This window comes from Streptomyces sp. ALB3, from assembly GCF_044385685.1.
GTDB lineage: Bacteria > Actinomycetota > Actinomycetes > Streptomycetales > Streptomycetaceae > Streptomyces.
On the sequence record NZ_JBISCE010000008.1, the window covers coordinates 344,044 to 572,778 of the forward strand.

Sequence of the window (228,735 nt, forward strand, 5' to 3'; positions counted from 1 at the left end):
CGAGTTCAGACGCTCCGCCAGTTCCTCGTAGCCTCGGTTGATCACGTACACGTTCCGCAGTACGGACGTGCCCTCGGCCGCCATCATCGCCAGCAGCACCACCACCGCCGGCCGCAGCGCGGGCGGGCACATCATCTCGGCGGCACGCCAGCGGGTCGGGCCCTCGACCAGGACGCGGTGGGGGTCGAGGAGCTGGAGCCTGCCGCCGAGGCGGTTGAGGTCGGTGAGGTAGATGGCGCGGTTGTCGTAGACCCAGTCGTGGATGAGGGTCTGGCCGTGCGCGGAGGCGGCGATCGCCGCGAAGAACGGGACGTTGTCGATGTTCAGCCCGGGGAAGGGCATCGGGTGGATCTTGTCGATGGGCGCTTCCAGCTTCGAGGGGCGGACCGTCAGGTCCACCAGCCGGGTACGGCCGTTGTCGGCGGCGTACTCCGCCGTGCGGTCGCAGTCGACACCCATCTCCTCCAGGACCGCGAGTTCGATCTCCAGGAACTCGATCGGCACCCGGCGGATCGTCAGCTCCGACTCCGTCACCACGGCGGCGGCGAGCAGGCTCATCGCCTCGACCGGGTCCTCGGAGGGGGAGTAGTCGACGTCCACGTCGATCTCCGGGACGCCGTGCACCGTGAGGGTGGTCGTCCCGACACCGTCGACGCGCACGCCGAGCGCCTCCAGGAAGAAGCACAGGTCCTGGACCATGTAGTTGGAGGACGCGTTGCGGATGACCGTCGTACCGTCGTGCCGCGCCGCGGCCAGCAGGGCGTTCTCGGTCACCGTGTCCCCGCGCTCGGTCAAGACGATCGGGCGCTCCGGCCGGACCCCGTGGTCCACCTGGGCGTGGTAGAGCCCGTCGGTCGCCGCGATCTCCAGGCCGAAACGGCGCAGCGCGATCATGTGCGGTTCGATGGTGCGGGTGCCCAGGTCGCAGCCGCCCGCGTAGGGCAGGGTGAAGCGGTCCGTGCGGTGCAGCAGCGGGCCGAGGAACATGATGATGGACCGGGTCCGGCGCGCGGCGTCCGCGTCGATGGCCTCCAGGTCGAGTTGGGCCGGCGGCAGGATCTCGAGGTCCACGCCGTCGTTGATCCAGCGGGTGCGCACGCCGATGGAGTTGAGGACCTCCAGCAGCCGGAAGACCTCCTCGATGCGGGCCACCCGGCGCAGCACTGTGCGGCCCTTGTTGAGCAGGGAGCCGCAGAGCAGCGCGACACACGCGTTCTTGCTCGTCTTGACGTCGATGGACCCGGAGAGCCGGCGTCCGCCGACCACGCGCAGGTGCATGGGCCCGGCGTACCCGAGCGACACGATCTCGCTGTCGAGGGCTTCACCGATGCGCGCGATCATCTCAAGGCTGATGTTCTGGTTGCCGCGCTCGATGCGGTTGACGGCGCTCTGACTCGTGGCGAGCGCCTCGGCAAGCTGGGTCTGTGTCCAGCCGCGATGCTGACGTGCGTCACGGATGAGCTTGCCGATACGTGCGAGGTAGTCGTCTTCCATGTCTGCACGCTATCTCAGATATGAGATGAAGATCGCGCGGGGGTGCGCAGTTCGGGTGATGCCCGGGTGCCCGGGCCGCGGACGGCCGCCTGTCTGAAGCGTCAGGCCCGTCCGACGGTCCGGCACCCGGTGCTCGGCCGAACGGGTGGGCGTCAGCCGCGGCGGCGCGTGGTCTTGCGCCAGCCGAACGGGCCGGGCAGGTCCATGGACGTGGTGCGCCGGCCGGTGCTGCTCGTGGTGCGCCTCGGTCCGTGACGTCCGCCGGTGGTGACGGACCACGAGCGGCGGTTGATGTTCAGCCGGACGCCCGGAAGGATCTGGAAGCTCTTTCGGAATGTGAGCGGCATCTGCGCCTCCTCTGTCAGAGGTACGGGTATCCCGAAGTCGTCCGCCCATGCGTGGGACGCGCGTGAATGCGTACGGTCGGCCGGGGCGGGCCGGGTCGCGTGCCGACGGCGGCGCGCCGGGGCGGCGCAGGACACAGGCGCCCGGGCATGACCGCGCGGCGGCGATGTACTAGAGTTATCTCGACATCGAGATATCTGCCGAGGCGCACCGCAGCCGCCGCTCGGTAAGGGTTACCTAACTAACCCTTACCTTAGCGGATGGTGGGGGCCGCAGGCGGCGCCGGCCGCACATGAGGCGCGGCGCGGTTGAACGCGCACATTGAAGAAGGAGACTGTCGTGTCGGCGAACAGCTTCGACGCCCGCAGCACACTGCAGGTGGGCGACGAGTCGTACGAGATCTTCAGGCTGGACAAGGTCGAGGGCTCCGCGCGCCTCCCTTACAGCCTGAAGGTGCTGCTGGAGAACCTGCTCCGCACGGAGGACGGCGCGAACATCACCGCCGACCACATCCGTGCGCTGGGCGGGTGGGACTCCCAGGCCCAGCCCAGCCAGGAGATCCAGTTCACACCGGCCCGCGTGATCATGCAGGACTTCACGGGTGTCCCGTGCGTCGTGGACCTCGCCACCATGCGTGAGGCCGTCAAGGAGCTCGGCGGCGACCCGGCGAAGATCAACCCGCTGGCCCCGGCCGAGCTGGTCATCGACCACTCCGTCATCGCCGACAAGTTCGGCACCAACGACGCGTTCGCGCAGAACGTCGAGCTCGAGTACGGCCGCAACAAGGAGCGCTACCAGTTCCTGCGCTGGGGCCAGACCGCGTTCGACGAGTTCAAGGTCGTCCCCCCGGGCACCGGCATCGTCCACCAGGTCAACATCGAGCACCTGGCCCGCACGGTCATGGTCCGTGGCGGCCAGGCGTACCCCGACACCCTCGTCGGCACCGACTCCCACACCACCATGGTCAACGGCCTCGGTGTGCTGGGCTGGGGCGTCGGCGGCATCGAGGCCGAGGCAGCGATGCTCGGCCAGCCGGTCTCCATGCTCATCCCGCGCGTCGTCGGCTTCAAGCTGACCGGCGAGCTCCCGGCCGGCACCACCGCCACGGACCTCGTGCTGACCATCACCGAGATGCTCCGCAAGCACGGCGTCGTCGGCAAGTTCGTCGAGTTCTACGGTGAGGGCGTCGCCGCCACCTCTCTCGCGAACCGCGCCACCATCGGCAACATGTCGCCCGAGTTCGGCTCCACCGCCGCGATCTTCCCGATCGACGACGAGACGCTGAAGTACCTGCGTCTGACCGGCCGCGACGGGCAGCAGGTCGCCCTCGTCGAGGCGTACGCCAAGGAGCAGGGCCTCTGGCTGGACCCGGCCGCCGAGCCCGACTTCTCCGAGAAGCTGGAGCTCGACCTCTCCACGGTCGTCCCCTCCATCGCCGGCCCGAAGCGCCCGCAGGACCGCATCGTCCTGGCGAACGCCAAGGCCAAGTTCGCCGAGGACGTACGCAACTACGTCACCGACGACATGGAGGCGAGCAAGGAGTCCTTCCCGGCCTCCGACGCCCCGGCCGTGTCGCCCAACGGCGTGCCGTCGAACCCGGTCACCGTCACCGCCCCCGACGGCACGACCTACGAGCTCGACCACGGTGCCGTCACCGTCGCCGCGATCACCTCCTGCACCAACACCTCGAACCCCTACGTCATGGTCGCCGCCGCGCTCGTGGCGAAGAAGGCCGTGGAGAAGGGCCTGACCCGCAAGCCGTGGGTCAAGACCACCCTCGCCCCGGGCTCGAAGGTCGTCACCGACTACTTCGACAAGGCGGGCCTGACCCCGTACCTCGACAAGGTCGGCTTCAACCTGGTCGGCTACGGCTGCACCACCTGCATCGGCAACTCCGGCCCGCTGCCGGAGGAGGTCTCCAAGGCGGTCAACGACCACGACCTGGCCGTCACCTCGGTGCTCTCCGGCAACCGCAACTTCGAGGGCCGGATCAACCCCGACGTCAAGATGAACTACCTGGCGTCGCCGCCGCTCGTCGTCGCGTACGCCATCGCCGGTTCGATGAAGGTCGACATCACCAAGGACGCCCTCGGCGTCGACCAGGACGGCAACCCCGTCCACCTCGAGGACATCTGGCCGACGGAGGCCGAGGTCAACGATGTCGTCGCCAACTCCATCGGCGAGGACATGTTCAACAAGTCCTACCAGGACGTCTTCGCGGGCGACGCCCAGTGGCAGGCGCTCTCGATCCCCACCGGCGACACCTTCGAGTGGGACTCCGAGTCCACCTACGTGCGCAAGCCCCCGTACTTCGAGGGCATGACGATGGAGACGACCCCGGTCGAGGACATCACCGGCGCCCGCGTGCTGGCCAAGCTGGGCGACTCGGTCACCACCGACCACATCTCCCCGGCCGGTGCGATCAAGGCCGACACCCCGGCCGGCAAGTACCTCACGGAGCACGGCATCGAGCGCCGTGACTTCAACTCCTACGGTTCGCGCCGTGGGAACCACGAGGTCATGATCCGCGGTACGTTCGCCAACATCCGCCTGCGCAACCAGATCGCGCCGGGCACCGAGGGCGGCTTCACCCGCGACTTCACGCAGGCGGACGGCCCCGTGTCGTTCATCTACGACGCCTCGCAGAACTACCAGGCCGCGGGCACCCCGCTGGTCATCCTCGCGGGCAAGGAGTACGGCTCCGGCTCGTCCCGCGACTGGGCGGCCAAGGGCACCGCGCTCCTGGGCGTGAAGGCCGTCATCGCCGAGTCCTACGAGCGCATCCACCGCTCGAACCTCATCGGCATGGGCGTCCTCCCGCTCCAGTTCCCGGAGGGTCAGACGGCCGAGTCCCTCGGCCTGACCGGCGAGGAGACCTTCTCCTTCACCGGTGTGACCGAGCTGAACGACGGCACCACGCCGCGCACCGTCAAGGTCACCACCGACACCGGTGTGGAGTTCGACGGCGTCGTCCGCATCGACACCCCCGGTGAGGCGGACTACTACCGCAACGGCGGCATCCTGCAGTACGTGCTCCGCAGCCTGATCCGCAAGTAAGGGCACCGCGAAGTGAGCGAGGGCCGCACCCCTGGGGTGCGGCCCTTCGCCGTTAGGCTCGGACCCTGATGAAGAACACCCTCACCTCGCGCGCGGCCAAGGCCGGACACGAGTCCGTGCGCCGTCACAACCTGAGCCTGGTCCTGCGGACCGTCCGCGACGAGGGCGAGGTCACCCGGGCCCGGGTCGCGAGCCTCGTGGGCCTCACCAGGGCCGCCGTCTCCTCACTCGTCGAGGAGTTGCTCGCGCTGGACTGCCTCAGCGAGTCCGGGAAGACCTCGGGCGGGGGCGCCGGACGCCCCGGTACCGTGCTGAAGCTCTCCCGCACGGGCCCCGCGGGGCTAGGGGTGGAGATCAACATCGACTACGTCTCCGTGTGCGCCGTCGATCTCACCGGCACGGACCGGGTCCGGGTCACCGAGCACACCGACCACCGGAACGTGCCGCCCGCCGAGGTCCTGGCCCACGCCGCCCGGCTCACCAACCGCGTCATCGCCTCCACCAGGGAACAGGAACTGCGCGTGGTGGGCGTGGAGCTGGCCCTCCCCGGGCTGGTCTCGGGCGGCGTCGTCCGGCAGGCACCCAACCTCGGCTGGAGCAGGGTCGCCGCCGAAGGCATCTTCGGGCAGGCGCTCAGCACACTGCGCCCGGCGGGGAGGGCGCTGGCCGTCGGTTCCGACAACGAGGCGAACCTGGCCGCCCTCGCGGAACTGTGGTTCGGCGGACTCGGCGGCGTCCGCACCTTCCTCTATCTCACGGGTGAGATCGGTGTGGGCGGCGCGCTCGTGGTGAACGGCGAGATGCTCCGGGGCGCCCACGGGTTCGCCGGCGAGATCGGCCACGTGGTCGTCGACCCGCAAGGCCCGCTCTGCCGGTGCGGAGCGCACGGCTGCCTGGAGCAGTACGCCGGCCGGGCCGCTCTGCTGCGGGCGGCGGGCATCGACCCGGACACGGGCGTACGCGGCCTCGCCGAGCTGGAGCAGCGCGCCGCCGCCGGTCAGGAGGGGGCCGTCTCGGCACTGCGGGAGGCGGGGGACAGACTGGGTGTGGTGCTGGCCGGCGCGGTGAACCTCTTCGACCCGGAGGCCGTCGTACTCGGCGGGATCTACCGCAACCTGATGCCTTGGCTGGAGAAGTCCGCGGACGCCCAGCTCACAGCGCGGGTGGTGTCCGGCCGCTGGCACGAGAACGGCAGCCGGCTGCGGGCCTCCTCGGTCTCCGGCGACGCGGCGCGGGGCGCGGCGGCCCGGGTGGTGCACGAGGTGCTGGAGAACCCGGCGGCGTACGCGCTGCGCTGAGGCCGTACGCCGCGCGGGTCGCTCCAAGGCCGTCCCGAGGCCGTTCAGCCGAGGTTGCGGCGGTCCTCCTCCGTCCACTTGGCGGTGTCACGCGGTTCCACGTACGGCTCCTCGGTCGCGGGGTGGCCGCCGTCGATGGCCCGCTGCCGGGCCATCTCCGCGTCGAACTCGAGGCCGAGCAGGATCGCCAGGTTGGTGATCCACAGCCACACCAGGAAGATGATCACACCGGCGAGGGCACCGTAGGTCTTGTTGTACGAGGAGAAGTAGGCCACGTACAGCGCGAAGCCGGCCGAGGCGGCCATCCAGAGCAGCAGGGCGAGGAGGCTGCCGGGGGTCACCCACTTGAAGCCCCGGCCCCGGGCGTTCGGCGCGGCCCAGTACAGGAGCGCGATCATGACGGTGACGAGCAGGATGAGCACGGGCCACTTCGCGATCGACCAGGCCGTCATGGCGGGGTCACCGACCCCGAGGGCGGAACCGGCCCGCTGGGCGAGGGGACCGGTGAACACCACGATCAGGGCGCTGAGGACCGCCAGCACCATCAGGGTCACCGTCAGGCCCAGCCGCAGCGGCAGCACCTTCCACACGGGCCGCCCTTCGGGCATGTCGTACACGGCGTTGGAGCAGCGGATGAACGCCGCGATGTAGCCGGAGGCCGACCACACCGCCAGCAGCAGACCGACGACGGCCATCAGCGATCCCGTACCGCCGTTGCCCTGCAGTTGCTGCACGGCGTCGGAGAGGATGTCCCGGACCGGGCCGGGGGCGAGGTCCTGGAGGTTGTCCATCACCTTCTGGGTGGCGGACTTCCCCGCGACACCGAGCAGTGAGACCAGCACGAGCAGGGCGGGGAAGAGCGAGAGCACGCTGTAGTACGTCAGGGCCGCCGCCCGGTCGCTGAGCTCGTCCTCCACGAACTCCCGCACCGTGCGCCTCAGCACGGCCCACCACGACTTCCCGGACATGTCGGCCGGTCCGGCGGGTGCGTCGCGCTCCACCTGTGGGTCCGGCCCGACGCGGTCCGGTTCCCTGGTGGCGCCGTCCGCGCCGTCTGCGTGGAGGCCGGCGGCGTCATGGCCGTCGCGGGTGGGGTGAGCCTGTGGTTCCGGTGTGCGTGCCATGGGAGTCCGGTAACCGCCACAGCGGAAGGGAAACCGGTTCGGCCGGGACGGATCCGTCCGGGCACGCGCCTACGGGTGCGGGCCGGCCAGGCCCGCACCCGTGAGCGGCGATCAGCCCCGGTGTGCCGCGATCAGCTGCTGGTACCAGCGGTAGCTGTCCTTCGGGGTGCGCTCCAGGGTGTCGTAGTCGACCCGGATGATCCCGAACCGCTTCGCATAGCCCAGCGCCCACTCGAAGTTGTCGAGCAGCGACCACACGTAGTAGCCGCGTACGTCGACGCCCGCGTCCATGGCCGCCCGCAGCGCCGCCAGGTGCGTGCGCAGGTACTCCACCCGGTCCGCGTCGTGGACGGAACCGTCGGCCTCGACCTCGTCGAACTCAGCCGATCCGTTCTCCGTGATGTGCACCGGGGGCAGGGCGTCGCCGTAGGTCTGCTTCAGCGCGGTCAGCAGGTCGGTGAAGGACTCCGGGACGACCGGCCAGCCCATGGCGGTCTTGCGGACATCCGGGTAGTTCCCCTCCGCGTACCGGTTGTCGGTGGCCACACGCAGCGCCGGGTCCGCCTCGCGGTGCGGGGCGGCGGCGACGACGATCGGCCGGTAGTAGTTGATGCCCAGGAAGTCCATCGGCTGGGAGATCAGCTGTAGGTCGCCGTCCCGGCGGTAGTCCTGCCCGGTGATCAGCTCGCCCCAGGTCTCCTCCTCGGTGGCCGGGTAGCGGCCCGCGAGCAGCGGCTCGGTCCACACCAGGTTGTGCTGGGTGTCCGCGCGGACGACCGCGGCGAGGTCGGCGTCCGACTCGGTGGCCGGGACGTTGCGGTCCAGGTTGAGCGTGATGCCCGCCTCGCGGACCCCCGCCGCGCGCAGGGCGTTCATGGCGTGGCCGTGACCGACCAGCAGGTGGTGGGCGGCGGCCAGCGCCCCGCGCCCCTCCCGCGCGCCCGGCGCGTGCCGGCCCACGGAGTAGCCGAGGAACGCGCTGCACCAGGGCTCGTTCAGCGTGATCCAGCGCGGCACCCGGTCGCCCAGGTGCTCGGCGACGATCGCCGTGTACTCGCCGAAGCGCTCCGCGGTCTCCCGTACCCGCCACCCGCCCTCGTCCTCCAGGGCCTGGGGGAGGTCCCAGTGGTAGAGGGTGGCGGCCGGCTCGATGCCCGCCTCCAGGAGGGAGTCGACGAGCCGGGAGTAGAAGTCCAGCCCCTTGGGGTTGACCGCCCCGCTGCCCGTGGGCTGGATCCGGGACCAGGCGAGGGAGAAGCGGTACGACTCCACGCCCAGGTCGCGCAGCAGGGCCACGTCCTCCGGGTAGCGGTGGTAGTGGTCGCAGGCCACGTCACCCGTGTCGCCGCCGTCCGTCCGGCCCGGCGTGTGGCTGTAGGTGTCCCAGATGGACGGGCCACGGCCGTCTTCCTCCACGGCGCCCTCGATCTGGTACGAGGCCGTGGCCGCGCCGAAGACGAAACCTGGCGGGAAGACCGGGAAGTCACTCATGGGAACCCTTACTTGACCGAGCCGCCGGTGATTCCGGCGGCGATGTACTTCTGGGACAGGACGAGGAGGACCGCGGCGGGTACGGCGGAGAGCACGGACGCGGCCATGACCGAACCCCAGTCGCCGACGTGCGCGCCGATGTACTGGTAGATGCCCAGGGTGATCGGCTTGACGTCGTCCGTGGTGTTCAGGGTCAGCGCGAACATGAAGTCGCTCCACGCGTACAGGAAGGAGAACAGCCCGGCGGTGATCAGGGAGTTGCGGCTCATCGGCAGGACGACCTGGACGAACGTACGGACGCGGCCCGCGCCGTCGACCTCGGCGGCCTCGATGACCTCGCGCGGGATCGACACCATGAAGGACCGCATCAGCACGATCGCGAAGGGGATGCCCAGCGAGGCGTCCGCCAGCATCAGGCCGAAGTAGGAGTTGACCAGGCCGAGGTCCACGTACGCGCTGTACAGGGCGTTCGCGATGACGATGCCCGGCACCATCTGCGTGATGAGCGTGCCGAAGACGATCGTCTTGCCGCCGCGCAGCTTGAACTGCGCCAGGCCGTAGGCCGCCGGAGCCGAGATCGCCAGGCAGATGGCCACCGCGCCGAGCGCCACGGCCAGCGACGTCAGCAGGTTGCCACCCTGCTCGGTGATGGCCGAGGTGAAGCCGGAGAAGTCGATGCCCGTCGGCACGGGGCCGACGTCGACCAGGCTCGCGTCCGGCTGCAGCGCGGTGTTGACCATCCAGTACAGCGGGAACAGCATGACCGCGAGAACGACGACGCCGAAGACGGTCGCACCCCAGCGGCGCCTGGGCCGGTGGACGGCTGCGGGAGCCGGGGCGGCGGGGATCTGGGTGGTGGTCGCCATGCCGGTCACTTCCCCTCGTTGCGGTTGACCCGCAGGTAGAACACCGCGAAGACGGCGGAGATCAGGATCAGGATGTTGCCGACCACGGCACCGGCCCCGAAGTCCATCTGGACGAAGGAGTTCTGGTACGTCAGCGTGCCGAGCGTCTGGGTGGAGTCGGCGGGCCCGCCGTCGGTGAGCGCGAGGACCAGGTCGAGGATCTTGACCGTCGACATGAAGCCGAGCACCAGCACCACGGTGATGACGGGCTTGAGCATCGGCAGGGTGACCGAGCGGAACGTACGCCAGGCGGACGCGCCGTCGAGCGCGGCGGCCTCGTTCAGCTCCTTGGGGACCTCCTGGAGGCCGCCGTAGAGGATGACCATGTTGAAGGGGATGCCGATCCAGATGTTCACCAGGATCACCGAGACCAGCGCCATGCTCGTGCTCGTCAGCCACGGCGTGTCACCGGGGAGGCCGACGGTGCCGAGGAAGGAGTTGAGGACACCGGTGTCCTGGTCGAAGATGCGCCGCCACACGATGCCGGAGACGACCATCGGGACCAGCCAGGGCAGCAGGATCAGCGAACGCAGGATCCCGTTCAGCGGGAAGCGGCGGGTGAAGAAGACGGCGAGGGCGAGGCCGATGCAGAACTGGCCCACGAGCGATCCGACGGTGAAGAGGATCGTCTGCCAGAGGGCCTTGCCGAACAGTCCGTCGTTGAAGACGTTGCTCCAGTTGTCCGTGCCGTTGAACGGCGCCTCGCCGGTGAAGAACGTGGACGGCGAGTAGTCCTGGAAGCTCATCACGATGTTGCGGACGAGCGGGTAGCCGAAGAACAGCGCCATGAAGACCACGGCGGGTGCGATGAACCCCCACTGGGCGAGCGCCTTGCGCCGCTTGGCGCTCCGCGGGTCGACGGGCTTCCCGACCGCACCGGCCGCGGGGGCCTTCGCGTCGGCAGGCGGCGCGGCGGCTGAGGTGGTGGTGGATGACATGGGTTCGTTACCTCAGTTCCCGCTCGTGACCTGCTGCTGGGCACGCTTCAGAGCGGCCTCGCTGGACTGGCCGGTGAGCGCGGACTGGAAGGCGCTCTGCAGGGCCAGCGACACGGACGACCACTGCGCGCCGACCTTCGCGGTACGCGAACGGGCCGTGGCGACCTGTCCGGCCAGGGCGGCCAGCTCAGGGGCCTTCGTCCGCCACACGGCGGCGGCCTTCGTGTTCGCCGGGACCATCCAGCTGTTGAGCGCGTAGGTGATCTGCTCCTGTTCGCCCGCCATGCAGCCGATGATCTTCGCGGCCGTCCTCTCACGCTCGCTGTCGCCGGTGTTGGGCACGGTCAGCACTCCGCCGCCCAGCGGACCGACCGAGTCGTCACCCGCCTCGGGTACCGGGATCTCGGCGATGCCCCAGTCGAGCCCCTTCTTGGCGTTCAGGGTCTCGACCTGCCACGGGCCGTTGATCATCATGGCGGCGTTGCCGGCCATGAACTGGTCGTTCACGTCGGCCTGGGTCCAGTTGACCGTGGACTTGGAGAGCGAGCCGTCCTTCAGCAGCGCCTTCCAGTAGTCGAGGGCCCCGGCGACCTCGGGGGTGTCGAGCTTCGACTCGTCACCGCCGTTGGACCACATGAACGGCGTGAACTGGAAGACCCCGTCCTCCGCCCCGCCCGCGCTGAGCGCCAGACCGTACCGCTTGCCCTGGGTCAGCTGCTTGGCGGTGGACCGCATCTCGTCCCAGGTGGTCGGCACCTTCAGACCGGCCTTGTCGAGGGTGTCCTTGTTGTAGAACAGCGCCAGGGTGTTCACCGTGCGCGCGGCCCCGTAGTACTCCCCGTCGAACGAGCCGAAGTCGACGATCCCCTCGGGAATGTCCGTCGTGGTCAGCCCGAGGTCCCTGAGCGGGATCAGCCCGCCCGCCTCGGCGAACGTCGGCATCTCGGAGGCGTCCAGCTGGAGGACGTCCGGCAGCGACTTCGAGGACGCCATGCGCAGCGCCTTGGTCATCAGCTGGGCCGCGGGCACGCTCTGCTGCTCGATGGTGACCCCGAGCTTCTTGCTGCAGCGCTCGAGGGTGTCACCGTCCCAGCGGTGGTAGGACTCGTCGGTCGAGGAGTTCATGACGGTGTAGACGTCCTCGTCCCGCTGCTGGCCGCACCCTGACAGAACGCTGCCGGCGACGATCGCGGAGACGACGGTGAGAGGGACGACGATCCGCCTGCTGCGACGGCTGCGGAGTCCGGTCCGCCCGTCGGGGGAGGGTTCTGTCACGGTGGTGCCCTTGCGGTGAGAGGGGTGCCGGCCCATGGGAACGCTCCCACAGGATGTTCGTCAAGCCCCCGCGCGGATCCGGCGGTGTTCACGGCGGGGAGACCGGGGGGCCCGGCGGTGGTCCGCCGGGCTCCCTGCGGTGGGGGTGTCAGCGGACGCCGATGAGGTGTTCCATGGCGAGCTGGTCGAGGGCTTCGAAGGCCATGGAGCGTTCCGCGGCGGCGGTGGCGTCGAAGTCCTCGTAGGCGGTGCGGTCGGCGAGGAGTGCCTTGAGGCCGTCGGCGGCGGTGGGCTGGGCCAGTTCGTCGAGGCGGGAGGCGGTCAGGGCTTCCTGGACGGCGGGGTCGGCGCGGAAGGCGGCGGCGCGTTCCTTGAGGATGAGGTAGTTGCGCATGCAGTTCTTCGCGGATTCCCAGACGCCGTCGATGCCGTCGGTGCGTACCGGCTTGAAGTCGAAGTGGAGGGATCCGGTGTAGTCGGAGGTCTCCAGGAGGTCGACGAGCCAGAAGGCCTGGCGCAGGTCGCCGGCGCCGAAGCGGAAGTCCTGGTCGTACTTGATGCCGGACTGGCCGTTGAGGTCGATGTGGAAGAGCTTGCCGGCCCACAGGGCCTGGGCGATGCCGTGGGGGAAGTTGAGTCCGGCCATCTGCTCGTGGCCGGTCTCCGGGTTCACGCCGACCATCTCGGGGCGCTCGAGGCGTTCGATGAAGGCCAGGGCGTGGCCGATGGTGGGCAGCAGGATGTCGCCGCGGGGCTCGTTGGGCTTGGGCTCGATGGCGAAGCGCAGGTCGTAGCCCTGTTCGGTGACGTAGTCGCCCAGCAGGTCGAAGGCTTCCTTCATCCGGTCCAGGGCCAGGCGTACGTCCTTGGCGCCGCCGGACTCGGCGCCCTCGCGGCCGCCCCAGGCGACGTAGGTGCTCGCGCCGAGCTCGGCGGCCAGGTCGATGTTGCGGATGACCTTGCGCAGCGCGAAGCGCCGCACGTCACGGTCGTTGGAGGTGAAACCGCCGTCCTTGAACACGGGGTGGGTGAACAGGTTGGTGGTGGCCATCGGGACCTTCATCCCGGTGCGCTCCAGCGCCTGCTTGAACCGGCCGATCAGCCGCTCCCGCTCCGCCTCGGCGGACCCGAAGGGGATCAGGTCGTCGTCGTGGAACGTCACGCCGTGCGCGCCGAGCTCCGCGAGCCGCTCGACCGACTCGACCGGGTCCAGCGCGGGACGCGTCGCGTCACCGAACGGGTCGTTCCCACGCCAGCCCACGGTCCACAGACCGAAGGTGAACCTGTCCGCGGGGGTGGGAGTGAAGCGGTCCGGCATTGCACAGCCTCTTGTCGACGTCGGGCCCGACGGCAGCTCCGCCGGCCGGCCAATTTGTTTGCTTGCAGTACTAATACGCCATCCCGTCCACGGTTTCTAGACCATTTCCGTGACGTAACGGTCACGGGGCGCCAACATGGCAGATCGGGGCCCACATCATGCGATTCGGCTACTCGGGCAATCCGGGAATTCCCGTCGCTTACCAGCCCTGTCGGTCACATTTGTTTTGTGTACGATCAAAACCGAGAGGACCCGCAGCCGCGCTTGCCGCAGGCGCCCTGACGTCCCGCCCAGCACCTCTGACCGGCTAAGGACCACCCCCATGAAGTTCACCGACGGTTTCTGGCAGATGCGCAGTGGTGTGCACGCCTCGTACGCCACGGAAGTCCGCGATGTCCGCCTCGAGGACGACCGTCTCGCCGCCTACGCGTCCGTCAAGCGCGTCGAGCGCCGTGGCGACACGCTGAACGCCCCGCTGATCACGGTGGACGCCCACGCCCCGGCCGAGGGCGTCATCGCGGTGCGTCTCACCCACCACGCCGGCAAGCGCCGCAAGGGCCCCGACTTCGCACTTCCGGGCGCGGCCGACACGTCCGCGGCCACTACCCGCACCCAGGGCCGGGCAGCCGAACTGACCAGCGGTCCGCTCACCCTGCGGCTGCCCACCGAAGGTGCCTTCGGCCTGGAGTTCCTCGACGGGGACGGCCGTGTGCTGACCTCCGCCGGCCGCAAGGGCACCGCGTTCGCCACCGTCGAGGACGGCAGCCACCACATGTTCGCCCAACTCGCCCTGGGAGTGGGCGAGACGGTCCACGGCCTCGGTGAGCGTTTCACGCCGTACGTCAAGAACGGCCAGGTCGTCGACATGTGGCAGGCCGACGGCGGCACCAGCAGCGAGCAGGCGTACAAGAACATCCCGTTCTACCTCTCGTCGCGCGGTTACGGCGTCTTCGTCAACCACCCCGGCAAGGTCTCCTTCGAGATCGGTTCCGAAGCCGTCGGACAGGTCCAGTTCAGCGTCGAGGACCAGACGCTGGAGTACTTCGTCGTCGCGGGCCCCACCCCGAAGGACGTCCTGTCCCGCTACGCCGCCCTCACCGGCCTCCCCGCCCTCCCGCCGGCCTGGTCGTTCGGCCTCTGGCTCACCACCTCGTTCACCACCTCGTACGACGAGGCCACCGTCACCTCCTTCGTCGACGGCATGGCCGAGCGGGGCATCCCGCTGAGCGTCTTCCACTTCGACTGCTTCTGGATGCGCGAGTACCAGTGGTGCGACTTCGAGTGGGACCCCGCGGTCTTCCCCGATCCGGAGGGCATGATCGCCCGGCTCAAGGACAAGGGCCTGAAGATCTGCGTCTGGATCAACCCGTACATCGGGCAGAAGAGCCCTCTGTACGAAGAGGGGGCGCGGAAGGGCTACTTCGTCCGCACGCCCGACGGCGACATCTGGCAGTGGGACAAGTGGCAGGCCGGCATGGCGCTGGTCGACTTCACCGACCCGGAGGCCACCGCCTGGTTCCAGGGCAAGCTGAAGGGCCTCCTCGACCAGGGTGTCGACGGTTTCAAGACCGACTTCGGCGAGCGCATCCCCACGGACGTCGTCTGGCACGACGGTTCCGACCCGGAGCGCATGCACAACTACTACACGCACCTCTACAACAAGGCCGTCTTCGAGCTTCTGGAGGAGGAGCGCGGCCAGGGCGAGGCGGTGCTGTTCGCCCGGTCGGCCGCGGCGGGCGGGCAGCAGTACCCGGTCCACTGGGGCGGCGACTGCTGGTCCTCCTTCGAGGCCATGGCGGAGTCCCTGCGCGGTGGCCTCTCCCTGTCCCTGTCGGGCTTCGGTTTCTGGAGCCACGACATCGGCGGCTTCGAGGGCACGCCCGACCCGGCGGTCTTCAAGCGCTGGCTCGCCTTCGGCCTGCTCTCCTCGCACAGCCGGCTGCACGGCTCGTCGTCCTACCGCGTGCCGTGGGAGTTCGGCGACGAGGCGGTGGACGTGGCCCGGCAGTTCACCCGCCTCAAGCACCGCCTCATGCCGTACCTGTACGGCGTGGCCGTCGAGGCCCACCGCACCGGCGTCCCGACGATGCGCCCCCTGCTGCTGGAGTTCCCGGACGACCCGACGGCACGCGCGGCGGACCGCGAATACCTGCTGGGCCCGGACGTCCTGGTCGCGCCGGTCTTCACCGACGACGGCGAGGTCGAGTACTACGTGCCCGAGGGCACCTGGACCCACCTGCTGACGGGCGACACGGTCACCGGTCCCGCCTGGCGCCGTGAGACCCACGGCTTCGACAGCCTGCCCCTGCTGGTCCGTCAGGGCGCGGTGCTGGCACTGGGAGCGGACGAGTCCCGTCCGGACGGCGAGTGGCTCGACGACCTGGAACTCCGCGTGTTCGCCCCCGCCGGGACGGGGGACTTCACCCGCACCGTGACCGTCCCCGACCGCACGGGGGCGGTGGCCGCGACGTACGAGGTGACCCGAGAGGGCGGCGAGGTCCGCGTCACCACGGACACGGACCGGCCGTACACGGTCACGGTCGTCGGCGGATCCGCCTGACAGCCGTCAGGCTCCGGACCGACGCCCACGGCCCCTCGTCCGGGCGTGTGGTGGCCGCAGGACTCTCCGGGCAGGCGCGGGGCGAGCCGCTCCGCGCCTGCCCGGACGGAATGCGATCGTGGGCCGTCAGGTTGGCACCAGCAGCACACGCGTACGACCACGGCACACAGAGCGGACGTTTCCATGGGTGAGTTGATCCTGATCCGGCACGGCGAGACCGAATGGTCCCGGTCCGGGCAGCACACGAGCTTCACCGACCTGCCCCTGACCGAGCTCGGGGAACGCCAGGCCCGGGCCCTCGTGCCGCTCCTCGCCGAGAGGGAGATCGGGCTCACCCTGGTCAGCCCCTACCTCCGCGCCCGCCGCACCGCCGAACTGGCGGGGCTGACCGCGCCCCGGGAGACGCCGGACCTCCGGGAGTGGGACTACGGGGCGTACGAGGGCGTGACCACGGTCGAGATCCGCCGCACCCGCCCCGACTGGAACCTCTGGACGGACGGTGTCGCCCCCGGCTCCGACGAGCACCCGGGGGAGAGCCCGGACGAGGTGGGTGCCCGCGCCGACCGGGTACTCGCGGAGGTCAGGGCGGCCGCGTCCCGTCTCGGTGACGCGGACATCGCGCTGGTGGCCCATTCGCACTTCCTGCGGGTGCTCACCGCGCGCTACCTGCGGCTGACACCCGCGAGCGGGGAGCTGTTCCAGCTCGCCACCGGTGCCGTCTCACGCCTCGGCACGGAACACGACAAGCCGGTCGTCACGGCGCTGAACATGGCCCTGCCGGAGAGGCTGTTCGCAGCCATCGAGTGACCGGCGTCGGAGCGAGCCGCCGCCGAGTGCCTCGACGAGCCCTGCCCGGGGGCGGCTCGGAAGGAGAGTGGGGCCGTCGGGGGGCCGGCCCTGCCGCCGCCTACGGTCACGCCGGCGGGTGAGCCGTCGGCGATCTCGGCGCAACTGTCACCCTCCCCGTCGCCGACGGGCGATGTGGGCCGGTCAACAGGACCAGCGGCGCACCCGTATGACGGAGGGTCAGAGTCCGGGGTGAATAGTTCCTGGAGGGCCGGCGGAATGTCGTGGAAGCCGTTGAAGCGCGTACGGCCTCGGTAGGATGACGCGTCGAACAGGCAAGCGGCTCGTGTGGCACCTGACAGGGGACTGGACATGGACGCGCAGACCTATGGCGGGGCGGACGAGGTAGACCCCGCGGACCAGTGGGTGGTCAACCCCGAGACCGGGGCGTACGAACTGCGTCCGGACGGCCCCGGAGCGTCTCGCCCCCGCAGCGACGCCGACGCCGTTCCCGCTCCCGCCGCTCCCGCCCGTGTTCCCCGCCAGCGCAGCCGACGCCACCCGCCCGCTCCGGAGAGCACGCGCGGTTCCGGCCGGCGCAAGCCCAGGCAGCGCAAGCGGGCCGGCAGGAGGAAGGTGCTGCTGTGGACCGGCGGAGTCCTCTCCTCGGCCCTCGTCGGGACGTCTGCGTACGCCTACTACTGGTACGACCGCCTCGACGGGAACATCAGCACCGTCGACATCGGGGACGTGGGGAGCGACAGCGTCCTGGCGGACGGGCCGGTCAACATCCTGGTCATCGGCAACGACGTGCGCGTCGGCAGAGGCAACGAGGCCTACGGCAACCGCGACAACGTCACCGGCCACGCCGACACCACCCTCCTCTTCCACATATCCGGCGACCGCTCCAACGCCACCGTGGTGAGCATCCCCCGGGACCTCATGACCATGATCCCGGCCTGCGAGACCAGGAAGTCCGACGGCTCGGCCCAGGTCATCGCCGGCTCGAAGGTGCCCACCAGGTTCAACGAGTCCTTCGGGGTGAACGGCCGCGACCCCGGCTGCACCATGCGCACGGTCGAGGGGATCACGGACCTCGAGGTCGACCACTTCATGATGTTCGACTTCAACGCGGTCAAGACGCTGTCGACCGCGGTCGGCGGCGTCAAGGTGTGTCTCAAGGCGCCCATCAAGGACGAAGACGGTGGCTCCGAGCTCGACCTGCCGGCGGGGGAGAGCAGGATCGCGGGCGAGGACGCGCTGTCGTTCCTCCGCAACCGGCACGGTCTCAAGAACGAGAGCGACCTGGACCGAATCGAGATGCAGCAGAAGTTCGTGGCGTCGATGATGCGGCAGCTGAAGGAGGACACGCTGAGCAGCCCCATGAAGATGCTCGACGTCGCGGAGGCCGCGACCAAGGCGCTCACCGTGGACAAGGGGATAGGCAGTGCGGCCGACCTCGTCACCCTCGCCAAGGAACTCGGCAGGATCGACCTGAAGAACATCACCCTGATGACGCTGCCCGTGGTCGACAACCCGGACGAGCCCAAGCCCGTCACCGTCGTCCCGAATCCGGTCGAGGCACCGAAGCTCTTCAGCATGCTGCAGAACGACGTGTCCTTCACCGCGGTGAAGAAGGAGAAGGAGGCGGCCGCGGACAAGCAGGCCGCCCTGCTCGAAGGCCCCCGCGCGGAGGCGTCGGAGGTGCGCGTCGACCTCTCCAACGGTGGCGCGCCGGGAGGGTCCGCGAGCGCCGTCCTGGGCTGGCTGCAGAACGCGAAGGGCGTGACGAGGTCCAGCAACGTCGGCAACGCCCCGGAGAAGGTGGCCGCGACGACACTCGACTACGCGCCCGGCCAGGCCGCCCAGGCCCGGGCGCTCGCGGACCTCATGGGCCTGCCGGCCTCCGCGCTGAGGCCCGGCACGAAGGACGCCGCCGGGACGGAGCCGATGAGGCTCGTGCTCGGGGCGGACTTCAAGGAGGCCGGCACACCCGTCGCACCGCCGAAGAAGGTGGACGTGAAGCAGTCCCGGGCCGACCAGAGCGTGTGCGGCGCGTAGTCACGGGGGCGCGGGTTCCGCAGCGACGCGGACGGCCGGCACCTCGCCCCCGAGGCACCGGCCGGTTCCGTGAGGCGTGCCCCGGGTCAGGCCGCCTTCTTGCTGAGTGACGTCAGGTGGGCGAAGACGACGACGTTGGCCGAGTAGCCGTTCTTCTTGTCGAAGCGCCCGCCGCACGTGAGCAGCCTGAGCTCCGGACGTCCGGTGGCCCCGTACACCTTGTCGTCGGGGAACTTGTTCTTCGTGTACGTCTTCACCTCGTCGACGGTGAAGACCGCGGTGCGCTTGTCCGCCCGGGCGACCTTCACGGTGTCACCCCGGCGCAGGACGTTGAGGTTGAGGAAGATCGCCGGCCCCGTCGCGGTGTCCCGGTGCCCGACGAGCAGGGCCGTGCCCGACTCACCGGGCGAGGGGCCCTTCCGGTACCAGCCCACCTCCTTCGGCCTGCTCAGCGGCGGGGCGCCGAGCCGGCCCTTCTTGTCCAGGCCGAGGCCGGTGACCGGGGCCTCGATGAAGATCGCGGGGATGGCCACCTTCACCGGACGGGAGTGGACCAGCGGTGCGTGCGAGGCCGGTACCTTCGCCTGGGGCTTGTGCGGTGCCCTGCGGAACGGCGGGGCCCCGCCGCCCGCGGCGTCGCTGCCGCGGGCGGCGGTGACCGACGAGGCGTCCTCGGACGAGTCGGAACTCGCCCACACGACGCCGGTCACCAGCGAGGAGGTCACGCACAGGGTCATCGTGAGCCGGCATGCGCGGCTCGGACCCCGTCGTCGCCGTCGGCCGCGCGTGCTAGGCCTCGTTGCGGGCACGACGGCGCGCGGATCGACGGACCAGGATCAGCCCCGCGATGCCGGCGGCACCGGCGACCAGCGCGGCCGAGGCCCCGACGTTCGAGTCGCTCTCGGAGCTGACGCCCTCCATGTCCGGGACACCGCCGCCACCCGCGGGCACCGCGCCGGACGGCTTCTCGTACGACTTCTCGGCGCCCTTCTCCTCCGAGCCCCTCTCGGTACCCGACTCCGCCGACGAACCGCGCGCGCCGTCGTCCGAGCGGTTGCCACCCGGCCCGCCGTTGCCGGGCCGGGAGCAGTCGACCTCGAAGCTCTTGGACTTCAGGGGCGGGACGACCGGCGGGGCGCCGGGGACCACGGTCGGCCAGGAGAGGAGGTACGTGCCCTCGGGGAGGAGGTACTCCTGGCTGCGGGCCTTGCCCGCGATCAGCGGAAGGGAGGCCGTGAGGGTGTCCCCCGGGGGCACGGTCGGCGGCTGCTCGGCGATCGTCCAGGTGATGAACGGCAGGTCCCCGAAGTTGTTGGCCTCGAGCACGAACTTGCAGACCTCGACCCCCTCGCGCTCCCCACGGGAGTGCCAGCCGACGGAGGTGATGTCGATGTCGCCGCTCTCCCCGAGAGCGTACGCGGAGGGGGCCCCGGCCAGGGTGACGCCGGCGACGGCGACCGCAGCCGCCATCGTGATGCCCGTGCGGACGCTGCGGGAGCGGACGGAAGCGGAAATGCGCATGCTGGGCTCCTTCAAGCCGAGATGATTGTCGTACTGATCACCTGATCGCCTAAGACTTGGCACGGATTGCCCGAAGAGTGGGGCTAGACACCGCAAAAGCCCGCAAATATACCCTGACTAGCCGATAGCAGGCGGCGGCCTCCAGGGGAAAGCCGTCCGGGGGCGCGGGAGCAGGAGGCCCGGAGCAGGCCGGGAGTCAGCCGTGCCGTCGCGACGCCACCGTGCCCGGCACGCTGCATGCCTCACCCCGGCCACCGGCCGAGGCCGAACTCACCGTCCGGGTCCGAGGGGCCGCGCACGCGAGAACGGGCCGCCCGGCGTGCGGGCGGCCCGTCCTCAGGTGTTCACCGGTCGGCTCAGGAGATCAGCTCGATCTCCGCGAGCGTCGCAGCCGTGGTGCTCACCAGACGGTACTTCGCGTAGGCCTTCGGGGCCTGCACCGAGAACACCCGGGTCTGCTTGTCCCAGGCGAACGTCTGGCCGGACCGCTTGTCGACGTCCTTCCAGGAGGCGCCGTCCGCCGATCCCTGCAGCACCCAGCCCGTGGGGGCCTTCGCCGCCGTGGCCGAGGTCAGCGTGTACTGGAGCGCCTTCGTGCCCGCGGCGGCCGGCAGCTCCACCGACTCGACCGGGGCCGACGTCGCGGAGGTGTCGTCGTACAGCGCGCCGTCGCCCTTGAGCGTGTCGCCCTTCGGTGCCGGCACCTTGTCGTCCTGCGTGATGGAGACCGGGGCGGCGTTCCTGCCCGTGCCCCACGCGGAGGGCTCGGCGCCCATGTCGAACTCCAGCACTCCGCCCTTCGCCAGCAGGCCGTGCGGCAGCGAAGTGGAGTCCCACTTCTTGCCGTTGACCTTCAGACCCTGGACGTAGATGTTGGCCGCGCTGTTCTTCGGAGCCTTGACGACGAGGTCACGGCCGTTCTCCAGGTGCACGGTCGTCTTCGTGAAGAGCGGCGAGCCGATCGCGTACTCCCCACTGCCCATGACCAGCGGGTAGAAGCCGAGCGAGGAGAAGAGGAACCAGGCCGACTGCTCGCCGTTGTCCTCGTCGCCGTGATAGCCCTGGCCGATCTCGCTGCCGGTGTACAGGCGGCCGAGGACCTCGCGGACCTTCTCCTGGGTCTTCCAGGGCTGGGACGCGGCGTTGTACATGTACGTGGCGTGGTGGGCGACCTGGTTGCTGTGGCCGTACTGGCCCATCCGCACGTCGCGCGCCTCGGTCATCTCGTGGATGACGCCGCCGTACGAGCCGACGAACTCGGGTCCTGCGGTCTCGGGGGTGGAGAAGTAGGTGTCCAGCTTCTCGGCGAGGCCGTCGCGCCCGCCGTAGAGGTTGGCGAGGCCGCGGCTGTCCTGCGGGGCGGTGAAGGCGTAACCCCAGCCGTTGGTCTCCGTGTAGTCGTGACCCCAGACGCGGGGGTCGTACCGGTCGGAGGGCAGGCGCCAGTCGCCGCCGGCCTTCCTGCCCTGGAAGAAGCCGGCCTTCTCGTCGAAGAGCTTGACGTAGTTCTGCGCACGGTTGAGGAAGTACTCGGACTCCTCCTTGTAGCGCGCCTTCTTCGTCTTCCTGTAGAGGGCCTTGCCCATCTCCGCGATGCCGTAGTCGTTGAGGTAGCCCTCCAGCGACCAGGAGAGCCCTTCGTGCGTCGCGGTGTTCGCGTATCCGGTGAAGACCGAGGTCTCCATGCCCTTGCGGCCGACACCCGGCGACGGGGGCGCCACCGTGGCGTTCTTGACCGCCGCGTCGTACGCGGCCTCGGCGTCGAAGTCGACGCCCTTGACGTAGGCGTCGGCGAAGGCCACGTCGGAACTGGTGCCGGTCATCAGGTCCGCGTAGCCGGGTGAGGACCAGCGGGAGGTCCAGCCGCCGTCCTTGTAGTGCTGGACGAAACCGTCGACCATCTTGCCGGCCTGCTTCGGGGAGAAGAAGGAGTACGCCGGCCAGGTCGTCCGGTAGGTGTCCCAGAAGCCGTTGTTGACGTACACCTCACCCTTGACGATCTTCGCGCCGGTGTGGGTCGGGGTGTCGGTGCCTGTCTGCGGGGAGAACGGGCTCGCGTAGGTGCTCCTGCCGTCGACCTGCTCGAAGCCCGAGTTCGGGTAGAGGTAGAGCCGGTAGAGGCTGGAGTAGAGCGTGGTCAGCTGGTCGGCGTTCGCACCCTCGACCTCGATCTTGCCGAGGATCCTGTCCCAGGCCTTCTGCGCGTTCTTCCTCACCTTGTCGAAGGAGGTCTTCGCCGGCAGTTCCATCGCGAGGTTCTTCTTCGCCTGGTCGACGCTGATCAGCGAGGTGGCCAGCCGCAGGTTGACCGTACGGTCCTTGCCCGCGTCGAAGCGGAAGAAGCCGGTCACGTCGTCACCGCCGCCGCCCTTCAGCCTGCCGCTGTCGGTGACCGGCGCGTCGAAGGAGCCGTATACGAAGAGCCGTGTGGCTCCGGTGGAGCCTCCGCTCTTCACGTCGGAGTAGCCGGTGAAGGAACCGGTCTCCGGGTCGAGGGTCAGCCCGCCCCTGTTGTCGACGTTGTCGAACACCAGGCTCGCTTCGTCACCGGGGTAGGTGAACCGCATCCGCGCCGCGTGGTCGGTGGGCGTCATCTCGGCCTTGAGGCCGTTCTCGAACGTCACCCCGTAGTAGTGCGGGGTCGCCGTCTCGTTCTCGTGGCGGAAGGGCAGCGCGCGAGCCGAGCGGTTGGCGTCCGGAGTGCCGGACACCGCCGACGGCATCATCTGGAAGGTCTGGCGGTCACCCATCCAGGGGCTCGGCTCATGGCTGGCGCTGAACGCCTGGAGCGTGGGGAGGTTGTCCGCGTTGTTGCCCCGCGAGTAGTCGTACAGCCAGCTCGTGGACCCGGCGTTGGTGACCGGCGTCCAGAAGTTGAAGCCGTGCGGGACCGCGGTCGCCGGGATGTTGTTTCCGCGCGAGAACCCGCCGCTGGAGTTGGTGCCGCGCACCGTCGACGCGTAGTCGGAGAGGTGCGCCTTGCGCTTCTCCGGGGCCTTCGGGGCGATCGTGATGTCGTCGACCCAGCCCTGGAACTTCGACGGGCCCTTCGGCGAGTCGTACGCCACCAGGACGCGGTCGACGGTCTTTCCGGCCGCGACCGTGCCGATCCGGGAGGCGACCTTGTTCCACTGGTTCACGTACAGCCGCTTGGCGTCGGCCTGGCCCTGCGGCGTGAGCAGGCCACCGTGGCTGTCGGTGGCCTTGAGCCCGCTCAGGTAGGTGCCGTCGGTGAACGCCAGGTCGACCGCCACGTGCGTCGCCGGGTAGTTCAGGTCCGTCTCGCCCATCTGCGGGTAGACGAGGTAGGAGAGCTGGGTGTCCCTGGTGACCACCGTGTCGACGTCGAAGACCTTGTTGTACGAGTAGGCGTGGCCGTCCGGCTTGTGGGTGCCCGCGTAGCGCAGCGCCTTCCTCCCGGTGAACCCCGCACCCTGCTTGGCGGTGGGGGAGCCCGAAGGCCCCCTGTCGGCCTGGGTACGCATGTCGTCCGGGGCGGGGGTGGAGGTGTCACCGTCGGAGAACTGGACGTCGGCGAGCTGGAGCGCGTCGGACGCTCCGTTGTTCTTCGTGATCTCCAGCCGGAAGTGCCGGTAGGCGGTGCCCGTGGTCACGTCGTACGACTTGGTCTGGAGGCGCTCGGAGAACGTCTGTCCGGTGCGGGTGTCCAGGTCCGTCCATGTCCTGCCGTCGGCGGACCCCTTCAGGGTCCAGTCCCTGGGGTCCCGCTCGTCGTGGTCGTTCGCGGAAGTGAGGGCGTAGGTCACGACCTCGGTGGCTTCGGCGAGGTCGAACTCCACCCAGCCCTTGGGCTCGAAGGTCAGCCACTTCGTGCCGGGCTCCACATCGGTCAGGTTCTCCTTGACCTCGCCGCCCGCGGTGTTCTCCCCGCTGGCCCGCAGATCCGTGACCTGATCGGTGACGTTGCCCGGTATTCCGGCGGAGAACCCACCGTCGACACCCGACGCCCTCTTCTTCCCGTCGGCACCTTCCTCGACGGTGTTGCGCCAGTCCGGCTGCTTCTCATCGGCCTCGAACGAGGAGCTGAACGACGTGTCGCCGGACGGCCTCTTCGCGGTGTCCGACGGCTGGGCCAGGGCCGCGGCGGGGGCCGCCAGGGTCAGGGCGAGAGAGGCCGCGAGGACCGCGGCGGAGTGGCTGTGTCTGTGGCGCGAGCCGTGCTGAGGACCACGTAGGGGGTGCATACGGAGCCGTTCCTCCCGGGGGCATGCTTTGGACAACGTTGTCATTGCGGGATGCGGGTTCCAGTAGGGAGCCAAGTGGCTGGATGTGTCAAGGGTGTTGCGCGGGGGCGACGCCGGCGATTCGACCGTATTGCGGAAAACGGCGTTTCCGCGCGGGCGCGCGCGGTGCCGAGGTGTCCCTGAGGTCTCAACTCGGGAAAGACTGCCGCTCAACCATGCATTCGATCTTGCTCAGTTGGCGGCAAGTGGACTATACCTGTCGGCGTCTGCACAGCCGCTTCACAACGGCGCGCGGGCACGGGGGAGGGCGGAACAGCGGTGGGCGCGCGAGGTGGCCCGCCGTACGTTTCTCCCGGAACTCCCCCACTGCTTATCCGCAATCCGCACGACCCAAGCGCAACTGACCGCGGTGGCGGGACCCTTCGCCTAGGCGAATTCACTACGGGTGACCGGTACACCGCCTGAGTCCTGGAGAAGGCGAGGACTTGAGCATGGGATCCACCTCCGGCCGCACGAATGAGGGCCTTGGCCGTCGCGATGTGATCAAGCGTTCTGCCGCACTCGGCCTGATCGCCGTCCCGACGATGAGCTTCCTGTCCGCCTGTGCGAGCAGTGACAGCGGAAGCGACGAGAAGGTGGAGAAGGGCACCAAGAGCGCGAAGAACCCGCTCGGTGTCAACGAGACCGCCGCCCTCGAGGTCGTCATCTTCAACGGCGGCTTCGGCGAGCAGTACGCCATCGACGCGGAGAAGAAGTACAACGAGGCCTTCCCCAAGGCTCCGAAGGTCAAGCACGCGGCGACGGAGAAGATCCAGTCGACGCTGCAGCCGCGCTTCAACGGTGGCACCCCGCCGGACCTGATCGACAACTCCGGTGCCGAGCAGATGGACATGGGTGTCCTGGTCGGCAAGAAGCAGCTGCTCGACCTCACGCCGCTGATGGACGCCCCGTCGTACGACGACCCCGCCAAGAAGGTCCGCGACACGCTGCGTCCGGGTGTCGTGGAGATGGGCCAGTTCGACGGCGACCCGGTCTGGATCATGTACTACGCGTACACGGTCTACGGCGTCTGGTACTCCCGGACCAACCTGGAGAAGCTCGACGCTGCGTACCCGGAGAACTGGGACGACATGCTCGCGCTGTGCGAGAAGGCGAAGAAGAAGGGCATCGCCGGCTGGACGTACCCCGGCAAGTACCCGTACTACCTGCCGTTCTCGCTCTACCCGTTCATCGGCAAGATCGGTGGCCGCGAGGTCCTCGACAAGATCGACAACCTGGAGCCCAACGCCTGGAAGGACCCGGCGGTCAAGGCCGCCTTCGAGGCGTACTACGAGCTCTTCCGGAAGGGGTACATCCTCAAGGGCACGCCCGGTCTGACCCACATCCAGTCGCAGACCGAGTGGACCAAGGGCAAGGCGCTGTTCATCCCGAACGGCTCGTGGGTGGAGAACGAGGCCGCGCCCACCACTCCGGACGACTTCAAGATGATGGTCGGGGCGCCCTCCAGCCTGGACTCCTCGGACAAGCTGCCCTTCGGCACCCTGTGGGCGTCCGGCGGTGAACCCTTCGTCGTCCCGGCGAAGGCGAAGAACCCCGAGGGCGGCATGGAGCAGCTGCGCATCATGCTCAGCGAGGACTCCTCCAAGAACTTCACCAAGTCGGTCAAGTCCCTCACCGCCTTCAACGGCGGCACCGACGGCCTGACCCTGTCCACCGCGCTGCAGTCCGCCGTCGACGTCCTGGCGAAGGCCGGGGACAACGTGGTGAACCCGCGCCTGCAGGACTGGTACGTCAAGCTCCAGAAGGAGCAGATCGGTATCGCCGGCATCGGCGAGATGATGGCCGGCCGCGCGACCCCGGCGGAGACCATCAAGAAGATCCAGGCCTTCGCCGACGCCGCGGCCAAGGACCAGTCCATCAAGCACTACAAGCACCAGTGAGCCACCGTCACCAGCGGCGGCACCCGCTCGGAAATCGGGGTCGGTAAACGATGCAGCACGGCAAGTACCGGTTCATCGTGGGGTTCCTGGCAGCCCCACTGGCGTTGTACGCCATCTTCGTCATCTGGCCCTTCGCCCAGTCCATCTACTACTCGTTCACGGACTGGACCGGACTGAGCCCGGACTTCCAGATGGTCGGCTTCGACAATTACAGCCGGATGCTCGACGACGACATCTTCTGGAAGTCACTGCAGCACAGTGTGCTGCTGGCGCTGCTGCTGCCGCTGGTGACGCTGGGCCTCGCGCTCTTCTTCGCCTTCATGCTCAATGTCGGCGGCCGGCGGCGCAAGAACGCCGCGGTCGCCGGCGTGCGGGGATCCTCGTTCTACAAGGTCGCCTATTTCTTCCCCCAGGTCCTGTCGATCGTGATCGTCGCCCTCCTCTTCCAGTTCGCGTTCAACCCCTCGTCCGGAATGCTGAACGAGACGTTGAAGGCCGTCGGCCTCAAGAGCCTCCAGCCGGACTGGCTCGGCGATCCCGATCTGGCGCTGTACTGCGTGATGGTGGTGCTGATCTGGTCGACGGTCGGCTTCTTCGTCGTCCTCTTCTCCGCCGGAATGGCCTCGATCCCCAAGGACTTCTACGAGGCCGCCCTGCTCGACGGGGCCAACCGCATCACCACGTTCTTCAAGATCACGCTGCCGCTGCTCTGGGACACCGTGCAGTCCGGCTGGGTCTACATGGGCATCCTGGCGCTCGGTGTGGAGGCCTTCACCGCCGTACAGGTCATGACGGTCGGCCCGGGCGGCCCCGACTACTCCACCACCGTCCTGCCGCTGTACGTCTACCAGACCGCCTTCCGGGACGCCCAGGCCGGCTACGCGACCACGATCGGCGTCGGGCTGCTCATCGTCACCATGCTCTTCGCGGGCATCGTGATGCGACTGGGCCGACGCGAACGGCTGGAGTTCTGATGCCGGTCCTGCCGGTCCTGCCGGTCCTGCCGGGACACGGCCGTCCGAAGTCCCACGGCGCGCGGAACAGCTCGGTCCCGGTGGCCGGCCCGACAGTTGTACGAGGTGAGCACGCATGAAGGTCACTGAGACTCCTCCCGCCGTCCCGGCACCGCGCTCGCCGGTGACGAAGACGAAGGCCCCGGTGGCCGGGCCCGCGGAGAGCGGCGAGGGCAAGGTCCTCAACGTCTTCTCCCACGGTGTGCTGGTCATATGGGCGGTGCTCGTCGTCATGCCGCTGCTCTGGGCGGTGATGTCGTCCTTCAAGACGGACGACTCGATCCTGTCGAAACCCTTGTCGCTGCCGGACAGGCTCCACTTCGAGAACTGGTCACGGGCCTGGAACCAGGCCCACATGAGTGACTACTTCTTGAACACCATCCTGGTGGTGGGCGGTTCACTCGTCGGCACCCTGCTGCTGGGTTCGATGGCGGCGTACGTGCTGGCGCGGTTCGACTTCCCGGGGAACCGCTTCATCTACTTCCTCTTCATCGGCGGGATGAGCTTCCCGATCATCCTGGCGCTGGTCCCGCTGTTCTTCGTCATGAACAACATGGGCCTGCTGAACTCGGTGCACGGGCTGATCCTGGTCTACATCGCCTACTCGCTGCCGTTCACCGTCTTCTTCCTCACGTCGTTCTTCCGCACCCTGCCGACCTCCATCGCGGAAGCGGCCATGCTCGACGGCGCCTCGCACACCCGGACGTTCTTCCAGGTGATGCTGCCCATGGCGAAGCCCGGTCTGATCAGCGTCGGTATCTTCAACTTCCTCGGCCAGTGGAACCAGTACATGCTGCCGACGGTCCTGAACACCGACCCGGACGGCAAGGTGCTGTCCCAGGGCCTGGTCGAACTGGCCACCAGCCAGGGCTACAAGGGGGACTGGTCGGGCCTCTTCGCGGGTCTGGTCATGGCGATGCTGCCGGTACTCGCCGCCTACGTCGTCTTCCAGCGCCAGGTCGTCGCGGGGCTGACGGCGGGGGCGCTCAAATAGGGCGGACACCGTGGGGCCGCCTTCACGTATCAGCCTCTGCGGTCACTCCGGCACCATCCGCCACCAGAAACGAACAGGCCCCGCTCGGCCTGGAACCACCCTCCGGCCACCGGCCGGGGGGTGGTTTCATGCCCTTTCCACCGCTTTCGCGGCTGTCCGGATGTGGAGGCCCGATGCTCATCGGAGGCTCCGCACGCTCAAGGTCTTGACGGGGGGCACCCCAAAACGCTCAGCTTAGGGTTCACATGTTAGAGAAAACGGCAGGAGTGAGTGAGTCGATGGAGACTCCGGGGTCGCAGACATCTCTGCATCGGGCCAACCTTGAGCGGGTCGTACGTGCCGTAAGGATGGCAGGGTCGCTGACCCAGGCCGAGATCGCCAGGAGCACCGGCCTCTCCGCAGCCACCGTCTCCAACATCGTCCGTGAACTCAAGGACGGCGGCACGGTCGAGGTGACCCCCACCTCGGCGGGCGGTCGCCGCGCCAGGAGCGTCTCCCTGAGTGGGGACGCCGGTATCGTCATAGGGGTGGATTTCGGTCATACCCACCTCAGGGTGGCCATCGGCAACCTGGCCCACCAGGTGCTCGCCGAGGAGTCGGAGCCGCTGGACGTGGACGCCTCGTCGGCGCAGGGCTTCGGCCGGGCGGAACAACTGGTCAACCGCCTGATCGAGACCACCGGGATCAGCCCCGGCAAGGTGATCGGCGTGGGCCTCGGAGTGCCGGGCCCCATCGACGTCGAGTCCGGCACGCTGGGCTCCACCTCGATCCTGCCGGGCTGGAAGGGCATCAACCCCAGCCAGGAGCTCGCCGGGCGCCTCGGCGTGCCGGTGTACGTGGACAACGATGCCAACCTCGGCGCGCTCGGGGAGCTCGTCTGGGGCAGCGGCAGGGGTGTCAGGGACCTCGCGTACATCAAGGTCGCCAGCGGCGTGGGTGCGGGTCTGGTGATCGACGGGACGATCTACCGGGGGCCCGGAGGCACCGCCGGCGAGATCGGCCACATCACCCTCGACGAGTCGGGCCCGGTCTGCCGCTGCGGCAACCGCGGCTGCCTGGAGACCTTCACCGCCGCCCGGTACGTCCTGCCGCTGTTGAAGCCCAGCCACGGCCCCGATCTCACCATGGAGCGGATGGTCCAGCTGGCCCGCGAGGGTGATCCGGGCTGCCGCAGGGTCATCGGGGACGTCGGCCGGCACATCGGCAGCGGGGTGGCGAACCTGTGCAACCTGCTCAACCCCAGCCGGGTGGTGCTGGGCGGATCGCTCGCGGAGGCGGGGGAGTTGGTGCTGGGGCCCATCCGGGACTCGGTCTCGCGGTACGCCATCCCCAGCGCCGCACGGCAGCTCTCCGTGCTTCCCGGAGCCCTCGGAGGGCGGGCCGAGGTCCTGGGTGCCCTGGCCCTCGTGCTGAGCGAGATGGGGGATTCGACCCTTTTGGAGAGCACCCTCCCCGCAGCGACTCCTGCCTTCACTTAGATAACGAATGGCACCGTTGTCATCTCGTTAAGGATTTACTCCTTGACGCTGACGTCGTGGCCGAGTTGACTTCCAGCCACCTCGGCCGCAACGTCGCGGCCTCGTCAGGGAGGTTCGAAATGAACACGCGTATGCGTCGTGCCGCCGTTGCCGTTGCCGCCACCACCATGGCCGTCTCTCTCGCCGCTTGCGGGAGCGCCAAGGAGTCCGGCGACAAGACCAGCACCGAGTCGGCCAAGAAGGGCGACGACCTCAAGATCGGTCTGCTCCTTCCCGAGAACGTCACGGCTCGCTACGAGAAGTTCGACAAGCCGATCATCGAGAAGAAGGTCAGCGAGCTGACCGGCGGCAAGGCGGAGGTCGTCTACGCCAACGCCAGGCAGGACGCCACGCTGCAGGCGCAGCAGGTCGACACCATGATCACGGGCAAGGTCGACGCGCTCATCGTCGACGCGGTCGACGCCAAGGCCATCGAGAACAGCGTGAAGAAGGCCAAGGACGCGGGCATCCCCGTCGTCGCCTTCGACCGCCTCGCCGAGGGCCCGATCGACGCCTACACCTCCTTCGACAACGAAGAGGTCGGCCGCGTGCAGGGCAAGGCCCTGCTGGAGGCCCTGGGCGGCGCCGCCAAGCCGACCATCGTCATGATGAACGGCTCGATCACCGACCCGAACGCGGCTCTCTTCAAGAAGGGCGCGAAGTCGGTCCTCGACGGCAAGGTGACGTACGGCAAGGAGTACGACACCAAGGAGTGGAAGCCGGAGAACGCCAACGCCAACATGGAGGGCGCGATCACGGCCCTCGGCAAGGACAAGATCGCCGGCGTCTACTCCGCCAACGACGGCATGGCCGGCGGCATCATCCAGGCCCTCAAGTCGGCCGGGCTCTCCAAGCTCCCGCCGGTCACCGGTCAGGACGCCGAACTCGCCGGCGTGCAGCGCATCGTCTCCGGTGAGCAGTTCATGAGCGTCTACAAGCCCTACCCGCAGGAGGGCGTCGTCGCCGCGGAAATGGCCGTCGCGCTCGCCAAGGGCGAGAAGCTCGACACCATCGCCACCTCCAAGGTCGACAACGCCGGCACGAAGGGCATCGCCACCGTGCTCGTCCCGGTGGTCTCGCTGACCAAGGAGAACATCAAGGAGACCGTCATCAAGGACGGCATCTACACGCTCGACGAGATCTGCACGGCCAAGTACAAGGCCGCCTGCACCGCCGCGGGCCTGAAGTAGGCCCCAGCCGTCCGGCCGGCCTCCACGGCCGCCGGACGGACCCGAAGCCTGTCCGGCGCCCCGCCCACCAACTGTCCCGCTACCGGGCGGGGCGCCGGACGGAACGCTTCGGCTCTCTTCCTCAATTCTTCTGCTCGACCACCGCGCCTCCCCCCAGGCGCGGCATCCCCGCCGGGTCAGGCGGCGAAGGAGATGGTTCACGTGTCCGCTACGCCCGTGTTGGCGTTGCGAGGGGTCTCCAAGCGATTCGGTGCCGTCCAGGCGCTCACCGACGTAGAGCTTGAGGTCCACGCCGGTGAGGTGGTCGCCCTGGTGGGTGACAACGGCGCCGGTAAATCAACGCTGGTCAAGACGATCGCCGGGGTGCACCCCATCGATGACGGTGTCATCGAGTGGCAAGGCCGTCCGGTCCAGATCAACAAGCCGCACGACGCCCAGAACCTCGGGATCGCGACCGTCTACCAGGACCTCGCGCTCTGCGACAACATCGACGTCGTCGGCAACCTCTACCTCGGCCGGGAGCTCCGCAAGTTCGGGATCCTCGACGAGGTCGAGATGGAGCGGCGTTCCCGCGAGCTCCTCAGCACGCTGTCGATCCGCATCCCCAGCGTCCGCATCCCGATCGCGTCGCTCTCGGGCGGTCAGCGCCAGACCGTCGCGATCGCCCGCTCGATGCTGGGCGAGCCCCAGCTCGTCATCCTCGACGAGCCCACCGCCGCACTCGGCGTCGAGCAGACCGCGCAGGTCCTCGACCTCGTCGAGCGGCTGCGCGAGCGAGGCCACGCGGTCATCCTCATCAGCCACAACATGGCCGATGTGAAGGCCGTCGCCGACAAGGTCGCCGTCCTCCGGCTGGGCCGGAACAACGGCGTCTTCGACGTGAAGACCACCTCGCAGGAAGAGATCATCTCCGCAATCACGGGCGCCACGGAGAACGCCGTGACCCGTCGTGCGGCGCGCAACGCGGAGGCCCAGAAGTGACAACCGACAAGACGTCCACCGCAGTGGTCAACCCGGAGGCGGCCAAGGGCGCCGACACCGTGGTCGACCCCCGGCTCCTCGTCCGCGAGCAGGGCCTCGGCGGCTACCTCACCGAGTTCAAGCGCAAGATGCGCGGGGGTGACCTCGGCTCGATCCCCGTGGTCATCGGCCTGATCATCATCTGCGTCGTCTTCCAGAGCCTGAACTCCGAGTTCCTCTCGGCGAAGAACGTCAGCGACATCGCCGTGACCATGGTGGCCACCGGCATGATGGCCGTCGGCATCATCTTCGTGCTGCTGCTCGGCGAGATCGACCTCTCGGTCGGCTCGGTCAGCGGTGTCTCCGGTGCCGTGGTCGCGGTCCTCAGCGTCACCCACGGCATGAACGAGTGGCTCGCCGTCCTCGTCGCGATCCTCAGCGGCGCGGTCATCGGCGCGATCCACGGCTTCTTCTTCGCACGGATAGGCGCCCCCGCGTTCGCCGTCACCCTCGCCGGTCTCCTGTTCTGGCTGGGCTTCATGCTCCAGCTGCTCGGCGACACCGGCACGATCAACCTGGACAGCGACGGGGTCGTCGGCAATCTGACCACGTACTACTTCTCGGACGTGGCCGCCGCCTACGGGCTCGCCGCCGTCGCGGTGATCGGCTACTTCCTCTCCGCCTTCCTGGACACCCGCCGGCGTGAGGCCGCGGGCATCCCGTCGCGTCCGCTCGTCGACATCGTGGTCCGCACCGTCGTCCTCGCGGTCTTCGCCTTCGGCGCGGCGTTCATGTTCAACCAGTACCGCGGCCTCCCGCTGGCCCTGGTCCTCTTCCTCGTCGTCCTGGTCGGCACGGACTTCGTCCTGCGCCGCACCTCCTACGGCCGGAAGATCTTCGCGCTCGGCGGCAGCGTCGAGGCGTCCCGCCGCGCGGGCATCAACGTCACCGCCATCCGCATCTCGGTCTTCGCCATCGCCGGCACCTTCGCGGCGATCGGCGGCCTCTTCTGGGCCTCCAAGATCGCGGCGGCCAACCAGGGCTCCGGCGGCGGCGACCTCCTGATGAACGTCATCGCCGCGGCCGTCATCGGTGGCACCAGCCTCTTCGGCGGCCGGGGCCGCACCTGGAACGCGCTGCTCGGCGTCATGGTGATCGTGTCGATCCAGTACGGCCTGGCGCTCGAGGGCATCGCCACACCGATCAACTACATGATCACCGGCGCTGTTCTTCTCATCACGGTCGTCATCGACTCCATCACCCGCAAGACGCAGAAGACCGCCGGCCGCGCCTGACCGTCGGACCTGCGTACACGTGCCCGGCATCCACCGTGATGCCGGGCACGTGCGCGTCCCCGGGGACCCGGCGCGGCGCGGCGGAATGCGCCGCCCGATGACCGGGGCCGCCGGCGGAACATTAGACTCATCGGATCGACACGCTCGACCAGCTCACACGCAAGGAGGCACGGGTGGACCTGCTGACCCGCATCAGGGGACCGCGCGACCTGGACCGGCTCGGCCCCGAGCAGCTGGACCGGCTCGCCGAGGAGATCCGTACCTTCCTCGTCGACGCGGTGTCCAAGACCGGCGGCCACCTCGGCCCCAACCTGGGTGTGGTCGAGCTGACCATCGCCCTGCACCGGGTCTTCGAGTCCCCGCAGGACAAGGTCCTCTTCGACACCGGCCACCAGAGCTACGTGCACAAGCTGCTCACCGGCCGCCAGGACTTCTCGAAGCTCAAGAGCAAGGGCGGCCTCTCCGGATACCCGTCCCGCGCCGAGTCCGAGCACGACGTCATCGAGAACTCGCACGCCTCGACGGTGCTCGGCTGGGCCGACGGCCTCGCCAAGGCCAACGAGGTCCTGGGCAAGGACGACCACGTCGTCGCCGTCATCGGTGACGGCGCGCTCACGGGCGGTATGGCCTGGGAGGCGCTGAACAACATCGCCGCCGCCAAGGACCGCCCCCTCGTCATCGTCGTCAACGACAACGAGCGCTCGTACGCCCCGACCATCGGCGGCCTCGCGAACCACCTCGCCACCCTCCGCACCACCGACGGGTACGAACGGTTCCTGGCCCGCGGCAAGGACCTCCTGGAGCGCACGCCCGTCGTGGGCAGGCCGCTGTACGAGACGTTGCACGGCGCGAAGAAGGGCCTCAAGGACTTCATCGCCCCGCAGGGCATGTTCGAGGACCTCGGGCTGAAGTACGTCGGGCCGATCGACGGCCACGACATCGAGGCCCTGGAGTCCGCGCTGCAGCGCGCCAAGCGCTTCGGCGGTCCGGTCATCGTGCACTGCCTCACCGAGAAGGGCCGCGGCTACACCCCCGCCCTCCAGGACGAGGCGGACCGCTTCCACGCCGTCGGCAAGATCCACCCGGACACCGGCCTGCCCATCTCCACCTCCGGCCTCGACTGGACCTCGGTCTTCGGCGAGGAGATGGTCAAGCTGGGCCAGGAGCGCGAGGACATCGTCGCCATCACGGCGGCCATGCTCCAGCCCGTCGGCCTCGGCAGGTTCGAGGAGGCCTTCCCGGACCGCATCTACGACGTGGGGATCGCCGAGCAGCACGGCGCGGTCTCCGCGGCGGGACTGGCCACCGGCGGGCTGCACCCCGTTTTCGCGGTGTACGCGACCTTCCTGAACCGCGCCTTCGACCAGGTCCTGATGGACGTCGCCCTGCACAGGTGCGGGGTGACCTTCGTCCTGGACCGGGCGGGCGTCACGGGCACGGACGGCGCCTCCCACAACGGCATGTGGGACATGTCGATCCTTCAGTGCGTGCCCACCCTGCGCATCGCCGCCCCGCGCGACGCCGACCAGGTCCGCGCCCAGCTGCGCGAGGCCGTCGAGGTGGACGACGCGCCCACCGTCGTCCGTTTCTCCAAGGGCGCGGTCGGCCCCTCGGTCAAGGCGGTCGGCACGGCGGGCGGCATGGACATCCTGCGGGCGGCGAGCGCCGACACGCCGGACGTCCTCCTGGTCTCCGTCGGCGCTCTCGCCCCGATGTGCCTGGAGATCGCCGCGCTGCTGGACGCCCAGGGCATCTCCACGACCGTGGTCGACCCGCGCTGGGTGAAGCCGGTGGACGAGGCGCTCGCGCCGCTCGCCGCGGAGCACCGGGTCGTCGTCACCGTCGAGGACAACTGCAGGGCCGGCGGCGTCGGCTCCGCCGTCGCCCAGGCTCTGCGGGACGCCGGGGTCGACGTACCGCTGCGTGACTTCGGCATCCCGCCGGTGTTCCTCGACCACGCCTCGCGTGGCGAGGTGATGGCCGAGATCGGGCTGACCGCACCGGACATCGCGCGCCAGGTCACCGGCCTCGTCGCCAAGCTGGACGGCCGCTACGAGAGCCGCGCGGTGGAGCCCGTACGCGACTGATCCGCCCGCACCCACTGGGCCGGTCGCCCACCCCGCACGGGTGGTGCGACCGGCCCATTCGCGTGAAACCGGGACGTATGGGGCGTGCTGGGGCGGCTGGTTCCGAATCATGGCGTGCACGACGAGTGCGTGGAGGTACGCCGGTGAGCACGCAGCAGGACACACCCCCCAGCGGAAAGAGACTGTTCCGGACCAAGACGGTCGAACAGTCGATCCGCGATACCGAGGAACCGGAGCACGCGCTCAAGAAATCCCTCTCCGCGCTGGACCTGACGGTCTTCGGAGTGGGCGTCATCATCGGCACCGGCATCTTCGTGCTCACGGGCAAGGTGGCCAAGGAGACGGCGGGCCCGGCCACGGCCCTCGCCTTCGTCGCGGCGGGCATCGTCTGCGCGCTGGCCGCGCTCTGCTACGCGGAGTTCGCGTCCACCGTCCCGGTGGCCGGGTCGGCCTACACCTTCGCGTACGCCTCGCTGGGCGAGCTGGTCGCCTGGATCATCGGCTGGGACCTGGTACTGGAATTCGCACTGGGCACCGCGGTGGTGGCGGTCGGCTGGTCCGGCTACGTGCGCTCGCTCATGGACAACGTCGGCTGGACCATGCCGGAGGCGCTCTCCGGCCCCGACGTGGCGAGCGGATTCGGCTTCGACATCCTCGCTTTCGCCCTCGTGCTGGTCCTGACCGTGATCCTGGTCCTCGGCATGAAGCTCTCCGCCCGGGTGACCACGGTCGTCGTCGCCATCAAGCTGGCCGTCGTGGCCATCGTCATCGTCGCGGGCCTCTTCTTCATCAAGGCGTCCAACTACTCGCCCTTCATCCCCGAGGCCGAGAAGCAGGAGACGGGATCGGGCCTGGACGCGCCGCTGGTCCAGCTGATCTTCGGCTACGAACCGACGAACTTCGGCATCATGGGCATCTTCACGGCCGCCTCCATCGTCTTCTTCGCCTTCATCGGCTTCGACGTCGTGGCCACCGCGGCCGAGGAGACCAAGCTCCCGCAGCGTGACATGCCGCGCGGGATCCTCGCCTCACTGGTCATCTGCACGCTGCTCTACGTCGCCGTGTCGATCGTCGTCACCGGTATGCAGAACTACTCCGAGCTCAGCGTGAGCGCCCCGCTCGCCGACGCGTTCAAGGCCGTCGGACACCCCTTCTACGCGGGGGTCATCAGCTTCGGCGCCGCAGTCGGTCTCACCACGGTCTGCATGATCCTGCTGCTCGGCCAGACCCGGGTGTTCTTCGCGATGAGCCGCGACGGACTGCTCCCGCGGTTCTTCTCGGTGACGCACCCGCGGTTCGGCACTCCGTACCGCCCGACGATCCTGCTCGGTGTGGTCATCGCGATCGTGGCCGGCTTCACGAGCATCAACGAGCTGGCGACCCTGGTGAACATCGGCACGCTCTTCGCGTTCGTGGTCGTGGCCCTCGGTGTCATCGTCCTGCGCCGCACCCGGCCCGAGCTCCACCGGGCCTTCCGCACGCCGTGGGTGCCCCTGCTCCCCATCGTCTCGGTGGCGGCCTCGCTCTGGCTGATGCTCAACCTACCGGCGGAGACGTGGCTCCGGTTCGGCATCTGGATGGCACTGGGTGTGGTCATCTACTTCCTGTACGGGCGCCGCAACAGCCGTATGGCGAAGGCCTCCTGATCCCTCAGGTCTCCCGGGGAGGCGGCAGCGGGCGCACCGTCCGGGGGCCCGTGCAACGGGCTCCGTACGCCTCGGCCCGCTGCCGCAGTCCGCGGTCGGCCGTGACCACGACACACGGCCGCGCTCCGTGGGCGGCGGCGGCGAGTTCCGCGATCAGGTCGTCCCCGATGCCGGGCGCCGCCATGACGCGTACACCTGGCACGGAGCCGACGTCGCGCGCGGCGCCCTCGACGACGAGCACGAGCTCGACGGGGCCCGGATGCCCGGGCAGACCGCCGGCGGCGTACGGGACGAGGGAGTCCCGCAGCCGCTCGGCGGCACCTCGCCGGTCCCGCCACCAGCCGTCGGGCACGGACCCGACGACATTGGCGGCATCGACGATCACGAGTGTCCTCTCATCGGTCATCCCGGAAGGATGCCAGGTCAGCCGCCGGCGGCAGGGGACTTCTTCGCCGACTCGGGAATCGTGCCGTCCGCCCGGATCGCCTTCCAGAGGTCGCCCGCCTGGGGCTCGGCGGCCACCACCCGGTTCGGGTCCTGCTTGTCGTAGGCGACCGGCAGCATGATCGTCTCCATGGAGGAGGGGTCGACGCCGTTCATCGAACGGGCGAACTCGCTGAGCGAGGTCAGGGAGGCGAGTCCCTCGTCGGTCGTCAGCGACTTGGTCGCCGATTTGGCGATCTTGTACGTGGTCGCCGGACTGCCCAGCAGGTCCTGCGACTTGATCTCGGTCAGCAGCGCGAGGAGGAACTGCTGCTGCAGCCCGATCCGTCCCAGGTCGCTGCCGTCCCCGACGCCGTGCCGGGTACGGACGTAGGCGAGTGACTCGGTGCCGTTCAGCTTGTGCGTGCCGGCGGTGAGGTCGAGCCCGGAGGCCTTGTCCTTGACCGGCTCCTCGACCTTGACCGTGACGCCGCCTATCGCGTCGACCAGATCCTTGAACCCGGCGAAGTTGATCTCCAGGTAGTGGTCGATCCGGACGCCGGACATCTTCTCCACCGTCTTGACCACACAGGCCGGACCGAGCTGCGCGTACACGGAGTTGAACATGACCCGCTCCGCGCCCGCCGTCCTCGAACCGTCGGACCCGACGCACTCGGGCCGGGTCACGAGGGTGTCGCGCGGGATGGACACGGCGACGGCCTCGGTGCGGCCCTCGGGGATGTGCACCACCAGCGCGGTGTCGGAGCGCGCCCCGCTGACACCGCCGCCCCCGCCCAGCTCCTTGTTCTCCGCCCCGGCACGTGAGTCGGAGCCGAGGACGAGCAGGTTCTGACCGGTGGTCGGGAGCTTCTCGGGGCGGTCCTCACCGAGCGTCCTGTCGATGTCGACGCCCTTGATGTTGCCTTCGAGGTCCTGGTACATCCAGTACGCCGTGCCGCCGCCCGCGAGCAGGAGTACGAGCAGTACACCGAGCGCGATCTTGAGTCCGCGACGGCGCCTGGGGGGCCTGGGCGCGCGTCTGGAGCGGGGTTCGTCGGACATCCGTGATCCGGCGCCGGTGGTCTGATCTGTCATGGGCTCGTCTGGTTCTTCCGTCGGGACGCGCTCGGCGCGTGCGAGAGGAGAGGAAAGGGAGGGCGGACATCGCGGTCCGTGTGTGCCGAAGTCGTCCCTGTGCCGCGTTTCATCGAGGCGCCGTACATACCTCGAAGTCGCATTCTGTGATAGGAAGCACTCTGAAATCGACCCCTGTCGAGTATTATTGTGACACCAGTTGACGCTGTGAAAGCAAAAACGGTCATTCGACAGAAAAACCACGGGACTCCGCCCATCGCCGTTCGGCACCGGAGGAAGTACTCGGTGAAGAACGGGCGGGGAGCAATGGGTTTGCGTTCAGGGCGCAGGCGTGCCGGTCATCCTGTCGGGGGGGCCTCTTCCGCGCCTTCCGGACGGTCCGCCCCCGCGCAGCAGGCCGTCGCCGCCGCTCCCCGCACGACAGGATGGCTCGTGCCGGACGGCGGGGGCCGCCTCACCGCCTACGCCGCCGGCCGGTCCGGCGGCATCGTGCGCTGGACCGAGTCCGCGCGGTCCGGCGGCTGGTCGTCGCCCGAACTCCTGCTCGCCGACGCCGGGACGGCCCCGTACCTCTCCGTCGCGCGCAGCCCCCAGGGCTACGTCGACCTCTTCGGGATGCGGCGCAAGGGCAACGGCCCCCAGGCGCCCGTCGAGATCGTCTTCGCGTCCCAGTACCAGACGGGCCGCCCGATGACCGGATGGCACTCGATCGGCAACCCGCACACGGACGCCGCGGAGGCGGCCGCCGTCGGTGCCCCGGTCGCGGTCGTCGACGGCGACGACGTGGTGCACGTCTTCGTCCGGAGCGCCACCGGCGGGGTGTTCACCCGTCGGCGCGGGCGCGAGGGCACCTGGAACAAATGGACGGCGCTGCCGTGCAAGCGGGTACGGGACGGCATCTCCGCGGCCGTGACCCGCTCCGGCCGGGTCGAACTCTTCATGCCCGCCGACAAGGGCGTGTACGTGTGGCGCCAGGAGAAGGCCGGCGGCTCCCTGGACCGCGCCCCCAACCTGGTCTTCATCGCCCGCCCGGAGACGGCCTCGGCCACCGAGTCCTACGACGACCGGGTCACCCACTTCTGGCGTGAGGAGGCCACGGGCGAGGTCGTCGCCTACCGGGTGCCCGCACCCGGCGACGAGGACGTGGCCCCCGCTCCGCTGGGCGGCCGCTCGGGGCGCGGCCCCCTCGCGCTGACCCGGTGCCTGGTCGACGGGTACGACTGCACCGTGCTCGCCCAGACGGAGGAGACGGGCACCCTCGCGGTGACCGCCTACCCGACCGAGATGGAGTCGGCAGGTGCCTGGTGGGCCGACACCCGCGAACCCTGCGAGGGCGTCCCCGCGCTCGCGCGCGACCGCGCCGGGCGGCTGGTGGTCGCGGTGATCGGCCGGGACGGCGGACTGAGCGTGACCAGGCAGCGGACGGACCAGCAGGGCATGGCTCTGGAGGCCTGGGTCCGGTACTGAGGCCGTGCCCGCGCGCCCACGCGGTACGGGGAGCGGCCCGGGCCGGCCGGCGGATGGGTCATGGTCACGTCTCCCCGTCACTCCGCCTTCTCGGCGACCCGGACCGAGAGTTCGGTGCCGGCGGTGTAGTACGGCTTGACGAGGACGTCCGGGCCGTCGTCGGCCTGCACCACCGCGTTGGGGTAGGCGAAGACACCCTTCACGTCGACCACGTCGGTCAGGAAGCGGCCGAGCCGCGCGACCACCGGGTCGTACCGCCGGCCCACCCACAGGTCCCACAGTTCATGACGCCCCACGAGTTGCTCGGCCAGGTCATGGGCGGGAAGCGCGAAGGTGAAGTCGGCGGAGCCCGACGAGCTCCCGGGCAGCCAGAAACTCTGCTCCTCGGCCCCGCGACGGCGCATCAGGAGCAGGGGCTCCGCGTCACCGAAGTCGCAGCCGTACAGGACACCCCGCAGATGGATGACGCCCTCGCTGACCCAGACCTCGGTGGCCTCGGCGTGACGTTCCCGCGTCCACGTACGCAGTGCCAGGTGGCCGCTCCCGGACGCGTAGGGGAGCTGGACCACGGTGCCGTCGGGGCCGCTCGCCACGGGACCGAACCCCCTCAGGTCGAGCGCCCCGGGCCGTACCTTCGCGGGCTTGCCCTCCCCGGTGTCCAGATGGACGTCCCAGCGGCCCTCCGTGAGGACGCCGGGCTCCGGCGGGACCACCGCCGAGTAGAGGTGCGGCCCCAGGTGACCGGCGGACGCCAGCGGGAGCCTGACGGGTCGTTCGCCGCGTGCGGCCTTGCGCCTGCGCAGGACGAGGTGCAGATCGTCACGGCCCTCGCGCACCCCCGCCAGGTGCAGACCGATCAGCCCGTCGGGCCGCACCGCGCAGCCCACCGAGACCTCGGCGGCGGGGCGGGTCTCCCGGCGGGTGCGCCGGGACATCCGGACGACCTTCTCGAACCGCCCCGCCGCCGCCTCCGGCCCGTACAGGTGGGAGTCCTGGAGCGCCTGACGTCCCATGTCCACCCGGCCGGCCTCGTCCTCGACCAGACGCAGCAGGGCTTCGGCGAACGCCTCCACGTCGTCGGCCGGCGTGAGCAGGCCGTTGAGCTCGTGGCGGACGATCTCGGAGGGGCCGCCGGGGCAGTCGGTGGAGACCACGGGCAGGCCGCAGCGCATGGCCTCCACCAGCGCGATCCCGAACGACTCCCGGTCCGATGTCCCTGCGGCGATGGCGGACGCCGCCCAGTGCGCCTCCAGCCGGGGCTCCTCCATCATCAGGAAGACATGGTTGTACAGGTCGAGATCGGCGATCAGCGCGCGGAGCGAGCCGTACTCGGGGCCGGTGCCGAAGATCCGCAACTGCCAGTCGGGATGGCGGCCGGAGACCTGGGCGAAGGCCTGGATCAGCAGGTCGAAGCGCTTCTCGGGGACGAGCCGCCCGGCAGCCATCACGATCCGCGACCGCCCGTCGGCCGGCCGCACCCCGGCGTCGGGCACGCAGTCGGGGTGGGCGTACACCGCGACACCACCCGGGAGACCCGCCTCCGTGACGGCCAGCGCCTCGGCACCGCTCGGCACGATCACCGCGTCCAGCCGGCCCAGCCCCGCCCAGGCACGGCTCTGCTCCTGGGGGGACAGCACGGTGCTCAGCTGGTGCAGCTGGCCCAGCCGCAGGGCCCTCGGCCGGCCCCAGCGCGACACATAGGCCGCCAGCTCCAGGCTGGTACCCACCACCACCTGGGCCGGGCTCTCGACGAGGTACTCCTCGACCTTGTCGTCCGTCAGGCGGCTGTAGCGCCAGGACATCTCCTGCGTGCGCGGAATGACCACGGACGGGCTGAGCCTGCGGACGTCCTGCTTGTCGGGGCGGCGGCCCTCGCGCAGGTCCAGCAGCGCGTGGCTCCGCACCCCGTGGGCGGGCGCGACGGCCGGACGGTCGAGCCAGCGGAAGACCGAGACGACCCGGACCTCGTGGGTGTCGGCCAGCGCGCCCGCGAGGTTGAGGACGGCCCGCGTCGCGCCGTCGGCCGCGTACGCGTTCTGGACCAGGAAATCGATCTTCACCGCTGTGCCGGCTTCTCATAAGGACTGGGCAGGGGGAAGTACGCCTCGAAGAAGGGGTGGATCAACGCCTCCTGGTCGGCCACGTCGTCCTCGGTGGTGAACGAGTCGTTCACACAGAAGACCGCCGCGTCGCGCCGCTTGAGCAGCCGGTCGAGTTTCTTGGAGAGCTGGACCATCGAGAGGTGCAGATAGGCGTACGGAATGGTGTCGGGCACCCCGCGCCCCGTGAAGTACGAGTAGTACGGATACATGCAGGTGCCGACGTCGATGTCGGTCCTGCTGCGGAAGCGTGCCGCGGCGGTGGCCCGGAACACCTCGGCGAACTCCCGCTCCATCTCCTCCAGCACACTGCGCCGGAGCGGCACGGGCGTGTGCTTCATCGCGTCGATGATCGTACGGCCGAACCTCCCCTCCAGCAGGGCGCGGACGTTCTTGCGGGCCACCTCGTGCGGAAGGTCGTCCGGCCGCACCGGGCCCATCGGGATGCGGACCGTGTCCGGGTAGTACTTCGACGCCCCGTTCGGCAGGAAGAACTCGTGCGGGGTGATCGGTCTGCCCACGAACACGTCGTCGTTGAAGTGGATGAAGTGCTCGGACAGCCCGGGGACCCGGTGCAACTGGGCGCTGATGGCGTGCGAGTTGAAGACCGGCAGGCGGTCCGTCTCCCGGAAGATCTCCCGGTGCGACACCACGGTGATGCCTTCGGCGTCCTCGTCGAGCCAGTGGGGCACCTGGTCGTCGGTCACCAGGAAGATGTGGCGGACCCACGGGGCGTACATGTGCAGCGACCGCATGGAGTAGAGGAGTTCGTCGCGGTTGATGTAGCGTCCGGCGCTCGCGGACTCCTCGTGGAAGACGTCGCCCGAGGCCTCGGCCCTGCGCCGCTGCCAGGCCGGGTCGTCGCTGTCCACCCAGGTGTAGACGACGTCGATGGGGAAGGTGATCTCGTCCGGCCCGGTGCAGACGAACTCCCGGCGGGTCGGCAGACCGGCCTGCTCCGGCTTGCGCCCCCAGCGCCGCTGCTTCGGCGCCGGCTCGGTCCGGAGCGGAGGCGCCAGCCGGGAGAAGCGGTGCGGGGAGACGAGGGTCATCTCGCCCTCCACCGTGAGGAAGCTCGCGCCCCGGTTGATGCGGGGCGGCAGCAGGCGTCCCTCCTCCTCACGCCAGAACTCGATGTCGCAGCCGTACTCGGTGCCGTACACCAGCTCGCCCGACGGGTCCGCCTGGAACCAGATGGCGCGCAGCACGTCCACGCCGTCCATGCCCTGCCAGGAGGCCTCCCGCGCTCCCAGGTGCAGCAGTTCGCTGGTGCGCTGGACGGGCACCCTGCGCTGGATGTAACCGGGGCTCCGGCTGAACAGCGACCGCAGGGTCTGGGCGACCCGGCCCCGGTGGGCGTCGCGGACGCCGACCGCCGAGGAGGTGTCCTCGGTCCCGGGCACGACGAAGTGCTCGACACCGGCCTGCGTCAGCGCGGTGGACACCAGCTGGAGGTGCTGGGCGCGCACCGCCAGAGGGGTGAGGCCCGGCTGGAGGTGAGCCAGCCGGCGGTGCATGCCGACGGGTATCTCGTGCATGCCGACGGGCATGGCCCGACTGGGCCGTTCAGCCGTCGCGTTGATCGGATGGATCACCGAATCACGACCTCGTTGACGGTGGCCGTCAGGCGGTCGAGCTCCTGCGGCGTGAGCATCGGGTGCACGGGTATGGAGAGCGCCTGCGCCGCGGCCAGCTCCGTCTCCGCGAGGTCACCGCTGACGTGACCGAGGGCCTTCTCACCGCTCCGGAAGGGCTTGAGGCGGTGTACCGGGGTCGGGTAGTACACCGCGTTGCCGATGCCGCGCTCCTGCAGTTCCCGGGAGACCGAGTCCCGGTCCTTGCCCGCTGCGGCAGCCACACGGATCGTGTACTGGTGGTAGACGTGGCGGGCGCCCTCGGCGACCGGTGGCGTGACGACGCCGCTCAGGCCCGCGTCGAGCGCGGCGGCGTTGGCGCGGCGCTGCTCCGTCCAGGCGTCGAGACTGCGCAGCTGGACGCGTCCGATGGCCGCCGACACATCCGTCATCCGGACGTTGAAGCCCACGATCTCGTTGGCGTAGCGCTGCTCCATGCCCTGGTTGCGCAGCAGCCGCAGCGTGCGCGCGAGTGCGGCGTCACCCGTGGTGATCATGCCGCCCTCGAGGCTGTGCATGTTCTTGGTCGGGTAGAAGCTGAAGCAGGCCGCCGCGCCGAAGGCACCCACCGGCGTGCCGTCCAGGGCGGCACCGTGGGCCTGGGCGGCGTCCTCGACGACGGCCAGTCCGTGCCGTTCGGCCACCGCGGTGAGCTCCGCCATGGCCGCCGGGTGACCGTACAGGTGCACCGGCATGATCGCCGCGGTGCGCGGAGTGACGGCGGCCTCGACGGCCCTCGGGGAGAGGCAGAAGCTGTCGCGCTCGATGTCAGCGAAGACCGGCGTCGCGCCCACGAGCCGGACCGCGTTGGCGGTGGCGGCGAAGGTGAACGAGGGGACGATCACCTCGTCACCGGGGCCGACACCGAGGGCCGTCAGCGAGAGGTGCAGGGCGCTCGTGCCCGAGTTGACGGCGACACAGTGCCGGCCGTCGACGAACTTCGAGAACTCCTCCTCGAAGCCGGCGACCTCCGGGCCCTGGACGACCATGCCGCTGCGCAGCACACGCACCGCAGCCTCGATCTCGTCCTCTCCGATCACCGGAGCGGCGGCACGTATCACCTGGGGGTCAGTAGTCATGGGTTCCACTTCACAGAGTTCTGTAGGTCGAGGGCCGGCTCGGGCCGGGTGGTGTCCCCCAGGTCACGGGAGAGCCGGGGCACGCCCGGCCCGGACCGTTCGTAGGGACTGGGCACGGGGAAATAGGTCTCGAGGAACGCCTTGAGCATCGCGGTGCGGGCCTCCGCCGTGCCGGGATCGTCCACCGTGTCGTTGATGCAGAACGTGTGGTAGTCCCGCTGGGCGAGCAGCCTGTTCAGGTGCCTGCCGGTGTTGGGGGCCGCCAGGTCGAGATAGGTGTAGCGGATCCGCCCGGGCACCGAACGGCTCGTCTGCTGCCCGTAGTAGTGGTGCAGCGACGAGGTGATCGACAGGTCGGTGGGGCTGCGGAAGTGCGAGTGCTGCGTCTGCCGGTGCTCGGCGGGGTAGCGGTCCTCGATCTCCTGGAGGATGTCGCGGCGCAGCGAGTGCGGCACGTGCTTCATCTTCCGCGTCAGCACACGGTCGAACGTCCCCGCGATGACGACGCGGTTGTTCTTCGCGGCGATCTCCGACGGCGGGTCCTCGGCGGACGGCGGGGTCATCGGGACGAGCGCGTTGGAGGGGAAGTACTTCGAGAGGCCGTTGGCGTGGAAGAACTCCTCCGGCGTCACGCTGCGGCCGAGGAACACGTCGTCGTTGAAGTAGAGGAAGTGCTCCGAGAGTCCCGGGATGTGGTGGAGCTGACTCTCGATGGCGTGCGAGTTGAAGGTCGGCAGCGCCGAGGCGTCCGAGAAGATCTCGCGGTGGGACACCACCTTGAGCCGGGGGTGCTCGGTGTGGAGCCACGCCGGCACCTGCCCGTCCGTGACCAGGTAGACGGTGCGCAGCCACGGCGCGAACTGGTGCAGCGAACGCAGCGAGTAGCGCAGCTCGTCGCGGCTGGTGAAGCGCGCGGCGCTGACCGCCTGCTCGTGGTAGTCGGTGCGGCCGAGCGCGGTGGCCCGGCGGCGGATCCACTCGGGGTCCGCGCCGTCGACCCAGGTGTAGACGGCGTCGACGGGAAAGGTGACCTCGTCGGGGAGGGAGAGGGTGAACTCGGACCGTGTGGCGACCTGCGGCGGCGCGTCGACAAGGCCGCTGACCGGACCGGTGAAGTGGCTGACCGGGACGCGCACCGGGTTCTCCGCGGCGACCACGGCGGTCGCGGTGAGGTTCGGTACGGGGGCGATGAGCAGCCCCTGGTCCTCGTTCCAGTACTCGACGGCGCAGGCGTGGTTGGGCCCGAGCGTCCACCTGCCCTCGGGGTCGGTGAGGAGCCACCAGATCCGCAGAATCGATTCTTCCGAGGTCTGGGCCCACGAGGCGCGCTGGTCCGCGTGCAGCGGCTTGCCGCCGGCGGCGCCGCCTGCCATCAGGGCGCCCGCGGAGAGTCCACTCACGCGCAGGGCTCTTTCGGCGCGCTGGCGCTCGCCCGCCGGCACGGCCACGGCGGTCATGGTCACGGAATTGCCGCGCACGCAGAAGTACGGGACGCCATGGCGGTCGAGCACGTCGGTCACGCGCAGGAGATTGGTGGCGCGGGCGATGGACGGCGTCAGCCCTTCCGTCACCTCGGCGGCGCGCACCCCGCGCGCGTACCAGACCAGCTTCACGCCCGGACGCCGGGCGTCGCGCCGCAGGCGCTTGCTCAGCCGCACGCTCAGGTGCTTGCGCAGGACGCGCGAGGTCGTGCCGAGCCCGGACAGGCCGTTCTGGAGGATCAGGCGGTTGCGGGCCGGCAGGAGGCGCACCAGGAGGTGTCTCAAGGCGTGCGGCAGCACGCGCCGGTAGAGGCGCAGCAGAGTAGAGGCCTCTGGGTTGCTCATCGCTCGTCCACTCCGTGTTCCCCCGCTCGGCCTCACGGCGAGCAACCATCACGCGTCACGGCGACAGTGCGTCGGGCTCGGCAGGCGGAGCGCGGAGGTGGGGATCCGCCGGAAGGTGCAGCCAAGTGAAGCAAACGTGTCGCAGAGGTGAAGAATAACAAGATTCTAAGGTTGAGACTGCAATTAAATGGTTCCGATTCGGCTACGTAACCGGCTTTTCCGTGCATGCGAAAGCGGGCCGTACGGTCTCCCGTACGGCCCGCCGTCCGCTGTCCGGGCGGATCCGGTGAAGCGGTGTCCGGTGCTGCCTCAGGCGGGGACGCTCGCCACGCCCTGCGCCAGGAACGGCTTGCCGTTGACCCGCTGCGACACGCCCTCGCGGTCCAGGTACGGCGTGATGCCGCCCAGGTGGAAGGGCCAGCCCGCGCCGGTGATCAGGCACAGGTCGATGTCCTGCGGCTCGGCGACGACGCCCTCGTCGAGCATCAGGCCGATCTCCTGCGCCACCGCGTCCAGGACGCGGTCACGGACCTGGTCCTCCGTCAGGACGGTGTCGCCCTGCTGGAGGAGGGCCGCGACCTCGGGGTCCAGCTCCGGCTTGCCGGAGTCGTAGACGTAGAAGCCGCGCTTGCCCGCCTTGACCACGGCCGCGAGGTTCTCGGAGACGGTGAAGCGCTCCGGAAAGGCGCGGTTCAGGGTCTCGGAGACGTGCAGGCCGATGGCCGGGCCGACCAGCTCCAGCAGCACCAGCGGGGACATCGGCAGGCCGAGGGGCTCGATGGCCTTCTCCGCCGTCACGACCGGGGTGCCCTCGTCGATGATGTTCTGGATCTCACCCATGAAGCGGGTGAGGATGCGGTTGACGACGAACGCCGGGGCGTCCTTCACCAGGACCGCGGTCTTCTTCAGCTTGCGGGCGACGCCGAAGGCCGTGGCCAGCGAGGCGTCGTCGGTCTGCTCGCCGCGGACGATCTCCAGGAGCGGCAGGACCGCGACCGGGTTGAAGAAGTGGAAGCCGACGACCCGCTCCGGGTTCTTCAGCTTCGACGCCATCTCGGTGACCGAGAGGGAGGAGGTGTTCGTCGCGAGGATCGCGTGCGCCGGGGCGACGGCCTCGACCTCCGCGAACACCTGCTGCTTGACGCCGATCTCCTCGAAGACGGCCTCGATGATGAAGTCGGCGTCGGAGAAGCCCTCCGCCTTGTCCAGCACGCCGGAGACCAGGGCCTTGAGGCGGTTGGCCTTGTCCTGGTTGATGCGGCCCTTGCCCAGCAGCTTGTCGATCTCGGCCTGGACGTAGCCCACACCCTTGTCGACGCGCTCCTGGTCGATGTCCGTGAGGACGACCGGGACCTCCAGGCGGCGCAGGAACAGCAGGGCGAGCTGGCTGGCCATCAGGCCCGCGCCCACCACGCCGACCTTCGTGACCGGACGGGCCAGGGCCTTGTCCGGGGCACCGGCCGGGCGCTTGGCGCGCTTCTGGACCAGGTTGAAGGAGTAGATGCCCGAGCGCAGCTCACCGCCCATGATCAGGTCCGCGAGGGCCTGGTCCTCGGCGTCGAAGCCGGCGCTCAGGTCGCCGTCCTTGGCCGCGGCGATGATCTCCAGCGCGCGGTAGGCGGCCGGGGCCGCGCCGTGCACCTTGGAGTCGGCGACGGCCTTGCCGCGTGCGACGGCCTGGTCCCAGGCGTCACCGCGGTCGACCTCGGGGCGCTCGATCGCGATCTCGCCCTTGAGGACGGCCGCGGTCCAGATCAGCGACTGCTCCAGGAAGTCCGCGCCCTCGAAGAGCGCGTCGGCGATCCCGAGCTCGTAGACCTGCTTGCCCTTGAGCTGGCGGTTCTGGTTCAGCGAGTTCTCGATGATCACCGAGACGGCGCGGTCGGCACCGATCAGGTTGGGGAGCAGCGCGCAGCCGCCCCAGCCGGGGACCAGGCCGAGGAAGACCTCGGGCAGCGAGAAGGCGGGCAGCGCCTTGGAGACGGTGCGGTACGAGCAGTGGAGGCCGATCTCGACACCGCCGCCCATGGCCGCGCCGTTGTAGTACGCGAACGTCGGGACCGCGAGACCGGAGAGGCGGCGGAAGACGTCGTGACCGCCCTTGCCGATGGCCAGCGCGTCCTTGTGCTCCTTGAGGAGCTCGACGCCCTTGAGGTCGGCGCCCACCGCGAAGATGAACGGCTTGCCGGTGACACCCACACCGGTGATCGAACCCTCGGCCGCCTCCTTCCCGACCTGGTCGATGGCGGCGTTCAGGTTCGCCAGCGACTGCGGGCCGATGGTGGTCGGCTTGGTGTGGTCGAAGCCGTTGTCCAGCGTGATGAGGGCGAACCGGCCCGCGCCGCCCGGAAGGTCGAGGTGGCGTACGTGCGCCTGGGTGACGACCTCGCCGGGGAACAGCTCGGCCGCGCCCTTCAGAAGCTCAGTGGTGGTGGTGCTCACTTGCTGCCTCCGGCTGCGTTCTCGAAGTGAGGGTTCTCCCAGACGACCGTCGCGCCCATGCCGAAGCCGACGCACATCGTCGTCAGGCCGTAGCGGACCTCCGGCTGCTCCTCGAACTGGCGGGCCAGCTGAGTCATCAGGCGGACGCCGGAGGAGGCGAGCGGGTGGCCGTAGGCGATCGCGCCGCCGTACTGGTTGACGCGCCGGTCGTCGTCGGCGATGCCGTAGTGCTCCAGGAAGGCGAGCACCTGCACGGCGAATGCCTCGTTGATCTCGAAGAGACCGATGTCGCCGATGGAGAGGCCGGCCTTGGCCAGGGCCTTCTCCGTCGCCGGGATCGGACCGTAGCCCATGACCTCGGGCTCGACACCCGCGAAGGCGTACGACACGAGACGCATCTTGACCGGGAGGCCCAGCTCGCGGGCGGTCTCCTCGGAGGCGAGCAGCGAGGCGGTGGCGCCGTCGTTGAGACCCGCTGCGTTACCGGCCGTCACACGGCCGTGGGCGCGGAACGGGGTCTTCAGGCCGGCCAGCGACTCCATGGTGGTGCCCGGGCGCATCGGCTCGTCGGCGGTGACCAGGCCCCAGCCCGTCTCGCCCGCCTCGGCGTTGGTGCGGCGTACGGACACCGGCACCAGGTCCTGCTGGATCTTGCCGTCGGCGTACGCCTTGGCGGCCTTCTCCTGCGAACGGACCGCGTACTCGTCGGCGCGCTGCTTGGTGATCGAGGGATACCTGTCGTGCAGGTTCTCCGCGGTCATGCCCATGAAGAGGGCGGACTCGTCGACCAGCTTCTCCGACACGAGACGCGGGTTCGGGTCCACGCTCTCGCCCATCGGGTGGCGGCCCATGTGCTCGACACCACCGGCGATGACGACGTCGTACGCGCCGAAGGCGATGGAGCCGGCCGTCGAGGTGACGGCGGTGAGGGCCCCCGCGCACATGCGGTCGATGGAGTAACCGGGGACCGACTGGGGCAGACCGGCCAGGATCCCGGCGGTACGCCCGAGGGTGAGGCCCTGGTCGCCGATCTGCGTGGTCGCCGCGATGGCGACCTCGTCGATCTTCGCGGGGTCCAGGTCCGGGTTGCGGCGCAGCAGCTCCCGGATGGCCTTCACGACGAGATCGTCGGCGCGGGTCTCGTGGTAGATGCCCTTCGGGCCCGCTTTGCCGAACGGGGTGCGGACGCCGTCGACGAAGACGACGTCCCGGATGGTACGAGGCACGGTGGCTCTCCTCCAGGGTGCGGGATGGCACTGCTGCGGGCGCACACATCGGCACGCCACGACCCTCATGCTACTTGCGGGTAACCAGGCTGCCCACCCCCCACCACCGGAGCGGTGAACGTCACATGTCCAGGGGCGGTCACCGGCGGCCCGGGAAGGCCGGTCAACTGGCGTGAATTCGATCCTCCTGGATGAGGCGGCCCGGGCCGCGGACCCGACACGCGTGCGCCCCCACCCGGATCCGGGAAGGGGCGCACGCGTGCTGCCGGGTCGTGTCAGCCGCTCGTGTCCAGGGCGCGCAGCAGCAGGGGGCCCACCTGCTCGATCTGCCAGCGGCGCGCGCCGTATCCGGCGAGGGCGGCCTCGACCGAGTCCGGGGTCAGGAGCTTGGGCGGCTCCCAGCAGATCCGGCGCACGGTGTCCGGGGTGATCAGATTCTCCTGCGGCATGTGCAGCCGCTCGGCAAGCTCGGACACGGCGGTGCGGGCCGCCGACAGCCGGGTCGCGGCGGCCGGGTCCTTGTCCGCCCACGAGCGGGGCGGAGGCGGCCCCGCCGGCTGCTGGCCCGGCTGCGGCAGCTCCGATTCGGGCAGCGCCTTGGCCCGGTCGACGGCGGCCTGCCACTGCTCCAGCTGACGACGCCCCATGCGGTGCCCGAAGCCGGGCAGCGCGGTGAGCGCGGCCACGTTCACCGGGAGCGCCAGGGCCGCTTCGATGATCGCGGCGTCACCGAGTACCTTGCCGGGTGAGACGTCACGCCGCTGCGCCACCTGGTCGCGCGCGGTCCACAGCTCCCGTACGACGGCGATCTGACGGCGCCGGCGCACCTTGTGCATGCCGGAGGTCCGGCGCCACGGGTCCTTGCGCGGGGGAGCGGGCGGTGCCGCGGCGATCGCCGCGAACTCCTCCAGGGCCCATTCCAGCTTGCCCTGCCGTTCCAGTTCCTCCTCCAGGGCGTCGCGCAGGTCCACCAGCAGCTCGACGTCGAGCGCGGCGTAGCGCAGCCAGGGGTCGGGCAGGGGCCGGGTGGACCAGTCGACCGCGGAGTGGCCCTTCTCCAGGGCGTAGCCGAGGACGTTCTCCACTATCGCCCCCAGGCCGACGCGCGGGAATCCCGCCAGCCGGCCGGCGAGCTCCGTGTCGAAGAGCGAGGTCGGCGTCATGCCTATGTCGCGCAGGCAGGGCAGGTCCTGGGTCGCGGCGTGCAGGATCCACTCCGCCCCGGTGAGGGCCTGGCCGAGCGCGGAGAGGTCGGGGCAGCCCACCGGGTCGATCAGCGCGCTGCCGGCACCCTCGCGGCGCAGCTGCACGAGATAGGCGCGCTGTCCGTAGCGGTAGCCCGAAGCGCGTTCGGCGTCGACGGCGACGGGTCCGGTTCCGGCGGCGAAGTCCGCGACCACCCGGGCCAGCGCGTCGTCGGTCGCCACCACCGGCGGAATGCCCTCGCGAGGTTCGAGCAAGGGGATCGGCGCCGGGGCGACGTCGTCCGGGGGAGCGCCCCCGGTGGTTCGCAGTGAGGTGTCTGCTGCGGTCTCTTGGGCGTCGGTCACATGCCAAGGGTATCTGTGTATGTGCGGCACCCGTCGACGGAACGTCCCGTCGACGGGCGGCCATGCACGTGAACCGGCCGGTCGCGCGTCCGCGCGGGTGCCGGCGGTCAGGCTCGTCCTCCGGGCCGGGCCGGATCGGGGAGCGGGGTGCGGTGGTGCGGCTCCGCCCACGCCGTCCGGGCCGTGGAGGGAGTGACGCGGGGCGGGGGAGGGAGTGAGGGCGGGTCACGGGCGGCCGGGGAGGGCGCGCCGAGAGGGAGCGGTGCCGGCGCGGGTGTGCCCCGCGTGATCCGGACGAGAGGCCTCAGGGGTCAGTGGATGATGCCCGTGCGCAGGGCCACGGCGACCATTCCGGCGCGGTCTCCGGTGCCGAGCTTGCGGGCGATGCGGGCGAGGTGGCTCTTGACGGTGAGGGCGGAGAGGCCCATCGAGACGCCGATGGCCTTGTTGGACTGGCCTTCGGCGACCAGGCGGAGCACCTCCACCTCACGGCCGGAGAGTTCGCGGTAGCCGCCCGGGTGGCTCGGGGAACCGGGAGGCCTGCGGTGCATACGGGCGGCGTTGGCGCCGATCGGCGCGACGCCGGGGCGGGTGGGGTGGCCGATGTTGGTACGGGTGCCGGTGACGACGTAGCCCTTCACGCCGCCCGCGAGGGCGTTGCGCACCGCGCCGATGTCATCGGCGGCGGAGAGGGCGAGGCCGTTCGGCCAGCCGGCGGCCCGGGTCTCGGACAACAGGGTCAGCCCGGAACCGTCGGGCAGGTGGACGTCGGCAACGCAGATGTCGCGCGGGTTGCCGACGCGGGGGCGGGCCTCCGCGATGGACGACGCCTCGATGACGTCACGAACTCCGAGGGCCCACAGATGGCGGGTGACGGTGGAACGGACGCGCGGGTCGGCCACGACGACCATGGCCGTCGGCTTGTTCGGGCGGTAGGCGACCAGGCTTGCGGGCTGCTCGAGGAGAACGGACACCAGGCCTCCTGGGGAGTGGCGGGACGGGCCGGCTCGGGGATGAAGCCGGGGCGATCCGTACTGGAAGGGTCATTGACCTCTTCGGCAGCAGGTGCGTCCTCCTTTAGAGGAAGATCGCGGATTAGTAAGTAACAATTCGGGCAAATAGGACGCGCGATCGATTGTACGAAAAGAGAGCCGGTCCCTGTGCGACCGGCTCTCCCCGAAGATGACGCAGCGTTATGAGACCTGGGGGCCGCGCCGCTGGGGCAGTGTCACCACCGCGGCGTCCGCCGTGCCGGACGGTGGGAGCCCGGCGAGCTGGCAGAGCAGATCGCCCCAGGCGACCAGGTGCGCCGCCGTGTCGGGTACCCCGCCGCGCGCCTCGCGCGGAGTCCACGACGCCCGGATCTCGATCTGCGTCGCCGGGCGGCGCTCGGACAGCGCGCCGAAGTAGTGCGAGCCGGCGCGCGTCACCGTCCCGCCGGCTTCGCCGTAGGACAGGCCACGGGCGTCCAGTGCCCCCGTGAGCCAGGACCAGCACACCTCGGGCAGCAGCGGGTCGGCCGCCATCTCCGGCTCCAGTTCGGCCCGTACGAGCGTCACGAGGCGGAACGTGCCCTGCCAGGCCTCGTGCCCGGACGGATCGTGCAGAAGGACCAGGCGGCCGTCGGCGAGGTCGTCCTCGCCCTCCACCACGGCGGCCTCCACGGCGTACGCGTGCGGGGCGAGCCGCTTCGGCGGCCGGGTCGGCTCGACCTCCAGTTCGGGGCGCAGGCGGGCGGAACGCAGCGCGTCGACCGCAGACCGGAACGCGAGCGGGACGGTGTCGCCGTCCGCGTCCCCCTCGCTGTCAGCGCCATCGGAATGATCGGAGAATTGTCCCTGAGCCGGAGCCATGCGGGGAAGAGTAGGCGGAACCGGAGCGCCGTGCAGGGAGGGACACCCATGCGCCGTCCGGCTCGTCGCCACTCCGTGCGAAGATTCTGTGCGTGAGTGCCAACGACCTTCCCCCAGAGCTCAGCGCCGTCCGATCAGGGGAGGGCCCGTCCGCGGGCCTGCGGACGACCCCCGCCACCCATGACTCGGCGTTCCTCAGAGCCTGCCGCCGGGAGCCGGTGCCGCACACCCCGGTCTGGTTCATGCGGCAGGCGGGGCGCTCGCTGCCCGAGTACCTGAAGGTCCGCGAGGGCATCGCGATGCTCGACTCCTGCATGATGCCCGAGCTGGTCACCGAGATCACGCTGCAGCCCGTACGCCGGCACAAGGTCGACGCCGCGATCTACTTCAGCGACATCGTCGTGCCGCTCAAGGCCATCGGCATCGACCTCGACATCAAGCCCGGCATCGGCCCGGTGATCGCCGAGCCGATCCGCACCCGCGCCGACCTGGCCCGGCTGCGCGACCTCACGCCCGAGGACGTCCCGTACGTCACCGCGGCCATCGGGATGCTCACCGCCGAGCTCGGCGCCACGCCGCTCATCGGATTCGCCGGCGCGCCGTTCACCCTCGCGAGCTACCTCGTCGAGGGCGGCCCGTCCCGCAACCACGAGCGCACCAAGGCCATGATGTACGGCGACCCCGAGCTCTGGGCCGACCTGCTCGACCGTCTCGCCGAGATCACCGGCGCCTTCCTGAAGGTCCAGATCGAGGCCGGCGCGTCCGCGGTCCAGCTCTTCGACTCCTGGGTGGGCGCCCTGGCCCCGGCGGACTACCGCCGCTCCGTGATGCCCGCCTCCGCGAAGGTCTTCGACGCCGTCGCGCCGTACGGCGTCCCGCGCATCCACTTCGGCGTCGGCACCGGCGAACTGCTCGGCCTGATGGGCGAAGCCGGCGCGGACGTCGTCGGTGTGGACTGGCGCGTCCCGATGGACGAGGGCGCCCGCCGGGTCGGCCCGGGCAAGGCGCTCCAGGGCAACCTCGACCCGGCGGTGCTGTTCGCGCCGACCGAGGCGGTGGAGGAGAAGACCCGTGAGGTGCTCGACGCCGCCGCCGGTCTCGAGGGGCACATCTTCAACCTCGGGCACGGCGTCATGCCGGCCACCGACCCGGACGCGCTCACGCGCCTGGTCGAGTACGTCCACCGGCGGACGGCGCGCTGACCGCCACTCCTGTCAACTGCCCGCCGCCCGTACCGCCGACACGGCCTTGCGGGCGGCCACCAGGACCGGGTCCCAGACCGGGGAGAACGGCGGGGCGTAGCCGAGGTCGAGTGCCGTCATGGCCTCCACCGTCATCCCGGCGGTGAGCGCCACCGCCGCGACGTCCACGCGCTTCGCCGCCCCCTCACGGCCGACGATCTGGACCCCCAGGAGCCGGCCGGTCCGGTACTCGGCGAGCATCTTCACCGTCATCGGCTTCGCACCCGGGTAGTAGCCGGCGCGGCCGGTGGACTCGATCGTCGCGGTGACGTAGCGCAGGCCGACCGCCCGCGCGTCCTTCTCGCGCAGTCCGGTCCTGGCGATCTCCAGGTCGCAGACCTTGCTCACCGCCGTGCCGACGACACCGGGGAAGGTGCCGTAGCCGCCGCCGACGTTGGCCCCGATGACCTGGCCGTGCTTGTTGGCGTGGGTGCCGAGCGCGATGTGCCGGGTGCGGCCGGCCACGAGGTCCAGCACCTCGACGCAGTCCCCGCCCGCCCAGACGTCCTCCTGCCCGACGACCCGCATCGACAGGTCCGTCAGCAGGCCGCCGTGCGGCCCGAGCGGCAGACCGGCCTCGCGGGCCAGGCCGGTCTCCGGCTCGACCCCGATGCCGAGCACGACGACGTCCGCCGGGTAGGTCTCCGCGTCCGTGGCCACCGCCGTGACCCGGCCGTCCTCGCCGGTCTCGATCCGGGTCACCGAGGCGCCGTTGACCGTGGTGATGCCCAGCCCGTCCATCGCGTCGTGGACCAGTCGCCCCATGTCCGGGTCGAGCGTCGCCATGGGCTGCTCGCCACGGTTGAGCACCGTCACCTCGAAGCCGCGCCTGAGCATCGCCTCGGCCATCTCGACCCCGATGTAGCCCGCGCCGACCACGACGGCCCGGCGTCCCGGGGCCCGGTCCAGCGATTCGAGGAGGGCCTGGCCGTCGCCCAGGGTCTGCACGCCGTGCACGCCCGGAGCGTCGATCCCGGGCAGACCGGGGCGGACCGGCCGGGCACCCGTGGCGATCACCAGCTTGTCGTAGCCGGTCCAGTACGTCTCGCCGCTGTCCCGGTCCAGCGCCCGCACCCGGTGCCCCGCGACGTCGATCTCCGTCACCTCGGTGCGGGTGCGCAGACCGATGGAGCGGGCCCGGTGTTCCCCGGGCGTACGGGCGATGAGGTCGTCGGGCCCTCCCACGTCGCCGCTCACCCAGTACGGGATGCCGCACGCGGAGTACGACGTGAAGTCGCCCCGTTCGAAGGCGGTGATGCTCAGCTCGCCGGGTCCCTTCAGCCTGCGGGCCTGCGACGCGGCGGACATGCCCGCCGCGTCGCCCCCGACGACCACCAGTCGCTCCGCCGCCATGCCAGGTCCCTTCGCCGCCGTGTGCAGGATCAGGGGCCCACGCTAACGGGGACTACGCGGCCGGTGGTGCCGGTGGTGCCTCCGGGGGACCCTGGGGCGTGGCGCGCCGCCGTGGCGGACGGGCGCGCAGCAGGCGCCACAGCACGGCCACCACGGCAGCGGCGGCCAGGAACGGTGCCGTGGCGCCGATCGCCACCGCGATCCACCGCAGCATCGTCACGAACGCCTCCCAGCCGCCTGCCAGCGCGTCCAGGAAACCGGTGTCCTCGTCCTCAGCGTCCTTGCCGTCCTCGTACGGTTCGCTGAGTTCGAGGGTGACCGTCGCCAGCGAGGTGCGGTCCCGCAGTGACGCCCGCTGGGCGAGAAGCGACTCCAGATCGGCCTGGCGGCTGCTGAGTTCGCCCTCCAGGGTCACCACGTCGCTGAGCTTGCCGGCCCTGTCCATCAGGTCGCGGACCCGCGCGACGCTCGCGCGCTGGGTGGCGATCCGGCTCTCGACGTCCACGACCTGCCCGGTGACGTCCTTGGCGTCCGACGTGCGGGACAGGAGCTTCCCCGATCCGGCGAGCCCGCGCAGGACCTCGTCGTACCGTGCCTGGGGCACGCGCAGGACGAGACGGGACACGTCGTGCGTGTCGTCGACGCGTTCCGTGGCCTCCTCGGCCACGAGTCCGCCGGCGCCCTCGACGGCGGCCCGGGCCGCGGCGACCGCCTTCGGCACGCTCCTCACCTCGAGGGAGAGGGTGGCCGTGCGGATGACGTGGACCGCGACCGCGGAGCCCGGCTCCGGCGCGGACGAGGCGCCCTCCGCCGGCTTCGCGGCGGACTTCCCGCCGGCTCCGGCGCCGGCAGCGGCGGGCGCCGCCTTGTCGTCGGACGCGGAGCGGAGCCCCTGCTTCTCGTCACCGGACGCGCCGCACGCCCCGGTGGCCAGGAGGACCGCGAGCAGTGCGGCCGCGACCGCCGGCGTGCGCGTGCGGCGCGGTCCGGGGCGACCGGATGGATGGCCGTGTGTGTGTCGTTCGTCCGGCATGACGCGTCCCCCAGGGCAGTTGTCGTCTGTGCCGGTTCGACGTACGCCTACCGTGCGCGGTTGCCCTCGGACGGTTTCGAAGTGGTCACGTCCGGGACTCGGAAAGGGTTTGAGAGAGTGGACCCATGCAGCGTCCTGTTCAGCGCGACACCACACGTCCGGGCCATGTCGTCGTCATCGGCGGTGGCATCGCCGGACTCGCCGCCGCCCACCGGCTGTTGGGATCCGGACTCCGGGTCACCCTCCTGGAGGCGACCGAGCGGCTCGGCGGCAAGCTGATGACCGGCGAGATCGCGGGCACCAGGGTCGACCTCGGCGCCGAGTCGATGCTCGCGCGCCGGCCCGAAGGGGTCGGGCTGGCCACGGCGGCAGGGCTCGGCGACCGGCTCCAGCCGCCCGCCACCGCCACCGCGTCCGTCTGGACCCGGGACGCCCTGCGCCCCATGCCCAAGGGGCATGTGATGGGCGTCCCGGGTGACCCGGCGGCGCTCAGCGGTGTGCTCTCACCCGAGGGCCTGGCCAGGATCGCCGAGGAGCGCGACCTGACCCCGAGCGCCGTCGGCGAGGACGTCGCGGTGGGTTCGTACGTCGCCGACCGGCTCGGCCGCGAGGTGGTCGACCGGCTCGTGGAGCCGCTGCTCGGCGGGGTGTACGCGGGCGACGCCTACCGGATCTCGATGCGTGCGGCCGTACCCCAGCTCTTCGAGGCGGTGAAGGAGGGCGGACCGCTCCTCGACGGCGTACTCCGCGTCCAGCAGCGGGCAGCGGCCCGGCAGCGGCCCGGCCCCGTCTTCCAGGGCATCGAGGGGGGCATCGGCACACTGCCGGGCGCGGTGGCCGACGCCGTGCGGGCCGGCGGCGCCGAGGTCCTCACGGAGACCCCGGTGCTCGGACTCACCCGCACCGGCCAGGGCTGGGACGTGCGCACCGACACCCGGGTGATCGCGGCCGACGCCATCGTCCTGGCCACCCCCGCCTGGTCCGCGTCCACCCTGCTCGCCGCGGAGTGCCCGGCCGCCTCGGTCGAGCTCGCCGCCGTCGAGTACGCCTCGATGGCGCTGGTCACCATGGCTTTCCGGCGCGCCGAAATCGAGGGGAACGACGCGATCGCGGGCCGCTCGGGCTTCCTCGTGCCACCCGTCGACGGGCGCACGATCAAGGCCGCCACCTTCTCCAGCAACAAGTGGCGGTGGGTCGCCGACGCGGCCCCCGACCTCTTCGTGCTGCGTACCTCCGTCGGCCGCTACGGCGAGGAGGAACACCTCCACCGCGAGGACTCCGAGCTCGTCGCCGCGTCCCTGGGCGACCTCGCCACCGCGACCGGGCTGACGGCCCGCCCCGTGGACACCGGGGTCACCCGGTGGATCGGCGGGCTGCCCCAGTACCCGGTCGGCCATCTCGCCAGGGTCGCCCGTATCCGTGAGGAGGTCGCCCGGCTGCCCGGTCTGCGGGTGTGCGGAGCGGTCTACGACGGGGTCGGGATCCCGGCCTGCGTGGCGAGCGCGCACCGCGCCGCCGACGAGATCGTGCAGGACCTGGGAGGGCCGGCCCCGGGGGAGATCGACAACACGCCGACCCGGGTTCGGGGCACGGGTGGCGAGGCGGGACAATAGCCGTATGAGTGCGCCAGAGAAGCTTCCGAACGCAGGCAAGAAGGCCAAGGACCTCAACGAGGTCATCCGCTATACCCTGTGGTCCGTCTTCAGGCTGAAGGACGTCCTTCCCGTCGACCGCGCCGGCTACGCGGACGAGGTCCAGGACCTGTTCGACCAGCTCGGGGCCAAGGACGTCACGGTCCGCGGCACCTACGACGTCTCCGGTCTCCGTGCCGACGCCGACCTGATGATCTGGTGGCACGCGGAGACCTCCGACGAGCTCCAGGAGGCGTACAACCTCTTCCGGCGCACGAAGCTGGGCCGCGCGCTCGAGCCGGTCTGGTCGAACATGGCGCTGCACCGCCCCGCCGAGTTCAACAAGTCGCACGTGCCGGCCTTCCTCGCCGACGAGACCCCGCGCGACTACATCAGCGTGTACCCCTTCGTGCGCAGCTACGACTGGTACCTGCTGCCCGACGAGGACCGCCGCCGTATGCTCGCGGACCACGGCAAGATGGCCCGTGGCTACCCCGACGTGCGTGCCAACACGGTCGCCTCCTTCTCGCTGGGGGACTACGAGTGGGTGCTCGCCTTCGAGGCCGACGAGCTGTACCGCATCGTCGACCTCATGCGTCACCTCCGGGCCTCCGAGGCGCGGTTGCACGTCCGCGAGGAGGTCCCGTTCTACACGGGGCGCAGGAAGACCGTCGCAGACTTGGTGGCCGGACTCGCATAGCCAGCGTTTCCGGTCATCCTGACCCGGAAGATCAGTTGGCGGGCAACGGCGTGTGAGACGCCGCCCGTCGTTCCAGCGACACCGGGTCCGGTGCCGGGGGCACATCGGCCGACGGCCGGCGAACCGCCGCGGCCCGCGGGGGAGTCAGCCATTCCTCCCCGCGGGTCCGCCGCTCCTCGCCGGTCCGGCCGATGTGTCCCGGGCCGAACAACTGGACAGGACACCACGAGGGCCGCCCCACGGGGCGGCCCTCGTGGTGTGTGGCCGGGGGCCGGCGGGTCAGACTCCGGTCCCCGCTCCGCTCAGCATGGCCGCGCGCAGGCCGGGGTCCTCCAGGGCGCCCACGCCCCGTACCGCCACCGCCGCCAGGAGATCGCGGTCCGCTCCGCGCTCGGGTGCCGGCAGCGAGTCCAGCCAGTGCTGTCCGGATGGGGAGGCCCACGGGCTGTACGGGTGGTTCTCCACCCGGGCGATGGCCAGGCAGCCCAGTGTCAGTACGAGCGGCAGCCCGAACCAGGCGGCGACCGGACCCGCGTGGCCCGTCCCCTGACCGGGCGTCAGTATGGCGGCGGCCGCCAGCACCACCACCAGCGCCGCTGCCGCCCGCACGCCCCGCACCGCCGACTCCAGGCCCGTCCGGGTCCCGGCCGGCACGGCGAGCCCGGCCGCGACGAGCCGGTCGGCGAGAGAGCGTACGGCGTCGGCCGCGGTGGCGCGTATGGGGGCTATCCGGGACTGGCCTTCCGGGCCGATCGCGCGGATCACGGTGCGTTCGACCTCGTCCCGCCCCTCCGGGTCGACGACCGTCGCCCATCCCGTGTGGGCGAGCAGCAGCCGGCGCCGCAGGTGCATGGAGACCAGGGCCAGATCGGCCACCCGCTGCGGCCCCCCGGCCAGGAACGCCGTCTCGTACAGGTTGAGTTCATGGGGAACGGACGTCTGTGAGGCATCGTGCGGCCGCTGGGCCGCCCCCGCGGTGACGAGGCACAGCCGTATGCAGGAGACGGCGGCCGCACTCCATGCCACGAGAAGAAGCAGGACCCAGAGCATGGCGGAGTTCTATGCGATACCGACAGGGAAACACCATGCGGTGTTCACCATACGGACAGATTTTGCTCACAGACGGTCATCGATGGCTGATTCCTTTCGGGCGCCGACGCGTGCTCAACCAGAGCTGCCGCCGCAGCTGGACCCGCCGCCGCTGGAGCCGCCGCAACTGGACCCGCCGCTGGAGCCACTGCTGCAACTGGAACCACCACCGCTGCCGCAACTCGACCCCGAACCGCAGGACGACCCCGTGCCGGAGTCCCCGCCCCCACCACCGGAACTGCCGCAACTCCCGCCCCCGGGACCCGCCCCGGCACACCAGACCACCGGGACGAGCGCGGCGGCCGTGGAGGACGAGCCCGTGTACGGGGTGGCCGGCGACCGTCGCCGGACCGGCCGTTGGTGTGCCGCCGCCACCAACTGCGCCCGGAGAGCGGGGTCGGGAAGGGCGCGCAGCCCGTGGAGCGCCACCAGGTGCGCCGGGACGGCCGCGTGGGCGTACGCGGACCGGAAACCGTCCAGGCACCGGCGTCCCGCGTGTGTGATCCTCCTCCCGGCCGACGCGGCGGCGAGCATGCCGACCAGTCCGCCGGCCGCGAGCGCGGGCAGGACCTTGACGACGAACGGGTACGGAAGGTCCGCGTGGCCCGTGTGCAGGCCGTACTGGACGAAGGTCAGGACGAGGCTGAGGGGCAGGGCGACGACGCACACCACCGCGTGGATGATCGCCCATCGCCGCCGTGGCGCGCTCTCGCCGGGCGCGACCAGCAGCCCGCGTGCCGCGAGCCCGTCGCCGATCTCCTGCACCGCCGGATGCCGCATCACGGCCTCCCGGAGGGCGTGCAGCGATCCGCTCGGCGCGGCGTGCAACTCGTTGAGCACGGCGCGCTCCACCGCGTCGCGGGCCACGGCCCCGGGGAGCGCGGCGACGATACCGGGACCGCCGACCGCCAGACGCCCGTCCGCGTGCAGGGCGGTGAGCGCGGTGTCGACGACCCTGGCCGGCCCTGCGGACAGGAAGGCCGCCTCGGAGAGGTCGTGCACCTGGACGGCACCGGCGCCGTGACGCCGCCGAGCGTTGAGGACCGCGGTGACCAGGAGCACCGAGGAGACCGCCACGGCGAGAGTGAGCAGGAGGGCGAGAGCGTTCACCGGGGTCGCCTCCCCAGGAGCGCGCTACGGGCGGCATGCACCAGACGGGCCCCGCGCCGTGGTGGGCGAGGGGCGGCACGCTCCTGCCACCAGCGGGTCAGCCGCCGCCTGGCCGCCTCGTCGGAGGGGCGGTCCGCGACGAGCAGGTGCTCGGCGAAGTCGAGTGCGTCACGGCGGTAACCGGCGGACATCGGCCGGCTCCTGGCATACGCGAGGAAGGCGCCGCGGTAACCGTCGCCGAGGATGCCCGGCAGTTCGGGCGCGACCTTGGCGACGACATCGGCACGCTTGGCGGCCAGCGCGCGGCTCTGCACCCCCAGCCGCCGGTGGTCGAACCCGTCCGGCGCGGGCGTACCCGCCACGAGCGCGGACAGCAGCGCGGCCTGGGCCACGGCGGTCCGGTCGCGGCCTCCGGCGGCGCGCTCCGCCGGCTCAGGGGGCCGGGCGGCCCGTCGGCGGTCCGGCCCGGGAGCGGTGGCGGCGGACGCCAGCGTGTCGCGGATCGCGGCCAGTTCGCCGGCCAGCTCCCCGGCCGGGGGGAAGTCGTCGTCGCGCTCCAGCAGGACCCCCGGCGGGTCGACACGGGAGCGGAGCTCGCCCAGCACGTCCAGGACGGGGCCTGTCACGGGGTGGGCGTGCGTGTCGTGCCAGACGCCGTCCCTCTCGACGCCGCCGGCCACGTGGACGTACGCGATGGCCTCCACCGGCAGTTCATCGAGCGCGGTCGCGGGGTCCTCACCCCGGTTGACGTGGTTGGTGTGCAGATTGGCGACGTCGATCAGCAGCCGTACGCCGGTGCGCTCGACCAGTTCCGCGAGGAACTGCCCCTCGGTCAGCTCCTCGTCGGGCCAGGAGATCAGCGCGGCGATGTTCTCCAGGGCCAGCGGGACGGGCAGCGAGTCCTGCGCGATCCGCACGTTCTCGCACAGCACGTCCAGCGCGTCCCAGGTCCGCGGCACCGGCAGCAGATGGCCCGCCTCCAGCGCCGGCGACGCGGTGAGCGGCCCACCGGCGCGCACGAACGCGATGTGCTCCGTCACCAGAGGCGCGCCGAGCAGTCCGGCCCGCGCGGCCAGGCCGGCGAGGCGGCCCGGGTCGGGACGGCCGGCCCCGCCCAGTCCGAGCGACACCCCGTGCGGGACGACCGTCACCCCGCGCGCCCGGAGGCGCACGAGGGACTCGGGCAGATGGTCCGCGCAGAGGTTCTCCGCGACGGCTTCGACCCAGTCGATCCCCGGCAGCGCCTCGACGGCGTCCGCGATCTCCGGCCGCCATCCGATGCCGATTCCCAGCTCCATGGTGTCCCCTCCCCGTTCTGTGCGGGGGTGATGGCCCCGGCGGGCGCCGGTGAACCCGAAAAGGGGGACGTTCAGAGCTTGATTTGAGGTTCCCTGCACTTCCTGGGTGCCCGGTCGCCCGGTCGTGACGCCCCTCCCGTACCGAGGGCGGCGCGGACCGGCCGGAGGGCGGCCGGCCCCGCCCACCGGGCGGCCGGGGAGCGCCTCAGGGCTGGGGCAGCGGAGCCATGGTCGGTGGCACCGGGCGGGAGGTGAACGACTGGTCACCGCTGGGGGTCACCGGCACCGGGAGCTGCGGGACGCCGCCGCCCGACGACACGGGCGGTCCCGACGGACTGGCCGTGGAAGCGCCGGCCGCCTCGCGCGCCAGGCCGTCGAAGTCGACGAAACCGGTGCGCTCCAGCATCGTGATGTGGTCGAGCACCGTCTGGTTGGCGTCGGACGCGAGCTGCCGGATCAGCGCGTTGCGGGTGGTGTGCCTGACCTGTGCGATCAGCGCGAACACCTTGCCGTGCGCGGCGCGCAGGAGATTGGCGAACTTCTGCTCGTACTCCTGGCCGCCCGCGGCGGTGAGCTCCCTGAGCCAGCCCTGCTGCTGCTCCGTGGGCTGGTTCGGGAGTTCCACGCCGAGCTTGGCGGCCACGTCGCGGGCCCGCCGGTCCAGGTCGGTGTGGCCGACGACCAGGTGGTCGCCCGCGAGCTTCACCCCTTCGCTCGGTGCGCGCTCGATGGCCTGCTGCCCCGCGGGCAGCTCCCACAGCCCGGCGAGGCGCACCTTGACCAGGAAGTCCCGGTCGGTCGCCGAGAGAGGCCCCCACTGGGTGGCGACGCTGGACGCGTTCAGGTTGGCCTCGCCGGTGCCGGAGCGGTCGGCGTACGACCACACGGGAAAGGCGAGCGCGCCGAGTGTGGCGACCAGCGCGGCGATGATGAGGGCCGTTCCGTTGATGCGTCGCAGCAAGATGTCTCCCGGGCAGGTACGTGACAGCGTCGAATCAACCGCCAACCGATGCGTCGATCAACCTACTTGGCGGTAATGCCGGTGCGGCAGTACGGGGAGATACGTATATCGGCGCAGGAGTGTTCACCCGGACGCCAGGACGTCCGGGTGATGCGCCCGGCCGCGGCGGTCAGCGGCGCAGAGCCGGATGGTCGGCGACGACCGTGCAGGATCCCGGAGCGACCTCGGTGAAGCCGGCGTCCTGCACCACGGGCAGCCCGCTCGCGGTCAGCTCACGCCAGCGGGCGGTGTCCGCGGTGGCGACGGACAGGGGGAATCCCGCCTCGTGCCACGCCTTGCGCTCCGGGTCCGACAGCGCCCACCAGGCGAGCTGCGCGCCGTGCCCGGCCTGCGCCATCGCCTTGCCCGCCGACATACCGACGTCCGGGTTCATCCACAGCACGGGAGCGTCCGGGCCGGGTGCCGCCGGGGCCTCGGGGTCGTCCAGGTCCGTGCCCGACACCTGGAGTCTGGCCAGCTCCCTGGGCCAGCCGTCCAGGGGCACCGGGGGGAAGACACGGACCTCCGCGTGCTCGCCCCTGACCGTGATCCCGGGCAGCCCGCACGCCTTGCGCCACTCCGCACCGCGCGCCCGCCGGACCACCTTGCGGATCCGGGCGTCCTGCCAGCCGCGCACGGCCCGCGCCCACTCGCCCTCGGCCCTGCCCTCGTCCTCGCCCTGGGCGCGGGGGTCGGAGAGGATCGTGAGCACCGCGCGGGCGGCGGTCACCAGGGCGTCGTTGCGTGCCGGGGGGTCCGCCTTCTCCAGGCGCACCACCAGGGGCAGGACGAACTGCGGGGCTTCGTCACGGGCCTCCGGCTCCGGCCGGAACGGGCTGCCGGCGGAGACCTCGGGTGCCGCGGGAAGGGACTCAGGAATGCTGTCGCTGCTCACCCACCCCAGTCTGCCAGGCCCTCCGACAACCCGTTCTTGGCGGAACGAAGGGCTCCGGGTGAGGATGCACCGCATGAAGAGCGACCTCTTTTCCAGTGAGCACACGGCGCGGCAGGCCACGGTCCCCGGCATGACCCTCCAGAACGCCAAATCCATCAAGTACGCGGTCAACGGTGAGATGCACGCGCGCCAGGGATCGATGATCGCCTTCCGGGGCAGTCTCCAGTTCGAGCGCAAGGGCCAGGGCATCGGCGGCATGCTCAAGCGGGCGGTGACGGGCGAGGGGCTGGCCCTGATGGCGGTCACCGGCCAGGGGGAGGCGTGGTTCGCCCACGAGGCTGCCAACTGCTTCATCGTCGAGATGGAGCAGGGCGACGTCCTCACGGTCAACGGCCGCAACGTCCTCTGTTTCGACGCGAGCCTGTCCTACGAGATCAAGACCGTGAAGGGCGCCGGGATGACCGGCGGAGGCCTCTTCAACAGCGTCTTCAGCGGAGCCGGGAAGCTCGGCCTCATCTGCGAGGGCCAGCCCATAGTCATCCCCGTCACCGCGCAGCAGCCGGTGTACGTCGACACGGACGCGGTCGTCGGCTGGAGCGCCCAGCTCTCCACCTCGCTGCACCGCTCGCAGAGCTTCGGCTCCATGGTGCGGGGCGGGTCCGGCGAGGCGGTCCAGCTGATGCTCCAGGGTGAGGGCTTCGTGATCGTCCGCCCCAGCGAACTCAAGCCGGAGAAGTCGTCGTCCAGTTGATCCTCGACGGGGTGGGCCGCCGGTACGGCCTGCGCGGGCCCTGGGTGCTGCGCGGGCTGGACCTGCGCCTGCCCGCGCACACCCTGGTACGGGTCGAGGGTCCGAACGGGGCGGGCAAGTCGACCTTGCTGCGGCTGCTCGCCGGCATCGACGCGCCGACCGAGGGCCGCGTCACCGGCCGCCCGCGCACGGCGTACGTCCCGGAGCGCTTCCCCGCGGTCCTGCCGTTCACCGCTGCCGGCTACCTCGTGCACATGGGCCGCGTACACGGGCTGTCGAGCGGGGAGGCCACCGCACGGACCGGGGAGTGGCTGGCGCGTCTCGGGGCCGCCGGGCACGCCCGCACACCCCTGGCGGAACTCTCCAAGGGCACCAGCCAGAAGGTCGCCGTCGCCCAGGCGCTCCTCGCCGAGCCGGACCTCCTCGTCCTGGACGAGGCCTGGACGGGTCTGGACACCGCGGCCCGCGGCGAACTGGACCGGGCCGTCACCGAGCGGGTCGCCAGCGGAGCCACCGTCGTGTTCGTCGACCACGACCCGGGGCGGCTCGCCGGGACGGCCGACGCCGTCTACCGGCTGGACGGCCGCGCCCTCACCCCGGCGGCAGCCCCGTCGGGCGGCCCCGGTCCACGCGTCCTCATCGAGGCCACGGGCGAGGCGTCCGCCGCCCTCCCGCCCGGATTGCCGGGCTCGCCCGTGGCGGAACGTGACGCCGGGCACCCGGGCAGGATCCGCCTCACGACCAGCCCGGAGCATTCGGATCACCTGCTCCACACCCTCGTCACGGCCCGGCCTCCCTGGCACATCACCGGGCTCTCGCAGGTCCCGGCGCCGGCACCGGCTGACCTGGCCGCCGCCGGCGGGGCGGCGGGGGGCCTGGCGCCCGGACCGGGCCCCGGCGCCCCGCCGGAGCCCGGCACGCCCCGTGCCGCCCGTCCGGCGTTCCGTGGCACCGCCGCCCTGGTGCGCTGTCAGGCCGCGCTGCTCGCCCGCTCGCAGCGCTGGCTCGCACCACTCCTCCTGTACGCGGCCGTGCTCGGCGTCGGCGTGCAAGCGGGACAGCCCCTGCTGGACTCACTCGGCTACGCCGCTGCCGCCCTGCTCCCCGCAGCGGCATGGCTCGTACGGCTGTGCGTCACCCAGGAGCCCCCTGCCGCACGGACCGTGACCGCCTCGGCCGTCGGACCGGCGCGAGCGCACGGGGCCTCGCTGCTCACCGGCCTGGGATGCGCGCTCGCCCTGGGCGGCGTGGGTTCGGGCGTCGTGCTGCTGATCAGCGATCCCGTCAGCACCGGCCGCACCGTGGCCGTACCGCTCCTGCCCGCGGCTCTGGCCGGACTGCTCGCGGCAGTGTGCTGCGCCCTGCTGGGAGCGGCGGTCGGGGCGCTCTGCGCGCGGCCGCTCCTGCACCGCCACGGCTGGTCGCTGGCGGCGACCGTGCTCGGCGCGCTGCTCGCCCTCGTGACCGACGGCTCACCGGCGAAGGCCGCTGTGTCCGGCCTGGTCTCCGGCTCGCCGGCCGGCACCGTGCGGCTGCCGTTCGTGCCGCTGGCGGGGGCGGTCGCCGTCGCCGTCGTGGTGGGTGTCCTCACGTCCCGGATCGCCGCTCTGCGCGAGTGAGTACGCTCGGACTCATGGACGACGTGTACTGCGAGACGACGGCTCCCGGTCCCGCGACCGAGGACGCGGGGCCGCCGTACGCCGAGTGCGTGCTGTGCCGGAAGCCGACCGAACACCCGGAGTCGACGAAGGGCAGCACGCTCTGCCCGGTGTGTGCCTGGCAGGAGGCGGGACGCACCGCCTGTTCCGGCTGACGCGCGGGCGCGGCCGGCCCGGGGATCCCGACACCGCCGGGTCCACGACGCCGGAGCGCGCGGACACGCCTAGCCGCGCATCAGCTCGGAGACCTTCACGAAACGGTAGCCGCGCTCCCGCAGCTCCGGGACGATCCGGCGGACAGCGTCGTCGGTGACGGGAGCCGCGCTGCGGGTGCAGTGCATGACCACCAGCGACCCCGGCCGGACCCCCGCCAGCACCTGCTCCGCCACCGCTTCCGCGTCCGTGGCGAAGGCGTCACCGCTGACCACGTCCCACTGGACGGCGGTCACTCCGGCCGGGGCCAGGGCCTTCAGCGCCACGTCGTCGTAACAGCCGCCGGGAAAGCGGAAGTACGGCACGACATGGCGCGCGCCCGTCCCGCGGATCGCGGTGAAGGCCCGCTCCACGTCGGCCCGCATATCGCCCTCCGCGACGGTCGGCAGTCCGTAGCAGGGGGAGGAGAAGGCGTAGTGGCTGAACGAGTGGTTGGCGATCTCGAACAACGGATCGGTGCCGATCGAGCGCGCCTGGTCCGGGTACTCCTGCGCCCACCTGCCGGTCATGAAGACCGTCGACGGCACTTCCAGACGGCGCAGGGAGGCGATCAGACCGGGGTTGTCGAAGCGTTCGCCGCCGGCGGCGCGCGGCCCCTGGTCCGCCGTCATGTCCGCGTCGAAGGTGAGCGCCACGACCTTGTCGTCCCCGCGGGCCCCGCTCGCGGCACCCGAACCGGAAGCGGTCCGCCGCTCGAAGACCGGTGTGAGTCCACGGGGGCCGGGGGCCGGAACGGAGGGCCTGCTCTCCGGTGCCGGCGAGGATGGCGCGGGCACCGGAGAGGCCGTCGGGAGCGCGGCGGTCCTGGCGCGGTCGGCCTCCGGACCTCCGCAGCCGGCGAGCACGGCGCTCACCGCAGCCAGCACGATCATCGTGCGAACGGATTTGATCACTGGTGGACGTTAGCCGAGGATCGATCAGATGACGCTACGGCGCTCCGGGCCACCGATGGCCGTGCCGCCGGATCACCCGCCCGCGCCCGCCCCGGTCAACGCCAGGGGCCGGTCACCGCGAACGTCGTCCCCGGCGTGTAGCAGTTCACGAACATCGTCCCGCCGTCCGGTGAGAACGTGACACCCGCGAACTCGCCCCACTCCGGCTCCTGCGCCGTCCCGATGTTCTGCCGCCCCCGGGCCATCGGGTAGACGTCGCCGCGCCGTGTCACCCCGAGCACGTGCTGTGCGCCGCCCCCGTCCTCGCAGACCATCAGACCGCCCCCTGCGGCGAGGCAGATGTTGTCCGGCGACTCGCCGGGCAGCCGCACGTCGGTGTCCGGGCCGAAGACGATCACCAGGGTGAGCCGCCGGCGCTTCGGCTCGTACCGCCACACCTGGCCGAAGTGGTCGGCGGCCGACCCCTCCGAGCTGTGCGCGAAGCTGGAGACGAAGTACACCGAAGAGCCGCCCCAGTAGCAGCCTTCGAGCTTCTGGGCGTGCGTGATGCCCTTCGGTCCGAAGTCCTGCAACCGGATCGGTGTCCCGGCGGCCTGCGGATCCGGTACGGGGACCCACTCGATCCGGTCGAAGCTCGCCCCCGTCTCCTGGATCGCGGAGAGGTCGGCCACGCCGGGTACCCGCATGGCCTCGAGTGCGCCGCCGGCCCGCAGGGAGCCCGTTCCGCCGAGCGGCTTCTCGGGGAGGAAGCGGTAGAAGAGCCCGAACGGCTTCTCGAAGGCGTCCTCCGTCTCGTACACGATGCCGCTCCGCGGGTCGACCGCTACGGCCTCGTGCTGGAAGCGCCCCATCGCGGTCAGGGGGACGGCCCCCGTGCGGCGCGGATCGGCGCCGTCCACCTCGAAGATGAAGCCGTGGTCCTTGGTGTAGCCGTTGGTGCCTGCTTTGTCCTCGGTCTCCTCGCAGGTCAGCCAGGTGTTCCACGGGGTGGGACCCCCCGCGCAGTTGACGGCCGTACCCGCGATGGCGACGCGCTCGCCGCGTACCTCGCCGCGGCCGTCGAGTTCGAGGGCCGTGCAGCCGCCCTTGGCCGTGGGGTCGTAGGTGAGCCCCTCGACCGTGGGAACCCCGATCCTTCCGGTGGTGCGGTTCTCGTGGTTGCGCACGAGGTGGACCCGTCCACCCCGGCCGGTGAAGGCGGCCATGCCGTCGTGGTTGCTGGGGACCGGGCCCTCGCCGGAGCGGAGCGGGTCGCCCTCCCGGGACAGCACCCGGTAGCGGAAACCTTTCGGCAGATCGAGCAGGCCGTCGGGGTCGGGCAGGAGGGGGCCGTAGCCGCTGTGGCCCCGGGCCTCGGCGGTACCGGAGAAGAGTTCGGTGAAGGCCCCCGTGAAGGCGACCGAGGCGGCGGTCGCGGCGCTGCCGGCCAGGACCTGTCGTCGTGTTGCGAGTCGTCGAGGTGCGGATGACATGAGGCAACTCCCTGTTGGCGGACAGGTGAAGTAACCCGCATGTGTGTACCACGCGTCATGGCGCACGGGAACCACGCGAACCACGGGAACCACGGGAACCCCTTGTGTCCCCGGGGCGAAATGAGGCCCCGGGGACGGGTGGGATCAGGCCAGCGACGCGGAGAGCGTGATGGTGGTGCCCGTGAGCGCCTGGCTGACCGGGCAGTTCGCCTTGGCGTCCTCGGCCGCCTTCTGGAAGCCCGCCTCGTCCAGACCCGGAACCTCGCCCTCCACCGTGAGGTGGATGCCGGTGATGCCGGTGCCGGGCTGGAACGTGACCTCGGCCTGGGTGTTCAGCCGGGTCGAGGGCGTGCCCGCGTTGGCCAGCCCGTGCGAAAGGGCCATCGAGAAGCAGCTGGAGTGTGCGGCGGCGATGAGTTCCTCAGGGCTGGTCCTGCCGTTCGCCTTCTCCGCGCGGGACGGCCAGGAGACCGGGTACTCCCCGATCCCCGAGGAGTCGAGGGTGACAACGCCGTTGCCCTCGAGCAGGTTGCCTTCCCAGACCGTGTGCGCCTGACGCGTGGTAGCCATGCTGGATCCCTTCAAACGGTGTGCGCGGTCAACGGACGTACGCGGCACCCGGAGGCACCCGCACGCCCTTCAACCCCCGAACCTACTGCGCCACCAGTCCCTTTGCGTCACGCGCCAGTGCCGTCAGCCGTGAGATGGCCCGGAAGTACTTCTTCCGGTACCCGCCGTTCAGCATCTCGTCACTGAAGAGCCGGTCGAAAGGGAGACCGGAGGCGAGCACGGGGACCTCGCGGTCGTACAGCCGGTCCGCGAGCACCACCAGGCGCAGCGCCGTCGACTGGTCGGGCACCGGCTGCACGTCGGTGAGGCAGACCGCCGTGATCCCGTCCGTCAGCGCGCCGTACCGGCTCGGGTGGACCCGGGCCAGATGGCCGAGCAGGGACGGGAAGTCGTCGAGCGAGGCACCCGGGGTCGCGTAGGCGGCCTTGGTGACCTGGCCCTCGGAGTACGGCGGCGGCGCCTCGGGCAGACCGCGGTGGCGGTAGTCCTCGCCGTCGATCCGCAGCGGCCGGAAGTGCGCGGAGAGCCCTTGGATCTCGCGGAGGAAGTCGGCCGCCGCGAAACGCCCCTCCCCGAGCTTGCCGGGCAGTGTGTTGGACGTGGCGGCCAGCGCGACCCCCGCCTCGACGAGCCTGCTGAGCAGGGACGACACCAGGACGGTGTCGCCCGGGTCGTCGAGCTCGAATTCGTCGATGCAGAGCAGCCGGTGTCCGCTCAGTGTCTGCACGGTCTGCTGGAAGCCGAGCGCGCCGACCAGGTTCGTCAGCTCCACGAAGGTGCCGAAGGCCTTGAGCGACGGCGCGGCGGGGGTGGCGTGCCAGAGCGAGGCCAGCAGGTGCGTCTTGCCGACGCCGTACCCGCCGTCCAGATAGACGCCGCGCGGCCCGGCGGGCGCCGCCTGCTTCCTGCCGAACCACTTGCGCTTGCCCGAGCCCGTGGCGTGCGCCCCGCCGAGCCCCGCCGCGAACGAGCTGAGCACCTCGACCGCCTCGGACTGGCTGGGCTGGTCCGGGTCGGGCACGTACGTATCGAAGCGCACCGAGTCGAAGCGCGGCGGCGGCACCATCTCCGCGACCAGGCGGTCGGCGGGGACGCGCGGCTCGAGGGCGCACAGGGACTGCGGGGCCGTTTCGGCTATGGGGCTCTGCCCCGGCACGGCTGTGGAGGACGACACAACCACCCACCTTAAGCGCCGTGCCAGACTGCTGGGCATGCGACGCCTGCTCCCTGTGACGGACCTGACAACACCGGCCCCGGCCGTTGCCGCCGCCGACCGCGAGTGGACGCTCGACGAGCTCGCCGACGCCTACGCGTATCCCGAGGGCGCGCGCCCCTGGCTGCGCGCCAACATGGTCTCCACCCTGGACGGCGCGGCCCAGCACGACGGCCGCTCGCAGGGCATCTCCTGCCCCACCGACATGCGGGTCTTCGGCACCCTGCGGGGCCTGGCCGACGCGGTCGTCGTCGGTGCCGAGACGGTGCGACTGGAGGGCTACCGGCCCGCGCGGGCCCGTGAGGCCTTCGCAGCGCGGCGCGAGGCGGCCGGGCAGGGGCCGGCCCCCGCCGTCGCGGTCGTCAGCGCGAGCCTGGACCTGGACTTCTCGCTCCCGCTCTTCGCCTCGCCGCTCGTCCCGACCCTCGTGGTCACCGGTGCCGCGGCCCCCCCGGACCGGGTGAGCGCGGCCCGGGAGGCGGGCGCCGACGTGCTGTTCGCCGGGGAGGGCGCCGCCGTCGACCCGGCGCGCGCGCTCGCCGAACTGGACCGGAGGGGCTTCAGCCGGCTCCTCACCGAGGGCGGACCGCGCCTGCTGGGCCAGTTCGTGGCGGCGGGGGTGCTGGACGAGCTCTGCCTGACCCTCTCCCCGCTGCTCACCGCCGGGGACGCGCAGCGCATCGCGGGCGGCCCCGCCGTACCCGTGCCGGATCGTTTCTCCCTCATCTCGCTCCTGGAGGAGGCAGGATTCCTCTTCACCCGGTACGGGAAGATCTGACATAAAGCGGAATTAACCGTTCCGGTTGGCCCCGGGTGGGCACACTTAGTCCTGCTACCCCGTGCGACTGCGGGGAAGGATGGTTTCAGCAACAGCGGCCGTCCCTGTGGCCGACGAGACGAAGCGGAAGGGCGCCTGTCGTGTTCACAAGCGTTTTGATGATCGAGAAGCCGCTCACCCCCGAGGACGTGGAATTCGTCACCACCCTCCACGGCGAGGAGCGGATCTCGTTCGTCGTGCTGATGCAGCCCCGTACCGACCAGGCGGACGTGCTGCTGCGCGCGATCGACGACGTGGCGATCGGCGAGCTCCGGGAGGCCGTCCGCGAGGGGGAGCGGCCCGAGGGCAAGGAGGCCAGGGAGCCCGCCGAGATGGCTCTGGAGTTCTCGCTCCGTGAGCTGCGCGAGGCGGGCTCGGAGGCCGTCGGCCAGGTGGTCGAGGACCACCCCCTGGACAAGCTGAGGACCGTGGTGGACGACTCCGGGGCCGACGAGGTCATCGTGCTGACGGCGCCGCACTACGTGGAGGAGTTCTTCCACCGCGACTGGGCCTCCCGGGCCCGTCACAAGGTCGGCGTACCGGTGCTCAAGCTCTTCGCGCACAGCGAATAGGCTTGGGGCGGACCAGACCCACTCACAGCTCGGGAGAGACACGTATGGCACCCGGTATTCCTGCCGCCCTGGAACGGCCGCACTTCATCGGCATCGGCGGCGCCGGAATGTCGGGCATCGCGAAGATCCTCGCCCAGCGCGGCGCGAAGGTGGCGGGCAGCGACGCCAGGGAGTCGGCCACCGCCGAGGCCCTCCGTGCGCTGGGCGCGACCGTCCACATCGGGCACGCCGCCGGGCACCTGGCCGACGACGCGACCTCGGTGGTCGTCTCCAGCGCGATCCGCGCCGACAACCCCGAGCTGGTCCGGGCCGCCGAGCTGGACATCCCCGTCGTGCACCGCTCCGACGCGCTCGCCTCCCTCATGGAGGGCCTGCGCGCCATCGCGGTCGCCGGCACGCACGGCAAGACGACCACCACGTCGATGCTCGCCGTCGCCCTGTCGGAGCTGGCCCTCGACCCCTCGTACGCCATCGGCGGCGACCTGGAGGGTCCCGGCACCAACGCCACGCACGGCCAGGGCGACATCTTCGTCGCCGAGGCCGACGAGAGCGACCGCAGCTTTCAGAAGTACGACCCCCAGGTCGCGATCGTCCTCAACGTCGAGCTGGACCACCACGCGAACTACGCGTCGATGGACGAGATCTACGAGTCCTTCGAGACCTTCGTCGGCAAGGTCGTCCCGGGCGGCACCCTGGTCGTCGCCGCCGACCAGCCCGGCGCGGTGGAGCTGACCCGCAGGGTCCGTGAGCTCTCCTCCCTCACGGTCGTCACCTACGGCGAGTCCGAGGGCGCGGACGTACGCGTCCACAAGGTCACCCCGCGCGGTCTGACCAGCGAGGTGACGGTCGTCCTCAACGGCAGGTACCTCACCTTCACCGTCTCCGTGCCCGGCCGGCACTACGCCCACAACGCGGTCGCGGCGCTGGCCGCGGGTGTCGCCCTCGGCATCCCCGCCCACAACCTCGCCTCCGCCCTCGGCAAGTACACCGGGGTCAAGCGCCGCCTCCAGCTCAAGGGCGAGGCGGCCGGTGTCCAGGTCATCGACTCGTACGCGCACCACCCCACGGAGATGACCGCGGACCTGGAGGCCATGCGGGGCGCGGCGACCGGCTCCCGCCTCCTCGTGGTCTTCCAGCCCCATCTCTTCTCCCGCACCCAGGAACTCGGCACCGAGATGGGCCAGGCCCTCGCCCTCGCCGACGCCTCACTGGTCCTGGACGTCTACCCCGCCAGGGAGGACCCGCTGCCGGGTGTCACGAGCGCCCTGATCATCGATGCCGCCAAGGCCGCGGGCGCCGACGTCACGGCCGTCCACGACAAGGCGGAGATCCCCGCCGCCGTCGCGGGAATGGCGAAGCCCGGCGATCTGGTTCTCACCATGGGAGCGGGCGATGTCACCGACCTCGGCCCGCTGATCCTGGACCACCTGTCGAGCTGAGGGAGCCACCGTGCCGTACGACGTCGAGAAGCCGGACGAGCAGTGGCGGGCAGAGCTGACGCCCGCCGAGTACGCGGTGCTGCGCAAGGCCGGCACCGAGCCCGCCTTCGTGGGCGAGTACACCGACACCAGGACGGCGGGCGTCTACTCCTGCCGTGCCTGCGGCGCGGAGTTGTTCCGCTCCGACACGAAGTTCGAGTCGCACTGCGGCTGGCCGTCCTTCTACGACCCGAAGGACACCGACGCGGTCGAGCTGCTCCAGGACAACAGCCTCGGCATGGCCCGCACCGAGGTGCGCTGCGCCCGTTGCGGCTCGCACCTGGGGCACGTCTTCGAGGGCGAGGGCTACCCCACGCCCACGGACCAGCGGTACTGCATCAACTCGATCTCGCTGACGCTGGCGCCGGACGAGAGCTGAACACCGGGTCCGCGCGCCCCCGGGGATCCGGAAGCAGGCGTGAGCCCCGGCTCCCGCACGGACGCCCGTCAGCAGGTGTGCTCCTGACGGGCGTGGCGACCGGACAGCGCGGCCCCCGCCGGTGTCCCCTGCCCTCCGGGCAGGGGACACCGGCGCGTTCACGCCTTCACGAGGTCCACCGGCTGCCGCTGCACCGGGATCTCGCGCTGCAGCCGCTCGCCCTCGATGTCCAGGTCGGGCAGGGCCCGGTCCACAGGGCGGGGCAGCCACCAGGCGGCGCGTCCCAGAAGGTGCATGACGGCCGGCACGAGGGCCATGCGGACGACGAAGGCGTCGATGAGTACGCCGATCGCCAGGGCGAAGCCGATGGACTTGATGATCGGGTCGGACATGAAGACGAATCCGCCGAAGACGGCAGTCATGATCACCGCTGCCGCCGTGACCACGCGTGCGTTGTGCCCGACACCGCTGATGACGGCCTCGCGGGCGTCGGAGCCGTGGACGAAGTCCTCCCGCATCCGCGACACGAGGAAGACCTCGTAGTCCATGGCGAGCCCGAAGAGGATGCCGATCAGGAGGATGGGCAGGAAACTGACCAGCGGTCCGGGTGTGTCGAGGCCGACCAGGTGCGCCAGACGGCCTTCCTGGAAGATCGCGACGGTGATCCCGAAGGTGGCGCCGATGGTCAGCAGGAAGCCCAGGGCCGCCTTGAGCGGTACCAGGACGGACCGGAAGACGAGCATCAGCAGCAGGAAGGAGAGGCCGACCACCAGCAGGAGGTACACCGGCAGGGCGCCCGCGAGCTTCTCGGAGACGTCGATGCCGACCGCGGTGGCGCCGGTCAGTGCGATGGACGCACCGCTGACGTGCTCCACCCTGTCCCGGATCCCGTTGACCGTGTCCTCCGTCGCGGCGGCGGTGGGACCGGTCTCGGGTATCACGGCCAGCAGGGCGGTCGTGCCCTTCTCGTTCATCTGCGGGGCGGCGACGGCCAGTACGCCGTCCGTCTCCTTGATGAGCGCGGCGGTCTTCCCGGCCGCCGCGCTCGTCGCCTGCGCGGTGTCGCCGGACACGACGGCGACCAGCCGGCCGTTGAAGCCCTCACCGAACCCTTCGGTCGTCAGGTCGTAGGCCTCCCGGTTCGGTGACCCGACCGCCTCGGTGCCCGCGTCGGGCAGCGCGAGACGCATGTCCTGCACGGGCAGGGCGAGGGCTCCGAGGCCGACCACCCCGATCACGAGGACGGGGATGCGCAGCCGTGCCACGATCCGGCCCCACCGGAAGCCGAAACCTGCCTCGGTGTCCACGGGAGCGGAGACGGGTGTCCGGTCCCGGCCCCGCTGCTTCCTGGGCAGGACACGGGTGCCCGCGAAGCCGAGGACGGCGGGCAGCAGCGTGAGGGAGACCAGCACGGCGAGAGCGACCGTGGCCGCGGCGGCCAGGCCCATGACCGTCAGGAAGGGCACACCGGCGACGGCGAGACCGGCCAGCGCGATGACGACGGTGGCGCCGGCGAAGACGACGGCCGAACCGGCGGTCCCCGCCGCCCTGCCGGCTGCCTCCTCGCCCTCCATGCCCTCCAGGAGGTAGTGGCGGTAACGGGAGGTGATGAACAGGGCGTAGTCGATGCCGACGGCCAGGCCCAGCATGAGCGCCAGGATGGGTGCTGTGCTGGTCAGTTCGATGGTGCTGCTCAGGGCGAACAGCCCGGCCATCCCTGCCCCCACGCCGACCAGGGCGTTCAGCAGGGTCATGCCCGCCGCGACCAGCGAACCGAAGGTGAGGACGAGTACGAGGGCGGCGACCGCGACACCGATGATCTCGGTGGAACCGACCTCCGGGACGCCCCGCATGATCTCGCCGCCGTGCTCGACGCGCAGATCCGGGACGGACGCACCCGCCTCCCTGAACGCCTCGCGCTGCGCGTCTGTGATGCCGTCGACGCCCGAGTCGAACTGCACCTGGATCAGGGCGTGGCGGCCGTCCGGCGACACCGCCTTCGAGACGAAGGGGTCGACGGCGGCGAGGACGCCGGGAACCCCGGCGGCCTCCTTGATCACGGGGGCCACCGCCGGGGGCGTGAGCTTCCCGCCCTCGGGCGCGGCGACGACGATGGTGCCCGTCGCACCGCTCGCCTGCGGGAACTCCCGGGCGAGCGAGTCCAGGGCCTTCTGCGACTCGGTGCCCGGTATGGAGAACTTGCTGGTGGTGGGCCCGCTGAAGGCCGCCGCGCCCCCTCCGAGCAGGGCGAGCAGCAGGAGCCAGAGGGCGACGACGCGCCCTCGTCGACGGAAGGACAGCCGGCCGAGCCGGTACAGGAGGATTGCCATGCGGAAGAGGCGTCTTTCTCTTTGATCTGGACGACTTCTGTCAGCCGGTCCGATGTCCGAGGGTCCTCAGTGCCCCCTGGACCAGTTCGGCGCGCATCGTGCCGGGTTCGGCATCCACGTCGGCGGCCACCGTGACGGCCACGCCCCCGATCACCATCTGCGCCCGGACGCGGGCGCGCGGCTCGTCCGAACGCCCTGACAGGGCCGCCGCGAGCTGGTCGACCGCACGGGGGATGACGGCGAGCACCGGATGACCGAGCATGTCGGGCAGTTCAGCGAAGATGATCTTCACTTCCCGGCGGAAGCGCATCGCGAGGCCGACGTAGCCCGTGACGGCCGCTTCGACGGCCTGGTCGCCCCGCAGCGACGCGAGCTCCTCGCCCATGGCGTAGAGGCTCTCCGCGGGGGGTGTCAGCAGTTCGGTGAGGATCGCGTCCTTGCCGGCGAAGTGGTAGAGCAGGGACGCCTTGGAGCACTGCGCTCCGGCCGCGATGTCCTGGAGCGAGGTCCCCTTGAAGCCGTGCTCGGCGAAGAGCCGCAGCGCTGAATCGAGGATCTGACGGCGCATCGCGGAGGGCGGACGTGGCATGGAGCCACCGTAGCTGACCGATCGGTCAGCTCTGACCGATCGGTCAGAGCCGGGGGGTGACGCGCGCCACTCACGGACCGTCGCACCGTCGTGTGGGCGGGGATCCGGCCGGTGCGCGCGCCGTCGTCAAGGGTGAGGGCCCTCCGTTCCGGCTGGAGGGCGCTGTCCGAGCGCGGGCGGGGCACCGGCCCCGGCCGTCGGTCAGAGGGCGACACCCTCCCGGACCACCCGTACCGGCCGCTTCAGCACCGTCGGCGACCTCCCGCTCGACGAGGCGGGAGCCCTGGGCGTAGCGCCTGTCGACGATGCGCTGGAGGACGGCCTCACGTGCCCGCGCGCTGAGCGGGGCCGGTGCGGCGGTTCCCGGGGCCGACGCGTGTGAGCCACTCTCGCGGAGCGCCGGCCCGCTCCCGCTTCCGTCCGCCACCGTTACCGCCTTCGCCCGTCCTCCGCCCGGTGTGCCGCGGGCGCGCCCGGCGAAGGATGGAGCAGTCAGTCCTCGTCCGACCCGGAATCCGCCGTCGCCTCGGCCCGCAGCAGCGGGTGCGCCACCCCGGGGAACACCCTGGCCCGCACGACCTCCTCGGCCGCACCGCCCTGGACCACGGTCTCGGCGACGCCCCAGGGACGCCCGGCCAGGTGGACGGTCAGGGTGTACGAGGACGCACAGCCCATGCACTCGTAGCGGTCGGCCCAGACCTCCACGTCCGTGACACTGCCCGGGTAGCGCTTCACGTGCCGGTGCCGGGCGTGACAGTGGCCGCACGTCTCGCCCGGCTCACACGTGCCGCCGCACGGACACGGCACGTCCAGCGACTCCGCGGGCCGCCAGCGCTGGACGAGCAGGGCCTCGCGGGTCGCGCCCATGTCCTTCATCGCCTTCAGATTCCGTGCGGCGACGTTGTAGGACTCGCCGGTCGCGGCCATCCGGTCCCGGATGACGTCCTTGCGTCCGCGGTTCGTCGTCATGTGTTCCTCCTGGGTGTACGCAGCCCGCCAGGAGGCCCACGAAATCGTCCTCCCTACGGTACCTGCCGCTCCGCACACCCGGAGCGCCCCCGGGACCCCGCCGCCGGTTCGGACGGCCGTACGGCGGGGCAGGACGACGAGGACAGCCGCGAGCGACGCACCACCTGGGTAAGGGAGCACACGATGGCAACGCCTCTGTCCGCCGACAGACTGCTCAGGGCCCTGCGTGAGGAGGGTCTGCACGTCGTCGAGCACCGGAGCTGGCGCACGCACAACCGCAACCACAAGGGCGCGTGGGGACCCGTGCACGGCGTGATGATCCACCACACCGTGACCTCGGGCACCCAGAGGTCCGTGGACCTCTGCTACGACGGCTACTCCGGTCTGCCCGGCCCCCTGTGCCACGGAGTGATCGCCAAGGACGGCTCGGTCCACATGGTCGGCCACGGCCGGGCCAACCACGCCGGTTCCGGCGACGACGACGTACTGCGCGCGGTGATCAACGAAACGGCCCTGCCCGCCGACAACGAGGCCAACACCGACGGCAACCGGTCCTTCTACGGCTTCGAGTGCGTCAACCTGGGCGACGGCAGGGACCCCTGGCCCGCCGCCCAGCTGGAGGCCATCGAGAAGGCGGCCGCCGCGGTCTGCCGGGCCCATGGCTGGAACCGCCGGTCGGTGATCGGCCACCTGGAGTGGCAGCCGGGAAAGATCGACCCCCGCGGGTTCACGATGGACTCCATGCGGGCCAGGGTCGGGACACGTCTCGCCGGAAGGCCGGACGGCCCGCCCGCCCCCACGCCCCCGGCGAAGTACGAGCCGTTCCCGGGAGCGGCGTACTTCCGCCTCGGGCGGCGCAGCGCCGTCATCACCGCCATGGGCAGGAGACTGGTGTCCGAGGGCTGCGGACGGTACGAGGTCGGCCCGGGCCCCGAGTGGTCGGAGGCGGACCGCAAGTCGTACGCCGCGTGGCAGCGCAAGCTGGGCTACTCGGGGAGCGGCGCCGACGGTATCCCGGGCAAGGCCAGCTGGGACAGACTCAGGGTCCCCAACGTCTGATCCCACCGCGCGGCGGCCGGTGCGGCGGCCCTCCTGTCGGGGGCCGTCGCACCGGGCTGGCCGTGCGTCCGGACCCGTCCCGTGGTCACCCCCGGCGCACCCGTCCCACGATCCTTCTGCCGAGTCGCCCGATCGACCGGGACGGCCGGTTCCACGCACGGAACGCGTCCAGGGTCCGACTGCTTCCCTCGTGTTCCACGGCCCGCTCCACGGCGGCCAGCGCCTCGGGGGACAGGGCGCGGACCACGGGGCGCAGCACCTCCTCCAGCAGGGCGGTGCGGGTCCGGGTCCAGTCGTCGCCCGCGTGCGGGTGCGCGTTCCACACCGTGAAGCAGTCCGCCACGTACACGGGATCCGCCCGCAGCAGTGACACGACGGCATCGCGGCGGGCGGCCCCGCCGTACGCGGCGATCAGCCCCTCGTCCCCGCTGTGGACGAACGCGTACAGCTCCTCGCCGGGCCGGCCGGGAGCGAGTAGCCGCTCGGCCAGGGCGCCGAGAGCGTGCTCCAGGGCCGGGGACGCGGCGGGCCCGGCCCGGCCACGCAGTGCCCGGGCGCGGTCCGTCCAGCCGGGTTCCCCCGTCCCGGCGCGCATGTCGCGCGCGAAGTCCAGCAGCAGGAGGCAGGCGCGTGTCCGGCCGTCGAGTTCCTGCGGGAAGCCGCGCAGCAGATCGTGGGCGAGCTCGGGGGCGTCCTCGTCGTCGAAGGGCGCGGCGAGCGCGGCGTCGGCCAGCCGCGACCAGGTGCCGGCCGCCCGGTGCGCGTCGGACGTGGTCTCGCCCAGCAGCGACCTCGCCTCACCCGCCGTCGGCGTGTCCTCGCCCCACACCAGGCCGACAGCGGTCCGCAGCACCAGTGGCTCGGCGAACGGGGACATGCCCGCCGCGCGCAGCACCGTGTGCAGGACCTCCATCCGGTCCGCGCCCCGCGCCTTGGCGCCGGGTGCCTCCGCGCACATCCGCAGGTGCGGAAGAGCCTGCGTCCCGGTGAACGGCAGAGCCACCCGCGTCAGCAGCCGTTCCGTACCGGCGGGGTGGTCCGGGGCTATCCGGTCCAGCTCGCCCAGGAGCGCCGTACGCACGTCGAACTGTTCGTCGAGCAGATCAGGCAACGCGCGGCACGTGCCCGCCCCGGGGTCGTCGAGCAGTGCGCGGGCGAGCCGGCCCACCACGCCGGGAAGCAGCTCCTCGCGGTCGACGCCGAGCAGCCGGGCGATGCGCAGCAACTGCACCGTCCGCGCGACACCCCTGGAGACCCCGGCGGCGAGCTCGGCCAGGAGCTCGTCCCCGAGCTCCTCCACCAGCGCGGTGAGCGCCCGTTCCCCGGCGGGTCCGTCGAACGCCGAACGCGCGGGCGGCTCCAGGGCGACGTCGCCGCCGCGTACCGCCTCCGTCACCAGCAGCGCCGCCAGCGGTGCGGTGACGGAGGCGGGGCAGCGGCCGTCGAGAGCCGTCAGCAGCCGGAGCGCGGCGGCGCACTCCGCGCTGGTGCGGTCGTCGGAGGGCGCGGTCAGCGCGTCGGCCAGCTGACCGGTGCCCTTCTCGTCCAGCGCGTAGGGCCGCTCGGCCGCCCAGTCGGCCGCCGCGGCCCGCTCGGCGGAACCGAGCGCGATGCCGGCGCCGAGCGCGGTGACGGCGAGGGGCCCGGCGGCGAAGGGCTCGCCGGGCAGGTCCGCCGCCTCCCGGAAGAGCTGGGGTGACCGGCTGCGCCAGATCCGGGCGGCCGTCCCCGCCCACGCGTCGTCCACGGCGCCGGACGGGCGCGGACCCGTCGCGGCGTGCACGCGGAAGCGGGGATCGCGGGCGTCGGGCGCGTCCTCGGGAAGGACACCGACGACCTGGTGCGGGGTACGCCCGGGATGCCTGGTGTAGGTGGTGAAGGTCAGCCGCTCGGCGTGCTCCGGGGGCAGCACGGCGCACGCCAGCGCGACCCAGCGCGCCACGTCCGCGCTCTGCCGCTCCACGAGCACGACCGGCGGCGCGGACGGGTCCTCACACACCCGGCGGAGGTCGCTGAGCACGGCGGCGAGCCACGGACTGCGGGACACCGCGAAGTCACCGAGACTCTCCCGGCTGAACGCCCGGGAGGGGCCGGGCGCGGCCGGCATCGAGGTCAGGGGATCGGGCGGCATGCGGTCCGGTGTCGCGGAGAGCCAACCCGCCGCCCCCCACGCGGCGACGGGCAGGATCCGGCCGGGTATCGGCACACCGGGCGGAAGGTGGACCGCGTGGGCGTGGAATCCGCCCGCGCCCGTGGCCACCGTACGGCTGAGGAGATGACTGCCGTCGGAGAGCGCGACGTGTCCGAACGCCACGGGCAGCGCGCGGAGCCGGTCGTCGGAGAGCCGCTCAGGAGTGCCCGCCGGTGCCTCGTACGCCAGGAGCGGTGCGGCCTCGGCGCGCACCGGTCCGGGTATCGAGGAGGTGGCGGCGGTGAACCGGCCGCCGGTCTCCCCGTCGCCGGCCGCGGCGGAGGTGTAGTGCAACTGCGGGAGGCTCATCTGTAGGCCCTCATCGTCCCTGCCACGTGCGTCCCCGTCACGCGCACCGGCCGCCGCTCGCCGCCCTGTCGGTGCGGCCCGGCCCGGCGGAGCGACGACCCCGGCGGGGAGCTTTCCGCAGTCGTGCGGGCGACGCTATCAAGCCCTGACTGCCCGTCGGTCCGCACGGCGGGCGAGGAGGCTCTACGTTGACCCCATGACCGAAGTGACGCTTTCCGCGGGAGTGGTGGAGTACGAGGACACGGGCGGCGACGGGCCCGTGGTGGTCCTCCTGCACGGCGTGGCGATGAACGGTTCCCTGTGGCGCGACGTCGTGACCGGGCTGCGCTCCGACTACCGGTGCGTCGTGCCCACACTGCCGCTGGGATCCCACCGCAGGCCGATGCGTCCCGACGCCGATCTGACGGTTCTCGGAGTCGCCCACCTGGTCGCGGAGTTCCTGGACGAGCTGGACCTCCGGGACGTCACCCTGGTGATGAGCGACTGGGGCGGGGCCCAGGCCCTCGTCGCGGAGGGCCGTGACCAGCGGATCGGCAGGCTGGTGATCACGTCCTGCGAGGCGTTCGACAACTATCCGCCGGGCCTTCCCGGCCGAAATCTGGCCGTCGCGGCGAGAATGCCCGGTGGGCTGCGGCTCGCCTTCACCCTGCTGAAGCTGAAGCCCCTGCGCAGACTTCCCCTGACCTGGGGGTGGATGAGCAAGCGGCCGGTCCCGCACGACGTCATGGACGAGTGGTTCCGGCCGTTGTGGACCTCCGCCGCGATCCGGCGGGACCTGAGGGCGTACGTGCTCGGGGTACCGCCCGGGGACGAGCTCCTGGCGTGGGCCGAAGCGCTGCGCACGTTCGACCGGCCCGCGCTCGTCGTCTGGGCGGCCGAGGACAGGGTCATGCCGCCCGCCCACGGCCGTCGCCTGGCGGAGATGCTGCCCCAGGGCCGGCTGGTCGAGATCACCGACAGCTACACCCTCATCCCCGAGGACCAGCCGCAGCGGCTGTGCGAGGCCGTCAGGGCGTTCGTGCCGCTCTCCTGAACGCGGACCGGCCGGGCGCGGGGCGCGCTTCCACACGCTCCCGCACCCGGCCGGGCGCCCCCTGACGAGGGCTCAGCTCTCCACGGCCTCGCGACGGCCGCGCATCCCGAACCCTGCCAGCAGGGCGCCGGCGGCACACAGGACCGCGGTGACGACCACGGCGGAGTGCACCCCGTTCATGAACGCGTTCCCGCTGCCCTCGATCACCGCCTCCCTCAGCTGCGCGGGCATGCCGGCCGACACGGGCGAGATCCCCATGGCCACCGCGTCCTCGGCGCCCCCGAAGCCGGCCGCCGCGTCCGCGGGGACCCCGGCGGAGGCCAGTTCACCGGTGAGGGTGGAGCCCACCTTGCCGCTGATCAGGGAGACCAGCACGGACGTGCCGAGCGCTCCGCCGATCTGCAGCGAGGTGGCCTGGAGGCCGCCCGCGACACCGCCGTCCTTCCTGGGGGCGTTGCCGACGATGGCGTCGGAGGACGCGGACATCACCATGCCGACGCCCAGTCCGATGGCGAGGAAGGGAGGCCACATCGCGGCGTACGGGGAACCGGCGTCCCAGGTGAGCATCCACAAGGAGGCCACCGCCTGGAGCACCATGCCGACGGGCATCGTCAGCCGGGGGCCGAAACGCTGGGTCAGGGCGGCGCCCAGCGGCGACGCGGCCACGGTGGCCAGGCTGAGCGGCAGGGTGCGGACACCGGCCTCGACGGGCGTGAAGCCGCGCACGTTCTGCAGGTACAGCATGACGAAGAAGATGACACCGAGCATCACGAAGAAGTTGATCGCGGTGACGATCGTGCCGATGGTCAGTGACCGGTTGCGGAAGAGGCGCATCGGCAGCAACGGGTGCTCCTGACGCGTCTCGTACCAGCAGAAGAGGGCCAGCACCGCGAGGCCCGCGCCGATCGCTCCCAGCGTTCCGGCGGAGGTCCACCCCCATGTCTCCCCCTTGACCACGCCGAAGATCAGGGCGACCAGGCCGATGGAGAGCAGCAGCACGCCGGGTACGTCGAAGCGGTGGTTCCCCGTCGAGTCCTTGCTGTGCGGAAGGACGAACAGGCTGAAGACCAGCGCGAAGACGCCGATGGGGGCGTTGATGTAGAAGACCGACTCCCAGTTGACGTGCTCGATGAGCAGACCGCCGACGATCGGGCCGAGGGCGGTGGAGCAGGACGCCACCATGGCCCACAGCCCCACGGCCATACCGAACTTGCGGGGCGGGAACACCGCACGCAGGAGACCGAGTGTGTTGGGGATCAGCAGGGCGCCGAAGAGGCCCTGCACGGCACGGAAGGCGATGACGCCCTCGATCGAACCGGAGAGGGCGATCGCGACCGACGCCAGGGTGAAGCCTACGGTGCCGACCATGTAGACGGTGTGCCGCCCGAGACGGTCACCGAGCTTGCCGCCGAGGATCAGCAGGGCGGCCATGGCGATCAGATACGCGTTGGTGACCCACTGCAGGTCGGCGGTGGACGCGTCGAGGTCCCGGCCGATCTCCGGATTGGCGATCGCGACGACCGAGCCGTCGAGGTTGACCATGAACAGGCCGATCGCGACGGCGATCAGCGTCAGCCAGGGATTGCTACGCCTGCTCCGGGCCGCGTCGGGCGGACGGCTCGCGGGCAGGGAGGAGGTGTCCACGGTGGTGGAGGACATGCGGAAGCCTTGTCTGTGGAACGTCGGAATGACGAGAGGACGTGCCCCGGCCGCGACGGCCGTGCCGCAGCCGGCCGGCACGCGCCGGTTCCCCGTCGCGCTCGCGGGGTCAGCCGTGCGGAAGTGTCCGGCGACAGCGGGTGGTGAACGCGGAGGTCAGCCGGCGGGGGAGTGGAGGCGCCGGTTCAGGGACCTCAGCGCGCCCAGGGCCGCACCGAGAGCGTCGAGCTCTCCCTCGGTGAGCGTGTGCAGCGCGCCCGTCAGATGGGCTTCCTTGATCGTCCGCGCTTCGGCGAGCCGTTCCCGGGCCGTGGCCGTCGGGTACAGATGGGCGACGCGCTTGTCGGCGGCGTCCTGCCTGCGCTCCAGCAGGCCGAGCTCGGTGAGCTGGGAGACGAGGGCGCTTACGTTGTTCGGCTTCATGAGCAGCGCATCGGCCGCCTCGCGGACGGTGACCCCCTCCCGCTCCTCGACGAGGAAGAGCAGCGCCAACTGTCCGTCAGGGAGCCGGGGATGCGGGAACGAGTGGGCCACCTGCCGCTCCAGACCCCGGTGCAGCGCGGGCAGGGACGCCACGAGCGCGGACGCTACGTGGGCGATGTCCTGGACGGGCGCGGTGGGATCGGGCACGTCCCCAGCATAAGTACGAGGTAATAGCTATGTCAACATACTCAAATGTCCCGTGATCACCGGGCGTTTCGTGAGTGGTATATGTGCGGGTGGAGAGACCCGAGGCGCCGCGAAGGCGGTCGAGAGAAGGACCGATGGACAAGCCGACGCACCTGATCGAGTTCGAGACGATGCTGCTCGGCCGGCACCTCCAGCCGAGCGCGCCCAGGTCCCGGCGGGGCGGCGGGCACCTCGACCGCAGCGCGTACACCCTGCTGAGCCGGATCCGCATGGAAGGGCCGATGTCGATCGGGCAGCTCAGCGAGGCCTTCGGCCTCGACGCCTCCACCCTGAACAGGCAGACCGCAGCCATGCTCCGGGCCGGTCTGGTCGAACGCATCCCGGATCCCGACGGGGGCATCGCCCGCAAGTTCCGCATCACCGGTGCGGGTGAACACAGCCTCGACGCGGAGCGCGCGGAGAACATCAGCGGCCTGGAGCGGGTCATGGCCGACTGGTCACCCGACGAGGTCCGCGACTTCGCCGCGTACCTCAAGCGCCTCAACAGCGACATCGAGGCCCTCGACGGACGGCCCTGGCCCCGCCCCTGAGCCGGGCGCGCGGATCCCCGGGGCGTGCACCGGCGGGACCGCGAGAGGGACGGGGCGGCCGTGCGGGACGGCGGACCCGCCCCGGGTCACGGCGCGTACCGGAGCGGGCGGCGGACCTGTGCCGTGTCCGGCGGGGCCTGAAGCGGATCTACGGCTGCGCTTAAGAAATCCTCGATGGACCTGGAGGCCCGGGTACGGCACATTTCTCGGTGGCGGCAGAGAGCGCGGTGACAGGCGTCACGCCCTGTCCCGTCCGCCGTATCCCCCCGCCGTCCCGGGCCGCAGGCCGTCTCCGGCATGCCCCCTGCCCGGGTCATCCGCACGTACCAGCTACAGGGAGCCGCAGCCGTGAAGGCACTCGTGAAGCACAAGGCCGAGCCGGGACTGTGGCTGATGGACGTACCGGAGCCGGAGACCGGCCCCGGGGACGTCCTGATCAAGGTGCTGCGCACCGGGATCTGCGGCACCGACCTGCACATCCGCGCCTACGACGGCTGGGCCCGGCAGGCGGTGCGCACCCCGCTCGTCCTGGGCCACGAGTTCGTCGGGGAGGTCGCCGCGATCGGTGCGGACGTCGTCGACATCAAGACCGGCGACCTGGTCAGCGGCGAAGGGCACCTGGTCTGCGGGAAGTGCCGCAACTGTCTCGCCGGGCGGCGGCACCTGTGCCGCTCCACGCTGGGACTCGGGGTCGGCCGGGACGGGGCGTTCGCCGAGTACCTGGCGCTGCCCGCGTCGAACGTCTGGGTCCACCGGGAGAAGGTCGACCTCGACATCGCCGCGATCTTCGACCCGTTCGGCAACGCCGTGCACACCGCGCTGTCCTTCCCGCTGGTCGGCGAGGACGTGCTGATCACCGGCGCGGGCCCGATCGGGATCATGGCCGCCGCGGTGGCCCGCCACGCGGGAGCGCGCAACGTGGTCATCACCGACGTGAGCGAGGCCCGGCTCGAACTGGCCAGGAAGGTCGGGGTGGACCTCGCCCTGAACGTCGGCGGCGCGACCGTCGCCGACGGTCAGCGCGCTCTCGGACTGCGTGAGGGCTTCGACATCGGCCTGGAGATGTCCGGACGCCCCGAGGCCATGCAGGACATGATCGCGAACATGACGCACGGCGGCCGTATCGCCATGCTCGGACTGCCGTCCGCCGAATTCCCCGTCGACTGGTCCCGGATCGTCACCTCCATGCTCACGATCAAGGGCATCTACGGCCGCGAGATGTACGAGACCTGGTACGCGATGTCCGTACTCCTCGAGGGCGGGCTCGACCTCTCGCCGGTGATCACCGGCCGGTACGGCTACCGCGACTTCGAGGCGGCGTTCGACGACGCCGCAAGCGGTCTCGGCGGCAAGGTCCTGCTCGACTGGGCCGCCTGAAGCTCCTCGTACGCACCCGTATCCAGCTGGGAGACACCCTTCATGTTCGACTCCGTACGCGACGACCTGCGCACCACCCTGGACGAGATCCGCGACGCCGGACTCGAGAAGCCCGAGCGGGTCATCGCCACCCCGCAGTCCGCCACCGTCGCCGTCACCTCGACGGCGGGTGAGGTGCTCAACTTCTGCGCCAACAACTACCTGGGCCTCGCCGACCACCCCGAGGTCGTCGCCGCCGCCCACGAGGCGCTGGACCGCTGGGGCTACGGGCTCGCCTCCGTCCGCTTCATCTGCGGCACCCAGGAGGTGCACAAAGAGCTGGAACAGCGGCTCTCCACCTTCCTCGGGCAGGAGGACACGATCCTCTACTCCTCCTGCTTCGACGCCAACGGCGGAGTCTTCGAGACCCTCCTGGGCCCCGAGGACGCGGTGATCTCCGACGCCCTCAACCACGCCTCCATCATCGACGGCATCCGCCTCTCCAAGGCGAAGCGCCACCGCTACGCGAACCGCGACATGGCCGACCTCGAGCAGCAGCTCAAGGAGGCCTCCGGGGCGCGGCGCAAGCTCGTCGTCACCGACGGCGTCTTCTCCATGGACGGCTACGTCGCCCCGCTGGCCGAGATCTGCGACCTCGCCGACCGCTACGGCGCCATGGTCATGGTCGACGACTCCCACGCCGTCGGCTTCGTCGGCCCCGGCGGGCGCGGCACACCCGAGCTGCACGGGGTCATGGACCGCGTCGACATCATCACCGGCACCCTCGGCAAGGCACTGGGCGGCGCCTCCGGCGGTTACGTCGCCGCCCGGGCCGAGATCGTCGCGCTGCTGCGCCAGCGCTCGCGCCCGTACCTCTTCTCGAACTCGCTCGCCCCCGTCATCGCCGCCGCCTCCCTCAAGGTCATCGACCTGCTGGAGTCGGCGGGCGACCTGCGCGAGAGGCTCGCGGCCAACACCGCGCGCTTCCGCTCCCGGATGACCGAGGAGGGCTTCGACATCCTGCCCGGCGACCACGCCATCGCCCCCGTGATGATCGGGGACGCGGCGGAGGCGGCCCGGATGGCGGAGCTGCTCCTTGAGCGCGGTGTGTACGTGATCGGGTTCTCCTACCCCGTCGTCCCGCAGGGGGCCGCCCGCATCCGCGTCCAGCTCTCCGCCGCGCACTCCACCGAGGACGTCGACCGCGCCGTGGACGCGTTCGTCGGCGCGCGGGCCGCGCTGTAGGCACGGGCGCGCCCGGCGGGCTGGGACAATGAGCGCATGATCGATGCACGGCGGCTGCGCATCCTCCGTGCCGTGGCCGACCACCGCACGGTGACCGCCGCGGCCGCCGCGCTGTACCTGACGCCCTCGGCGGTCTCCCAGCAGCTCGCCGCCCTGGAGCAGGAGACCGGCCACCGGCTGGTCGAGCGCGGGGCGCGGGGGGCCCGGCTGACCGCCGCGGGGGAGATCCTGCTGACTCACGCCAACGCGGTCCTCGCCCAGCTGGAGCGGGCGGAGGCAGAGCTCGCCGACTACAGCGCGGGGGTCGCGGGGACGGTCACCGTCGCCGCGTTCGCCACCGGGATCGGGCTGGTCCTCGCCCCCGCGATCGCCGAGCTCGCCCGCACCGCGCCCGGGATCCGGGTCCGGGTGCAGGACGCCGAGGGCGACGCGAGCGTGCCGATGGTGCTGGACCGCCAGGTCGATGTGGCGGTCGCCGTCGAGTACCGGGGTGCGCCCGGCGACGACGACCGCAGGCTGACCCGGGTGCCGCTGTACTCCGAGCCCTTCGACGCGGTGCTGCCGGTCGGCCACCGTCTCGCGGACCAGGAGCACGTGGCCGTCGCCGATCTCGCCAAGGACACGTGGATCGGCCCGTACCCCGGCAACCCCTGCCACGACGTGGTGTTCCTGGCCTGCGAGTACGCCGGGTTCGAGCCGTTGCTGGAACACTCGTCGGACGACTTCCACGCCGTGGTCGCCCTGGCCGGGGCCGGTGCCGGGGTGGCCCTGGTGCCCCGGTCGGCGCTGCGCGGCGCCGAGGTCGGCCGGGTCGTCGTGCGACCGGTGGAGGGCGCCGCCCCGACCCGGCGCGTCTTCGCCGCGGTGCGGCAGGGAGCCGAGGGGCACCCACTGATCGAACCGGTCCTGCAAGCGCTGCGGGCGGCGGCCCGGCCGGCGTAGGGCGGGTTCGCGGCAGCACCCGGACCCGGCCTCCCGCGCCGCCGGCAGGGCCGCGCACCCGGAGGCCGACGGCGGTGACGCCCGTCCGGAAGGCCCTCACGCCGGCTGCAACAGGTCCCACCGGTTGCCGTAGAGGTCCTCGAACACCGCCACGGAGCCGTACACCTCGTGCCGCGGCTCCTCCAGGAAGCGGACCCCGGCGGACCGCATCCTCTCGTGGTCGCCCGCGAAGTCCTCCGTGTGGAGGAAGAGGCCCACCCGGCCGCCCGTCTGCGCCCCGACGCTCGCCCGCTGGGCCTCGTCCGCGGCACGTGCCAGCAGCAGCCCCGTGCCGGTGGTGCCCCTGGGCCGTACGACGACCCAGCGGGTGCCGTCTCCCCGGTCCGTGTCCTCCACCAGCTCGAATCCGAGCGCGCCGGTGTAGAAGTCGAGCGCCTCGTCGTAGTCGCGGACGACCAGCGTGACCAGAGCGATGTGCGGCATGGGGATCCTCGTCCTCGGCGTACGGGCACGGCCTGCGTTATACGTAACACTAACGCGTTCGCGGCTCTCCGGGGACAATTCCCGGCATGGACACGAGCGACCTCGCCGCGCTGACCGACCGCGCCCGCACTCTCGCTGCCGGCGGCGGCCGCCGCATCCTCGGCATCGCGGGGGCGCCCGGCGCCGGGAAGTCCACGCTGGCCGCCCGGATCGTCGAAGGGCTGGGAGGCCGCGCGGTCCTCGTCCCGATGGACGGCTTCCACCTGGCCGGCGCGGAGCTGGAGCGCCTCGGGCGGGCGCGACGCAAGGGTGCCCCCGACACCTTCGACGCCGCCGGCTACGCGGCCCTGCTCCGGCGGCTGCGCGCCCCCGAAGGCCCCGACCCCGTGTACGCCCCCGCTTTCGACCGGTCACTGGAGGAGCCGGTCGCCGGATCGGTGTGCGTCCCCGCGGACACCCCGCTCGTCGTGACCGAGGGCAACTACCTGCTCCTGGACGAGGGGCCCTGGGCGCCGGTACGCGGCCTGCTGGACGAGGTGTGGTTCCTGGACACCGATCCCGGGCTCAGGGTGAGCAGGCTCGTGGACCGCCATGTGCGCTTCGGCAAGCCCCGCACCCAGGCCGAGCGCTGGGTCGCCGGCTCCGACGAACGCAACGCCCGGCTGGTCGAGCCGCACCGCGACCGCGCCGACCTCGTCGTACGGTTCGGCTGAGCCGCGCGCCGGCCTCGTCGGGGCGGGCGCGGCGCGTCCCGAATTCCGCTCGCTTCCACCCGTGCGGACGGGCAGGATGCCGAGAGCCGTGCCGCGCCCCGCCCCGCCAGGAGGTCCCCATGCCCAGCACCGACCAGCCCGTGCCCTTCACCGCCGAGGACTACCGGGCGAGGATGACCCGCGCGGCCGAGTCGGCCGACGCGGCCGGCCTGGCCGGTGTCCTCGTCGCGCCGGGCCCCGACATGGTCCACCTCACCGGCTACCGGCCGACCGCGGACACCGAACGCCTCACCCTGCTCGTCCTCAGGGCGGGCCACGACCCCGTCCTCGTGGTCCCCGCGCTCGAGGCCGCCGACGCCGAACGCGCGACGGGCGCCCCTGCCCTCACCCTGCGGGACTGGACCGACGCGGCGAACCCGTACACCCTGACCGCCGGGCTGCTCCACGCCAAGGGGCGGTTCGGGATCAGCGACAACGCCTGGGCACTTCACCTGCTGGCACTGCGCGAACTGCTCCCCGACACCTCCTACGCCTCGCTCACCGAGGCGCTGCCGATGCTGCGCGCCGTCAAGGACGCCGCCGAGCTGGAGCGGCTCGCCGCTGCCGGGGCCGCCGCCGACGCGACGTACGAGGAGATCCTGAAGGTCCGCTTCTCCGGCCGCCGGGAGAGCGACGTGGCCGCCGATCTGGCCGCACTCCTCACGGAGCACGGTCACTCCCAGGTCGACTTCACGGTGGTCGGCTCCGGCCCGAACGGCGCCAACCCGCACCATGAGGCGGGCGCCCGCACGATCGGGCAGGGCGACATGGTGGTCCTGGACTTCGGCGGGCTGATGCACGGCTACGGGTCCGACACCTCCCGCACGGTCCACGTCGGCGAACCCACCGCCGAGGAGCAGCGGGTCCACGACGTCGTACGGGAGGCGCAGGAGGCCGGCTGCCGCGCGGTCCGGCCCGGGGCCGCCTGCCAGGACGTCGACCGGGCGGCCCGCGCCGTCATCACCGAGTCCGGCTACGGCGAACGCTTCATCCACCGCACCGGCCACGGCATCGGCGTCACCACCCACGAACCGCCCTACATGATCGAGGGCGAGGAGCAGCCGCTCGTGCCCGGGATGTGCTTCTCCGTGGAGCCGGGCATCTACCTCCCCGGCCGCTTCGGCGTCCGCATCGAGGACATCGTGACGGTCACGGAGAGCGGGGGCAGGCGTCTGAACACCACGGCCCGCGAACTGGCGGTCGTCGGGTAGCGGTCCGGATGCGGGAACACCCCGGCCCACCGCGAGCTCTCCGCCCCCGCGGTGGAGGCGTCCGGGCGGTCGTAGGATCCGTACGCTCCCCGCACCGGCGGGGACGGTACGAGGGGGACGCCGGATGGTCGGCATACTGACGATGACTCACCCGAGGCGACGGGAGGGCACCGCTCCCGAGCCGGTCGCCCGCAGGATCAACCTCTTCGTCCGGCCGGGACCGTCCTGGACGGTCTGCCACGTGGAGCGTGAGCTGCCCCCGGGCGGCCTGCGCGCCTACCTCGCGGCCCGGGGCAGCGGCGCGCGCTCCTTCGTCCTGTGGGCGGACGAGTACCGCGGGGCGAGGGCCGCCACCGTGGTGACCGCCTCCTGCGCGAAGGGTGTGTCCGTCTACCAGGTGCTCGGCGCGCACGGCGAGCTCCTCTGCACCGTCGTACGCGAGAAGACGTTCAGGAGGGGGCTGCGTGCCCGTTGGACGGTGAGCCGGCCCGGCGCGCCCGACGCGGTGGGATACAAGGGCCGGATCTTCTGGTGGTGCGTGTGGTGGCTGTTCTCGCCCCTGCTGCCGTTCCTCTTCCTGGCCGCCGTGTTCGGCGGCGGGGGTGATCTCCCCCGAGGACCGGGCCGCATCATCTGGCGCGAGGGCGGCCGGGTGCCCCTGGAGTTCAAGGCGCACGGAAACGAGGTGCGGGTCCAGGACGCGTTCCTGGACCCGCGGGCAGGGGCCGCTCTGCTGGCCCTGGTCCGCTCCCACGACGGCATGCTGCAGGCGTGGGACAGGGGAGAGGTCTGACGGCCGCGCACAGCGCGGTCTCAGTCGTCGGCCAGCACCACGCACGACTCCGGTGGCAGGTGCAGCACTCCGTCGCCGCCCGGGGCCTCGACCGGCTCCCAGGAGGCCAGCACTCTCCCGCCGGACGTCCGGTGACGGCCGGCACCCAGCGGAACGGCGGCGGGCCTGCCGGCGAGATTGACCACGACCCGCAGATCACCGCGCCGGAAGGCGAACCAGCGGGCCTCCTCGTCGTAGGCCGTCCGCACCGACGCCAGGTCGGGATCGGAGAGGTCCGGGTGGGTGCGGCGCAGGGCGATCAGCTCGCGGTGCCAGGCGAGCATCCGGTCGTGCGGCTCCCGGTCCGGCTCGCTCCAGTCGAGGCAGGAGCGGGCCCGGGTGGCGGGATCCTGCGGATCGGGGACGTCCTCCTCGGCCCAGCCGTGCGCCGCGAACTCCCGGCGCCTGCCGTCACGCACGGCGCGGGCGAGATCCGGGTCGGTGTGGTCGGTGAAGAACTGCCACGGGGTGCGGGCTCCCCACTCCTCACCCATGAAGAGCATCGGTGTGAACGGCCCGGTGAGCACGAGCGCCGCCGCACACGCCTGGAGCCCCGGCGAGAGCCCCGCGGCCAGCCGGTCACCGAGGGCACGGTTGCCGATCTGGTCGTGGGTCTGGGCGTAGCCGACGAAGCGGTGGGCGGCCGTCCGGGTGACGTCCACCGGCCGGCCGTGCGTGCGTCCCCGGAAGCTGGAGTAGGTACCGTCGTGGAAGAACGCCCTGGTCACGGTCTTGGCGAGGGAGGCCAGCGGGGCTGAGGCGAAGTCGGCGTAGTAGCCCTGGGACTCGCCGGTGAGCGCGGTGTGCAGGGCATGGTGGAAGTCGTCGTTCCACTGGGCGTGCAGCCCGATGCCGCCGTCCGGGCGCGGGGCGGTCGTCCGTGGATCGCAGAGGTCGGACTCCGCGATCAGGCCGAGCGGCCGGCCGAGCTCCGCGGCGAGGGCGTCCACGGCCGCGGAGAGCTCCTCCAGGAAGGTGAGCGCCCGGCCGTCGGCCAGCGCGTGGACGGCGTCCAGCCGCAGGCCGTCCAGGCGGTAGTCACGCAGCCAGGCGAGCGCGCTGCCCAGCAGATAGGCGCGGACCTCGTCCGAGCCGGGGGCGTCCAGGTTGACGGCCGAGCCCCAGGGGGTGTGGTGGGTGTCCGTGAAGTACGGGCCGAACGCCGGAAGGTGGTTCCCCGAGGGGCCCAGGTGGTTGTGGACCACGTCCAGGACAACCGCGAGGCCAAGACCGTGCGCCGTGTCGACGAGGCGCTTCAGCCCCTCCGGGCCGCCGTAGGGCTCGTGCACCGCCCACAGCGACACCCCCTCGTACCCCCACCCGTGCGTGCCGGGGAAAGGACAGACGGGCATCAGCTCCACATGGGTGATGCCCAGGTCCACGAGGTGGCCCAGCCGCTCGGCGGCGGCGTCGAAGGTGCCCGCCTCCGTGAACGTGCCGACGTGGAGCTCGTACAGCACGGCACCGGCCAGTCCACGCCCGGCCCAGGCGTTGCGCCAGGCGTACGCCCCGTGGTCGACGACCGCGCTCCCGCCGTCGGGCCCGTCCGGCTGGCGGCGGGAACGCGGGTCGGGCAGCACGGGGCCGTCGTCGAGCGAGAAGCCGTAACGGTCGCCGTCCGCCGCCTCGGCCTCCGCCGTCCACCAGCCCGCGCGCAGCGGGTCGCGCTCCATCGGCCGGCGCCCGCCCGCCGTGCACAGCGCGGCCGACCCGGCCTCAGGGGCCCACACCTCGAACTGCATCCATCACTCCTCGTCCATGAACCTGATGCCTCGCCGGAGGCTCCATGATCGGCGGAATTCGCACGCACGGCCCCGGGACACTGGAGCGAGCCCGCAACTGGCGATTAGGGTCTGGTCCTGATCATTGCCCTACCGGGTTCTGCCCATTCGTCAGGAGCCCGGGCAGTACCACAAGGTCCCTCCCACGGCTGCTGGAGGCCGAGATGACCGTGCCGTCCTTCCCACCCGGTTTCCTGTGGGGCGCCTCCGCCTCCGCCTTCCAGACGGAGGGGGCCTTCGACACCGACGGCAAGGGGCCCTCCGGCTGGGACGCGTTCGCCGCCCGGCCCGGCCGGATCAAGGACGGCACCGACACCACCCTGGGCACCGGCTTCCACGAGCACTACCGCGAGGACGTCGCCCTGCTCGCCGGACTCGGCGCGGACGCCTTCCGCTTCTCCGTCAGCTGGCCCCGGGTCGTCCCCGGCGGCAGCGGTTCGCTCAACCCCGCCGGACTGGACTTCTACGACCGGCTCGTCGACGAGCTCTGCTCCCACGGCATCACCCCGGCGCCGACCCTCTACCACTGGGACACCCCGCTCCCGCTGGACGAGGCGGGCGGCTGGCTCAACCGGGACACCGCCTACCGCTTCGCCGAGTACGCGGGCATCGTCGCCGAACGTCTCGCCGACCGGGTCCCCATGTGGATCACCATCAACGAGCCGGCCGAGGTGACGATGCTCGGCTACGCGCTCGGCGAGCACGCCCCCGGCCGTACGCTCCTCTTCGACGCGCTGCCCGCAGCCCACCACCAGCTGCTCGCCCACGGCCTGGCCGTGCGGGCGCTGCGCGCCGCCGGTGCCGGCAACATCGGCATCGCGCTCTCGCACACCCCCGTCTGGACGGCGGGTGACTCCGAGGAGGACCGCGCGGGAGCGGAGATCTACGACACCCTGACCAACTGGCTCTTCGCCGACCCGGTCCTCACCGGCCGCTATCCCGACGATGGCCTCGCCGCGCTGATGCCGGGACCGGTCGGGGACGACCTCAAGGTCATCTCCGCGCCCCTCGACTGGTACGGCGTCAACTACTACAACCCGACCCTCGTCGGCGCTCCCAGGCCCGAGGCGCTCGACTCCTTCTCCGGCTACGCGATGCCCGCCGGACTCCCGTTCGGGATCAGGGAGATCGAGGGGTACGACACCACCGACTTCGGCTGGCCCGTCGTCCCCGAGGGGCTCACCGAGACGCTCGGCCGGCTCAGGGACCGCTTCGGCGACCGGCTGCCGCCCGTCTACATCACCGAGAACGGCTGCGCGGTCGACGAGCCCGTCGCCGACGGCCGCCGCATCGCCTTCCTGGAAGGGCACCTGGAGGCACTGCGGGCGGCCATCGACGCGGGCGTCGACGTGCGCGGCTACTTCACCTGGTCACTGACCGACAACATCGAGTGGACCGAGGGAGCCAGCAAGCGGTTCGGTCTCGTCCACATCGACTACGAGACCCTGCGCCGGACCCCGAAGGAGTCCTACGCGTGGTACCGCGACGTGATCCGGGCACAGCGCGGGGGCGGCTCGCACCGGCCGGCCCTCACACCAGGTGAACGCGCTCCTGGATGATCCGGTGGCCCGCCCGGGCGAACGCGGCGGCCATCGGCACGTTGCCCCGGTCCGTCGCCCCCGCGACGGACGTGGCGCCCTCGCCGGCGAGGAAGTGGGTGCTCTCCACGAGCAGGTCGTAGCCGTAGCCGTGCCCCCGTGCCTCCGGGACGACCCCGATGAAGCCGATGCACGGGCCTCCCGGGTTCCGGGCGGGCACGTGGATGCCCGCCAGCCGTCCGTCCGGTGTGTGGGCGAGCTGCCACCAGGAGCGGGGCGACGGGCACCAGTTGAAGAAGTCCAGCTCCTCCCGTGCGGCCTGGTCAAGACCGCCGGGCCCCTCGATGACCCGCCGGGCGTGGGCGTCCAGTGTCTCGGAGTGGACCCGGCGCAGCACGTCGAGGATCACCGCGTCGTCCGGCTCCTCGCGGAAGACCAGCCGGCCGGGCCGCTCCGGCAGGCCGTCCGAGGGCGTCCACTCGTAGCGGTAGCGCTCGACCAGCGGCTTCATCCCGGCCGCTTCCGCCGCCGCGATCCGCGCCGAAGCGGCCGCCCGCACCGCGGGCACGTCCCGCCAGCCAGGCGGCACGATCAGCTCGTACTCGACGGACCACGGGGCCCGGCGCAGCAGTTCGGCGCCCGCGTCCTCCTCGCCCTCGGCGAAGTCGAAGTGGTTGAGGAGCACGGGCTCGGTGTCCTCGGGCCCGCCCCACCAGGCAGCCCTGGCGACGACCACGCCGTCGCGCAGAGCGACGAAGGTCCACTCGGGGCGGTACTCACCGCCCTCGTACACGGTGGCGTAGCGGTGGCCGAACGCGGCTCGGCCGACGAGAGAGGGGCCGTGCAGGGTGTCGAAGAGATGAACGTCGCTCCTGGTGAGCGAACGGATGACCGGGACGGTCATGGTGATGTCCTCCGGGACTCGGTGACGCGTGAGCGAGCGCCCCCGGCCGGACCGGGTCCGACACCGTCCTGCGGACAGGGCGGGAGCGCGTGGGCGTGGTGCCGCGAGTGGGTCCGATGTCACGCACGTGCCTCGCCTCCTTCCTCTGCCGGGTGGTGTCCGGATGCCGACGGTAACGCCATCGGCGCGCAACCGTCCACCGGAAAAGGGCAGTTCGCCCTCCCCTGTCGAGGCCACGCCCGCAGCTGACGTCCCGGCCGGCGCCGGACTGCGCCCCGCCACGCCGGCCGACGCGCCAGGACGACGGCCCGCCGTACGGGCGGGTGGCGCTCGACTCTGCCGCGCAGGTCAGGCAGGCCGGAATCGGGCACCGTCTGGACACCTCGGGCCTGTCGGACCGACAATCGTTGCTGTGACGTCCTCCTTCGAGTCCTACACGTACCCCGCGCGGCTGTCGGACGCCCAGCGCGACCGTGTTCTCGGTGTGCTCAGAGACGGCGCCGCGCAGGGAAAGCTCTCCCACGACACCTTCCTGCGACGTATGGAACTGGCGCTGACGGCCCGGCGCCCCGAAGAGCTGGCGGCGCTCACCTCCGATCTGGACTCCGGCGGGCGCTGGTCGCGCGGTCTGTTCCGCGCGGTGGGAGGGGTCTCCGCCTTCCCGGCCCGGGTGCGCAGGGCGTGGCAGTCCGAGCGGCTGCCCGGACTTCTGCTGCCGATGCCAGGTCCGCACCCGCTGCGCATAGGCCGCGACCCGGGCAACGGACTCCGGCTCAGCCACGAGACGGTGTCCCGGATGCACGCCGAGCTGACCGCGCACGGCAGCCGGTGGATCCTGCGGGACCTGGGTTCGACGAACGGCACGTGTGTGAACGGCCAGCGGGTCGTCGGATCGGTCGTCGTGCGCGACGGTGACCAGGTGAGTTTCGGCCGGATGACCTTCCGGCTCACGGCGTCGCCGCCGGCCCTCCCGGCCTGATCCGCTGTCCCTCACTCCTCTGCGGCTTCCTTCCCACGTGGGACCCGGCGCCGAGCCGTGCGGCCGTCCCGGGGGACGCCGGTTCAGCACCGACGTCACCCGGCCCGGCAGGACCGTCACGTCACCCGGTCAGGGTGAACGCCTGGGCGGCGGAGCCGTCGCACGGCTGCTGGGAGAGCCTGGCACCGTCGGCGGTGGACGACCCCGCCACCGTCAGGCACTTGCCGCTGTGACGGGCGGTGAAGCGGTACTGTCCGCCGCCGGCGGGCTCCGGCTTCCACTGCTGGTTGCTTCCGCCTCCGTACGCCCACAGGTGGACCCTGGTGCCGTTGCCGGTGGCGCCCGGACCGCCGTCGACGTCCCACACCTTGGCGTTGTGCCGGTTGACGACCTGGTAGTTGCCGTCGCCGGTGGGGCGGAACTGCCAGCTCTGGTTGGCGCCGGTGCCGCATGCCCACTGCTGGAGCGCGGTGCCGTCGGCGGTGCCCCAGTCGGCGGCGTCGAGGCAGGCACCGCTGTTGCTGTTCCTGACCTGGTACCAGGTGGCCGGGTCGACCGGGCCGGCCGGCGGTTCACCCGTGCCGCCGGTGCCGTCCCAGACGAAGGTGGCGACCGCGCCGGCGGGCAGGGTGTAGGCGAGGGACCTGCCGTTGTCGGTCAGTGAGAGCCGCTGGGCAGCGGCCGCCGTGTTGACCACGTAGGCGGCGCGGCTGCCGTCGGGGTTCTGGAAGGCGACGTTCTGCACGCCGCCGGCGCCCTGGCTGGTGGAGCCGATGCGGGTGGCACCGGGCTTCACGAACTTGCCGACGTGGCCGAGTACGTAGTACTCGGCATTGCGGCTGACGGTGCCGTTCGTGATGTCGACGACGCCGTTGCAGCGGGTGCCGCAGCCACCCTGGTGGGGCCCGCCGTTCCGGTCGAGGGCGAGGTTCCAGTTGATGACGGTCTCACCGCCGTGGCGCATGTTCTGCACGACGAGGTTCTCCGCGTGCCACCGCAGGGTGTCGGCGAAGGTCCTGGCCGGATCGGCGCTCTCGGTGCCCGAGCACTCGGTGAAGAAGACGCGCTTGCCCGCGTCGACGACCTGTTGCTGCGCCGAGGGAACTCCGCCGTAGCAGTGGAAGGCCGCACCGATCACGCGGTTGACGCCCTGGGTCCCGGCGAATACCTCGACGGGGTAGTTGGGGTGGTCCCAGTTGTGGTCGTAGGCCAGCAGGTTGGTGGGAAGGCCGGCGGCGGTGAGGGTGCGGTCGAGGACCCTGATGAAGTCCGCCTGCTGGCCCGACGTCATGGTCATCGAGGGGTAACCGGCAGCGAACTCAGGTTCGTTCTGGACGGTCAGGTCGGTCAGGGTGATGCCCTCCTGGCCGTACGCACGGATGGACCTGACCAGGTAGTCGGCGTAGTCCTGGTGGTTCTCCGTCTTCAGACTGCCGCCGACGAGTGAGTTGTTGGTCTTCATCCAGGCCGGCGCGGACCAGGGGGAGCCCATGAAGCGGATGGCCGGGTTGACGGCGGTGGCCTGCTTCAGGACCGGGATGATCTCGCTCTTGTCGCGGGCGACGGAGAAGGCGCCGCGGGTGTCCTCGTAGCTGTGGAAGCCGCCGGCGGCGTTGAAGTCGGAGTCGCCGAGCGGCTGGCGCAGATAGGTGAGGCCGATGCCGTCGCCGGCGGAGAACAGCGACCTCATCAGCTCGTCGCGCCTGTCCTGGGGAAGGCTCTGGACGAGATGCGCGGAGGCTCCGGTCACCGAGGCGCCGGCACCGGTGAATCTCTGGCCCTTGCTGTTCCCGTCGATGCGTATGTCGACGGGCTGGGGCGTCGCGGTGAAGGGGATGCTGCCGTCGGCGGCCAGCTTCCTGCTGCCGTCCGGCGTGGTGATCCACACCTGGGCGGTGGGGTCGGCTGCCTGGGCGGTGCCCGCGCCGGGCAGGCCGAGGCCGGCGACGGCGAGGGCCAGGGCGGCGCCCACGGCTCCTGCCGACCGGCGGCGGGCGGGACTGAGTGGTGGCATGGTGCGGCTCCTTCGGTTCGTACCTGCGCGGGTGCCCGCCGGCCCCCGTCCCGCCGTGATGTCCGGCGGGGCGCGGAGACGGACGGGCTGCCTGAAGGGGTGGTGCGCACGGGGCCGTCGGCCCCGGGGTCTCACCTTCTGGCCGGCGGTCTCGACGCCGACCACAAGTACCGCTGCGACTAAGCGAATTCGGGAGAACGTCGATATGAAAACACACTCACTGAATGGTTAGTAAGTGATGTGGGTCACTTATTCGTCACCGCGTGGTGAGAACCGCGATGGCGAGGGCCGACGGGATTAGGCTGCGTGGGTGAGCAACCCTCCGGCGGGCACACCCGCCCACAAGGCCCGCCCCCGCACCCCGCGCAGCCCGGAGGCCAAGCAGCGACAGCAGCGCATCCTGCACATCGCGACGGACACCTTCGGCACCCGCGGCTACAACAACGCCTCGCTCGCCGAGATCGCCGAGCAGGCCGGTCTGACCCAGGCGGGCGTCCTTCACTACTTCCGCTCCAAGTCCCTCCTGCTGACCAGCGTCCTGGAACTGCGCGACCAGACGGACATCGAACAACTGGGAGCCGAACGGCCCCGGGGTCTGGAGTTCCTGCGCCACCTGGTGGACACCGCGCTGCGGAACGCCGAGCGGGAAGGCATCGTCCGGCTGTACGCCGTGCTGTCGGCCGAGTCCGTCACCGAGAACCACCCCGCGCAGAGCTACTTCCGCGACCGGTACAGCGGACTGCGCGCGTTCGTCGCCGACGCCCTGCGCGAGGCCTGCGACCTGCCCGCCGACCGTGCGGACCGGGCCGAGACCGCGGCCAACGCCATCATCGCGGTGATGGACGGCCTGCAGGTGCAGTGGCTCCTGTCACCCGACGCGGTGGACATGGCGGCCTCGACCGACCTCGTGGTCAGCTCGCTGCTGAACACCCTCGCGCCCCACGCCTCCGGCCCCGCGGCGGAGCGCTGAGCCACCGCGCGACATGCGGCAGGCCGCCCTCGCCCCCCGGAACCGGCTCAGGCGCGGGGACAGGCCGGTCCGGCCCGCTCACGCGCGACCGGGCGCCACTCCCACCCTCACGAGAAGCGCCACGGGCCGGTCCTCGAAGAGTTGTGCCACACGGACCACGGCCCCGGTGAACTCCCGGCCGGACGACAGGAGATCCGTCCACGGGCCCTCGTCGGGCAGCGCCAGCTCCGTATCCCGCCAGCCACCTTGCTCGTCGAGCCGCAACGACAGCCGGGTCACCGCCGTGACGACCTCCCCGGACCTGCAGAACGCCAGGCAGTGCGCGGCCGCGGGGCCCCGGGCCGCGAGCGGCGCGTAGGTACCGGACTCGCCGAACAGCTCCGGGCGCTCCCGGCGCAGGCGCAGCGCGGCCCCGGTCAGCGCGGCCTTCTCGTCGGCGCCCGTGGCGGGCCTGCCGAACGGCCGCCGGTTGTCCGGGTCGACCAGCGCGATGTACTCCCTCTCCGTGCCCTGGTACAGGTCGGGCACTCCGGGCATCGTCAGATGCACCAGTGCGGCGCCCAGTACATTGGCCCGCGCGAACGGCGCGAGCGTGTCCGAGAACCTGGTCATCAGCGTCCGCGTCTCGCCCGTGTCACTGGCCGGGCCGGCCGCCACGAAGTCGGTCACCGCCCGCTCGTACGCCGGATCGGGCTCGGTCCAGCTGGTGAACAGCCCGGCCTCGCGCACGGACTTCAGCAGTGCGGGCTCCAGCCTCCCCGCCGTCTCATGAGCGGGCAGGCCCGCGCAGCCGTACGCCGACTGCCAGGCCTGCCAGGCGAGCTGGGGGTCCGGGGCCGGCACGGACGCCGTGCGTGAGAGCTGGGCGACCAGCGAGGACCACCGCTCGGGGCACTCGGAGAGGACCGCGATCCGGGCCCGCACGTCCCCGCTGCGCTTGGTGTCGTGGGTGGTCAGCACCGTGCCGGTCGCCGGCCAGTCGCGTGCGACACGGGCACAGAAGGCATGGAACTCCTCCGGGCTCACCGCCGGCCGGCCGGGATCGCCGCCCACCTCGGTCGCCGAGATCAACGGGACGTAGCGGTAGAACGCCGTGTCCTCGACCGACTTGGCGTGCAGGGCGGACGCCGTCTGCGCGAACCGGGCGCAGAACGCCGCGTGCTCCGGTCCGCCGCCGAGACGGCCCAGGGCCAGATCCCGCACCACGTCGACGGCCTCCGCCTCCTGCGGGACGGCGAACACCGCCTTCGCGTCCCGTACCGCCTCGGCGGGGAGCGTCGACTCGGCGACCTCGGACAGCGGGCCGCCGGCCGTCACGTACGGCCGGTACACGGGCACCCGCACCAGCAGCTCGCGCACCGCGGTGTGAAGGGCCCACGGCGCGTGGTCGTGCAGTGCGGGATCCCCGGCACACGCCTCGACGGCGAGACGGGTCAGCCACTCCGTCTCGGCCGCCAGCTCGTGGGTGACCACCCGGTACGCCGCACGGCGGACGGTCGCGGTCCAGTAGCCCCCGCGGTCCCCGGGGGGACCGGCGAAGTCGCGGTAGCGGCCGAGCAGGTCCGCCGCGCCCGCCGGGTCGGTGAACAGCCCGTCGATCCGGTGCAGCGCGTCGTACCCGGTCGTCCCGGCGACCGCCCAGCCGGCCGGCAGCGTCTCGGAACCGGTCAGGATCTTCTCCACCACCGTCCACCGCCCACCCGTGGCGTCACCGAGCCGCCCCAGGTACGCGGCGGGGTCCGCCAGCCCGTCCGGGTGATCGATGCGCAGCCCGTCGACGACGCCGTCACGGACCAGTTCGAGGATCTTGGCATGGGTGGCGTCGAAGACCTCGGGGTGTTCCACCCGGACCCCGATCAGATCGGAGATGGTGAAGAACCTCCGGTAGTTCAGCTCCGTCCTGGCCAGCCGCCACCAGGCGAGCCGGTAGTGCTGGGCGGCCAGCAGCTCAGGCAGCGGAAGGTCCGCCGTGCCCTCGCGCAGGGGGAACTCCAGGCCGTTGTAGCGGAGCACGGGGGTGCCGTCGTCCCTGGTACCCGGCTCGAGACTGTCCCTCTCCTCGCCGGCACGCCCGGCGAGGACGGGCAGCAGCACCTTGCCACCGCCCGCCGCCCAGTCGATGTCGAACCAGCGGGCGTACGGGGAGGCAGGGCCCTCGCGCAGCACCTCCCACAGCGGCACGTTGTGCCGGGGCACGGCCGCCATGTGGTTCGGCACGATGTCCAGGACGATGCCGAGACCGTGGGCGCGCGCCGTGCCGGCCAGCTCCCGCAGGCCCTCCTCGCCCCCGAACTCGGCCCGCACCGTGGCGTGGTCGACCACGTCGTAGCCGTGTCCGGAACCGGGCACGGCCTCCAGGACGGGGGACAGGTGCAGATGGGAGACGCCGAGCTCGGCGAGATACGGCACGGCATCCGCGGCGGCGGCGAACGGGAAGTCGGATTGGAGCTGCAGCCGGTACGTGGCGGTGGGCGTCATGGCTCGTACGTACCCAGCCGGTCGCCTCTCTCCCACCTTCTGTGCCACGGGGCACCGACCGGGCGGCGCCCGCCCGGTGCCCCGTCACCCCATCGGCCTACGCCGGACGCTTGAGCACGGTCAGACTGCGCCCTACGAGCGTCACCCGCTCGCCCGCCGACACCTTGGGCCCCGCCCCGGGCGGCACCCCGTCCGGGATCGCCGTGTCCACGACGACCTGCCACTGTCTGCCGTGGTTCATCGGGACGGTGAACTCCAGGCTCTCGGCCGCCGCGTTGAACATGAGCAGGAACGAGTCGTCGGCGATGCGCTCGCCACGCGGCCCCGGCTCGGAGATCGCGTGACCGTTCAGGAAGACGGTCATGGCCTTGGCGTGCGCGGCCTGCCAGTCCCGCTGGGTCATCTCCTCGCCCCTGGGGGTGAACCACGCGATGTCGGAGAGTTCGTCGTGCGTGCCCTCCACGGGCCGGCCGTGGAAGAAGCGTCTGCGCCGGAAGACCGGGTGGTCGCGCCGCAGCCAGACCATCGACCGGGTGAACTCCAGCAGACTCGTGTCGGTGCCGCCGCCGTCCTCGTCGCCGTCCTCGGCGCGGGAGGCCGCGGCCGGATCGGGCCAGTGGACCCAGGAGAGCTCGTTGTCCTGGCAGTAACCGTTGTTGTTGCCCCGCTGCGTCCGCGCGAACTCGTCACCGTGGCTCAGCATGGGCACGCCCTGGGAGAGCATGAGGGTGGCGATGAAGTTGCGCATCTGACGGCTGCGCAGCTCCAGGACCTCCTTGTCGTCGGTCTCCCCCTCCGCCCCGCAGTTCCACGAGCGGTTGTGGCTTTCGCCGTCCCGGTTGCCCTCACCGTTGGCGTCGTTGCGCTTCTCGTTGTACGAGACCAGGTCGTGCAGGGTGAAGCCGTCGTGGCAGGTGGTGAAGTTGATCGAGGCCAGCGGGCGCCGGCCGTCGTCCTGGTAGAGGTCGGAGGAGCCCGTGAGGCGCCCGGCGAACTCCGCCAGGGTCCGGGGCTCACCCCGCCACAGATCCCGCACCGTGTCCCGGTACTTGCCGTTCCACTCGGTCCACAGGGGCGGGAAGTTCCCCACCTGGTAGCCGCCCTCTCCCACGTCCCAGGGTTCGGCGATCAGCTTGACCTGGCTGACCACCGGGTCCTGCTGGACCAGGTCGAAGAAGGAGGACAGCCGGTCCACCTCGTGGAACTGGCGCGCGAGGGTCGCGGCCAGGTCGAAGCGGAAACCGTCCACGTGCATCTCGGTCACCCAGTACCGCAGCGAGTCCATGATCAGCTGTAGGACGTGCGGCGACCTCATCAGCAGGGAGTTCCCGGTGCCGGTGGTGTCCATGTAGTACTTCTGGTCGTCGGCCAGCCGGTAGTACGAGGCGTTGTCCAGGCCCCGGAAGGAGAGGGTGGGACCGAGGTGGTTGCCCTCGGCCGTGTGGTTGTAGACGACGTCGAGGATCACCTCGATGCCGGCCTGGTGCAGCGCCTTCACCGCCTGTTTGAACTCCAGCACCTGTTCGCCGCGGTCGCCCCAGGAGGCGTACGCGTTGTGCGGGGCGAAGAACCCGATGGTGTTGTAGCCCCAGTAGTTGGCCAGCCCGGCGTCGGCCAGGCGGTGGTCCTGGACGAACTGGTGCACCGGCATCAGCTCGATCGCGGTGACGCCCAGCTCCGTCAGGTGGGCGATGATCTCCGGGTGCGCGAGCCCCGCGTAGGTGCCGCGCAGCTCCTCGGGCAGGCCCGGGTGGAGCATCGTCAGGCCCTTGACGTGGGCCTCGTAGATCACCGTGCGGTGGTAGTCCGTACGGGGGCGCCGGTCGTCGCCCCAGTCGAAGTACGGATTGACCACGACCGAGCTCATCGTGTGCGGTGCCGAGTCGAGGTCGTTGCGCTCGTCCGGCTTGCCGAACGGGTAGCCGTACACCGCCTCGCCCCACTGGATCTGCCCCGAGATCGCACGGGCGTACGGATCGAGGAGCAGTTTCGCCGAATTGCAGCGCTGCCCGCGCTGCGGCTCGTAGGGCCCGTGCACCCGGAAGCCGTAGCGCTGCCCCGGCATCACCCCGGGCAGATAGGCGTGACGGACGAAGGCGTCGGTCTCGCGGAGTTCCACCGCCGTTTCTGAACCGTCGTCGTGCAGCAGGCACAACTCGATTCGGTCGGCGGCCTCCGAGAAGACCGCGAAGTTGGTTCCGGCGCCGTCGTAGGTGGCGCCGAGGGGATACGCGTGTCCCGGCCAGACCTGCATAGATAGGACTCTTCCACTTCTGATCCGGGGGTTGGGGGTTTTCGCCCCGATACTCCCCGAAAGACGGTCCGGTACCTAGTACGTCGACCGGTGCGGCAGGGTTCCGTCGGGTGATCCCTCCGGACCGGTCAACCTGGGACACCTCGCTGTCGCCCGGACGGGGGGCCCGGGCCGCCGGGCGGCTCCTCCGTCCGGTATGCGGCATGCGAGGGGGTGCGCAATCACTATGAACCATCTCACTCCACCCGATCTCATCGCAAGGAACGGGCCGGACGTGTAGGGGAGTTGAGTGAGGAGCCTGTGCATCCGGCTGCACCGGCTCCCGTCCCCGGAGTACCCTTCCTTGATCGTTGGTGGGGGAGTGGAAGGCGGTACGCGGGTGAGCTCGGGAGGGTTCGAGCTGCCCCCAGGTGACGCAGGTCACGAGGGGGAGCCGACCGATGCCCCGCCGGGGGCCGTCTCCCTCGCGCAGCCCATGGAGATCGGTGCCGAGCTGGACTGGGGGCCGGAGGCCTGGAACGAGGTCCGCACCCGGGCTCAGCGGGCCGGGCGTGCGTACATCTGGCTGAATCTGGTCGAACAGCGGCTGCGCGCCGTGGTCTCCGCCGTGATCCGGCCGATCTACGAGCCGGTGCACGGTGAGGACTGGGTGGTGGCCGCCGCCGGTCCGGCCGGCCAGGAGTGGGTGCAGCGCGCCGTCGCGGTCCGGGAGGTCTCGCGCCGCAAGGGCTATCTGCTCGACCCGGCGGACGACAACGTCCTGAGCTTCCTCACGCTGCCGCAGCTCCGCGAGCTGATGGTCCAGCACTGGCCCTGCTTCGAGCCGTACTTCGACGACCGCCGCGATGTGGAGCTCGCCCTGGACGAGCTGGAGGTGGCGCGCAACGTCGTCTCCCGCAACCGTGCGCTGAACGAGGCGGTCCTGGCGCAGGCGGAACGGGCCTCCGCGCGGCTCCTGGAGATCCTCGGCAGCGGCGCGGCGGTCCCGTCCGCAGACCGGCTGCCCGTGGACGCCGTGGAGGAGCTGGTCGGCGACCGCTACGCCGACGTCGTCTCCGTCCACCCCGACCGGGTGCGTCTGCAGCGGCAGCTGCCCGCCGAGGACCTCTTCGGCGGGGCGCGCCGGCTGGACGCCATCGGCATAGGACTCAACCTCCTCACCCAGAACTTCTCGGGGCGCCGGCTGGTCCGCCTGGCCGAGTCGGGCTGCCGGGTCCGGCTGCTGTTCATCAATCCGGCGAGCAGCGCGGTGAAGCGCCGGGAGCGCGAACTGGGACTCAAGAAGGGCGAGCTGAGCCGTTCCGTGGAGATGAACATCCTCCACATGCGCCGGGTCCGCTCCAAGCTCCGGGACCCGGGCGCCTTCCAGATCCACGTCTTCGACGAGACGCCGCGCTTCACGGCCTACCTGGTGGACGGCGACGGGCCCGACGCGGTCGGGGTCGTCCAGCCGTACCTGCGGCGCGCGCGCGGCATGGAGGCACCCGTTCTGGTGCTGCGCGGCGGGGGGCGTGCGGTGGTCAGGGCGGGGCAGGACAGCGAGCACGGCCTCTTCGAGACGTACCGCGAGGAGTTCGAGTCGGTCTGGACGGACTCCAGGCCCGTCTCCTGACGCCCCTTCCGGCGTTGTCAGTGGTGCGTGCGAAGGTGGTCAGCACTTGGGGGAACGCACCACAGAAGGAGTTACGGGATGAGCTGCCACCAGGAGCGCCCGGCCGGCTTCGGCCTGGAGGAGACCGGCACGGACCCGCGGAGGGCCCGGTCCGCCGGCTCCGCGGCCGACGGGGCGGGGGCGGTCCGATGAGCTGGATCGACGGGCCGCTGATGTCGTTCGACCTGGAGACCACGGGCACGGACGTCGAGACCGACCGTATCGTGACGGCGGCGGTCGTCCGGCTGGAGCCGGACGGGTCCGTGTCGCGGGAGCGGACCTGGCTGCTCGATCCCGGCGTGGTCATACCCGAACAGGCCTCGGCCATCCACGGCATCTCGACGGAACGCGCCCGCGCGCACGGAATGCCGGCCGCCTCCGCGGTCGAGGAGATCGCACGGGCCGTCGCCGACGGGCTGCGCTCCGGCACGCCGCTCGTGGTGATGAACGCGCGCTACGACCTCTCGCTGCTCGACCGGGAGTGCCGGCGGTACGCGGTGGAGTCGGTCAGCGAGCGGCTGGGCGACGCGCCCTCGCCCGTCATCGACCCCCTGGTCATCGACAAGCACGTCGACAAGTACCGGAAGGGGAAGCGGGCCCTGCACGCGCTCTGCGCCCACTACGGGGTGTCGCTCGACGACGCGCACGACGCGAGGGCGGACGCCGTCGCGGCCGCCCGGGTGGTGCGGCGCATGGGGGAGAGGCACCAGCCGGTCGCGGTGATGCCGTTGGAGGACCTGCACAGTCTCCAGATGCGCGCGGCGGCGGAGCAGTCGCTCTCGCTACAGGCCTACCTGCGGCGCACCGCGGACCCGGCGGCGGTCGTCGAACCGGCCTGGCCGCTCATCCCCCGGAGGCGGGAGCCGGCGGGCGGGTGAACACCGTCCCGCGCCGGACGGTCAGTTCGGAGCCGGTGACGCCGTCTCGTCGGCCTCGATGTCGAAGTTGATCTGTTCTCCGTCGACCGACGTGACCTTGACCGACACGCCCAGGGTGCTGCCGTCTCCCGCTGTGAGCTTGCAACGGGTGGTGGTGCCGACCTTCCCGGCGAGATCCTCGGGGCAGGTGATGTCCGGCTCGGGCTGACCCGTCGTGCGGGCGAGCTTCTCGGAGACGGTGGTGGCCAGCTTGTCCGCCGACAGCTTCGGATCGGACTTCCCGACGTCGACCGACGCCGAGCAGCCGACGAGCACCGCACCGGCGGCCACGGCCGTGAGGCTCCACTTCGCTGCTGTCCAGCGGGCTATGGTCATGGGGGCTCCATTCCGAATGATCAAGGCAGTCGCCGGAAGCATACGTGGCACGGTGGTCCACGGATGCCGGAGGCCGGGTGGCCCGCCGCCGCGGACAGGGGAGAGCGCACCGGCCTGCCGGATCCGCACGGCGGGGCGGGGAGGCCGCGGGGCAGGGGCGATCCGAGGCCTCACAGCTTACCGAAGATCACACCACGCCAGGTCCAGCCCGCGTCGAGGGCGGCGTCGCGCAGCGGGCCGGTCAGCTGCGCGCTGTCGAAGCTGTACGTCTCCGTCGCTTCGAGGCGGCCGCTCTCCCCGCGTTGCAGCGACCAGCGGCGGGAGACCGTCCTGCCCGAGCCCCGCGAGTACTCCGCCGACGTCTGGAGCCTCGGAGGGTTCCCGACGCGGGTGACCTCCCACTGTTCCTCGAGGGCACGCACCTCGGGGACCTCCTCGGCCAGGCGCATCCGGATACGGATGGCGTGCGTCAGCTGGGACCCGATGAAGAAGGTCTGCCAGGCGGGCTCGGCGATCCGCCACTCGGCCACCAGATCGGCGTCCTGGGCCGAGCCGTCGCGGATGACATAGGGGACATCCGGCCCGTTCAGGCTGAGCAGGGCTGTCCGCAACTCCTCGGCTGAGCGTGGCGCGACCCCGTCCTCGGGGTGCCTGGTTCCGGTCAGCTTGTCGAAGAATCCCATGGGGTCAACCTAAGAGGGGTCGGATCGCCGGTGCAAGAAAGGGCCGTGCCGGGGGGCCGGGCTACGGAGCCGTGCCGGTGTCCGGGCGGACCGTCCGCACGAATTCGCGGAAGTCCTCCACGACCGCGGGGTGCTGGGACGCGGACGCCGTCAGGATCAGACGGATCACCGCCCGCCTGCTCGGGTCGTCGACGTCGAGCAAGGACAGGTAGACCTGTGACTGCACGAGGTCGCGGGGCGCGCCCCCGGCGATCGCCGAGACCGCCAGCGTCTGGGTGAGGCCGGGCGATTCGGGCGAACCGACCTCGCGGCGCTCGCCGACCTCGACCGACACGGCGGACCGGCGCAGGTTCTCCACCGACTCGTCGGCGATCTCGGGGAGCGTCGCCGCGTCCGGGCGGAACTCGCCGTCGACCGTGATGTTCGCGGTGAACCCGGCCTCGGGACGCGGGTGCAGCGCGACGAACGCCGCCCCCGGCGCACCCACGCCGTCCGGCGGTGTGGCGCGCCATCCGTCGGGCAGTTCGAACGCGATCGGTACGGGCAGGGTGGTGGTCATCCCGGTCTCTCCTCGTGGCAACGGTGTGCTTGCGGCGGCGGTTCCGCGGTGGCATGCGTCAGAACAGGCTGCCGATCCCGTCGCCTACCCAGTTCGCCGCGTCGCCCACGGCCCCGGCCGCGTCGCCCACGGTATCGACGACCTTTCCGGGGTCGACGGTGAACTCGAGGCCCACGGCGCCACCGAGGGCGGGGGAGATGCCCACCTTGGGCCCGAAGTGCCACACGCCGTTGGCGTCCTTGCTCGCGTTCAGGCTGGCTTCGGCGCCGGGGCCGGCCCAGCCCTCGGCCGTGACACCCACACCGATCCCCCCGACGTCCGCGCCCGCGCCCACGCTGCCCTTCGCGCCGGCGAAAGCCTCGGCGCCCAGGTTCACACCGTCCAGACCGGCTCCCGCGTTGACCCCGGCCTCCGCGCCCGCCATCGCCTCCGCGCGCCCGTACACCCCGACCGGGCCGGCGTCGGCCTTTCCGCCGGCCGAGGCCTCTCCGCCGGCGAAGGCGCCGGCCTCGGCCTGGACCCCCTCATGGGTGACGCCGGCGGCTGCCGACGCCTTGGCGCCCGCATAGGCCTCGGCTTCTCCGGCCAGCTTGAGCGGACCGTTGGTGAGCGTGCCTTCCGCCTTGGCGCGGCCGAGGTCGGCGTGCGCCTCGGCCTCGGCCAGCTTGCCCTTGCCGATGTTGGGACCGCTGGCCTCCGCCCCGACTCCGGGTCCCGACGCCTCGGAGTCGGTCTCGGAGACCCAACCGTCCTTCTTGCCGGGCTTGGGGTCCGGCTTGCCGGCTTTCGCCAGGTCGCCCTCGGCCCCCGTGTTGAACCCGCCGATGCCGCTGCCGTCCGTGGAGACATCGCTCGTCGCCCGGGACAGCGCCCGCTTCACGCTCTGGTCGGTGGTGTCGACGGCCTTGACCGCCTTGGCTATCTGGTCGGTCCAGCCCTGCGCCTTCTCGCGGGCGTCCGCCAGCAGGGTGGCGTGGTCGGGGTCGTGCTGGAAGGCGTAACGTTCCTGCGGGGAGAGCTTGTCGTAACCGACGTAGGTCGCCCTGCCGGAGTCGTCGACCTTGTAGTCCTTCTTCTCGGCGTCCTCGACGAGGTCCTTGACCGCCTTCTGCAGGCGGGTCAGTTCGGTCTGGGCGTCCGTGAGGAGGCTGGCGACGGCGAGAGCCTGGTTCTTCGCCGCTCCGTACTCGAAGGCGGTCGCGGCGGCGGTGTTCTGCTGAGCGCCGTAGGCGAGCCCCTGCCAGTTCCCGTTGCCCAGCACGCTCTGCACGTGCTTCTCGTAGTTGACCTTGAGGTCGCCGAAGCGCTCACCCATCTTCTTCCAGGCTCCCGCGACATCCGCGAAGGAGGACAGGTCGGCCGTCACCACGTCCTGGTAGTTCAGTGTCATGGCGCGCCCGTCACAATCCGTCGAGGCCGCTGGGCAGGCGTATGGAGTCAGCCTGGGCGCCGGTGGCGAGGTCCTGGTTCTGGAAGATGTTCTGCGTGCCCTTGAGCCCGTCGAGCTCCCGCTGCAGACGCCCCATCAGCCGGTTCGCCTGTCCCTGCCAGGCGACCAGCGCGTCGGAGACGCCCTGGTCCGAGGCCCAGCCGGAGAGGCCCTTCAGCCCGGTGTCCTGCTTCAGCAGCGGACTCGCCGGTGCCGAGGGGGCGAGGAAGGGCGTGCGCACCGACCCGCCGCCGGCCGCCATGCGGGCGGCGGCCTGGGTGTCGGGAATCTGGTGCTCTTCCATGTACTTCGACGCGCGCTTCTTGTCGCTCGGTGAACTCGCGAGCTTCTGCTCGCCGCCGTCTCCGGCTCCCATGGGCAACCCCCGTTGCAATCGCACCTGTTCGGCCTCGCGGCCAGAACGCATAGTACGGAAGATCACCGCGTGCCGTTCGGGCGGCCCCCTCGGCGCACGGCGTCGCGCCCTCGACCGGCCGGCGGCACTCGCCCGCCGCACCGGCTCGAAGGCCCCCGGGGGACGGGTGGCGCCCGGTACTCGGCGGGGCCCGCGGGCCGGGCGCCCGGTGGGCCCGGTGTCCGAGCGGCGGACGCCGTTCAGAACGGGTACCAGCGCACCTCGGGATCGTCCTGGCGCAAGGACGCCACCCTGCGCCGGAACTCCGCCAGCGCCTTGGGGTTCGCGGGGGCGTGCTGGGCGACCCAGGCGCAGCTCGCCGTCTCGCGGGCCCCGCGCAGCACCGCACAGCCTTCCCAGGTGCGTACGTCCCATCCGTAGGCCTCGGTGAAGGCGGAGTAGGCGTCGGCGGGCAGCCCGTACCGGTCGCGGGAGAGGGCGAGTACCACCAGGTCGTGCTCGCGCAGATCGGCGGAGAACGTCTCCAGATCCACCAGCACCGGCCCGTCGGGGCCGACGTGGACGTTGCGGGGAAGGGCGTCGCCGTGGATGGGCCCCGGCGGCAGGTGCGGCGTGAGGGCGGCCGCGGCCTTCGCGAAGCCGTCGCGCCGGCCGCGCAGGTAGTCGGCGTCGGCGGGGTCGATCGCGTCGCCCGCGAGCCGCAGCCAGCGCTCCACGCCGCCGAGCAGCTCACGGCGCGGCAGCGTGAAGTCCGGGGCGGGCAGGGCGTGCACCCGGGTGAGCAGGGGTGCCAGGTCGCGCGGCTCGGTCGGGCGCACCGCCCCGGGCAGCCGGTGCCACAGCGTCACCGGGTGGCCCCCCACCATGCGGGCCCGGGGTTCGGCCGCCCGTACGGCGGGCACGCCCGATGCGGCCAGCCATCCGGCGACGGCCACCTCGCGCTCGGCCCGCTCACGCAGTTCCGGGTGGTGCGTGGCGTCGCGGCCCACCTTGGCCACCACGTCGCCGACGGTGAACACCGCGTTCTCGCCCAGCGCGAGGAGTTCCGCCGTGCCGCCGGTCAGTCCGGCGGCGGTCAGTACCTCGCGTGCGCGCATCTCGTCCATGGGCCCGATTTTCTCATCTCCGCAGGCCACCTTGACGTACGGGCGGCCCGTCAGCACGATGACGGGGGCCGCCCGGGCGGCTATACGGGGATGAAACCGATCCAAGGATGCAAAGGGGTCGATTCGTGACGATGGTGACCGCACCGACGCGGTCCGGGCGCAAGGACCCCCGGGCCGGGCGGGGTGAGGGGCGCCGGCGGGACGGCGCCGCCTGGTTCCTGGTGCTGCCCGCACTGATCCCCGTCCTGATCCTGAGCGTGGGCCCCCTGCTGTACGGCATCGCGCTGGCCTTCACCGACGCGCAGTCGGGGCGCACCCGTTCCACCCAGTGGATCGGTGTACTGAACTTCCAGGACCTCCTGCACGACACCCTGTTCTGGGACTCGTTCCGGATCGGCCTGCTCTGGGCCGTCGGGGTCACCGTCCCCCAGTTCGTGCTCGCCCTCGGCCTGGCCCTGCTCCTCGACGCGAACCTGAGGATGCGCTGGCTGGCCAGGGCGCTCGCGATCATTCCCTGGGCGATGCCCGAGGTCGTCGTCGGCATCATGTGGCGCCTCGTCTACAACCCCGACGCGGGCATCCTCAACGAGACCGTCCGCGATCTGGGGCTCGGTGACGGACGGGACTGGCTGACCGGACTCGCCACCGCGCTGCCCGCTGTGATCGTCGTCGGCGTCTGGGCCGGCATGCCGCAGACCACCGTGGCGCTACTGGCCGGGCTGCAGAACACCCCGCACGAACTCCACGAAGCGGCCGCCCTCGACGGAGCCGGGGCCTGGCGCCGCTTCCGTACCGTCACCTGGCCCGCGATCAGGCCCGTGGCCCTCGCGATCAGCGCGCTCAACTTCATCTGGAACTTCAACTCCTTCGCCCTGGTCTACGTCCTGACCAGCGGCGGACCGGGCGGCCGCACCCGGCTTCCCATGCTCTTCGCCTACGAAGAGGCGTTCCGCTACGGACAGTTCGGCTATGCCGCCGCGATGGGATGTGTGATGGTCGCCGTCATCTCGGTGCTTCTCGCCGTCTACCTGGCCGGCCGGCTCAGGGGAGGCGAGGACGCATGAGCCTGCGTACGGGCAGGACCGCGCGCGCCGGGCAGTACGCCGCCCTGCTGTGCTACCTGGTCTTTCTGGCGTTCCCCTTCCTCTGGCTGGTCTCCACCGCCTTCAAGCCGGCCCGTGAGCTCGGCTCCCTGCACCCCACGTGGATCCCCGAGGACCCGACGCTCGACAACTTCCGGCAGGCCTTCGACGAACAGCCGCTGCTCCGCGCCGCGGCCAACTCGCTCACCGCCGCACTCTGCGCCGCTCTGATCGCGGTCGTCATCGCCACGCCGATGGCCTACGTGATGGCCCGTCACCGGGGCCGGCTCTCCACCGCCGCCACCGGATGGGTCGTGGTCAGTCAGGCGTTCCCCTTCGTCCTCGTGATCATCCCGCTGTTCCTGGTCCTCAAGTACCTGCACCTGATCAACTCCCTGTGGGGGCTGATCCTGGTGTACGTCGTGTGGTCCCTGCCCTTCGCACTCTGGATGCTGGCCGGCTACGTCCGGGCGGTGCCGCCCGAGCTGGAGGAGGCCGCCGCCGTCGACGGGGCGGGGAAGGCGCGGATCCTCGTGTCCGTCACCGCGCCGCTGCTGGCCCCCGGGATCGTCGCCACCGCCCTCTTCGCGTTCATCACCGCGTGGAACGAGTTCTTCTTCGCGCTCGTCCTGCTCAAGACTCCGGAGAAGCAGACCTTGCCGGTCGTACTCACCCACTTCCTGGGCGCGGAGGGCGTGGCCGACCTCGGGCCGCTCGCCGCCGCCGCCTTCCTCGCCACCCTGCCCTCGCTCGTGCTCTTCGCGGTCATCCAGAAGCGCATCACGGGCGGTCTCACGGCCGGGGCGGTGAAGCACTGATGCGCCGCCGGCTGCCCACGCTCACCGCCGCGGTGACGACCGCACTCGCCCTCCTGCTGACCGGCTGCTCGGGGGAGGGCGACCGCCGTGCCGACGGCGTGATCCGGCTCAGTTTCCAGTCGCTGGCCTGGCAGAAGGAGTCCGTCGACGCCAACAAGCAGCTCGTACGCGAGTGGAACGCCGCCCATCCCGACGTGCAGGTGGACTACGTCCAGGGCAGCTGGGACAACGTCCACGACCAGCTGCTCACCTCCTTCGAGGGCGGGGAGGCGCCCGACATCATCCACGACGCCTCCGACGACCTGGCGGACTTCGCGTACGGCGGCTACCTCGCCGATCTGCGCACCCTGCTGCCGGACCGGCTGACCCGGGACATCCCTCAGCGGTCCTGGGACACCACCACCTTCGGCGGCGGTGTCCACGGAGTCCCGTTCCTCCAGGAGCCCAAGGTCCTCATCGCGAACACGAAGCTCCTCGCATCCTCGGGCGTGCGTATCCCGACTCCTGAAAGGCCCTGGAGCTGGGCGGAGTTCCGGAAGGTCACCGAGAGGCTGACGAACGAGGACAAGGGGACGTACGGGGTCGCCTGGCCGCTCAAGGAGCCGGTCTCCGTCACCCTCAACCTGGGGCTCTCCGCCGGTGGGAAGCTCTTCCACCGTGACGCGGACGGCAAGGTGACCATCCGTTTCGACGACGGTGACCGCGTCATGCCCGCAACGGTCAGGAATCAGGTCGGTCCCGACCGCAGTGCCGCCCGTTCGGCGCTCGGTATGGGGGGATCGGACACGCTCCCCGGCTTCTTCGGCGGTAAGTACGCCATGGTCCCGCTCGGGTTCTCCTACCGCCAGCAGGTCGTCGAGCAGGCGCCCGAGGGCTTCGAGTGGACGGTGCTGCCGACACCGGCGGGGAGCGGCGGGCTCGCGCAGGGGGTCAGTCCGCAGACCCTCTCGGTCGCCGAGGACAGCCCGCACAAGAGGGAGGCCGTGCGGTTCATCGACTTCCTGCTGCGCCCTCCGAACATGGTGCGGCTGGCCAGGGGCGACTGGATGCTGCCGACCGGAACCGAGGCACTGGCGGATCCGGCGCTGCACACCCGGGAGAACGGCTGGGCGACGGGCACCGCTCTCGCCCGGGCGTTGCGCCCGGCCCCCGCCCAGTCCGTGCGCGGCTACCCCGAGTGGAAGGACAAGGTCGCCACGCCCGCCCTCCAGGAGTACTACAGCGGGGCCATCGACACGGCCGAACTGAGGAAACGCCTGGTCGACGACGGGAACCGGGTTCTGGCCCGTTATCAGCGCTGATCCGGCCGTGGAGCGGACCGGCGAAAGAAAAAGACGAGACGTCTCGTCTCGTTTAGGGTCGGCGCATGACACCGACCCCGCGCGCCCACATCGCCATGTTCTCCATCGCCGCCCACGGACACGTGAACCCCAGCCTCGAAGTGATCCGGGAGCTCGTGGGCCGTGGGTACCGCGTCAGTTACGCCATCCCCGCCTCCTTCGCCGAGAAGGTCGCCGCCACCGGGGCCGAGCCGGTCGTCCACACCTCCACGCTGCCCACCGACCCGGAGGACTGGGGCAGCGAACCCATCGACTGGATCGAGCCGTTCCTCGATGACGCCGTCCAGGCGCTCCCCCAGCTCGCCGAAGCCTTCCGGGGTGATGAGCCGGACCTCGTCCTGCACGACATCACCGCCTACCCGGCCCGTGTGCTCGCCCACCGGTGGGGCGTACCGGCCGTCCAGCTCTGGCCCAACCTGGTCCCCTGGGAGGGATACGCCGAAGAGGTCGCAGGACCCGCGAACGCCGAGCTCAGGCAGACGGAGCGGGGCCGGTCCTACTTCGGGCGCTTCGAGGCGTGGCTCGCCCGGAACGGCCTCGGCGGCCTCTCGGTGGACGACTTCGTGGCCCGGCCGCGCCGCGGCCTGGTGCTGATCCCCGAGGTGCTCCAGCCGAACGCCGGCCGCGTCGATCACACCCGGTTCACCTTCGTCGGTGCCTGCCAGGGGCAACGCGCCGATCAGGGGGAGTGGGAGCGGCCGGCCGGCGCGGCCAGGGTCCTGCTGGTCTCGCTCGGTTCGTCGTACACCGACGAGCCCGCCTTCTACCGCGAGTGCGTCAAGGCCTTCGGCGATCTGCCCGGCTGGCACACCGTCCTGCAGATCGGGGCACACGTCGATCCCTCCGACCTCGGGGACGTGCCCGGCAATGTCGAGGTGCACTCCTGGGTCCCGCAGTTGTCCGTGCTGCGGCAGGCGGACGCGTTCATCACCCATGCCGGTGCGGGCGGCAGTCAGGAAGGCCTCGCCACCGGCACCCCGATGGTCGCCGTCCCCCAGGCCGTGGACCAGTTCGGCAACGCGGACATGCTCCAGGCCCTCGGCGTCGCCAGGCACCTGCCGAAGGAGGAGGCCGACGCCGCCTCCCTGCGGGCCGCCGTCCTCGCCCTCGTCGACGACCCGGAGGTGGCGGCGAGGCTGGCGGAGGTACGGGAGCGGATGGCGGGGGAGGGCGGCACGAAGAGGGCGGCCGACCTCATCGAGGCCGAACTGCCCGTCTGACGCGTCTGCGTGGAGCCGGCGCCCGCACTTGTCTCCGGGAACCCCGGCGCCGGCCGCTCGCCCGACTTGCAGGGGACTGCGCGGGTTTCCTGTGACGGAATCTTGCCGAGTGCGTGACGGCTACATGAAGGTCTTGATCTGGGCGCGTCAATCGAGCAGGGTTTCGAGGCAACCCCCGGAGATCTTCCGGCCGAGGGTCAATCCCCCCACAAAGAATGACGAGGAGACCCCTCTTCATGGCAATTCACAAGCGCGCACGCTCGGTGAAGCTCACCGCCGCGATAACCGCAGTGGCAGCGGCCGCCGGCGTCACTCTGCTCACCAGCCCGTCCGCCGGGGCCGCCCCGGCACCCGCGATGGGCACCGTCCACGGCGCCGACGCGGCGACAGCCGTCTCCGGCAGCTACATCGTGATGCTGGACCAGAAGGCGGACAAGGCCGATCTGGCCGAGGAGTACGGCGGCACACTCCGGCGCACCTACAAGTCGGCCATCAACGGGTTCTCCGCGAGCGGCCTCTCGGAGACCGAGGCCAAGCGGCTCGCCGCCGACCCGGCCGTCTCCAAGGTCGTCCAGAACAAGAAGTTCCACATCGACGCCACCCAGGACGACCCGCCGTCGTGGGGACTGGACCGGGTCGACCAGGCCACGACCGCCGGTGACGGCGCGTACACCTACCCGGACGCCGCGGGCGGGGACGTGACGGCGTACGTCATCGACACCGGTGTCCGTGTCACGCACGCCGACTTCGAGGGCCGGGCCACCTCGGGCTTCGACGCCGTGGACAACGACGACGACGCCGACGACGGCAACGGGCACGGCACCCACGTGGCCGGCACCATCGCGGGCGCCTCCCACGGGGTGGCCAAGAAGGCGAAGATCGTGGCCGTCCGGGTGCTGGACGACGCGGGCTCCGGCACGACCGAGCAGGTCGTCGCGGGTATCGACTGGGTCACCGCGAACCACGAGGGCCCGTCCGTCGCCAACATGAGCCTCGGTGGATCCGCCGACCCGGCTCTCGACGCAGCGGTGCAGAAGGCCATCGCCTCGGGTGTCACCTTCGCCGTCGCCGCGGGCAACGAGTCGAGCGACGCGGGTGAGGGCTCCCCCTCCCGCGTCCCCGAGGCCATCACCGTCGCCTCGTCCACGGTGGACGACGAGCAGTCGTCGTTCTCCAACTTCGGTGCGGTCGTGGACCTCTACGCCCCCGGCTCGGACATCACGTCGGCCTGGAACGACAGCGACGACGCCACGAACACCATCTCCGGTACGTCCATGGCGACCCCGCACGTCGTGGGAGCCGCGGCCGTGTACCTCGGCGGGCACCCGGAGGCCTCCCCCGCCGAGGTCGCCACGGCGCTCACCGGCGGAGCCACACCGGACGCCATCTCCAACGCGACCGAGGGCACGGCGAACAAGCTCCTGAAGATCGTGGAGTAGGCCGGACGCACCGGACCGGACAGGCGGTGGCCGCCGCGCCCTCCCCCACGGGGCGCGGCGGCCACTGCCGTGCTCAGGCCCTAGGCTGGGGCCATGAGCACGATGTACGCGGCGCTGCTGCGGGGGATCAACGTCAGCGGGCACCGGCGGGTGCCCATGGCGGAACTCCGTACGGTGCTCGGAGAACTGGGGCACCAGGACGTCGCCACGTATCTGCAGAGCGGCAACGCCGTGTTCCGCAGCGAGTCGGACGACGAGAGCGCCCTGGCCGCCGGGCTGGAGAAGGCGATCGAGAAGCGGTTCGGCTTTCCGGTCGACTGCCTCGTCCGCCGGGGTGCCTACCTCGCGGCCGTGGCCGACGCCTGTCCGTTCCCGGCCGCCGAGCTCCAGGCGAAGCAGCTGCACGTGACGTACTTCGACAAGACCCTGGACGCCGGGCACTTCGCGGCGCTCGACGCCGGAGCCTTCCTTCCCGAGGAGTTCCGGCTCGGGGACCGCGCCCTCTACCTGTACGCACCCGACGGGCTCGGGCGTTCGAAGCTCGCCGTGGCGCTCGGGCGGCCGGCCCTCACCCGTGGCCTCGTCGCCACCAGCCGTAACTGGAACACCGTGGCCAAGCTTGTGGAGATGACGCGTGACTGAGCCCTCGCCCGCTGTGGCGGCTGCCATCGAGGGCGAGCTGCGCCTTCTCGATCCCGTGGTACGGGCCTCCGCCGATGTGCTGGTCACCCTGCTGCACCCCGACTTCCGGGAGATCGGCACCAGCGGCCGGCTCTGGGAGCGGGACACGATCATCGCGATGCTCACGGACCCGGACGCGCCGCGCCCCGGGCCGCTCACCGCGTCACGGATGCGGGGCGACCAGCTCGCGGCGGACCTGGTGCATCTGACCTTCGACACGGAGTCCAAGGGCTTGCGCTCACACCGCAGTTCGCTGTGGCGGCTCACCGACGCCGGCTGGCTGCTCTACTTCCACCAGGCGACGCCGTTCGTGGACGATCCGTTCGCCGAGGTCTGAGCCGGCCGGCCCTGGACGGCATCCGCAGCACACAGCGGAGCGGCGCCGCAAGAGTGCCGCCCCGGTCTGATCCGTGCCCGGAGTCCGGCCGGTTCTCGCCGGAGGGGCTGATTCCGGCCATCGCGGGCCCCCGGGCAAAACGCCGGTAAGCCGCCCGAACGGACAGCGCCCTCACGGGCCCGGTCCGGGCTGTCGCCCTCCGCGTGTGCGCGTCTCCCGGGCGGGGACGGCGTGTGTGAACGCGATGCGCGTAGACGGCAGGCGACGTCCGCTCGCCCTTCCGGGCTTTGCAGCAATTCGCTGCGCGGCTCCGTTCGGTGAGCGGACGCCGTTGTTCGGAAGTCATCCGCACGCATATCGGAGTTCACGGACCGTTGTCCGTCGTGGTCCGGAAGACGGCCTTGTCACCCCTTCAAGTGGAGTCAAAGATTCGAGGCGTGCGGTTGGCAGGTCCACGACTAGAACCCAACGGTCGCGGAGAGCCGCACACCCTCGGCCCGCCCACCCAGCGGACCGGACACCCCCCAAAGACGGAGGATCCTGTGACCTTCAAGCGCTTCGCCCCCCTCGGCTCCCTCTCCAGACGTGCTCGCCTCATCGCCGCGACCTCAGGTCTGGTCACCGCCGTGGCGCTTGCGGCACCCACCGCGGTCGCTCAGGCGGCCCCGGACGCCACCGTGACGAAGGCCGAACTCGCGAAGGCCAGCTCGGCCGTACACGGTGCCGACATCGGCGGTACCGCCTGGTACACCGATGCGAGCACCGGCAAGGTCGTCGTGACGGTCGACAGCACGGTCAGCGCCGCCGAGATCGCCACGATCAAGAAGTCGGTCACCGACTCGGGCGCGAAGGCCGACATCAACCGCACCCCGGGCACGTTCAACAAGCTCATAGCGGGCGGACAGGCCATCTACGCCGGCGGCGGGCGCTGCTCCCTCGGCTTCAACGTCCGCAGCGGCAGCACCTACTACGCGCTGACCGCCGGCCACTGCACCGAGATCGGCAGCACCTGGTACACCAACTCGGGCCAGAGCAGCACCCTCGGCACCAGGACCGGCTCCAGCTTCCCCGTCAACGACTACGGGATCATCCGCCACGCGAGCTCCGCCGCCGCGGACGGCCGGGTCTACCTCTACAACGGCAGCTACCAGGACATCACCTCCGCGGCGAACCCGCGCGTGGGCCAGGCCGTCAAGCGCAGCGGGTCCACCACCGGCGTCCACAGCGGCATGGTCACCGGCCTCAACGCGACGGTGAACTACGGCGGCGGCGACGTCGTCTACGGCATGATCCAGACCAACGTCTGCGCCGAGCCCGGCGACAGCGGCGGTTCGCTCTTCGCGGGCACCACGGCCCTCGGCCTCACCTCCGGCGGCAGCGGCAACTGCAGCTCGGGCGGTACCACGTTCTTCCAGCCCGTCACCGAGGCGCTGAGCGCCTACGGCGTCAGCGTCTTCTAGGACCTGAGCCTCGCACCTGCCGACGGGCCGCGCTCCCCGAGCGCGGCCCGTTGCCGTATCCGCTCTCCCCCGGACCGGGCACTGTGCCAGGCTCACGTGCATGCGCTACATCATCGTGGGAACGGGCGCCGTCGGCGGCACCGTGGGCGGACGGCTCGCGGAGGCGGGCCACGAGGTCGTGCTCGTCGCGCGGGGAGCGCAGTACGCCGCTCTGCGCGAGGGCGGGCTGCGCCTCACCACGCCCGAGGGCACACGCACCCACCGCCCGCCGGTCGTCGACGGCCCGGCCGCACTGGACCTCCGCCCGGACGACGTCCTCGTCCTCGCCGTCAAGACGCAGGACAGCGTCGCCGCGCTCGACGGATGGAGCGCCCGGCCCGTGGCGGGCGGCGGCACGGCGGGGGAGCGGCTCCCCCTGATCTGCGCCCAGAACGGCGTGGAGGGCGAACGCCTTGCCCTGCGACGCTTCCACCGCGTCTACGGGTGCTGCGTCTACCTCCCGGCGAGCTTCGTGGAACCGGGCAGGGTCACCGCCTCCGGAGCCCCGCTCACCGGCATCCTGCACCTCGGCCGCTATCCGGCGGGCACCGACGACACCGTGCGCGCCGTAGCCGGGGACTGGGAGAAGGCGAGGCTGGAGGCGCCCGTCGTCCCCGACGTGATGCGCTGGAAGTACGCGAAGCTGCTCTCCAACCTCGCCAACGCGATCGAGGCGGTCACCGGAGTGCTCGACACCCCGGAGGCATTCGACCTGTTCGGCCGGGCACGGGCGGAAGGGCGGAGAGTGCTCGAGGCGGCGGGCGTCGACCCCGTCGGGACCGAGGAGCAGGACGCCGCACGCGGCGGCAGGATCCGCTTCGACCCGTTCGACGGGTCCGAGCGCGTGGGGGGATCGTCCTGGCAGAGTCTCAGCCGTGGCACCGGCACCATCGAGGCCGACCACCTCAACGGTGAGATCGTCCTGCTCGGCCGGCTGCACGGCGTCCCGACTCCCGTCAACGACGTGCTGCGCCGCACCGCGAACGCCTTCGCCCGGGAGCGCCGCGCTGCGGGCTCGATGACGGTGGCCGAGCTCGGCGCGCTGGTGGACGCGGAATCCGGGAGCGCACCGGGGGGCAGCCCCGGCCCCGGTCAGGCGCTGATCGCCCCGGACACCGGGAGGCGCGCTTCGTCGTAGCGGGTCAGCAGCAGCCGGGCGAGCGCGGGCGACGGCCCCAGTACGCCGGAGAGCACGTCCGCCCCGGCCTCCTCGGCGCCCGCGGCGATACGGTCGGGGAGCCGGCCCGGGGCGATGACGTACGGGGCCACCGCCACCCGCCGTACTCCGTCGGCCCGCAGCTCGCGGACGACGTCCGCGGTGCGCGGAAGGGATGCGGAGGCGAACGCAGGCCGCACGGCGCACCAACCGGTGTGCCGCAGCTCCCGCGCGATTTCAGCGATCACTGCGCTCGCCTCCGGGTCTGTGGAGCCCGCCGACGCCAGGACCAGCCCGGTCGAGCCCTTGTCGCCGGGGGACACCCCGGCCTCGTACAGCCGCTGCTCCAGGGCCGCGTTCAGCAGCGGGGACGGGCCCAGGACGTCGGCCTGGCCGATCCGCAGCCGGGGGAGCCGTGAGCGGGCCTCGCGCAGCACCGAGGGGATGTCGGACTTGGCGTGGAAGGCGCGGGTCAGCAGCAGGGGAAGAGCGACGACCTCACCCGCCCCCTCCGCGGCCAGGCGCTCCAGCACCCGGGGCACCGACGGGGCGTTGAACTCCAGGAAGCCCGTCTCCACCCGGAGCCCGGGCCGCAGCGACCGGACCCGCGCGGTGAGCGCGTGCACGGTCGCGGCGTGCCGCGGGTCGCGGCTGCCGTGGGCGATGACGAGGAGTACCGGAGCGGTCATGGTGGCTCAGCTCTTCACGAGGAGACCGCGGCTGCGCAGCACCCGCCGCTCCAGCGGACTGAAGATCAGCAGGTCGATCGCGATGCCGACGAACAGGATGAGGAGGATCGCCAGGAAGATCCCCGGCATGTCGAAGTTGTTCCGGCCGTTCTCCAGCAACTGGCCGAGGCCCAGACCCAGATCGGGCGAGGACGCGATGATCTCGGCGGCCATCAGCGAGCGCCAGGAGAACGCCCAGCCCTGCTTGAGCCCCGCCAGATAGCCGGGCAGCGCGGCGGGCAGGACGATGTGGATCGTCCCGCGCAGACCGGTGGCGCCGATCGTGCGGCCCGCGCGCAGGAACAGCGGCGGCACCTGGTCGACACCGGAGACCAGACCGTTGGCCACGGACGGGACCGCGCCGAGCAGGATCACCGCGTACATCGTCCTGTCGTCGAGGCCGAGCCAGATGATGGCCGGCGCCACCCACGCCACGGACGGCAGGGACTGCAGTCCGGAGAGGATCGGGCCGATCGCCGCCCGCACCACCTTCACCCGGGCGACGAGCAGACCCAGCGGGGTGCCGATCGCGACGGCCATCACGAACCCGAGCAGACCGCGCGACACACTGGTCCAGATGACCTCCAGCAGCGTGCCCTGCAGCCACATGTCGGTCAGGCTGTCCCAGACCGCCGCGGGCGGCGGGAGCTTGTAGTCGTCGGTGACCTCCGCCCAGACCAGCAGCTGCCAGACGAGGACCACCAGGACGACCGCGACGACCGGCGGCAGAACCTTGTTGAGCAGGATCTCGCGGGCCGGCGTCCGGCGTACCTGAACGGCGTCGAGCGCGTCCAGGCCCGCCTCCAGGCCCGCCAGGTCGTCGGCCTTCGTCTCAGTGCTGGCCATGTCGGCGGATCTCCCCACGCAGTTGTTCGGTGATCTCGACGGACAGCTCCGCCACGGCGGTGTCCTCGATACGGCGAGGCTGCTCGATGTCGACCGTCCACTCCCGGGCGATCCGGCCGGGACGCGACGACAGCAGGATGACGCGCTGGGCGAGCCGCACCGCCTCACGCACGTTGTGGGTGACGAAGAGGACGGAGGCGTTCGTCTCCCGCCAGATCCGGGTCAGCTCGTCGTGCAGCACATCGCGGGTGATGGCGTCGAGCGCGGCGAACGGCTCGTCCATCAGCAGCAGCTGGCTGTCCTGGGCGAGCGCCCGGGCCATCGCGACGCGCTGGCGCATCCCGCCCGAGAGCTCGTGCACCCGCTTCCCGTACGCCCCGCCGAGGCGCACGAGTTCGAGCAGCCGTTCCGCCTCCGGGCGGCGGTCCGCCTTAGGAACCCCGCGCAGCCGCAGGGCGAGTTCGATGTTCTTGCCCGCGGTCAGCCACGGGAACAGGGCGTGCTCCTGGAACATCAGGGCCGGCCGCCCGCCGGGGGTCTCGATGGACCCCGCGGTCGGGCGGTCGAGTCCGGCCACCAGATTGAGCAGGGTCGACTTACCGCACCCGGACGCTCCCAGAAGGGTGACGAACTCGCCCGGAGCGACATCGAGCGTGATGTCGTCCAGGACGAGCTGCTGCCCCGTGGGCCCGGCGAAGGACTTGGACACGTGTCGGATGCGAGCGGCGTGCTCGACCGCCGTGCGGTCCTCGGCCTTGGTGAGGGTGGTGGTCGCCATGGTCGTCACCTCCTGGGAGTCGTCAGTGATCCGGATGCGGTCGGGCTTACTTGACGCCGAGACCGGCGTCGGCGACCTCGGGCTGCCCCGCGGCCTTGAGGATCTTGTTCAGCGGCTTCAGGTCGTAGATGCCGTCGAGATCGGGCTTCTCCAGCAGGCCGGCCTTGACCGCGTGGTCCGCCTGCGCCTCGAGCGTGGCCGCCAGCGGGTCGTCGGTGATCTGGATGGACTCCCAGGCCGGGTCGAGGACCTCGGCGGGCAGGGCCTTGCCGCTCAGCGCCTTGAGCGCCGCGTTGGCCGACGCCTTCGCCTCGTCCGGGTTGGCGTTGATCCACTTGTTGGTGCTCACCGTGCCGCGCAGCACCGCGTCGACGACGTCGGGGTGCTCGGAGAGGAACTTCTGCGACACGATGATGTTCGTGATGACGAACTTGTCGTCCGGCCACAGGGTCGACTCGTCGAGCAGGACCTTGCCGCCCTCGGCGACCAGCTTCGAGGCGGTCGGCTCCGGAACCCAGGCGCCGTCCAGGGACCCCGCCTTGAAGGCGTCCGGAGTCACCTTGTTGTCCGAACGGACCACGGAGACGTCGCCCTTGCCGCTCTGGGCGTCGACCTTCCAGCCCTTCTCGGAGATCCAGTTGAGGAACGCCACGTCCTGCGTGTTGCCGAGCTGCGGGGTGGCGATCCTCTTGCCCCTGAGGTCGTCCAGGGTCTTGATCTTCTTCGGGTTCACGACGAGCTTCACGCCGCCGGAGGCCGAGCCGCCGACGATGCGCAGGCTCTGGCCCTTGGACTTGCTGTAGCCGTTGATCGAGGGCGAGGGGCCGATGAAGCCGATGTCGATCGAACCCGCGTTGAGGGCCTCGATCTCGGAGGGCCCGGCGTTGAACGTCGAGGGCTTCACCGTGGTGCCGCCCAGTTCCTTGGCGATGAGGCCTTCCTGGATACCGACCAGGGCGGTGGCGTGCGTGAGGTTCGGGAAGTAACCGATCTTCACCGTGTCGGCCGAGAGCTTCTTCCCTCCGGCGGGGACGGCCGACTTCGCGGAGTCGTCGTCCTTCGCCTCGGAACCGTAGCCGCAGGCGGTGACCGCCACGGCGAGCAGCGAGGTCGCGGCGGCGGCGAGGCCGCGGCGGAGAGTGGTACGGGTGGCAGGCACGGGAGGCTTTCCTCTCGTCGGCCCGGTGCTCACGTCCCCCTGGGATCAGGTGGCGCGGCCGGGCGGTCGGCGGGTCTTCGTCTGAACTGGCGGTGCGTGCGGGCGCGCAGGCAGTGCGCGTACGTCATCACGCACATCGCCCGACCCCGCCCTGGCCGCTGCCGAGGGCGCCGCTGCCGACCCGGCCGCCCTCCTTCGCGAAGGTCGAGAAGAAATCGGTGGTCATCAGAAGTCCCACTCCGCGTCCTCGGCGGAGGTGTCCGCCTCCGCGTCCTCCGCGCCGTCGACGGCGGCGAACGACGCGCCCGCCATGCCGGCCGTGAGGGTCGTGCCGTCGGCCGGGTCGATCAGCAGGAACGAGCCGGTGCGACGCGAGTCGGCGTAGGCGTCGAGCGCGAGCGGCTCGGCGGTGCGTACGACGACGCGGCCGATGTCGTTGGCCACCAGCCGGCCCGGGGCCGGGTGCTGGGAGAGGTCGTCCAGCGTGAGCCGCGACGGGATCTCCTTGACGATCGCCTTGACCGTGCGGGTGGTGTGCTTGAGCAGCACCCGCTGGCCCACCGTGAGCGGCTCGTCGGCCACGTGGCAGACGGTCGCCTCGACGTCCTGCGTGGTGGCGGGCGCGTCGTCCGCGGGGGCGATCAGGTCGCCGCGCGAGACGTCGACGTCGTCGGCCAGCCGGATCGTCACCGACTGCGGGGCCCAGGCGATGTCCACGCTCTCTCCCAGCGCGTCGATCCCCTTGATCGTCGTGGTGCGTCCGGACGGCAGGACGGAGACGGTCTCGCCCACCCGGAAGACCCCGGCGGCGATCTGACCGGCGTACCCGCGGTAGTCGGGGTGCTCGGCACTCTGCGGGCGGATCACGTACTGCACCGGGAAGCGTGCGTGGCAGGCGGTGAGGTCGTGGCTGACCGGCACGGTCTCCAGGTGCTCGAGGACCGTCGGGCCGCCGTACCAGTCCATGTGGGCGGACGGCTCCACGACGTTGTCGCCGGCCAGCGCGGAGATCGGGATCGCGGTGATCTCCGGGACGCCGAGCGAGGCGGCGTACGCGGTGAACTCCTCGGCTATGGCGGCGAAGACGGGCTCCGCGTAGTCCACCAGGTCCATCTTGTTGACGGCGAGGACCACGTGGGGGACACGCAGGAGAGCGGCGACCGCGGCGTGGCGGCGGGTCTGCTCCACCACGCCGTTGCGGGCGTCGACGAGGACGACGGCGAGCTCCGCCGTGGAGGCGCCGGTGACCATGTTGCGGGTGTACTGCACATGGCCCGGGGTGTCCGCGAGGATGAACCGGCGCCGGGGCGTGGCGAAGTAGCGGTAGGCCACGTCGATGGTGATGCCCTGCTCGCGCTCGGCCCGCAGCCCGTCGGTCAGCAGGGCCAGGTCCGGTGCTTCCTGGCCACGGTTGGTGGAGGCCAGCGCGACGGCCTCCAACTGGTCGGTGAGGACCGACTTGGAGTCGTGCAGCAGACGTCCGACGAGGGTCGACTTGCCGTCGTCGACCGACCCGGCCGTGGCGAACCGCAGCAGGGTGGTGGCCGACAACTGCTCGGTGGTGATGCTCATTTAGAAGTACCCCTCGCGCTTACGGTCTTCCATCGCGGCCTCGGACATCTTGTCGTCGGCCCGGGTCGCGCCCCGCTCGGTGAGCCGGGAGGCGGCGATCTCGGTGATCACGGCGTCCAGGGTGGTGGCGTCGGAGTCGACCGCGCCGGTGCAGGACATGTCACCGACGGTGCGGTAGCGCACCTGGCGGGTCTCGACCTTCTCGTGGTCCTTGGGGCCGCCCCAGTCACCGGCGGTCAGCCACATGCCGGAACGGCTGAAGACCTCGCGCTCGTGGGCGAAGTAGATCCCGGGGAGTTCGATGCCCTCGCGGGCGATGTACTGCCAGACGTCGAGCTCGGTCCAGTTGGAGATGGGGAAGACGCGGACGTGCTCGCCGGGGGCGTGGCGGCCGTTGTAGAGCTGCCACAGTTCGGGGCGCTGGCGGCGGGGGTCCCACTGGGAGAACTCGTCGCGCAGGGAGAACACCCTCTCCTTGGCCCGGGCCTTCTCCTCGTCGCGCCGTCCGCCACCGAACACGGCGTCGAAGCGGTGCTGCTGGATGGCCTCCGTCAGCGGGACCGTCTGCAGGGGGTTGCGGGTGCCGTCGGGACGCTCACGGAGCTTGCCCGCGTCGATGTACTCCTGGACGGACGCGACGTGCAGGCGCAGCCCGTACTTCTCGACGGTGCGGTCGCGGTACTCGAGGACCTCCGGGAAGTTGTGCCCGGTGTCCACGTGCAGCAGTGTGAAGGGGACGGGCGCCGGGGCGAAGGCCTTCAGCGCGAGGTGCAGCATCAGGATCGAGTCCTTGCCGCCGGAGAAGAGGATCACCGGCCGCTCGAACTCCCCCGCCACCTCACGGAAGATGTGCACCGCCTCCGACTCCAGGGAGTCGAGGTGGCTCAGCGCGTACGGGTTGACGGTGCCTCCCGGCACAGTGGCGACGGTGCTCACGCCAGGCCCCTCTCGGTGAGCAGCGCGCGAAGCGCCGCTGCGGACTCCTGCACGGTCTGCTGGTGCGACTCGATCCGCAGATCCGGCGACTCAGGAGCCTCGTAGGGGTCGTCGACCCCGGTGAGCCCGCTGATCTCGCCCGCCGCCTGCTTGGCGTACAGCCCCTTCACGTCGCGCTCGGAGCACACCTCGACCGGGGTCGCGACGTGCACCTCCAGATACGCGGTGCCCTCCTGCTGGTGACGCTTGCGCACCGCGTCACGGCTGTCGGCGTACGGCGCGATGACCGGGACGAGGACCTTGACGCCGTTGGCGGCCAGCAGTTCGGCGACGAAACCGATCCGCTGGACGTTGGTGTGCCGGTCCTCGCGGGAGAAGCCGAGGCCCGCGGAGAGGAACTCCCGGATCTCGTCCCCGTCGAGCACCTCGACCCGGTGCCCGTCGGCGCGCAGCCGGCCCGCCAGCTCGTAGGCGATGGTGGTCTTGCCCGCGCTCGGCAGACCGGTGAGCCAGACGGTGGCTCCCGTCTCCGTCACGCTCATCGATATCTCCTGATCAGTCGTCATCAGCCGTGCAGTCCGCATTCGGTCTTGCCGCGCCCGGCCCACCGGCCTGCTCGCGCGTCCTCGCCCTCAAGCACCCTGCGGGTGCAGGGTGCGCAGCCGACCGACGCGTAACCGTCCATCAGCAGCGGGTTGGTCAGTACGCCGTGCTCGGCGACGTAGGCGTCCACGTCCTCCTGCGTCCAGCGGGCGATGGGCGAGACCTTGACCTTGCGGCGCTTCTCGTCCCAGCCCACGACCGGGGTGTTCGCCCGGGTGGGGGACTCGTCGCGGCGCAGCCCGGTCGCCCAGGCGGCGTACGCCGTCAGCCCCTCCTCCAGCGGCTTGACCTTGCGCAGCGCGCAGCACAGGTCGGGGTCACGGTCGTGCAGCTTGGGCCCGTACTCGGCGTCCTGCTCGGCCACCGACTGACGCGGGGTCAGGGTGATGAGGTTGACGTCCATCACGGCGTCCACCGCGTCCCGCGTGCCGATGGTCTCCTCGAAGTGGTAGCCCGTGTCCAGGAAGACGACGTCCACACCGGGGAAGACCCGGGCGGCCAGATGGGCGACGACCGCGTCCTCCATGGACGAGGTGACGCAGAAGCGCTTGCCGAAGGTGTCGGCCGCCCACGTCAGGATGTCGCTCGCGGAGGCGTCCTCCAGGTCGCGCCCGGCCCGTACGGCCAGTTCCCTCAGGGCCTCGTCGGTGAGCTGACCGGCTTGCAGAGTGTCCGTCATGTCCCGTCCCCTTCGACATCGTCACGCTGGAGCCCCCGGGACAGCAGGCCCAGGAACTTCAGCTGGAACGCGCGGTTGCAGGAAGCACATTCCCAGGCGCCGTGACCGGCCTCGTGCGGGCGCAGGTCCTCGTCGCCGCAGTACGGGCAGTGGAACGGCGCGGCTCGCTCACTCACGACAGCGACTCCGCACTGGCCCGGGCCGCCCAGGTCGCGAAGCGCTCGCCGTCCTCGCGCTCCTCCTGGTACCTGCCGAGCACGCGCTCGACGTAGTCCGGGAGTTCGGCCGACGTGACCTTCAGGCCGCGGACCTTGCGGCCGAATCCCGCCTCCAGGCCGAGCGCGCCGCCGAGGTGCACCTGGTAGCCCTCCACCTGGTTGCCGTCACCGTCCAGCATGAGCTGGCCCTTGAGGCCGATGTCCGCGGTCTGGATGCGGGCGCAGGCGTTGGGGCAGCCGTTGATGTTGATGGAGAGCGGCTCCTCGAAGTCCGGCATGCGGCGCTCCAGTTCGTCGATGAGCGCGGCGCCGCGCGCCTTCGTCTCGACGATCGCCAGCTTGCAGAACTCGATGCCCGTGCACGCCATCGTGCCGCGCCGGAAGGGGGACGCCTCGACCTGGAGGTCCAGGGCCGCCAGGCCGGCGGACAGCGACTCGACCCGGTCCTGCTCCACGTCGAGGATGAGCATCTTCTGCTCGACGGTGGTGCGTACCCGGCCCGAGCCGTGCGCCTCGGCCAGATCGGCGATCTTGGCCAGGGTGGAGCCGTCCACCCGGCCGACGCGCGGGGCGAAGCCCACGTAGAAGCGGCCGTCCCGCTGCGGGTGCACACCGATGTGGTCGCGCCAGCGGGAGGAGGGCTGCGCGGGCGGCGGTCCGTCCAGCATCGGGCGCTTGAGGTACTCGTCCTCGAGCACCTGGCGGAACTTCTCCGGGCCCCAGTCGGCCATCAGGAACTTCAGACGGGCACGCGTACGAAGCCGGCGGTAGCCGTAGTCGCGGAAGATCCCCACGACACCGGCCCAGACGTCCGGGACCTCGTCCAGCGGCACCCAGGCGCCCAGGCGTTCGGCGAACCGCGGGTTGGTGGACAGCCCGCCGCCGACCCACAGGTCGAAGCCGGGTCCGTGCTCGGGGTGGTCGACGCCCACGAACGCGATGTCGTTGATCTCGTGCACCACGTCCTGGACCGGCGAGCCGGAGATCGCGGTCTTGAACTTGCGGGGCAGGTTGGAGAACTCCTTGCTGCCGATGTACCGCTCGTGGATCTCGTCGACCGCTGGTGTGCCGTCGATGATCTCGTCGGCGGCGATGCCCGCCACCGGCGAACCGATGATCACGCGGGGGCAGTCACCACAGGCCTCGGTGGTCGAGAGCCCGACGGCCTCGAGCTTCTCCCAGATCGCGGGGACGTCCTCGATGCGGATCCAGTGCAGCTGGACGTTCTGCCGGTCGGTGACGTCGGCGGTGCCCCGCGCGTACTCCTGCGAGATCTCGCCGATGACGCGCAGCTGGGCGGTGGTCAGTTTCCCGCCGTCGATGCGCACGCGCAGCATGAAGTAGCGGTCGTCCAGCTCCTCCGGCTCCAGCACGGCGGTCTTGCCGCCGTCGATGCCTGCCCGGCGCTGTGTGTACAGACCCCACCAGCGCATACGTCCACGCAGGTCGTTCGGGTCGATCGAGTCGAAACCACGCTTCGAGTAGATCGTCTCAATGCGCGTCCGCACGTTGAGACTGTCGTCGTCCTTCTTGAACTGCTCGTTCCCGTTCAGCGGGGTGAAGTGACCCATGGCCCACTGACCTTCACCACGGTGACGTCCGGCCTTGCGGCGGGGCGTGGCGGTAGCAGGCTTCTCGGGGCTGGCGGCCATGGCAATACGTCCTTCGGGACTGCAGGAGGGCGGCTCTGAACTGCACACTCGCGTGAGGCGCGGCGGTGCGCAGGGGGTGGAGCGGACTTCAGGAGATCGCGGTGCTGGAGACTCTCAGCGGACCGGACAGATGGCGCTGGACATGCGGCCGAGGTCGACGTGCCGCCGACTCACCAAGGCAATTCCAGTTCCAGACATGACGGAAGCGTGTCACGCGGACTTCGGGCCAGTCCACCGCGATCCACCATGTGGACGCGATGGTCCCGAAGAGTGAGACGCTGTGGCGTCCATCACTCCCAGCCTGCCGACAAAGCGGCACAAGGGCACGTGATCAGGCGTACGCACCGGGCCAGGGGCCGGGGCTGTCGGCCAGGGGCTCCCGCTCGGTCCGCGTGTCGTACAGCCGGAAACCACGCCGCAGGTAGTTGTCCATCGCGTGCGGCCCGTCGTCCGAGCACGTGTGCACCCAGACCCGCCTCGTGGGAGTCCGCCCGGGGTGGCGCTCCGCGAGGTCCCAGGCGCGCGCCACGCCGTACGACAACAGGTGACCGCCGATCCCGCGGCCCCGGAAGGCCGGGATCAGACCGAAGTAGGCGACCTCGACCGTCCCCTCCTCCTGGGGGGCGAGCTCGATGAACCCCGCCGGCGTCCCCTTCTCGTACGCCACCCAGGTCTCGGTGCCGGGCCGCTCAAGGATCTCCTGCCACTGCGCGTACGTGAGGCTCAGCCGGTCGGTCCACCGGACGTCGCCGCCCACCGCCGTGTACAGGAACCGGCTGAACTCCGGCAGCGGCGTCTCCGACCGTACGACCGTCACCGCTCCGGCGGGGGCCGCGGCGGGGCTCAGGTCGGCGGGCGAGGTCTGCTCCAGGTACCAGACGGTCACGTCGGAGAGAGGGGCGGAGGCATGCGTGGCGTTGCTCATGGCGGCCACGAAATCACGGCGCCGCCCCCTCACCCGACACCGGGTGGGACCGTCCCCGCCGGCATCCGCGCCCTGAGCACCACCGGGGCCGTCGAGCGGGGCAGCAGGTCGGCGGGCACGTCCGGGTGGACCACTTCGACCTCGACCCCCTCGCGGAAGCGGTACGGCCGGTGCGCCAGCACCTCCGCCAGATGGCGGCGCATCCGGGATATCTCGGCCCGCACCGTCACCGTCCTGGTCGCGTCACCGAAGACGTCCTCCGCCAGCTCCGCCGCCGTGCGCCCCTCCCGCCGCAGCGCCAGCGCGTACAGCAGTTCCGCGTGGCGGGGCGACAAACGGCGCGTCCAGCTCCCCAGCGGCCCCGCGACATGCACGGCGAGCCCCTGTTCCCGGCTCATGTCGAGCACCACACGTCGCGGCGAACGCTCGTGCGCGCCCTCCGCGACCTGCACCAGCCAGCCGCCGGGCAGCGGCTCCACCCGGCACAGCCCGAGGGAGGCCAGCCACACCGTGCCCGGCTCCAGCGACTTCGGCAGCGGCAGCCGGTCCACCGGCGGCATCCCGCTGACGGCGGCCAGCCAGCCGTGGTTGTCCACCACCATCGCGCGGCCGCCCAGCCGGCACAGGAGAGGCGCCGCCACCGAGCGCAGCCGCTCGATCGCCACCAGGTGCCTGCTGCGCAGCTCGCTCTCCGCCAGCGCCGCCACCGAGCCCACCAGTGCCAGCGTCGCCGGGTGGAACGTGGAGGCGGGCCCGCTGACGTCGACGATGCCCATCAGCCGGCCGTCCCTGGGGTCGCGCACCGGGGCCGCCGCACACGTCCAGTCGTGCAGAGCCCTGATGAAGTGCTCCGCGGAGTGGACCTGGATGGGGGTGCGTGCCGCGAGCGCCGTACCGATCGCGTTCGTCCCCGTCGCCGACTCGGCCCAGGCGGCACCCTCCTCCAGGCAGATGTCCTTGGCCCGGCGCATCACGGCGGCATGACCCTGACGCCACAGGACCCGGCCCTCGGTGTCGGTGACGACCATGATCTGCTGCGTCGCGTCCGCTATCGTGGCCAGCCCCTCCCGCAGGAGGGGCATGACCTCGCCGAGCGCCGTACTCCTGCGCCGGTGCTCGATCTCGTCCGTCTCCAGCAGCCTGCTCTCCGGTGACTGCTCGGGGTCGATGCCGCTGCGCAGCACACGGTCCCAGGACGCGTCGATCTCCGCACGCGGGACCACGGCCGCGCGCTCGCCCGCCAGCCGGGCCTCCCGCGCGCGGTGGACCAGACGCTCGGTCACCGCTGTCTCCGGCCGCGCCGGCGCGGCAGGGCGTGATTCCATGACGGTCCCCCCAACCATGCGTGGGCCGTCCCGAGAAGGCGAACCCGGCCCCGGGTACCCATCCTGCCGTGCGAGGGCCTCGCCGGCCCGCACTCCACGCAATGGTTGCAACCCCTTGCAACTCTGGTGACCGGCGGCAAGCCGTACAAGAGTAGGGGGAACACCGTGCGGGAGTCCCCGACGTCGCGCGGTGGTGCAGAAGCGTGGAGGGTGGTGCCGTGTCGGCGCAGCACCACCCTCCGGCGTTCGCCGGCGCCCGCCCCGGACGCGGACGTCCTAGCCTTCCTGCGCCCTGGCCCGTTCCACGACCGTGGCCAGATCCAGACTGTGCGGCAGCGTGCCGAAGACCGACCCCCAGTCCCCGCCCAGCCGTGAGGCGCAGAACGCGTCCGCCACCTCCGGCGGGGCCCAGCGCAGCAGCAGCGAGCCCTGCAGCACCAGGGCCATCCGCTCCACCAGCCGCCTGGCCCGCGCCTCGACGGCGTCCAGATCCGCCAGCTCCGTCAGCAGGTCCTTGATGGCCGCGTCGAGCCGGTGGTCCGCACCGCGCGCTCTGCCGACCTCCTGGAGGAAGGCGTCGAGCGCCTGGGGCTCACGCCGCAGGGCCCGCAGGACATCGAGAGCCTGCACGTTGCCCGAGCCCTCCCAGATCGAGTTGAGCGGGGCCTCGCGCAGCAGCCGGGGCATCCCCGACTCCTCGACGTAGCCGTTGCCGCCGAGGCACTCCAGGGCCTCCCCCACCACGGCGGTGCACCGCTTCGTCACCCAGTACTTGGCAGTCGGCACCGCGATCCGGAGAAAGGCCCGCTCCCCCTCGGTGTCCGCGTCGTACGCCGCTGCCAGCCGCATCGCGAGCGTCGTCGCCGCCTCCGACTCCAGGGCCAGGTCGGCCAGTACGTTGCGCATCAGCGGCTTTCCGATCAGCAGACCGCCGAACGCGCTGCGGTGGGCGCTGTGGTGGATCGCCTGCGCCACCGCCTGGCGCATCAGCGCCGCGGAGCCGACCACACAGTCGAGCCGGGTCGCCGCCACCATCTCGATGATGGTGCGTACCCCCCGCCCCTCCTCGCCGACCCGGCGGGCCCACGTCCCGTCGAACTCGACCTCGCCCGACGCGTTGGACCTGTTGCCCAGCTTGTCCTTGAGGCGCTGGATCGCGAACACGTTGCGGTCGCCGTCCGGCAGGACCCGCGGGACGAGGAAGCAGCTCAGCCCGCCCGGTGCCTGGGCCAGCACCAGGAAGCCGTCGGACATGGGGGCCGAACAGAACCACTTGTGACCGGTGAGCAGATACTCCCCCTCACCGGCCAGCGGCTCGGCCCGCGTGGTGTTGGACCGCACGTCGGTGCCGCCCTGCTTCTCCGTCATACCCATCCCGAAGAGCGCACCCGCCTTCTGCGACGCCGGACGCAGCCCCTCCTCGTACACGTGCGAGGTCAGCAGCGGCTCCCACTCCGCGGCCAGTGCCGGATCGGTCCGCAGGGCCGGGACCGCCGCGTGCGTCATCGACACGGGGCATCCGTGGCCCGCCTCGGCCTGCGTCCAGACCAGGAAACCGGCCGCACGCCGGACATGGCCGCCCTGCCTGCCCCAGGCGTCCGTCAGTCCGGCCGTGACCGCGTGCCCCAGCAGCCGGTGCCAGGACGGGTGGAAGTCCACCTCGTCGATACGGTGGCCGTAGCGGTCGTGCGTACGCAGTCTCGGCGGGTTCTCGTTGGCCTGCGCGCCCCATTCCTGGGCCTGGAAGGAGCCGGCGGAGCGGCCCAGCCCGCTCAGTTCCCCCCGCGCCTCGTCGAGGATCCCGGGCGCGAGATGCCGTTCGACGGCCTCCCGCAGGACCCGGTCGGCCGTGAAGACGTCGTAGCCGACCAGCGGCGGGACCTGGTTGGTCACTGTGTGGGTGCTAGGTGCCATGCCGATACGGTAAGGAGGTGCAGGCAGCAAAAGAAACACCCGAGCGGCCACCAGGTCGGCTCCACCGGGCTCGAGTCCTCTACCGCAACGTATCGAAGCGCCAGATGGCGTGGCAGTTGCTCAAGGACACGGTCAATTCGTGCATCGAGTACCGCATCCTCGGCCTCGCGGCCGAGGCGGCGTTCTTCACCCTGCTGTCCCTGCCGCCGCTGCTGCTCGGTCTGATCGGTCTGCTCGGCTACGTCGACGACTGGACGGCCACCACCACGGTCGCCTCCATCGAACGCAACATCCTGGGCGCGGTGCAGACGGTCCTGTCCGAGCGGGGCGTCAACCAGATCGCCAAACCCCTCATAGCCGACGTCACCACCGGCGCGCGCCCCGACGTCATCTCCCTCGGTTTCGCCATCGCCCTCTGGTCCGGCTCACGCGCGGTCAACGTCTTCATCGACACCATCACCGTGATGTACGGGCTCGACGGCCACCGCGGCATCGTCAAGACCCGGCTCCTCGCCTTCCTGCTGTACGTGGTCGCACTGCTGCTCGGCGCGGTGGTGCTGCCCCTGCTGGTGGTCGGTCCCGACCGGGTGGTGGAGTTCGTCCCCTGGGGGACCGAGGTGCTCGCGGTCATGTACTGGCCGCTGGTCATACTGCTGTCCATCGCCTTCCTGACGACGCTCTACCACGTGTCCGTCCCCGTCCGGTCGCCGTGGATAGAGGACGTCCCAGGGGCGCTCGTGGCGCTCGGTATGTGGGTGCTCGGCAGCTTCCTGCTGCGGATCTACCTCACGAGCACGGTCGAAGGACCGACCATCTACGGCTCGTTGGCCGCACCGATCGCCGTGCTGCTCTGGATAGGGATCTCCGCCTTCGCCGTCCTCGTGGGCGCGGCCGTGAACGCGGCGATCGACCACGTCTGGCCCTCGCTCGCCACCGCGGCGGCCCGCGCCGCCAGCGACCGGATCAAGGCCGCCCAGGCAGCGGAGCTCGTCGCACGGGCGGCGAACTGGGACGCGTACGCGGACGACGACGAGGAGGACGTGTCCATGCCCTCCGAATTCCCGGAGCGCTGGTCCCGCTTCCTGCCCCCGGACGACGTGGTGTCCCGGCTTCACGGGACCCGGGACCCGAAGGAGGGCCGCAACCCCCGGCCCGGCACGGGCCGGGGGCCGGCGGACAGCGGTGGCTCGGGGCCGGCGTCCTCCGGGTGACGAGGCCCGCGTCCCCGGCGTCCCGCTGTCCTCTGCCGCCCGGCGGCAGGGACTCCTGCCGGACCTCCTGGCCCGGAGTCACGGGCGACGGCTACACGGAGAGAGCGGCGCGGCTGGACGGCGCCGCCGTCTGGACCTGGACCGGCCCGCGCGACCCGGACCGGCCCGTGCTGCCCGACGGCTGCATGGACCTCCTCTGGACGGGCGGCCGGCTGATGGTCGCGGGCCCCGACACCCGTGCGTTCACCCCGTCCGGCACCGTCGCAGTCCACTGCGCGGGTGTTCGGTTCGCCCCCGGGACGGCCCCCGCGCTGCTCGGTGTACCGGCGAACGAGCTGCGTGACCGGAGAGTCGCACTCGACGCGCTCTGGCCGGGCCCGGAGGTCCGCAGGCTCACCGAGCGCGTACAGGAGGCCGCAGACCCCGTGGCCGCCCTCGAGGAGGTGGCTCTGGGCCGGGCCGCCCGGGCCGGACCCCCGGACCCCCTCGCGGCGGCCGTCACCGCACAGCTGCGGCAAGGCCGTTCCGTCACCGCCACCGCGCACGCCGTCGGGCTCGGAGCACGTCAGCTGCACCGTCGCTCGCTGGCCGCGTTCGGCTACGGGCCCAAGACGCTGGCCAGAGTGCTCCGGCTCCAGCGTGCCCTGGCCCTGGTGCGCGCGGGCACGCCGTACGCCGAGGCCGCGTACGCGGTGGGGTGCACCGACCAGGCGCACCTGGCCCGGGAGATGCGGGACCTGGCCGGTACGACGCTCGGCGGCTATCTGGCCGCCACCGGCTACGACGGGCCGGCGGCGAACAGGGAGACCGCGCAGCCGTCGGGGTCGAGGACGACGGCGTAGCGCTGTCCCCAGACGGCGTCCCAGGGCTTCAGGTGTCCCCGGTGGCCGGCTCCGGTCAGGTCGGCGTACACCGAGTCGACCTCCGCCGGGCTGTCACAGAGGAAGGCGAGCCCGAGCCGCTCGCCGCCCTGGGACCCCTGCCAGTCGGGTTCGAACGAGCGGACGACGTCCTCGGTGTCCCACAGCAGGCGCTGCCCGCCGGGAAGCGTCACCTCGACGTGGGGTGAGGATTCGGCGCCGGCGGGGATGTCGAGCCCGAGCCTGCGGTAGAAGGCGAGCGAGGCGGCCATGTCGGCGGTGGTGACGGAGATCGCGTCGAGTCGTGGAGTCATGGGGCGACCGTATGCCGGGGGCCGTGGCCGGGTCTTGTACGAAACGGTCACGGCCCGGCGCGGTCACCGCTCCACGCAGGACGCCGGCGAGGTGCCCGGTTCCGTCAGCGGCATACCCAGCTGGGCGCGCTCCGTGAGCCAGCGGGTCGGCCGGTGCCGGGGGTCGCCGGTCGTGGCGTGCAGGGACCGCTGCAGGTCCAGCATCCGCGCGCCGCCGATCCGGTCACCCCAGGCCAGCGGTCCCGCCGGGTACCCGAGTCCGGTCGTCACGGCGAGGTCGATGTCCGCCGGGGTGGCCAGCGAGCGCTCCGCGATCGAAGCGGCGACGGAGACCACCGAGGCGAGCAGCCGTTGCGCCACCGACCCCGCGGTGTCCCGTACGACCGACACCGCCCAGGGCTCCTCGCCGTCCGCCGCCCTGGCCAGGACCGCGCGGGCGTCCCGCGCGGCGGCCGGACCCGCCGCGGGAGTCACCGCGAGCACCCGGCGCCGGCCCGCCGGGGGCAGCGGGTCGACGCCGAAGGTGCGCGAGGCGGGCAGCCCCCGCGACGCCACCGCCCCGGCCACGGTGGTGCCCCAGACGGGCACGAGGACCAGGGCCTCGCCGGTGGGCGAGGGGCCGCTCTCGACCGTGGCTCCGGCGGAGGCCAGCGCCGTCCGCAGCGCCGTCGCGTCCTGTGCGTACACGCCGCCCGCGACGAACACCGGCCGGTCCGCGTCACCCGTCACCGGCGGCTCCGGCGCCGGGGCCGACGCCTCGGGGCCGTAGGAGAACCAGCCCTGACCGGTCTTGCGCCCGTGCAGGCCCGCGGTCACCCGGTTCGGGGTGAGATACGAGGGCCGCAGCCGGTCCTCGTAGCGGAACCCCTGCCAGATCGAGTCGATCACGGCGGCCGTGACGTCGAGCCCCGTGAGGTCCATCAGTTCGAACGGGCCCATGCGCAGCCCCAGGACGTCCCGGGCGATCCGGTCGATCCCGGCCGGGTCCGCGACGGACTCCTCCAGCAGAGCCAGCGCTTCCGTCACCAGCCCCCGGCCGGCGTGGTTGACGAGGAAGCCGGGGGTGTCGGCGACGGTGACCGCCCGGTGCCCGCAGCTCTCCACCAGTGCCGTGAGCTTCGGCGGGATCCCGGGACGGGTGGCGGCGCCCGGTACGACCTCCACGATCTTCATGAGCGGCACGGGGTTGAAGAAGTGCAGCCCCGCCAGCCGCCCCGGGTCACGCAGCGACGCGGCGATGCGCGTCACCGACAGGGAAGAGGTGTTGGTCGCGAAGATGGCCGAGTCGGGCAGGACCTCCTCCAGCTTCCCGAAGACCTCGGCCTTGGTGTCCAGGTCCTCCCGTACCGCCTCGACGACCAGCTCGACCTCCGGGCCGGGCGCCCACGGGTCGTCCAGCGGGACCAGCCGCCGCAGGGCGGCGGCGGAGTCCCCGGCGGTCATCCGGCCCTTCTGGACGGCGCGTTCCAGCATGGACCGGACGAACTCCACGGCCGCTGTCACCGCCTCGGTCCTGACGTCGCACAGCTCGACGGTGTGCCCGGCGGCCGAGGCCCACTGGGCGATGCCGCGGCCCATGGCTCCGGCGCCGACGATCCTGATACGCATGGCGGTTACGTCCTCTCGGCGGTGCGGTCGGTGGCGGCGAAAGCAAGGTGACGGCGGGGAAGGCGGTTCAGGGGTCTCAACGGAGGTAGACGCGGCCGGGGTCGACGTCCTCGCGCAGGAGACGCAGCTCCGCCTCGGTCGGCGGGGGCACGGTCCCGACGGAGCCGGCCGTCCGGAGGTCCCAGCCGGTGGCCTCACGCACCTGGTCCACCGTCACGCCCGGGTGGACGGCGACGAGCCTGAGCTCCTCCCCGACACCGGCGCGTGCCAGGATGCCCAGTTCGGTGATGACCCTGGTGACTCCGGCGCCCAGCGGGCGGATGCCTTCGGCGAGCGCGCGGTCCGGCCCCGGCGTGGTGCAGAAGTCCAGTGTGCGCGTGAACGAGCGCGGGTCGTGACGGCGCATCACCACGAACACCTCGTGGGAGTTGGCCATCACCTCGACGGCGCCGCCGGAACCGGGGAGCCGCACCGTGGGGCGCTCCCAGTCACCGATGACGGACGTGTTCAGGTTGCCCCACCGGTCGATCTGCGCGGCGCCGAGGAAGCCCACGTCGATGTGGCCGCCCTGGAGCACGCACCCGAACAGTGCCGGCATGGAGAGCACGGCCTCCGCCCCGGAGATGAGCACGGCGTCGGCGATGGTCTCCGGCAGGTGCGAGGGGTGCGCCCCGCAGACCCCGGACTCGTACACGACCTCGATCCGCGGGGCGACCGTCAGACGGGCGAGCTCGGTGGCGAGCGTCGGCAGTCCGATGCCGGCGAACACCGCGCGGCGGGACGCCAGCTCGCGGGAGGCGACGACGGAGAGCAGCTCGGACGACGTGACGGTCTCCGGTGCGGTGGTCATGGTCCGTTCCTTCCCCTGGGGCGCGCTCACAGCCGCCGCCCGTAGTTCACCGGATGGCTGAGCGCTTCGCCCACGGCGAGTCGCGCCCAGTGGTCCGCACCCAGCTTGTCGACGTACTCGGTGTGGTCGGCCGTCCCGTACACCCACTCCGCCAGCCACTCCCGCAGCCGCTCCGGGTCCTTGCTGATGTGCGACCACGCCCGGTAGAAGGCGTTGTCGCGGTCGTAGTACCCCTGCGCGAAGGACGGGTGCGCACCGCGCGGGCAGACGACCACGGCGTCCACGGCGTGGGAGGGGACGAGCGTGCGGTTGGGGTCCGAGCGGACCACCTCGTCCCCGACGAGCTCCTCGACGACGACGATCGCCTTGTCCGCCGCGTACACCGCCTCGGCCTGGATCCCGGTCAGTCCCCAGATCTGGGTGTTGCCCCGGCGGTCGGCGCGCTGGGCGTGGATGACCGTCACGTCCGGGTTGACGGGCGGCACGACATAGATCTGCTCCTGCTCCCCGTCCGGCCCGGGGTAGGGCGACGTCACCTTGCGCAGATCGCTGTTCACACCCGGGAGATCACTGCCGCCGTAGCTGCGCAGCGGGTAGAACGGCAACCGCTGGGAACCGGCGAGGTAGCGGCAGACCATCCCGTAGTGGCTGTACTCCTCGAACGCCAGCGGGGCCGGGTCGGCGCGCTCGATCCTGCGACGGAGCTCCCCGAGCGAACCGGCGGAGGAGTTGCCCACGAAGGAGGAGACCAGCCGCGAGACGCAGCCCGCGGCGATCATCTGGTCCACCACGATGTCCGCCGTCATCCGTACGACGGTGAGGTCCTTGCGGCCCTGGCGGATGATCTCGTGGCCCGCGGCGGTGGGGACGAGATGGGTGAACCCTTCGAGGCTGACGGTGGCGCCGTCCTCCACGAAGGCGGCCACCGCGTCCCTCATCGACATGACTTTGCTGGGGCCGTCGGCCGTATCCGTCCGCTCCACGGTGCTCCTCGGCGAGTGCGTGCTGGTCGCCCTTACCGTGCCAGCGGTCATTGATTGCTGTCCAATACCAAATTAAGGTCGGATCAAGACTGCTCGTTAATGAATGGAAGCTCGGATGGAACTGCGTCATCTCACCGCCTTCACCGCCGTCGCCGAGGAACTGCACTTCGGCCGCGCCGCCAAGCGGCTGCAGATGGCGCAGCCCCCGCTCAGCCAGCAGATCCGGCAGCTGGAGAAGGAGCTCGGCGTCCAGCTCTTCGAGCGCAACACCCGCTCGGTGCGGCTCACCAGCGCGGGGGAGTCCTTCCTGGAACCCGTGCGATCCGTACTCGACGGCCTCGACACGGCGGTACGGGCGGCGAAGGCCGCGGGGCGCGGCGAGTACGGCCGGGTCGCCATCGGCTTCGCCGGGGCCTCCAGCCACGAGACGCTGCCCCTGCTGACCAGGGCCGTGCGGGCCGCCCACCCCGGGATCGAGCTGACCATGAAGGGCCAGACGTATGCCAACGTCGCCCTGTCCCGAGTCGCGGACGGTTCCCTCGACCTGGGTTTCGTCCGGCTCCCGGTCACGCAGCCCGGAGTGGCCTACCGGGTCATCGACGAGGAGGAGCTGCTGTGCGCGCTGCCCTCCGACCACCGGCTCGCCCGTCTGGAGAGCATCCCCATCGGGGTCCTCGCCGACGAACCCTTCGTGTCCTTCCCCGCGAACGCCGGCTCCACGGTGCGGGACGCCATGGTCCAGGCCTGTGAGGCGACGGGCTTCAACCCGCGTGTGGTGCAGGAGGCCCCTGACTCGTACACGATCCTGGCCCTCGTCGCGGCGGGCGTCGGTGTCACCCTCACGGTCTCCTCCGTCCGTCACATCCAGCAGAACGGGCTCGTCTACCGGTCCCTCGCCGGCCCGCCCATCCGGCGTCAGGCGGCGCTGGCCTGGCGCACCGACAACCCCTCGGCGGCGCTCCGCGCCGTGCTCGCGGTCGCCGAGGAGGCGCTGCCGACCCCCTAGCCGGCCGATTGAGACGCCCAGCGTCTTGAACAAGAGGAAATTCGATATTGGACCGACTCAGTGGTCCAGTGCGAAGGTCGCCCCACACACCCGAATCCGCCGAAAGGTGCCCCGCCGTGCCCGACCAGACCGATGTCGTCATCTGCGAGCCGCTGCGCACCCCCATCGGGCGTTTCGGCGGCGCGTTCGCCCAGCAGACCCCGGCCGCGCTCGCGGCGTGCGTCATCGCCGAGGTCGTCGCCCGGACAGGCATCGACCCCGGCCGGGTGGACGAGGTGATCCTGGGACACGCCTACCCCTCGTCCGAAGCCCCCGCCATCGGCCGGGTCGCCGCCCTGGACGCCGGCCTCCCCGACACCGTCACCGGCACCCAGACCGACCGGCGCTGCGGATCCGGCCTCCAGGCCGTCCTCGACGCGGCCATGCAGATCCGGGCCGGCTTCAGCGACGTCGTCATCGCGGGCGGCGTCGACGTCATGAGCGCCGCCCCCTACTACACCCACGACGGACGCTGGGGCATCAAAGGCCCCGGCCTCCAGCTCCACGACTCACTCGCCCGGGGCAGGATCACCGCGGGGGGCGTCCACCACCCCGTACCGGGCGGCATGATCGAGACCGCGGAGAACCTGCGCCGCGCCTACTCCCTCAGCCGCGCCGACCAGGACGCCCTCGCCCTGCGCTCGCAGGCCCGCGCCGCACGCGCCGTGCGGGAGGGGCGCTACGAGGCGGAGACCGTCCCCGTGACCGTACGCACGCGGAAGGGCGAGACGGTCGTCACCGCCGACGAGCACCCCCGTCCCGACACCACCGCCGAGCAGCTCGCCGCGCTGCGCCCGATCATGGCCAAGTCCGACCCGGAGGCCACCGTCACCGCGGGCAACGCGAGCGGACAGAACGACGCGGCCGCGGCCTGCCTGGTCACCAGTGCGGCCACCGCCGAACGGCTCGGGCTCACCCCGCTCGTCCGCCTGGTCTCGTTCGCCCGCGCGGGCGTCCCCGCCGCGACGATGGGCATCGGACCCGTCCCGGCCACCCACGCGGCCCTCGGCCGCGCCGGGCTCACCCTCGCCGACCTCGACCTGATCGAGATCAACGAGGCCTTCGCCGCTCAGGTCCTGGCCTGCACCCGGGAGCTGGGACTCGGCGAGAAGGACCACGAGCAGCGGATCAACGTCAACGGGTCCGGCGTCTCGCTCGGCCATCCGGTCGGTGCCACCGGCGCCCGCATCCTCGCCACGCTCAGCCGGGAGATGCACCGCAGCCAGGCGCGCTACGGGCTGGAGACCATGTGCATCGGCGGAGGCCAGGGCCTCGCCGCGGTCTTCGAACGCGTCGCTTCCTGACACCCGTTCCCCACCGTCCCCTCCCTCCTTCCGTCCCCTTCCGTCCCCCTCTCCACCGCGCGGCCCAGGGCGTCCCCGGCGACGCCGGGTCAGCCGTGCCCCCATCCGCTTGATCAACGATGTTCACGGGAGCCACCTATGAGTGCGACCACCGCAACCGCACGCGAGCGAACGAAAGCCGCCAACCGCGCAGGGTTCGGAGCCTTCATCGGCTCCACCATCGAGTGGTTCGACTTCTACATCTACGGGACCGCGGCGGCGCTCGTCTTCGACAAGGTGTTCTTCCCGGAGCTCGAAGGCCCCATAGGCACCCTGGTCGCCTTCGCCACCTTCTGGGTCGGCTTCCTCGCCCGGCCCCTCGGCGGAATCATCTTCGGCCACTACGGCGACCGGCTCGGCCGCAAGAAGACCCTCGTCATCACCCTGCTGATGATGGGCGTCTCGACCACCGCGATCGGCCTGCTGCCCGGCTACGCCTCCATCGGCATCGCCGCCCCGATCCTGCTGGTCTGCATCCGCATGATCCAGGGCATCGGCCTCGGCGGTGAATGGGGCGGCTCCGTCCTGATCGCCTCCGAGCACGCGCCCAAGGGCAAGTCGGTGCTGTACGCGGCGTTCGCCCAGCAGGGATCACCCGTCGGCAACACGCTCTCCACGGTGAGCTTCCTGGCCATCAGCCAGCTGCCCGACGACGCCTTCGTCTCCTGGGGCTGGCGCGTGCCCTTCCTCGCCTCCGCCGCGCTCGTCATGGTCGGCCTGCTGGTCCGGCTGAAGGTCGCCGAGTCCCCGGCCATGGCCAAGCTCATCGAGAAGAAGGAAGTCGTCAAGCTCCCGCTGACCGAGGTCCTGCGCAGCCACCCCATGCTGATCGTCCTCGGCATCGGCGCCTGCACCATCGGCCTGTCCGCGACGTACTTCAAGTCGACGTTCGCCCTGTCCTGGGCGACCACGTCCCTCGACTTCGACCGCAGCTCGTTCCTGACGATCATCCTCGTCGCCAACGTCACCCAGATCATCGTCCAGCCCTTCGGCGCCCTCATCGCCACCCGGATGAAGAGCTGGTCCCGCGCGGTGATCGTGATGCTGGTCCCCGAACTGGTCCTGATGCCGGTGATGTTCGTCCTCATCAGCACCGAGAACTACGGCCTCGCGATGCTCGGTGTCGCCGTCGCCACGATCCCTCACTGCCTGTACTACGCGGCCCTCGCCGGCATGCTCGCCAGCCGCTTCCCCGCCCATCTGCGTTACACGGGCATCTCGCTCTGCTACCAGCTGTGCGGCACCCTGCTCGGCGGGACGACCCCGATCGTCGGCCAGTTCCTGCTCAACCGGACCGGCTCCATCACCGCGGTCATCGCGTACGCCGTCTTCCAGGTGGCGCTGACCCTGGGCTGCATGCTGCTCCTGCTCAAGCGCCCCAACCACGACGAGCAGGCCGCGGAGCCGGTAACGGCCCCCCGCACCGCGCCCGTCACCGTCTGACCGCGATCCGTACGAAGCGAACGGAGTACCTCCCATGCCCCTGACCGTGCACGGCATACCGGAGATCCTCGCCCTCGGCGGGCGCGACCTCGGGCACTCCGCCTGGAAGGAGGTCACCCAGGAGCTCATCGACACGTACGCGTACGTCTCCGGTGACCACCAGTGGATCCACACCGACGTCGAGCGCGCCGCCGAGGGCCCGTACGGGCGCACCATCGCCCACGGCTACATGGTGCTGAGCTGGGGCATCCCGATGTTCGGCGAACTGCTCACGGTGAGCGGGGTCGGACGCGCGCTCAACTACGGGGTGAACCGGGTCCGCTACCCGGCGCCCGTGCCCGTCGGCAGCCGCGTCCGCCTGCACGCCACCGTCACCGCGGTGAGCGAGGTGGCGCGGGGCGGCGTGCAGATGACGCGCGGCTTCACCTTCGAACTGGAGGGCTCCGAGAAACCGGCTTGTGTCGCCGAGTCGCTGACGCACTTCTATCCGTAGGCCCTGAGCACTCACCGGCATCCGCACGCCCTCGACGAGTGGCTGGGGGTACCCACCGGTGCGGGACCGAACCGCGGAGTCCTGCGCCGCGAGGTGAAGTGACTGCCGGGCCGCCGCACACGGACAGGGCCGGCCGGCAGCTACGGCTGCCGGCCGGCCCTGTCCGTGCGGCCGTTCCCAGGCCGGTGGTCAGACGCGCGAACCGCGGGTGCGGCGCATGAGCACCGCGCCTCCGAGCAGCAGCGCGGCGCTCGCGCCGGCCGCCATGCCGATCTCGCCGGCGCCGGTCTCCGCCAGCTGCGTGTCAGGGGTGTTCGGGCCGGGGTTGCCGGCCGGCGGCTCCTGGGCCGGGGGCTCGGAGGCCGGCGGCTCGGAGGCCGGCGGCTCGACCGGCGGCTTCGAGGTGGGCGGCTCGACGGTCGGCGGCTCCTCGGTGGGCGGCTCCACCACCGGGGGCTCGACCGGCGGGACCTCGTGCTCGTAACCACTGTCGTTGACGCAGTCGTTGCCGAAGGCCGGGTTGAGCGCACCGACGACGTCGATGCTGTTGCCGCAGGCGTTCACCGGGACGTGCACCGGCGCCTGGACCAGGTTGCCGGACAGGACGCCGGGCGAGCCGACGGCCTTGCCGTCGGCGCTCGCGCCGGAGGCCCCGTCACCGCCCCCGTGGCCGTACGCGTCGTCGTGGCCCTCGTCCGAGCTGACGTTGGCGCAGCTGTTGCCGAAGGCCGGGTTCAGCAGGGCGATGACATCGACGGTGTTTCCGCAGAGGTTGACCGGGACATGCACCGGGACCTGGACGGCGTTGCCCGAGCCGACACCGGGCGAGTTCGCCGCGACACCGTCGGCCGAGGCGTCGGCGTGCGCGTAGCCGCCCGCGGCGGTCAGGATGCCCGACGCCGCCGCCATGACGATCATGCTTTTATTCAGAACCTGTCGCATTACATGCCCTTCTCCGGTGAAATTCGCGTGGTCGGTGACCCTGATGGCGGTTATTCCATCGACGCGGACGACTGCATAACGACGCAGTGGTTACGGGGGAAACTTGGAGACCGGTGGAAATTGTGTAACCACCCGAAAGGGTCACGCACGCTTGTTCGGCCGACGGTGAAGTTCTGGCATTCGGGTGAACGGCGGAGGAAGAGGGGAACCAAACGCCCGGCGCCGAGTTGATCAGAGCGCTCCGCTGCGGGGCACTCGGTACGAGAAGGGTTCATCGTGATCAAGAAGGTTCTGGCTACGGGCGCCGTCGCCGCCTCCATCCTCGGTCTCTCGGCGACCAGCGCCATGGCGATCGGCGACGACACGGGCACGACGTCGATCAACGGCAACGGTGCCGAGTCGGAGTTCGGTAACAGCGAGACCGAGGGTGACCAGAGCCCGCAGCTCAGCCTCGTGCAGGGGTCGCTGAACAAGCCCTGCATCGCCCTGCCGGTGAAGGCCAATGTGGGCTCGCTGATCGGGCTCGTTCCCATCGCGGTCCAGGACGTCAACGTCCTGTCCAACCCGCAGAACCAGCAGTGCGCGGACAACTCCACCCAGGCCAAGGGTGACGAGCCGCTGTCCCACATCCTGTCGGACATTCCGGTTCTCTCCGGTAACGGCGCCGGCAACAGCTGACCGGGGACGCAACGACCGGTCCGGGCCGCCGACACTCCTCCATCGCGCGGCCCGGACCCGCAGCATTCGGGCGGTTTTCGGAGAAACGACTGCCATAGCGTTTCGATGTCGCCCTTCAATCGTTACGGATTACAGCTCCGGAGTCACGAGCGCATGCCACGAAGTGCTCGTACGGCACGAAAGACGTGTCCGTCCAGGACTCCGCTGCAGAAAGGGACGAAAGTGAAGTACACCAAGGTTGCCGCCGTCGCCGCCGGAACCCTCATGGCGCTGGGCGCCGCTGCCCCTGCCATGGCCGACGCCGGCGCCGGGGCTGTCGCAGCCGGTTCCCCGGGTGTCCTGTCCGGCAACGTCGTACAGGTCCCGATCCACATCCCGGTGAACGTCTGCGGCAACACCATCAACGTCATCGGGCTGCTCAACCCGGCGTTCGGCAACGTCTGCGTCAACGACTGATTTCCTGCCGATCGAGCCGTCGGCTCGTCATGAAAAGGCCCTGGAGCGTCATCGGCGCTCCAGGGCCTTCTCGCTGCGTACGGGAAATTCCGGTAGCCGCAGTTTCCACGGGCACCGCTTGATCGTTGTCCCTCTCACAGGCGGCGGATGCCGCCGGAGAAGGGAATCGAGAAAAGTGAAGTACGCGAAGACCGTCGCTCTCGTCGCAGGTTCCGTGGCAGCTCTCGGGTCGGCCGCCCCCGCCTTCGCCGCCACCACGCCCACGGCTCCCCGGATCAGTCTCACCGGCGGTGTGAACGAGCTGACCTCCACGGTGCCGACGATCCCCGACCAGGTGGTGAACCCCGTGGTGGACACGGTCGGCCGCACCGCCGAGAGGGCCCAGGAGGGCGACCCCGTGAGCAAGTCGGGGGAGGCGGTCACCACCGTCGCCAGGACGGCGGGACCGCTCATGGGCGGCCTGCCGCTGGGCGGCTGATCCACGGCTGGGGACTCCCGCCTCGCGTCGCACGCCGTTTCGCGGGCCAACAGTCGTCCGTACTGGTCGCCCATTCTCGGCCGGGGAAATCGTTCGAGTGAAATGGCGCAACCGGAACCGCCCGGGAGGAGTTGTTCAGAATGCTCCGGACAGGCGGGCAACAAGAGAAATCCAGAAGGGCACGTTCATGATGAAGAAGATTCTGGCGTCTGCGGCAGTCGCCGCCTCGGTCGCCGGCGTTTCCGCCGCTGCCGCCCCCTCGGCCATGGCGATCGGCAACGACACCGGCACGACGTCGGTCAACGGCAACGGCGCCGACCAGTACTACGGCAACAGCAGTACGCACGGTGACATGAGCCCGCAGATCGGTCTGATCCAGGGCTCGTTCAACAAGCCCTGCATCGCCCTGCCGGCGAAGGCCAACATCGGGTCGCTCCTCGGGCTCGTCCCGATCTCGGTCCAGGACATCAACGTCCTGTCCTCCCCGCAGAACCAGCAGTGCACCGAGAACAGCACGCAGGCCAAGGGCGACGAGGCGCTGTCGCACATCCTGAACGACATCCCGCTGCTCTCGGGCAACGGCGCGGGCAACAACTGACACCGCGCGACTGCGGCCCCCCCTGCGCCCGACCCGGCCAGGGTGCACCGTTGCCCGCCTCGTCATAGCTCGTGAAAACGTGTGGGGCCGGCCCGTCCGCGCCGCGACCGACCGCTGGTCGGCCGCCCGGACGGGCCGGCCCCACACGTCTGTGCGCGGTCCGCCCGGGGCCCGGCCCGTCCGTCGGGTAGCCCGATAGTGCGGGAATTGGGCCGGTTGCCGCAGTCGCGGCCGACGCCTGACGCGCGACCGGGTAGGTGCGCCTCATGGACCCGTACGACAGTCGTCATGCGCCCGGCCGCGACCGGTTGCCGGAGAGCTCCACCCCCATCTACGACCGGCTGCTGGCCGAATGGGGTGACGCGGCACGGCGCGAGGCCGGGGCGAGCCCGGCGGACAGGTCGTCAGGCCCTCCGGCGACCCGCGGGTCCGCGGAAGGCCGGGAGGGTGCTTTCGTTCCTGCCGCCCGCGCGGAGGGAGGCGGCAGGTAGGCGCCGCGTCGACCGGAAAGCGCCTCCAACCCGTTCGAGTGGTGTAGCGGAACCAAACCCTCCGTTTCTGGTTAACAGTACGTTCCACAACGGGACGCTCCGAAAGGTGAAGCGTGATGAAGAAGATGATGGCCGGCGCCGCTGTGGCTGTGTCCCTGATCGGTCTGTCGGCCGCCGCGGCCCCCTCGGCCATGGCGATCGGCAACGACGTCGGCACCACGACGGTCAACGGCAACGGCGCCGAGTCCGAGTTCGGCAACAGCGAGACCGAGGGTGACCAGAGCCCGCAGCTCAGCCTCGTGCAGGGGTCGCTGAACAAGCCCTGCATCGCCCTGCCGGTGAAGGCCAATGTGGGCTCGCTGATCGGGCTCGTTCCCATCGCGGTCCAGGACGTCAACGTCCTGTCCAACCCGCAGAACCAGCAGTGCGCGGACAACTCCACCCAGGCCAAGGGTGACGAGCCGCTGTCCCACATCCTCAACGACATCCCGGTGCTCTCGGGCAACGGCGTCGGCAACAACTGACACCACTGAATGCGGGCGGCCGGGGCCTTGGTGCTGCGGACCGCCCGCATTCTGCTGTGCACCGCGCACACGGCGATGCCCACCACTCCACGGGGGGTGGTGGGCATCGCCGTGTGCGCGGGCAGGCCGGTCAGCCCAGGCTGCGCACCGGCATGAGGCAGTGGGCGGAGGTCCTGACGATCTCGGGATCACCCACGAAGGACCGCAGGAGTTCCTCGCCGACCGGCTGCCCGGGGACGGCCACGGGCCACGGACGCGTGGCGAACATCCCGTGCACCCTGCCCTCCGACCGCGCCACGTCCAGCCACTCACGCGGCACGGTGTACTGCGCCTTGAAGTGGGGCAGCGTGAGCACGGCCTGGCCGGCCTGGACGAGCAGTTTCACCGGAAGGTTCGGCAGGTCCGAGGCGTCCAGCGTCTCGCCGCCCACCCGGAGTCCGCTGCGCTCCAGGGCCGTGCGCATGGCCGCCTCGCCGGCCTCCGGCCCGTCGGGCCCGTCGCCGAGCGAATAGGTGAGCAGGAAGGCCGTCCCACGCCCTGTCCGGAGATCCGACCCGCTCCAGCCGATCAGGATCTGGGTGCCCAACTGGGCAGGGGAGAAAGGGGCGGTGGCGGCTTTGGGTGAGGTCATGTCCGGCACCCTAACGGCACGAGACCGGTCCTTGTGCACGCGTATCACCTGATCGGGGAATATCTCTGCCAACCCCGTCCAATCCGCCGTGCGCGGACCGGTTCCCCGGAAAAGCCGTTGACGCCCCGGGTGACCCCGGGGCTATGGTGTGCGCAGATCGAGGAACCAGGAGGTGAGGACATTGATGACTGTCGTCGCGGTGGGCGCTGCCCACGACCCGAAGAGCATCGTTCCCACCCCTGTGGCCACCGGCTGACTTCGACCTTTTCCCTCCGCGCCTGAGCGCGTGATGCCGGGGCCGCCCTTGTGAAGGGTTTCCCTTGTCTTTCTCCCTCTCCCGGATCCCCACCCCGTCGCACCCGCTCGTCCCCTACGGCTGGGACGACGCATGGGCCGACACCTTCGCCCCGTACGCCCGGCAGGGGCTCCTGCCGGGGCGTGTGGTGCGGGTGGACCGCGGGCAGTGCGACGTGGTCACTCCGGACGGCACCGTGCGGGCGGACACCGCCTTCGTGGTCCCCCGGGACCCCATGCGGATCGTCTGCACCGGTGACTGGGTGGCCGTCGACCCCGACGGCGACCCGCAGTTCGTCCGCACGCTCCTGCCCCGCCGCACGGCCTTCGTACGCTCGACGTCGTCACAGCGTTCCGAAGGGCAGGTGCTCGCCACCAACATCGACCACATCGTCATCTGTGTGCCGCTCACCGCCGAGCTGGATCTCGGCCGGCTCGAACGGTTCCTGGCGCTGGCCATGTCCAGTGCCGCCGGCGCCGCCCTGCTCGGCGACGGCAGCCCGCCGTCGGGTGACGGGCCGCACGAGGCGCACCCGCTCGTGCTGCTCACCAAGGCCGATCTCGTCCCCGACGCCACCACGCTGTCCCACCTGGTCGAGGACATCGAGCGCATCGCCCCCGGAGTGCAGGTGCTGCCCGTCAGCTCCACCACGGGGGAGGGCGTCGACGTGTTCGGCGCGATCGTCGGCGGCGGCACCAGCGTGCTGCTCGGGACGTCCGGCGCCGGCAAGTCGACTCTGGCCAACACACTGCTCGGCGAGGACGTGATGCACGTCCAGGGGGCTCGGGAGGTGGACGGAAAGGGGCGGCACACCACCACGACCCGCAATCTCCTCCTGCTGCCGGGAGGCGGCGTCCTGATCGACACCCCCGGGCTGCGGGGGGTGGGTCTCTGGGACGCGGGGGCCGGCGTCGGTCAGGTCTTCTCGGAGATCGAGGAACTGGCGGAGCAGTGCCGCTTCCACGACTGCGCCCACGAGTCCGAGCCCGGCTGCGCCGTGCTCGGGGCGATCGACGACGGGGCGCTGCCCGTACGGCGCCTGGAGAGCTACCGCAAGCTGCTCCGGGAGAACCAGCGCATCGCGGCCAAGACGGACGCCCGGCTGCGTTCCGAGACCCTGCGCGAATGGAAGCGCAGGGGCGCGGAGGGCCGGGCGGCCATGGCGATGAAGCAGGGCAGGATCCGCTAGCGCGCACGGCCGGGGGGGCGCGGGCCCGCACCCCCCCGGCCGTCAGCCCCAGATGAGGACTCCGAGCCACGAGCCCACCACCAGCAGGCAGGAGAAGAGCTCGATCAGCACCGAGTACCCCGTCGCCCGCATCACGGACCTGAGCGACGTCCACCCCGCCGCCCGGCTGCCGAGGCGCAGGCGCTCGACGCCGTAGACCGCACCGACGTAGCCCAGGATCCCGCCCACCACGGGGACGACGAAGAACCCGGCGATCGCCGCGAGGCCGCCCGCCATGAGCGTCCTGCGCGGTGCCCCGGACGCGTGGGGACGCCGCGAGGGCAGCAGCGCCTGCAGCGCCTGGTTCAGCAGCAGGAGGCACGTCGCACCGATCAGCACGCCCCAGGCGACCGGGGTCGTGTCCGTCAGCGCCCACCACATCACCGCTGCCCAGACGATCGCCTGGCCCGGCACACCCGGCACCAGCACCCCGACCAGGCCGAGCAGCATCACCGCCCCGACGGCAACGAGCTGCCACACACTCATTCGACCAGCGTGCAGGAGTCCGCCGTGTCCCGCCCGTCAGCGAGGCTCCCTGGGCGGTCGAAGTCGCGGGCACGGCGGCGGGCGCGAACGGAGGACCGGTGCGGTCAACGCGGGGCGCGGGCGACCCAGCCGCGTTCGTACGCGTGCCAGCCCAGCTGGAGCCGGGTGGTGACCCCGGTGAGTTCCATGAGCCCCTTCACCCGGCGCTGCACCGTCCGCAGGCCCAGGTCCAGCTGCTTCGCCACGCTCGCGTCCGTCAGGCCGGCCAGGAGCAGCGAGAGGATCTCCAGATCGGTCGGATCCGCACCCGGACCGTTCTGCTCGCTGATCCCGCCCCCGCCCAGGCGCAGCGGCATGGCGTCCCGCCAGACCGCCTCGAAAAGGCCCATCAGGGATTCCAGCAGTCCGCTGGCATGGATCACCAGTGCGGCCGGCTCGGCCGCACGGCCGGTCAGCGGCACCATGGCCAGTGCGGAGTCGGCGACCACCAGTTTCGTCGGCACCCGGTCGACGACCCGGCACTGTTCGTCGCGGCTCAGCGCCGCCGACAGCTCCACGATCCCGGACGGCAGCGCGAGCACGTCGCGTTCGACGACCACGCGGTAGGACACACCCCGCATCGCCGCCCGCTCCTCGGACTCGTTCTCCATACCCGTGACCGCGATCGGCTTACCCGTCACCAGGGCGCACACCTCGGTCGTGGCGCCCAGTTGCAGTTGGTGGAACCGGTGGGCCACCGCGCTGGCGCCCGTCACCACCTCCACCAGGTCATGGACCGCTGGTTCCGCCGCCTCGGCCCGGTACTCCTCGGCGAGCACGGCGGACGCCAGCTCCGCCTGTTCGAGCTCGTGGCGCTGCTGGGTCAGCAGCGCGCCCAGGGCGACCCCCGGTGGCGCGGCGACCCAGCGGTCGGCCCGCGACGACGACTGGGCGACGAGCCCCTGCTGCTCCAGCCGTCGCAGCGCACGCTCGGTGTCCGCCTCCGGGAGGGACAGCCGGCGCGCCAGATCGGACAGCTGCGCGGCACCCGCCGCCACCAGTGCGCGGTAGGCCGCTTCCTGCCTCTCGTCGAGACCTATCGCTGACAGCATCCTCGGCCCTCCCCGGATCGGTGCTCACGCGTTCCCGCGCTCGTCGGGCGGGGCGTGCTGTGGCGGGAAACGGCCCCGGCGTAACCCCGCCTGGCCCATCATGCCCCGGGACACCCGTCCCTCTGACAATCTGGCGCCACCGCAGCGACGACCGCCCCGGTGGCGGTGGGCTGACACACGGACCGGCCCGCCGGGCGACCTTCCCGTGGGGGGTGGGGACGTCCGGCGGGTCATCTCGCGGACGCGGATTCCGGGCCACTTTTCCGGATGACCCGGTTTCGCGCGCCCCTGGCGGTCGACACTATGGGCATGAGCCAGCAGGGGGAGAAGCCCGCCGCCCACGAGGACGACTGGTGGCGCAGGCTGTACGACGGCACCGTGCGGGACGACGGGCCCGGCAGCGCGGCCGACAGTCTCGACGACCGCTTCGACTCCGCCACGGACGTCGTGGGCGGCACCGAGGCGGACCGGGTGGACGGCCAGGCAGCGGTGGTGCCGCTGCCGGAACCGCGCCCGCCCGGAGCACCGACGGGCCCGCCCCCGCTCACCGTGCCGGAGCCGCCCCCGCCCCCGCGCACCGTGCCGGCCGGGCGCGCCCCCTGGGAGACCCCGGCCGGGCCCAGCCGTCCGCGGACCTTCGCCGTGCGCCCTCCGCCTCCGCCCCCCGGGCCGCCCGCCGTGCCGGCTCCGCCGCAACTCGGGGAGGCCCCCGAACCGCCGGTGCGCCCCGAGGTGGGACACGTCGGGGACCGGCCCCCCACCTACGACGCGGAGCCCGCCGCACTGCCCGGGTCAGGCCCCGACGACCTCGAAGGCCTGGTACCCGACACGGTCCTGGACGGCGCCCGGTACGGGGCGTACACCCTCCGGGCCGCCTCCGTGCGCGGGGACTCGGCGCGCTTCCGCGGCGAGCCGCGCCGCGAGGCCCTGCTCACCGCGCGCTTCGGTGACGGGGACAGTGCCCTGGTCCTGGTCGCGGTCGCAGGCGGCTCCCGGGAGGCCGGTCAGTCCCGCCACGCCGCGGCCGACGCCTGTCGCTGGATCGGCGGAGCCGTCGCCCGCAGCCACGCCCGGCTCTCCGAGGACATAAGGGCCGGACGCAGGGGAGACCTCAAGTCGGGGCTGCACCGCCTCACCGACCGCACCTACGGCAGGCTGCGCGCCCGCGGCGCCGAACTCGGCCTCGCACCGTCCGCGTACACCGCCGGCCTGCGCTGTCTGCTGCTGTCCGCCGACCCGGCGTGCCGCACCCGGCTCTTCTTCGGCATCGGGCCGGGCGGCCTCTTCCGCCTTCGCGACGGGGCGTGGCAGGACCTCGACCCCGTGCTGCCGGCGACCGGCGGCGCGGCGAGCGAGGAGAGCCCCGGCGGGGACCGGCTGACGATGGACCTGCAGATCACCACGCCCCTGTCCCCGTACGCCGGGAGCCCTCCGCCACCGCCCGCCGAGCCCTTCCGCTTCCGCGCCTCCGTCGCCCGGCCCGGGGACACGCTGCTGCTGTGCGGGAACGGCCTGGCCGGACCGATGCGCGGTGAGCCGGCCCTCGCCCGGGAACTCGCCCGGCGCTGGGCCGGTGGCCCGCCCGGGCTGCCCGCCTATCTGGCCGACACCCAGCTCAGGACCAAGGGGTACGCCGACGACCGTACGAGCGCCGCGGTCTGGGAGGCGTAACGGCGCACGCCATGGGTTGATGGAGGCACGGACAACCGGAGGCAGAGAGGCTGCGCACCCATGGCCAAGCAGAACGTGTCGGAACAGTTCGTCGACATCCTTGTGAGGGCGGGGGTCAAACGGCTGTACGGTGTCGTCGGCGACAGCCTCAACCCCGTGGTCGACGCCGTCCGGCGCAACTCCGCCATCGAGTGGATCCAGGTCAGGCACGAGGAGACCGCGGCCTTCGCCGCCGGTGCCGAGGCCCAGATCACCGGCACCCTCGCCGCCTGCGCCGGTTCGTGCGGACCGGGCAACCTCCACCTCATCAACGGTCTGTACGACGCCCACCGCTCCATGGCCCCGGTGCTCGCCCTCGCCTCGCACATCCCGTCGGGCGAGATCGGCCTCGGATACTTCCAGGCGACCCATCCGGAGCTGCTCTTCCAGGAGTGCAGCCACTACAACGAGATGATCTCCAATCCGCAGCAGATGCCGCGGCTCCTCCAGACGGCGGTCCAGCACGCCATCGGCCGCGGCGGCGTCAGCGTCGTCTCGATGCCCGGCGACATCGCCTCGCAGCCGGCCCCGGAGAAGACGGTCGAGCACGCCCTGGTCACCTCACGGCCCTCGGTGAGGCCCGGGGACGAGGAGATCGAGAAGCTCCGCGCGATGATCGACGAGGCCGCAAGGGTGACGCTGTTCTGCGGAAGCGGAACGGCCGGCGCGCACGCCGAGGTCATGGAGTTCGCCGAGCGGGTCAAGGCCCCGGTCGGCCACGCACTGCGCGGTAAGGAATGGATCCAGTACGACAATCCGTACGACGTGGGCATGAGCGGACTGCTGGGTTACGGCGCCGCGTACGAAGCGACCCATGAGTGCGACCTGCTGATCCTGCTGGGCACGGACTTCCCCTACAACGCCTTCCTGCCCACCGATGTGAAGATCGTCCAGGTCGATGTGCGCCCCGAGCACCTGGGCCGGCGGTCCAAGCTCGATCTGGCGGTCTGGGGCGACGTGCGCGAGACGCTGCGCTCGCTGACCCCGCGCGTGAAGGTCAAGACGGACCGCAGGTTCCTGGACCGCATGCTGAAGAAGCACGCCGACGCGCTGGAGGGCGTCGTCAAGGCGTACACCCGCAAGGTCGAGAAGCACGTCCCGATCCACCCGGAGTACGTCGCCTCGGTCCTCGACGAGATCGCCGACGAGGACGCCGTGTTCACCGTCGACACCGGGATGTGCAACGTCTGGGCCGCTCGCTACCTCACGCCCAACGGCAGACGCAGGGTCATCGGTTCGTTCAGCCACGGGTCGATGGCGAACGCCTTGCCGCAGGCGATCGGGGCCCAGTTCACCGACCGGAGCCGGCAGGTCGTGTCGATGTCCGGCGACGGCGGGTTCACCATGCTGATGGGCGACTTCCTCACGCTCGTCCAGTACAACCTGCCGGTGAAGGTCGTCCTGTTCAACAACTCCTCCCTCGGCATGGTCGAGCTGGAGATGCTGGTGGCGGGACTGCCGTCGTTCGGTACCGCCAACAAGAATCCCGACTTCTCGGCGATCGCCCGGGCCGCGGGCGCCTACGGGGTGCGGGTGGAGAAGCCCAAGCAGCTGGAAGGCGCGCTCAAGGACGCCTTCAAGCACAAGGGGCCCGCGCTCGTCGACGTGGTCACCGACCCGAACGCCCTCTCCATCCCACCGAAGATCAGCGCCGACATGGTCACCGGTTTCGCGCTGTCCGCCAGCAAGATCGTCCTCGACGGCGGTGTGGGCAGGATGCTGCAGATGGCCCGCTCCAACCTCCGCAACGTCCCGCGTCCCTGAGCGAGGGAGGTGACGGGCTCACGTGAGCCGTAGCGTCCCGGGCCCGGTCCGTTCCGTGATGATTTCCACCAGCTGGTCGAAGAGCGTCGGGCCCCGGCCCGACCGCGCCTCGGCCAGCTCCCGCTCGACGCGCGCCCGGTTGGTGGGGTGCACGCGCGGGAGCAGGCGGTCCAGGCGGCGCGCGGTCTCCTCGTGGCCCAGCGCGCGGGCCGAACGGGCGTGGTCGCGCCACTCGATGACGAACGGCTCGTCCTCCGGGGTGCCGAATCCGCCGCCCAGGCAGTCGGCGAAGGCGTCGAGGCTGCGGCCGAAGTAGCCGCCAGGGCCGTTCACCGCCTCGCCGACCGCGTCCCAGAAGCTGTCCAGGCCGGTGATGCCGGAGCCCTCGATCACATAGGTCACGGTCATGCGTGGAGCGTACAAGCGGGTTCTCCTCCGCCTGCTCCCCAGGGTCCGCGCCGCAGGTGGGGGACTACGGCGCGGACCGGTCGGGGGAGGAGAGGGATCAGCAGTCGTGGTCGACCAGGTCGAAGGACTCGTAGTGGTCCGCGGTGTAGTAGTCCTCCTCGACCTCTTCACCCGTCACGATCCGCCGGGCGCCGCGATCCGGGGAGCCGGGGGTGACGACCGTGTACTCGTGGTAGTAGCCGGTGCTCCGGCTGGGCAGCAGGGCTTCCCGGTTCTGGAAGACGGTGCCGTCCTGCTCGTACGGGAACGGGCCGCCCGCGTCGATGAGTTCGAGCGTGTCGTGGGCCTGGGAGGGCAGCGCGGAGTAGCAGACGCTGCCGACCGCGGCGGCCGTGGGCGGCGTCGTGGCCGATGCGGTGACCGGCCCGCCGACGAAGAGGACGGACAGGAGGGCGGCGATGCCGCCGAGCGTGGTGATCCGTGGGGGGATTCGCATGTCCACCATGATGACGCGCGTAGATCCCCCTCCGTCAACGCCAACACGAGTGAATTTTCGGGGAGTTAATCGTGAGTACGGCGCATCGACGCGCCGGTCGTGCGCCCGGGGCGGAGCGACCGCTCGTTCATATGTTGACGCCTGGGGACGCGTGACCGCGCCCCGTCGGGGCATGCATCCCGTGAAGGCGTTCGAGACATGACGTAACGAAACGGAAATCCGAGGAGGCCGATTCAGCGTGCGCGCGGGGGACATGACGAAACGACAAGGGAGTCCGCCGGTGCGTCTACACCGCCGACTCGGGCACGCCGACCTGTCCGGCGTGGGGGAGATACGCGCGGCGCTGCGGGACTTCCTGCGCCCTCGCCGACGGCCCGAGGAGACCGAGGTCGCGGAGCTCCTGCTGAGCGAGCTGGTGACGAACGCCCTCATCCACACGAGGAACGGGGCCGTGGTCACGGTGACCTCCGCCCCCGCCCGTCTGCGGGTGGAGGTGCGGGACTTCGTGTCCGGGCAGGAGCCCGCGCCGTACGTACCGAACGCCGACGACGGTACGCACGGCAGGGGACTGCTGCTGGTCCAGAGCCTGGCGGACTCCTGGGGAGTGACGATGCAGGCGCTGGGCAAGGTGGTCTGGTTCGAGCTGCACGCCGCGAAGGCCTGACGCTCAGCCGAACTGCTGCTCCAGGGCCTTCAGTTTCTGCTCCAGCGAATCGAGCCGGGGCAGGGCCTGGGTGTCGTCCTCGGCGGTGAGGTCGACGGTTGCGGGATCACCGCTCCGGGTCTGTGCCGACGTACTCCTGGAGTCCGAGTGGTTCACGGCTTGCAGCGAGGGCCGGGGGCGCAGCGGCAGTTGTCCCGGCTCTGTTATGGCAGGCTCCGCGACGGCCGGTGGACCGCCACCCGGCGCCGGAGCGATGGCCTGGACGTCCACCACCTGGCGGCCGGCCCGGCCACCGCGCCCCCAGGCCCGGTTCTGCCGGTTCAGGGCCTTGATGTGGGCCCGGTCCAGCTTCGCCTGGTCCCTTCTACGGTGCCGGTCCTGTTCCTTCTCCCGGCGGTCCTCGCGTACCTCGTCCACCGCCTCGTCCAGGGTGCGTACGCCCTCGAGGAGCATCAGCGACCAGGCGCCGAAGGTCTCCCTTGGCGCGCGGAGCCACCGCACGATCCGGATCTGCGGCAACGGGCGGGGCACCAGGCCCTGCTCGCGCAGCGCCGCGCGGCGGGTCTGCTTCAGCGCCCGGTCGAACAGGACGGCCGCCGAGAGGGACATCCCCGCGAAGAAGTGCGGGGCGCCCGCGTGGTCCATCCCGCGCGGCGCGTGGACCCAGTTGAACCAGGCCGCCGCCCCGGCGAACGTCCACACCAACAGGCGGGACCCCAGCGCGGCGTCCCCATGGCTGGCCTCGCGCACCGCGAGCACCGAACAGAACATCGCCGCCCCGTCGAGGCCGAAGGGCACGAGGTACTCCCAGCCACCGGAGAGGCTGAGGTTTTGCCGGCCGAAGCCGACGAGCCCGTGGAAGGAGAGAGCGGCGGCGACCGCGGCACAGCAGAACAGCAGGAGGTACGAGGCGGTGGCGTAGAGCGCCTCCTTGCGCCTGCGGCGCTCCTCGCTGCGTTCCCAGCTGTCGTCGGCCGCGGCTTTCTCAGCGGCGCGCCTGCCGCGCGCGACCACCGTCACCGCCGCCATGACCCCCACGAGCAGCACGGCGCCCGGAAGCAGCCAGTCAAGCGATATGTCGGTCAGTCTCATGCGCGGTCCCTTGCGTCACGTAGGGCGTTTCGGGCGCCATCGTGACGGAAATACCGCCGCGCTCAGGGGGTTTCGGGACAAGTGAACGCCATCGGGGTGGCCGTGCTCATCGTTGGGCGGAATCTTTTCGAAAATCCGCACCAATAGCCTGAGTTGCGTGCGAATCAAGGTCGCTCGTCCGGGTGGTGTGAGCCGACGTGCGGGTCAGGGGGCGGCCGCCAGCCTCCGTACGCGGTCCGCGTCGCAGGTGCGCGGGCACGTGACGCACGTGTCCTCGGGCCGCAGGGTGTAGAAGAGGCAGCAGCTCGCGCGGTCGCGGGTGGGGAGCGGCTCGCCGTCGGGTCCGGTCAGCTCGCGGAAGCCTGCCGTGCCCACGTACGGCTTGGTGGTCCCCGGCAGCAGGAGCTCCAGCTCCCTCATCGCGCGGCCCTCCTCGCCGAGCAGGTGGGCGACGTACCAGAGGCCCTCGACGATCTCGTCGGTCGCCATGCCCCACAGGGCGCGCTTCCCGCGTCGCATGCGGGGCCTGAACCCCTCCAGCACCGGGCCGATGTGCTGCGCGACGGAGTCCAGGACCTCGGCCCGCAGCGCCGGCTCGTCGCGGACGACCCGGGCGCCGGGCAGGGTGGCCGCCGGGTCGTCGGGGAGGCAGGCGAACTCGCTGACGCGGAGGGTCAGACGGCCCAGACCCCGGTGGAAGGCGACGTCCGCGACGGGGATCCTCGGCACCCGGCGGTGTGTGAACCACGGCAGGGTCACCAGGAGGCAGGCCGGCCAGGCGTAGCGGTGGAACCCGAAACTCGCCACGACGTCGGGCCGGGCCCGGGTGCCGTGGTCCCGCAGCACCTGCGCCTCGTCCCAGGCCAGGAATGCGTCCAGTGCGGCACCGCCCTGCGCGAGCTCCGCGGCGCCGACCCATCCGCTGCCCGAAGGTGCCGGGACGTCGTCGGGCAGCACCTCGGCGCGCAGCCCGGGAAAGACGTCGGCCAGACGTGCGTACGCCGCCGTCAGCGGGGACGGGGCGGTGGCGGCGAGCAGAGCGGGCACGGTCATTCAGGGACCACCGAATCACGATCTTCTTGCAGGTAAGCCTTACCTTACCCGAAGTGATCGGTGTTTGAACTGAAGCGCGCTCCGCCTATCGTGCACAGGGGGCCCGGCGCACGCGAGCCGGCCCCGCCAGTCGGAGGAGGAGCCGGTGGAGCAGGGCCGAGCGCGCGAGGACGTATGGCCGTACGTGTCCGCGGGCACCCCGCCGGACGTCCGTGTGCCCGAGCAGGCGCGGGGCGAGCACACCCACAGCGAGCCGCCCGCTCCCCGCGTGGTCCGGCGGCACTCCGTGCGCGGCCAGATCCTGGACGCCCTGCGCGCCGCCCTCGTCGGTGGCGAGCTGGCCCCCGGTGAGGTCTACAGCGCCCCGGCGCTGGGGGCCCGTTTCGGGGTCTCCGCGACCCCGGTGCGCGAGGCGATGCAGCAGCTGGCTGTGGAGGGCGCGGTCGAGGTCGTGCCCAACCGTGGTTTCCGGGTCAGTGAGAGGGGTCCCCAGGAGCTCGCGGAGCTCGCCGAGGTGCGGGCCCTGATCGAGGTCCCCGTGATGCTGCGGCTCGCCCGCACCGTCCCGGCGGCCGGCTGGTGCGCGTTGCGCCCGCTGGCCGACGCGACCGTCGCGTCGGCAGCCGTCGGCGACCGGGCGGCGTACGCGGAGAGCGACCGCGCCTTCCACCGCGCCGTGCTCGCGCTGTCCGGCAACCAGCAGCTCGTGTCGGTGGCCGACGACCTCCACCGCCGGTCCCAGTGGCCCCTGGTCAACGGTCCGGCAGGCCGCCGGGCCGACCTCCTCGCGGATGCCTCGGAGCACACCGCCCTGCTGGACGCGCTCATCGCCCGTGACCTCACCGTGGTGCAGTCCCTCGTACGCGAACACTTCACCGGCGCCGACGTCTGACCGCGGGCGGCCCCGGCCGCCCGGTGGAGGCGCCGGGAGCCGCCGGACGAGCCGGGGCCTCCCGGCGGGTCAGTTGGCGTCGACCGTCCCGGGGACGGGCGGCTCCAGCCGGGGAGCGAGCCAGGTCGGTACGCCGCCCAGCAGCCGGAACAGCCGGCCCGCCTCGGCGCGCAGCCGGGCGGCCGCCTCGGGTTCCGGCTCGGCGTCCGCGAGGGAGATGAGCGCCGGAGCCGTCCCCACGAGATAGCCCAGCTCCTCCCGTATCCGCAGCGACTCCGCGAAGCCGTGCCGCGCCTCAGCGAGCTCCCCCTCGCGCAGCGCGAGTGACGCGATGTGCCGCCAGGTGAAGGAGAGCAGCAGCTCGTCCCCCTGGGCCGTGGCACCGGCGTGCGCCCTGCGGTAGGCGGCGCGGGCGGACTGGGGGGAGTCGGCGATGTTCTGGGCGATCAGGCCCCGGCGGAAGTCGAGCAGCGGGCGGCCGGTGGCCGAGGGGGAGAGCAGGGCAGCGGCCCTGCTGAGCGCCACGCTGGCTTCGTCGGCCCGGTCACGTGCCCCCAGCAGCGTCGAGGCGTAGGCCAGGTAGCCGCGCTCGCACGCGGCCGCCCCGCGTTCGGAGTCGTCCTGGGCGAGCGCCTCCGCGGTGCGCAGCGCGTCCTCGGCGTCGGTCCAGCCGGTACCCGTGTAGAGGCACCGCTCGGTCAGCAGGGAGGTCCGCTGGAGCGCGGCGGCGGGATCGGTGGCCGCCCAGGGTTCCAGCAGCGCCGCCGCGTCCGTCCAGCAGGCTCGTGAACGCAGCCGCCATACCGCGGTCTGGAGCGGAGGATCGTCATCTGCTGTCGTTCCGGAACCAGACATGGCGGTATGCGCCACCACATTGCCCTCCCCGAGCGCGCCGTCGAGCTGTGGAGGCCGGCCGGCAACCGCCGGTAGGCCAGGGTCTGCGCGCATCTCAGCACGGATTGGCACGCCGGGCCAAGGGGTGGGATCGATGTCAGGTGAAAGATTTCACAATCACCCGGGGCCCGGGAGGACCGCGCAGGGCCCCGGAAGTCAGCTCATGCGCAGGGCGAGGAAGAAGTCGAGCTTGTCCTCGAGGCGTGAGAGGTCACGTCCCGTCAACTGCTCGATACGTCCGACGCGGTAGCGCAGCGTGTTGACGTGGAGGTGCAGCCGGGCCGCGCAGCGCGTCCAGGACCCGTCGCAGTCCAGGAAGGCCTCCAGCGTCTCGATCAGCTCCGCGCGGTGGCGCCGGTCGTAGTCGCGCAGCGGATCCAGGAGCCGTGCGGTGAAGGCGCGGCGGACGTCGTCCGGGACGAAGGGCAGCAGCAGGACGTGCGAGGCGAGCTCGTGATGTCCCGCCGCGCAGACCGGGCCCGGCCGGGCGGCGGCGACCCGGCGGGCGTGCCGGGCCTCCTCAAGCGCGCCGCGCAGCCCCTCCGCGGAGTGGACCGCGGCGCTGACACCCAGTGTCAGGCGGCCGTCCTCCGCGAGGCCGGCGGAGAGCGGCGGACGGACGGCCCGGAGCAGGACGTCGGCGTGCAGCGCGGTGTCCCGCTCCTCCTGGGCGCCGGGCTCCTCCGAGGTACCGGCCGCGTCGGAGCCGCCGACGGGGGTGTGCGAGGCCAGAGGCACGAGGGCGATCGCCTCCTCACCCGTGTGCGCCACGGCGATCCGGTCCGCCGAGTCGGTCCCCGTCACCGCCGGGTCGACCAGGATCTCCTCCAGCAGCGCCTGCGCGGCTCGGCCGCCCGACAGCTCCGCACCCCCGGCCGCCCACTCGACCCGGGCCACCACGACCTGCCAGTGCGGTGCCGTGCCGAGCCCCGGCAGCAGCACCGGCGTGGCCACCCGCAGCCTGGCCGCGATCTCGGCGGGGGCGGCACCCGTCTGGACGAGTTCGAGGACCTCCTGGGCGAGTCTGCGGCGGACCGCGCGGGCCGCGTCACGGCGGTCCCGCTCGACCGCGATCAGCTGGGTGACACCCTGGAGCAGGTCGAGCCGGGCCGCCGGCCAGTCACCCGCGTCGGCCGCCACGGCGAGCAGCCAGTCCGACAGCACGGACTCCCGCACGTCCCGGGACGTGGCGGGGACGGCACCCCGCCCGGTGTTGCGGATCGGGAACAGCGCGTAGGCCGCGCCGTCGACCTCCGCCCGGTGCGGTCCCGGGCGGCCCGTGCGGGTCGCCGCGAGATGCCGGCCCGCCAGTTCCGCGCCGGTGTGCGGGGGCAGGGGCTCACCCGCCCCGGCGATCTGCCGGCCCGTGGGGGACAGCACCCAGGCACGCAGGTCCAGGTCGGAGGTGAGGAGGTCGAGGACCACCTCGGGACCGCCGCCGGCGGGGCCGGAGGTCATCAGCCTGCGGTGGCGGTCCACGACCGCGGCGAGGTCACCGGCCCGCTCGCCGGAGACCTGGCGCACCACGTGCTCCGTGATCGTCGCGAACGCCACGGTCTCGTCGACGGCGAAGAGCGGGAGCCGGTGGCGCAGGCAGGCCTCGACCAGGTCGTCCGGGACGGCCCCGAGTTCGGCCTCGCCCGCCGCCAGGCCGGCGACCCCGGCGTTCGCCAGGATCCGGACGAACGGCTCCGCGTCCGACGGGTCCCGGCGCCAGGCCAGGCCCGTGAGGACCAGCTCCCCGCCGGAGAGATAGCGGCTGGGATCGCGCAGGTCGGTCGTCATGACGCCGCGGACCGAACGGTCCAGCTCGTCCTCGCCGCCGAGCAGCCGCAGGCCCAGCGCCTCGGTGTCCAGCAGTGCGCGCAGCCGCATCGTCGATCGCCGCCGATCTCGTCGTTGGTGGTGGTCAGCGGCGGTCACCTGTGAATTGCGGTGAGGTCACCGGTACCCGCCATTCGTTCGAATCTACAAGACACGGACGGGGACCAGCCAATTCCTTCATGGTTTCGGTGACTGCACCGAGTGGAGCAAGGCTTGTGTACTGGGCCACACACCGCGTCAAACAACACGGGAACGACCAGTGGAGGGCCGGCCGCACCCCGCCCCAGCCGAACGACCCGATCGAGAAGAAGAGAGCCACTCATGGACTTCCTTCGCCCCGCCAGCTGGGAGGAGGCGCTCGCCGCGAAGGCCGAGCACCCGTCGGCTGTGCCCATCGCGGGTGGCACCGACGTCATGGTCGAGATCAACTTCGACCACCGGCGGCCCGGGCACCTCATGGACCTGAACCGCATCGGTGAGCTGTCCGACTGGCAGGTGGGCGCGGACACCGTGCGCCTCGGTGCCTCCGTCCCGTACAGCGCCGTCATGGAGCACCTGCGGGCCGAGCTGCCCGGCCTCGCCCTCGCCTCCCACACCGTCGCCTCGCCGCAGATCCGCAACCGCGGCGGCGTCGGCGGCAACCTGGGCACCGCCTCACCCGCCGGGGACGCCCACCCGGCGCTGCTCGCGGCGGGGGCGGAGGTGGAGGCCGCGTCCGTCCGGGGGACGCGGATGATCCCGATCGACGACTTCTACACCGGCGTCAAGCGCAACGCGCTCGCCCCGGACGAGCTGATCCGGGCCGTGCACATCAAGAAGGCCGACGGCCCCCAGCAGTACTCGAAGGTGGGCACCCGCAACGCCATGGTCATCGCCGTCTGCGCCTTCGGCCTCGCCCTCCACCCCGGGACACGCACCGTGCGCACCGGAATCGGATCCGCGGCCCCCACCCCCGTACGGGCGAAGGAGGCCGAGGACTTCCTCAACGCGGCGCTGGAGGACGGCGGCTTCTGGGAGAGCGGGAAGATCATCACTCCCTCCGTGGCCAAGCAGTTCGCCCAGCTCGCCGCAGGGGCCTGCAACCCCATCGACGACGTACGGGGCACCGCCGCCTACCGCCGGCACGCCGTCGGCATCATGGCCCGCCGCACGCTGGGCTGGACCTGGGAGCAGTACCGCGGAGCGGGCCGCACCCTCGAAGGAGCTGCTTGACCATGCGAGTCAATTTCACCGTCAACGGCCGGAAGCAGGAAGCCGACGACGTCTGGGAGGGCGAGTCCCTCCTGTACGTCCTGCGTGAGCGCATGGGCCTCCCCGGTTCCAAGAACGCCTGCGAGCAGGGAGAGTGCGGGTCTTGTACGGTCCGCCTCGACGGTGTCCCCGTCTGTTCCTGTCTCGTCGCCGCCGGCCAGGCGGAAGGCCGCGAGGTCGTCACCGTCGAAGGCCTCGCGGACTACGCCAGGCACCGCGACGACGCACACCCCGGCACCGGCTGCGCGGCGGGCACGTGCGGCACGTCGCTCGACGCCGCGCAGCGCTGGCAGGCCAGGCCCACCGACGGGCAGAGCGCCGAGGCCGCGGAACTCTCCCCGGTCCAGCAGGCGTTCATCGACGCGGGCGCCGTGCAGTGCGGCTTCTGCACCCCCGGCCTGCTGGTCGCCGCCGACGAACTGCTCGAGACCCAGCCCTCCCCGTCCGACCAGGACATCCGGGAGGCGCTCTCCGGCAACCTCTGCCGCTGCACCGGTTACGAGAAGATCCTCGACGCGGTCCGCCTCGCGGCCGCCCGTCAGGAAGAGGCGGTCCGACAGCCATGACCATGCACCCACGAGCCGCGTCCGTACCGGCCGGCACCCCCACCAGGATCACCCAGGGCTCCGAGACCCCGGGCGGCATCGGCGAGTCCACCCTGCGCCCCGACGGCACGCTCAAGGTCACCGGTGAGTTCGCGTACTCCTCGGACATGTGGCACGAGGACATGCTGTGGGGCCACACGCTCCGCTCCACCGTCGCGCACGCCGAGATCCGCTCCGTCGACATCGGTGAGGCCCTCGCCACGCCCGGCGTGTACGCCGTCCTGACCTACGACGACCTGCCCGCCGAGATGAAGAACTACGGGCTGGAGATCCAGGACACCCCCGTACTCGCCCACGGCAGGGTCCGCCACCACGGCGAGCCCGTGGCGCTCGTCGCCGCGGACCACCCCGAGACCGCCCGGCGCGCCGCCGCGAAGATCAGGATCGACTACGCCGAACTGCCCGTGATCACGGACGAGGCGTCCGCGACGGCCCCTGACGCGGTCCTCATCCACGAAGGCCGCACCGACCACCACATCGGGCACGTCCCGCACCCCAACATCGTCCACCGCCAGCCCATCGTCCGCGGCGACGCCGACGCGGCCGCCGAGCGGGCCGACGTGATCGTCAGCGGGGACTACGTCTTCGGGATGCAGGACCAGGCCTTCCTCGGCCCCGAGTCGGGGCTCGCCGTGCCGTCCGAGGACGGCGGCGTCGAGCTGTACGTCGCCACGCAGTGGCTGCACTCCGACCTCCGCCAGATCGCCCCCGTCCTCGGCCTCCCCGAGGACAAGGTCCGCATGACGCTGTCCGGCGTCGGCGGCGCCTTCGGCGGACGCGAGGACCTGTCGATGCAGATCCACGCCTGCCTGCTGGCGCTGCGCACCGGCAAGCCCGTCAAGATGGTCTACAACCGCTTCGAGTCCTTCTTCGGACACGTCCACCGCCACCCCGCGAAGCTGCACTACGAGCACGGGGCCACCAAGGACGGCAAGCTCACCCACATGAAGTGCCGCATCGTGCTGGACGGCGGCGCCTACGCGTCCGCCTCCCCGGCCGTGGTCGGCAACGCCTCCTCCCTCGCCGTCGGCCCTTACGCCGTCGAGGACGTCGACATCGAGGCGATCGCCCTCTACTCCAACAACCCGCCCTGCGGCGCCATGCGCGGCTTCGGCGCGGTCCAGGCGTGCTTCGCCTACGAGGCGCAGATGGACAAGCTGGCCGCGGCCCTGGACATGGACCCGGTCGAGCTGCGGCAGCTGAACGCGATGGAGCAGGGCACCCTGCTGCCCACCGGGCAGCCCGTCGACTCGCCGGCCCCCGTGGCCGAACTGCTGCGCCGCGTCAAGGCCAGGCCCATGCCGCCCGAGCAGCAGTGGCTCTCGGCCGACGCCGGGGGCAGCTCCGTCGACGTACGCGCCCTGCCCGGCGGACTGTCGAACACGACGCACGGCGAAGGCGTGGTGCGGGGCGTCGGCTACGCCGTCGGGCTGAAGAACGTCGGCTTCTCCGAGGGCTTCGACGACTACTCCACCGCCCGGGTGCGGATGGAGGTCATCAACGGCGAGCCGGTCGCCACCGTGCACACCGCGATGGCCGAGGTCGGGCAGGGCGGTGTCACCGTCCACGCCCAGATCGCCCGTACGGAGCTGGGCGTCAGCCAGGTGACCATCCACCCGGCTGACACCCAGGTCGGTTCCGCCGGCTCCACCTCCGCCTCCCGGCAGACCTACGTCACCGGCGGGGCCGTGAAGAACTCCTGCGAGGCGGTCCGCGAACAGGTCCTGGAGATGGGCCGCCGCAAGTTCGGCGCCTACCACCCCGCCTGGGCCACCGCCGAACTCCTCCTGGAGGGCGGCAAGGTCGTCACCGACGGCGGCGAGGTGCTCGCCCCGCTGGCCGATGTCCTGGAGGACGAGGCGGTCGACGTCGAGCTGGAGTGGCGCCACAGGCCCACCGAAGCGTTCGACCTGCGGACCGGACAGGGCAACGGGCACGTCCAGTACTCCTTCGCCGCGCACCGCGCGGTCGTGGAGGTCGACACCGAACTCGGCCTGGTCAAGGTCATCGAGCTCGCGTGCGCCCAGGACGTGGGCAAGGCCCTCAACCCCCTGTCGGTCGTGGGCCAGATCCAGGGCGGCACCACCCAGGGGCTGGGTGTCGCCGTCATGGAGGAGATCATCGTCGATCCGAAGACCGCGAAGGTGCGCAACCCGTCCTTCACGGACTATCTGATCCCCACCATCCTCGACACCCCGACCATCCCGGTCGACGTGCTCGAACTCGCCGACGACCACGCCCCGTACGGGCTGCGCGGCATCGGCGAGGCCCCGACCCTGTCGTCCACCCCGGCCGTCCTCGCGGCGATCCGGGACGCGACGGGCCTGGAGCTCAACAGGACGCCGGTGCGCCCCGAGCACATCACCGGGACCTGACGGCTCATCACGTACATCCGGGCGGTGCGTGCCTGCCGTGAACGTCACACTTCCCCGCGCACGCACCGTCCGGAGCCGACGCACCACCGACCCATCCGATCCAGCGCGTCACCGCTCCATCTGCACGAAGAGTTCGTCTCGGGCCGTCCCCCGGGTCGTGCGCCTCGCAGTCATCCCAAATCCCGCAATCACGAGAGCTCCACGCGGGTGCCCCTGTGAACCTTGGGAGTCAGGCAACATGACCCAGCAGTCCGTGGAACCCAGGACGAGCGCGGAGGACGCGGGCCCCGGCTCGCGTGTCCCCGCCGGACGGTCCTGGCTCGACCGCTACTTCCACATAACCGAGCGGGGATCGACCGTCGCGCGCGAAGTGCGCGGCGGCGTCACGACCTTCATGGCGATGGCGTACATCCTCCTGCTCAACCCGCTCATCCTCGGCGGCAAGGACGTCGAGGGCCAGTTGCTCGGCCAGCCGGGCCTGATCACCGCCACCGCGTTCGCGGCGGCCGCCACCACGCTGCTGATGGGCTTCGTCGGCAAGGTCCCCCTCGCGCTCGCGGCCGGACTGAGCGTCTCCGGTGTACTCGCCTCGCAGGTCGCGCCGGCCATGACGTGGCCGCAGGCCATGGGCATGTGCGTGGTCTACGGGCTCGTGATCTGCCTGCTGGTCGTCACCGGCCTCCGCGAGATGATCATGAACGCGATCCCGCTCGCGCTGAAGCACGGGATCACCATCGGCATCGGCCTCTTCATCGCCCTCATCGGCCTCGTCAAGGCGGGTTTCGTCCACCCCGGGGCGGCGACGCCCCTGTCGCTCGGCCCGGCGGGTGAGCTCACGGGCTGGCCCGTCCTCATCTTCGCCGTCACCCTGCTCCTGATCTTCATGCTGCAGGCGCGCGACGTCCCCGGCGCGATCCTGATCGGCATCGTCGTCGGCACGGTGGCGGCGGTCGTGGTCAACACCGTCGGCGACATCGACCCCAAGGCCTGGAGCAGCGGCCCGCCCGAGCTGAGCGGCAGCGCCGTCTCCCCGCCGGACTTCTCGCTCTTCGGCAGCGTCGAGTTCGGCGGCTGGGGTGACGTCGGCGTCATGACGGTCGGCATGATCGTGTTCACGCTCGTCCTCGCCGGCTTCTTCGACGCGATGGCCACCATCATCGGCGTCGGCACGGAGGCGAAGCTCGCGGACGACAAGGGCCGGATGCCGGGGCTGTCGAAGGCCCTGTTCATCGACGGCGCGGGCGGTGCGATCGGCGGTGTCGCCGGCGGTTCCGGGCAGACCGTGTTCGTCGAGTCGGCGACCGGTGTGGGCGAGGGCGCCCGCACAGGGCTGGCCTCCGTCGTCACCGGGCTGTTCTTCGCCGCCTGCCTGTTCTTCACCCCGCTCACGGCGATCGTGCCCGCCGAGGTGGCGTCCGCCGCCCTCGTCGTGATCGGCGCCATGATGATGCAGAACGCCCGGCACGTGGACTGGGGCGACCGCTCCGTCGCCGTACCGGTCTTCCTCACCGTCGTCCTGATGCCGTTCACGTACACCATCACCACCGGTGTCGCCGCGGGCGTCATCTCGTACTCCGTCATCAAGCTCGCGCAGGGCAGGGCCCGTGAGGTCGGCGTCTTCATGTGGGTCCTGACGCTGGTCTTCGTCGTGTACTTCGCCCTCCACCCCATCGAGGGCTGGCTGGGCGTCAGCTGACGCCCTCCGCGCCCACCACACCTCAGTCAGAAGGAGAGACGCCATGCTGGACATCGCCGAAGAGCTCCACCGGTGGGTCGGGCAGGGACGCGCGTTCGCGGTGGCCACCGTCGTCGCGGTCGGCGGCAGCGCACCACGGCAGCCGGGTGCCGCCCTCGCCGTGGACAGCGACGGCACGGCCGTCGGGTCGGTCTCCGGCGGATGTGTGGAGGGTGCGGTGTACGAGCTGTGCCGACAGGCGATCGAGGACGGCACCACCGTGCGCGAGCGCTTCGGCTACAGCGACGACGACGCCTTCGCGGTAGGTCTGACCTGCGGTGGTGTCATCGACATCCTGGTGACCCCGGTGCGCGCGGACGACCCCGCGCGCCCGGTGTTCGCCGCCGCGTTCGCCGCAGCGGCACAAGGCGGCGCGGCGGCGGTCGCCCGCGTCACCGATGGGCCGGAGAGCATGCTCGGCCGCCCCCTGCTCGTCCACCCCGACGGTACGCACGAGGGCGGCCTCGGCGGACACCCCGATCTGGACCGTCACGCCGCCGCCGAAGCCCGCGCGATGCTCGACACCGGCCGCACCGGGGAGCTCGTCATCGGCGCCGGGGGCTCCCGTTGCGGCAGCCCCCTCACCCTGCTCGTCGAGTCGAGCGTCCCGCCGCCCCGGATGATCGTCTTCGGGGCCATCGACTTCGCCGCGGCCCTGGTCCGCGCGGGCCGCTTCCTGGGGTACCACGTCACGGTCTGCGACGCGCGCCCCGTCTTCGCCACGGCCGCCCGCTTCCCGGACGCCGACGAGATCGTCGTCGACTGGCCGCACCGCTATCTCGCCACCACCGATGTGGACGCGCGCACGGTGCTCTGCGTCCTCACCCACGACGCCAAGTTCGACGTGCCCCTCCTGGAGCTCGCTCTGCGGCTGCCGGTCGCCTACGTCGGCGCGATGGGCTCGCGCCGCACCCATCTGGAGCGCAACGAACGGCTCCGCGAGGCCGGTGTCACCGAGCACCGACTGGCCCTCCTGCACTCGCCGATCGGACTCGACCTCGGGGCCCGAACGCCGGAGGAGACCGCCCTTTCGATCGCCGCCGAGATCGTCGCGGAGCGGCGCGGTGGCAGCGGTCTGCCGCTCAGGGGCGCCCACACCCCGATCCACCACGAGGGCGGCACGTCACTCGCCTCGGCGGCCTGATCCGCACCACCGTCGGCCGGTCCCGGTGGGCGGGTTGCCGCCACGGCGGTTTCACGCCAGGGCTGAAGCGGTCCACGGCCCCGCGTTTACCGGTAGATCAGCTGCATGACATTTTCCCTCTCCTCCGTTTCCGGCCGGGCGAGACCCGCTCGCGCGGGACGCAGGGCTCTGCTCATAGCGACCTCGGTCGCCCTCGTGAGCGGCGCCATGCTCCCCGCGGCGGGGTCCGCCGCCGCCGCTCCGAAGCCGCCTGCCGCCGAGGACCGCCACGGACCCGGGGCCCGCGACTACGACATCACCCTCCTCACCGGTGACGTCGTCCACTACACGGACGGCGCGGGCGGCCAGGACACCGTCACCGTCGACCGCCCGGACGGCGCCACGGGCGGCGTGCACGTGCAGCAGGCCGGGGAGGACATCTACGTCATCCCCGACGAGGCGACCGCCCTCGTCGCGGCGGACAAGCTGGACCGCCGGCTGTTCAACATCTCGACGCTGGTCGAGATGGGCTACGACGACAGGCGTTCGGACGGCATACCGCTGATCGCCACCTACTCCGCGAGCACGGCGCGCGCGCTGCCCGCCGCCCCGCGCGGGAGCGAGGCGGTCCGCCGGCTCGAATCGGTGAACGGCGCGGCGCTCAAGGCCGACAAGGACCACGCCCGCGCCTTCTGGAGCGACGTCTCCCGTACGGCGAAGAGCCGTTCGCTGGACGACGGCATCAAGAAGCTGTGGCTCGACGGCAAGGCCGAGGCGGTTCTCAGGGATTCCGTGCCGCAGGTCAACGCCCCGCAGGCATGGGCCGGCGGCTTCGACGGCAAGGGCACCACGGTCGCCGTCCTGGACACCGGCATCGACGCCACGCACCCCGACGTCAAGGACCGCATCACGCGGACCAGGAGCTTCGTCCCCGGCGAGGAGGTCCTCGACAAGCACGGCCACGGCACGCACGTCGCCTCCACGATCGCCGGCTCCGGCGCGGCGTCGGACGGCGCCAACAAGGGTGTCGCGCCCGCCGCCGACCTGATCGTCGGCAAGGTGCTCGGCGATGAGGGGTCCGGCGCCGACTCCGGCATCATCGAGGCCATGGAGTGGGCGAAGGCCGAAGGTGCCGACGTCGTCTCCATGAGCCTCGGCTCCAGCGTCCCGGACGACGGTACCGACCCGATGGCCCAGGCCGTCGACGCCCTCTCCGCCGACGGCGGCCCGCTGTTCGTGATCGCCGCGGGCAACGCCTACGGCGCGGGCACCATCGGCTCGCCCGGCTCCGCCGCGAGCGCGCTCACCATCGCCGCCGTCGACAAGCAGGACGGCCGGGCCGACTTCTCCTCCATGGGTCCGCTCGTGCGGTCCCACGGCCTGAAGCCCGACCTGTCCGCACCCGGTGTCGACATCAACGCCGCGGCCTCGCAGGCGATCCCCGGCATCGAGGGCATGTACCAGGGGATGTCCGGCACGTCGATGGCGACCCCGCACGTCGCGGGCGCGGCCGCCATCCTGAAGCAGCGCCACCCCGAGTGGTCCGGCCGGCGCATCAAGGACGCGCTGATGAGCTCGTCGAAGCTGCTGCCCGGTCACACGCCCTACGAGCAGGGCACCGGGCGCCTCGACGTGAAGGCCGCCGTCGACACGGTGATCGAGGCCACCGGCTCCGTCGAGGTCGCGTCGTACGACTGGCCGCACAGCGCCGAGGACGCGGTCGCGAAGCGCACCCTCACCTACCGCAACACGGGTGACAGCGACGTCACGCTGAATCTGGCGGCCGACACGGACGCGGCCGCCTACACCCTGTCGACGTCGGAGCTGACCGTCCCGGCCGGCTCCACCGCCGAGGCGGTCCTCTCGATCGACCCGTCGAAGGTCGCGAACGACACCCGCTTCTCCGGCCAGGTCGTCGCCACGGACACGTCCGGCGCGACGGTGGCCCACACCGGTTTCGCCGTGCACAAGGAGCAGGAGCTCTACGACCTCACGCTCCGCCTCCGCGACCGCTCGGGCGCGCCCATGGACGGCACCGTGGTCCTCGCCGCGCTCGGCGATCCGCAGCTCGGCATGGTCCAGGTCTCCGGCGAGACCACACTGCGGCTGCCCCCGGGCAACTACACCGCCTGGACCTCGGCGGACATCGACGGGGACCGTCCCGACTCGAAGGCCGTCGCCTTCCTCGCGGCACCCGAGACGATCCTCGACAAGGCCACCACGGTCACCCTGGACGCCTCGAAGGCCCGCAAGGTCAGTGTGCGCACCCCGCAGGAGTCCGAGAAGCGGCAGCTGCGCTACGACATGGCCCGCACCTCCCCCGACGGTGTCGTCCAGCGTGACGCCTTCCAGATCCCCCTGACCTACGACCAGTTGTGGGCGAGTCCCACGAAGAAGGTCACCGAGGGCAGCTTCAGTTTCCTGACCCGCTGGCGCCAGAGCGAGGAACTGCTCGACCTGACGGCCGACGGCCACGACATCCCGGTCACGGTCCAGAACGGCTCCGCCGTCGCCGAGGACAGCGAGCAGAAGCTCACCGGCGTCTTCGCCGGCAACGGCGCCGCGGCCGACTACAAGGGCCGCAGCGTCAAGGGCAAGGCCGTCGTCATCACCCGCAGTGATGCCGTCCCGCCCGCCGAGCGGCTGGCCAACGCCCTCGCCGCGGGAGCCAGGGCGCTCCTCGTCGTCAACGACGGCCGCGGAGTCGCGATGGAGAGCTACATGCCGTACGGCGAGGAGACCACCATCCCGGTCGCCTCGGTGCAGCGGGTCGCGGGCGAGACGCTGATCAAGGCGGCGCAGCGCGGCAAGAAGCTGTCCGTCGACCAGAAGAAGTTCGCTTCGTACGTCTACGACCTGGTGGACCGTCACGACGGTGCCGTCCCTGACCGCTCGCTGGCCTTCGCGCCCTCGCTCCGGGAGCTGGCGAAGGTCGAGAACACCTTTTACGGCCATGAAGCCACGCTCGGCGCCGGCTACCGCTACGACATCCCGGACTACGGCCCGGGACTCGGCTTCGAGGAGTACGAGAAGTTCCCCGGCACCCGCACGGAGTGGGTCAACCCGCTGCCCGGTGACTCCTTCTGGTACGAGAACCACTCGGTCCTGAACGCCGACGCCTCCGACCGGGCGCACGAGATGCGCAGCGCCGAACTCGACTACGCGGCGGGCCGGACCTACCGTGCCGACTGGTTCGCCCCCGTGACCGGCCCGCGTCTCGGTACCGGCTACTGGGGTCCGTTCCGGACCGCGTACAACGACGTGCAGTTCAACATCACTCCGTGGACGGACTCGGGCGAGGGGCACTCGGGCTCGATGCCCGCGGACGAGTACGACACCACGTCCTACGCCTTCTACCAGGGGGACACCCTGATCAAGAAGGGCGCGGGCCGGGCCGGCAACGCCTGGGACCTGTCGCCCGAGAAGGTGCCGTACCGCCTGGTCATCGACTCGGCACGGGACGAGGCCGTGTGGAAGACCTCGACGCGGACGCACACCGAGTGGGACTTCGTCTCGGGCGCCCTGCCCGAGGGCACGCCGCAGGCGGACATCCCGCTGCTGCAGCTGGCCTACGACGTGGACACCGACCTGGCGGGTGACGTCAAGGCCGGCAGGCAGGTCGAGGTCGGCATCGAGTCCGGCACCCAGGCGTGGCTGGAGGGCGCGGTGAAGGCGACGAAGGCCTCGCTCGGCGTCAGCTACGACGAGGGCAGGACCTGGAGCGCCGTGCAGCTGCGCAAGGGGGCGTCGGGCGAGTGGACGGCGAAACTGAGGACGCCCGCCAAGGGCACGTCCTCGGTCTCGCTCAAGGCGCGCACCGAGGGCCCCGGCGGGCTGGCCGTCGAGCAGGAGATCATCAACGCCTTCGGCCTGAAGTGACCTGCTGAACCTTCCGGTCGAGGTGGTCCCGCATCCCGCGTGGGATGCGGGACCACCGCGTCGTGCGGCAGGTGCCGCTCACCGCGGGGAACGCGCCGGGGGCGCCGGCCGGTACCGGCCAGGTCCGCCCGGGCACCGACGGCGGCAGCAGGGCGGTCTCATCGCCGGCGGGCCGCCTTCTCCCGTGCCTTGCGCCGCGCGACGGTGTACGCCGACCAGTCCCCCCGGTGGCGGTCGCACCGGGAGGCGTCCTTCATCGCCAGGCGCCGGCAGCGAGTGCCCTTCTGGGTGAGTGCTCCGCATGCCGACTGCGTACGAGCCATGTCCGACCGCCCTCCGGGTCCTGTCGGCCGGGTGCCGACAGGGCTCAGGTTCGTCCGTCGACGTGGTGCGGGGGAAGGCGCACCCGTGCCCTCCGGATGCGCTCCGGAGCGCACGGGCGGGCGGGGCGGCGCCAGGGCGTCGCGCGAGTACCGGTACCCAGCGGGCGGGCGCGGGGCGCCGGAGCGTCGCCGGGATCAGCGTCCGGACTGGAGCGCGCCCCAGGTGGCGGGGCCGACGCCGCCGTCGACCGACAGGCTCCGGGTGCTCTGGTAGTCGCGGACGGCCTTGTCCGTGAGGGTGCCGAAGGCGCCGTCGGCGGTCACCGTTCTGCCCAGCGCCGCGGTCAGCGCCCGCTGCAGCCGCTTGACCGCCTCGCCGGAGGAGCCCGTGGCGAGCGCGGGGGTCGTGCCGGCGGACAGCAGCGCGGTCCAGGTCTTCGGCCCGACCATGCCGTCGGCGTCGAGACCGCGCGCGGTCTGGAACGCCCGGACCGCGCTCTCGGTGGTGGCGCCGAAGATGCCGTCCGCGGCGCCCGCCTCGTAGCCCTGCTGGTCGAGCAGCGTCTGCGCCGCCCTCACCTGGGGGCCGGTCGAGCCCTTCTTCAGGGTCGTGTACGAACCGAAGCTCAGCCCGTCGGCCCCGCTGGCGGAGCCGCCGACGAGCTGCATGTAGTAGGACCAGTTCCAGTTGGCACCCGGGTCGGTGTGATCGTTGCCGGGGGCCTCGCTGTGCCCGATGATGTGCGACCGGTCCTTCGGGATGCCGTAGCGGTCGCACAGGTACTTCGTGAGTGCCGCCGACGAGCGGTACATCGTGTCGGTGAACCAGGTCGGATCGTCGACGAAGCCCTCGTGCTCGATGCCGAGCGACGAGGCGTTCGCGCTCTTGGCGTGGTACGCGGTGTCCTTGTCGCGCACCATCTGGGTGATCTGGCCGTCCGACGAGCGGACCACGTAGTGCGAGCTGACCTTGGAGGTCGCGTTCTGGAACCAGCTGATGGTCCCGGCGTACGAGCCCTGCGTGACGTGGACGACCACCTTGTCGACCGTCGCCGTACGGTTCACGGCGAAGTTCGCGGAGTTGGCGGGCACCCAGAGGGCCGACGGGTAGTCGGGGCTCGGGGCGGCCACGTCGGCCTTCGCCAGGGGGCCCTTCTCCGGGGAGACCGGGCGGGAGGTGACCGTGACCCGCTCGCCCCCGGCGACGGTGGCCCGCAGCCCCTGAGCGAGGAGGGTGTAGACGGTGTCCGCGTAGAGGGCGGCGACAGCGCCCTCGGCCTCGCTGTAGCGGGCGACGGCCGGGTACCAGGCGTCGATGTCCGCCCGTTCGGTGCCGTCCATCCCCAGCGCGTCGGCATGGCTCCGCAGCACCGCGGCCCCGCCCAGGATGTTGGCCTCGGTGTCCTCGCGCAGCTCGGCCGTCGACTCGCCCGTCAGCGCCGCGGCCTTCTCCAGGGAGTGGTTGGACGGGTTGCTCACGAGGTGCATCACGCCGTAGCCGTTGTCCTGGCTGGGGCGCCCCGCGTGTCCGTTCAGGTGTGTCTCGCCGTACCCGACGGCGGCGAGCAGGTCACGCGGTACGCCGAACTCTCCGGCGGCCCGCTCGAAGCCCTGGTTCATGGAATCCGCGGCGGGGGCGGGGGCGGGGGCGGGGGCGGCGGTGGCCGGGGTGGCGGTGGTGACGAGGGCGGTCACGGTGAGGGAGGCCAGCACGGCTGCGTGGCCTCGGGTGTGGCCTGCGGGGCGTCGGGGCATACCTGCTCCAGGTCTGTGGGGGAGAGGAAGGCCGCCGGACCGGGTCGGGGTGGGCCGAGGGCCGCTGAGCCCGCACAGGCTATCCATCTGCTCAGGGCATGACAATGACCCCCTCGTGTGTCCAAATCTCTTTCACTCCAATGGAGTTGAGGACGTCACGGGCCCCACCGGCGGCCGCCGCCCCCGGACCGGGGGGCGACGGCGGGCGGAGGTCGCTACCAGCGGTTCCGGTGGATGACATCGGCCACCGGCCGACGGCGGACCGGCCCGAAGTTGCCCTGCGGCCAGCCCACCGGAACGGCGGCGAAGGTGTGCGTGTCCGAGGGGATCCCGAGGGCCTTCTTCCACTCCTGTTCCAGCATCAGGTGCCAGATGGTGAGGTTGGCGGCGAGCCCCAGCGCCCGCGCCGCGAGCAGGAGGTTCTGGACACCGGGATAGACGCAGGAACCCTCCGCGAGTGCCTGGAAGCGGGTTCGGGTGTTCGTCATGTGGTCGAGGCCCGCCGGACCGAGCGACTCCGCGTAGACACCCAGCCCCTCCTCGTCGAACCGCGGCTCCGGGAACCGGTAACAGGGAATGATCAGAGCCGGTGTGTCCGCGAAGTGGTCGCGCTGGTACTCGATCGCCGCCACCATCCGCCCGTACGCCGCGCCGTCCATGCCCTTCGGCGCGTGCTTGCCGGTCGTCGCCAGGTAGGCGTCCACGCACCGCTTCCAGAGCGGGGCCAGCTCGGCCATCACCGCGCGGTCGGTGACGACCACGTACTCGTAGCACTGCATGTTGCCGCCGCTCGGCCCCCAGACGGCGGCCTGGACGAGCCGGTCGAGCGTCTCGTCGGGGACGGCGTCCGGCTTGAGGCGGCGCATGGCGCGCATCGTGGACATGGTCGGGAAGAGCGCGGGCCCGTCGGGGGCGGGGGCATCCGTGTACACCGTTTCGAAGGTCATGATCGCGGAGTGTACGGCTCAAGCCCTCGCGGGGGCAGCCCTGTTGGCCCTTCGCTTCTGCTCGTTCCGGTGCAGGTCAGCGCCGTACGAGCCGGACCACCGGGATGTCGCGGCCCGTCTTCGCCCGGTATTCGGCGTACCGGGGGAACACCTCGACGAGACGCGGCCACACCCGCTCCTTCTCGCCGGGGGAGAGCGTCTCGGCCAGGGCCGGGAAGCGCTCCGTGCCGACGCGGACGTCCACCGCCGGCTCGGCCAGCAGGTTCAGGTACCACAGGGGGTGGCTGTCCGAGCCGCCGTTCGACCCGACGATCAGATAGTCGTCACCGTCCCGCCCGTACATCAGCACCGTCCGGCGCACGGCACCGCTGCGCCGGCCGACGTAGTCCAGCAGCAGGCAGGGGACGCCGAGCTGGGTGGTGCCCTTCGTGCCGCCCGACGACTCGTACAACTCCGCCTGCGCGGCCACCCACTTGGCCGGGCTGGTCCGTACCGCCCCGTCGTGCTCTTCCGTCGCCACGGCCGCCTCGTCCTCCGGTAGGTCCTCATGTCCGTACGTCCGTGCCCATCGTGTCACCCGCCGCCACGGCGCGCCGGAATCGCACACCTGCCCGTCCCCCCTCCTCACGGGGGAACGGGGTCGGGAACGGCCGGCCCGAAGGCGTATAAAGGGTCCCTCCCGAGCAGCCGGCGTCCCCGATGGCCATCTCACCCACCACGCGGCCGGCGTCACCGCGTACCGAAAGCGGAGGAGCGTCCCCATGAGCACCTCGGAAGAGATCAGCGCCTTGCTCGTCACCAGGTTCGGAACGGATCCGGAGGCCATCCGGCCGGAGGTGCCGCTCCGGCAGCTCAGGCTGGACTCGCTCGCCCTGGAGGAACTCCGGCTCCTCATCGAGGACCGGATGGACATCGACCTGGAGGACGTCGTCCTGTCGTCCCGCGACACCGTCGGCCACCTGGTCGCGGCCGTGTGCGGCAAGGCGGGCGCGTGACGGGCCGGGGACCGTCCGCACGCGGGTCCGCCCGGCCGGGCACCGAGCCCTTCAGCGCCGCGGTCACCGGTGTCGGCCTGGTCACCGCCGCAGGCGTGGGAGTCGACGACGCGTGGCAGGGCGTGTGCGGCACGGCGGCCGGTCCCTCGGTACCGCACCTGCCGGAGCTCGCCGGTCTGCCGTGCGACTTCATGTACACCATCGAGGACCTGGACACGAAGGCCCTCCTCGGCGTGGCGGCGCAGCGGCTGATGGACCGCTTCTCGCAGCTCGCCGTGATCGCCGCCCGTGAGGCGGTCGCGGACGCCGGACTCGACCCTGCCGTCTGGGACAGCGGGCGGGTCGCCGTCGTCATCGGCTCCGCCCACGGCGGCCTGCCGTTCTACGACGAACAGCACACCACCCTCACCGAGCGCGGCGCCCGGCGCGTCTCGCCGAAGCTCGCCCCGCTGAGCGTCGTCAACGGCGCGGCCAGCAGCGTCGCCATGGACCTCGGCGTCCACGGCCCCAGCCAGGCCGTGTCCACCGCATGCTCGTCGGGCACCGTGGCCATCGGCACGGCCCACCAGATGCTGCGCACCGGGGCCTGCGACATCGTCGTCGCCGGCGGTGCCGAATCGGTACGCTCCCGCCTCCTGATCGCCAGCGCCTGCCAGATGCGGGCCGTCTCCACCCGCCGCGACGATCCCCAGGCGGCCTGCCGTCCCTTCGACACGCACCGCGACGGCTTCGTCGTCGGCGAGGGCGCCGGGCTCCTCGTCATGGAGCGCCCCGAGCACGCCAGGGCCCGTGGCGCGGCCGTCCGCGCCCGTGTCGCCGGCTACGGGGCGTCGAGCGACGCCCACTCCGCCGTCGCCCCCGACCCCGACGGCCTCGGCATCGAGCGGGCGCTGCGCACCGCCCTGGCCGACGCGGGCATCGGGCCCGCCGATGTCGGCCATGTCAACGCCCACGGGACGTCGACCGTCTCCAACGACCTCATCGAGGCGGCCATGCTGCGCCGGGTCCTCGGTGAGCACCCCCTCGTCACGTCGACGAAAGCCATGACCGGGCACACGCTGGGCGCGGCGGGCGGCATCGAGGCGGCCCTGACCGTCCTCGCGCTCCAGCACCAGCTCGTCCCGCCGACCGTCAATCTCGACGCTCCCGACCCCGCGGTCCCGGTCGAGGTGGTGAGCAAGGAGGCCCGGCACGCCGCGTTCGACTGTGCCGTCAAGACCTCGCTCGGCTTCGGCGGACACAACGCAGCACTCGTGCTCACCAGGGCCTGACGGGAAACGAGGAGCATCGTGCCCGAGGAGATCATCCGGAGCCTGACCGTCGGCGGACTGCGTTACGGCTACCGGCTCCTGCCCCGCGACCCGGACGCCGGCGGGGGAACCGTCACCGAGCCGGTCCTCGTGATCGGCGGCGCCCTGCAGGGCATGTTCGGCTGGCCGCAGATGGACGACCACCTGGGACCGGTGGCGGACGTGGTGACCGCCGACCTTCCCGGCATGGGCACGGCGGACCCCCTGCCGCCCGGCCCCAGCGCCCCGGTCCTGCGCGCGGCGGTCACCGGGATCATCGACGACCTGGGCGCCTCCCGGATCAACCTCTTCGGATTCTCCTACGGCGCGGCCATCGCCTTCGGCTGCGCGCAGCACGACCCGGGGCGGATCGCCCGGCTCGTCCTCGGCGGCGTCCCCACCCATATCGGTGCGGACCGGCGCACCCACTGGCGCCGGGCGACGCGGGCGCTGGCCGAGGGGGACACGGAGGGCTTCGCGACGCTGGCCGCCGACGGGCTGATGTGCCTGGACCCGGAACGGCCCGTGCACCGCAGGGAGCTCGCCCGGCGCTACGTGCGGCGCTCGTTCCTCCACGCGGTCGCCCACTCGGCGCACGCCGCCGACTCGCTGCGGCGCGCACTGGGGGACCGGCCGGACTTCACCGGCGGGCTGTCGGGCGTACCGTCCCTTGTCTTCGCCGGGGAACACGACACGGTGACGTCGCCGGAGCTCCAGCGCGAGTTCGCCGGAACGATCGAGGGGAGCCGCTTCCTCACCCTCCCGGAGTCCGACCACTGGGTCGTGCTGGAGCGGTCCGACGAGGTGGCGGCCCTCGTGACCCGGTTCTTCACGGACCGGCCGCTCGGTCCTTCGGACGCCCGGCTCCCGCACCAGGCGCGGGCCGGGGAAGCCGTCCCCGTGGAGCAGGCGCCCGTACCGTCCCCGTATCCGGGCCGGCCCGCACCACGGTGAGCGGTGGCGGCCCTCGCGGGCCGCCACCCGGGGGGTCAGTGCCGGTGGCCCCCGCCCTTCACGTCGATCCGCACGATCTGCGGGTCGTGGTCGCTCGCCTGGTCGGCGAACTCCGCGTTGATGTGCACCACGTCGTAGTCGAAGCGGCGGACCGCGGGACTGGTCAGGATGTGGTCCAGCGTCTGCGAGTTGCCGTCGAAGACGTAGCTGTACTGCTCACCCGCGGGCAGTGTCGTGATGAGGGGCCTGAGCACCTTGCCGCTGGTGAGTGCCTTCATCGTGGGCGAGAAGGCGAAGTCGTTCAGGTCCCCGAGTGTGACGACCCGGGCGGACCTGTCCGCCTTCAGCAGCGAGGTGACGAAGGTGTTGACCTCCGTCGCCTGCCGCACGCGCTGTGTCTCCGAACTGCGTGCCGGCTCCTGGTAGCGGCCGTGCAGGGACTGGTCGCCCCCCTTGGACGCGAAGTGGTTGGCGATGACGAAGACCGGCTCGCCGCGGAAGCGGAACTCGCCCACGAGAGGCTTGCGGCTGCTGTCCCAGGCCGTGCTCGCCGGATTGATCCGGCCGGGCGAGACGGACAGGGCGGCGCCCTTCTTCGTCTTCACCGCCTGCACGGCGGTGGTCGCGTCACCGCCCGGGCGGTCCACGAAGTCGACCCGGTCCGGGTCGAAGAGGAAGACGTTACGGATGTTGCCACCGGGCTCGCCGCCGTCGCGGCCGTCCTGGGGTGCCACGTAGCGCCAGGCGTACCTGGGGCCGCCCGCCGCGACGATCGCGTCCGTGAAGCGCCGCAGCGTGGCCTCGGAGCCCACGGTGCCGTCGTTCACCGCACCGTTGTCGTCCTGGATCTCCTCCAGGGACACGATGTCCGGGGAGGCGAGGCTGACCGCCACACCTTCGGCGAGCGTGTCGAACTTGGCCTGCTCGTCGGCCGCGTCGAGGTTCTCGACGTTGTACGTGGCGACAGCGAGCTCCTTGCGCTTCTGCTTCCGCGTCACCTCGCGCCTCAGGCCGTTGTCCTTCAGCGTGCCCAGCTCGGTGGCCTGCACGTTGTAGCCGCCGTACGACGCGTAGTCGACGACGCCGGTGGTGGAGCCGGCCAGTACGTCGCCCACGTCCGCGGCCGGTACGGGCCGTGAGGCGTCCAGCGACATCACCTTGAGGCGGCCGGTGTTCTGGTCCTCGTAGGAGGCGTAGAGCGTGCCGCCGCGCCGGGTCGGGTTCTCCCGGGGCTTCACCGTCACCCAGACCTCGTCGTACGCGGTCGTCGCGCCCGTCACCCGGGTGTCCGCCATCGTGACGCGGGCGCCCTCGAGCGCTTCGTACAGGTCCAGGGCGTATGTCGCGGGGGCGAGGGTGAGGGCCTCGACCGAGCCGCCCCCGGCCGTCGGCACGTAGGCGTCCGGCACCGAGGAGGCGTCCAGGACGACCGCGTCCGGCAGGGCGTTGCCCGAGGAGAGGACCGTGGTCAGGGGAGCGGTGATCTGGGTGAGCGACTGTGCGCCGGTGGCCGGGTAGTACTCGGCGACCTTGCCGCTGACCAGCACCGAGTCACCGACGGCGACGGCCGGGGCCGTGGACCCGGTGTAGACGAACACGCCCTCGCTCGTACGGGCGTCGTCGTCCGGCGCCGTGTCCTGGATCCAGAAACCGCGTGAACCCGTGGTCCGCACGCCGGTGACCACCCCGGGGACCCCGGTGACCGCCTGCCCCGCGAGCGGGGAGAGACGGGTCGTGCCCTGGATGTCGTGCACCCGCACCGTGCCGGGTTCCGTCGGCCCGCCGGGCTCGCCCGGCCCGGAGCCGCCCGGGGTCTCACCCGCCGCGTTGACGGGCGTCGGCGAACCGGCTTTCAGGTCGGCGGAGTTGTCGTCGGTGTCCGCCAGTGACGCGCCGCGCGCCACGGAGGCGGTGGCGGAGGCGCCGCTCACGGGGCCGCCGCCCTCGCGCACGACGGCGGAGCCGTAGCCCACGAGGTCGACGACGCGGGTGTCGGCGGCGCAGTCCGCCGCGGTCCTGCAGGTCAACGGGGCGGTGCCGGAGACGAGCGCCACGGTGCCGCTGGCCGCCGACATGGCGGTGGTACCGGTGGTGTCCGGGGCCGGCAGCGCCACCGTGCCCCCGGTGCCCGCGGCCTGCGCGACGAGGTGGCGGGCACCCGGCGCGACGGTGCCGGACAGTCCGGTGACCTGCCACAGGGAGCCGGCGGAGGGGGTGCCCGGCAGGTACTGGACGCTGAAGCCCGACAGGGCGAAGGGGCTCCGGCCGGCGTTGGCCAGCTCGACGAAGTCACGGGTGAGCGTCGCGCCGGAGTTGCCCCCGCCGCCGTACACCTCGGAGATCACGGCCGACGACGACGGTGCCGCGAAGGCGGCGGGCAACGCTGTCACGGAAAGGGTCACGGCGACGGCGCCGGCCAGCAGGGCGGAGCCGGGTCTGGCTATGTGCACGGGAACTGCCCCCAAATGTGTGGTGAGGGGCCAAAAGCTATGCGCGTAGAACGGTCGTGGCAAGAGACCGGAGGTTAATTCACGGCGTCATTCCCCCGTCGGGGCCGGGTACTTCGGCGCCGGGTGAGGCGCCTCACAGCCCCGCGCGCCGCGCGCCCGCACGCCATGGGGGCCGGGAGGCGGTCCGGAAAGGTGACGGCCCCGGGGCGCCCGTGGAGCACTCCGCCCGGCCGGTGGTGCGGGAGTCCACCATGCGGTCAGGTGTTTGACCGCCTCGCGCCCTTGCGGATACGTTGCGTGACATGCAGCGATCCGCACACCTGACGACGCGAGGTCATGTCGACCTGAAGCGCGTGTGCTCCGCGGCGTGTCACCGGGACTGAGCACTCCCGGTCCGCGCGCCCCCGGAGGAGCTTCCTCCTCCCCGGCCCCGCGCAGGACGCTCCGCCACGGATCGGCGTGACACCGGCCGGCACGACGCCGCCGGGTCCGTCAGGAGGCCCCGTCCCCGGGGTACTCACCGCCCTGCCCGCTGCCGTCGAGGACCTGGAAGTCCCGTGACACGTCTGCCTGCTCCCTCTCGCCGTGCCCGGCCGCCGCGCCGCTCCGAGATCCCTTCCTCCGGGCACGTACGCCGTCCTTCCGGCACGGGATCCGTACTGGGCGCGATCCTCGACCACGGCCCGGTGGCACGCTCCACGGTCGCCCGGCTCACGGGTCTCTCGCCCGCGGCGGTGACCGGGCACGTGGGGCAGCTGCTGTCCCGGGGCCTGGTCCGACGGAGTGCCGAGGCGACGGGACCGCGCGGGCTCGGACGCCCCCATGTGCCCCTGGAGATCGACACCTCCCGCTTCCTGGTGGCCGGGGCCCACATCGCGGTCGCTCACTCGACGGTCGCCCTGATGGACCTGCGTGGCCGGGTCGTGGCCGAGGACCGCAGGCCGCACACCGGCACGCACCCGAGCGGGGTCCTCGACGGCCTGGCCGCCAGGCTCCCTTCGCTGACGGCCGCTCACGCGGCCGGCCGGCAGGTGCTGGCCCTGGGCGTCGCCACCGGCCACCGGGTCGACCCCGCGGCGGGAGTCGTCGTGGATCATCCGCACCTCGGCTGGCGGGCCGTGCCCGTACGCGAGATCCTCGCCGCCGCCACCGGCATGCCGGTCCATGTGGACAGTCACGCGAGGGCGTTGGCGCGGGCGGAACAGATGTTCGGCGAGGTGTCGACCCGGCGCAGCGCCGTGCTGCTCTTCGTCGGCGCGGTCGTCGACGCGGCGTTCGCCACCTCCGGCGCCCTGCACCGGGGGCCGCGCTCCGGCGCGGGCAGCGTGGCCCACCTGCCCCTCGGATCCGGTGGATCGGGCGACGCCGAACCCTGTGGGTGCGGGCGCACCGGCTGCCTCCAGTCCGAGGTGTCGGAACGGGCCATGGTCCGCCGTGCCGCCGAACAGGACCTGTACGTGCGGACGTTCGGGGAACTGCTGGATCACGCCATGGCCGGGGATCCGCGAGCGGTGGCCCTGTTCCGCCGCCGCGCACGGCTGGTGGGCCGGGCCGCGGCGCTGCTCCTGGACATGTTCGACCCGGAGTGCCTGGTGGTGGTCGAGCCCGGAGCGGGCCGGCTGCCGGAGTGCCTCGCCGACCTGCGCGACGAGGTGGGCAGGCGCTCATGGGTCTGCGACGACCCGGAACAGGCCGTCGTGCCCAGCAGCTTCACCGGCAGGGTGCTCGCCACTGCGGGCGGCGCGGTGGCGCTGGACGCCCTGTACGCCGATCCGCTCGGTCCGTGGCCCGCGCTGCCCGCGGTGTCCTGACCTCCGCCGATTCCCGCTTTAATTCAGAACGTTGCATTGTTGACCGGCCGCAGCCCCGACGGGAAGATGGATTCATGACCAGCCGACAGCGGAATTCGGAGAACGTGCCCACACCGGCACGATCCTGCCGCCCGGCCGCGCCGACGAGCGAATTCGCCCGGCGCTCCTGTTGTCGCCCCTGTCCGGGTAACCGATAACCCCCAGCTGAATCACCGGGCGGCCGCATATCTGCGTGACCACTTCCGCCCGTCTCCGTGCACCCTCGCGCGCTCCCTGTGCCGTCGCGCGATTCCGCACGCCCCTTTTCCGCCTTTCGACCGGGGAGAGACATTGACCGTCACCGTGTCCTCGCACGCCTCCGTCCGACCGTCCTCAGCACCCGCCGGCGGCGGGACCTCTCCCGGTATCGCCCCGGAGCGCTTCAAGCAGGCCTTCCGCAGGTACCCGGCGGGAGTCGTCGTCGTCACCGTGGACGCCGGCCACGGGCCGGCGGGGTTCACCGCCACGTCGCTGAGCTCGCTGTCGCTCGCCCCGCCGCTGGTCTCCTTCGGCGTCGGGACGTCGGCCTCCTCCTGGCCGCATGTCGAGCGGGCCTCCACCGCCGTCGTGAACTTCCTCGGCGTCGGACAGGAACGGCTGGCCACGACGTTCGCCACCAGCGGCATCGACCGCTTCGCCGCCCCGACGCGCTGGCACAGGCTGCCCGGCGGGGAGCCCGTGCTCGACGGGGTGACCGGCTGGCTGCGGCTCACCGTGCAGAACATCGTCCCGGCCGGGGACCACCGCATCGTCGTCGCCCGGGTCGAGGAGTCCTGGCTGGACGAGGGGCGCAGTCCGCTGCTCTTCCACGACGGTTCCTACCATTCCATCCGCCCCGCGCCCGACCAGTGATCAGGAATTCACGATGACACGCCACGACAACAGGCGGGCCCTGGCCCGGAGGTCATTTCTCGCTCTCGCGGGAGGCGCCGTGATCGGCGTCGCCGCATGCTCGCCCCAGGTGAAATCGGTCGCGGACGCCGAACCTGCCGGAGCGCTTCCGTCCGGAAGTCCGGCGCCCGGGACGAAGCTGAAGATCGCCGCCCGGTCGGCACAACTCCAGCTCGGACCGGCGGGGCTGGCCGAAGAACTGCCGTTCACCGTCGCCGAATGGCCCAACCTTTCCGCGGGGCCCGACATCATCCAGGGTTTCCGGGCGAAATCCATCGACCTCGCTCTCAATGCCGGAATTCCGCCGATCCAGGCACACGCCATCGGCGTACAGGCGAAGATCGTGGCCGTCCAGGTCCGCCGGCACCCGCTCTACACCTTCGCCACGGCCCCCGGCTCGGCCCTCTCGAAGGCCGAGGACTTCCGGGGGAAGAGGATCGCCTTCTCCCAGGGCCAGGCCCAGGGCGTCGTCGTCCTGCGCGCGCTCAAGGAGGCGGGGCTGAAGAACTCCGACGTCGAACTGGTGCCCCTGCCCAGCACCCAGTTCCTGACCGCCCTGCAGTCCGAGCAGGTCGACGTGGCACCCCTGGGGGAGCCGACCCTGACGAAGTATCTCGACCAGTACGGCAAGGACGGCGCCCGTGGGGTGAAGACGGAGGTCGTCGACCTGCTGACGGTGCTCTGGGCCCCGAACGAGGTCCTCAACGACCCCGAGAAGGCCAAGGCCGTACGCAGCTTCGTACCGCTGTGGGCGCGCGGTCAGGTGTGGGCCTGGGAGAACCAGGACGAGTGGATCGACACGTACTACGTGAAGGACCAGGGCGTCTCGCGGGAGGACGGCCGGCGCATCGTCGACTCCCAGCACAAGCCGAGGTTCCCGGTCAGCTGGGACGAGGCCCTCGACTGGGAGCAGGAGACCGCCGACCTGCTGGCCGAGGGGGGCTTCGTCCCGGAGCAGAAGGCCTCCGAACTGTTCGACCGCCGCTTCGAAGGGCTGGCGGCCGAGGCCGTGGCCGCCGAGTACCGGGAGGGGTCATGACCGACCTGTTGGCGAAAGCGCGGACGACCGGGACCAGGACCCCGGAAGCGGCGCCGGCCGGACCGCGGACCGGCGAAGGACCGGCGCACGTCTCCAGGGGCACCCGCCGGCGTCTCGGACCCGGCCGGGCACTGCCCTTCGGGCGGCTGACCGGCCCGGCCCTGCTCGTCCTCGCGTGGTGGGCCGCCTCCGCCTCCGGATACCTCGATCCGCGGATCCTGTCCTCGCCCGGGACGGTGCTCGCCACCGCGGGCGACCTCGTCAGCACCGGCCGCCTCCAGGACAACGTCCTGATCTCGCTCCAGCGCGCCGGACTCGGTCTGTTCTTCGGCGTCTCGGCCGGAGTCGTCCTGGCCGTGGCCGCGGGGCTGAGCCGCAGCGGTGAGTACCTGCTCGACGGTCCGCTCCAGATCAAGCGGGCCATCCCCTCCCTGGCCATGCTCCCGCTGCTGATCCTCTGGCTCGGCATAGGAGAGCAGATGAAGGTCACCGTGATCGCCCTCGGCGTCGCGGTGAACATGTACATCAACACCTACGCCTCACTGACCGGCATCGACAGCAGATACGTCGAGCTCGCCGAAGGACTCGACCTGCGCCGGGCGACGTTCATCCGCAAGGTCGTCGTGCCCGGTTCGCTGCCCGGCTTCTTCGTCGGCCTGCGGCTCGGTGTCACCTCCTCCTGGCTCGGCCTCATCGTGGTCGAGCAGATCAACGCCACCAGCGGGATCGGCTACATGATGTTCCAGGCCCAGCAGTACGCCCAGTCCGACGTGATCATCGTGGGGCTGGTGGCCTACGGGATCTTCGGCTTCGCCTCGGACGCGGCGGTACGCGCAGTCGAAAGGAAGGTCCTGTCATGGCGACGCACACTGGCGGGCTGACGGACACCGGGCCCGCGATCCGCACCTCCGGGCTGGTGCGGCGGTTCGGGGACCGGGACGTGCTCAGGAACCTCGATCTGACGGTCGAGCGGGGGGAGTTCACCGCGCTCCTCGGACGCAGCGGCTCCGGCAAGTCCACCCTGCTGCGGGCGGTCGCCCGCCTCGACCACACCGTCGAGGGGGCCGGTGAACTCTCCGTGCCGGACCGGGTCTCGCTCTCCTTCCAGGACTCCCGGCTGCTGCCCTGGCTGAGGGTGCTCGACAACGTCGTCCTCGGACTGCGCGGCCCCGGGACCCGCGAGCGAGGCCTGACCGCACTCGCCGAGGTCGGCCTGGAGGGCCGCGACCGTTCCTGGCCCCACGAGCTGTCCGGCGGTGAACAGCAGCGCGCGGCCCTGGCCCGTGCGCTGGTACGCGACCCGGAACTCCTCCTGGCTGACGAGCCCTTCGGAGCGCTGGACGCGCTGACCCGGATCAAGATGCACGGCCTGCTGCGCGAACTGTACGAACGCCACCGCCCCGCCGTGCTGCTGGTCACCCATGACGTCGACGAGGCCGTGGAGCTCGCCGACCGGGTCCTCGTGCTGGAGGGCGGGCTCATCTCCGTCGACCTCAGGATCGACCTGCCGTCCCCGCGCTCCCGCCGCGAACCGCGTTTCCAGGAGTACCGCGACGTCCTGCTCACCGCCCTGGGCGTCAACCGGCCCCAGCTCACGCACTGAATACCGAGCGTCCTCCCGAGGAGAAGTCCCCCATGCCACGCAAGCAGCTCCACCTGAACGCGTTCCTGATGTCCACCGGCCACCACGAGGCGTCCTGGCGGCTCCCCGGGAGTCACGCCGAGGCCGGCTCCGGACTGGAGCACTACAAGAACCTCGCCCGCATCGCCGAACGCGGTCTGCTGGACTCCCTGTTCCTCGCCGACGGCCCCGTCCTCATGGGCGACCCCGGCCGGCGGCCCGCCTCCAAGCTCGAACCCACCGTGCTGCTCACCGCCCTCGCCGGGGTCACCGAGCACATCGGCCTCATCGCCACCGCGTCCACCAGCTACAACGAGCCGTACAACCTCGCCCGCCGGTTCGCCTCGCTGGACCACATCTCCGGCGGCCGGGCCGGCTGGAACATCGTCACCACCGCCGGCGCCGACGCGGCCCGCAACTTCGGTCTCGACGACACCCCCCTGCACCGCGACCGCTACCGGCGCGCGGCCGAGTTCGTCGAGGTGTCCACGAAGCTCTGGGACAGCTGGGCGGACGACGCGGTCGTGGTCGACAAGGAGTCCGGGATCCACGCGCGGGCCGACCGGGTCAGCGGAATCGGCCACACCGGTGAGTTCTTCCGGGTCGACGGCCCCCTCAACGTGCAACGGTCACCGCAGGGATACCCGCTCCTCGTGCAGGCCGGTTCCAGCGAGAGCGGCAAGGACTTCGCGGCCCGCTACGCCGAAGCGGTGTTCACCGCGCAGCAGACCCTCGAGGAGGGCATCACCTTCTACAAGGACGTCAAGCAGCGCGCCGAGACGCTGGGCCGTGATCCCGACGGCATCAAGATCCTTCCCGGCATCGTCCCGGTCATCGGCGACACCGAGGCCGAGGCACTGGAACTGGACGCCGAACTCGACCGGCTCATCGTGCCGGAGTACGCCAAGCGGCAGCTGGCGAGGACGCTGAAGCTCGACCCCGCCGAGCTGCACCTCGACCGGGAGCTGCCGGACGGCCTTCCCGACGAGGACGAGATCGAAGGGGCCAAGAGCCGCTACACCCTGATCGTGGAACTCGCCCGGCGCGAGAAGCTGACGGTGCGCCGGCTCATCGGCAGACTCGGCGGCGGACGCGGGCACCGCACCTTCGCCGGCACGGCCCTCCAAGTCGCCGACACCATCGAGCACTGGTACGAGAGCGGTGCGGCCGACGGCTTCAACATCATGCCCGCCGTACTGCCCTCCGGGCTGGAGGTCTTCGTGGACCGGGTCGTCCCGATCCTCCAGGACCGGGGCCTGTTCCGCACCGGGTACACCGGGGCCACCCTGCGCGAGCACTACGGCCTGCCGAGGCCGGCCAACCGGCTGTTCGACACCGCCGGTACCGCTCAGGGGCACACCGGCATCGGCCTCGCCACGGCGGCGGCCGGGTGACCGGCCGCCCCGGCACGGGGCGGCGGGCGCAGACGGGACGGTCCAGGGAGCAGCCGCCCGCACCACCCGGCGTGGGACCTGCTGCCCCGCCACCACGCGACCGCGGTCCTCGCCCACCGGCCGACGACCGCGGCCCGGTGCGGAACGGACGTCCTGGACCGGAGCGCCGAGATCGTCCCGCCCGGCACCAACCTCTCGGCGCGCGACGCCGGTCCCACCCCGCCGTCGCTCACCGGATCCGCGCTTCGCCGCCGTTCCACCTGAACGCTGCCGTTCAGCGGTTCTCCGCCTGCCGCGCCGGATAGACGGCCAGTGAGAACGAGTGCCCGGCCGGATCGTTGTACAGGCGGACGTCACGCGGACCGCTGTTGCTGTTCCCCGTGTCGACAGGCCGGGCGCCGAGGCCGATCGCCTCGCGCTCGGCCTCGTCCATGTCTCCCGGGTCGACCAGGATGCGCAGATGCGCCTGCAGTGAGTCGTCCGGGCGCGGCCAGCTCGGTGGCGCGTAGCCGTGGTCGCGGCGGACGGCCAGGTGCACGCCGGTGTTGCCGACGATCTCGACGAAGTCGGGATCGCTCCCGATGCGTGTCTCCGCGTCGAGGAGGTTCGCATAGAAGTCCGCGAGCTCAAGCGGCTCGGCACAGTCCAGGACAAGAACGCTCGTTTTCCCGACAGTCATGACCTCCCGGTACCCCCGATGAGGCCGGGCACGCCGGACGGCCCCGTGAGCGGCGGGCGGGAGCCGTCCGGCGTGCCCGGGAGGAGGACCGGGCGGACGCGAACTAGGGTGCGGAGCATGGCAGAGAGCACGGATCACCGGGCCACGGGCATGCCCGGCGCCGGCCCCTCCGACCCCCGTCGATGGCGCGCACTGGCCGTCTGCCTGGTGGCGGGCTTCATGACCCTGCTGGACGTCTCCATCGTCAACGTGGCCCTGCCGTCCATCAAGGAGGGCCTCGACACCCCGGAGTCCGACCTCCAGTGGGTGCTGTCCGGCTACGCGCTCGCCTTCGGTCTCGTCCTCATCCCCGGTGGACGTCTGGGCGACGCGCGGGGACGGCGGGCGGTGTTCATGGCGGGGCTGGCCCTCTTCACCCTGGCGTCCGCCGCCTGCGGCGCCGCCCAGTCCAGCCTCTGGCTCGTCGTCGCCCGGCTCCTCCAGGGCGCGGCGGGCGGACTGCTCTCGCCCCAGATCTCCGCACTGATCCAGCAGATGTTCTCCGGGCGTGAGCGGGGCCGCGCCTTCGGCATGTTCGGCACCGTGGTGGGCATCTCCACCGCCGTCGGCCCGCTCCTGGGCGGCCTCCTGATCCAGGGCGCCGGGGCGCAGGAGGGCTGGCGCTGGGTGTTCTACGTCAACCTGCCGATCGGGATCGTCTGCCTCCTGCTGGCGAGGCGGCTGCTCCCCGACACTCCTACGGCGACCCGGGTCCGCCCACGCGACCTGGACCCGGTCGGCGTCCTGCTGCTCGGGGCGGGGGTCCTCGCCCTGCTGCTGCCGTTCGTCCAGGCCCAGCAGTGGCCGGGCAACGGGAAGTGGCTGCTCGTGCCGGTGGCCGCCGTCCTGCTCACCGCGTTCGTCGCGTGGGAGTCCCGCTGCGCGCGACGGAACGTCCAGCCGGTGCTGGACCTGGCGCTCTTCCGGCTTCGGTCCTTCTGGCTGGGCTGTCTGATGATCCTGTTGTACTTCGCGGGTTTCACCTCGATCTTCTTCATCAGCACGCTCTACCTGCAGTCCGGGCTGCACTACAGCGCCCTCGAGGCCGGCCTCGCGATCACCCCGTTCGCCCTGGGTGCGGGCGCGTCGGCGAGCATCGGCGGCAGGCTGGTCGGCCGCTTCGGGCGCCCCCTCATCGTCGTGGGACTCGCCATGGTGGCCGCCGGCCTCGGGCTCACCGCGCTGGCCGCGCACCTGGTGCCGGGCAGGGGCGTGGGGCTCGCCATGGCGGCGCCCCTGCTGCTGGCAGGCCTGGGCAGCGGACTCGTCATCGCCCCCAACCAGACCCTCACCCTCTCCGAGGTGCCGGTCGAGAACGGGGGCAGTGCCGGCGGCACCCTCCAGACCAGCCAGCGTGTCGGCTCGTCCATCGGGATCGCCGCCGTGGGGGCGGTCTTCTTCGCCCAGCTCGGACCCGGGGACTGGGCGGCGGCCTACGACCACGGGCTCCTGGTCTCCATCGCGTTCGTCCTCGCCGGCCTGATCGTGGCACTGGCCGATGTCGCGGCGGGCAGGCGGGGAAGAAGACGTACCCGGAAGACGGATGCCACCGGACCCACCGAGGCGAGGAGAACACCATGAGCGACCCGGCGGACCAGGAGCAGGACGGGAACACCTCGTACGGGCACAAGCCCTTCAAGCGTTCCCGCAGCCACTTCGCCGACCGCATCACCGCCGACGGCCGTGACGGCTGGCCCGTCGAGGCCGGGCGCTACCGCCTGGTCGTCAGCCGGGCCTGCCCCTGGGCGAGCAGGGCCCTGGTCTCACGTCGGCTGCTCGGGCTGGAGAGCGCCCTCTCACTGGCCGTGGCCGACCCGGTCCAGGACGACCGCAGCTGGCGCTTCACCCTCGACGAGGGCGGAAAGGACCCGGTGCTCGGCATCGGCTACCTGAGCGAGGCCTACGACGCACGGGAGCGCGACTACCCGGGCGGGGTCAGCGTGCCCGCGATCGTCGACGTCCCGACCCGGGCCCTGGTCACCAACGACTACCAGCAGATCACGCTCGACCTGGCCACCGAATGGACCGGCCTGCACCGGCCCGGCGCACCCGACCTCTACCCGGAGCGGCTCCGCGACGAGATCGACACGGTGATGGACGGCATCTACCGGGACGTCAACAACGGCGTCTACCGGGCGGGCTTCGCCGCCGGACAGGGCGAGTACGAGGCGGCGTACATCGACGTGTTCCGCCGCCTGGACCTCGTCTCCGAACGCCTCGCCGGGCAGCGCTACCTGGTCGGCGACACGATCACCGAGGCCGACATCCGGCTGTTCACCACCCTGGTCCGCTTCGACCCCGTGTACCACGGGCACTTCAAGTGCAACCGCTCCAAGCTCGCCGAGGACCCCGTGCTGTGGGCGTACGCCCGTGACCTGTACCAGACCCCCGGCTTCGGTGACACCGTGGACTTCGACCACATCAAACGCCACTACTACGGGGTGCACACCGGCATCAACCCGACCGGCATCGTGCCGCTCGGCCCCGACCTGTCGGGCTGGACGGCCCCGCACCACCGGGAGCAGCTGGGCGGCCGCCCGTTCGGCGAGGGGACGCCGCCAGGGCCCGTGCCGCCCGGCGAGGAGGTTCCCGCACGGGGACGCCCCTGAGACCGGTTTCACTCCACGCGCGGGGGCGCCGGGTTCGCGGTGGCCAGCGGGGAGCGGGCGAGTACGACACAGCCGGCGGCGATCAGAGCCACGCCGGCCAGCTGGGGAAGCAGCCACCACCCGGACCGCAGCTCCTCACCGAACAGCGTCACCCCGTAGGTGACGCTGATCAGCGCGTCCCCGAGCGTCAGCATCGGCTGCACCGCCACCAGCGAGCCGGCCTGGAGCGCGTTCTGCAGGAGGAACAGCGCGCCCACCCCGGCCACCACGGTGGCGTACAGCTGCCACGCCGTCAGCAGGCCGGCCACGCCGCCGGCGTCCAGCCGCGACATGGCGTCCTTCATCAGCGCGGCGGTCAGCGCGTACCCGCACGCCGCCGCCAGTCCAAGCAGCGCGGCCCGCGCGTCGCCCGAGGTGCCGAGGGCCACCGCGATCAGCACGGCCTCGAAGATCCCGGTCGCCGCCAGGGCCGGGATCCAGGCCGCCCCCTGGACGTCGTCACTGCCGCCGACCGGCGCGGCGGCAGCCATCCCCAGAGCCAGACCCAGCGTCACCGCGGCCACCCCCAGCCAGACCTGACGCGACACCCCGACCCGCATCACGAACCCGGCGACGACCAGAGTCGCCGGCAGCTCGATCACGAAGATCGGCTGGACCACGGCGATCGGGCCCGTCGCCAGCGCGATCGCCTGGCACACGGCGGCGACGATCACGAGGGCGATCCCGGCGAGCCACACCCTCTGCCGCATCAGGTGCCCGAACAGCGACAGGCGCATCGCCTCACTGTCGGGCACCTTGAGGGCGGCACGGCGCTGCAGCACCGAGGCGGTGCCGTTGCTGAAAGCGGTCAGGACGGCGAACAGGACGCTGATCACCGCACCATCATGCGGGCCGGCGCCCTCCCGTCCGCGCTGCCGCCGACCGTGCGAGTGTCGCCTTCGCCGGACCGGTGGCACGGGACCCGCGTACCCTGCCGACCATGGCCGACAGGAACGCTCCCGTGCTCTCCACCCGCGCACTCAACAGGGCGACCATGGAGCGCCAGTTGCTGCTCCGCCGTACCTCCGTGCCGGTGAGGGACGCCATCAGCCGCCTGGTCGGCCTGCAGGCACAGAACACCAGGCCACCGTACTTCCAGCTCTTCTCACGCCTGGAGGACTTCGACCCGGCCGCGCTCTCCGCCCTGATGGAGTCCCGCGAGGTCGTCAGGATCGTCTCCCTGCGCTCCACCATCCACACCCACACCGCCGAGGACGCCCTCACACTGCGCCCCCTGGTCCAGCCGGCGCGCGACCGGGAGCTGAACATGTTCCGGAGCGGGCTCGTGGGGGTGGACCTCGACCGGCTGGCCTCGCGCGCCAGGGAGCTCGTCGAGGAACGGCCCCGCACCATGAAGGAGCTGCGGGAGGAACTCCTCCCGCACTGGCCGGACGCCGACCCCCGCGCGCTGGCGGTCGCCGCCCGCTGCCGCCTGCCGCTGGTCCAGGTCACCCCGCGCGGTCTGTGGGGGCGCAGCGGGCAGGTCTCCCTGACGACCGCCGAGCACTGGCTGGACACCCCGCCGCGGCCGGCGGCCTCACCCGACGCGACGGTACTGCGCTACCTCGGCGCCTTCGGACCCGCCTCGGTCAAGGACATGCAGACGTGGGCGGGGCTCACCCGGATGCGCGAGGTCTTCGAGCGCCTGCGGCACACGCTCCTCACCTTCCGCGACGACAGCGGTGTCGAGCTCTTCGACCTGCCCGAGGCCCCCCGCCCCGACCCCGACATCCCCGCCCCGCCGCGCTTCCTCCCCGAGTTCGACAACATCCTGCTCGGCCACGCCGACCGGCGCCGGGTGATCCCGCCCGCGTACAAGGGACGCAACGGCGTGGGCAACCAGTCCTACGGGACGGTCCTCGCCGACGGCTTCCTGGCCGCGCTGTGGCGCCTCGACGAGACCAGGGACATGGCGACCGTCACGGTGCAGGCCCTCGGCGAGCTCGGCCCCGCCACACGCGAGGAGATCACGCGGGAGGCCGTGGAGATGCTGACGGTGATGTCCCCGGCGCCCGCGCACGACGTCCGGTTCGCCACCTTCGTCGACTTCGGGGACTGATCCGGGGACCGGGCGCCCCGCCCGGCCGGGCTCACGGAAGCAGACCCGCGCGGCGCGCGGCCACCACCGCCTCCAGCCGGGTGTGCGCCCCCAGCTTCCGCATCGCGGACCGCAGATAGCTCTTCACCGTCTCCGGGCGCAGCCCCAGGCGTCCGGCCGCCGCGGCGTTCGTGGCACCCGACGCCACACAGGCGATCACATCCACCTCGCGCGGCGCGAGCCGCACCCGCCCGGACACCCGGTGCCGGTCCCCGCCCGCGGCGGACGCCAGCCGCCCGCACACGGCGAGCAGCTCCCCGCGCAGCGCCGGGTCCACGATCCTGGGTGCCAGCGCACGCAGCTCGCGATGCGCCTCGCGGACGTCCTCCCAGGTGCCGGGGCCCGCGTCGGGCTCGGTCAGCTGTTCCCGGGTGGCCGCCAGGAGCCGCCGCACCTCGTCGCGGACGGCCAGCGCCTGCTCCACGTCCCGCGCCGCGGAAGCCGCCGCGTCGAACGTGCGGTCGCCCAGGGTGAGCGGCTCGCGCAACGCCCCGTACACCACGCCGCGCACCTCCCGGCGTACCACGACGGGCACCGCGAGGACCGAGCGCAGGCCCTCCGCGGCGACAGCCATGTCGTACTCGTGGCTGATGTGGCGTGCCGAGGGGTAGTCCGTGACCGCGCACGGCCGGGACAGGGCGATCGCCTTGCCGCCCAGTCCACTCCCCGCCGAGATGACGAGCCCGCGCAGCGCGGGGGTCTGTGCCCCGCTCAGCTCGGCGATCCGGGCGTGGCGGGCGTCGGACAGCAGCCCCCCGAAGACCACCGGCAACCCGCTCGTCCGGCGCAGCCTCAGCAGGGCCGCCCGCAGTTCGGTCGCCTCGCCCGGTTCCCGCACGCCGATGACTCTCCGCCCTGCCATTCCACCCCCGTCCGGGGGTGGTGAGATCCGGGTCACTGTTCACATGATGTTAGAGGACGGGTCCGCGACGAGGAGGGCACATGCCGGCAACGAGTGCGACGGAGACGTTCCGGGCTGCCCGGGACTTCCTGATCGAGCACCGTGAGGACTACACCACGGCGTACGAGGGCTTCAGCTGGCCCCGGCCCGACTACTTCAACTGGGCGCTCGACTGGTTCGACGTGATCGCCGAGAACAACGACCGCACCGCCCTGCACATCGTGGAGGAGGACGGCGGGCGCACCGAGGTGTCCTTCGCCCGGATGGCGGCCCGCTCCAACCGGGCGGCGAACTGGCTCCGGGGGCAGGGCGTGGCCGAGGGGGACCGCATCCTCGTCATGCTCGGCAACCAGGCCGAGCTGTGGGAGACGGCGCTGGCCGCGATGAAGCTGCGAGCCGTCGTCATCCCGGCCACCCCCCTGCTGGGGCCGGCCGACCTGCGGGACCGGGTCGAGCGCGGCAGGGTCCGCCACGTCCTGGCGCGGTCGGCGGACACCGCGAAGTTCGACGAGGTACCCGGCGACTACACCCGGATCGCCGTCGGCGCCGACGTGGAGGGCTGGCTCTCCTACGGCGGTGCCGACGAGGCGCCCGAGACCTTCACCCCGGACCGCAGGACGGACGCCCATGAACCCCTGATGCTCTACTTCACCTCGGGTACCACAGCGAGTCCCAAACTGGTCGAGCACACCCATGTCTCGTACCCGGTGGGCCACTTGGCGACGATGTACTGGATCGGGCTGAAGCCCGGCGACGTCCATCTGAACATCTCCTCACCCGGCTGGGCGAAGCACGCCTGGTCGAACCTCTTCGCACCGTGGAGCGCCGAGGCCACCGTCTTCATCTTCAACTACACCCGGTTCGACGCGACCCGGCTGATGGCGGAGATGGACCGCTCGGCGGTCACCAGCTTCTGCGCCCCGCCTACGGTCTGGCGGATGCTCATCCAGGCCGACCTCGCACAGCTGAAGACGCCGCCACGCGAGGTCGTCGCGGCGGGCGAACCGCTCAACCCCGAGGTCATCGAGAGCGTCAGGCGCGCCTGGGGGGTCACGATCCGCGACGGCTTCGGCCAGACGGAGACCGCCGTGCAGGTGGCCAACACACCGGGACAGCCGCTGAAGGCGGGGTCGATGGGGCGGCCCAGCCCCGGATTCAGGGTCGAGCTGCTGGACCCCGTCACCGGTGCGCCGGGTGCGGAGGAGGGAGAGATCGCACTCGACCTGTCCGGAGCGCCCGTCGGCCTCATGACGGGATACCACGGGGACCCCGAGCGCACGGCCGAGGCCATGGCGGGCGGTTACTACCGCACGGGTGACATCGGAGCGCGGGACGAGGACGGCTACATCACGTACGTGGGCCGGGCCGACGACGTGTTCAAGGCGTCCGACTACAAGATCTCGCCCTTCGAGCTGGAGAGCGCCCTGCTGGAGCACGAGGCCGTCGCCGAGGCCGCGGTCGTGCCGGCCCCGGACCCGGTACGGCTCTCCGTCCCGAAGGCGTACGTGGTGCTCGCCGAGGGATGGGAGCCCGGTCCCGGCACGGCCAGGGCGCTCTTCGAGCACTCCCGCGCGGTGCTCGCCCCGTACAAGCGCGTCAGGCGGCTGGAGTTCGCCGACCTGCCCAAGACCGTCTCGGGCAAGATCCGCAGGATCGAGCTGCGCGAGCGCACGGCGCAGGGCACGGGCACCGAGTTCGACGAGGGGGACTTCCGGTGAGCGAGCTCTCCTACGCGCACGGCACGGGCACCACGGCACTGCTCGGCGACACCGTCGGACGCAATCTGGACCGGGCGATCGAGGCGTTCGGGGAGCGGGAGGCCCTGGTCGACGTGGCGTCCGGCCGCCGATGGACGTACACCGAATTCGGCGCCGCCGTCGAGACGCTGGCCCGCGGGCTGATGGCTTCCGGGGTGGCCAAGGGCGACAGGGTCGGCATCTGGGCGGTCAACTGCCCGGAATGGGTACTCGTCCAGTACGCCACGGCCCGTGTCGGCGCCGTCATGGTCACCATCAATCCGGCCTACCGGGCGCACGAGCTGGAGTACGTCCTCGTGCAGGCCGGGGTCTCGGTCCTGGTCGCCTCGCTCACCCACCGCACCAGCGACTACCGCGCACTCGTCGGACAGGTCCGCGCCGCCTGCCCCGCGCTGCGGTCCGTCCACTACATCGGCGATCCGTCCTGGGACGAGCTGAACGCCGCGGCGGCGGCCGTGACACCGGACCGGCTGGCTGCCCGGGAAGCGGAACTCTCGTGCGACGACCCCATCAACATCCAATACACCTCCGGGACCACGGGGTTTCCCAAGGGGGCCACGCTCACCCACCACAGCATCCTCAACAACGGCTATTTCGTCGGGGAGATGGTGGCCTACACCGAGCAGGACCGGGTATGCCTGCCCGTGCCCTTCTACCACTGTTTCGGCATGGTCATGGGGAACCTCGGCATCACCTCGCACGGCGCCTGCATCGTGATTCCCGCGCCGGCCTTCGAACCGGCGGCCGTGCTGGCCGCCGTCCAGCAGGAGCGCTGCACCTCGCTCTACGGCGTCCCCACGATGTTCATCGCGGAACTCGACCTCCCCGGTTTCGACTCGTACGACCTCTCGTCACTGCGCACCGGGATCATGGCCGGATCGCCCTGTCCGGTCGAGGTGATGAAGAGGGTCGTCGCGGAGATGCACATGGACGAGGTGTCCATCTGCTACGGCATGACGGAGACCTCGCCGGTCTCCACCCAGACCCGCCGGGACGACGACCTGGAGCGCCGCACGGGCACGGTCGGCCGGGTGATGCCGCACATCGAGGTGAAGATCGTCGACCCGGTGACGGGCGTGATCCGGCCGCGGGGTGAGGCCGGCGAACTGTGCACGCGCGGATACAGCGTGATGCTCGGTTACTGGGACCAGCCGGAGCGGACCGCCGAAGTCGTCGACGCGGGCCGCTGGATGCACACGGGGGACCTCGCGGTGATGCGGGCGGACGGATACGTCCGGATCGTCGGCCGGATCAAGGACATGATCATCCGTGGCGGGGAGAACGTCTACCCGCGTGAGATCGAGGAGTTCCTCCACGGTCACCCGAAGATCGCGGACGTCCAGGTGGTCGGGGTGCCCGACGACAGGTACGGCGAGGAGATCCTGGCCTGCGTCATTCCCCGCGACCCGGCCGATCCGCCGACGCTCGACGAGGTCGTGGCGCACTGCCGTGAGCAACTGGCGCACTACAAGATTCCGCGTGCGCTGCGCATTCTGGAGGCGTTCCCGATGACGGTCAGCGGTAAGGTGCGGAAGGTCGAACTGCGAGAGGGCTACGGGGCGTAGCCCGCGCCGGCGGCCGCCGGATCAGGCGGCCTCGATGACGCCGGAGCCTATGCCCTGGGTCGCCGCGGCCCATTCGACGAGCAGCACTTCGTACTCCGCGGCTTCCACCGAAGTCCAGTCCTGGCCGGCGCGCGAGTCGACGAGTGCGCGGATCGCCTCGTTGGCCTCGACAGCCGACGGGTGGGCGGGCTGGGTCAGGAAAACGGGGGAGGAGTGAGTGGGATGCCGAGGAGTTAAGACCATGCCTTCACTCTACGTCCTCATACTGACAACAGCTCGAACATATGCGCCTGGCAGGGCACAGGTGACCGAAATCATGTGCCCGGGGCCGGGTGTTCAGGGGCCCGCGCTGATCAGTTCGTCGGCGGGGCCGTTCACCGGTTGCGGTGTTCCCGTGAGGTCCAGGACGAACAGCGGGACGACGAGGCCGTCCGCGCGTGAGCGGGCCTCGTCGGTGTAGCCGGCCAGGGAGAACAGCACGCCTCTCGCCGAGGCGTTGAGGGCGTTCAGCCAAAGGCACTCGACATCCCGCACGGCGGTCGGCCGCGTGGTCGCGTCGACCTGGGCGACGACGCCGGCGGCTCGCAGATCGATCCGGGCACCGGGCCGCGCCTCGGGCTGGATGACGTCGCGGAAGCCGAGCCATCTCATGTACAGCGCCGCCGTGCTCACCGCGTCGCGGGCCGTGCGTATCACCAGGGGCCGGAACGACGGACGCGGACGCGCCGCGGTGCGCGGCAGCGGTATGTGGGACGGCCCGGGCGCGGCCGGGGCGGGAGGCGGTGCCGTGGCGCCCCGCGTGGCGACCGGGCGCACCGGGATCCGCAGCACCGCGCCGCAGGGGCAGCAGAGTTCGGGGTGCGGCCACTGGTCGCGGCGCCCGCAGGAATGGCACCGCACGCTCACCCAGTCGTCGTTCCAGGTGCGGTGCGTGATGAGCACGGCCGGTGCGCCGCGCATCAGCGGCGGCGCGGTCGGGGAGCCGCACGGGCAGGGGTAGACCGGCGTGACGTACGCGTGATCCCTGCGGCAGGCCGGGCAGCGCACCGGTACGGACTCCACGTGCTGCCCCCTTCTCCCGCCCCCACGGCGGCGACTGCGTTCCGTGTCCCCATCGTCCACGAGGAGCGACGCCCCGGGGAGGAATTCGCACACTTCGGCCCGTCGGTCTCCGCCGTTTCCCCCGCGCTCCCTTGACGGCTGTCCCGGGCCGCCCTAAGTTGATTCCGTATAGCAGAACTAAGTTTCCATAATGCGGAATTGGCGCTCTCAGGTGGCGCGACAGAGCCCGACTCCACCAGGTCCGAGCAGGAGCACTCATGCCTCGTATGACCGCTGCCCGAGCGGCAGTTGAGATCCTCAAGCGCGAAGGCGTCAGCAACGCGTTCGGCGTGCCGGGCGCGGCGATCAACCCGTTCTACGCGGCCCTCAAGGCCTCCGGAGGGGTGCACCACACCCTCGCCCGCCATGTCGAGGGCGCCTCCCACATGGCGGAGGGGTACACCCGTGCCGCGGCCGGGAACATCGGTGTCTGCATCGGTACGTCCGGTCCCGCCGGCACGGACATGATCACCGGCCTCTACTCGGCCATCGCCGACTCGATCCCGATCCTCTGCATCACGGGCCAGGCGCCCACGGCGGTCCTCCACAAGGAGGACTTCCAGGCCGTCGACATCGCGTCGATCGCCGCGCCGGTCACCAAGGCCGCGACCACCGTCCTGGAGGCGGCCCAGGTCCCGGGCGTCTTCCAGCAGGCCTTCCACCTCATGCGCACCGGCCGGCCCGGACCGGTCCTCATCGATCTGCCGATCGACGTCCAGCTCACCGAGATCGAGTTCGACCCCGAGCTCTACGAGCCGCTGCCCGTCCACAAGCCCGCCGCGAGCCGCAGGCAGATCGAGCGGGCCGTGGAGATGCTCAACGCCTCCGAGCGGCCGCTGCTCGTCGCGGGCGGCGGCATCATCAACGCCGACGCCTCCGCCCTCCTCGTGGAGTTCGCCGAGCTCACCGGGGTCCCGGTCGTCCCGACCCTGATGGGCTGGGGCATCCTCCCCGACGACCACGAGCTGAACGCGGGCATGGTCGGCCTGCAGACCTCGCACCGCTACGGCAACGCGAACTTCCTGGAGTCCGACTTCGTCCTCGGCATCGGCAACCGCTGGGCCAACCGCCACACCGGCAAGCTGGACGTCTACACCGAGGGCCGTACCTTCGTCCACGTCGACATCGAGCCCACCCAGCTGGGTAAGATCTTCGCCCCGGACCTCGGGATCGCGTCCGACGCGAAGGCCGCCCTCGAGCTCTTCGTCGAGGTGGCGCGCGAGCTCAAGGCGGCGGGCGGGCTGCGGGACCGTACGGTCTGGGCCGCGTCCACACAGGAACGCCGGGCCACGCTGCAGCGCCGCACCCACTTCGACAACGTGCCGCTGAAGCCGCAGCGGGTGTACGAGGAGATGAACCGGGCGTTCGGCCCCGAGACCCGGTACGTCAGCACCATCGGCCTCTCCCAGATCGCCGGCGCGCAGATGCTGCACGTCTACCGGCCGCGCCACTGGATCAACTGCGGCCAGGCCGGGCCGCTGGGCTGGACGATCCCCGCCGCGCTCGGTGTCGCGACGGCCGACCCGGACGGGTCCGTCGTCGCCCTCTCCGGCGACTACGACTTCCAGTTCATGCTGGAGGAGCTCGCCGTCGGCGCGCAGCACCGCATCCCGTACGTCCACGTGCTGGTGAACAACTCCTACCTGGGGCTCATCCGCCAGGCCCAGCGCAACTTCGACATCGACTTCCAGGTCAACCTGGAGTTCGAGAACCTCAACTCCCCGGAACTGGGCGTCTACGGCGTGGACCACGTCAAGGTCGTCGAGGGGCTGGGCTGCAAGGCGATCCGGGTCACGGAGCCGGACCAGCTCCTGCCGGCCTTCGAGGAGGCGAAGAAGCTCGCGGCCGAGCACCGGGTCCCCGTCGTCGTCGAGGCGATCCTGGAGCGGGTCACGAACATCTCGATGAGCGGGACCGACATCGCGTCGGTCAACGAGTTCGAGGACGTGGCGTCCGAGCCCGGCCACGCACCCACCGCGATCCGCGCGCTGACGGTGTCCTGACCCCGGTCGACGGCGGCCTCCACGACCTGTGCGGTCGTGGAGGCCGCCGTCGTGTCCGGGCGCGACGCCACGGCCGGGTGGCGCCCGGGTCCGGTCGCCACGGTCACGGAAGCGGCCCGTGGGACGCCGGCCGGCCACGCGGTGAGAGCCGCCCGCGCCCCGGTGCGTCTCATGTGGCGTCCGCACGCCCGTGGGTGCGGTTCCGCACCGCTGGTCGCGGCCGGATCGCACCCTACCCGCACCTGCTGCCTGCCCCGGATCCTTGTCCCATGGGGGACACCGAGAGCGCCGTACCCTGCCCGGACCCGCCCGACGACCACTCCGGCCGCCTCACCGGCGACTTCCTCGCGCTGCTCGAAGGGGCCACCGCCCCCCGGCCGCCCGCCCCGCCCGACTGTCCGTTCTGCGACCTTCCACAGGACCGGTACGCCACGGAGTACGCGGGACACTGGATCCTCCTCGAACCCCGCGTCCTCGTCCCGGCGCACACCGTTCCGCCGCGACGGCGGTGGATCATCACCTCGGCCGGGACCGCCCTGAACCTGTGGGACGCGGAGCCGCTCCCCGGCGCCGAGTGCCGCGTCCCGCACCGGGTCGTCTGCCCCTGGCTCGAACCCGAGGACCACTGGCCGTGGGGCACGGCTCGCCGGCAGCGCAACAGGCAGCGCTCGCAGCGTCTGTTCGACCTGCCGGAGGAGGGTCTGCCGGACACGGGGTGAGCGGGGCGCGGCGTCCCGGGCCGGCCCGGTGTCCCGGCTGGCGGTTCCGCTCCGGCGCGACGGCGCGTGTCCGCCGGGGCCACGTGCTCGTCGGACGTCCCGACGGGGGCAGGGGAACAGGGGGCGGTGAGGGGAACTCCGACGGCATGGCACGGAAAGGCAGGGGTGCGGTGCACGCCCCACGCGTGCACCGCACCCCTGCGATCTGTTCACAGCGACCGCGACGGCGGGCTGCGGGCCTGCGGCGGGCCGGTTCCTTCAGGTCTGGAGCCGGGCCGCCGGGCCCTTCGCCACCGCACTGGCGTCGTCCGCCGCCGCGGTCCCGTCCTGCCGGTGCCGCGCTGCACCCCTCATCCGGGTGCGCGGCACGGGCAGGGCCCTGGGAGGGAGGCTCAGTCCTCGCGCAGTGCGCGGACGGCCTCCTCCACGCGCTTGCCGTAGTCGGCGTCGGCGGCGTGGAAGTGGGCGAGGTTCTTCTCGATCACGTCGTCGCGGGTGACCTGCGAGAGGCCTCCGGCGATGTTGGCGACCAGGCGGTCCTTCTCGTCCGCCGACATCAGCCGGTAGAGCTCGCCCGCCTGGAAGAAGTCGTCGTCCTTCGTGTGGGCGGGCGCCTCGTGCGTGCCCGTCCAGCCGTGCACGGGCAGCGGCGCCGCCAGTGCCGAGCCGGTCTGGGCGGGGCCCGCGTACGAGTTCGGCTCGTAGTTCTTGTCCTGGCGCGATCCGTACCGCGTCGCGTGCAGCCCGTCCCGGCCGTAGTTGTCGACGGTCGCCGTCCTGGGGGCGTTGACGGGGAGCTGGGTGTGGTTGATGCCCAGCCGGTAGCGCTGGGCGTCGGCGTACGCGAACAGCCGGCCCTGCAGCATCTTGTCCGGGGACGGGCCGATGCCGGGCACGAAGTTGTTCGGCGAGAACGCCGCCTGCTCCACCTCGGCGAAGACGTTGTCCGGGTTGCGGTCCAGCACCAGGCGGCCTACCCGCCGCAGCGGGTAGTCGGCGTGCGGCCAGACCTTCGTGACGTCGAACGGGTTGAAGCGGTAGTCCGCCGCCTCCGCCGCCGGCATGAGCTGCACGTACAGCGTCCAGGACGGGTTGACTCCCCGCTCGATGGCCTGGAGCAGGTCGGTCTGGTGCGAGTTGGCGTCCTTGCCGACCTGTTCGGCGGCCTGCTCCGCGGAGAGCGAGCGCACACCCTGGTTCGTCTTGAAGTGGTACTTGACGAAGAAGGCCTCGCCCTCCGCGTTCGTCCACTGGTACGTGTGCGAGCCGAAGCCGTTCATGTGGCGGTACGAGGCGGGGATGCCCCGGTCGCCCATGAGCCAGGTGATCTGATGGGTCGCCTCGGGGGAGTTCGCCCAGAAGTCCCAGACGTTGTCCGGCTCCTGACGGCCCGTGAACGGGTCGCGCTTCTGCGAGTGGATGAAGTCGGGGAACTTGATCGGGTCCTTGATGAAGAACACCGGGGTGTTGTTGCCGACGAGGTCGTAGTTGCCCTCATTCGTGTAGAACTTGAGGGCGAAGCCGCGGGGGTCGCGGACGGCGTCCGCGCCGCCCAGCGAGTCGGCGACCGTGGAGAAGCGGATGAACGTCTCGGTGCGGCGGCCCACTTCGGAGAGGAAGTCGGCGCGGGTGTAGCCGGTGACGTCGTCGGTCACCTCGAAGTAGCCGTACGCGCCGGAGCCGCGGGCGTGGACGACGCGCTCCGGGATGCGCTCACGGTTGAAGCGGGCGAGCTTCTCGAGCAGGTGCTGGTCCTGGATGAGGATCGGCCCGCCGGCACCGGCCGTGGCGGAGTTCTGGTTGTCGGCGACCGGGGCGCCTGACTCGGTCGTGAGCACACGCTGGGACATGGAGGCCTTCCGTACGGGGCTGCTGACGGCTTCAGGAGAGTAGATTCGCCGGGATCGACGCGTCAACAGTTTGTTGAAATTGGAGGAGGAGATTCCGGGCCGCGGCGACGCCTGGGCGCGACAGGACAGGTGTCAGCGCCACCGCGACCCGGAGTTCGGGGGGCCCAGGGGAGGGCCGGGGGTGTCAGACCTGGGAGCCGGAGAGCCGCTCGACGGAGCGCAGCAGGGCCGAGTGGTCGAGGCCGCCGTCCCCCTGCGCGCGCAGGGAGGCCACGAGCTGGGCCACGACCCCGCCGACGGGCAGCGCCGCGCCGACGTTCCGGGCGGCGTCCGTGACGATGCCCATGTCCTTGTGGTGCAGGTCGATCCGGAAGCCCGGAGCGAAGTCCCGCTTAAGGAAGTTGTCCTTCTTGCGGGTCAGGACCGTCGAGCCGGCGAGTCCGCCGTTGAGCACGTCGAGCGCGGCGGCGAGGTCGACCCCGGACTTCTCGAGGAAGACGACGGCTTCGGCGCAGGCCTGGATGTTGACCGCGACGATCAGCTGGTTGGCCGCCTTCACCGTCTGGCCGGAGCCGTGGGGCCCGCACAGCACGATCGTCTTGCCCAGCGCGTCGAGCAGCGGCTTCGCGGCGTCGAAGTCGGGCTGCTCGCCGCCCACCATGATGGACAGGACGGCCTCGATCGCGCCGGCCTCACCGCCGGAGACGGGGGCGTCCAGCACGCGGATGCCCTTGTCCTTCGCGCGCGATGCCAGGTCCACGGAGGTCTGCGGCGTGATCGAGGACATGTCGATCAGCAGGGCGCCCTGCCTGGCGTTCTCCAGGATGCCGTCGGGGCCGTAGGCGATGGCCTCGACCTGCGGGGACGCCGGGACCATGGTGATGACGACGTCCGCGTCGCGCACCGCGTCGGCGATCGAGGCGGCGCCGTGGCCGCCCGCCGCGACGAGCCGGTCGATCTTGTCCTGCTCCAGGGTGTAGCCGGTCACCTGGTACCCGGCCTTGACCAGGTTCTCGGACATGGGCGAGCCCATGATGCCGAGACCGATCCAGGCGACCTTGGGGAGGTTGCTGCTCATGAGGGTGCCTTCCGGTAAGCGTGTGTACGTGGGGCGGGGCCCTCAGCGGGCCGGCCGGTGCTCGGCGGGGAGCCAGGCGAACGCCTCGGCGCTCGGCCGGTCGCCCGGCTTGTACTCCAGGCCGACCCAGCCGTCGTAACCGGCCTCGGCCAGCTCGTCGAGGAGGCGCTCCAGCGGGAGCGAGCCGGTGCCGGGCGCGCCGCGCCCCGGGTTGTCGGCGATCTGGACGTGGCCGGTCCTCGAGGCGTACGCCTTGATCACCTGGCTGAGGTCCTCGCCGTTCATCGACAGGTGGTAGAGGTCGAGCAGGAACGTTGCGTTGCCCAGGCCCGTCGCCTCGTTGACCCGGTCGGCCACCTCGACGCCCGCCGGTGCGCTGACCAGGGGGTAGAGCGGTGACTCCGCGCCGTTGAGGGTCTCGATGAGGAGGGTGGCACCGATCCGGTGGGCCGCGCGTGCGGCCAGGACCAGGTTCTCCAGGGCGAGTTCGTCCTGCGCGGCCGGTTCCACGCCCTCGACGCGGTTGCCGTAGAGCGCGTTGAGCGCCTTGCAGCCGACCGAGGCCGCGAAGTCCGCCGCCACGTCGATGTTGGCACGGAAGCGGTCCGACTCCTCGCCGGGCAGCGAGAGCGCCCCGCGGTCGGGGCCGGGCAGCCGGCCGGCGTAGAAGTTCAGCCCCACCAGCTGGGTGCCCGCGTCGTCGAGCGCCTTCTTCAGGGCGTCGAGCTCGGCCTGCGCCGGGGTGGGGGTCTCGATCCAGGGCCACCAGAGCTCGACCGCGGTGAAGCCCGCGGCGGCGGCCGCCGCGGGGCGCTCCAGGAGCGGGAGTTCGGTGAAGAGGATCGAAAGGTTCACATCGAAGCGCTGGTCCGAGAAACCCATCATGCGCTCCTTCCGTATTGCGGAAGTTTGTTTCTACTTAACGGAAGATTGCCTGGCGGGTGGTGGGGCTGTCAAGAGGCGACCCGAATTCCGGACACACGGGAGCGGGGTGGAGGATCTGGCATCCTCCACCCCGCTCCGTCTCACGACCGCCTGGTCAGGAGGCCGGTACCGTGTCCTCGAACGCGGTGCCCGCCGCCCGGTATCCACTCACCAGAGCCGACACCTGGGCCGGTGAGAGCACCTGGTCCTTGACGTGCAGGACGTAGTCCACCTGCTGGTCGTACGAGCGCGGCGTCGTGCTGCTCTGGCCCGCCAGGTCGATCAGCCACTGGTTGAAGTTGATCGACATGGGGCGCTCCGGGAGGTACGCCGCTCCGTGCGTGCCGAAGTGCTGCCCGTCGACGTAGTACGTGATGGCGCTGTCGTCGACCGTCACCACCAGGTCGTGCCATCCGGCGTAGCTCTGCCGGACCTCGCTGTGCTGGTTGACGGCCTCCCACGGGTCGGGCCGGTAGGTCTCCCACGAGGTGGTGTAGAGGATGTTGGCCGGCTCGCCCCAGCCGCCGTTGGGCAGGTACTCGAAGTCGTACTCGGCGTAGTCGTCCGCCATCGGCGCCTTCAGGTCGTTGATGGTGAAGAAGGTCTGGACGAGGTGGTCCCCGTCAGGCCCCGACCTCGGCGCGTCGCTGAACTTCACCCGGGCCGCGTAGGTGCCGTTACGGAACTTCATGGCCCGGGTGAGGATCTCCGTCTGAACCGTCGAGGCACCCGTGCCCGCCGTCGACGTCTCCAGGTTCATCACCGAATTGCCGCTCTGCGTCTGGAAGGTGACGTTCTGCGGAGCCCAGACGGCACCCGGTACCCCGGGCCCGCCCGAGTTCGAGCGGACGCTCCAGCCGTTCGCCGCGATCCTCGGGTCCGTGTGACCGCTGTAGTCGAAGTCGTCGAACAGCCTGGGACCGCCGGCCGGGGGGTCGGTGGGCGGATCGGTCGGGCCGTCGCCCCCGGGGGCCTCGCCCCACGCGGTGACACCGCCCAGTTGGGCGGTGATCCGGGGCCAGTCGCCGTAGGTGCTCCGCTCGGCGCCGAAGGAGTAGTCGTCGCTCTGCCGCAGCGACTGCCAGTCCGCACGGTGGAAGCGCAGCTGCATGTCCCCGGTGTCCGCGCCGGGAGCCAGGGAGCCCGCCCCGGCGCTGAAGGAGATCTCCAGGTAGCGGTCGGCGGTGGCGGTCGGATTCGGCAGGGTCCTGAAGGTCCCGGTGATGTTCGCGCAGCCCTTCACCGCCCACGAGCAGGCGAAACGGTAGGCAGCCGAGGCCGAATCGGCCTTGAAGTAGTACCGGACCTTGACGTTCGTGAGCGGCACGCTGGTGCTGCCGGTGTTGCGCACCTTCAGCCACGGCTCGCTCTGGTCCGCCGAGGCCCCGGCGGCGCTCGTGCGGTACTGGACGGTGAGCCCGCCGGCCGCCGCGGCGGTCGAGGGCAGGGCGGCGAGGGCCGTGCAGCCCAGGGCCAGGGTGACGGCGGCGGCCGCCGCCGCGCGGATACGGCTCCTGCGGAATGTCCTCATGGCGATGTTCCTCTCCGGAACGGTGGGGGATGAGCTACCGAGGGGGTGGCGCTGTACCTGCGGACGCGGTCGCCAGGGACCGCGTGGTGAGAGGCCGGTATCGGACGCCGAGGGCGTCCAGCCGGGCGGTGTGGACCCGCAGCCGCCCGACGAATCCGGCCCAGTCGCTGCGCTCCCCGGACCACGCGCGGTCCGCGAGGGCGCACAGCCGTGGGTAGGTGAGGTACTCGATCCGGTCCGGCGTCGTCACGTACTCGGTCCACAGCTGCGCCTGTGTGCCCAGGACCCGGGAGGCCGCCTCCGGCTCCCAGTCCCGCGGCACCGGCTCGTTCGCGTGGACCGCGTGCAGGGCGACGGGTTCGCCCCGCTGGGCGGGGGGTTCGCCGGGATCCGTGGACTGCGCGTAGTCCAGGTACGTGGATCGGTGGTGCGCGGTCACCACCCGGTGTCCGCGCCGGGCGGCGGCAAGGGCGTGCGCCGGATCGCGCCAGGTCATCACCGTGAACTCGGGGGGCAGTTCGGCGCCCGTCTCGGCCCAGCCGGTGGGGCGGCGTCCGTGCTCCACGAGGTACGAGCCGATGCGTGCCATGAACCATCCGTGCAGCTCCCGGGGGCCGGCCAGCCCCTCGGCTGCCGCACGGTCCCGGGCCGCCGGACTGTTCTCCCACTCGGTCGTCGGGCACTCCTCCCCGCCGATGTGGACGTACGGCGAGGGGAAGACCTCCATGACCTCATCGAGCACGGTCCGGCAGAAGTCGAGGACCGCTTCGTGGACGCCCAGCACGGTGTCGCACACACCCCACCTGGTCCAGACGTCCAGTTGCCGCTCCGGGTGGTTGCCGAGGGCCGGGTAGGCGGCGAGAGCCGCGCGCACATGGCCGGGCATCTCGATCTCCGGCACGACGGTCACCCCGAGCTCCCGCGCGTGGCGGACCAGGTCACGCAGCTCCGCCTTGGTGTACGACCCCGCGTGCGGCACCCCGTCGGCCAGCGACTGGGCCCGGTGCCCGCCCACCGACGTCAGCCGGGGGAAGGCGTCGACCGGCATGCGCCAGCCCTGGTCGTCGGTGAGGTGCAGGTGGAGGACGTTGAGCTTGTGCAGCGCCATCAGGTCCACGTACCTGCGCAGGTAGGAGACGGGCTGGAAGTGCCGGGCGACGTCCAGCATCGCGCCGCGCCAGGGATGGCGTGGTAGGTCGCTGATCTCGACGCACGGCAGTTCCCAGGGCACGCCCCGCACACCGCCCGACAGCGCTTCGGGCGGCAGCAGCTGCCGGATCGTCTGGACCCCCCGGAGCAGGCCCTCGGGCCGGGCCGCCCGCAGCAGCAGTGCCTCCGGCCCGACGGTCAGGCCGTACCCCTCGTCGCCGAGCCCGCCGAGGTGCGGGTCCAGTGCCAGGACGACGCGGCCCTCGGACGAGGACCGCAGGGGCAGCCCGGTGGTGGGGCCGAGGAGGGCGCGCAGCAGGTCGGCCGCCGGTTCCGCCCCCGGCAGGGCACGTACGGCGGTGTCCTGGCCGAGGAGGAAGCGGCCCGGGCGCGGCGAGACCTTGTGGGGGCGGGGGACGAGGGAGAGCTCGGGGCGTGATGCGGGCACGGGGGCCTCCAGGTGCGGGTCTCGGGGTTCGGCGTGGACTGCCGTGCGCGGACCGGGGAACCGGGTGGGGCGGCAGTCCGCGGACCGGCTCAGCCCTTCACGGCACCGGCCGCGAAGCCGGAGGTCACATGGCGCTGGAGGAGCAGGAAGATCACCAGCGCCGGCAGGGCGAAGAGGGTCGAGGCGGCCATGGTGGCGCCCCAGTCGGTGCCGAAGGTGTTCTGGAAGGAGGAGAGCCAGACCGGGAGGGTGCGGTTGTCCTGCTGCTTGATGATCAGGAAGTTGGCGTAGGCGAACTCGTTCCAGGCGGTGATGAAGCCGAAGAGCGAGGTCGCCATCAGGCCGGGCGCGAGCAGTGGCAGGGCGACCTTCACGAAGGCGCCGGTCCGGGTGCAGCCGTCGACCTGGGCGGCCTCCTCCAGTTCGGGCGGGATCGTCGCGAGGAAGCCCCTCAGCACCACGATCGTGAAGGGAAGCGTGATCATGAAGTAGACGAGGGTCAGGGTCGGCAGCCGGTCGAGCATGTCCGTGTCCCGCGAGATGATGTAGACGGGGATGATCAGCGATTCCCAGGGCGCCATCTGGGCGATGAAGACCATGAGCATGAACTGTCGCCGCCCCTTCCAGCGCAGCCGGGCGACGGCGAACGAGGCTCCGAGTGCCACGACGAGGGAGAGCAGCACGGCTCCCAGCGTGACCAGGACGCTGTTGCGCCAGAACAGTTCGAACCCGTCCGCCTGCACGGCCCGGCGGAAGTGCTCCAGCGTCCAGGTGTACGGCACGAGCCGGGGCTCGGCGGACCGGATGTCCCGGGACGGCTTGAAGGCGGTGGAGACCATCCAGTACACCGGGAAGAGGCACACCACGACGGTCACGACGGCGGCGGCGTTCAGCGGGATCCGCCGTACGCGGGGGTGCGGCGAGGTCATCGCGGGTCGTCCTCCTGACGGAACATCTGGCGGAAGTACAGGACCAGCACCCCGGACATCAGCACCACCGTGACCATCGAGGCGGCGGAGCCCAGGTCGTAGCGCTGGCCGGAGAGCGCCGTCTGGACCGCGTACACGGGCAGGATGGTGGTGGCGTCACCGGGGCCGCCCCGGGTCATCACCCAGATCTGGACGAACGCCTTGAAGGTCCAGATCACCTCCAGCGAGAGGACCAGCATGAAGATCGGCCGCAGCATCGGGAAGGTGAGGGACCGGAAGATCCGGGGACCCGTGGCACCGTCCAGGCGGGCCGACTCGTACAGCTCGGCGGGGACCGTGGTCAGGGCGGAGTAGAGGGTGACCGCCGCGAAGGGCACGGACTGCCAGACGATCAGCAGGACCAGGATCGTGAAGGCCGCCGTACCGTTCGCGAACCACGGGTACCGGTCGAACGACTCGAAGCCGAGAGCCGTCAGGGACTGGTTGACGATGCCGAACTCGGAGTGGAACAGCCACTGGAAGACCGTCGTGGCCGCGACCACCGGCATGGCCCAGGCGAGGACCAGCGAGCAGAGCACGACCGTACGGCCGGCCCGGCGCAGCCGCTCCGTCATCAGGGCGACCAGCGTCGAGATGACCATGATCAGCACGACGTTGACGGCCATGAAGACGAAGGTGCGGCCGGTCACCTCCCAGAAGCGCGGGTCGGACAGCAGCGTCCGGTAGTTGCGCAGGCCCACGAACTCGGCGTCCCCGCTGATCAGCTGGCGGAGGCGGAAGTCCTGGAGGGAGATCGCCACGGCCCGCACCAGCGGGTACACCAGCAGATAGAGGGTTCCGCAGATCGCGGGCGCGATCAGGACGTACGGCCAGAGGTCGCGCGGCGGCCGGCCGGGCCGCCCCGGTGGTGCCTCCGGGGGACGGTGGACGCGTGGCGTGGGCCGTTCACGGACAGCCGGCACGGCGCGCCTCCTCTCGGTGGTGGGAAACGGACGGGGCCGGGTCAGGAACCGGCGTTCATGGCCCGGGTGATGTCCGCGGACGCCTCGGCCGCCTCCTCGGCGGCGTCACCGCCGGTCAGGACTGCCGTCATGTAGTCCTTGACCGGGTTCTCCGCCTCCACCGCGGCCCAGCCAGGGGTGTTCGGTGTCGCGCGCCCGTTCGCCGCGCCGACGGCCATCGCCGAGGCGCCGGGATCGCCGGCCACGGCGGAGGCGAGCGTGGTCCGGTTGGGCACGTAGCTCATCGCCACCGCGAGCTTCTTCTGCCAGGCGTCGCCCGTCAGCTCCTTGATGAACGTCACCGCCGCGTCCGGATGGCCGGCCGCGGCGGGCACGACCAGGTCGGAGCCGCCGGTGAACACCGCCCCCGGGGTCCCGGCCGTCTTCCCGGGGATCGGGAAGAAGCCCAGCTTCCCCTCGAGTCCGGGATTCTTCTCGACGACCACGTTGGCGCCCCCGGGGGTGGAGATCACCTGCGCCACCTGGCCCTGGGCCATCACCTCGGCCTGCGGCGGATCGTCCTCGTCGGAGTCCTTGGGGCCCTTGCCCAGTGCCTGCAGCCGTGCGTAGAAAGCCATGCCGCGCAAGGCCTCGGGCGTGTCGAGCGCACCCTTCCACCGGCCGCCCGACTCGGTGGCGAAGTCGCCGCCCTCGTCCCAGATGAAGCCGCCCAGCGCGTACCAGAGCTGGCCCGGCAGGTAGATCCCCTGGGTGCCGCCCCTGTTCAGCTTCGTGGTGGCGTCGATCCACTGCTCGCGCGTGGTGATCGCCGCGGCGTCGACCCCGGCCTTCTCGAAGAGGTCCTTGCGGTAGATCACGACCCGGTTGGCAGCGTAGTAGGGGATGCCGTACTGCCTGCCCTCGTACGAGCCGGGCTCGGCCAGCCCCTTCAGCCAGTCGTCGCCGTTCAGCTCGTCCTTCCTGTCGCTGAGGTCCAGCAGGCCGCCGCTCTCGGCGAACTGCGCCACCTGCGTGTTGCCTGCCTCAATCACGTCGGGGGCGTCGTTGCTCGCCAGGGCGGCAGTGATCTTCTGGCCTATGCCGTCCCACTCCTGGATCTGGATCCTGACGTCGATGTCCGGGTGCGCCGCCTCGAACCCCTCGGTGAACTCCTTCTGGAACGCCGCCGACACGCTGTCGCGCATCAGCCACACGTCGACCGTCGTCACACCCCCGGCCTCGTCGCCGTCCCCACCGGAACTGCAGGCACTGAGGGCGACGGCCGTCACGAGCGCGGACACACCGGCAAGCAAGCGGTACTTCACGGTTCACCTCAACGGGAGCAGAGACCTGACCACCTGACCAGTGAAGCCCACTGGACAGCTCACCTCTTGGTGGTGGATGAAGGTGGCATAGACCAATGGGGCCGTCAACCCCTCCTGTATGAAAGGGTTTTGGGAAGTTCGGCGGTGACCGGCACTCTGATCTCACCGCGAGGGTGGCTAGACTCTCCCTGACCAGTGGACACCAGTCGCTCAACTGGTAAAGGGAAGCGGGACGCGCGAAGGGGAACGTATGGAAGCCGACGTACCGGGGACGGTGCTCAAACGCGAACGGGCACGCGACGCGGTCCTCGAACTCATCGAGAGCCGCAGCCCCGGGGACGTCATCCCGTCCGAGCGCTCTCTCTGCGCCCTGCTGGGCGTGTCACGGCCCACCCTGCGCGCCGCCGTCGACGAGCTCGTCGCCGCGGGGCTGCTCGTCCGGGAACACGGCCGGGGGATGTTCGTCGCGCCGGCGAAGATCACCCAGGAGCTGGTCTCCGCGGACCTGGCGCTGAGCGTGCCGCAGGCGGCCGGGGCCTGGTCGAGCAGGCTGCTGGAGTTCACCACCCTCCAGGCCGGCGCCCGCGTCGGGCGCAAGCTGCGGATGTCGCCCGCCGAGGACATCGTGTACGTCGCACGGCTCCGCCTGGTCGACGGCGCCCCGATGGCGATCGAGCACCTGCACATCAGGGCGGCGCTCGTGCCCGGGCTGTCGGCCCAGGAACTGGAGGACGGCGATCTCTACGAGCACCTGCGCCACACGCACGGGGTGCATGTGCGCGAGGCCGTCCAGGCCATCGAGCCCACCGTGGTCACGCGGGCGGAGGCCCAGCTCCTGGAGGTCCCCGAGCTCTCTCCCGCCCTGCTGTTCGAGCGCCTGACCTCGGACACCGCCGGGCTGCCCGTGGAGTACGTCCACTCGCTCTACCGGGGTGACCGCTACCGCATCGTCTCCCGGCTCGCCCTGGGGCCGGCTGCGGCCACCGCCGGACTGGTCAGGGACGGCCACCACCCGGGGATCCCGCCCGGGGACTTCGCGCACGGCGACCCGATCGCGTCGTCCACCCGAGGGGACATCCAGGCCGGGCCGTGACCCGCGGGCCCGCCGCCGTGCGGCCCCCGTGGCGCGGGCCTGCCGCGCGCGCCGGTCCGGGGTGCGAGGGGGCGCCGGGCCCGGGGTCCGTGCTCTAGGGTCGGGGCGAGCCGTGCGAGCCGACCGACACGGCGGGACATGAGGGAGGCACCGTGCGCTTGAGGGTGGAATTCACCACCGAGCCCTTCGATCTCGACGAGGCACCCGCCCACGCGGTGGTGGCCCGTGAGGTCATCCAGAGCGCCGACCTGGACGCGGTGGACGTGGGTCCCTTCGGGAACACGGCCGAAGGGGGCGCCGACCAGGTCCTGACCGCGGTGGACTCCCTGCTGCGCAAGGCCCTGGCCTCGGGTGCCACCCGGGTCTCCCTCCAGGTCAACGTGATCGGGGAGGACACCCCGTGACCGAACCGGCCGACCACCCGCTGGTCACCGCGGTGAAGCCGCTCGTCGACGCCATGGGCGCCGAACTGCTCGACCCCGGGAAGGCCACCGCCGAGGACGTGGTGCTCGCCTGGGAAGGGGCCGACGTCATAGCGGTGCGGCTCCCGCAGCTGTCCGAGTCGCTCGACCACATCCTGGCCGCGATGGAGCGACGGCACGGGATGCCACTCGCCGAGCTGGACCGGAAGACCAAGCAGGGCGTCGTACGCACTCTCGAGGCACGCGGTGCCTTCTCGGTGCGGCACGGAGTGGAGACCGTCGCCGGCGCGCTCGGCGTCAGCCGCTTCACCGTCTACAACTACCTGAACCGGGACAACACCGCCAAGAGCGAGTAGTCGAGCGCATTGCGGTCCGATGCCGTCGTCCGGGAACTCGGGCGGCGGCATTATCTGTTCGCGATATTTCAACAAACTGTTGACGTGGTGTTGTGAAGGGCGTTAGCTATCCGCAGCCCGAAAACGCACAGCGAAAAAAAGCCACGGAGGCTCCCGTGACTACGAGCTCCACACCGGGCATCGTCCGGTTCAACACCCTGGCGGCCGAAGAGGCCGCGACCGTGCTGCACGAGGTGTGTGCCAGTGCGGCGTGGGGAAGCCTCATCCTCGCCCACCGGCCCTACGCCGGTCCTGAAGCCCTGCTCTCCGCCAGCGACGCCGCCATGGCCGAGCTCTCCGCGGAGGACCTGGCCGAGGCGATGGCCGGTCACCCGCCGATCGGCCGCCCCAAGCCGGGGGACCCGGCCTCCGCCCGTGAGCAGCGGGGGATGGCCGGGGCGTCCGAGGAGCTCAGGGCGGAGATGCTCGAACTCAACCTGGCCTACCAGGAACGGTTCGGACACGTCTTCCTGATCTGCGCCACCGGAGCCACCGGTGAGCAGATGCGCGACGCGGTGAAGGCCCGGACCGGTAACTCGCCCGAGCAGGAGCGCGAGATCGTCCGCGCCGAACTGGGCAAGATCAACCGCATCCGGCTGACCCGCCTCGTGGAGGACTCCTGAGGACCAGCCCCTCGTACAGCACTCTTAGGAACAAGGAGCGTGACGGTCTTGAGCACCGACACCACCGCATCGGTGTCCACCCACATCCTGGACACCAGCACCGGCCGTCCCGCCGAATCCGTCACCGTCTCCCTGGCCGCCCGTAGCGGCGGCGACGCGCAGTACGTGACGCTCGGCGGATCCGCGACCGACGCGGACGGGCGCTGCAAAGACCTGCCGGCCCTGCCGGAAGGAACCACCCATGTACGGCTCGTCTTCGACACCGAGTCGTACTTCACCGCGAAGAAGCAAGCCGAGGCGCAGCAGGACGCCCCCCGCGTAAGGGACAGCGGCGCGTTCTTCCCGGAGGTGGCGATCGCATTCGCCGTCACCCCGGGCGAGCACTACCACGTACCGCTGCTGCTCAACCCGTTCGGCTACTCCGTTTACCGAGGGAGCTAGCAGACAATGCCCACGATTCTCGGCCAGAACCAGTACGGCAAAGCAGAGAACCGCGTCGTCAAGATCACGCGGGACGGCGACACCCACCACATCAAGGACCTCAACGTCTCGGTCGCCCTCTCCGGCGACATGGACGACGTCCACTACTCCGGCTCCAACGCCAACGTCCTGCCGACCGACACCACCAAGAACACCGTGTTCGCGTTCGCCAAGGAGCACGGCATCGAGTCGGCCGAGCAGTTCGGCATCCACCTCGCCCGGCACTTCGTGAGCTCGCAGGAGCCGATCAAGGTGGCCCGGATCAGGGTCGAGGAGTACGCCTGGGAGCGCATCGCGACCTCCGACGGCAACTCCAGGTTCATCGGCGCCGACGAGGTCAAGCACTCCTTCGTCCGCAAGGGCCAGGAGACGCGCACCACCCAGATCACCTTCGACGGTGAGAGGTGGGAGGTCATCTCCGGCCTGAAGGACCTCAGCGTCATGAACTCCACCAACTCGGAATTCTGGGGCTACGTCAAGGACAAGTACACGACGCTGAAGGAGGCGTACGACCGCATTCTGGCGACCGACGTCTCCGCCAAGTGGCGGTACAACTGGACCAGCGACGACGAGCGCATGCCGAACTGGGAGAAGTCCTACGAGCAGACGCGCAAGCACATGCTCCAGGCCTTCGCGGAGACGTACTCGCTCTCGCTCCAGCAGACGCTGTACCAGATGGGTTCGCGCATCATCAACAGCCGCAGCGAGATCGACGAGATCCGCTTCTCGCTGCCGAACAACCACCACTTCCTCGTCGACCTGGAGCCCTTCGGGCTCAAGAACGACAACGAGGTGTACTTCGCAGCCGACCGCCCGTACGGCCTCATCGAGGCGACGGTGCTCCGGGACGGCGTCGAGCCGAAGATCCCGGTCGACATGACCAACCTCTGACGCGGTGCTGAACCGGCCCCCGCCCTCTGCGGGGCGGGAGCCGGTCATCCCGGAGGGAAATACCATGGCACAGCCTGCAACGGGGCCGGCGAAAGGCCCATGTACCGCACCACCGACCGCTGCCGTCACGGCAGTTCACCCGGTGGACGAGAAGCTCCCGCCCTCGCGGCTCGTCCCCGCCGCGCTCCAGCACATCGCCGCCATGTACGCGGGCGTCGTGACCCCTCCGCTCATCATCGGCCAGGCCGTCGGACTCGACGCGGCCGGAATGACCCGTCTGATCGCCGCCAGTCTCCTGATAGCGGGACTCGCCACCCTCCTCCAGACCCTGGGCGCCGGACGCTTCGCCGGCAACCGTCTGCCGTTCGTCAACGCGGCGTCCTCCGCCGGTATCGCGCCGATGCTCGCCATCGCCGAGACCAGCGCGCCCGGCCGCCAACTCCCCGCGATCTACGGGGCGGTCCTCGTCGCTGGTGTCTTCTGCCTGGCCGTCGGACCGTTCTTCGGGCGGCTGCTGCGCTTCTTCCCGCCACTCGTCACCGGGGTCGTGATCACCCTCATCGGCGTCACGCTGATGCCGGTACCGGTCGGCTGGGCCCAGGGAGGCGACGCCACCGCCGACGACTTCGGTGCCATGAAGTACCTGGCACTGGCCGCCTTCACCCTCGTCGTCATCCTGCTGATCCAGCGTTTCGGACGCGGCTTCGTCAAGCAGGTGGCCCTGCTCGCGGGCATGTTCATCGGCACGCTGGCCGCGATCCCCTTCGGACTCGCCGACTTCTCCGCGCTCGGCTCCGCCCCCGTCGCCGCCCTTCCCACCCCCTTCGCCTTCGGACCGCCCGAGTTCCAGCCCGCCGCGATCCTCTCCCTGTGCATCGTGATGCTGGTGCTGATGACCGAGTCCTCCGCCGGGATGCTGGCACTCGGTGAGATCTGCGACCGGCGCACCGACGGCCCCACCATCACCCGTGGTCTGCGCACCGACGGCATCGCCACCCTCCTCGGCCCGGTCTTCGGAGGCTTCCCGACCAGCGCCTTCGCGCAGAACGTCGGCGTCGTCTCGCTGACGAGGGTGCGCAGCCGGTACGTGGTCGCCGCGGCGGGGGGCGCCCTGCTGGTGCTGGGCGCCTTCCCCGTCCTCGGGGCGGTCGTCTCGCTGGTCCCGATGCCCGTGCTCGGTGGCGCGGGCATCGTGCTCTTCGGCTCGATCGCGGTCAGCGGGATCCGGACCCTGTCCGAGGCGGGGCTCGACGACAGCTCCAACATCATCCTCGTGGCGGTGGCACTCGGCGCGGGCATCATCCCCCTCGCGGCACCCGCCTTCTACGCCGGATTCCCGTCCTGGGCGCAGACCGTGCTCGGCTCCGGGATCAGTGCGGGAGCGCTCGTGGCGGTCCTGCTCAATCTGTTCTTCCACCATCTCGGCACCCACAGCCGTAACGCTGTGGCACTCAAATCCTCCTAGGGTCCTGCCGTGCCCACATCGCCAGACACAGAAGAGGGAAGCACCATGGCAGCTCCGGCGGATCCAAGGACGACCCAGCGCACCGTCATCGAGAACTGTTCGATCGCCACCGTCGACGCGCACGACACCGAGTACGCCTCGGGACACGTCGTCGTGGCGGGCAACCGGATCGAGTCCGTCGGCGCGGGCAAGGCACCCGAAGGCCTCACCGGCGTCGTACGGCGCGTCGACGGCACCGGCCACCTCGTCACTCCCGGCCTCGTCAACACCCACCACCACTTCTACCAGTGGATCACCCGGGGCCTGGCGACCGACCACAACCTCTTCGACTGGCTGGTCGCGCTGTACCCGACGTGGGCGCGCATCGACGAGCCGATGGCCCGCGCGGCGGCCCAGGGTTCGCTCGCGATGATGGCCCGCGGCGGGGTGACCACCGCGATGGACCACCACTACGTGTACCCCCGTGGCTCCGGCGACCTGTCCGGCGCGATCATCGGCGCGGCCCGTGACATGGGCGTGCGCTTCACCCTCGCCCGGGGCTCCATGGACCGGAGCGAGAAGGACGGCGGGCTGCCGCCGGACTTCGCCGTGGAGACGCTCGACGGAGCGCTCGCCGCCACCGAGGCGACCATCGACGAGCACCACGACACCGCGTTCGACGCCATGACCCGGATCGCGGTCGCTCCGTGCTCGCCCTTCTCCGTCTCCACCGAACTGATGCGCCAGGGAGCCGAACTCGCCCGCCGGCGCGGCGTGCGCCTGCACACCCACGGTTCGGAGACCGTCGAGGAGGAGCAGTTCTGCAAGGAACTGTTCGGGATGGGGCCGACGGACTACTTCGAATCGACCGGCTGGCTCGGTGACGACGTGTGGATGGCGCACTGCGTCCACATGAACGACTCCGACATAGCGGCGTTCGCCCGCACCGGCACCGGCGTCGCGCACTGCCCGTCCTCCAACGCCCGGCTCGCCGCGGGTATCGCCCGCGTCCCCGACATGCTCGCCGCCGGTGTCCCGGTCGGGCTCGGTGTCGACGGCACGGCGTCCAACGAGTCCGGTGAGCTCCACACCGAACTGCGCAACGCACTCCTCATCAACCGCCTCGGCGCCCACCGCGAGAAGGCACTCGACGCGCGCCAGGCGCTGCGCCTGGGTACCTACGGCGGAGCCCAGGTCCTCGGCCGCGCCGGCGAGATCGGCTCCCTGGAACCGGGGAAGCTCGCCGACCTCGTGCTGTGGAAGCTGGACACCCTCGCCCACGCGTCCATAGCCGACCCGGTGACCGCCCTGGTCTTCGGCGCCGCGGCCCCCGTCACCCTCTCCCTCGTCAACGGCGAGACCGTCGTCGAGAACGGCCGCCTCACCACCGCGGACGAGGAGGCCATCGCCCGCGCGACCCGCGACGAGGCCAGGCGCCTGGCACAGATCGCCGCCGGAGCCTGACGCTCCGAACCCCCTGACAGGCCGGCCGAGGGGGACGGCCCTCGGCCGGCCGCCGTGGACCCACCCGGTTCACGGCAGCCTGTGGGGGTGCGCGTACCCCCCGGTACGCGCACTCCCACAGGTGAGCCCGAAGCTGCCCGCACCAGCTGCACGACCTGCATCAACGCACCACTCAGCACCACCTCCCTGACACCCACGTCGCCTGACGTGCACCCGACCGGAGGAAGCCGTGGCAGCTACGCCCAGGTTTCGCAAGAACGCAGTCGAAGCAAGCGCAGTCCAAGCAAGCGCAGTCGAAGGAAGCGCAGTCGAAGGAAGCGCGCAGGAGCGCGTGGCAGGCGGGCCCGGCCGGACGCATCCGGTCGACGAGAGGCTTCCGCCCCTGAGGATGTTCACCAGCGGTCTGCAGCACGTGGCCGCCATGTACGCCGGTGTGGTGGCCCCGCCCATGATCCTGGGGCCCGCCGTGGGCCTCAGCACCAAGGAGACCGCCTTCCTGATGGGGGCGAGCCTCTTCACCGCGGGCATAGCCACCCTGCTCCAGACCCTCGGCTTCTGGCGGATAGGCGCCCGGCTGCCGTTCGTCAACGGAGTGTCGTTCGCCGGGGTGACCCCGATGATCGCGATAGGCAAGGACCGCGGCCACGAGGGCATAGCCGTCATCTTCGGCGCGATCATCGTCGCCGGCCTGCTGGGCTTCGTCCTCGCCCCGTACTTCTGCAAACTCGTGCGGTTCTTCCCGCCCGTCGTGACCGGCACCGTCATCACGCTGATCGGTGTCTCCCTGCTGCCGGTCGCCTTCAACTGGTCGCAGGGCGGCAACGCGACGGCCGACGACTACGGCTCGATGACGAACATCACGATGGCCGCGGTCACCCTTGTGATCGTGCTGGCCCTGCGCAAACTGCTGCGGGGCTTCCTCCAGCAGATCGCCATCCTGCTCGGCCTCGTCATCGGCACACTGATCGCGATCCCCGCCGGCATCACCGACTTCGGGGCACTGGGCGACGCCGACGTCGTCGGCTTCCCGACCCCGTTCCACTTCGGCGCACCGCAGTTCGAGATCGCCGCCATCATCTCCATGTGCATCGTGATGCTGGTCTGCATGACCGAGTCCACCGCCGACATGCTGGCCCTCGGCAAGATCGTCGGCCGGCCGGCGGACGAGCGGACCATCGAGGGCGGACTGCGCGCCGACACGCTGGGCAGTGCCATCAGCCCGCTCTTCAACGGCTTCATGTGCAGCGCCTTCGCCCAGAACATCGGGCTGGTCGCCATGACGAAGGTCCGCAGCCGGTTCGTCGTGGCGGCCGGCGGAGTCATCCTGGTGCTGCTCGGGCTGATCCCCGTGGCCGCGTCGGTCATCGCCCTCGTACCGCTGCCGGTCCTCGGCGGCGCGGGGATCGTGCTCTTCGGATCGGTGGCCGCGAGCGGCGTCCAGACGCTGGCGACCGCCGCCCTCGAGAAGGGGGAGAACGCGCTGATCGTCGCCGCGGCCGTGGGAGTCGGCCTGATCCCGATCGCCGCTCCGGGCTTCTACCACGCCTTCCCCGAAGACCTGCTCGTCGTGCTGGACTCGGGGATCTCCACCGGCTGCGTGGTGGCGATCGTGCTGAACCTGGCGTTCAACCACTGGGGCCGGACTCCGGAGACGGACCCGGAGGCGGAAGCCGTGGAAAGCGAACAGCCGAAGGACCCGATGGCCCTGCCCGTCGCCCACTGAACCGCCGGTGCGCGTGCGGCCACCCCTCCCAGGGTTCCGCACGCGCACCGTCCGGGCCGGGTCAGCCGATGTGGAAGCTGTCGCCGTAGACCTGCCAGTGCAAGGGCGGGTCCAGATCCAGATTGCCCTCGCGGAGGAACACCCGCTGGGCCGTGTCCACCCGGCTGGTGTCCGAGTGGGCCTCCTCCTGCTTCATCGCCCACACCCGCGCGTCCAGGAACGCGTCGAGGTAGGCCACCTCGTCACCGCCCTGCGAAGGCGGGCTCGTCTGGGCGAGGGCCAGCTGCCGGATCGCGCCGAAACCCGTGGCGTCGTCGCCGCCGCCGTGCATCACGAGGGCGTCGTAGTACGCGAACTGCCCCAGGGTGCCGAGACCGTCGGTCTTGCCCTGGCGTACGGCCGGGTCGAAGTAGACGCGGTCACGCTCGTCGTTCTGCGCCTGCTGGAACGCAGGGTCCGACGCGGCCTCGGCCCAGTGGCCCGTGAAGCCGGGATCGAGCCCCTCGTGCGAATCGGTCCCGTCCACCTGGCGCAGGGCCGGCAGGTACGCCGCCAGGACGTTGCCCGGGCGGCGCCCGGTGTACAGCTCCACCAGATCGAGCATGTCGCCGGTGCCGGAGCAGAATCCGATGATCCCGGCGGTGTAGCCGCGGCCGTCGCCGATGTCCTCGATGTAGCCGTACTGGGCCTTCCAGTCGAGCGTGCTGTTCTCCGCGCTCGACACCAGCCGCATGGCGATGTCCTTCTTCGCGGGATCGTCGAGCCCGGTCGCCGCTGCCTCCAGGTGTGCGGCCGGCGGCGTGGGGGCGCCGGCGTGGGCGGTGGCGGGGATCGCCGTGAGGGACAGTCCGAGGGCCAGCAGGGCGAGTCCGACGGTGCGGGCGAACCGGGTGGTGCGACGCGAGGTGCCTTCGTGGGGGGGGGATGCACCGGACCTCCAGGAGGAGTTCGTCGTTTCCGATATTCTGTTAGGAAACTTTCCTACCAGAGGTCGGGGCGTCCGGTAACCCCCGCGCACGGATGGACCCCGGATCCGGCACGGCCTCAGTCGATGCGGAAACTCTCTCCGTAGACCTTCCACACCAGCGGGGTCTCCAGTCGGAGCCTCCCCTCGCGGACGAAGACGCGTTGGGCGGTCTCCACCCGGCTGGTGTCGCTGTGCGCGGGCTCCGTGCGGAGGGCTGCCACGCGGGCGTCCAGGAAGGCGTGCAGATAGGCCGCCTCGTCGCCCCCTTCGGACGGCGGTTCGGCCGCCGCGGCCGCCTGGTCGCGTATCGTCCGGAAGCCGACGGTGCCCGCGGCGTCGGCGTACCCGTGCATCACGTAGGCGTCGTAGTAGATGAACTGCCCCAGCGCGCTGAGACCGTCCGCCTCGGCCCGCTCGACCGCCGGGTCGAAGTACGCCCGGTCACGCTCGGCGTCCTGTGCCGACCGGAACGCCGGGTCCGCCGCCGCTCCCGCCCAGGCCGTGGTGAAGGCGCTCCCCAGCCCTTCGTGGGAATCGCTGCCCTCGACCGCGCGCAGCGCCGGGAGGAAGCCTGCGAGTGCACTCCCCGGGCGGTCCGCCACGTAGTCCTCGACCACCTTCAGCATGTCGCCGGTGCCGGAGCAGAATCCGATGATTCCGGCGGTGTAGCCGCGGCCGTCGCCGATGTCCTCGATGTAGCCGTACTGGGCCCTCCAGTCCAGGGTGGAGTTCTCCGCGCTGGAGACCAGCCGCATGGCGATGTCCTTCTTCGCGGGGTCGTCGAGCCCCTTCCCGGCGGGGCCGGGACCGGACGTGGAACAGCCGGCCAGGAGGAGGGCCGCACCCGCGGCGAGGACGAGGCGTCTGCGCTTCACGCACCGAGCGTGCCAGGCCGGGGGGCCGCGCCGGCCGGGGCCCGCCGCCTGTAGCGTTCGCGCCATGGAAGATCAGTCTGTTGTGGACGTCGGCGATGTACGGCTGGCGTACCGGACCTGGGGCGACCCCTTCGGCTCGCCCGTCGTCCTCTTGCACGGTCTCGGCGGCTCGTCCCTGAGCTGGGAGGCCGTCGGCACGCTCCTCGGTGAGGAGTGGCGGGTGTACGCCATCGACCTGCGCGGGCACGGCGAGAGCGACTGGCCCGACGAGTACACCTTCGAGCAGATGCGGGAGGACGTCCTGGAGTTCCTCGACGCCTGCGAGCTCGACCGGGTCGGCCTCGTCGGCCACTCGATGGGCGGCGTGGTCGCCTATCTGCTCGCCGAGGAGCACGCGGACCGGGTGGAGCGGCTGGTACTGATCGAGACGCCTCCGCCGTTCGCCGGACAGCTGGTCGACGACAGCCGCCCCTCGGGCCCGGTGGACTACGACGAGAACGTCCTGGAGGCGGTCCGGGCCCAGATCGCGGCGCCGGATCCGCGCTGGGAGGAGGAGCTGGGGCAGATCGTCGCCCCCACGCTGATGATCGCGGGAGGCCCGGAGAGCGGCATGCCGCAGGGCAGGCTGGCCGACATGGCCTCACTCGTCCCCGACTGCCGGCTGATCACCCTGGGTGGTGGTCACCAGGTGCACAAGAAGCACGCGGACCAGGTGGCCCAGCAGATCACCGAGTTCTTCACGAGCTGAGCCCCTGGTGCGGCGGGGTGTCGCGAAGACCGGCGGTCCGCGCCGCCGGCCGGCGGAACCCGCCGGGCGGGACGTGCGACTGACGGCCTCGGGCGCGGCTACGGCACCGGCCGGGGTCACGGGCACGGCACCGGCCGGCGGTGCGTGAAGGACCGGACGCGGAGGGCGCCCCGGCGACCGTGCGCGCCGGTCCGAGCCGACGGCGGCCCGAGTCCTGCCGGGCGCGTGACTCCCGCGCCGGCCCCGCCCGGAGGGGAGCCGGCCGTCCCCCGTGTTCCGGGGCGGGGTGGGGCGGGCTCAGTCCCCCGGCCGCCATCCTGGCCGCCGCCCGCTCAGCGCGATCACCCGGTCGACGAGCGGGGCGTCGGCGGGGACGGGGACCGGGGGGCCGAAGATCGCGTCCGGACCGGTTCTGTCGTCCTCGTCCCCCGGTGTCAGCATCGCCTCCGACGCGCGCAGGTCCGCCTCGTCCGCCCGGAATTCCTGGCCTGTCGATCTGGCCAGGTCCCAGCCGTGCACGAGGAGTTCGTTGCGTACGACCATTGCGGCGACCCGGCCGGGCAGGTCCACCCCGCCCGCCCGGGTCATGCCCTCCAGAGCCGCCGGGGAGCGCCAGGCGGCGACCAGCTCGTCGAGCAGGGGAGGCAGCGTCGTCCGCCAGTCGGCAGGCAGTTCCGGCAGGGCCGAGTCCGGGGGCGTGTCGGTCGTCGGGCCGAACTCCTTGCGCGCCGCGTCGCGGAAGGCGAGCGTCAGCCCCAGCAGGTGCCCGAGAAGCTCCCGTACCGAGTAGTCGGGGCAGGGCGTCGGACCGGTCAGCTGCCGGTCGTCGACGGAGCCGGCCAGTTCCCGGATCTGCCCCGCCGCCGGGCCGAGATCGAGTCCGGGTGCGGTTTCCTTGTGCGTTTCCATACCCTTCAGACGGTTTCCTGCCCCGGAACTCATCGCGGACATTGCGGAACGTTCCGATCCGCCCCCTTGTCGGCGACCCCGCCCGCATGGCATATAGGTCTGGACCATTGCTGTCGGAGGGAAGGCATCACCCGTGCAACGCCCCCACGCACGCACCGCGTCGGCCTGTTCCGCCGCGCTGCTCCTCGCCGCGCTCACCGCCTGCGGCGGATCCGCGGAAGCGGACACCGAGAAGCCGACGGCCCCCCGGGGAGTGACGGCGCAGGCGGGCAGCGCCACCTCCGTCCACGTCATGTGGGAGCAGGCCACGGACGACGAGGGCGTCACCGGTTACGACGTCTACCGCGAAGGGAAGAAGGCCGCCTCGGTGGGCGCCGCGAAGCTGATGACCGACATCGACGGTCTGACAGCGTCCACCGCCTACACCTTCACCGTCCGGGCCCGCGACGCCGCAGGTAACGCCTCGGCCCCGAGCGCTGCCGTCCCCGTCACCACCCCCGCCACCGCACCCGCCGACGACGAACCCCCGACCGGCCCCTCGAAGCTGCGGGGCAGGGCGGACTCCGGCCGGACGGTCACCCTGTCCTGGGGCGGCTCCACGGACGACGTGGGCGTCACCTCGTACGACATCTACCAGGAGGACTCCAGGATCCACAGCGTCTCCGGGAAGCGGACCACGGCCCGGCTCACCGGGCTGCGGCCCGGCACCGTCTACACCTTCACCGTCCGTGCCCGCGACGCCGCCGACCGCTCCTCCCCGGACAGCAACGCCCTCGACCTCACCACCCCGTCCGCGCCCGGCGCTCCCGCGAGCACGGCACCCACCGGACTGCGGACGAGGACGACGGCGCAGGGCGCGGAGTCGCTCGTCGACCTCTCCTGGGACCAGCCGGACACCGGCGGCACCATCCCCGCGTACCAGCTCTTCCTGAACGGAAAGCTGACCACCACGATCGTCTGGGGCGGCACGCCGCCCGCCGGCCGTGCGACGTACCGGCTCACCCTGACCGACCCGCCCGGTACCCGCTACTCACTCAAGATCCGGCCCAAGCTCCCCGACGGGAAGTGGGGCGACTTCTCGGCCCAGCGCACCGTGGTCCTCCCCGGCTGAGACACCGCGACGGACGCCGGTGCGGGCCGTCCCGGACACCGCGGCCCGCCCCGGGGCGCGTGGCGGTACCCGTCGCGGTGTCATGCCTCTCACCCCCTCCTCCCGGCCGGTCCGACGCGCTAGGGTGCCGGGCGCCGGGGCGGAGAAGGAGGCGGGCAGCATGCGAGGTGCGCGGGCTTCCCGGCGTGTGGTCACCCGGGGCCACGTCGTGCACGGGGCCTGCCGCTTCTTCCTGCGGCACGGCACGGTGGACATGGACGCGCTCGCCCAGGACCTCGCGGTCAGCCGGGCGACCCTCTACCGCGTCGTCGGCAGCCGGGACGCGCTCCTGGCCGACGTGCTGTGGGAGCTGGCGGACCACCTGCTGGGCCGGGCAAGGCGCCGGCGTACCCGGGCGGGTGTGGACGGAGTCCTCGAGATCACCCGCTACTTCGTCACCGCG

198 protein-coding genes (2 of these 198 cut by a window edge) are annotated in these 228,735 nt (G+C 71.4%); 98 read left to right on the forward strand and 100 right to left on the reverse strand.

Annotated features, from left to right (window positions below):
* Together ACHFIV_RS08325 and ACHFIV_RS08330 are read right to left on the reverse strand one after the other, a co-directional pair.
* Positions 1-1,494: the 5' portion of a helix-turn-helix domain-containing protein gene (locus tag ACHFIV_RS08325; protein ID WP_398965150.1), read on the reverse strand. The gene continues 36 nt to the left of window position 1, outside the view; 1,494 of the gene's 1,530 nt are visible here — the first part of the coding sequence; the start codon lies at positions 1,492-1,494; its stop codon lies beyond the left edge, outside the window.
* A gap of 152 nt (positions 1,495-1,646) precedes the next feature.
* Positions 1,647-1,841 (reverse strand): DUF4236 domain-containing protein, encoded by a 195-nt coding sequence (locus tag ACHFIV_RS08330; protein WP_398965152.1) that lies wholly within the window; start codon positions 1,839-1,841, stop codon positions 1,647-1,649.
* Between the two features lie 337 nt (positions 1,842-2,178).
* Here ACHFIV_RS08330 and acnA point away from each other — a divergent pair, with 337 nt between their 5' ends.
* On the forward strand, positions 2,179-4,896 hold the full coding sequence (acnA, locus tag ACHFIV_RS08335; protein WP_398965154.1) for an aconitate hydratase AcnA: 2,718 nt from the start codon (positions 2,179-2,181) through the stop codon (positions 4,894-4,896).
* Between the two features lie 68 nt (positions 4,897-4,964).
* Positions 4,965-6,194 (forward strand): ROK family protein, encoded by a 1,230-nt coding sequence (locus ACHFIV_RS08340; protein WP_398965155.1) that lies wholly within the window; start codon positions 4,965-4,967, stop codon positions 6,192-6,194.
* Between the two features lie 44 nt (positions 6,195-6,238).
* Here the strand turns inward: ACHFIV_RS08340 and ACHFIV_RS08345 are convergent, their stop codons facing one another.
* From ACHFIV_RS08345 to xylA, 6 genes are all read right to left on the reverse strand, one after another.
* On the reverse strand, positions 6,239-7,318 hold the full coding sequence (locus ACHFIV_RS08345; RefSeq protein ID WP_398965157.1) for a YihY/virulence factor BrkB family protein: 1,080 nt from the start codon (positions 7,316-7,318) through the stop codon (positions 6,239-6,241).
* Between the two features lie 111 nt (positions 7,319-7,429).
* Positions 7,430-8,809, reverse strand: a complete 1,380-nt coding sequence (locus tag ACHFIV_RS08350) for a GH1 family beta-glucosidase (protein WP_398965158.1) — start codon at positions 8,807-8,809, stop codon at positions 7,430-7,432.
* A gap of 8 nt (positions 8,810-8,817) precedes the next feature.
* Positions 8,818-9,675 (reverse strand): carbohydrate ABC transporter permease, encoded by an 858-nt coding sequence (locus tag ACHFIV_RS08355; protein ID WP_398965160.1) that lies wholly within the window; start codon positions 9,673-9,675, stop codon positions 8,818-8,820.
* A 5-nt stretch (positions 9,676-9,680) separates the two neighbouring features.
* The gene (locus ACHFIV_RS08360; protein ID WP_398965162.1) at positions 9,681-10,652 is read right to left on the reverse strand and encodes a carbohydrate ABC transporter permease; all 972 of its coding nucleotides are present in this window, start codon (positions 10,650-10,652) and stop codon (positions 9,681-9,683) included.
* Positions 10,653-10,664: 12 nt separating this feature from the next.
* On the reverse strand, positions 10,665-11,927 hold the full coding sequence (locus tag ACHFIV_RS08365; protein WP_398965164.1) for an ABC transporter substrate-binding protein: 1,263 nt from the start codon (positions 11,925-11,927) through the stop codon (positions 10,665-10,667).
* Positions 11,928-12,075: 148 nt separating this feature from the next.
* Entirely contained in the window at positions 12,076-13,245 is a 1,170-nt protein-coding gene (xylA, locus tag ACHFIV_RS08370) for a xylose isomerase (protein ID WP_398965166.1), read from the reverse strand.
* A gap of 322 nt (positions 13,246-13,567) precedes the next feature.
* On the opposite strand from xylA, the gene yicI reads away from it, so the two are divergent.
* The 3 genes from yicI to ACHFIV_RS08385 all read left to right on the forward strand — a co-directional run bounded on the left by yicI (position 13,568) and on the right by ACHFIV_RS08385 (position 18,652).
* A complete protein-coding gene (gene yicI, locus ACHFIV_RS08375) occupies positions 13,568-15,805 on the forward strand; it encodes an alpha-xylosidase (RefSeq protein ID WP_398965168.1) in 2,238 nt (745 codons plus the stop codon).
* 183 nt (positions 15,806-15,988) lie between these two features.
* Positions 15,989-16,612, forward strand: coding sequence for a histidine phosphatase family protein (locus ACHFIV_RS08380; protein WP_398965170.1), 624 nt, complete (start codon positions 15,989-15,991; stop codon positions 16,610-16,612).
* 351 nt (positions 16,613-16,963) lie between these two features.
* Positions 16,964-18,652: an LCP family protein gene (locus tag ACHFIV_RS08385; RefSeq protein WP_398965172.1), complete on the forward strand. Its 1,689-nt coding sequence runs from the start codon at positions 16,964-16,966 to the stop codon at positions 18,650-18,652.
* An 86-nt stretch (positions 18,653-18,738) separates the two neighbouring features.
* On the opposite strand, the gene ACHFIV_RS08390 is transcribed toward ACHFIV_RS08385, so the two are convergent.
* The 3 genes from ACHFIV_RS08390 to ACHFIV_RS08400 form a co-directional block, all read right to left on the reverse strand.
* Entirely contained in the window at positions 18,739-19,389 is a 651-nt protein-coding gene (locus ACHFIV_RS08390; protein ID WP_398965174.1) for a class F sortase, read from the reverse strand.
* A gap of 52 nt (positions 19,390-19,441) precedes the next feature.
* Positions 19,442-20,173: a hypothetical protein gene (locus ACHFIV_RS08395; protein WP_398965175.1), complete on the reverse strand. Its 732-nt coding sequence runs from the start codon at positions 20,171-20,173 to the stop codon at positions 19,442-19,444.
* Positions 20,174-20,529: 356 nt separating this feature from the next.
* A complete protein-coding gene (locus tag ACHFIV_RS08400) occupies positions 20,530-24,378 on the reverse strand; it encodes a GH92 family glycosyl hydrolase (protein ID WP_398965176.1) in 3,849 nt (1,282 codons plus the stop codon).
* Between the two features lie 491 nt (positions 24,379-24,869).
* On the opposite strand from ACHFIV_RS08400, the gene ngcE reads away from it, so the two are divergent.
* The 9 genes from ngcE to ACHFIV_RS08445 all read left to right on the forward strand — a co-directional run bounded on the left by ngcE (position 24,870) and on the right by ACHFIV_RS08445 (position 37,020).
* A complete protein-coding gene (gene ngcE / locus ACHFIV_RS08405) occupies positions 24,870-26,318 on the forward strand; it encodes an N-acetylglucosamine/diacetylchitobiose ABC transporter substrate-binding protein (protein WP_398965178.1) in 1,449 nt (482 codons plus the stop codon).
* A gap of 50 nt (positions 26,319-26,368) precedes the next feature.
* Positions 26,369-27,292, forward strand: coding sequence for a carbohydrate ABC transporter permease (locus ACHFIV_RS08410; RefSeq protein ID WP_398965180.1), 924 nt, complete (start codon positions 26,369-26,371; stop codon positions 27,290-27,292).
* Between the two features lie 115 nt (positions 27,293-27,407).
* A complete protein-coding gene (locus tag ACHFIV_RS08415) occupies positions 27,408-28,325 on the forward strand; it encodes a carbohydrate ABC transporter permease (RefSeq protein ID WP_398965182.1) in 918 nt (305 codons plus the stop codon).
* Between the two features lie 278 nt (positions 28,326-28,603).
* Complete coding sequence (locus ACHFIV_RS08420; RefSeq protein ID WP_398965183.1) at positions 28,604-29,803, forward strand: ROK family transcriptional regulator; 1,200 nt, start codon at positions 28,604-28,606, stop codon at positions 29,801-29,803.
* A 119-nt stretch (positions 29,804-29,922) separates the two neighbouring features.
* Positions 29,923-31,032, forward strand: a complete 1,110-nt coding sequence (locus ACHFIV_RS08425; protein ID WP_398965185.1) for a sugar ABC transporter substrate-binding protein — start codon at positions 29,923-29,925, stop codon at positions 31,030-31,032.
* A 192-nt stretch (positions 31,033-31,224) separates the two neighbouring features.
* The gene (locus ACHFIV_RS08430; RefSeq protein WP_398965187.1) at positions 31,225-32,013 is read left to right on the forward strand and encodes an ATP-binding cassette domain-containing protein; all 789 of its coding nucleotides are present in this window, start codon (positions 31,225-31,227) and stop codon (positions 32,011-32,013) included.
* Positions 32,010-33,287 (forward strand): sugar ABC transporter permease, encoded by a 1,278-nt coding sequence (locus tag ACHFIV_RS08435; RefSeq protein WP_398965188.1) that lies wholly within the window; start codon positions 32,010-32,012, stop codon positions 33,285-33,287. The genes ACHFIV_RS08430 and ACHFIV_RS08435 overlap by 4 nt, the downstream gene beginning before the upstream one ends.
* 173 nt (positions 33,288-33,460) lie before the next feature.
* Positions 33,461-35,374 (forward strand): 1-deoxy-D-xylulose-5-phosphate synthase, encoded by a 1,914-nt coding sequence (gene dxs, locus ACHFIV_RS08440; RefSeq protein WP_398965190.1) that lies wholly within the window; start codon positions 33,461-33,463, stop codon positions 35,372-35,374.
* A 143-nt stretch (positions 35,375-35,517) separates the two neighbouring features.
* Positions 35,518-37,020 carry an amino acid permease gene (locus tag ACHFIV_RS08445; RefSeq protein WP_398965191.1) on the forward strand — a complete coding sequence of 501 codons (1,503 nt, stop codon included), beginning with the start codon at positions 35,518-35,520 and terminating at the stop codon, positions 37,018-37,020.
* A 4-nt stretch (positions 37,021-37,024) separates the two neighbouring features.
* Here the strand turns inward: ACHFIV_RS08445 and ACHFIV_RS08450 are convergent, their stop codons facing one another.
* Together ACHFIV_RS08450 and ACHFIV_RS08455 are read right to left on the reverse strand one after the other, a co-directional pair.
* Positions 37,025-37,426, reverse strand: a complete 402-nt coding sequence (locus ACHFIV_RS08450; protein ID WP_398965193.1) for an NTP pyrophosphohydrolase — start codon at positions 37,424-37,426, stop codon at positions 37,025-37,027.
* Between the two features lie 17 nt (positions 37,427-37,443).
* Positions 37,444-38,505: an LCP family protein gene (locus tag ACHFIV_RS08455; protein ID WP_398965963.1), complete on the reverse strand. Its 1,062-nt coding sequence runs from the start codon at positions 38,503-38,505 to the stop codon at positions 37,444-37,446.
* A gap of 465 nt (positions 38,506-38,970) precedes the next feature.
* Between ACHFIV_RS08455 and ACHFIV_RS08460 the strand changes: the two genes are divergently transcribed.
* Positions 38,971-40,005, forward strand: coding sequence for a hypothetical protein (locus ACHFIV_RS08460; protein ID WP_398965195.1), 1,035 nt, complete (start codon positions 38,971-38,973; stop codon positions 40,003-40,005).
* Positions 40,006-40,082: 77 nt separating this feature from the next.
* Here the strand turns inward: ACHFIV_RS08460 and ACHFIV_RS08465 are convergent, their stop codons facing one another.
* The 9 genes from ACHFIV_RS08465 to ACHFIV_RS08505 all read right to left on the reverse strand — a co-directional run bounded on the left by ACHFIV_RS08465 (position 40,083) and on the right by ACHFIV_RS08505 (position 53,714).
* Positions 40,083-42,065 (reverse strand): glycosyltransferase, encoded by a 1,983-nt coding sequence (locus ACHFIV_RS08465; RefSeq protein WP_398965197.1) that lies wholly within the window; start codon positions 42,063-42,065, stop codon positions 40,083-40,085.
* Positions 42,062-43,642, reverse strand: coding sequence for a stealth family protein (locus tag ACHFIV_RS08470; protein ID WP_398965198.1), 1,581 nt, complete (start codon positions 43,640-43,642; stop codon positions 42,062-42,064). Before ACHFIV_RS08470 ends, ACHFIV_RS08465 begins: the two co-directional genes overlap by 4 nt.
* A 53-nt stretch (positions 43,643-43,695) precedes the next feature.
* The gene (locus tag ACHFIV_RS08475) at positions 43,696-44,817 is read right to left on the reverse strand and encodes a DegT/DnrJ/EryC1/StrS family aminotransferase (RefSeq protein ID WP_398965200.1); all 1,122 of its coding nucleotides are present in this window, start codon (positions 44,815-44,817) and stop codon (positions 43,696-43,698) included.
* Positions 44,814-46,643, reverse strand: a complete 1,830-nt coding sequence (locus ACHFIV_RS08480) for a stealth family protein (RefSeq protein WP_398965202.1) — start codon at positions 46,641-46,643, stop codon at positions 44,814-44,816. Before ACHFIV_RS08480 ends, ACHFIV_RS08475 begins: the two co-directional genes overlap by 4 nt.
* A gap of 309 nt (positions 46,644-46,952) precedes the next feature.
* On the reverse strand, positions 46,953-49,085 hold the full coding sequence (locus ACHFIV_RS08485; RefSeq protein WP_398965204.1) for a 3-hydroxyacyl-CoA dehydrogenase NAD-binding domain-containing protein: 2,133 nt from the start codon (positions 49,083-49,085) through the stop codon (positions 46,953-46,955).
* Complete coding sequence (locus tag ACHFIV_RS08490) at positions 49,082-50,311, reverse strand: thiolase family protein (RefSeq protein ID WP_398965206.1); 1,230 nt, start codon at positions 50,309-50,311, stop codon at positions 49,082-49,084. The genes ACHFIV_RS08485 and ACHFIV_RS08490 overlap by 4 nt, the downstream gene beginning before the upstream one ends.
* Before the next feature lie 275 nt (positions 50,312-50,586).
* Positions 50,587-51,861 (reverse strand): HRDC domain-containing protein, encoded by a 1,275-nt coding sequence (locus ACHFIV_RS08495; RefSeq protein ID WP_398965208.1) that lies wholly within the window; start codon positions 51,859-51,861, stop codon positions 50,587-50,589.
* A gap of 311 nt (positions 51,862-52,172) precedes the next feature.
* Positions 52,173-52,835: a helix-turn-helix transcriptional regulator gene (locus ACHFIV_RS08500; RefSeq protein WP_033300087.1), complete on the reverse strand. Its 663-nt coding sequence runs from the start codon at positions 52,833-52,835 to the stop codon at positions 52,173-52,175.
* Between the two features lie 219 nt (positions 52,836-53,054).
* Positions 53,055-53,714, reverse strand: a complete 660-nt coding sequence (locus tag ACHFIV_RS08505; protein ID WP_398965210.1) for a DUF3000 domain-containing protein — start codon at positions 53,712-53,714, stop codon at positions 53,055-53,057.
* A gap of 92 nt (positions 53,715-53,806) precedes the next feature.
* On the opposite strand from ACHFIV_RS08505, the gene hemE reads away from it, so the two are divergent.
* Positions 53,807-54,916, forward strand: a complete 1,110-nt coding sequence (gene hemE, locus ACHFIV_RS08510) for a uroporphyrinogen decarboxylase (RefSeq protein ID WP_398965212.1) — start codon at positions 53,807-53,809, stop codon at positions 54,914-54,916.
* A 12-nt stretch (positions 54,917-54,928) separates the two neighbouring features.
* On the opposite strand, the gene ACHFIV_RS08515 is transcribed toward hemE, so the two are convergent.
* Together ACHFIV_RS08515 and ACHFIV_RS08520 are read right to left on the reverse strand one after the other, a co-directional pair.
* Complete coding sequence (locus tag ACHFIV_RS08515) at positions 54,929-56,308, reverse strand: FAD-dependent oxidoreductase (protein WP_398965214.1); 1,380 nt, start codon at positions 56,306-56,308, stop codon at positions 54,929-54,931.
* A gap of 52 nt (positions 56,309-56,360) precedes the next feature.
* Positions 56,361-57,341 carry a DUF4349 domain-containing protein gene (locus ACHFIV_RS08520; RefSeq protein ID WP_398965216.1) on the reverse strand — a complete coding sequence of 327 codons (981 nt, stop codon included), beginning with the start codon at positions 57,339-57,341 and terminating at the stop codon, positions 56,361-56,363.
* Positions 57,342-57,466: 125 nt separating this feature from the next.
* Between ACHFIV_RS08520 and hemG the strand changes: the two genes are divergently transcribed.
* Positions 57,467-58,954: a protoporphyrinogen oxidase gene (gene hemG, locus ACHFIV_RS08525; protein WP_398965218.1), complete on the forward strand. Its 1,488-nt coding sequence runs from the start codon at positions 57,467-57,469 to the stop codon at positions 58,952-58,954.
* Positions 58,955-58,958: 4 nt separating this feature from the next.
* Entirely contained in the window at positions 58,959-59,672 is a 714-nt protein-coding gene (gene hemQ, locus ACHFIV_RS08530) for a hydrogen peroxide-dependent heme synthase (protein ID WP_398965220.1), read from the forward strand.
* Positions 59,673-59,951: 279 nt separating this feature from the next.
* Here hemQ and ACHFIV_RS08535 read toward each other — a convergent pair whose 3' ends face one another.
* The 5 genes from ACHFIV_RS08535 to ACHFIV_RS08555 all read right to left on the reverse strand — a co-directional run bounded on the left by ACHFIV_RS08535 (position 59,952) and on the right by ACHFIV_RS08555 (position 65,064).
* Positions 59,952-60,722, reverse strand: a complete 771-nt coding sequence (locus tag ACHFIV_RS08535; protein ID WP_398965222.1) for a TIGR04222 domain-containing membrane protein — start codon at positions 60,720-60,722, stop codon at positions 59,952-59,954.
* 114 nt (positions 60,723-60,836) lie between these two features.
* Positions 60,837-61,871 carry a TIGR04222 domain-containing membrane protein gene (locus ACHFIV_RS08540; RefSeq protein ID WP_398965224.1) on the reverse strand — a complete coding sequence of 345 codons (1,035 nt, stop codon included), beginning with the start codon at positions 61,869-61,871 and terminating at the stop codon, positions 60,837-60,839.
* Positions 61,868-63,169 carry a DUF692 domain-containing protein gene (locus ACHFIV_RS08545; protein ID WP_398965225.1) on the reverse strand — a complete coding sequence of 434 codons (1,302 nt, stop codon included), beginning with the start codon at positions 63,167-63,169 and terminating at the stop codon, positions 61,868-61,870. The genes ACHFIV_RS08540 and ACHFIV_RS08545 overlap by 4 nt, the downstream gene beginning before the upstream one ends.
* A gap of 205 nt (positions 63,170-63,374) precedes the next feature.
* Positions 63,375-64,127, reverse strand: a complete 753-nt coding sequence (locus ACHFIV_RS08550) for a DUF4142 domain-containing protein (RefSeq protein WP_398965966.1) — start codon at positions 64,125-64,127, stop codon at positions 63,375-63,377.
* A gap of 172 nt (positions 64,128-64,299) precedes the next feature.
* Positions 64,300-65,064 (reverse strand): peptidyl-tRNA hydrolase, encoded by a 765-nt coding sequence (locus ACHFIV_RS08555; RefSeq protein WP_398965226.1) that lies wholly within the window; start codon positions 65,062-65,064, stop codon positions 64,300-64,302.
* Positions 65,065-65,137: 73 nt separating this feature from the next.
* Between ACHFIV_RS08555 and ACHFIV_RS08560 the strand changes: the two genes are divergently transcribed.
* Genes ACHFIV_RS08560 through ACHFIV_RS08570 form a run of 3 tightly spaced genes read left to right on the forward strand, consistent with a single transcriptional unit; the run spans position 65,138 to position 67,628 of the window.
* Positions 65,138-65,815 carry an AIM24 family protein gene (locus ACHFIV_RS08560; RefSeq protein WP_398965228.1) on the forward strand — a complete coding sequence of 226 codons (678 nt, stop codon included), beginning with the start codon at positions 65,138-65,140 and terminating at the stop codon, positions 65,813-65,815.
* Positions 65,812-67,434, forward strand: coding sequence for an ATP-binding cassette domain-containing protein (locus tag ACHFIV_RS08565; RefSeq protein WP_398965229.1), 1,623 nt, complete (start codon positions 65,812-65,814; stop codon positions 67,432-67,434). The genes ACHFIV_RS08560 and ACHFIV_RS08565 overlap by 4 nt, the downstream gene beginning before the upstream one ends.
* A gap of 14 nt (positions 67,435-67,448) precedes the next feature.
* On the forward strand, positions 67,449-67,628 hold the full coding sequence (locus tag ACHFIV_RS08570; protein ID WP_398965231.1) for a hypothetical protein: 180 nt from the start codon (positions 67,449-67,451) through the stop codon (positions 67,626-67,628).
* Between the two features lie 69 nt (positions 67,629-67,697).
* Here ACHFIV_RS08570 and ACHFIV_RS08575 read toward each other — a convergent pair whose 3' ends face one another.
* The 4 genes from ACHFIV_RS08575 to zapE all read right to left on the reverse strand — a co-directional run bounded on the left by ACHFIV_RS08575 (position 67,698) and on the right by zapE (position 71,795).
* A complete protein-coding gene (locus ACHFIV_RS08575) occupies positions 67,698-68,558 on the reverse strand; it encodes a polysaccharide deacetylase family protein (RefSeq protein ID WP_398965969.1) in 861 nt (286 codons plus the stop codon).
* Between the two features lie 116 nt (positions 68,559-68,674).
* Positions 68,675-70,051, reverse strand: a complete 1,377-nt coding sequence (locus ACHFIV_RS08580) for an alkaline phosphatase PhoX (RefSeq protein ID WP_398965233.1) — start codon at positions 70,049-70,051, stop codon at positions 68,675-68,677.
* A 144-nt stretch (positions 70,052-70,195) separates the two neighbouring features.
* A complete protein-coding gene (locus tag ACHFIV_RS08585) occupies positions 70,196-70,621 on the reverse strand; it encodes an OsmC family protein (RefSeq protein WP_398965235.1) in 426 nt (141 codons plus the stop codon).
* An 82-nt stretch (positions 70,622-70,703) separates the two neighbouring features.
* Positions 70,704-71,795 carry a cell division protein ZapE gene (zapE, locus tag ACHFIV_RS08590; RefSeq protein ID WP_398965237.1) on the reverse strand — a complete coding sequence of 364 codons (1,092 nt, stop codon included), beginning with the start codon at positions 71,793-71,795 and terminating at the stop codon, positions 70,704-70,706.
* Positions 71,796-71,832: 37 nt separating this feature from the next.
* Between zapE and ACHFIV_RS08595 the strand changes: the two genes are divergently transcribed.
* From ACHFIV_RS08595 to msrB, 4 genes are all read left to right on the forward strand, one after another.
* Positions 71,833-72,612: a pyrimidine reductase family protein gene (locus ACHFIV_RS08595; protein ID WP_398965239.1), complete on the forward strand. Its 780-nt coding sequence runs from the start codon at positions 71,833-71,835 to the stop codon at positions 72,610-72,612.
* 158 nt (positions 72,613-72,770) lie between these two features.
* Positions 72,771-73,223 (forward strand): indole-3-glycerol phosphate synthase, encoded by a 453-nt coding sequence (locus ACHFIV_RS08600; protein ID WP_398965241.1) that lies wholly within the window; start codon positions 72,771-72,773, stop codon positions 73,221-73,223.
* A 44-nt stretch (positions 73,224-73,267) separates the two neighbouring features.
* A complete protein-coding gene (gene murC, locus ACHFIV_RS08605; RefSeq protein ID WP_398965242.1) occupies positions 73,268-74,662 on the forward strand; it encodes a UDP-N-acetylmuramate--L-alanine ligase in 1,395 nt (464 codons plus the stop codon).
* A gap of 10 nt (positions 74,663-74,672) precedes the next feature.
* Positions 74,673-75,080 carry a peptide-methionine (R)-S-oxide reductase MsrB gene (gene msrB / locus ACHFIV_RS08610; protein ID WP_398965243.1) on the forward strand — a complete coding sequence of 136 codons (408 nt, stop codon included), beginning with the start codon at positions 74,673-74,675 and terminating at the stop codon, positions 75,078-75,080.
* A 158-nt stretch (positions 75,081-75,238) separates the two neighbouring features.
* Here the strand turns inward: msrB and ACHFIV_RS08615 are convergent, their stop codons facing one another.
* The 3 genes from ACHFIV_RS08615 to ACHFIV_RS08625 all read right to left on the reverse strand — a co-directional run bounded on the left by ACHFIV_RS08615 (position 75,239) and on the right by ACHFIV_RS08625 (position 78,968).
* Complete coding sequence (locus tag ACHFIV_RS08615) at positions 75,239-77,410, reverse strand: MMPL family transporter (protein WP_398965245.1); 2,172 nt, start codon at positions 77,408-77,410, stop codon at positions 75,239-75,241.
* A gap of 40 nt (positions 77,411-77,450) precedes the next feature.
* Complete coding sequence (locus ACHFIV_RS08620) at positions 77,451-77,999, reverse strand: TetR/AcrR family transcriptional regulator (protein WP_398965247.1); 549 nt, start codon at positions 77,997-77,999, stop codon at positions 77,451-77,453.
* 492 nt (positions 78,000-78,491) lie between these two features.
* Positions 78,492-78,968 carry a hypothetical protein gene (locus ACHFIV_RS08625; RefSeq protein WP_398965248.1) on the reverse strand — a complete coding sequence of 159 codons (477 nt, stop codon included), beginning with the start codon at positions 78,966-78,968 and terminating at the stop codon, positions 78,492-78,494.
* Positions 78,969-79,151: 183 nt separating this feature from the next.
* Between ACHFIV_RS08625 and ACHFIV_RS08630 the strand changes: the two genes are divergently transcribed.
* Positions 79,152-80,027, forward strand: coding sequence for a peptidoglycan-binding protein (locus ACHFIV_RS08630; RefSeq protein ID WP_398965250.1), 876 nt, complete (start codon positions 79,152-79,154; stop codon positions 80,025-80,027).
* Positions 80,028-80,112: 85 nt separating this feature from the next.
* Here ACHFIV_RS08630 and ACHFIV_RS08635 read toward each other — a convergent pair whose 3' ends face one another.
* Positions 80,113-82,527 carry a GTPase-associated protein 1-related protein gene (locus ACHFIV_RS08635; RefSeq protein WP_398965252.1) on the reverse strand — a complete coding sequence of 805 codons (2,415 nt, stop codon included), beginning with the start codon at positions 82,525-82,527 and terminating at the stop codon, positions 80,113-80,115.
* A 196-nt stretch (positions 82,528-82,723) separates the two neighbouring features.
* Between ACHFIV_RS08635 and ACHFIV_RS08640 the strand changes: the two genes are divergently transcribed.
* On the forward strand, positions 82,724-83,560 hold the full coding sequence (locus ACHFIV_RS08640) for an alpha/beta fold hydrolase (protein ID WP_398965253.1): 837 nt from the start codon (positions 82,724-82,726) through the stop codon (positions 83,558-83,560).
* Between the two features lie 72 nt (positions 83,561-83,632).
* Here ACHFIV_RS08640 and ACHFIV_RS08645 read toward each other — a convergent pair whose 3' ends face one another.
* Together ACHFIV_RS08645 and ACHFIV_RS08650 are read right to left on the reverse strand one after the other, a co-directional pair.
* A complete protein-coding gene (locus ACHFIV_RS08645; RefSeq protein ID WP_398965255.1) occupies positions 83,633-85,219 on the reverse strand; it encodes a DHA2 family efflux MFS transporter permease subunit in 1,587 nt (528 codons plus the stop codon).
* A 156-nt stretch (positions 85,220-85,375) separates the two neighbouring features.
* Entirely contained in the window at positions 85,376-85,849 is a 474-nt protein-coding gene (locus ACHFIV_RS08650; RefSeq protein ID WP_398965257.1) for a MarR family winged helix-turn-helix transcriptional regulator, read from the reverse strand.
* A gap of 134 nt (positions 85,850-85,983) precedes the next feature.
* On the opposite strand from ACHFIV_RS08650, the gene ACHFIV_RS08655 reads away from it, so the two are divergent.
* The 4 genes from ACHFIV_RS08655 to ACHFIV_RS08670 all read left to right on the forward strand — a co-directional run bounded on the left by ACHFIV_RS08655 (position 85,984) and on the right by ACHFIV_RS08670 (position 89,982).
* Positions 85,984-86,439, forward strand: coding sequence for a MarR family winged helix-turn-helix transcriptional regulator (locus ACHFIV_RS08655; protein WP_398965259.1), 456 nt, complete (start codon positions 85,984-85,986; stop codon positions 86,437-86,439).
* 348 nt (positions 86,440-86,787) lie between these two features.
* Positions 86,788-87,816: an L-threonine 3-dehydrogenase gene (gene tdh / locus ACHFIV_RS08660; protein ID WP_398965260.1), complete on the forward strand. Its 1,029-nt coding sequence runs from the start codon at positions 86,788-86,790 to the stop codon at positions 87,814-87,816.
* Positions 87,817-87,858: 42 nt separating this feature from the next.
* Positions 87,859-89,040, forward strand: coding sequence for a glycine C-acetyltransferase (locus ACHFIV_RS08665; RefSeq protein WP_398965261.1), 1,182 nt, complete (start codon positions 87,859-87,861; stop codon positions 89,038-89,040).
* A gap of 36 nt (positions 89,041-89,076) precedes the next feature.
* Positions 89,077-89,982, forward strand: coding sequence for a LysR family transcriptional regulator (locus tag ACHFIV_RS08670; RefSeq protein WP_398965263.1), 906 nt, complete (start codon positions 89,077-89,079; stop codon positions 89,980-89,982).
* A 96-nt stretch (positions 89,983-90,078) separates the two neighbouring features.
* Here ACHFIV_RS08670 and ACHFIV_RS08675 read toward each other — a convergent pair whose 3' ends face one another.
* On the reverse strand, positions 90,079-90,465 hold the full coding sequence (locus tag ACHFIV_RS08675) for a VOC family protein (protein ID WP_398965265.1): 387 nt from the start codon (positions 90,463-90,465) through the stop codon (positions 90,079-90,081).
* Between the two features lie 86 nt (positions 90,466-90,551).
* Here ACHFIV_RS08675 and ACHFIV_RS08680 point away from each other — a divergent pair, with 86 nt between their 5' ends.
* From ACHFIV_RS08680 to ACHFIV_RS08690, 3 genes are all read left to right on the forward strand, one after another.
* Positions 90,552-91,178 carry a nucleoside/nucleotide kinase family protein gene (locus ACHFIV_RS08680; protein WP_398965267.1) on the forward strand — a complete coding sequence of 209 codons (627 nt, stop codon included), beginning with the start codon at positions 90,552-90,554 and terminating at the stop codon, positions 91,176-91,178.
* Positions 91,179-91,297: 119 nt separating this feature from the next.
* Complete coding sequence (locus ACHFIV_RS08685; RefSeq protein WP_398965268.1) at positions 91,298-92,428, forward strand: M24 family metallopeptidase; 1,131 nt, start codon at positions 91,298-91,300, stop codon at positions 92,426-92,428.
* Between the two features lie 142 nt (positions 92,429-92,570).
* Complete coding sequence (locus tag ACHFIV_RS08690; RefSeq protein WP_398965270.1) at positions 92,571-93,221, forward strand: hypothetical protein; 651 nt, start codon at positions 92,571-92,573, stop codon at positions 93,219-93,221.
* Positions 93,222-93,241: 20 nt separating this feature from the next.
* Here ACHFIV_RS08690 and treZ read toward each other — a convergent pair whose 3' ends face one another.
* Positions 93,242-95,002 (reverse strand): malto-oligosyltrehalose trehalohydrolase, encoded by a 1,761-nt coding sequence (treZ, locus tag ACHFIV_RS08695; RefSeq protein WP_398965272.1) that lies wholly within the window; start codon positions 95,000-95,002, stop codon positions 93,242-93,244.
* A 203-nt stretch (positions 95,003-95,205) separates the two neighbouring features.
* Here treZ and ACHFIV_RS08700 point away from each other — a divergent pair, with 203 nt between their 5' ends.
* Positions 95,206-96,600, forward strand: coding sequence for a GH1 family beta-glucosidase (locus tag ACHFIV_RS08700; RefSeq protein WP_398965274.1), 1,395 nt, complete (start codon positions 95,206-95,208; stop codon positions 96,598-96,600).
* Here ACHFIV_RS08700 and ACHFIV_RS08705 read toward each other — a convergent pair.
* The gene (locus tag ACHFIV_RS08705) at positions 96,572-97,483 is read right to left on the reverse strand and encodes a GNAT family N-acetyltransferase (protein WP_398965276.1); all 912 of its coding nucleotides are present in this window, start codon (positions 97,481-97,483) and stop codon (positions 96,572-96,574) included. The two genes, ACHFIV_RS08700 and ACHFIV_RS08705, sit on opposite strands and share 29 nt — an antisense overlap.
* A 412-nt stretch (positions 97,484-97,895) precedes the next feature.
* On the opposite strand from ACHFIV_RS08705, the gene ACHFIV_RS08710 reads away from it, so the two are divergent.
* The gene (locus ACHFIV_RS08710; RefSeq protein ID WP_398965277.1) at positions 97,896-98,462 is read left to right on the forward strand and encodes a DUF1707 and FHA domain-containing protein; all 567 of its coding nucleotides are present in this window, start codon (positions 97,896-97,898) and stop codon (positions 98,460-98,462) included.
* Between the two features lie 121 nt (positions 98,463-98,583).
* On the opposite strand, the gene ACHFIV_RS08715 is transcribed toward ACHFIV_RS08710, so the two are convergent.
* Positions 98,584-100,476: an RICIN domain-containing protein gene (locus ACHFIV_RS08715; RefSeq protein ID WP_398965279.1), complete on the reverse strand. Its 1,893-nt coding sequence runs from the start codon at positions 100,474-100,476 to the stop codon at positions 98,584-98,586.
* Positions 100,477-100,786: 310 nt separating this feature from the next.
* Here ACHFIV_RS08715 and ACHFIV_RS08720 point away from each other — a divergent pair, with 310 nt between their 5' ends.
* On the forward strand, positions 100,787-101,446 hold the full coding sequence (locus ACHFIV_RS08720; RefSeq protein ID WP_398965281.1) for a TetR/AcrR family transcriptional regulator: 660 nt from the start codon (positions 100,787-100,789) through the stop codon (positions 101,444-101,446).
* A gap of 78 nt (positions 101,447-101,524) precedes the next feature.
* Here the strand turns inward: ACHFIV_RS08720 and treY are convergent, their stop codons facing one another.
* Both treY and glgX read right to left on the reverse strand, forming a co-directional pair.
* Complete coding sequence (gene treY, locus ACHFIV_RS08725) at positions 101,525-103,924, reverse strand: malto-oligosyltrehalose synthase (RefSeq protein WP_398965283.1); 2,400 nt, start codon at positions 103,922-103,924, stop codon at positions 101,525-101,527.
* A 97-nt stretch (positions 103,925-104,021) separates the two neighbouring features.
* On the reverse strand, positions 104,022-106,178 hold the full coding sequence (gene glgX / locus ACHFIV_RS08730; protein ID WP_398965285.1) for a glycogen debranching protein GlgX: 2,157 nt from the start codon (positions 106,176-106,178) through the stop codon (positions 104,022-104,024).
* A 379-nt stretch (positions 106,179-106,557) separates the two neighbouring features.
* Here glgX and ACHFIV_RS08735 point away from each other — a divergent pair, with 379 nt between their 5' ends.
* Positions 106,558-107,790: an SAV2148 family HEPN domain-containing protein gene (locus ACHFIV_RS08735; RefSeq protein WP_398965287.1), complete on the forward strand. Its 1,233-nt coding sequence runs from the start codon at positions 106,558-106,560 to the stop codon at positions 107,788-107,790.
* A 188-nt stretch (positions 107,791-107,978) separates the two neighbouring features.
* Positions 107,979-108,707, forward strand: coding sequence for a 3'-5' exonuclease (locus ACHFIV_RS08740; protein WP_398965288.1), 729 nt, complete (start codon positions 107,979-107,981; stop codon positions 108,705-108,707).
* Positions 108,708-108,728: 21 nt separating this feature from the next.
* Here ACHFIV_RS08740 and ACHFIV_RS08745 read toward each other — a convergent pair whose 3' ends face one another.
* From ACHFIV_RS08745 to ACHFIV_RS08770, 6 genes are all read right to left on the reverse strand, one after another.
* Positions 108,729-109,082 (reverse strand): DUF4333 domain-containing protein, encoded by a 354-nt coding sequence (locus ACHFIV_RS08745; RefSeq protein ID WP_398965290.1) that lies wholly within the window; start codon positions 109,080-109,082, stop codon positions 108,729-108,731.
* 170 nt (positions 109,083-109,252) lie between these two features.
* Entirely contained in the window at positions 109,253-109,765 is a 513-nt protein-coding gene (locus tag ACHFIV_RS08750) for a hypothetical protein (protein WP_398965291.1), read from the reverse strand.
* A 61-nt stretch (positions 109,766-109,826) separates the two neighbouring features.
* Complete coding sequence (locus ACHFIV_RS08755) at positions 109,827-110,324, reverse strand: hypothetical protein (RefSeq protein ID WP_398965293.1); 498 nt, start codon at positions 110,322-110,324, stop codon at positions 109,827-109,829.
* Between the two features lie 58 nt (positions 110,325-110,382).
* The gene (locus tag ACHFIV_RS08760; RefSeq protein ID WP_398965295.1) at positions 110,383-111,714 is read right to left on the reverse strand and encodes a hypothetical protein; all 1,332 of its coding nucleotides are present in this window, start codon (positions 111,712-111,714) and stop codon (positions 110,383-110,385) included.
* 10 nt (positions 111,715-111,724) lie between these two features.
* Positions 111,725-112,129: a hypothetical protein gene (locus ACHFIV_RS08765; protein ID WP_398965297.1), complete on the reverse strand. Its 405-nt coding sequence runs from the start codon at positions 112,127-112,129 to the stop codon at positions 111,725-111,727.
* A gap of 239 nt (positions 112,130-112,368) precedes the next feature.
* Positions 112,369-113,235 (reverse strand): phosphotransferase enzyme family protein, encoded by an 867-nt coding sequence (locus tag ACHFIV_RS08770; protein ID WP_398965298.1) that lies wholly within the window; start codon positions 113,233-113,235, stop codon positions 112,369-112,371.
* A gap of 131 nt (positions 113,236-113,366) precedes the next feature.
* Between ACHFIV_RS08770 and ACHFIV_RS08775 the strand changes: the two genes are divergently transcribed.
* The 9 genes from ACHFIV_RS08775 (at position 113,367) to ACHFIV_RS08815 (ending at position 122,789) form a co-directional block, all read left to right on the forward strand.
* Positions 113,367-114,299 carry a carbohydrate ABC transporter permease gene (locus tag ACHFIV_RS08775; protein ID WP_398965972.1) on the forward strand — a complete coding sequence of 311 codons (933 nt, stop codon included), beginning with the start codon at positions 113,367-113,369 and terminating at the stop codon, positions 114,297-114,299.
* The gene (locus ACHFIV_RS08780) at positions 114,296-115,135 is read left to right on the forward strand and encodes a carbohydrate ABC transporter permease (protein WP_398965299.1); all 840 of its coding nucleotides are present in this window, start codon (positions 114,296-114,298) and stop codon (positions 115,133-115,135) included. Before ACHFIV_RS08775 ends, ACHFIV_RS08780 begins: the two co-directional genes overlap by 4 nt.
* Positions 115,135-116,436, forward strand: coding sequence for an ABC transporter substrate-binding protein (locus ACHFIV_RS08785; protein ID WP_398965300.1), 1,302 nt, complete (start codon positions 115,135-115,137; stop codon positions 116,434-116,436). The genes ACHFIV_RS08780 and ACHFIV_RS08785 overlap by 1 nt, the downstream gene beginning before the upstream one ends.
* Positions 116,437-116,501: 65 nt before the next feature.
* Positions 116,502-117,695 carry a macrolide-inactivating glycosyltransferase gene (mgt, locus tag ACHFIV_RS08790; RefSeq protein ID WP_398965301.1) on the forward strand — a complete coding sequence of 398 codons (1,194 nt, stop codon included), beginning with the start codon at positions 116,502-116,504 and terminating at the stop codon, positions 117,693-117,695.
* A gap of 236 nt (positions 117,696-117,931) precedes the next feature.
* Positions 117,932-119,134, forward strand: coding sequence for a S8 family peptidase (locus ACHFIV_RS08795; protein ID WP_398965302.1), 1,203 nt, complete (start codon positions 117,932-117,934; stop codon positions 119,132-119,134).
* A gap of 93 nt (positions 119,135-119,227) precedes the next feature.
* Positions 119,228-119,776, forward strand: a complete 549-nt coding sequence (locus ACHFIV_RS08800; RefSeq protein ID WP_398965303.1) for a DUF1697 domain-containing protein — start codon at positions 119,228-119,230, stop codon at positions 119,774-119,776.
* On the forward strand, positions 119,769-120,152 hold the full coding sequence (locus tag ACHFIV_RS08805; protein WP_398965305.1) for a nuclear transport factor 2 family protein: 384 nt from the start codon (positions 119,769-119,771) through the stop codon (positions 120,150-120,152). The genes ACHFIV_RS08800 and ACHFIV_RS08805 overlap by 8 nt, the downstream gene beginning before the upstream one ends.
* Before the next feature lie 542 nt (positions 120,153-120,694).
* Positions 120,695-121,612, forward strand: a complete 918-nt coding sequence (locus ACHFIV_RS08810) for a S1 family peptidase (RefSeq protein ID WP_398965307.1) — start codon at positions 120,695-120,697, stop codon at positions 121,610-121,612.
* 100 nt (positions 121,613-121,712) lie between these two features.
* On the forward strand, positions 121,713-122,789 hold the full coding sequence (locus ACHFIV_RS08815; protein ID WP_398965308.1) for a ketopantoate reductase family protein: 1,077 nt from the start codon (positions 121,713-121,715) through the stop codon (positions 122,787-122,789).
* On the opposite strand, the gene ACHFIV_RS08820 is transcribed toward ACHFIV_RS08815, so the two are convergent.
* From ACHFIV_RS08820 to ACHFIV_RS08885, 14 genes are all read right to left on the reverse strand, one after another.
* On the reverse strand, positions 122,744-123,496 hold the full coding sequence (locus tag ACHFIV_RS08820; protein ID WP_398965310.1) for a sirohydrochlorin chelatase: 753 nt from the start codon (positions 123,494-123,496) through the stop codon (positions 122,744-122,746). The two genes, ACHFIV_RS08815 and ACHFIV_RS08820, sit on opposite strands and share 46 nt — an antisense overlap.
* Before the next feature lie 6 nt (positions 123,497-123,502).
* Positions 123,503-124,381 carry an ABC transporter permease gene (locus ACHFIV_RS08825; protein ID WP_398965312.1) on the reverse strand — a complete coding sequence of 293 codons (879 nt, stop codon included), beginning with the start codon at positions 124,379-124,381 and terminating at the stop codon, positions 123,503-123,505.
* Positions 124,368-125,159, reverse strand: coding sequence for an ABC transporter ATP-binding protein (locus ACHFIV_RS08830; protein WP_398965314.1), 792 nt, complete (start codon positions 125,157-125,159; stop codon positions 124,368-124,370). The genes ACHFIV_RS08825 and ACHFIV_RS08830 overlap by 14 nt, the downstream gene beginning before the upstream one ends.
* Before the next feature lie 46 nt (positions 125,160-125,205).
* Complete coding sequence (locus ACHFIV_RS08835; RefSeq protein ID WP_398965316.1) at positions 125,206-126,318, reverse strand: aliphatic sulfonate ABC transporter substrate-binding protein; 1,113 nt, start codon at positions 126,316-126,318, stop codon at positions 125,206-125,208.
* Positions 126,319-126,543: 225 nt separating this feature from the next.
* Positions 126,544-127,890 carry a sulfate adenylyltransferase subunit 1 gene (locus ACHFIV_RS08840; RefSeq protein WP_398965318.1) on the reverse strand — a complete coding sequence of 449 codons (1,347 nt, stop codon included), beginning with the start codon at positions 127,888-127,890 and terminating at the stop codon, positions 126,544-126,546.
* Entirely contained in the window at positions 127,891-128,826 is a 936-nt protein-coding gene (gene cysD / locus ACHFIV_RS08845) for a sulfate adenylyltransferase subunit CysD (protein WP_398965319.1), read from the reverse strand.
* Positions 128,823-129,392, reverse strand: coding sequence for an adenylyl-sulfate kinase (gene cysC / locus ACHFIV_RS08850; protein ID WP_078597893.1), 570 nt, complete (start codon positions 129,390-129,392; stop codon positions 128,823-128,825). The genes cysD and cysC overlap by 4 nt, the downstream gene beginning before the upstream one ends.
* Entirely contained in the window at positions 129,392-130,108 is a 717-nt protein-coding gene (locus ACHFIV_RS08855; protein WP_398965320.1) for a phosphoadenylyl-sulfate reductase, read from the reverse strand. The genes cysC and ACHFIV_RS08855 overlap by 1 nt, the downstream gene beginning before the upstream one ends.
* The gene (locus ACHFIV_RS08860; RefSeq protein WP_398965322.1) at positions 130,105-130,284 is read right to left on the reverse strand and encodes a hypothetical protein; all 180 of its coding nucleotides are present in this window, start codon (positions 130,282-130,284) and stop codon (positions 130,105-130,107) included. Before ACHFIV_RS08860 ends, ACHFIV_RS08855 begins: the two co-directional genes overlap by 4 nt.
* Positions 130,281-131,978, reverse strand: a complete 1,698-nt coding sequence (locus ACHFIV_RS08865; RefSeq protein WP_398965323.1) for a nitrite/sulfite reductase — start codon at positions 131,976-131,978, stop codon at positions 130,281-130,283. The genes ACHFIV_RS08860 and ACHFIV_RS08865 overlap by 4 nt, the downstream gene beginning before the upstream one ends.
* Before the next feature lie 114 nt (positions 131,979-132,092).
* Entirely contained in the window at positions 132,093-132,176 is an 84-nt protein-coding gene (locus ACHFIV_RS08870) for a putative leader peptide (RefSeq protein WP_349817346.1), read from the reverse strand.
* A 133-nt stretch (positions 132,177-132,309) separates the two neighbouring features.
* Positions 132,310-132,903, reverse strand: a complete 594-nt coding sequence (locus tag ACHFIV_RS08875; protein WP_398965325.1) for a GNAT family N-acetyltransferase — start codon at positions 132,901-132,903, stop codon at positions 132,310-132,312.
* A 29-nt stretch (positions 132,904-132,932) separates the two neighbouring features.
* Positions 132,933-134,228: a GAF domain-containing protein gene (locus ACHFIV_RS08880; protein ID WP_398965326.1), complete on the reverse strand. Its 1,296-nt coding sequence runs from the start codon at positions 134,226-134,228 to the stop codon at positions 132,933-132,935.
* A 276-nt stretch (positions 134,229-134,504) separates the two neighbouring features.
* The gene (locus ACHFIV_RS08885) at positions 134,505-136,142 is read right to left on the reverse strand and encodes an acyl-CoA dehydrogenase family protein (protein ID WP_398965327.1); all 1,638 of its coding nucleotides are present in this window, start codon (positions 136,140-136,142) and stop codon (positions 134,505-134,507) included.
* A 17-nt stretch (positions 136,143-136,159) separates the two neighbouring features.
* Here ACHFIV_RS08885 and ACHFIV_RS08890 point away from each other — a divergent pair, with 17 nt between their 5' ends.
* Both ACHFIV_RS08890 and ACHFIV_RS08895 read left to right on the forward strand, forming a co-directional pair.
* Positions 136,160-137,353, forward strand: coding sequence for a YihY/virulence factor BrkB family protein (locus tag ACHFIV_RS08890; RefSeq protein ID WP_398965329.1), 1,194 nt, complete (start codon positions 136,160-136,162; stop codon positions 137,351-137,353).
* Positions 137,354-137,385: 32 nt separating this feature from the next.
* Positions 137,386-138,195 carry a DUF6597 domain-containing transcriptional factor gene (locus ACHFIV_RS08895; protein ID WP_398965975.1) on the forward strand — a complete coding sequence of 270 codons (810 nt, stop codon included), beginning with the start codon at positions 137,386-137,388 and terminating at the stop codon, positions 138,193-138,195.
* Here the strand turns inward: ACHFIV_RS08895 and ACHFIV_RS08900 are convergent.
* The 4 genes from ACHFIV_RS08900 to ACHFIV_RS08915 form a co-directional block, all read right to left on the reverse strand.
* The gene (locus ACHFIV_RS08900; RefSeq protein ID WP_398965330.1) at positions 138,132-138,527 is read right to left on the reverse strand and encodes a VOC family protein; all 396 of its coding nucleotides are present in this window, start codon (positions 138,525-138,527) and stop codon (positions 138,132-138,134) included. The genes ACHFIV_RS08895 and ACHFIV_RS08900 overlap by 64 nt on opposite strands.
* Positions 138,528-138,590: 63 nt before the next feature.
* Entirely contained in the window at positions 138,591-140,135 is a 1,545-nt protein-coding gene (locus ACHFIV_RS08905) for a 3-hydroxyacyl-CoA dehydrogenase (protein ID WP_398965332.1), read from the reverse strand.
* 76 nt (positions 140,136-140,211) lie between these two features.
* The gene (locus tag ACHFIV_RS08910; RefSeq protein WP_398965333.1) at positions 140,212-140,985 is read right to left on the reverse strand and encodes a CoA-transferase subunit beta; all 774 of its coding nucleotides are present in this window, start codon (positions 140,983-140,985) and stop codon (positions 140,212-140,214) included.
* 26 nt (positions 140,986-141,011) lie between these two features.
* On the reverse strand, positions 141,012-141,929 hold the full coding sequence (locus ACHFIV_RS08915; RefSeq protein WP_398965978.1) for a CoA transferase subunit A: 918 nt from the start codon (positions 141,927-141,929) through the stop codon (positions 141,012-141,014).
* Between the two features lie 154 nt (positions 141,930-142,083).
* Here ACHFIV_RS08915 and ACHFIV_RS08920 point away from each other — a divergent pair, with 154 nt between their 5' ends.
* The 4 genes from ACHFIV_RS08920 (at position 142,084) to ACHFIV_RS08935 (ending at position 146,292) form a co-directional block, all read left to right on the forward strand.
* Positions 142,084-142,974 carry a LysR family transcriptional regulator gene (locus ACHFIV_RS08920; RefSeq protein ID WP_398965334.1) on the forward strand — a complete coding sequence of 297 codons (891 nt, stop codon included), beginning with the start codon at positions 142,084-142,086 and terminating at the stop codon, positions 142,972-142,974.
* A 116-nt stretch (positions 142,975-143,090) separates the two neighbouring features.
* The gene (locus tag ACHFIV_RS08925; protein ID WP_398965336.1) at positions 143,091-144,317 is read left to right on the forward strand and encodes an acetyl-CoA C-acetyltransferase; all 1,227 of its coding nucleotides are present in this window, start codon (positions 143,091-143,093) and stop codon (positions 144,315-144,317) included.
* 138 nt (positions 144,318-144,455) lie between these two features.
* The gene (locus ACHFIV_RS08930; RefSeq protein WP_398965338.1) at positions 144,456-145,799 is read left to right on the forward strand and encodes an MFS transporter; all 1,344 of its coding nucleotides are present in this window, start codon (positions 144,456-144,458) and stop codon (positions 145,797-145,799) included.
* Positions 145,800-145,833: 34 nt separating this feature from the next.
* Positions 145,834-146,292 carry a MaoC family dehydratase gene (locus ACHFIV_RS08935; RefSeq protein WP_398965340.1) on the forward strand — a complete coding sequence of 153 codons (459 nt, stop codon included), beginning with the start codon at positions 145,834-145,836 and terminating at the stop codon, positions 146,290-146,292.
* A 189-nt stretch (positions 146,293-146,481) separates the two neighbouring features.
* Here ACHFIV_RS08935 and ACHFIV_RS08940 read toward each other — a convergent pair whose 3' ends face one another.
* Entirely contained in the window at positions 146,482-147,234 is a 753-nt protein-coding gene (locus ACHFIV_RS08940; RefSeq protein WP_398965341.1) for a chaplin, read from the reverse strand.
* 276 nt (positions 147,235-147,510) lie between these two features.
* Between ACHFIV_RS08940 and ACHFIV_RS08945 the strand changes: the two genes are divergently transcribed.
* The 5 genes from ACHFIV_RS08945 to ACHFIV_RS08965 all read left to right on the forward strand — a co-directional run bounded on the left by ACHFIV_RS08945 (position 147,511) and on the right by ACHFIV_RS08965 (position 150,459).
* The gene (locus ACHFIV_RS08945; RefSeq protein ID WP_398965343.1) at positions 147,511-147,912 is read left to right on the forward strand and encodes a rodlin; all 402 of its coding nucleotides are present in this window, start codon (positions 147,511-147,513) and stop codon (positions 147,910-147,912) included.
* Between the two features lie 222 nt (positions 147,913-148,134).
* The gene (locus ACHFIV_RS08950; RefSeq protein WP_398965345.1) at positions 148,135-148,368 is read left to right on the forward strand and encodes a chaplin; all 234 of its coding nucleotides are present in this window, start codon (positions 148,135-148,137) and stop codon (positions 148,366-148,368) included.
* A gap of 175 nt (positions 148,369-148,543) precedes the next feature.
* On the forward strand, positions 148,544-148,846 hold the full coding sequence (locus ACHFIV_RS08955) for a hypothetical protein (protein ID WP_398965346.1): 303 nt from the start codon (positions 148,544-148,546) through the stop codon (positions 148,844-148,846).
* 187 nt (positions 148,847-149,033) lie between these two features.
* The gene (locus ACHFIV_RS08960) at positions 149,034-149,444 is read left to right on the forward strand and encodes a rodlin (protein ID WP_398965348.1); all 411 of its coding nucleotides are present in this window, start codon (positions 149,034-149,036) and stop codon (positions 149,442-149,444) included.
* A 607-nt stretch (positions 149,445-150,051) separates the two neighbouring features.
* A complete protein-coding gene (locus tag ACHFIV_RS08965; protein WP_398965350.1) occupies positions 150,052-150,459 on the forward strand; it encodes a rodlin in 408 nt (135 codons plus the stop codon).
* Between the two features lie 130 nt (positions 150,460-150,589).
* Here the strand turns inward: ACHFIV_RS08965 and ACHFIV_RS08970 are convergent, their stop codons facing one another.
* The gene (locus tag ACHFIV_RS08970) at positions 150,590-151,090 is read right to left on the reverse strand and encodes a DUF5949 family protein (protein ID WP_398965352.1); all 501 of its coding nucleotides are present in this window, start codon (positions 151,088-151,090) and stop codon (positions 150,590-150,592) included.
* Between the two features lie 320 nt (positions 151,091-151,410).
* Here ACHFIV_RS08970 and rsgA point away from each other — a divergent pair, with 320 nt between their 5' ends.
* Positions 151,411-152,574 (forward strand): ribosome small subunit-dependent GTPase A, encoded by a 1,164-nt coding sequence (gene rsgA, locus ACHFIV_RS08975; protein WP_398965353.1) that lies wholly within the window; start codon positions 151,411-151,413, stop codon positions 152,572-152,574.
* Positions 152,575-152,616: 42 nt separating this feature from the next.
* Here rsgA and ACHFIV_RS08980 read toward each other — a convergent pair whose 3' ends face one another.
* Both ACHFIV_RS08980 and ACHFIV_RS08985 read right to left on the reverse strand, forming a co-directional pair.
* Positions 152,617-153,099 (reverse strand): DUF456 domain-containing protein, encoded by a 483-nt coding sequence (locus tag ACHFIV_RS08980; RefSeq protein WP_398965355.1) that lies wholly within the window; start codon positions 153,097-153,099, stop codon positions 152,617-152,619.
* Between the two features lie 104 nt (positions 153,100-153,203).
* Positions 153,204-154,190: a helix-turn-helix domain-containing protein gene (locus ACHFIV_RS08985; RefSeq protein ID WP_398965357.1), complete on the reverse strand. Its 987-nt coding sequence runs from the start codon at positions 154,188-154,190 to the stop codon at positions 153,204-153,206.
* Between the two features lie 309 nt (positions 154,191-154,499).
* Between ACHFIV_RS08985 and ACHFIV_RS08990 the strand changes: the two genes are divergently transcribed.
* Together ACHFIV_RS08990 and ACHFIV_RS08995 are read left to right on the forward strand one after the other, a co-directional pair.
* Positions 154,500-155,861 (forward strand): protein phosphatase 2C domain-containing protein, encoded by a 1,362-nt coding sequence (locus ACHFIV_RS08990; RefSeq protein WP_398965359.1) that lies wholly within the window; start codon positions 154,500-154,502, stop codon positions 155,859-155,861.
* A gap of 60 nt (positions 155,862-155,921) precedes the next feature.
* On the forward strand, positions 155,922-157,664 hold the full coding sequence (locus ACHFIV_RS08995; RefSeq protein ID WP_398965360.1) for a pyruvate dehydrogenase: 1,743 nt from the start codon (positions 155,922-155,924) through the stop codon (positions 157,662-157,664).
* Positions 157,665-157,682: 18 nt separating this feature from the next.
* On the opposite strand, the gene ACHFIV_RS09000 is transcribed toward ACHFIV_RS08995, so the two are convergent.
* Together ACHFIV_RS09000 and ACHFIV_RS09005 are read right to left on the reverse strand one after the other, a co-directional pair.
* Positions 157,683-158,072 carry a barstar family protein gene (locus tag ACHFIV_RS09000; protein ID WP_398965362.1) on the reverse strand — a complete coding sequence of 130 codons (390 nt, stop codon included), beginning with the start codon at positions 158,070-158,072 and terminating at the stop codon, positions 157,683-157,685.
* 97 nt (positions 158,073-158,169) lie between these two features.
* Complete coding sequence (locus ACHFIV_RS09005; RefSeq protein ID WP_398965363.1) at positions 158,170-158,568, reverse strand: guanyl-specific ribonuclease; 399 nt, start codon at positions 158,566-158,568, stop codon at positions 158,170-158,172.
* A gap of 253 nt (positions 158,569-158,821) precedes the next feature.
* On the opposite strand from ACHFIV_RS09005, the gene ACHFIV_RS09010 reads away from it, so the two are divergent.
* Positions 158,822-159,232, forward strand: a complete 411-nt coding sequence (locus ACHFIV_RS09010) for an ATP-binding protein (RefSeq protein ID WP_398965365.1) — start codon at positions 158,822-158,824, stop codon at positions 159,230-159,232.
* A 3-nt stretch (positions 159,233-159,235) separates the two neighbouring features.
* Here ACHFIV_RS09010 and ACHFIV_RS09015 read toward each other — a convergent pair whose 3' ends face one another.
* On the reverse strand, positions 159,236-160,324 hold the full coding sequence (locus ACHFIV_RS09015) for a DUF2637 domain-containing protein (protein WP_398965367.1): 1,089 nt from the start codon (positions 160,322-160,324) through the stop codon (positions 159,236-159,238).
* 204 nt (positions 160,325-160,528) lie between these two features.
* Positions 160,529-161,377: a (2Fe-2S)-binding protein gene (locus tag ACHFIV_RS09020; RefSeq protein WP_398965368.1), complete on the reverse strand. Its 849-nt coding sequence runs from the start codon at positions 161,375-161,377 to the stop codon at positions 160,529-160,531.
* 145 nt (positions 161,378-161,522) lie between these two features.
* Between ACHFIV_RS09020 and ACHFIV_RS09025 the strand changes: the two genes are divergently transcribed.
* Complete coding sequence (locus ACHFIV_RS09025) at positions 161,523-162,269, forward strand: GntR family transcriptional regulator (protein WP_398965370.1); 747 nt, start codon at positions 161,523-161,525, stop codon at positions 162,267-162,269.
* Between the two features lie 69 nt (positions 162,270-162,338).
* Here ACHFIV_RS09025 and ACHFIV_RS09030 read toward each other — a convergent pair whose 3' ends face one another.
* A complete protein-coding gene (locus ACHFIV_RS09030; protein WP_398965372.1) occupies positions 162,339-163,124 on the reverse strand; it encodes a hypothetical protein in 786 nt (261 codons plus the stop codon).
* Between the two features lie 195 nt (positions 163,125-163,319).
* Positions 163,320-165,038, reverse strand: coding sequence for a PucR family transcriptional regulator (locus ACHFIV_RS09035; RefSeq protein WP_398965374.1), 1,719 nt, complete (start codon positions 165,036-165,038; stop codon positions 163,320-163,322).
* A gap of 270 nt (positions 165,039-165,308) precedes the next feature.
* Here ACHFIV_RS09035 and ACHFIV_RS09040 point away from each other — a divergent pair, with 270 nt between their 5' ends.
* From ACHFIV_RS09040 to ACHFIV_RS09065, 6 genes are all read left to right on the forward strand, one after another.
* Positions 165,309-166,199 carry an FAD binding domain-containing protein gene (locus ACHFIV_RS09040; protein ID WP_398965376.1) on the forward strand — a complete coding sequence of 297 codons (891 nt, stop codon included), beginning with the start codon at positions 165,309-165,311 and terminating at the stop codon, positions 166,197-166,199.
* 2 nt (positions 166,200-166,201) lie between these two features.
* Positions 166,202-166,804: a (2Fe-2S)-binding protein gene (locus tag ACHFIV_RS09045; RefSeq protein WP_398965378.1), complete on the forward strand. Its 603-nt coding sequence runs from the start codon at positions 166,202-166,204 to the stop codon at positions 166,802-166,804.
* The gene (locus tag ACHFIV_RS09050) at positions 166,801-169,218 is read left to right on the forward strand and encodes a xanthine dehydrogenase family protein molybdopterin-binding subunit (RefSeq protein ID WP_398965380.1); all 2,418 of its coding nucleotides are present in this window, start codon (positions 166,801-166,803) and stop codon (positions 169,216-169,218) included. The genes ACHFIV_RS09045 and ACHFIV_RS09050 overlap by 4 nt, the downstream gene beginning before the upstream one ends.
* Before the next feature lie 238 nt (positions 169,219-169,456).
* The gene (locus tag ACHFIV_RS09055) at positions 169,457-170,914 is read left to right on the forward strand and encodes an NCS2 family permease (RefSeq protein WP_398965382.1); all 1,458 of its coding nucleotides are present in this window, start codon (positions 169,457-169,459) and stop codon (positions 170,912-170,914) included.
* Positions 170,915-170,957: 43 nt separating this feature from the next.
* Entirely contained in the window at positions 170,958-172,097 is a 1,140-nt protein-coding gene (locus tag ACHFIV_RS09060; RefSeq protein ID WP_398965384.1) for an XdhC family protein, read from the forward strand.
* A gap of 207 nt (positions 172,098-172,304) precedes the next feature.
* Positions 172,305-175,955 (forward strand): S8 family serine peptidase, encoded by a 3,651-nt coding sequence (locus ACHFIV_RS09065; RefSeq protein ID WP_398965980.1) that lies wholly within the window; start codon positions 172,305-172,307, stop codon positions 175,953-175,955.
* Between the two features lie 158 nt (positions 175,956-176,113).
* Here ACHFIV_RS09065 and ACHFIV_RS09070 read toward each other — a convergent pair whose 3' ends face one another.
* The 4 genes from ACHFIV_RS09070 to ACHFIV_RS09085 all read right to left on the reverse strand — a co-directional run bounded on the left by ACHFIV_RS09070 (position 176,114) and on the right by ACHFIV_RS09085 (position 179,500).
* Entirely contained in the window at positions 176,114-176,278 is a 165-nt protein-coding gene (locus tag ACHFIV_RS09070; protein WP_398965386.1) for a hypothetical protein, read from the reverse strand.
* A gap of 195 nt (positions 176,279-176,473) precedes the next feature.
* Complete coding sequence (locus ACHFIV_RS09075) at positions 176,474-178,033, reverse strand: peptidoglycan-binding protein (protein WP_398965388.1); 1,560 nt, start codon at positions 178,031-178,033, stop codon at positions 176,474-176,476.
* A gap of 215 nt (positions 178,034-178,248) precedes the next feature.
* A complete protein-coding gene (locus ACHFIV_RS09080) occupies positions 178,249-178,980 on the reverse strand; it encodes a nitroreductase family protein (protein WP_398965389.1) in 732 nt (243 codons plus the stop codon).
* A 76-nt stretch (positions 178,981-179,056) separates the two neighbouring features.
* Entirely contained in the window at positions 179,057-179,500 is a 444-nt protein-coding gene (locus ACHFIV_RS09085; RefSeq protein ID WP_398965391.1) for a nitroreductase family deazaflavin-dependent oxidoreductase, read from the reverse strand.
* A 241-nt stretch (positions 179,501-179,741) separates the two neighbouring features.
* Between ACHFIV_RS09085 and ACHFIV_RS09090 the strand changes: the two genes are divergently transcribed.
* The 3 genes from ACHFIV_RS09090 to ACHFIV_RS09100 are packed head-to-tail and all read left to right on the forward strand — an operon-like array spanning position 179,742 to position 182,218.
* Positions 179,742-179,975: an acyl carrier protein gene (locus ACHFIV_RS09090; RefSeq protein ID WP_398965393.1), complete on the forward strand. Its 234-nt coding sequence runs from the start codon at positions 179,742-179,744 to the stop codon at positions 179,973-179,975.
* Positions 179,972-181,246, forward strand: coding sequence for a beta-ketoacyl-[acyl-carrier-protein] synthase family protein (locus ACHFIV_RS09095; protein ID WP_398965395.1), 1,275 nt, complete (start codon positions 179,972-179,974; stop codon positions 181,244-181,246). The genes ACHFIV_RS09090 and ACHFIV_RS09095 overlap by 4 nt, the downstream gene beginning before the upstream one ends.
* Positions 181,247-181,264: 18 nt before the next feature.
* On the forward strand, positions 181,265-182,218 hold the full coding sequence (locus tag ACHFIV_RS09100; RefSeq protein ID WP_398965396.1) for an alpha/beta fold hydrolase: 954 nt from the start codon (positions 181,265-181,267) through the stop codon (positions 182,216-182,218).
* A gap of 35 nt (positions 182,219-182,253) precedes the next feature.
* On the opposite strand, the gene ACHFIV_RS09105 is transcribed toward ACHFIV_RS09100, so the two are convergent.
* On the reverse strand, positions 182,254-184,668 hold the full coding sequence (locus tag ACHFIV_RS09105; RefSeq protein ID WP_398965398.1) for an endonuclease/exonuclease/phosphatase family protein: 2,415 nt from the start codon (positions 184,666-184,668) through the stop codon (positions 182,254-182,256).
* A gap of 557 nt (positions 184,669-185,225) precedes the next feature.
* Here ACHFIV_RS09105 and ACHFIV_RS09110 point away from each other — a divergent pair.
* From ACHFIV_RS09110 to ACHFIV_RS09135, 6 genes are all read left to right on the forward strand, one after another.
* Positions 185,226-186,479 carry an ROK family protein gene (locus ACHFIV_RS09110; RefSeq protein ID WP_398965400.1) on the forward strand — a complete coding sequence of 418 codons (1,254 nt, stop codon included), beginning with the start codon at positions 185,226-185,228 and terminating at the stop codon, positions 186,477-186,479.
* Between the two features lie 330 nt (positions 186,480-186,809).
* A complete protein-coding gene (locus ACHFIV_RS09115) occupies positions 186,810-187,370 on the forward strand; it encodes a flavin reductase family protein (RefSeq protein ID WP_398965401.1) in 561 nt (186 codons plus the stop codon).
* A 13-nt stretch (positions 187,371-187,383) separates the two neighbouring features.
* Entirely contained in the window at positions 187,384-188,448 is a 1,065-nt protein-coding gene (locus ACHFIV_RS09120; protein WP_398965403.1) for an ABC transporter substrate-binding protein, read from the forward strand.
* The gene (locus ACHFIV_RS09125) at positions 188,445-189,329 is read left to right on the forward strand and encodes an ABC transporter permease (RefSeq protein WP_398965404.1); all 885 of its coding nucleotides are present in this window, start codon (positions 188,445-188,447) and stop codon (positions 189,327-189,329) included. The genes ACHFIV_RS09120 and ACHFIV_RS09125 overlap by 4 nt, the downstream gene beginning before the upstream one ends.
* Positions 189,305-190,051 (forward strand): ABC transporter ATP-binding protein, encoded by a 747-nt coding sequence (locus ACHFIV_RS09130; protein ID WP_398965406.1) that lies wholly within the window; start codon positions 189,305-189,307, stop codon positions 190,049-190,051. Before ACHFIV_RS09125 ends, ACHFIV_RS09130 begins: the two co-directional genes overlap by 25 nt.
* Before the next feature lie 32 nt (positions 190,052-190,083).
* Entirely contained in the window at positions 190,084-191,463 is a 1,380-nt protein-coding gene (locus tag ACHFIV_RS09135) for an LLM class flavin-dependent oxidoreductase (RefSeq protein ID WP_398965408.1), read from the forward strand.
* Between the two features lie 274 nt (positions 191,464-191,737).
* Here ACHFIV_RS09135 and ACHFIV_RS09140 read toward each other — a convergent pair whose 3' ends face one another.
* On the reverse strand, positions 191,738-192,142 hold the full coding sequence (locus ACHFIV_RS09140) for a VOC family protein (protein ID WP_398965410.1): 405 nt from the start codon (positions 192,140-192,142) through the stop codon (positions 191,738-191,740).
* Between the two features lie 117 nt (positions 192,143-192,259).
* On the opposite strand from ACHFIV_RS09140, the gene ACHFIV_RS09145 reads away from it, so the two are divergent.
* Positions 192,260-193,762 (forward strand): MFS transporter, encoded by a 1,503-nt coding sequence (locus tag ACHFIV_RS09145; protein ID WP_398965412.1) that lies wholly within the window; start codon positions 192,260-192,262, stop codon positions 193,760-193,762.
* Entirely contained in the window at positions 193,759-194,790 is a 1,032-nt protein-coding gene (locus ACHFIV_RS09150) for a glutathione S-transferase family protein (RefSeq protein WP_398965413.1), read from the forward strand. Before ACHFIV_RS09145 ends, ACHFIV_RS09150 begins: the two co-directional genes overlap by 4 nt.
* Before the next feature lie 8 nt (positions 194,791-194,798).
* Here the strand turns inward: ACHFIV_RS09150 and ACHFIV_RS09155 are convergent, their stop codons facing one another.
* Positions 194,799-195,665 (reverse strand): DMT family transporter, encoded by an 867-nt coding sequence (locus ACHFIV_RS09155; protein ID WP_398965415.1) that lies wholly within the window; start codon positions 195,663-195,665, stop codon positions 194,799-194,801.
* Positions 195,666-195,769: 104 nt separating this feature from the next.
* Between ACHFIV_RS09155 and ACHFIV_RS09160 the strand changes: the two genes are divergently transcribed.
* The gene (locus ACHFIV_RS09160; protein WP_398965417.1) at positions 195,770-196,888 is read left to right on the forward strand and encodes a winged helix DNA-binding domain-containing protein; all 1,119 of its coding nucleotides are present in this window, start codon (positions 195,770-195,772) and stop codon (positions 196,886-196,888) included.
* Positions 196,889-196,919: 31 nt separating this feature from the next.
* Here the strand turns inward: ACHFIV_RS09160 and ACHFIV_RS09165 are convergent, their stop codons facing one another.
* A complete protein-coding gene (locus ACHFIV_RS09165; protein ID WP_398965419.1) occupies positions 196,920-197,789 on the reverse strand; it encodes a response regulator transcription factor in 870 nt (289 codons plus the stop codon).
* An 80-nt stretch (positions 197,790-197,869) separates the two neighbouring features.
* On the opposite strand from ACHFIV_RS09165, the gene ACHFIV_RS09170 reads away from it, so the two are divergent.
* Both ACHFIV_RS09170 and ACHFIV_RS09175 read left to right on the forward strand, forming a co-directional pair.
* Positions 197,870-199,546: an AMP-binding protein gene (locus ACHFIV_RS09170; RefSeq protein WP_398965420.1), complete on the forward strand. Its 1,677-nt coding sequence runs from the start codon at positions 197,870-197,872 to the stop codon at positions 199,544-199,546.
* A complete protein-coding gene (locus ACHFIV_RS09175; RefSeq protein ID WP_398965422.1) occupies positions 199,543-201,150 on the forward strand; it encodes an AMP-binding protein in 1,608 nt (535 codons plus the stop codon). The genes ACHFIV_RS09170 and ACHFIV_RS09175 overlap by 4 nt, the downstream gene beginning before the upstream one ends.
* A 21-nt stretch (positions 201,151-201,171) precedes the next feature.
* Here ACHFIV_RS09175 and ACHFIV_RS09180 read toward each other — a convergent pair whose 3' ends face one another.
* Entirely contained in the window at positions 201,172-201,393 is a 222-nt protein-coding gene (locus ACHFIV_RS09180; protein ID WP_398965424.1) for a hypothetical protein, read from the reverse strand.
* Between the two features lie 93 nt (positions 201,394-201,486).
* Positions 201,487-202,212: a hypothetical protein gene (locus ACHFIV_RS09185; RefSeq protein WP_398965426.1), complete on the reverse strand. Its 726-nt coding sequence runs from the start codon at positions 202,210-202,212 to the stop codon at positions 201,487-201,489.
* A 257-nt stretch (positions 202,213-202,469) separates the two neighbouring features.
* Here ACHFIV_RS09185 and gcl point away from each other — a divergent pair, with 257 nt between their 5' ends.
* Positions 202,470-204,254 carry a glyoxylate carboligase gene (gene gcl / locus ACHFIV_RS09190; protein WP_398965428.1) on the forward strand — a complete coding sequence of 595 codons (1,785 nt, stop codon included), beginning with the start codon at positions 202,470-202,472 and terminating at the stop codon, positions 204,252-204,254.
* A 269-nt stretch (positions 204,255-204,523) separates the two neighbouring features.
* On the forward strand, positions 204,524-204,973 hold the full coding sequence (locus ACHFIV_RS09195; protein WP_398965429.1) for a DUF6083 domain-containing protein: 450 nt from the start codon (positions 204,524-204,526) through the stop codon (positions 204,971-204,973).
* Positions 204,974-205,365: 392 nt separating this feature from the next.
* Here ACHFIV_RS09195 and ACHFIV_RS09200 read toward each other — a convergent pair whose 3' ends face one another.
* The 8 genes from ACHFIV_RS09200 to ACHFIV_RS09235 form a co-directional block, all read right to left on the reverse strand.
* Positions 205,366-206,823, reverse strand: a complete 1,458-nt coding sequence (locus ACHFIV_RS09200) for a catalase (RefSeq protein WP_398965431.1) — start codon at positions 206,821-206,823, stop codon at positions 205,366-205,368.
* A 184-nt stretch (positions 206,824-207,007) separates the two neighbouring features.
* A complete protein-coding gene (locus ACHFIV_RS09205; RefSeq protein WP_398965432.1) occupies positions 207,008-207,901 on the reverse strand; it encodes a 2-hydroxy-3-oxopropionate reductase in 894 nt (297 codons plus the stop codon).
* Positions 207,902-207,943: 42 nt separating this feature from the next.
* Positions 207,944-208,783, reverse strand: coding sequence for a TIM barrel protein (locus ACHFIV_RS09210; RefSeq protein ID WP_398965434.1), 840 nt, complete (start codon positions 208,781-208,783; stop codon positions 207,944-207,946).
* Positions 208,784-208,940: 157 nt separating this feature from the next.
* Positions 208,941-210,356 (reverse strand): cellulose binding domain-containing protein, encoded by a 1,416-nt coding sequence (locus ACHFIV_RS09215; RefSeq protein WP_398965436.1) that lies wholly within the window; start codon positions 210,354-210,356, stop codon positions 208,941-208,943.
* Positions 210,357-210,390: 34 nt separating this feature from the next.
* On the reverse strand, positions 210,391-211,953 hold the full coding sequence (locus tag ACHFIV_RS09220; protein ID WP_398965438.1) for a beta-N-acetylhexosaminidase: 1,563 nt from the start codon (positions 211,951-211,953) through the stop codon (positions 210,391-210,393).
* An 89-nt stretch (positions 211,954-212,042) separates the two neighbouring features.
* Entirely contained in the window at positions 212,043-212,882 is an 840-nt protein-coding gene (locus ACHFIV_RS09225) for a carbohydrate ABC transporter permease (RefSeq protein WP_398965439.1), read from the reverse strand.
* On the reverse strand, positions 212,879-213,844 hold the full coding sequence (locus tag ACHFIV_RS09230; protein ID WP_398965441.1) for a carbohydrate ABC transporter permease: 966 nt from the start codon (positions 213,842-213,844) through the stop codon (positions 212,879-212,881). Before ACHFIV_RS09230 ends, ACHFIV_RS09225 begins: the two co-directional genes overlap by 4 nt.
* Before the next feature lie 41 nt (positions 213,845-213,885).
* Positions 213,886-215,148 (reverse strand): extracellular solute-binding protein, encoded by a 1,263-nt coding sequence (locus tag ACHFIV_RS09235; RefSeq protein WP_398965443.1) that lies wholly within the window; start codon positions 215,146-215,148, stop codon positions 213,886-213,888.
* Between the two features lie 250 nt (positions 215,149-215,398).
* On the opposite strand from ACHFIV_RS09235, the gene ACHFIV_RS09240 reads away from it, so the two are divergent.
* The 9 genes from ACHFIV_RS09240 to ACHFIV_RS09280 all read left to right on the forward strand — a co-directional run bounded on the left by ACHFIV_RS09240 (position 215,399) and on the right by ACHFIV_RS09280 (position 223,683).
* Complete coding sequence (locus ACHFIV_RS09240) at positions 215,399-216,241, forward strand: GntR family transcriptional regulator (protein WP_398965444.1); 843 nt, start codon at positions 215,399-215,401, stop codon at positions 216,239-216,241.
* 152 nt (positions 216,242-216,393) lie between these two features.
* A complete protein-coding gene (locus ACHFIV_RS09245; RefSeq protein WP_398965446.1) occupies positions 216,394-216,645 on the forward strand; it encodes a hypothetical protein in 252 nt (83 codons plus the stop codon).
* Positions 216,642-217,019 carry a helix-turn-helix domain-containing protein gene (locus ACHFIV_RS09250; RefSeq protein ID WP_398965447.1) on the forward strand — a complete coding sequence of 126 codons (378 nt, stop codon included), beginning with the start codon at positions 216,642-216,644 and terminating at the stop codon, positions 217,017-217,019. Before ACHFIV_RS09245 ends, ACHFIV_RS09250 begins: the two co-directional genes overlap by 4 nt.
* A gap of 155 nt (positions 217,020-217,174) precedes the next feature.
* A complete protein-coding gene (gene uraD / locus ACHFIV_RS09255; protein WP_398965449.1) occupies positions 217,175-217,681 on the forward strand; it encodes a 2-oxo-4-hydroxy-4-carboxy-5-ureidoimidazoline decarboxylase in 507 nt (168 codons plus the stop codon).
* Positions 217,682-217,729: 48 nt separating this feature from the next.
* The gene (gene uraH, locus ACHFIV_RS09260) at positions 217,730-218,122 is read left to right on the forward strand and encodes a hydroxyisourate hydrolase (protein WP_398965451.1); all 393 of its coding nucleotides are present in this window, start codon (positions 217,730-217,732) and stop codon (positions 218,120-218,122) included.
* Between the two features lie 6 nt (positions 218,123-218,128).
* On the forward strand, positions 218,129-219,052 hold the full coding sequence (pucL, locus tag ACHFIV_RS09265; protein WP_398965453.1) for a factor-independent urate hydroxylase: 924 nt from the start codon (positions 218,129-218,131) through the stop codon (positions 219,050-219,052).
* A 64-nt stretch (positions 219,053-219,116) separates the two neighbouring features.
* Entirely contained in the window at positions 219,117-220,517 is a 1,401-nt protein-coding gene (locus tag ACHFIV_RS09270) for a nucleobase:cation symporter-2 family protein (RefSeq protein WP_398965455.1), read from the forward strand.
* A 45-nt stretch (positions 220,518-220,562) separates the two neighbouring features.
* Positions 220,563-221,960: an 8-oxoguanine deaminase gene (locus tag ACHFIV_RS09275; RefSeq protein WP_398965457.1), complete on the forward strand. Its 1,398-nt coding sequence runs from the start codon at positions 220,563-220,565 to the stop codon at positions 221,958-221,960.
* Between the two features lie 331 nt (positions 221,961-222,291).
* Complete coding sequence (locus ACHFIV_RS09280) at positions 222,292-223,683, forward strand: nucleobase:cation symporter-2 family protein (protein WP_398965458.1); 1,392 nt, start codon at positions 222,292-222,294, stop codon at positions 223,681-223,683.
* 61 nt (positions 223,684-223,744) lie between these two features.
* On the opposite strand, the gene ACHFIV_RS09285 is transcribed toward ACHFIV_RS09280, so the two are convergent.
* Both ACHFIV_RS09285 and ACHFIV_RS09290 read right to left on the reverse strand, forming a co-directional pair.
* Positions 223,745-224,647: a chitosanase gene (locus ACHFIV_RS09285; protein WP_398965983.1), complete on the reverse strand. Its 903-nt coding sequence runs from the start codon at positions 224,645-224,647 to the stop codon at positions 223,745-223,747.
* An 80-nt stretch (positions 224,648-224,727) separates the two neighbouring features.
* Positions 224,728-225,525 carry a chitosanase gene (locus ACHFIV_RS09290; protein ID WP_398965460.1) on the reverse strand — a complete coding sequence of 266 codons (798 nt, stop codon included), beginning with the start codon at positions 225,523-225,525 and terminating at the stop codon, positions 224,728-224,730.
* 64 nt (positions 225,526-225,589) lie between these two features.
* Between ACHFIV_RS09290 and ACHFIV_RS09295 the strand changes: the two genes are divergently transcribed.
* Entirely contained in the window at positions 225,590-226,273 is a 684-nt protein-coding gene (locus ACHFIV_RS09295; protein WP_398965462.1) for an alpha/beta fold hydrolase, read from the forward strand.
* A 297-nt stretch (positions 226,274-226,570) separates the two neighbouring features.
* On the opposite strand, the gene ACHFIV_RS09300 is transcribed toward ACHFIV_RS09295, so the two are convergent.
* On the reverse strand, positions 226,571-227,182 hold the full coding sequence (locus tag ACHFIV_RS09300; RefSeq protein WP_398965463.1) for a TIGR03086 family metal-binding protein: 612 nt from the start codon (positions 227,180-227,182) through the stop codon (positions 226,571-226,573).
* 133 nt (positions 227,183-227,315) lie between these two features.
* On the opposite strand from ACHFIV_RS09300, the gene ACHFIV_RS09305 reads away from it, so the two are divergent.
* Positions 227,316-228,293, forward strand: coding sequence for a fibronectin type III domain-containing protein (locus tag ACHFIV_RS09305; protein ID WP_398965464.1), 978 nt, complete (start codon positions 227,316-227,318; stop codon positions 228,291-228,293).
* Between the two features lie 160 nt (positions 228,294-228,453).
* Positions 228,454-228,735: the beginning of a QsdR family transcriptional regulator gene (locus ACHFIV_RS09310; protein ID WP_398965466.1), read on the forward strand. 291 nt of this gene lie beyond the right edge of the window; 282 of the gene's 573 nt are visible here — the first part of the coding sequence; it begins with the start codon at positions 228,454-228,456; the stop codon falls past the right edge of the window.

Excerpts from the sequence above, each read along its gene's own strand:
- ACHFIV_RS08645 (WP_398965255.1), bottom strand. The coding sequence starts at position 85,219 with ATGTCCTCCACCACCGTGGACACCTCCTCCCTGCCCGCGAGCCGTCCG.
- ACHFIV_RS09055 (WP_398965382.1), top strand. The coding sequence starts at position 169,457 with ATGACCCAGCAGTCCGTGGAACCCAGGACGAGCGCGGAGGACGCGGGC.
- ACHFIV_RS08575 (WP_398965969.1), bottom strand. The coding sequence starts at position 68,558 with ATGATCGTGCTGGCTGCGGTGAGCGCCGTGCTCGCCGGCTGCGGAGGT.
- hemG (WP_398965218.1), top strand. The coding sequence starts at position 57,467 with ATGCAGCGTCCTGTTCAGCGCGACACCACACGTCCGGGCCATGTCGTC.
- ACHFIV_RS08345 (WP_398965157.1), bottom strand. The coding sequence starts at position 7,318 with ATGGCACGCACACCGGAACCACAGGCTCACCCCACCCGCGACGGCCAT.
- ngcE (WP_398965178.1), top strand. The coding sequence starts at position 24,870 with ATGGGATCCACCTCCGGCCGCACGAATGAGGGCCTTGGCCGTCGCGAT.
- ACHFIV_RS08340 (WP_398965155.1), top strand. The coding sequence starts at position 4,965 with ATGAAGAACACCCTCACCTCGCGCGCGGCCAAGGCCGGACACGAGTCC.
- ACHFIV_RS08780 (WP_398965299.1), top strand. The coding sequence starts at position 114,296 with ATGAGCCTGCGTACGGGCAGGACCGCGCGCGCCGGGCAGTACGCCGCC.
- ACHFIV_RS08580 (WP_398965233.1), bottom strand. The coding sequence starts at position 70,051 with ATGTCATCCGCACCTCGACGACTCGCAACACGACGACAGGTCCTGGCC.
- ACHFIV_RS09000 (WP_398965362.1), bottom strand. The coding sequence starts at position 158,072 with ATGACCGTGACCTATGTGATCGAGGGCTCCGGCATCACCGGCCTGGAC.
- ACHFIV_RS08690 (WP_398965270.1), top strand. The coding sequence starts at position 92,571 with ATGACTCACCCGAGGCGACGGGAGGGCACCGCTCCCGAGCCGGTCGCC.
- ACHFIV_RS08900 (WP_398965330.1), bottom strand. The coding sequence starts at position 138,527 with ATGACTCCACGACTCGACGCGATCTCCGTCACCACCGCCGACATGGCC.
- ACHFIV_RS09210 (WP_398965434.1), bottom strand. The coding sequence starts at position 208,783 with ATGGGTTTCTCGGACCAGCGCTTCGATGTGAACCTTTCGATCCTCTTC.
- ACHFIV_RS08920 (WP_398965334.1), top strand. The coding sequence starts at position 142,084 with ATGGAACTGCGTCATCTCACCGCCTTCACCGCCGTCGCCGAGGAACTG.
- ACHFIV_RS08630 (WP_398965250.1), top strand. The coding sequence starts at position 79,152 with ATGGCAACGCCTCTGTCCGCCGACAGACTGCTCAGGGCCCTGCGTGAG.
- ACHFIV_RS08480 (WP_398965202.1), bottom strand. The coding sequence starts at position 46,643 with ATGAGCAACCCAGAGGCCTCTACTCTGCTGCGCCTCTACCGGCGCGTG.
- ACHFIV_RS08515 (WP_398965214.1), bottom strand. The coding sequence starts at position 56,308 with ATGGCGGCGGAGCGACTGGTGGTCGTCGGGGGCGACGCGGCGGGCATG.
- ACHFIV_RS08995 (WP_398965360.1), top strand. The coding sequence starts at position 155,922 with ATGGCCAAGCAGAACGTGTCGGAACAGTTCGTCGACATCCTTGTGAGG.
- ACHFIV_RS08885 (WP_398965327.1), bottom strand. The coding sequence starts at position 136,142 with ATGGCACCTAGCACCCACACAGTGACCAACCAGGTCCCGCCGCTGGTC.
- ACHFIV_RS08520 (WP_398965216.1), bottom strand. The coding sequence starts at position 57,341 with ATGCCGGACGAACGACACACACACGGCCATCCATCCGGTCGCCCCGGA.
- ACHFIV_RS08830 (WP_398965314.1), bottom strand. The coding sequence starts at position 125,159 with ATGGCGACCACCACCCTCACCAAGGCCGAGGACCGCACGGCGGTCGAG.
- ACHFIV_RS08910 (WP_398965333.1), bottom strand. The coding sequence starts at position 140,985 with ATGACCACCGCACCGGAGACCGTCACGTCGTCCGAGCTGCTCTCCGTC.
- ACHFIV_RS09165 (WP_398965419.1), bottom strand. The coding sequence starts at position 197,789 with ATGGCAGGGCGGAGAGTCATCGGCGTGCGGGAACCGGGCGAGGCGACC.
- ACHFIV_RS08705 (WP_398965276.1), bottom strand. The coding sequence starts at position 97,483 with ATGACCGTCCCGGTCATCCGTTCGCTCACCAGGAGCGACGTTCATCTC.
- ACHFIV_RS09080 (WP_398965389.1), bottom strand. The coding sequence starts at position 178,980 with ATGACCTTCGAAACGGTGTACACGGATGCCCCCGCCCCCGACGGGCCC.
- ACHFIV_RS08815 (WP_398965308.1), top strand. The coding sequence starts at position 121,713 with ATGCGCTACATCATCGTGGGAACGGGCGCCGTCGGCGGCACCGTGGGC.
- ACHFIV_RS08700 (WP_398965274.1), top strand. The coding sequence starts at position 95,206 with ATGACCGTGCCGTCCTTCCCACCCGGTTTCCTGTGGGGCGCCTCCGCC.
- ACHFIV_RS08785 (WP_398965300.1), top strand. The coding sequence starts at position 115,135 with ATGCGCCGCCGGCTGCCCACGCTCACCGCCGCGGTGACGACCGCACTC.
- pucL (WP_398965453.1), top strand. The coding sequence starts at position 218,129 with ATGCCCACGATTCTCGGCCAGAACCAGTACGGCAAAGCAGAGAACCGC.
- xylA (WP_398965166.1), bottom strand. The coding sequence starts at position 13,245 with ATGCCGGACCGCTTCACTCCCACCCCCGCGGACAGGTTCACCTTCGGT.
- ACHFIV_RS08425 (WP_398965185.1), top strand. The coding sequence starts at position 29,923 with ATGAACACGCGTATGCGTCGTGCCGCCGTTGCCGTTGCCGCCACCACC.
- ACHFIV_RS08800 (WP_398965303.1), top strand. The coding sequence starts at position 119,228 with ATGAGCACGATGTACGCGGCGCTGCTGCGGGGGATCAACGTCAGCGGG.
- ACHFIV_RS08865 (WP_398965323.1), bottom strand. The coding sequence starts at position 131,978 with ATGGCCGCCAGCCCCGAGAAGCCTGCTACCGCCACGCCCCGCCGCAAG.
- murC (WP_398965242.1), top strand. The coding sequence starts at position 73,268 with ATGGCACCCGGTATTCCTGCCGCCCTGGAACGGCCGCACTTCATCGGC.
- ACHFIV_RS09030 (WP_398965372.1), bottom strand. The coding sequence starts at position 163,124 with ATGTCTGGTTCCGGAACGACAGCAGATGACGATCCTCCGCTCCAGACC.
- ACHFIV_RS09145 (WP_398965412.1), top strand. The coding sequence starts at position 192,260 with ATGGCAGAGAGCACGGATCACCGGGCCACGGGCATGCCCGGCGCCGGC.
- ACHFIV_RS08970 (WP_398965352.1), bottom strand. The coding sequence starts at position 151,090 with ATGACCTCACCCAAAGCCGCCACCGCCCCTTTCTCCCCTGCCCAGTTG.
- ACHFIV_RS09160 (WP_398965417.1), top strand. The coding sequence starts at position 195,770 with ATGGCCGACAGGAACGCTCCCGTGCTCTCCACCCGCGCACTCAACAGG.
- ACHFIV_RS09295 (WP_398965462.1), top strand. The coding sequence starts at position 225,590 with ATGGAAGATCAGTCTGTTGTGGACGTCGGCGATGTACGGCTGGCGTAC.
- ACHFIV_RS08770 (WP_398965298.1), bottom strand. The coding sequence starts at position 113,235 with ATGGACGAGATGCGCGCACGCGAGGTACTGACCGCCGCCGGACTGACC.
- ACHFIV_RS08430 (WP_398965187.1), top strand. The coding sequence starts at position 31,225 with ATGGTTCACGTGTCCGCTACGCCCGTGTTGGCGTTGCGAGGGGTCTCC.
- ACHFIV_RS08505 (WP_398965210.1), bottom strand. The coding sequence starts at position 53,714 with ATGGCTCCGGCTCAGGGACAATTCTCCGATCATTCCGATGGCGCTGAC.
- ACHFIV_RS08875 (WP_398965325.1), bottom strand. The coding sequence starts at position 132,903 with ATGAGCAACGCCACGCATGCCTCCGCCCCTCTCTCCGACGTGACCGTC.
- ACHFIV_RS08905 (WP_398965332.1), bottom strand. The coding sequence starts at position 140,135 with ATGCGTATCAGGATCGTCGGCGCCGGAGCCATGGGCCGCGGCATCGCC.
- ACHFIV_RS08755 (WP_398965293.1), bottom strand. The coding sequence starts at position 110,324 with ATGACCACCACCCTGCCCGTACCGATCGCGTTCGAACTGCCCGACGGA.
- ACHFIV_RS08595 (WP_398965239.1), top strand. The coding sequence starts at position 71,833 with ATGCGACGCCTGCTCCCTGTGACGGACCTGACAACACCGGCCCCGGCC.
- ACHFIV_RS09150 (WP_398965413.1), top strand. The coding sequence starts at position 193,759 with ATGAGCGACCCGGCGGACCAGGAGCAGGACGGGAACACCTCGTACGGG.
- ACHFIV_RS08410 (WP_398965180.1), top strand. The coding sequence starts at position 26,369 with ATGCAGCACGGCAAGTACCGGTTCATCGTGGGGTTCCTGGCAGCCCCA.
- ACHFIV_RS08625 (WP_398965248.1), bottom strand. The coding sequence starts at position 78,968 with ATGACGACGAACCGCGGACGCAAGGACGTCATCCGGGACCGGATGGCC.
- ACHFIV_RS08765 (WP_398965297.1), bottom strand. The coding sequence starts at position 112,129 with ATGGGAGCCGGAGACGGCGGCGAGCAGAAGCTCGCGAGTTCACCGAGC.
- ACHFIV_RS08965 (WP_398965350.1), top strand. The coding sequence starts at position 150,052 with ATGAAGAAGATGATGGCCGGCGCCGCTGTGGCTGTGTCCCTGATCGGT.
- ACHFIV_RS09010 (WP_398965365.1), top strand. The coding sequence starts at position 158,822 with ATGACGAAACGACAAGGGAGTCCGCCGGTGCGTCTACACCGCCGACTC.
- ACHFIV_RS08390 (WP_398965174.1), bottom strand. The coding sequence starts at position 19,389 with ATGACCCTGTGCGTGACCTCCTCGCTGGTGACCGGCGTCGTGTGGGCG.
- ACHFIV_RS09035 (WP_398965374.1), bottom strand. The coding sequence starts at position 165,038 with ATGCGGCTGCGCGCACTGCTGGACACCGAGGCGCTGGGCCTGCGGCTG.
- ACHFIV_RS08635 (WP_398965252.1), bottom strand. The coding sequence starts at position 82,527 with ATGAGCCTCCCGCAGTTGCACTACACCTCCGCCGCGGCCGGCGACGGG.
- ACHFIV_RS08745 (WP_398965290.1), bottom strand. The coding sequence starts at position 109,082 with ATGACCATAGCCCGCTGGACAGCAGCGAAGTGGAGCCTCACGGCCGTG.
- ACHFIV_RS08820 (WP_398965310.1), bottom strand. The coding sequence starts at position 123,496 with ATGACCGCTCCGGTACTCCTCGTCATCGCCCACGGCAGCCGCGACCCG.
- ACHFIV_RS09140 (WP_398965410.1), bottom strand. The coding sequence starts at position 192,142 with ATGACTGTCGGGAAAACGAGCGTTCTTGTCCTGGACTGTGCCGAGCCG.
- ACHFIV_RS08585 (WP_398965235.1), bottom strand. The coding sequence starts at position 70,621 with ATGGCTACCACGCGTCAGGCGCACACGGTCTGGGAAGGCAACCTGCTC.
- mgt (WP_398965301.1), top strand. The coding sequence starts at position 116,502 with ATGACACCGACCCCGCGCGCCCACATCGCCATGTTCTCCATCGCCGCC.
- ACHFIV_RS09040 (WP_398965376.1), top strand. The coding sequence starts at position 165,309 with ATGGACTTCCTTCGCCCCGCCAGCTGGGAGGAGGCGCTCGCCGCGAAG.
- ACHFIV_RS09225 (WP_398965439.1), bottom strand. The coding sequence starts at position 212,882 with ATGACCTCGCCGCACCCCCGCGTACGGCGGATCCCGCTGAACGCCGCC.
- ACHFIV_RS09015 (WP_398965367.1), bottom strand. The coding sequence starts at position 160,324 with ATGAGACTGACCGACATATCGCTTGACTGGCTGCTTCCGGGCGCCGTG.
- ACHFIV_RS09020 (WP_398965368.1), bottom strand. The coding sequence starts at position 161,377 with ATGACCGTGCCCGCTCTGCTCGCCGCCACCGCCCCGTCCCCGCTGACG.
- ACHFIV_RS08680 (WP_398965267.1), top strand. The coding sequence starts at position 90,552 with ATGGACACGAGCGACCTCGCCGCGCTGACCGACCGCGCCCGCACTCTC.
- ACHFIV_RS08665 (WP_398965261.1), top strand. The coding sequence starts at position 87,859 with ATGTTCGACTCCGTACGCGACGACCTGCGCACCACCCTGGACGAGATC.
- ACHFIV_RS08545 (WP_398965225.1), bottom strand. The coding sequence starts at position 63,169 with ATGGAGCTGGGAATCGGCATCGGATGGCGGCCGGAGATCGCGGACGCC.
- ACHFIV_RS09125 (WP_398965404.1), top strand. The coding sequence starts at position 188,445 with ATGACCGACCTGTTGGCGAAAGCGCGGACGACCGGGACCAGGACCCCG.
- ACHFIV_RS08620 (WP_398965247.1), bottom strand. The coding sequence starts at position 77,999 with ATGCCACGTCCGCCCTCCGCGATGCGCCGTCAGATCCTCGATTCAGCG.
- ACHFIV_RS09050 (WP_398965380.1), top strand. The coding sequence starts at position 166,801 with ATGACCATGCACCCACGAGCCGCGTCCGTACCGGCCGGCACCCCCACC.
- ACHFIV_RS08360 (WP_398965162.1), bottom strand. The coding sequence starts at position 10,652 with ATGTCATCCACCACCACCTCAGCCGCCGCGCCGCCTGCCGACGCGAAG.
- ACHFIV_RS08980 (WP_398965355.1), bottom strand. The coding sequence starts at position 153,099 with ATGAGTGTGTGGCAGCTCGTTGCCGTCGGGGCGGTGATGCTGCTCGGC.
- ACHFIV_RS08960 (WP_398965348.1), top strand. The coding sequence starts at position 149,034 with ATGATGAAGAAGATTCTGGCGTCTGCGGCAGTCGCCGCCTCGGTCGCC.
- ACHFIV_RS08350 (WP_398965158.1), bottom strand. The coding sequence starts at position 8,809 with ATGAGTGACTTCCCGGTCTTCCCGCCAGGTTTCGTCTTCGGCGCGGCC.
- ACHFIV_RS08600 (WP_398965241.1), top strand. The coding sequence starts at position 72,771 with ATGATCGAGAAGCCGCTCACCCCCGAGGACGTGGAATTCGTCACCACC.
- ACHFIV_RS09065 (WP_398965980.1), top strand. The coding sequence starts at position 172,305 with ATGCTCCCCGCGGCGGGGTCCGCCGCCGCCGCTCCGAAGCCGCCTGCC.
- ACHFIV_RS09240 (WP_398965444.1), top strand. The coding sequence starts at position 215,399 with ATGGAAGCCGACGTACCGGGGACGGTGCTCAAACGCGAACGGGCACGC.
- ACHFIV_RS09130 (WP_398965406.1), top strand. The coding sequence starts at position 189,305 with ATGGCGACGCACACTGGCGGGCTGACGGACACCGGGCCCGCGATCCGC.
- ACHFIV_RS09060 (WP_398965384.1), top strand. The coding sequence starts at position 170,958 with ATGCTGGACATCGCCGAAGAGCTCCACCGGTGGGTCGGGCAGGGACGC.
- ACHFIV_RS09205 (WP_398965432.1), bottom strand. The coding sequence starts at position 207,901 with ATGAGCAGCAACCTCCCCAAGGTCGCCTGGATCGGTCTCGGCATCATG.
- ACHFIV_RS08915 (WP_398965978.1), bottom strand. The coding sequence starts at position 141,929 with ATGTCGATGAGGGACGCGGTGGCCGCCTTCGTGGAGGACGGCGCCACC.
- ACHFIV_RS08560 (WP_398965228.1), top strand. The coding sequence starts at position 65,138 with ATGAAGAGCGACCTCTTTTCCAGTGAGCACACGGCGCGGCAGGCCACG.
- glgX (WP_398965285.1), bottom strand. The coding sequence starts at position 106,178 with ATGCAGGTCTGGCCGGGACACGCGTATCCCCTCGGCGCCACCTACGAC.
- ACHFIV_RS08385 (WP_398965172.1), top strand. The coding sequence starts at position 16,964 with ATGGACGCGCAGACCTATGGCGGGGCGGACGAGGTAGACCCCGCGGAC.
- ACHFIV_RS08400 (WP_398965176.1), bottom strand. The coding sequence starts at position 24,378 with ATGCACCCCCTACGTGGTCCTCAGCACGGCTCGCGCCACAGACACAGC.
- ACHFIV_RS09075 (WP_398965388.1), bottom strand. The coding sequence starts at position 178,033 with ATGCCCCGACGCCCCGCAGGCCACACCCGAGGCCACGCAGCCGTGCTG.
- ACHFIV_RS09070 (WP_398965386.1), bottom strand. The coding sequence starts at position 176,278 with ATGGCTCGTACGCAGTCGGCATGCGGAGCACTCACCCAGAAGGGCACT.
- ACHFIV_RS09120 (WP_398965403.1), top strand. The coding sequence starts at position 187,384 with ATGACACGCCACGACAACAGGCGGGCCCTGGCCCGGAGGTCATTTCTC.
- ACHFIV_RS08750 (WP_398965291.1), bottom strand. The coding sequence starts at position 109,765 with ATGGGATTCTTCGACAAGCTGACCGGAACCAGGCACCCCGAGGACGGG.
- ACHFIV_RS09275 (WP_398965457.1), top strand. The coding sequence starts at position 220,563 with ATGGCAGCTCCGGCGGATCCAAGGACGACCCAGCGCACCGTCATCGAG.
- ACHFIV_RS08420 (WP_398965183.1), top strand. The coding sequence starts at position 28,604 with ATGGAGACTCCGGGGTCGCAGACATCTCTGCATCGGGCCAACCTTGAG.
- ACHFIV_RS09090 (WP_398965393.1), top strand. The coding sequence starts at position 179,742 with ATGAGCACCTCGGAAGAGATCAGCGCCTTGCTCGTCACCAGGTTCGGA.
- hemQ (WP_398965220.1), top strand. The coding sequence starts at position 58,959 with ATGAGTGCGCCAGAGAAGCTTCCGAACGCAGGCAAGAAGGCCAAGGAC.
- ACHFIV_RS09135 (WP_398965408.1), top strand. The coding sequence starts at position 190,084 with ATGCCACGCAAGCAGCTCCACCTGAACGCGTTCCTGATGTCCACCGGC.
- cysC (WP_078597893.1), bottom strand. The coding sequence starts at position 129,392 with ATGACGACTGATCAGGAGATATCGATGAGCGTGACGGAGACGGGAGCC.
- ACHFIV_RS08395 (WP_398965175.1), bottom strand. The coding sequence starts at position 20,173 with ATGCGCATTTCCGCTTCCGTCCGCTCCCGCAGCGTCCGCACGGGCATC.
- ACHFIV_RS08475 (WP_398965200.1), bottom strand. The coding sequence starts at position 44,817 with ATGACTACTGACCCCCAGGTGATACGTGCCGCCGCTCCGGTGATCGGA.
- ACHFIV_RS08535 (WP_398965222.1), bottom strand. The coding sequence starts at position 60,722 with ATGCTCTGGGTCCTGCTTCTTCTCGTGGCATGGAGTGCGGCCGCCGTC.
- yicI (WP_398965168.1), top strand. The coding sequence starts at position 13,568 with ATGAAGTTCACCGACGGTTTCTGGCAGATGCGCAGTGGTGTGCACGCC.
- ACHFIV_RS08330 (WP_398965152.1), bottom strand. The coding sequence starts at position 1,841 with ATGCCGCTCACATTCCGAAAGAGCTTCCAGATCCTTCCGGGCGTCCGG.
- ACHFIV_RS08715 (WP_398965279.1), bottom strand. The coding sequence starts at position 100,476 with ATGCCACCACTCAGTCCCGCCCGCCGCCGGTCGGCAGGAGCCGTGGGC.
- ACHFIV_RS08760 (WP_398965295.1), bottom strand. The coding sequence starts at position 111,714 with ATGACACTGAACTACCAGGACGTGGTGACGGCCGACCTGTCCTCCTTC.
- ACHFIV_RS08990 (WP_398965359.1), top strand. The coding sequence starts at position 154,500 with ATGAGCCAGCAGGGGGAGAAGCCCGCCGCCCACGAGGACGACTGGTGG.
- treZ (WP_398965272.1), bottom strand. The coding sequence starts at position 95,002 with ATGCAGTTCGAGGTGTGGGCCCCTGAGGCCGGGTCGGCCGCGCTGTGC.
- ACHFIV_RS08880 (WP_398965326.1), bottom strand. The coding sequence starts at position 134,228 with ATGGAATCACGCCCTGCCGCGCCGGCGCGGCCGGAGACAGCGGTGACC.
- ACHFIV_RS09300 (WP_398965463.1), bottom strand. The coding sequence starts at position 227,182 with ATGGAAACGCACAAGGAAACCGCACCCGGACTCGATCTCGGCCCGGCG.
- ACHFIV_RS08825 (WP_398965312.1), bottom strand. The coding sequence starts at position 124,381 with ATGGCCAGCACTGAGACGAAGGCCGACGACCTGGCGGGCCTGGAGGCG.
- ACHFIV_RS09170 (WP_398965420.1), top strand. The coding sequence starts at position 197,870 with ATGCCGGCAACGAGTGCGACGGAGACGTTCCGGGCTGCCCGGGACTTC.
- ACHFIV_RS08450 (WP_398965193.1), bottom strand. The coding sequence starts at position 37,426 with ATGACCGATGAGAGGACACTCGTGATCGTCGATGCCGCCAATGTCGTC.
- ACHFIV_RS08455 (WP_398965963.1), bottom strand. The coding sequence starts at position 38,505 with ATGTCCGACGAACCCCGCTCCAGACGCGCGCCCAGGCCCCCCAGGCGC.
- ACHFIV_RS08940 (WP_398965341.1), bottom strand. The coding sequence starts at position 147,234 with ATGCGACAGGTTCTGAATAAAAGCATGATCGTCATGGCGGCGGCGTCG.
- ACHFIV_RS08985 (WP_398965357.1), bottom strand. The coding sequence starts at position 154,190 with ATGCTGTCAGCGATAGGTCTCGACGAGAGGCAGGAAGCGGCCTACCGC.
- ACHFIV_RS08740 (WP_398965288.1), top strand. The coding sequence starts at position 107,979 with ATGAGCTGGATCGACGGGCCGCTGATGTCGTTCGACCTGGAGACCACG.
- ACHFIV_RS08615 (WP_398965245.1), bottom strand. The coding sequence starts at position 77,410 with ATGGCAATCCTCCTGTACCGGCTCGGCCGGCTGTCCTTCCGTCGACGA.
- ACHFIV_RS08380 (WP_398965170.1), top strand. The coding sequence starts at position 15,989 with ATGGGTGAGTTGATCCTGATCCGGCACGGCGAGACCGAATGGTCCCGG.
- ACHFIV_RS08855 (WP_398965320.1), bottom strand. The coding sequence starts at position 130,108 with ATGACGGACACTCTGCAAGCCGGTCAGCTCACCGACGAGGCCCTGAGG.
- ACHFIV_RS08840 (WP_398965318.1), bottom strand. The coding sequence starts at position 127,890 with ATGAGCATCACCACCGAGCAGTTGTCGGCCACCACCCTGCTGCGGTTC.
- ACHFIV_RS08640 (WP_398965253.1), top strand. The coding sequence starts at position 82,724 with ATGACCGAAGTGACGCTTTCCGCGGGAGTGGTGGAGTACGAGGACACG.
- ACHFIV_RS09195 (WP_398965429.1), top strand. The coding sequence starts at position 204,524 with ATGGGGGACACCGAGAGCGCCGTACCCTGCCCGGACCCGCCCGACGAC.
- ACHFIV_RS09215 (WP_398965436.1), bottom strand. The coding sequence starts at position 210,356 with ATGAGGACATTCCGCAGGAGCCGTATCCGCGCGGCGGCGGCCGCCGCC.
- gcl (WP_398965428.1), top strand. The coding sequence starts at position 202,470 with ATGCCTCGTATGACCGCTGCCCGAGCGGCAGTTGAGATCCTCAAGCGC.
- ACHFIV_RS08675 (WP_398965265.1), bottom strand. The coding sequence starts at position 90,465 with ATGCCGCACATCGCTCTGGTCACGCTGGTCGTCCGCGACTACGACGAG.
- ACHFIV_RS09005 (WP_398965363.1), bottom strand. The coding sequence starts at position 158,568 with ATGCGAATCCCCCCACGGATCACCACGCTCGGCGGCATCGCCGCCCTC.
- ACHFIV_RS08795 (WP_398965302.1), top strand. The coding sequence starts at position 117,932 with ATGGCAATTCACAAGCGCGCACGCTCGGTGAAGCTCACCGCCGCGATA.
- ACHFIV_RS08685 (WP_398965268.1), top strand. The coding sequence starts at position 91,298 with ATGCCCAGCACCGACCAGCCCGTGCCCTTCACCGCCGAGGACTACCGG.
- ACHFIV_RS08670 (WP_398965263.1), top strand. The coding sequence starts at position 89,077 with ATGATCGATGCACGGCGGCTGCGCATCCTCCGTGCCGTGGCCGACCAC.
- ACHFIV_RS08775 (WP_398965972.1), top strand. The coding sequence starts at position 113,367 with ATGGTGACCGCACCGACGCGGTCCGGGCGCAAGGACCCCCGGGCCGGG.
- ACHFIV_RS09270 (WP_398965455.1), top strand. The coding sequence starts at position 219,117 with ATGGCACAGCCTGCAACGGGGCCGGCGAAAGGCCCATGTACCGCACCA.
- ACHFIV_RS08470 (WP_398965198.1), bottom strand. The coding sequence starts at position 43,642 with ATGCACGAGATACCCGTCGGCATGCACCGCCGGCTGGCTCACCTCCAG.
- ACHFIV_RS08935 (WP_398965340.1), top strand. The coding sequence starts at position 145,834 with ATGCCCCTGACCGTGCACGGCATACCGGAGATCCTCGCCCTCGGCGGG.
- ACHFIV_RS08870 (WP_349817346.1), bottom strand. The coding sequence starts at position 132,176 with ATGTCTGGAACTGGAATTGCCTTGGTGAGTCGGCGGCACGTCGACCTC.
- ACHFIV_RS08355 (WP_398965160.1), bottom strand. The coding sequence starts at position 9,675 with ATGGCGACCACCACCCAGATCCCCGCCGCCCCGGCTCCCGCAGCCGTC.
- ACHFIV_RS08570 (WP_398965231.1), top strand. The coding sequence starts at position 67,449 with ATGGACGACGTGTACTGCGAGACGACGGCTCCCGGTCCCGCGACCGAG.
- ACHFIV_RS08655 (WP_398965259.1), top strand. The coding sequence starts at position 85,984 with ATGGACAAGCCGACGCACCTGATCGAGTTCGAGACGATGCTGCTCGGC.
- treY (WP_398965283.1), bottom strand. The coding sequence starts at position 103,924 with ATGACGCCCACCGCCACGTACCGGCTGCAGCTCCAATCCGACTTCCCG.
- ACHFIV_RS09180 (WP_398965424.1), bottom strand. The coding sequence starts at position 201,393 with ATGGTCTTAACTCCTCGGCATCCCACTCACTCCTCCCCCGTTTTCCTG.
- ACHFIV_RS08930 (WP_398965338.1), top strand. The coding sequence starts at position 144,456 with ATGAGTGCGACCACCGCAACCGCACGCGAGCGAACGAAAGCCGCCAAC.
- ACHFIV_RS09200 (WP_398965431.1), bottom strand. The coding sequence starts at position 206,823 with ATGTCCCAGCGTGTGCTCACGACCGAGTCAGGCGCCCCGGTCGCCGAC.
- ACHFIV_RS08415 (WP_398965182.1), top strand. The coding sequence starts at position 27,408 with ATGAAGGTCACTGAGACTCCTCCCGCCGTCCCGGCACCGCGCTCGCCG.
- ACHFIV_RS09045 (WP_398965378.1), top strand. The coding sequence starts at position 166,202 with ATGCGAGTCAATTTCACCGTCAACGGCCGGAAGCAGGAAGCCGACGAC.